We start from the raw sequence: 230686 nt of genomic DNA, 5'->3' as shown, positions 1-230686 counted from the left end.
GCCGATGCGCTCAATGATCAGGGAGATGCCTTGAGGGGACTCCACCGCGATGCCGAGGCGCGGGAGAAGTACGCGCGTGCCCTGGCCCTGCAGGACAAGGTGCTGACGCCCGCGGATCCCTGGCGAGTGGGCCCTTTGCTGGGGATGGGCCGGGTCTTGCTGGCTCAGGGCCGTCCCGCCGAGGCTCTGCCTTTCCTCGAGAAAGCGCTGGAGCTGGCCCCGATGGCGGAGAGGCCTCGGGTTCAGTTCGCGCTGGCCCAGGCGCTCTGGGAGACCCACGGGGACAGGTCTCGCGCCATCGGGCTGGTCACGCAAGCCTGGGAGTATTGGCGCCGCGTGGGCCGGGCCACGGAGGCGGAGCAGGCGTCCTCGTGGCTGAAGCAGCACGGCCCTTCGCAGCCCTCACCGAAAGGTCCGCTCTGAGGCTCGAGTCGCGCGACGCATCCCATCACGCCTGCGGCAGTGCGCAGGTGTGCAGATCGCGCAGCACCTTTCGGGCCTCCACCACCAACGCCTGGCCCTTGGTGCCCTCTTGGATCTTGGCGATGAGCTTCATGTCCGGAGTGAGCCGGTAGACACCCTTGGAGCGCTGCACCAGCGCAGCCACCTTGGGTCCGTCCAGCAGCGCGTCCGCGCCCAGCGTCACCACCAGCCGCCCGGCTCCGGACTCCAACGCTCGGAGCCGCAGGTCCCGCATGTCGATCTTCAGCAGCGTCAGCTCCGAGAGGTTGTCCACCTCGTCGGGTGCCTCGCCGTAGCGATCCACCAACTCGGCGCGCAGGTCCGTCACCTCGTCCGGATGGCTCGCCTGGGCGAAGCGCTTGTAGAAGACGAGCCGCTGGTGCACGTCCGGCACGTAGTCGTCCGGGATGAGCGCCGCCAGGGGCAGGGTGATCTCCGGTTCGATCTGCGTGCTCGGAGGTTGGCCCTGCAGCTCCGCCACGGCCTCCTCCAACAGCTGCGCATACATGTCGAAGCCGATCTCCGCGATGGCTCCGGACTGCTTCTCGCCCAGCAGGTTGCCCGCGCCGCGGATCTCCAGGTCGTGGCTGGCGATGGAGAAGCCCGCGCCCAGCTCGGTGAAGTTCTGCAGCACCTCCAGGCGCCGCTGCGCATCCCGGGTGATGTTCCGCCGCGCGGGCACCAGCAGGTATGCGTACGCACGCTCCTTGGATCGGCCCACGCGCCCGCGCAACTGGTAGAGCTGTGCCAGGCCAAATGCATCCGCCCGGTTCACGATCATCGTGTTGGCGCTGGAGATGTCGATGCCGCTCTCGATGATCGAGGTGCACAGGAGCACCTGGTACTTCTTCTCGGTGAACTCCAGCATCACCTTCTCGAGCTGCCCCTCGCCCATCTGCCCGTGCGCCACGCCGATGGTGACGTTCGGCACCTGCTCCTTCAGGAAGCGCTCCATCGAGGCGATGGACTGCACCCGGTTGTGCACGAAGAACACCTGTCCGCCGCGGGCCACCTCTCGCTCGATGGCTTCCTTGATGACGGGCGGGTCGAACTTCATCACGAACGTACGGATGGCGCGCCGGTCCTGCGGCGGCGTGGCGATGATGCTCATGTCCCGCACGCCCGACATGGACATGTGCAACGTGCGGGGAATGGGCGTGGCCGTCAGCGTGAGCACGTCCACCTGCGTGCGCAGCCGCTTGATCTGTTCCTTCTGCTTCACCCCGAAGCGCTGCTCCTCGTCCACCACGAGCAGGCCCAGCTCCTTGAAGGCCACGTCCCCGGCCAGCAGCTTGTGCGTGCCGATGAGGATGTCGACCCGGCCCTCCTTGGCGCGCTTGAGGATCTCCCGCACCTCGGGCGGCTTCTTCAGCCCGGAGATCACCTCCACGGTGACGGGATAGTCCTTGAAGCGCTTCTTGAAGGACAGGAAGTGCTGCTGCGCCAGCACCGTCGTGGGCACCAGCACCGCCACCTGCTTGCGGTCCAGCGTGGCCTTGAAGGCGGCGCGCATCGCCACCTCCGTCTTGCCGTAGCCCACGTCGCCGCAGACCAGCCGGTCCATCGGCTCCGGCTTCTGCATGTCCGCCAGCACGTCATCGATGGCCTTGGCCTGGTCCGGCGTCTCCTCGAACTCGAAGTCCGCCTCGAACTGGCGGAAGTAGCGGTCCGGCGCGGAGAACGCGTGGCCCGGGTGAGCCTTGCGCGCGGCGGCGATCTGCAAGAGCTCCGCCGCCATCTTGAGCAGCTGCTCCTTGACGCGCTTCTTCGTCTTCTCCCAGCTCGCCGTGCCCAGCTTGTCCAGCTGGACCTTCGTCGGATCCCCGCCCGTGAACTTCTGGATGAGCCGCATGCGGCTCACCGGCAGGTAGATCTTGTCCCGGCCCGCGTACTCCAGCACCAGGAAGTCACCCGGCACGTTCTGCACCTGCATCTTCGTCAGGCCCGCATAGCGACCAATGCCAAAGTCCGAGTGGACGATGAGGTCGCCTTCCTTGAGGTCCCCGAAGCCCGCGCCAAAGGCATCCAGCTTCTTGGAGCGCCGCACGCGGCGCCGGGCTCGCACGCCGAAGATCTCCTCGTCCGCGAGCAGGGCGAAGCCGCCCGTGCCATCCACGAAGCCGTGGCTCACCTCGCTGGGGTAGAGGTGGGCGTGGACGGAGGGCTCGTAGAGCTTGCTCACGTCCGCGATGGGCTCCTCGTGGATGCGCACCATCACGCCGCGGTCCAGCAACAGCCGCTTGAGCCGGTCCGCCTGGCTCAGTGTTCCGCACGCCACGGCGCACGCCACCCGCATGTCCCGCCAGCGTTGTAGCCGCTCCACCAGCGGTGTGAGCGCGCCCTCCTCGCCGTGGTGCGCCAGGATGGCCTCACGAAGATCCTGCGTGCCGCCGAACGAGAACATCACCGGCGGCTGCTCGGTCGGGGTCAGCGCCAGCCCGCCCCCTTCCAGCACACGCACCCCGGCCAGCTGCGCATCCGCCTGCGCTCGCGTGAGGAAGTGCTCCGGCGGTGGGAAGGTGAGATCCTGCCGTTCGTCCGCGGCCTGGAAGGAGCGCTCCAGCTCCGCCCACAGATCGCTGGCGGCGCGGTCCAGACCCACCGGGTCATCCAGGTAGAAGAGCAGGTCCTTCGCCCACAGACGCAGATAGTCGAAGAGGGTGCCCAACCCTCCCTCGAAGAAGCCGGGCAGCAGGCCCTCGAGGCCGAAGCCCGGCATGCCCTCGCGCAGCGCGTCGAGCCGCTCGCGCAGCTTGATGGTGGGCATGTTGATGCGGTCGGCCACGGAGCGTGCGGCGGCCTCGGCTCGCGGGCGCGTCTGCTCGGTGAGCATCGCCTCCCGCGCGGGCACCAGGTACACCTCCTTGAGCGAGTCCACCGTGCGCTGGTTGTCCGGATCGAACACGCGGATGGACTCGATGGTGTCGCCGAAGAACTCGAGCCGGACGGGGCGCTCGTAGAGCGGACTGAAGACATCCAGGATGCCGCCGCGCACCGAGAACGTCCCCGGATCCTCCACCAGCGGGCTGGACTGGTAGCCCATGGCGGCGAGCTTGCGCGCCAGCGAGTCCCGATCGAAGTCCTGGCCCACGGTGATGAGCGCCGACAGCGTGCTCATCATCGGAGGTGGTATCACCTTGCGCAGCAGCGCCCGCAGGGAGATGACCAGGGCGGGGAACCGCGTACCCTGGCCCAGGTGGAACAGGGCGCCCAGCCGCTCACTGACAGCGGTGGGTTCCGGCGACAACTCGTCGTAGGGCAGCACCTCGTCCGCGGGCAGGCGCAGCACGCGCGGCTCCAGGGGCGTACCCTTGCCCCCCAGGAAGAAGGCCAGGTCCGAGGCCAGGGCGTCGGCTGCCTCCTCGTCCACCGCCACGCAGACGAGCGGCACCTTCAGGCTGCGCGCGAGGCGGGCGAGCACATAGCCCCGGGCCGCGCCCTGGATGCCCTGGGTACGCACGCGGCGTCCAGGCTGGAGGCGCTCCAACACGTGAGCGAAGGGATCTCCCACCAAGGGAGGTGCACCGCGCAGCGCTTCCGCGCCGAGTCTCTGACCGAAGGGAGTATCCATCGTGGCTGAGGCTCCGCGTATAAGAGCCAGCCCCGGGCCGGTCAACGAAGACAAGGCCCTGGGCATGACGTCCACCAACGATCGGCAGCCCCTTTTTGTCCGACAGACACCATCGCCCGGTAACTCGCCGGGCAGGGTGGTTTCCTGGCGGAAGGGCAGCAGCGTTAGGCTCACGGGAGAGGTGCGGGGGCGCCTTACGAGGCGAATGCATGCGATCCTGGAGCGAGCCACTATCGATCTATGCGGAGGCACTGCCTGCGGATGTCTGGGTCCGCCTGCGCGCCATCCGCTCGCACGAAGGGCGCATCCTCGATTTCGAGTGTGTGGACACGCTGTCAGGACGGGAGCGCCAGGGGGTGCTTGGGCTGCTCCCATCGCCCGGCCAACGGTTGCTGGATGAGGCTCCGTGGGTAGGTGAATGCAGCCTCTTCGATGCCTGTGTGCGAGTCGTGGAGCGGCAAGTGCCAGAGATGGAACGCTTCGGCCGCATGACGCCCCGGGGCCTCGTCTGGCTCCAGGCCCGGCTGGCTCCCAGTGAGGGCGGCCTCACCCTCTTCCTGGAGGATTTCACCCAGCGCGCGGCGGCCGAGGGCGCACTGCGCCGGGATCGGGATCTGCTCCACGCGGTCATCGAGAGCACCACGGATGCGGTGTTCGTGAAGGATCTCATCGGGCGTTATGTCCTGCTCAACGCCGCGGCGGCGCGAGCTTTCGGCCGTCCACCCGACGAGGTGTTGGGGCGCACCGATGCGGAGCTCCTGGGCCCCGAGGCGGCGGTGGCCACCGTGGCGCATGATCGGGCGGTATTCGAATCGGGCGAGACGGCCACCTATGAGGACGCCGAGGGTGGACCTGGCTTCGGTTGCATCTGGCAGACCATCAAGGGGGTGCTCCGCCAGCCGGACGGAGCGGAGTATGGCTTGTTCGGCATCAGCCGGGACATCACCGCGCGCAAGCGGCAGGAGGATGAGCGGGAGCAGGAGGGGCACTTCCGTGAGCGCTTCATCGGCGTGCTGGGGCACGATCTGGGCAACCCGCTGGCTGCCATCCGGCTGTCCTCGGCGACCCTGCTCGCGAAGGAGTCGTTGATGCCGGAGGTGCGCCGCGTGGTGCAGCGCATCGACGGGAGCGCCGAGCGCATGGCCCGGTTGGTGAAACAGTTGCTGGACTTCACGCGGGCGCGCATGGCGGGAGGCATCCCCCTGCGCCCGAGGGATGTGGCGCTGGACGAGGTGTGCCGCCGCGTCATCTCCGAGCTGGAGCTGGTCTACGTGGACCGAAGCATCCAGCTCGAGGTGCGTGGGGACTGCCATGGCTTCTGGGACGAGGAGCGGATGGCGCAGGTGCTCTCCAACCTGGTGGCCAACGCGCTTCAGCACAGCCCGCCGGGGACGCCGGTGAGCGTGTGTCTGGAGGGCTTGGAGTCCCTGCAGCGCGTCGAGGTGCACAACGCGGGGCCTCCCATTCCGGTCTCCCTGCGCGAGCGTCTCTTCGAGCCCTTCCATCGCTCCGAGAGCGCCAGCAAGCCCTCCCGGGGTGGGTTGGGGCTGGGGCTCTACATCGTCGCGCAGATCATCCAGGCGCATGGTGGGAGCGTGGAGGTCTCCTCCACGCACGCGGAGGGCACCAGCTTCGTGCTGATGCTCCCGCGCTCGGTGCCGGCGCCGGGAGGTACGGTGGAGGACACCTCGTCCGAGCTGGAGCACCCCGGCGAGAGGTGTGCCTAGCCGGCTCACACCCGCGTGTCGCCCAGGTGGATGGGGTGCCCGCAGAGCAGCATGGTGGTGCGCAGCATGCGCTCGGCGCTCAGCCGCTGCAGCTCCTTGTACAGCGCCGGGTGGCGCGGCAGCAGTTGGTCGAGCGTCGCCCGCTCCAGCTTCAGCAGCAGGCACGGCGTCTGGGCCCGGACCGAGGCCGTGGCCAGCCTGCTGCGCAGCAGGGAAATCTCCCCGAAGACAGCCCCCTCGGCCATGTCCGGGTAGGGCGTCTCGTTGCCGTCCACGTGGTGGTGGAAGACGGCGCAGCGGCCGCGCAGTACGAGGAAGAGGGTGTGGCCCTGCTGTCCGCGGGAGATGATCTCCTCGCCTGCCTTGACCGAGATGGGGGTGAAGGAGGCCGCCACGTTCTGCCGCAGCGGCTCCGGCCAGCCGGCGAAGAGCGGGTTGCTGCGCAGCACGTTGGCCAGCAGCCGCTCCTGGTAGAGCTGCTGGATGATCTCGGCCAGCTGGGGGTAGCGCGTGGCGATGTTCTCCATGCGCTCACGGGTGAACTCCAGCAGCACCGTGTCCTCCATGGCCACCACGCTGGAGAGCCTAGGCCCCTCGCACAGGAGCGCCATCTCCCCGAAGAGCTCTCCCTCGCCCAGCGAGGCCAGGATGAGGGGTTGGCCCTGCTCTCCCTGGCGCACCACGCTCACCGAGCCCTCGACGATCATGAACATGGAGCTGCCCGGGGTGCCCTCGCGGACGATGAACTCACCCGGCTTGTACTGGCGCCGTTCCACGCCGGCCAGCACCTCCAGGAACACCTCCCGGCCCAGGGAGGAGAAGAAGGGAATGGTGGGCAGGGACTCGGCCTCCCGGGAGTCGCGGGCCCGCTTGAGGCCCGGAGGAAGGGCCACGGGCCTCCCCGCGGTGCCCACCTGGCCGCGAGGCTGCTCGCGCCGGGTGTGGAGGTTCGCCAGCAGCGCCTGGGTCCGGGTGTGGTTCGGATCGAGCTGGAGGATGGCCTTGCACATGGCGATGGCGCGCAGCAACCAGCCCGTCTTCGCCCAGGTCTCCGCCACCACCTCGTACTCGGCGATGGCCTCACGCGTGCGGCCCAGCCGCTGGAGGATCTCGGCGACCTTCTGCCGCCACAGGGGCTCGCCCGGCGTGGCCACCGCCACCGATTGGAAGAGCTTGAGCGCTTCCTCCAGCTCTCCCTGGGCGAGCAGCGAGGTGGCCTTGTCCTTGGCGCGGCGCAGCAGGGAGCTGGACACGCTCTCGGCGTCGCGGTCGGCGAGTTGCCGTGAGGTGGTTGCGCGGTGGCTCAAGGAGCGCTCGAAAGCAGAGCGGGAGTCCTGCGAAGCAATGGACAGCTGGCGAAGGGGGCGGGACATGTTCAGCTCCACGGGTTCGGGGTTGAATGGCGTTACCGTAGAACTTGCTGCCCGAAGCTGCTGTGAGGCGGTTCACAGCCCGAGAGTGAGTTCGCGCACAGTCATCGCGTGTGGCAACGACAATCATGGTCCTTATTCTCACCAGGCCCTACGCCAGTCAGGCAGGATGGAGAAAGTGAAGCCATGTCCTACGCACCGCTTCTGTCCAACATTTCCATCTTCGAGAACCTCCAATCCGAGGAGTTGGAGCATCTGTCCACCCTCCTGCGCTCCCGGCGCTATGCGAAAGGAGAGGTCATCTTCCACCAGGGGGATGTGGGCACGGCGCTCTACATCCTTCGCAAAGGGCAGGTGAACATCCGCCTCAGCTCCGAGGATGGAAAGGAAGTCATTCTGGCATTGCTGGATCGCGGAGATGTCTTTGGCGAGCTGGCGCTGCTGGATGACGAGCCCCGCTCCACGGATGCGGTGGCGCGCGAAGAGGTGGACCTGCTGAGCCTTCAGCGGGAGGACTTCCGGAAGTTCCTCGAGGCGCGTCCTCAGGTGGCCATGAAGTTGCTGTCGGCGCTGAGCCGGCTGGTCCGGCGCGTCACGCAGCTCGTGCATGACACGACCTTCCTGGATGCGCGCACACGCTTGGTCCGGGTGCTGCTCGATCTGGCGGAGAACCAGGGCCGGCCTGGAGCCGAGGGAGTGGTCATCACGCAGAAGCTGACCCAGTCGGAGCTGGCCAACCTGTGCGGCCTCACCCGGGAGAGCACCAACAAGTGGCTCCGCTTCTACGTCCGCGAGGGCCTGCTCTCCTACGAGGGGGGACAGATCACCCTGGTCCGCCCCGAGCGGTTGGGCCAGGAGGCGGAGTAGGCCAGCCGGGGCAGCGGGCCTTTCCGCCGCTCAGCGGACGGGACGGGCCTTCCAGTCCACCCGGTACAGGGTGAGGGGATCCTTCTTGCCCTTCACCTGAACGGGGGCCAGCTTCTCCAGGGGCCAGGAGCGCTCCTGGGTGCGCTGGAACGTGGCCTCGGCCAGGCAGATCTCCCCATCGGAGGCGGCGCTGCACACGCGGCTGGCCACGTTGGTGGCATCTCCGATGGTGGCGTACTGCAGATACTTCTCCGAGCCGATGTTGCCCGCGGCCACCCGGCCCGTGTTCAGCCCCACGTGGATCTGCAGCTCCGGCTTGCCCTGCGACTTCCAGCGCGCATTCATGTCCGCCAGCGCGTGCTGCATCTCCACCGCCGCGCGCAGCGCCCGGTCCGCGTCGTCGGGCTGGGGGAACGGCGCGCCCCAGATGGCCATCAGCGCGTCGCCGATATACTTCTCCAACGTCCCCTCGTGACGGAAGACGATGTCCGCCATCACCGGGAAGTACTCGTTGAGCAGATCCATCACCTGCATGGGGTGTAGGGTGGAGGACAGCGAGGTGAAGCCGCTGATGTCCGAGAAGAGGACCGTCACCTCCGTCTCGACGCGCTCCAGGGGCGCGCCGCGGGTGCTCTCGAGCTTCTTGATGACGGGGGCGGGGAAGAAGCGCAGGTAGGTGTTGCGCAGCACCGCCTCGTCCGCGAGCCGCTGCGAGAGCATCGAGTTCTCCAGGGCGATGGCGGCCTGGTTGGCGAACGCAGTGAGGAACTCCAGGTCCTCCTGGTTGAAGCGGTTGGCCTGGGAGAGATTGTCCACGTACAGCACGCCCAGCACCTCGTTGCGAGGCTTGAGCGGCACGCACATGGAGGCGTGGATGGACTGCACCATCACCGACGAGGCCCCTTCCAGCCGTGGATCCTGCAGGGCGTCGGCGAACAGGGCGGCGACGCTCTGGTTGCGCACGTACTCGATGATCTGGTGACTGTAGAAGGGGCCGGAGGGCACCTGTCCGGACGAGAGACTCGCCACGCGCGGGCGGAGCGTGTTGTTGGAGGGGTCCACCAGGAAGATGGCCGCCCGGTCCACCTCGAGGATCTGGAAGACGAGCTGGATGATGCGCTTGAGCAGCTCGTCGATGGGACCGAGCGCGGAGAGCATCTGGGAGGCCTTGAGCAGCACCTGGAGCTTCTCGGCGGCGCGGGCATCCGTCGGGGGCGCCTGCCTCACCTTCAGGATGGAGCTGCCGGGCGTGTGCTCCGCCAGGAGCAGGTCATCCATCGACGAGGGGGAGAAGCGTGTCCGCAGCTCCTGGACATGGGTGGGCCGTGGCTCGTTGGTTTGAGCCATCAACTTGAAGGCCACCTCGCCGCAGCGGAAGGCGTCTCCCGGGCGGAGCTCACAGGGAGTCGCCACCCGGGTGTCGCTGAGGAAGGTGCCATTCTTGCTGTTCAGGTCGGTCAGCAGCACCCGCTCGCCGTTGCGCTCCAGCCGCGCGTGGCGGCGTGACAGGCTGGCGTGGAGCACGCAGACGCTGTTCTCCTCGGTGCGGCCGATGGTGGTCTGCCCCTCGGGCAGCGGAACCACCCGCTCCGAGACGAGGCCGGGATTCATGATGAGCCACATGCGTCCTCCGGGGGCCTACGCGAGGCCAGGGAGAAGAGGGTGAGCGCCTCGATGCGAGAAAGAGGCTGATCAGGCTTCCTTGTTCGGAGCGGCTCCGGACGCGGCCATGAGAGGGGCGTCCACGCTCGGCCTGGGTTCGGCGGCGGAGGCCGTGGAATCCGCGGGATTGATCCCCTGCTCTCGCCGGCCGACCACCTCGTAGAGAGGGACCGGAGTGCCGGGGCCGGTCACCTGACGCACGCCGAGCGCCAGGCACTCGAAGTTCGCGTCGAGCCGTGTACCGACCTCTTCGCGCACGAGGATCTGATCCTTGCCGGCCACGGAGGCCAGCCAGGCGGCCGTGTTCACCACGTCTCCGAGCACGGTGTAGTCCAGCCGGCCCAGCGCGCGTGCCCCGATGCTGCCCGAGAGCAGCTCGCCCGAGTCCAGGCCGATGCAGACGCCGTGGGCATAGGGAGACTTGTCTCCGCCACGGAAGGCCATGGCGCGCAGTTGCTGGCGGGCCGACAGGCAGGCGTCCAGCGCCCGGCCCAGGTGTCCCGGGCCTCGGAACACGGCCATCACCGCGTCCCCGATGAACTTGTCCACCATGCCGCCTCGAGAGGTCAGCTCGGGGACGATGACCTCGAAGTTGGCGTTCAGCCGCTGGATGGCGGCCTCGGGCTGCTCGCTGCGGATGATGGGAGCGAAGTCCTTCATGTCGACGAAGGCCACCGTCCCCTCCACGCGCTCGCCGGTGACGCCGAGGGGCGCGCGCACCGCGGAGAGGACGCGCTCCACGACGCCGCCATGCACGAACATGCGCAGCAGATCATTCTCCTCGGTGGAGCGCAGCATGCGGCGCATCTCGCTCACATGCTTGAGCGTCTTCTCCAGGGTGGTCTTCAGGTCCTGGAAGTTGAGCGGCTTGACGAGGAAGTCGAAGGCCCCCCGGTTCATCGCCGTCCGGATGTTGCTCATGTCGCTGTAGGCCGAGACGATGATGACCTTGACGAGCGGGTGCACCTCTCCGACGCGGCCCAGGAAGGTGAGCCCGTCCATCTTCGGCATGTTCAGGTCCGAGAGGACGACGTCCGTGTCCGGGTGCTGGCGGAGCTTCTCCAGGGCCTCCTCGCCGTTGGCGGCGAAGATGAAGCTATAGATGGAGTCCTGGATCTGCTTGCGGAAGCGCTGCTGCATCACCAGCGCCATGTCCGGCTCGTCATCTACTACGAGGATCTTCGCGGGACGGGTGGGCTTGCCCGAGATGACGAGCGCGGAGAAGGCGGAGGCCAGCTCTCGGGCCGAGGTGAAGCGATTGGAGGGCTCCGCGGCGAGCGCGCGAGCGAAGAAGGCATCCGTCTCGGCGCCCAATTCGGGCACCACGCTGGAGGGAGGCGTGAGAGAGGCGGAGCCGCCCGTGCGCAGGGTATCGAGCGCATCCGCGGGGAAGGGGAACTGGCCGGTGAGCAGCCGGTACAGCACGACGCCCAGGGACCAGAGATCGCTGCGTGGAGACAGGGCGAGCTGGCCGCGCATCTGCTCCGGGCTCATGTAGCGGGGCGTGCCCGCCAGCTCATGGGTATCGGGGGGCGTGTCGGTGCCCGTGTCCAGCAGGGCCAGCCCGAAGTCGAGCACCTTGATCACCTCTTCGCCGTCGATGCGGGCCAGGAAGAGGTTGGCGGGCTTGAGATCTCGGTGGATGACGCCAGCGGCGTGAGCCGCGGTCAGCGCCTTCGCCACCTGGTTGAGCAGGGGGACCACCGCGGCGGGGGCGAGCCGCTGGCGCCGCTCCAGGAGCGCCTCGAGATCCTCGCCCTCGAGCAGCTCCATGACGAGGTACGGCATGTCGCCGTCGATGCCGTAGTCATGGATCTGCACCACGTGCGGGTTGTGGACGCGGGCAACGGCCTTGGCCTCCTGCGCGAAGCGCTGCCGGGCCGCGGGCGAAGAGACTCGATGCGAAGCCAGCAGCTTGAGCGCCACGCGCCGCTGCAATTGCTCATCGAGCGCCAGCCAGATGGTGCCCATGCCACCACCGGCGATCGTTCGCTCCTTGATGTACCTGCCGCCGATGGGGCGTTCGGTCATGCTCCCTACCCGTAGCCAAGGCCATGGCTCCCAAGGGGGGACCTGGGAGAGCCCGGCTCGTTATTTTCAGTGGGCCCAAATCCTATCGTGAGGGTTGTTGGTTTTAGAACTGCCCTGGGCGACACTTTCGAACCGTTACCGCATGACGGTAATGGCTCATACGCTGGGTGACATCTCAACGCGTTGGGTCGTTCCGCCACTCCACACGGTAGAGGGTCAGGGGCTCTTGCTTGCCCTTGACCTGCACGGGAGGCAGCTGCGTCAGCGGCCAGGCGCGCTCCTGGATGCGCGCGAAGGTCGCCTCGGACACGCGGATCTCTCCTGGCGGTGTGGCATCACAGATACGGCTGGCCACATTGGTGGCATCTCCAATGGTGGCGTACTGCAAGTATTGCTCCGAACCGATGTTGCCCGCGGCCACCCGGCCCGTGTTCAGCCCCACGTGGATCTTCAGCTCCGGCTTGCCCTCGGCCCGCCAGCGCGCGTTCAGGTCCGCCAGCGAGCGTTGCATCTCCACCGCCGCGCGCAGCGCCCGGTCCGCGTCCTCGGGCTGCGAGAAGGGCGCGCCCCACACGGCCATCAGCGCGTCGCCGATGTACTTCTCCAACGTACCCTCATAGCGGAAGACGATGTCCACCATGGTGGGGAAGTACTCGTTGAGCAGGTCCACCACCTGCCGCGGGTGCAGCGTCGAGGACAGCGAGGTGAAGCCGCTGATGTCTGAGAAGAGGACTGTCACCTCTGTCTCGACGATGCCCAATTGAGCCCGGCGCTCGCTTTGTAACTTCTTGATGACTGCGGGCGGGAAGAAACGCAGGTAGGCATTGCGCAGCACCGCCTCCTCGGCCAGCCGCTGCGAGAGCATCGAGTTCTCCAAGGCAATCGCGGCCTGGTTGCCGAAGGCGGTGAGGAACTCGAGATCCTCCTCGGTGAAGCGATTGGCCTGGGCCAGGTTGTCCACGTACAGCACGCCCAGCACCTCATCCTGGGGCTTGAGCGGCACGCACATGGCCGAGCGGATGGATTGCAGCATCACCGAGTTGGCCCCATCCAGCCGCGGATCCTCGCGCGCGTCTCCGAAGAGCGCCGCCACGCTGTGGTGCCGCACGTACTCCACCACGTGCTGGCTGTAGAAGGAGCCCGAGGGCAGCTCGCCCGTGGACAGTCGCGCCACCCGGGGGCGCAGCGTGCCCGTCGTCGGATCCACCAGGAGGATGGCCACCCGGTCCACCTCGAGGATCTGGAACACCAGGCGCAGCACCCGCTCCAGCAGCCCGTCGATGGGGCCCGGCGAGGACAGCATCTGGCTGACCTTCAGGAGCACCCGCAGCTTCTCCGAGGAGCGGACATCCGCCTCGCGGTCGGGCTTCACCCTCAGCGCCGAGGCGCTCCCGGGCGCGCGGTTCAGCTCCAGCAACTCCTCCATGGAGAGCGGCGAGAAGCGCGTCTTCAGGGCCTGCACGTGCGTGGGCTCGAAGGCGCCCGGCGTGGCCACCAGCTTGAACGTCACATCTCCGCACTGGAAGGAGTCCCCGTCGTGCAGCGAGAAGCGGTCCACCCGCACGCCGTTGACGAGCGTCCCGTTCTTGCTGCCCAGATCCACGAGGACGATTCGGTCGCCTTCCCGCTCCAGCCGCGCGTGCTTGCGCGAGAGGCTCATGTGGAGCACCCGGACGGTGTTCTCATCCGTCCGACCGATGGTCGTGTGCCCTTCCGGCACCGGGTGCTGCTGCTCGTCGAGCAGTCCTGGGTTTACGATCAGCCACATGCGCGCACTATGGTAGCAGCCAGTGGCGCCACCGCCGGTTCCTGGCGACGCTTCACTGCCGCTCGGAGCTTCCCGCCTGGCGGCTCAGGGTGCAACAGGGCTGTGCGAAGGATCAGCGTCCGCGCAGCGCCGCGATGCGCAGGCGGAGCACGTCGTCCCGTCCGCCCGGATCCACCAGCTCCAGGGCGGCGCGCGGGGTGAGGCCTCGGTACTCCTCCTCATCGTCCTCGTCGTCGTCCTTGCCGTCCTTGTCGTCATCCCCTTCGGGCAGCGCCTGGGGCCGGGCCATGCGGGGCTGGATGCTCGGCTGACTCAGCGCGTCCGCCCGGGAGGCGGAGAAGAGGGTCATCAGCGACAGGACGAAGAGCAGGGCAACGGCAAGGGTCTTCATGGGGGGACGGCTCCGTGCGGGCTACATGAGGGTCAACGGCCCGTCCTCCCCTCTATTCATCCGCCGCCTACTTGGCAGGCGCCGACAGGCCGCGGATGTACTTCACCAGCGCGTCGATCTGTTCGGGGGTGAGCTTGTCCTTGAACGCCTTCATCTTGGCGTTCTCCTTCGAGCCGTTGGTGATGTTGTCCTTGATGACCTCGTCCGAGTGCTTCTTCTGCCAGTCGGCGTTGGTGAAGTCGGGGATCTTCTCCTTCTCCCCCATCTTGGTCTTCGCCTTCCCGTCCTCCCCATGACAGCTCTTGCACTTGGCCTTCCACACGTCGGCCGGAGTGTCCTCGGCATACACGGTGGCGGAGAGAGAGAGGGCCAACACGAGGGCAAACCGCGTCTTCATGGTTACTGCCTCCACTGCGTGCTACGGGTGAAAGACTGACGGGTGGGACGCCCCCGGCTACGGAAACTTCAAGGGTTGCGCAGCCTGCGAGTGCAGCCACGCCGTCACCGCCTGGAGCTCCTCTTCGGGTAGGCGCAAGTGGTCGAAGGTCTCCATCTCGTTCATGTCGCCGAAGAACCGCTCGGCCTTGGGGTTGCGGATGAAGGCGTAGGTCCACTCGCGAGAGCCCCAGCCCTTGAGGTCCGGCGCCAGGCCGCTGCCCACTCCGTCCAGCGAGTGGCAGCTGCCGCAGCCTTCCGAGTCGAAGAGCCCCTCGCCCTTCTTGGCGAGCGCGTCCGTCACGTCTGGCCGACCGCCCTGCGAGTAGAGGAACTCGGTGAGGGCGTCCGCGGACTCCTGGGGGCCGGTGAACGGCTCCATGTCGTCGATCTTCGTGTTGCCGAAGAAGTGCGGGGCGCGAGGGTTGCGCAGGAAGCGGGAGATCCACGCGCGCGAGCCGTAGCCCTCCAGGCACGGGCTGCCCTTGTAGGGCTGGGCGTCGCAAGCAGAGTGGCACTTCTGGCACTGCGAGACGATGACGCGGTGGCCCCAGACGATGGGATCGTTCCGGTACAGGTTCAGCGGGCCGGAGGCGGGCACGCCGCCCATGGAGGCCAGGCGCCGGGCCTCCTGTGCCTGCGCGTGGGCAGCCTCGGCCAGGGTGGCGACCGCGGGATCGTTCTGATCCGAGCGCACCGCCAGCGCGCCCAGCCCGCCCACGCCCATCAGCCCCACGGTGAGGGCCACGGCGAGCACCCGGTGAATGCTCGGGATGCGGCGCGAGAGCGCGGCGTGGATGAAGGGCAGGCCGGCCAGGAAGCCCATGGCCACGCCGGGGAGGATGAGGGTGCCCACCAACTCGGCGCCACCCTCGAAGTACTTGAGCAGCTGGAAGAGCGGGAGGAAGTACCACTCGGGGCGGGCCAGGTACTGCGAGGACGGATCGGCCGGGGCCTCGAGCGGCGCACCGTGGCGCAGCGCGAGGTAGAAGATGAGCCCCACGCCCGCCGCGGACACGACGGTGTCGTAGAGCAACTGCCGCGGGTAGAAGGGCTCCGCCGTGCGCTTCAGCTCCTCGGCGGGCAGGTCCGGCGGGGTGACGCCGTGCTTGCGGAACAGCGCCACGTGCACGGCGATGACCGAGAAGAGGGCCGCCGGCAGAAGGATGACGTGGAGCGTGTGGAAGCGGGTGAGGGTGAGGTTGCCGTAGGAGCTGCCACCCTGGAGGAACATCTGCAGCTTGGGGCCCACCACGGGCACCGTGCCGGCGATGGAGGTGGCCACCTGCGTGGCCCAGTAGCCCTTCTGGTCCCACGGCAGCAGGTAGCCGGTGAGGGCCAGCCCGAGGATGACCTGGAACAGGACGAAGCCGGCCAGCCAGTTCATCTCGCGAGGGGCTCGGAAGGCGCCGGCCCACAGCGTCTGCAACAGGTGCAGCGCCACGGCGACGACGATGGCCGAGGCACCCCAGTGGTGGATGCCGCGCAGCAGCGAGCCCAGCACCACCTGCGTCTCGATGTAGTTCACCGAGGCCCACGCATCCGTGGTGGACGGGCTGTAGTACAGCTCCAGCGCGATGCCGGTGACCGCCTGCACCATGATGAGCACGGTGACGGCCGAACCGAACACGTAGCGCCAGCGGGCGCCGCCCGGGACGACTTCATTCAGCGCATGGCCCAGCAGGGCGCGGTAGCCGGTACGGGAGTCCAGCCATGCGTCGAGGCGTTTGATCATGGTGGGTCTCACACCGTCTCGCGCTCAGGGATGCCCTGCTTGAAGCGCTTGTAGTGGATGAGCACTTCCTTGCCGCGCACCTCCACGGTGAGCGGATCCAGGCCGCGAGGCGCGGGGCCCGCCTGGTACTTCCCGTCCATGGTGAAGGCGGAGGTGTGGCACGGGCAGGCATAGAGGTTGCGCTGCTTGTCCAGGTTCACGCCGCAGCCCAGGTGGGGGCAGATGGTGGAGAACGCGGTGAAGGTGTCATCCGCGTTGCGCGTCACCCAGGCGGCGCCCACGGTGGTGGCATCGGATCGGCTCCACGCGTCAGTGACGGAGCGGATGAGTTCGACGCGGCGCGGCACCCCCACGGGGAACTCGGAGATGCTGCCCACGGGGATGGGGGCATCCGCGGCTCCGGAGCTGGGGGCGGCGCGCAGAGGGGAGAACAGACTGCCCAGCACGGGTACGGAGGCGAGCGCCGCGATGGCGCCTCCCAGCAGCACGGTCAGGGCACCGAGGAAGCCTCGGCGGGTCGGGGGAGTAGAGGTAGGCTCGGACATGCCGCAAAGCAGTATAGGGGCGTGTTCACGGATGAACCATTGATTGGTCCCGTGGGGCAATTCGCCCCAGTCTCCAGGTGTGACTCCGGTTGACTCGGGCTCCAGGGGTGCTGGCTAGATGACCCCCGGTCATGGACGGCGGTTCGGCCGGAGGTGGAGCCGTTCGCCAGGGGACAGTGGCTTCGCGCGCGCTGCCGTTGCGATCCGGAGTGACTACTTCTCCTCGCAGACCGAATCGCGGGCGGGGTGGGGGAATGGTGGGGCGGGTGAGGATTCTGGGCGGGGCCCTGTTGCTGGCCTCGTGTGTGGTGCTGGTGCAGTGCAGTGCTTCCTCTTCGGGTGGGAGTGAGGACGGCGCGGAGAAGCCCACCGTGCCGTTGCCTCCCATTCCGATTCCGCCGTTCCCCATGCCTGGGGAGCCGGGGGACGGAGGGACATCCACGCCGGATGCGGGCACGCCGGATGCGGGCACGCCGGATGCGGGCACGCCGGATGCGGGTACTCCCGAATCGCCACATGCCACGCTCTGCGCGCCGGACGCAGGCGCTCGCCGATGGCTGCTCGAGGGCGAGACGGTGAGCGTCACGCTGCGCTGCGCGAAGGGGCTCACCGGGCCGGACGTGCGCTTCACGGTGTCACCGTTGCCCGCTGGGGCCACCCTGGACGAAGCCACCGGCACCTTCCGTTGGACGCCGGGCAAGGATCAGGCGGCCGTGTGGACGCTGACCGTCACCGAGCGCTCCACCGGAGAGACGGGGACGCTCGAGGTGGGCGTGGTGGACAACTGGCAGGCTCCGGGCAACGTGCCCATCGTCGACCCGGCGAAGTACACCGAGGAGTACGGGCTGCCCGTCTTCCACCTCTCCTTCGAGGGCCAGCTCACCGCGGGAGGCTATCGCCCGGCGGAGCTCGTCTACCGCGGGCACCACTTCACCTTCGAGGCCAAGTACCGGGGCGCCACCTCCAGTGTGTTCCCCAAGCGCAGCCTCACGTTCAAGTTCCCCGACGATGACTTGTTCAACGAGCCCATCCAGGCGGGGGGCAGCTTCCAGGCTCGGAAACGGGTGGTGCTGATCACCTCGTTCAACGACAACTCGTACCTGCGGCCGAGGCTCGCCTTTGATCTGTGGAACCGCATGTCGCCGGACCACATCCAGATCAAGACGTACAGCGCGGTGGTTTACAGGAATGGGAGCTACTGGGGCATCTTCACCGTGGCCGAGCACGTCGACGACGACCTGATGGAGCGCCACGGCCTGTCCAAGAAGGGCGACCTCTTCAAGGCCGTGGACGCCGACGCGAACTTCGCGCGGGTGGACGCGGACGGCGCTCCCAAAGAGACGCTGCACCAGGGCTTCGAGAAGAGCGAGGGCAAGCCCCCCGAGGGCTGGCCCGGTGACTTCGACGGGCTGGATGCGCTCACGACCTTCGTCGCCGACTCGCCGGGGGATGGTTTCCGCCAGGGGCGCGACGCGCTCATGAATGCCCGGGACTATGAGGACTGGTGGATCTTCAACACGCTCATCGTTGGCACGGACTCGAGCGCCAAGAACGCCTACCACTACCAGGCCCGCGAGCCGAGCAGCCCCACCCGCTTCATTCCGTGGGACCTCGACGCCAGCTTCGGCCAGGGCTGGGACACCCGGCGCCGCCCGTTCAACGAGATGCTGGACTTCAAGAGCAACAACCTGATCTTCGCCCGTCAGCTGGATGATCCCGCCATCTCCGGGCCCATGCGCGAGCGCTACCAGCAGTTGCTGCACGGCCCGCTGTCCAAGGCGGAGGTGCTCCAGCTCATCGACGGGTACGTGGCCGAGATCGACTCCGCGGTCAGACGCGACGAGGCCAGATGGGGCCAGCAGTACCGCACCTTCACCCGCTGGGCCGATCGCACCGACTTCACCACCTATTCGCAGGAGGTCGATTACCTCCGCCAGTGGGTGGACCAGCGCTGGGATTTGCTGGAGCACCGGCTGCCGTGAGCCGGGCTCCACGCCGCTGAACGGGCGCCAGGGGGAAAGGTCTCGCGGACCTCCCCCTGCCGCCTCGGCTCACTTCGCGTAGGTGACGACGTCCTCGCGCACCTTGCTGACGATGCCCTCCCAGTTGCCGTTGGCGCCGTGCGAGTAGCTCTCGCCGTCATCGCGCAACGACACCGTGTGGTAGCTCCACTTGGCGTGGTTGCCCTCGCACGCGCCGGAGCCCGTCGTCAGATCATTGCAGAACCAGTCGGAAGGGTTGCAGTACGCCCCACCCTCGCTGCCCGCCACGCCGCCCGTCGAGTGGTAGGACACCGCCTCGTCGTCCTGCCCCGGCAGGATGCCCGAGTACACCGTGCCCTTGGCTCCCGCGAACATGTAGAACCACAGCGAGCGCGTCGTGTTGTGGTTGTACATCGCGCGCGCCGTGGTCGTGACCAGATCGCCCACGATGGCGTCACTGGTGGCCCACTCGCCGTTGTCCGCCAGCTCGCTGCCTCCGCCCGCGCCCGAGGCCACGTTCACCCAGCGGATGTTCCAGCCCGTCTGCGTGGTGCCATCCGTGTTGCCGCACACGCCGTTGGCGTCCGGGGTGGCGTTCTTCTTGTAGCGCGCGGTGGCTCCATAGAGCGCCAGCGCGTAGCCGATTTGTAGATCTCCCGCGCTGTGCACGGCGATGTAACACCAGTTGTCGCCCGTGCAGAAACAGTCCAGAGCGTCCCGGACGCGGTAGTTCTGCCCGCCGATCTTCTGCCGCCCATCCCAGTTCACGGCTTTCTTGTTCACGCCCGCGGCGGTGGAGCTGGGGCCCCAGTTGGAGAAGTCCGCGTAGTTGCCCGGCTTCGTCCCACCGCCGTTCTTGCCGTGGATCCACAGCGTGTAGTTGGTGGCCTGGGCCTGCGGTGCCGCCAGGACGGTGGCGGCGAGGGTGACGGCGAGCGCCGCGCGTACAGCCAATTTCATAGGAACTCCGAGGGGATGGCGTGAGGAATCCCCGCTCGCGGAGCAGGGTTCCCCGGATTATCGGAAGGTGAGAGTCGGAGTTGCCGTGCTAGCTTGAAACAGCTGCGTTTGACCGGAGGTGTTGTCGTCCCATGGCGATGATCCAGTTCACCCGCAACTACACCGATCGCTCGAATGATCAGGGGTTCCAGTTCGAGTTCAAATGCGACAAGTGCGGCAACGGGCACATGTCCACCTTCGAGGGCAGCGCGCTGGGCATGGCGGCCAGCTTCCTGAAGGCCGCGGGCTCGTTCTTCGGTGGGGCGCTGTCCCGCGCTGCCTATGCGGGCGACCATGTGAAGGACGCGCTGCGCGGCAAGGCGTGGGACGACGCGTACGCCAACGCGGTGGAGGAGGCCAAGGGCCACTTCAAGCACTGCACCCGCTGTGGCAAGTGGGTCTGCCCGCAGGCCTGTTGGAACGAGTCCCGGAGCCTGTGCGAGGGGTGCGCGCCCAACCTCGCCGAGGAGGCCGCCCACATCCAGTCCAAGGTCGCCGTGGAGCAGGCCTGGGACAAGGCGCGCAAGGTGGACCAGGTGGAGGACCTGGACATGAAGGCCCAGAAGATGGCCGCCTGTCCCCACTGCAATGCCCGCGTCGAAGGCGGCAAGTTCTGCCCCGAGTGCGGCAAACCCCTGGCGGCCACCGCCAACTGTGGCAAATGCGGCGCCGAGATGGCCGCCAAGGCGAAGTTCTGCCCCGAATGTGGCACGGCACGCAGTTAGGGATTTCGATTTTCCCCGAATTTTAAATATTTACTGTAATCTCTACTCCCTCTCTTGGAGAGGGGGCAGTCATGCATACGAGAAGAACCCTCGCACCTGCTGTCGGGCTGGTGCAGGCGTTGGTGTTGGCAGTGGTATGGAGCTGCGGTCCGAGCGCGGAGAAGGTCGCGCCACCGCCGCCCGCTCAAGTCGAAGCGCTGGTGGCTGGAGGCGGTCCCATCATCCTCGGTGGGGATGACTTCACCGATCACGGCGAGCGCACGGACAGTGGCGAGTTGCTGAATGGGTGGTTCTACCTCCGCAAGGCGCTCGAGAGCCTGAAGGTCAACGTCAGGCGGGCGAATGATGGCACGGTGGCCCTGCTCGGCGCCGCATCGGAGAAGGAGGCCTACTGCTGCGACGCGGGATCGGCCTACGGCTACGCGGCGACCGCCGCGGGCCTGAACCCGCGGTTCTTTAATGGGCCCGAGGAGATTCACCAGTTCTTCGCGGATCTGGCCTCTGGAGCGCAGCAGCCGGCCATCCTCGTGATGGTGGGCACTGGCGCGGAGAACGACATCGAGTGGGACGAGGGCCAGGCGCTCGCCCAGCATGCCGTGGAGATCGCCAACTTCGTGAACTCGGGCGGCGGGTTGATGTCCAACGGCTATGGCCCGGACGCGTACGGATGGCTGCAGGCCCTCATCCCGGGAATCGTCGAGTCCGAGGACGCGGGCTGTGACTACTTCACGCTGCAGTTGACCACCGAGGGCGAGACGGCGTTCCCCGGGCTGACGAACTCGGACATCCAGGCGGGGCCGTGCCACAGCAGCTTCTCGGGAGACCTGGGCGGGCTGCAGGTGCTGGCCAGGGATGGCTGGGGGCGCAACATCATCCTCGGTGGCGCCTCGGCGCAGTTGCCGGGGATCATCTCCCTGGATCCCTCCTCGGTGACGTACGTGGTGGGCACCGTGAGCTCGCACACCGTCACGGCGACGGTGCGCGATGGCGAGCTCCAGCCCATCGCGGGCGCCACCGTCACCTTCCACGTGGGCCTGGGTCCGAACGCGGGTCAGTCCGGAACGGCTGTATCGAACGCCGCGGGTGAGGCCTCCTTCACCTATCCCTCGAGCGGCGTGACGGGGACGGACCTCATCACCGCCAGCTTCGTCGACCCGACGGGCACCCAGCAGACGGCGCCCACGGTCGAGGCCATCTGGACGCTGCCTCCCAACCAGGCGCCGGTGGCCCGTTGCCAGAACGTCACGGTGTCCGCGGGCGCGACGTGCGGCGCCACGGCTTCGGTGAACAACGGCTCGAGCGATCCGGATGGGGATGCCATCTCCTGCGTGCAGACTCCGGCCGGTTCGTACGGGCTGGGCTCGACCGTGGTGGCGCTCACGTGCACGGATTCGCACGGGCTCTCGTCCACGTGCACCGGCACGGTGAAGGTGGTGGACAACCAGGCCCCCGTGCTCACCTGCCCGGCCCCCATCGTGGCCGAGTGCACCGGCAACCTCTCCGCGAGGGTGTCGATTCCGGCCGCCACGCTGGTGGACAACTGCGAGGGGCAGGTCACCCTGGCGGGCGGCCCGGCCTGGTACTCGCTGGGCACGAGCTCGGTGACGTTCCGGGGCTCGGACGCCTCGGGCAACCAGGGAACGTGCACCGCTCCGGTGACGGTGCAGGACACGCAGGCGCCCACGCTGACGCTGGCGGGCCCGAGCGAGCTGGTGGTGGGCTGCGGCGGCTCGCTCACCCAGGGCGTGGTGGCCACTGACGTGTGCGGCGGCAACCTGTCCAACCAGGTGCAGGTGGTGGGCGGCGCCCCGACCCTGCCGGGCACCTACCAGGTGAGCTACAAGGTGACGGATCAGTCCGGCAACAGCGCGCAGGGCGCGCAGCGCACGGTGACCGTGCAGGCCTCCAGCGGGGACCCGAGCGTGGTGCTCAACGGCAACAGCCTCATGCAGCTGGAGTGCGGCGTGGACACCTGGGTGGACCCGAGCGCCTCGGCCACCGACGGCTGCGGTGGCCCGCTGGCGGTGCACAAGTACAACTCCGGGGATGACGACGGCGACGGCGTGCCGGGCAGCGTGGATCCGGACGACTACGGCCCGGGCCCCAACACCTCCGTCGTGGGCACCTACTCCGTGCAGTACCAGGCCTGGGATGCGGAGTGGCACATCTCGAGCGCCATCCGCACGGTGAACGTGTCCGATACGCGCGCTCCGACGCTGGCGCTCATCGGGCCGTCGCGGATCACCTTCACCTGCGGCAGCGGCAACTTCGTGGATCCGGGCGCCACGGCCTCGGACCAGTGCTACGGCGACCTCACGAAGTCGGTGCAGCGCTCTGGCTGGGTGAACTCGTGGGCCGCGGGCACGTACACGGTGACGTACACGGTGGCGGACTCGTCCGGGAACAGCGCTCCGACGCTGACCCGCACGGTGGACGTCGTCAACTGCCCCTGGTGATTCCGGCGTTCGGGCTGGGTTGGCGGTCCACAGCCTGGCCTGACGCTTCAGTCCTTTGAGGTACGACGGGCGGCTCTCGATGAGGGGGCCGCCCGTTTCTATCAGGAGCAGGTGCGGACTCAGCTCTTCCGGATCCGTTCCTGAGCACGGAGCCACGAGGCGATGGCCCGCTCACATTCCTGGTACCGATCGAGCAAGGCGAAGTGGCCGCTGTCCACCTCGAAGTAGGTGGCGCGCGGGCCGGCCTGCCGCGCGTAGTCCCGCATGAGGCGCGCGGGCATCATCGAGTCGTTCCGGCCCTGGACGAGGAGCACGGGCACCCGTGGGGGCGGGGCATGCGGAGACGTGCCCGAGATGAGCACGAGCCCGCGGAGCTCAAGTCCCGAGCGGGAGACGCGCTCCGCGAGCACGCTGGCACCCACGCCTCCATTGGAGAGGCCCGAGAGGTACACCCGGCGGATGCCTCGGCGCGCGAGCCACTGGAGGGTGCGGTCCAGGGTCTGTTCTCCCTGAGGAGACCACCAATCGCCCTTGGGGCCCACGGAAGGGCAGACGGTGAGCGCCGAGATGGCGCCAGCGGCCCGGGAGAGCTGCCAGCAGTACACGGCGAAGTTCCCCGTGAAGCCGTGGAGCGACACGAAGGCCACATCGGAGGCCGTGCTGCGCTCTGGAGGGATGGCCACGGTGTCGAAGCTCTCGCGGGACTGGAGCCCGAGCCACGTGGCGATGGCCGGTGTGGCGAAGGCGCCCTCCGCCGCGTCGAGCCGGTCGAAGGCCCCTTGCAGCGCGGGGAGGGCCTCGCGCGCGTCCGAGCGGGGGAGCTGTCCGGTGAAGAGGAGGAGCTTCATCGCCACCAGCGTCCCGTCCCGCTCCGAGACGAGGCGGTTGACGAGGCGGTGGCCGTCGCCCGGCAGGTGGAGCGTGTCCAACCCGTTCCCGCGAGCGAACACCAACCGGGCCACCGCGACGAGCGCCATGAGGCCGAGCCCCACACGGGTCAGTCCCCGCCGCTGGCGCCAGGGCTTCGTGAGGAGCCCGGCCGAGGCCAGCGTCGCCCCCACGACATATCCCCAGCCCGAGAGGGAGGGGCCGAGCTCGAACGCCTCCACGAGCAGGATGGCGGTGATGGGGGCTACGAAGAGGCCCAGGAAGAAGGTGGCTTTCATGGGCCCATCCTGCGAGGCTCCGGCCACGCTGCGGGCCCCGGCTGCCCGAGCGGCTCGAAAAGCGCGGTGAGCGGCACCGGGTCCGCAGCGAACGGCACCTGCCCGTGATCGCTCTTGCGAAGGATCACTGACACGCGCTCGATTACTCGAAGAGTGTGGAATGACGCCTGGATGCACTCAAAGTGCAACGCGACTCGCGGAATTTCTCGCTCGTGGCGGAAGGAGTACTTGGATCTCGCCGTAAAATCCTGACGAGAACGAAACACCCCAAGGTGCACATTGCAGAGAGGGCCATGCAGCGTATGTTTCGGAGTCTCCGCGCCCCCGGAGGGCTGGCTCCGAGCGCGCGAGCACCTCTGCAGTGGAGGAGAACCCCCCTTTATGAAGATGCATCGATTGTTTCACGCTGCGCTGCTCGCGTCGGTCCTGGTGACCGCGGCCGCGTGTGGCGACTCCAAGCCCCCTGACGACACTCCGGATGCGGGTCAGCCGGACGGTGGTGGTAACCCTGATCCGATCCCCACGGATCCAAATGATCCGAACAACGCCATCAAGGACACCGACTGTGACGGCCTGAGCGACAAGGAAGAGTTCGAAACAATTTACGGTGGTGGCAGGAAGACGAACCCCGGTCTGGCGGACACCGATGGGGACGGGCTCCCCGACGGTCTCGAGGTCGGCGACGACCAGGCAGTCCCCGGCACCAATTGTGTCGTGACGAAGGATGAGAGCGCCTTCCTGAAGACCGATCCAACCCTGGCGGACACGGACGGCGACGGCCTGAAGGACGGCGTGGAGGACGCCAACAAGAACGGCAAGGTGGACTCCAATGAGACCAACCCCGTGCTCAAGGACTCCGACTGTGACGGGCTCATCGACGGTCCGACGGCCGGCGGAACCAAGGGCGAGGACCAGAACGCCAACGGCGTCAAGGACACTGGCGAGACGGATCCGCGCCTGGCGGACACGGACGGCGACGGCATCCTGGACGGCATCGAGTCGGGTGTCACCGTCAACCCCGATCCGACCACCTGCACCAACTTCAAGCCGGACGCCAACCCCAGCACCACCACGGATCCGACCAATTCGGACAGCGACGGTGACGGGGTGAACGACGGCGCCGAGGACACCAACCAGAACGGTGGCGTGGACAGCGGCGAGCTGAATCCCAACGACGGCGCGGATGCATCGGGCCCGGTGGGTCAGGTGTGCACCGAGAGCAAGCTGCGCCCCGTCTCCTTCAAGTCCGAGGACGGTCCGGACATCAAGCTGGCCCTGCCGCCCACCTTCCTGGACGCGGACGTGGTCCAGATCAAGTCCGGCAACGACGTGAAGGGCCTGGTGGGCTACGACAGCACCAACAAGGTGGCCTTCCTGGTCTACCGCCAGGCCGCGCCCACCAACGCCACCGACGCCAGCAAGGACGAAACGGCGCTGCGGACCACCATCGCGACGAAGGGCGCCCTCACCAACCCCACCGTCCAGCGCTTCCGGACCTGGGATGACAACGACGCGGCGCAGGCCTTCTATGATCAGGCGGGCGGGAGCACCGACCTCAAGGCTCGCACCAACGAGCTGGTGGACGCGCTGGTGCCCGGCAGCTCGGGGCGCCTGAGCTCCACGCCGGCGGGCATCTCCGGCAACTTCCGGTTGCAGTCGCTCTACGTCCACCGCTCCAACCAGAGCGTCGTGGTGCTCGTCGCGGTGACGCAGCTGAACTCCACCAACCCGGCCGCGGTGTTCTCCGCCAAGGACCTGTCGGATGGCTCGGCACTGGCCCAGTTCGGCGAGCCCACGGCCGTGCAGTGCGAGCGCTTCCAGCTCTCCACCTCGAAGGTGGACTTCCTCTTCGTGGTGGACGACAGCGGCTCGATGGGCAGCTCTCAGCAGGCGCTGGGTGTCGCCGCGCAGGCCGCCGTGGACGCGCTCAACAACACCTCGCTCGACTGGCGCATGGCGATGGTCAGCTCCAACTACCACTACCAGGAGAGCACCTCGAACCCGAACTACAACAAGCTGCGCAAGTTCACCCGCAACGTGAACACCGTGCGTGCGTGGCTCACGCAGGGCAGCACCTGCCAGAACAACGTCTGCAGCGGAGTGCCCACGACGCCGCAGACGGCCACCTGCAGCACCTCGGATACCAGCCAGGGCGCCAACAACGGCTGCTGGGTGAGCATCAGCGGCACTGGCGCCGAGGGCGTGCTGGGTTCGGCTCGCAAGGCCATCAACGACATGACCCCTGGCACGTCGGCGTCCGAGCCCGAGTCGGACACCAAGGCGCGCGCTGACGCCAGCCTGGTGGTCATCGTCCTGGGTGACGCGGACGACCAGACGAAGAACGCCACGACGTCCGTGAGCAACTGCGGCGCCGGAGGCACCGTGGACAAGCCAGGCTCCGAGTGCGAGGCCGTCGCGAACTTCGTCAACTTCTTCGGCAACGTGAGCTCCAACGCGACCCCGACCAACCCGACGAGCAAGCTCATCCCCGTGCACGCCATCGTGTGCCCGGAGGGGACGCGATGCGCTTGCGACGCCAATGGCAACAACTGCGAGTTCAATCCGCAGCCTGCCAACGGTGGGCAGCGTCACCGCGCGGTGGCGAGCGCCTCGGGTGGCGTGGTCGGCTCCATCACCGACCAGACCTCCATCAAGAACTCGGTGGATGCCATCATCTCCAGCGCCATCGGCAACGCGGGTTACAAGACCCTCAAGCCGCCCATCGGCGCCTCCATCAAGGTGGCGGTGGACAGCGTGAACAACGCGGCCAGCTGCAACAAGGACGACATCCCGCGCAGCACCATGAACGGGTTCGACTTCGACGGCCGCGCCCGGACGATCTCGCTGTTCGGCGCGTGCCGCCCGGCGAGCCAGACCTCGCAGGCCGCGGTGTCGTACCGCTACTGGATCAACTCGGTGAGCGATCCCAACGGCGGCGTGCCCTGCGAGGATGACCCGAACTACAGCCCGACCGAGCCGGACCACTGCGCCGGCCCGAAGCTGGAGTGCAACGGTGCGGGCAACCAGTGCGTCTGCAAGTCCAACTGTGGCAACACCTGCGGCGCCGGCACGCAGTGCGACATGAACACCTGCTCGTGCGAGATCATCATCGGCTAGCGGCCAGGGCGCTCCGGAGTTCGTCTCCGGGGCGCCACCCGCGGGCCGGTGCCCGGTGAGGGCCGCTCCTCTGCCCCGCTAGGTGGGGGAGTGGCCTCGCCAATCGGCGAAGCACTTGACGAAGAGACGGGCGATGCGGCGAGCCTCCGCCTCGTCGTCCGGGTAGTCGAGCTGCTGGTAGAAGCCCTTCATCCGCTCTACCCGGTGCAGCTCCAGCTCCGCCTCGAAGAGCGCCTGCCAGTGGGCGAGGAGCATCAGGCTGTAGCCCCGCTGCACGCTGTCGAGCTGCTCGCCGCCAAAGCCCCAGGCCTCGGAGGTGAAGCGGAAGTAGCGCTCGGCGAAGTGGAGCAGCCGCGGGCTGAACGTCTCCAGCCGCTGGAGGATGCGGGACGGACGGTCCAACTGCACGGCGCGCAGCATGCGAATCACGTAGTCCGGGAAGAAGAGCGTGTCCGCCACGGAGCGGCCCAGCCGGTGCGCGAGCGCCCGGTCCAGCTCCGCCACCGGGCCCGTCTCCGCCAGGGATTGCAGCGACAGGGTATCGAGCCCGAGCGTGTCCTGCACGAGCTGCACGGGCTGGCGCACGTTGCGCGCGTAGTCCTCCATGAAGCGCCGCAGCTCGACGAACTCGCTGTCGGCGATCTCCAGCAGCCCCGCCAGGCGGGAGAAGCGGCGCCGGATGGGAAGCGGGACGGACTCCGGGGACTTGTAGCCGAGGTCATGTTCGATCTCGGCCCAGGCGTGCTGGAGGATGGTGCGGATCTGGATCTCGAAGGGCCAGTCCCATTCGGCGTGGAGCGCGAGCAGCTCCGGCGGGGGATGGCAGATGTAGTGCAGCGAACGGTAGCCGAAGCTGTTCGGGTCCTGGCGCAGCCGCTTGTCCACCGAGCGATCGATGTCGACGCGGAACTGCTCTTCGATGAGCCGGGCCACCTGCTCGATGGAGTCCTCGAAGAAGACGATGATGCGCAGCCCGACCAGGTCGGTGAGATCCTCCAGGCGCTCGTAGATCTTGTCGGGCCGGGACAGCTTCCGGGCCAGGCTGGAGGGAGCCTTGACCCGGAAGCTGACGCCATGGACGTTCACTCCGCCGCGCTCGAGCACGCCCTGGAGGTGGGCATGCAGGGCCCGGCCGAGGGCTTCAAAGGTGGGCTGACGGTGGAGGTAGGCGTCGAGCAGATCCTGCTTGAGCATGCTCCACCCTTCTTGAGGCCTCGGACACCGCCATGCAAGCAACCTGAGGCAGCGCCTGTGTGGTTCCCCCACCTCGGCCTACCTCATCCAGAGGGGACTGCGCGGAAGCCGGACCCGGGGCAAGATCGAGGCATGTGCCGCAACATCAAGCTGCTCCATCACTTCGAGCCTCCTGCAACGAAGGAGGAGATTCGCGATTCGGCTCTGCAGTACGTCCGGAAGCTCACGGGGATGCAGGCTCCCTCGCGGGCCAACCGGGTGGCCTTCGAGCGCGCGGTGGATACCATCACCGCGACCATGACGCGGTTGCTGGACTCGCTCGAGGCGCATGGTCCACCCCGGACGCGCGAGGCGGAGAAGCTCAAGGCCGCCGAACGTGGACGCAAGCGGGAGGAGCAGATGCAGGCCCGCTTCCTGCGGAAGGTGATGCCCCCAGCCTCCACGTAGCCCCGAGCCGCGCGTGCCTGGTGGACGGGTAGGGGGGCTGCCTCCATGATGCGGCCTCCTCTCGTCGGGGGCTGTTCATGGAGCTGCGAATCCAGAAGCTGTCCAAGCGCTATCCCAATGGGACGCAGGCGCTGGCGGACGTGACGCTCGCGGTGAAGCCGGGGATGTTCGGGCTGCTCGGGCCCAATGGCGCGGGTAAGTCCACGCTCATGCGCACCCTGGCCACGCTCCAGGAAGCGGACAGCGGCAGCGCCACGCTCGGAGACGTCGACGTGCTGCGCGACAAGGACGCCGTGCGGCGGTTGCTCGGCTACCTGCCTCAAGACTTCGGCCTCTACCCCAAGGTCTCCGCGGAGGAGCTGCTGGAACACCTCGCGGTGCTCAAGGGCATCAGCCACGCCAAGGAGCGCAAGCAGGTCGTCTCGGCGCTGCTGAACCAAACGAATCTCCACGCCGCGCGCAAGAAGGCGTTGGGCAGCTTCTCGGGAGGCATGCGTCAGCGCTTCGGCATCGCCCAGGCCCTGCTGGGCAATCCCCGCCTGCTCATCGTGGACGAGCCCACCGCCGGCCTTGATCCCGAGGAGCGCGTGCGCTTCCACAACCTGCTCTCGGACATCGGCCGGGATGTCGTGGTCATCCTCTCCACGCACATCGTCTCGGATGTGCACGAGCTGTGCTCGCAGATGGCCGTGCTCGACAAGGGCCGGGTGCTGCTCACCGGCGAGCCTCAGGCCATCATCTCCCGGCTGACCGGCCGCATCTGGCGGCGCTTCGTGGAGAAGACGGAGCTGGCCACCGTTCAGGCCGAGCACCGCGTCATCTCCACCCGGCTGGTGATGGGGCGCACGCGCGTGCACGTCTACGGAGAGTCCTCACCGGGCGCGGGCTTCGAGCCGGTGGAGCCGGATCTCGAGGACGCCTACTTCGCCACCATCAAGGGCCACGTGCAGGACGCGCCGCCGCCCACCACCCAGGCCGTGGGCTGAGGAGAGAGCCATGCTCGCCATCGCCCTCTTCGAGCTGCGCCGCCGGCTGAAGATGCTGTCCACCTGGGTGTACTTCGGCGTCTACCTGGCGCTCGGCTTCATCACCATGAACGCGGCGGGTGGAGCCTGGGAGAGCGTCGTCTTCAGCGCGGGCGGTGGTGGCAAGGTGCTCGCCAACTCGCCGCACTCGCTCTCGATGATGCTGGCCTTCCTGGGCTACACCGGCGTCATCATCTCCGGTGGGGTGATGGGCCAGGCCGTGTACCAGGACTTCGCCACCGGCTCGCACACGCTCTTCTTCACCGCGCCCATCTCCAAGGCTCAGTACCTCTTCGGCCGCTTCCTGGGCGCCCTCCTCGTCCTGGTCGTCATCTTTTCGAGCCTCGCGGTGGGCACCTTCGTGGGCAGCCACATGCCCTGGCTCCAGAAGCACCTGGTGGGGCCCACCCTGCCTGGGGCCTATCTGCGGCCGTACCTGGTGAGCGTGCTGCCCAACCTCTTCATCACCGGCGCGATCTTCTTCTCGTTGGCCGCGCTCACCCGGCGCATCCTCCCGGTCTACGTCTCCAGCGTGGTGCTCTTCGTCGGCTACCTCATCGGCGGCAACCTGCTGAAAGAGCTGGACACGAAGTGGATCGCCGCGCTGATCGATCCCTTCGGCATCAGCGCGCAGGGCCTGGTGAGCCAGTACTGGACGGTGACGGAGAAGAACACCCAGCTCCTGCCCCTGGAGGGCTGGTTCCTCGTCAACCGGCTCGCGTGGATGGGCCTCGGCGCCGCGGTGCTCGCCTTCACCTTCCTGCGCTTCCGGCGAGTCCATGCGCTCGATGTGCGCGGTCCGAAGGAGCACGCCACTTCCTCCGAGCCCGCGCTCTCCGAGTCCCTCGCCCTGTCCGCGCCGCTCCACCGGGACTTCCGGGGTGCCACCTTCCTCCGCCTGCTGCCTCGGCTGGTGCGGCTGGACCTGAAGGAGACGGTGAAGAACGTCTACTTCGTGGTGATGGTGCTCGCGGGCGTGCTCTTCGTCCTCATCACCTCGCGCTCGATGGGGAGCCTGTACGGCACGAACACCTGGCCGGTGACGTACATGGTGCTGGGGCTGGTGGGGGGCACCTTCTCCCTCTTCCACATCATCATCATCACCTTCTACTCGGGCGAGCTCATCTGGCGAGAGCGGGACGCGCAGATGAGCGGCATCATGGACGCGCTGCCCACTCCCGGGTGGCTGCCGTACCTCTCCAAGCTGCTGGCCCTCATGGGCGTGCAGTTGTTGCTCACCTGCGTCGTGCTCGTCTGTGGGCTCATCGTCCAGAGCACCCGCGGCTACTTCCACTTCGAGCTCGGCCTCTACGTGCGGGAGCTCTTCGGCATGCGGCTGCTGGATCTGCTGGCGCTCTGCGTGCTCACGGTGCTCATCCACGTGGCGGTCAACCACAAGTACGTGGGCCACTTCATCGTGGTGCTCTATCTCATCGTCAGCCAGTTCGCCTCGCAGTTCGGCTTCGAGCACAACCTGTACAACTACGGCTCGTCCCCTCCGTACATGTACTCGGACATGAACGGCTTCGGGCCCTTCCTCCGGCCGTTCTATTGGTTCAAGGCGTACTGGGCGCTGGGCGCCATCGTGCTCGCGCTGGGAGCCCACCTGCTCTGGGTGCGTGGCGCGGAGGAGGGCTTCTCCTGGCGCCTGCGGACGGCGCGGACCCGGTTGTCCCTCCCCGTGCGCGCCGGGCTCGCGGTGTCCTTGGTGGGTTTCGCGATCGTAGGCGCCTGGATCTTCCACAACACCAACCGTCTCAACCGCTATGCCACCGAGCGCGAGCTCCAGGCCGAGAGCGCCGACTACGAGCGGAAGTACAAGGCGCTCACCGCCGAGCCCCAGCCGCGCATCGTCGCGGTGCAGGTGAACACCGACATCTTCCCCCAGGAGCCGCGCATCCGCTTCCACGGCAGCTACGGCCTGGAGAACCGCTCGGGTAAGCCGGTGACGGTGGTCTACGTGAACCTCCCGCACGTCACGGAGCTCACGGTGCACCGGCTCTCCGTTGCCGGCGTGGAGGCTCCGAGCGAGCAGGACACGCGGCTCGGCCTCTCCACCTTCCGCCTGCCCCAGCCGCTCGAGCCAGGCGCCAAGGCGACGCTGGAGTTCGATCTCGAATACATCTCGCGCGGCTTCAAGAACGGGGAGCAGGAAACCCACGTGGTGGAGAACGGCACTTTCATCAACAACAGCGTCCTGCCCCATCTGGGCTACCAGGCCAATACCGAGCTCGACGACGAGGACACGCGCCGCCGCTTGGGGCTGCCTCCCCGGGCGCGCATGGCGGACGTGAACGATCTGAACGCCCGGATGAACACGTACATCAACTCGGACGCGGACTGGGTGACGTTCGACGCCACCGTCAGCACCACCCCGGATCAGATCGCGCTCGCGCCCGGCTACCTGGAGCGGGAGTGGACCGAGAATGGCCGCCGCTACTTCCACTACAAGATGGACCGGCCCATCCTGGGCTTCTTCTCGTTCCTCTCCGCGCGCTGGCAGGTGCGCCGCGACAAGTGGAACGATGTGAACATCGAGGTCTATTACCACCCCGGCCACGAGTACAACGTGGAGCGGATGGTGGACGCGGTGAAGGCCTCGCTGGACTACTACACGCGCGCCTTCAGCCCGTATCAGCACCATCAGGTGCGCATCCTCGAGTTCCCCCGCTACGCGACCTTCGCCCAGTCCTTCCCCAACACCATTCCCTACTCGGAGAGCATCGGCTTCATCGCCCGGGTGGATCCGGACGATCCCAAGGATGTGGACTACCCCTACTACGTCACCGCGCACGAGGTGGCCCACCAGTGGTGGGCGCATCAGGTGATCAGCGGCAATGTGCAGGGCGCCACGCTCCTGTCGGAGACGCTGTCCCAGTACTCGGCGCTGATGGTGATGAAGCGCAAGTACGGCGCGGAGCGCATGGGCCGCTTCCTGCGCTACGAGCTGGACAAATACCTCCGGCAGCGCAGCTTCGAGCGCGAGAAGGAGATGCCGCTGGAGCGCGTCGAGCAGCAGAACTACGTCCACTACAACAAGGGCAGCCTCATCATGTACGCGCTGCAGGACTACATCGGCGAGGACAAGGTGAACGAGGCCCTCGCCAACTTCCTGCGCAAGACGGCCTACCAGCAGCCGCCCTTCACGCACTCGCCAGAGTTGATCGCCGAGCTGCGCGCGGTGACGCCCGAGCACCTGCGCTACCTCATCCATGACTTCTTCGAGCGCATCACCCTCTACGAGAACCACGCCGTCACCGCCACGGCCACCGCGCTGCCGAACGGGCACTTCGAGGTGAAGCTCACCGCGAAGGCGCGCAAGGTGGAGGCGGATGGCCTGGGCCAGGAGAAGGAATTGCCGCTCGATGACTGGGTGGACGTGGGCGTGCTGGACAAGGACGGCAAGCCGCTCTTCCTGGAGAAGCGCCGCATCCAGCAGGAGGACGTCACCTTCACCGTGGAGGTGGACCAGCGCCCCGCGAAGGCGGGCCTGGACCCGCTCTACAAGCTCATCGATCGCAAGCCCGAGGACAACACCGTCACGGTCGAGTTCCCCTGAGGGATTGGAGGCTATCGGGAGCGCTCGTAGATGATGCCGTCCTCCGTGGTGGCGAAGGTTCGCTGTCCGGGCACGGCGCCCATGTCGATGATGTGGCCGGGCAGGGACTCCTGCTCCGTCCACTGCTTCCCATCGAAGTGATACATGCGCGTGTGGTCGTTCCGGAGCTGCCCTGCGGCCAGCCACAGGTCCTCCGGTCCCGTGCCGGCGATGGGAGTCTTGTTGTAGGTATCCTGGAACTCGCCGGTACGCTGGAAGGTGCTCCCATCCCAGCGCAGCGCCCACGTCGTGGGTGTATCGCCCTTGCGATAATCCAACACCCAGACGTTCGAACGGGACGTGCCGAAGATGCGCGTGAAGGAGTGGCCGGGCTCCGCGTACACGCGCGTCCAGCGCTGGCCGTCCCAGTGCCAGGCGACTCCCACGGCGTCCTCGCAGCCCTCGCAGGAGGCGGTGCCCTCTGGAGGCGGGCTCCACCCCACCGCCCACACGTCATCCGGGCCACTGCCCCACATGTCCTCGAGCTGATCCGTGCCCAGCTCGAGCACCTGGACCCAGCTGGTCCCGCTCCAGCGCCACAGCTTCTCGGGGAGCGTTTCCCGGCTCACGACGAACACATTGTCGGGGCCGAGCGCCCAGCCCGCCACCACCCCCATGGAGACCGGACTGCTGCCGAGCCACTGCTGGCCGTCCCAATGGTAGAGCCCCGAGCCGGAGGAGATCGCCCAGACATCCTCCGGTGAGGTGCCGAAGGGCTCGAAGAGCGAAGTGTACTGGAGCGTGGAGGGGCTTCCGCTCCAGCGCTGTCCGTCGAACCGGAGGATGGAGCCGTTGGAGCCCACGCCCCAGGTGCTCCCCGTGAGGGCCCTGCCCAACGTGGGATGACCGAGCCGTGTCGCCGCCGTGAGAGTCCACGTCTGCCCATTGAAGCGGGTGAGCCCGTTCCACTGGCTGTGGCCGAACAACTGGCCCGAGCGCGTGCCCCACAGCAAATCCTGAGGCGTCTTCTGGCAGATGCGGTTCCACTTCTGGCCATCCCAGTGCGCACGCTCGGAGATGTAAGAGAACCCCAGGGCGTGCGAGCCCACGACCCATACGTCGTCCGGACCGCTCGCCCAGACGTCCCGTGCCTCCTGGACGCCGCAGTCCATCCTGCTCCAGGCCTTGCCGTTCCAGCGCTGGCACACGGAGCCGCCCGCCGCCACCACGTCATTCGGCCCGATGGCCCAAAGGCGCGTCCTGCGGATGACGATGTCCTCGTCCGGGTCCACCGGGAGGCTCGTCCAGCCCAGCGCCTCGCGCAGGCGCGTCCCATCCCAGTGCAGCGCGACGCGGGGGCCCACCAGCCACACGTCATCGGCGGAGGTGCCGGAGATCCCCGTCAGGACTTCCGAGGTGGGAGCCGGGATGCGCCGCCACGTGGCTCCGTTCCATCGCAGGAGGGTGCCCGCGGCGCCTGCGGCCCAGACATCGTTCGGAGCCGCGCCCCACACGGCGCGCAGCGGCTCGGGCGAGGGCAGGGCCACCTGCGTCCAGAGCTTCCCATTCCAGTGCAGCGCCACGCCATGCTGCTGGCCGCCCACGGCCCAGGCGTCGGTCTCCGAGAAGCCCCAGAGCTCCTCCACGTCATTGCCCATGTAGCTGTTGTTCGAACACCAGCCGCCGAAGCACTCGCGCATGCCCTGGATGCCGCCGCTGACCGGCTCTTGGCGCTCGCGGCCCTCCAGCGCGGTGCAGGTGGACACCTGCGGTGGGGTGGCGCAGTGGTTGGGAGTGCCTCCGCCGCCGCAGGTCTGGTCTCCGGAGCACCCGCCACAGTCCAACGGGTTGCCACAACTGTCGGTGATGACGCCGCACCCGTACTTGCCGAGGACGTCGAAGCACGTCTGTGGCTCGCAGGTGCTGGAAGGAGGAGGCGCCGGTTGCTCAGGCGTGGCGGCGGGAGGCGTCGTCGGCGGCGGCTGGAACGAGCTCGGGCCCGCCTCGGTGTCGGATCGACTGCAACCGAACAGCACTCCCCACAACACCACGAACCACAGCCGCCACCGCATACCCACGCTCCCGTCGTCCCCGTGGAGGGAAGGTAAGTCCCCTTGCTCCAGATGGGAGGCTTGGGGTTCACCACAGGACGAATCGCGAGTCCTTCCAGATACGCTGAACCCCCCTCGCGAGGAGATGCCCGCTCACCATGAAGAACCTGCTCCGTTGTGCCTGGATGGCGTTGACGATCTCGACCTGGGGATTAGGGTGCCATGACGATCCCCCGAGCCCGTCGCCCGACGCGGGGACTCCGGACTCCGGTACGCCGGACTCCGGTACGCCGGACTCCGGCTCTGAGTGGGACGGCACCTATGTCCCGCTCGAGGAGAATGGCGACAATTTCGACACCGGCCCCTTCGCTTCCTGCACCCGGATCCTCATGGATGATGCGGGTGTGGCCGTGCCCTGTGGCAGCCCGGAGTCGTTCGATTTGTCCACCTGCAACCGGAGCACGCTCTCGCAAGTGTCACCGGATGGTATCTACTCCGTGCTGGAGCGCCCCAACGAATCCTTCGAGTTCATCGGCTTCCTCTCCAGCGGCTTCAAGATCTCCACGACGGGGGAGGCGGAGACGGCCAATACCTATCCCCTGCGTCAGAAGCAGGTGGACAGCCAGACGCTGTACGTGTCCAGCCAGCGCACGGCCTTGGACGGTGGCACCTTGCTCTATGCCTTCGCGGGCTGCGAGGCCCAGAGCGCATCGCATCTCACGGGCTGCTATCAGACGTGCACCAATGGGGGGCAGCGGCGCACGTTCGGCAGCTTCGATGCCGTGCGCACGCAGCGGTTCGGCGAGCCCGAGAGCTCCGGTATCGAACTCGTCTCGGAGCAGCTGGTGACACTGGGAACGCCCGTGGATGTCTACGTGACGAAGGCCCATGCCTATGTCGTCTCCACCGACTTCGGGCCGACGGTCGACGGGGGGCTCACCGTGTTCGATGTGAGCGACAAGGCCCATCCTGTCCTCAAGAAGGTCGTGACGCTGGCGGGCGATGTCTACTGGAACTCGGTGTGGGCCAAGGGCGACGCCCTCTACATCGGCAGCGGCAACCACGGCGTGCTCGTCTATGACATCTCCAACCCCGCAGACCCGCAGATGGTGCGCGGCGTGCCGGGGGACACCTTCGACGTGCACACCCTCTTCGTGGACGGCAACCGGTTGTACGCCCAGTCCACGAGCGCCAACCAGGAGCTCATCTTCGACGTGAGCAGCCCTTTGAACCCGGTGCTGCTCAACCGCTACACGGTGCCCACCGATGAGAACGGGTTTGGCTACCCGCACGATGCGTTCGCCTACCAGAACCGCCTCTACATCAACCAGATGGGCCAGGGGTACTACGTGCTGGACGTGACGGACGCGTTCAATCCCGTGCCCCTCGGCTCGTACACGTACGATGCGCAGATCGGCAACCTCACCCACGCCAACGCGGTGGGTACCTTCGCGGGGAAGACCATCGCCTTCGAGGGCAGCGAGAACACCAACGCCCACCTGCGCGTGCTGGATGTCTCGGATCCGGCCCACATCGTGAAGATCGGCGAGTACTCGATGCGGCCGCACACCTCCATCCACAACATGATCCTGAAGGACAAGCGGCTGTACGTGGCCTGGTACGCCGAGGGCCTGCGCGTGCTGGACGTCTCCAATCCCACCCAGCCCCGGCAGATCGCCTATGCCAACACGTTCCGGGACTCGGACCCGGGTCGGCTCGAGGGCCTCTTCGCCGGGGCCATCGGCATCCGCGTGCCCGGTGACGGCTACGTCTACCTGGTGGACATGACGCGCGGCCTGCTCATCTTCCGCGAGCCCTGATCCCGCCGTTGGGGCATCAGGGCTTCGTGCTGGCGGCCTGGGTCTCCTGGGCCCAGCGCCGCCAGGCACTCTCGTTCAGGCCGAGATCCCGCCCCGCCAGCACGGTGAGCACCTTCTGTGCGGGCTCGTGATCGGTCCGCTGGTGCATGCCCACCATCTGCAGCAGCATCTCTCCGGACTTTTCGAGGATCTGCTGACGGTGGACGGCCCCTTCCGTCTCCACGATGCGCACGAGTGCCCATCCGGCCTTGTTGCGGTCGGAGACCAGTGGGAACCACAGCGCCTCGAGCACGGGCTCGAGCGGGACGATGACGCGCTTCTGGCCCAGTTGCGCCGCTCCGAGCAGCCGCAGCACCTCGTTGCGGACCCCGTCGTACGGATCCCGGATGGACGGCACGAGCGCCTCCACCACCTTCTCTCGCGAGGGGGCATAGGCCAGCAACATCGCCGCGAACATCCGCTTGTCGTTGTCGCGATCCTCACGCACCACGCGCAGCAGCGTTTCGAAGTTGCGGGGAACTCCCTCGATGAACTTCTGCTCCCGGCCCTCCAGTTTCGGGTGAGCGAAGCCTCCGATGCAGACGATGGCTGCACAGGTGCCCTCGCCGAAGTCGGGGATTTCACCTGCTCGCCTCAGCTCTTCTCTCATCCCGAGATAGTCCTGCCAGGCCGCGATCAGGCCTTCGGGATCCGGTACGTTCCCCTGCGGGGCGGGGGAGAAGCGCATGCGCCACTCGTCCCCCACGTCTACCAGGTTCACCGTCACCGTCAGCGTGGCCTGCTCGGGGTAGCGCACCTCCGAGTATCGGCACAGGGCGAAAGGCCACTTCTCGATCAGCTGCTTCTTGCTCTTCTTGAGCTGGATGAAGAAGTCGTCCTGGGACACATCGATGCGTGTGCCCGCGGGAGGCAGTCCGATTCCGATGATGTCGAGCAGCTCCTGCTTGGAAACCTTGCGCGAGCCGAAGACCTCCACTCCCTCGAACGTATAGAGGGTGTTCGCAGGAGCTGGCGTGGCTGCGGGAGCCGGAGATGTGGCGTGAGACTCGGGCACGCGTTGCCGCTCGGGGGCGGCACACGCGGTCAGCAGAACACAGACAAAAATCAGACGGTGCAGTAACAAGGTGCCTTCTCCCTCGCAACATCAAGTGCCGGAACGCACAGCATTGGAAATTGTGCCTGGCGATCCACAGGGGCTCGCCGGGCGTTGTGCTATAGCGCGGGCCATGAAACCAACCATCGTCGTGGCTGGCCACGGGCCTGGGATCTCCGATGCAGTGGCGCGCAGGTTTGGCAAGGAGGGCTTCGCTGTCGCCCTCGTCGCTCGCAACGCTCAGCGGCTGAAGACGGCGGCCGACGCGCTCTCCAGCGCGGGCATCACCGCGAAGGCGTTCGCCTGCGATCTGGGAACTCCCAACGCCGTGCGCTCGCTCATCCGTGATGTGCGCGCCTCGCTGGGGCCCGTCGCGATCATCCACTGGAACCCGTACACCCCCGGCGCTGGTGACCTGACGACCGCGCCTGCCGAGGAGCTGCATGCTCCCTTTGATGTCTCGGTGACCGGTCTGGTGGCCGCCGTGCAAGAGGCGCTGCCCGACCTGAAGAAGGAGAAGGGCGCGATCCTCGTCACCGGTGGCGGCCTCGCGTTCTATGATCCGCAGGTCGACCAGATGGCGGTTGGCTGGCAGTCCATGGGTCTGGCCATCTCGAAGGCCGCGCAGCACAAGACCGTCGGCCTGCTCCACGCGAAGCTCGCCGGCGACGGCGTCTACGTCGGTGAGGTCGTCGTGACCGGGCTCGTCAAGGGCACCGCGTGGGATAATGGCAATGCCACGCTCGAGCCGGCGGACATCGCCGGGAAGTTCTGGGACCTGTACAAGGGCCGCACTCCGACCTCGATCACCTTCCCGTAGCTCGATCGCTGAAAAGCAGCAGAGCCCCGCAGGCGGCGGCCCTGGACCGAACTGGTATGACAGCCATACCAGTAGGTTCAGACCGCAGCCCGGCGGGGCTCCTTCTTTACGAAGACTGCCGAGGCCGTGGGGCCTCTCGGAATCAGAAGATCCCGTTCACGGAGTTGGCGATGTTCGCCACCGAGCCCAGGACCTGCTGCGCGGGAGCCGCCACCTGCGCCACGGCGCCCTGGATGCCGCCGAGGGCCTGCTGCACGGGCGAGGCGACCTGCGCCACCGCACCCTGGATGCCGCCGAGGGCCTGCTGCACGGGCGACGTCACCTGCGAGATGGCGTTCTGGATGCCGCCGACGGCCTGCTGCACGGGGGCGGTGATCTGCGAGATGGCGTTCTGGAGCACGGAGGACGGGGTGAGGGCGGGGCTCTGCGCCTGGGCCGCGTACGGGTCCATGCCGCCAGCCGCGTACGGATCCGCCGGGAGGCCCGCGGAGGCGTACGGGTCCATGCCACCGGCCGCGTACGGGTCCGCCGGGAGGCCCGCGGAGGCATACGGATCCATGCCACCGGCCGCGTACGGGTCCGCCGGAACGCCCGCGGCGTACGGGTCCGCCGGAACGCCCGCGGCGTACGGGTCCGCCGGAGCAGCGCCCGCGGCGTACGGATCCATCGCGGGGGGCATCATGCCCAGCGCGCTCGGCAGCGTGGTGAGCGCGCTGAGCCCGGCGCCCGCCAGAGAGGCCGCGCCACCGGCCAGACCACCGGCCAGCTCGGCCGCACCGCCCACCAGACCGCCCACCGCCTGGGCCGCGCCACCAGCGATACCGCCGAGCGCGTTACCCACTCCACCCAGCGCGTTGCCGATTCCACCCAGGGGGTTGCTGAGCCCGCCCAGGGGGTTGAACCCGTGCGGCTTGAGGTTGTTCAGCCCGCCCAGGTTGGGCTTGAAGCCGTCGAGGAGGCTCGGCTTGCCGAGGGTCGGCTTGCCGAAGTTCGGCTTGAACCCATCGAGGAGGCTCGGCTTGTTCAGCCCGGGCAGCTTGCCGTTGATGTCCGGCCGAGGAGAGAAGCTCGGCTTGGCGCCACCGGGCAGCTTGCCGTTGATGTCCGGCCGAGGAGAGAAGCTCGGCTTGCCCGTCGGGAGCCCGCCCTTCGGGAGCTTGTCGCCGACGCCCTTGAAGGCGTTGCCAATGTTCTTGAAACCGCCGAGTCCGCCGAGCTTCATGGGAGTATCTCCAGAGAGGAAGGGTTGAGCCTGTGTGAGGGAGGATGCCTTGACGGGAAGGCTCTACTGCACCTCATGTGCCAGCCTGTGCGCCTCGGGGGGATGATGTGGTTTCGCGGGGTTACGCGAGGCAGGGGGGCCCGCTGGAGCGCCCGCTGGTGACAGCCCTCATCGGCGGAGGCGATCACGGGGGAGACAGCAGTCACCAGGGGGGAACGCCCGTCATCAGGGCCCGGCGGCCTTGGGTTACTCCGGCTTGTCGTGGCCGTGCAGCCCGTACTTCTTGAGCAGCTTGCGGACGTAGAGCCGGGCGATGCCCGCCTCGCGCGCGGCCCGGGAGATGTTGCCCTCGCAGCGCTCCAGGAGGTTCTTCAGGTAGTCGCGCTCGAAGCCCTCGATGAGCCGCTCCTTGGCCTCCTTGAAGGGCAACTCCTCCAACTCGGGGCCCGTGGACAGCGGCACGGGGATGTCCGTGGGGGACATCTCCGGCAGGGCCATTTCACCCAGGTTCACCACGCGCTGGACGACGTTGCGCAGCTCGCGCACGTTGCCGGGCCAGGGGTACTGCGTCAGCAGCGCTCGTGTCTGATCCGAGAGGGCGCTGGGCGGCCGGTTCATCCGCTCCAGCATCGTGTCCACCAGCAGCGGGATGTCCTCGGGCCGCTCGCGCAGGGGCGGCAGCGTCACGCGCAGCACCGCGAGCCGGTGGAACAGGTCCTCCCGGAACCGGCCGTCCTTCACGGCGGCCTCCAGGTCCCGGTGCGTGGCCGCCACCACCCGCACGTTCACGGTGCGGTAGTCGTTGGCGCCCACCCGCTTCACCTGGCGCCGCTCCAGGATGCGCAGCAGGCGGGGCTGGAGCTCCAGCGGAAGGTCGCCCACCTCGTCCAGGAAGACGGTGCCCCCGTCCGTGCGCTCGAAGGCCCCGGCGCGATCCGAGTGGGCCCCGGTGAAGGCGCCCTTCACATGGCCGAACAGCTCGGACTCCACCAGCGAGGGCGCGATGCCCGCCAGGTCCACGATGTTGAATGGCCCCTTGTTGCGAGGGCTCGCCGTGTGGATGCCCTCCGCGCACAGCTCCTTGCCCGTCCCCGTCTCTCCCTGGATGAGGACGTCCGCATCCCCCGCGGCCAGCCGCTGCAGCAGGGTGAAGACCTCGCGCATCTTCCGGCTGCCGCCCACCAGCCCGCCGAACCGCGTGTCCGAGGAGAGCGGGATGACCCGCTCGCGCGAGTCCTCGGGGATGATCTTCAGCTCGGTGGCCCCGAGCCGGACGATCGCACCCAAGCGAAGCTCCAGCTCGGTGAAGCGCATGCGCTCGCAGAACGAGCCGTTGCGAGAGCCCAGGTCCTTCGCCAGCACCCGATCCTCACGAACCTCCAGGGACAGGTGCTGCCGAGAGACCGTCCGGTCCTTCACGACGATGTCGCACACCGGATCCGTGCCCAGCCGGTAGCTCCGGACCTGGAGCGAGATGCTGCGGCCTGCATCCGCTCCGGACAGGAAGACGAGCTTTCTCCGGAGGGCGGGCTGATAGACCTCCGGATCGGGAGTCGTGCTGAACGTCGACGGCAGGCTTTTGTCATCCGGGTCCGGAACCACTTGTGGGATGGGAAGCTATCACCCCCGGTCAACCCAGGAGAACAGCCTCCACTCCAGTGGGAAAGACTCACGCCCACTGGATCCACTCACCGTGCGCTCGGATCATCACCCTCCGAAGACGCCGCCGCCACCGACCGGAGGGAGGATGATGATGTCCCCGTTGCCTGGCAGGTTCGTCACCTGCACGGGAGTCGACCGGTTGGTGGTCGTCCCGTCTCCGAGCTGGCCGTAGGAGTTGTAGCCGCAGGCGCGGACGACGGCGCCCTTGTCCAGCGCCATCAGGAAGTAGCCGCCCGCGGAGAGGTCCACGATGGAGCTGAAGAGGGACTGCGTCGGCGAGAGGCGGTTGGAGGTCGTCCCGTCGCCGAGCTGACCGTAGTAGTTGTAGCCCCAGGTCCACACGGTGCCGTCCCGCTTCAAGGCCGCAGTGGAGTAGGTGGTCGTGGCGAGCGACGTGACGCCGCTGAGGCTGGGAACCTGCACCGGCGCCAGGCGGGTGGTGGTGGTCCCGTCACCGAGCTGGCCGTAAGGGTTGTAGCCCCAGGTCCACACGGTGCCGCTCGTCGTCAGCACCGCCGCATGGTAGGCGCCCGCGGAGACAGCGACGGCGCTGGTGATTCCGGAGACCTGCCCCGGCGTGTAGCGCTGGTTGGTCGTGCCGTCGCCCAGCTGGCCCGAGTAGTTGTAGCCCCAGGCCCACACGGTGCCGTCCGCCTTGACCGCCACCGTGTGGTAGTAGCCGGCGGAGATGGAGACCACCGAGCCGAGGCCCGAGACCTGAGTGGGCGAGGAGCGGGAGGTGGTCGTTCCATCCCCGAGCTGGCCGAAGGAGTTGGAGCCCCAGGTCCACACGGTGCCGTCCGCCTTCAGCGCCACCACGTGGCTGCCCATCGTGGAGATCGCGATGACGCCCCCCAGTCCTGGCACGGCTTGGGGGGCGGAGCTGTTGAGGGTCGTCCCATTGCCCAACTGGCCGGAGGAGTTGGAGCCCCAGGTCCACACGGTGCCATCCGTCTTCAGCACCGCCGTGATGCCGGCGCCCGCCACGGCGTCGAGTACGCCGCTCATGCCCGTGAGCTGCGCGGCAGTGGGGCTACCCGTGGTCGTCCCGTTGCCGAGCTCGCCGTAGCTGTTGGAGCCCCAGGTCCACAGCCCTCCGCCGGTGCCCACGGCCACCGCGTGCGAGTTGCCGCCCGCCGTCGAGCCAATCCCGCTGATCATGACCGCCGTGGGAGAGGAGCGCGCGGTGGTGGTCCCATCGCCCAACTGGCCGTAGTAGTTGTAGCCCCAGCCAAACACGGTGCGAGGGTTCGTGATGTTCACCTGGGGCTTCTTGGCCACCGTGTGGTAGCCGCCCGCGCCGAACACCTTGACGGACGTCATCCCCGGAACCGCGATGGGTATGGCACTGTCAGTGGTCGTCCCGTTGCCCAGCTGGCCGTAGTAGTTGTAGCCCCAGGCCCTCAAGGTGCCGTCCTGCTTCTTGGCCACGGAGTGGTAGCCGCCCGCGGAGATCTCGACGGCATCGGTGAGCCCTGACACCTGCACCGGGAAGGAACTCAGGGAGGTCATGGTGCCGTTTCCGAGCTCGCCTTCGGTGTTGACGCCCCAGCTCCAGACGGAGCCGTCCGTCTTCAAGCCGAGCGTGTGATAGTAGCCACCGGAGACGGCGCGCACGCCGCTGAGGCCCGCGACCTGCACGGGCGTCGAGCGGTTGAGGGTGGTGCCATCGCCCAACTGCCCGTTGGAGTTCAGCCCCCAGCCCCAGACGGTGCCGTCCTTCTTCACCGCCACCGTGTGGAAGATGCCCGCGGCGATTCCGAAGATACCGTTGAGACCGGGCACCTGCACGGGCGTCAGACGGCCCGTGGTGCTCCCATCGCCCAGCTGGCCGTACGTGTTGTTGCCCCAGGCCCACACGGTTCCATCCGCCTTGAGCGCCACCGTCCGGCCGTAGAAGGTCGCCACCGAGACGACATCACTCAGGCCCGGCACCTGCCGGGGCGCGATGTGCAGCGTGGAGGTGCCGTCGCCGAGCTGGCCGTACGAGTTGTTGCCCCAGGTCCACACGCTCCCGTCCTCCGTCACCGCCGCCGAGTACGAGTCGCCCGCCGATGCGGAGAGGACGTGCTCCAGCCCCCTCACGCGCACCGGGGCATTGCGCTGGATCCGCTCTCCGTTGCCCAGCTGGCCATAGAGGTTGTAGCCCCACCCCCACAGAGAGCCGTCGGCTCTCACCTCCAGCGTGTGGTTCATGCCGAGGCTCATGCTGGGGCAGAACTGGACGAAGTTCCGGAACAGCGTCTTGGGCAGGTTGGTGCAGATGGTGCGGTTGCCGTTGCTGTCGAGGATCATCGGGTAGGACTTCACCTCGAAGCCGTGCACCCCGCAGGTGGTGCCCGTCTCGCTGAAGTACCACTCGCCTGTTTCTCCGATGCGCTCCTCGGCCGTGCGCTGCGTGCCGTCAACGTAGTACTCGATCCGTGCGCCGTTCACGCCGGCGCTCGCCACCCAGGTCCCTGCTCCGGCCAGCTCACCCTCGAAGGAGCTCACCCCTTCCAGCTCGAGGGAGCTGATGCTCACCCCCGAGCACAGCGCGGATTGCTGGGTGCCCAGCGGCTCGTCCGGAGCGGCTCCTCTCTCATCAGGAGGGGCACCGCACGCCGACAGCAGCAGGGTGGTCAATACAGACAGCAGGTCTGAACGTCTCGGGGCTGAGTTGAGCATGACGGGCCCCAGTGCACCCGTCACGCCAGCAATGTCGCTTGTACTTGGATTTCTACAAAGTCAGTGATTTCCGGGGTTTGCTCTCCGGGGCCGTGCGCGTTCGCGCCTGGGAATCACGGCCCCTGGTCACAGCTGTGCCCAGGCGAGAGGCAGGCCCTGGTCACAGCTGTTACCAGCGGGCCTCAGTACTGGCCCTTCAGCGTGGTGGTGTAGGTGGCGTAGGCGCGCAACTGGACGTACCAGGTACCCTGGGCCGGGTTGGTCACGGTGCACGTCTCGTTGTTGCCCTTGCGCAGGGGCCGGCACTGATAGGCGTACGTCTCGGGCAACTGGCCGTAGCGGATGTAGAGGTCCGCGTCTCCCGTGCCTCCCGAGGTGGTGAAGACCACCGAGGACACTCCGGCGGGGACCTCCAGCTTGAAGTTCTTGAAGCCACCGGCGCTGTCGGAAACAGTTGTTGCCACTCCGTTGGCGATGGGGGTGGCCTGGGGGCGCTTGTACAGCAGGAGGTTGGGGGAGGTGGTGTCGGAACCCAGAGACAGCTGTCCCACGCTCGCGTCGGCGATGAGGCGGTCGGGGATGTCAGCGGGGGAGACGCCTTGGAACAGCAGGATGGCCGCCACGCCGCTGACATGGGGGGCGGCGAACGACGTGCCGCTCCTGTCGAAGCTGTCCGTGTCGCTGACGTTCCACGCGGAGGGGATTGCCGCACCCGGGGCCCAGAGATCCAGACACGCTCCCGAGTTCGAGCCATTCTGAGCCTCTGACCAGCGCGTGTACTCCTGGTCCACGGCACCCACGGTGAGGATGCGATTCCGGAACGGGTGGCTGGCATCCGGCTGGAGGTGGGCTGGCGAGCAGAAGCAGGCGTCCACGTTGGCATTGCCCGCGGCGACCACCGCGACGAGCCCGGGATTGCTCACCAGCGTATCGGTGGCCGTATCGAGCGGCGGGTAGATGCCCGTGGTGGTGAAGCTGAGGTTGACGACGGCCGGGGTGACGGCATGGTTCGCCACCCACTCCAGGGCCTGTATCAGCTTGTCCATCGACGCCCCTTGCTCGGTGAACGCCTTCACCGCCTTCAAGCGGACCTTCTTGGCGACGCCCCACGTCTTGCCCCCGATGATTGACGCGACGGCGGTGCCATGTCCGGAGACGTCATCCGGCGGCTCGGTGGTGACGTTGTTGAACACGAGCTCGGCACGCCCCTCGAATTCCGAGTGTGTGGTTCGGATGCCCGTGTCGATGACGTAGACGTTGACGTCCGTCGCGTCCTCGGCCTGGTAGACCTGGTTGAGCGGCAGCCGCTCCTGGTCGATCCGATCCAGGTTCCAGGGGGCAGAGGTCTGCGTGCCCGACAACGGGATGATGGCGTTCTCCTGGACGTAATCCACCTGGGGATCCTCGGCCAGCGCCCGAGCCTGCTCCTCGCTGGCGGAGACGAGCAGGCCGCGGAACGCCGTCTCATGGGTGTTGAGGACCTGGACGCCGTAGGGCCTGGCCAGCGCGTCCGCCCGGGCCGTCATGCTCACCAGGCCGCGTGCGGGCTTCTCCTTGAGGACGACGAGGTACTCACCCCTCACGGGATTCTGGGACCGCAGCAGCCTGCCTCGCTCCGGCAGCAGCGGTGGCGCGGCGAGCGCCCCCACCGAGGTGAGGACGAGGCACGCGGTGATGAACCTGCTCCAGCTCTTCATGCTTCGCATTGGTGTTCCTCTTTCAGTCGTTGAGTGCGTTGGCTCGGCGGGCCAGGGCCTGGAGGCTCAGCTCCTGCTCCTTCGCGAGCCGGCGTTGGTTGTGCGCGGCGATGTACTGCAGCAGCTTCTCCAGCGAGGTCCCCCTCGCGGCTTCGACCAGGGCGCGAGCCCGCTCGGGCTCTTGATCCGCGAAGAGCTCGTAGAGCTCCATCCGGGTCGCGGCCATCGAGCGCCGGGCGTACAGCGGTAGCCCCGGCCGGAAGGAGTCCTCCAGGAGGATGCCCTCGAGGGTGGACAGCAGGGACTCGCGCGAGGGGTTCTGCCTCCAGGCCAGCGCCTCACGCAGATAGTCGATCCGCATCAGCCGCTGGACGCTGGCCTCCAGGGAGGCATCGCCCTCCGCCGGAGAGCCCAGCGCCCGGCGCTGCTGCTCATACATCCGCGTGTCGGCGAGCAGCGCCTCGTAGTCCTTCCGTGCCTCGGAATCGAGCAGGACGTGCTCGCGGAAGTAGTCGAACCGCGCCAGCTCCGGCTCCGTCTTGAAGAGCTTCGCCTTCAGCAGATCGGTCGTGGTGGTGAACTCGCCGTGTGGCCCCTCCTCACCCGGGATCTCCTCGGGGGCCGCGAGCAGGGCGGGGGGCTGAGGAACCACGGGCCGTGCTGCGGGGGCATCCCGAACCGGTGCCGGTGGAGTGATCGCCACCTTGACCGGGGGAGCCATCTCGGGAAGGGAAACTTCCGGGGTGGTCAGCGCCGCGACGATGAGCGCCAACGCCACGAGCCCGCAGAGGACAGCCAGATACCGGGAGGTCTTCATGGGATCTCCGGCCCGGCTAGGGGAGGACTTCGGCGGGGACGCCGTAGAGGATGACGCGGTTGATGTAGCGGACCTCGTCGTTCTGGAACCGCACCGAGCCCACCAGGTAGCCCTGGGCCACGAGGATGTTGGACACCAGGTCCGTGCTCACCGGAGCGATGTTGTAGACCTTGCCGAAGTAGGTGGTCCGCTGGATGTCCACGATGGGATCCAGGGTGCCGTCGGCCTTGACCAGCTCGTCTCCCACCTTGAGGGTCTGCGCCTGCACGATGCGGCCCTCTCCATTGATGACCGCGTGCTCGAGCGTGAGGGTGAGCTGGCCGCCGGACCGGGTGGTGATGATGCAGAGCTTCTGCTCCGCGTCCCGGAGTTCGCGCGTGTAGCTATAGGTGGTGTTCTGGTGCAGCTGCAGGTTGTCGAGCGTGGAGTCCGGCGTCAGCGTGATCAGGTCTTCCCGCAGCGACTTCATCGCGTCGAGGATGGGAATCTCTCCGCCGGAGAAGAGGATCTTCTGATCAGCGGTGTAGCAGGCCGCCTCGCAGTAGCCGTTCACATGGAAGGGAGTGAAGGCGGGCAGGGTGTTTTCCTTGTCGAAGAAGAGGTTGCAGGTCGCCTGTGTCTTGTCAGGGAAGAGCTGGATGTTGTCCTGGGCGGTGATGTCCGACGAGGTGCTGAAGGTGGGGTAGAGCTGGCGCCCCTTCCTGCGCCACGAGTCCCGCGACCACTTGAAGTAACCGTCGGTGTCCACGGCCTGGTAGGTGGGGCCGGACAGGTACAGCGCGAGCATGGTGGAGGCGTTCACCTGGAAGCCATAGTCGGGGCCGGTGAATGCGCCTTCGCCCTCGGGGTTCCGCTCGAGGTCTGACTCCAGGTACTCCTTCAGCGTCCCACCGCTCGCGGCGCTCAGGCCCGTGTTGTAGGCGGCGGCCGGGTCTCCGACGTTCTGCACCACCCCGCACCTGCGAGCCCACTCGACTCGCGCTGCTGCCTCCGTGTTCGTGCTCAGGCTGTCGACGGTGCATCGAGCCGTGAGGATGGGCTGCGCGTGCACGTACATGGGCAACAGGGCCCCCGCCGCGAAGGCGATGGCACACCAGATCCGATGGAACATTCAGACTTCCTCGTTTGGAGCGTGCCGCTCCATGCGGCACGGGAATCAGTGGGACAGGCCCTTCGCTAGGGCGTGTGGATGAAGCTCGCGGCCGCCTTGCGGAGATCCGGGTTCGGATCGTTCTCGCTGGCCCAGGTCAGCAGGGGCAGGGCCTCTGGCAGCACCGTGCGCTGCTCTCCGAGCAGGTGGATCACGTCGATGCGGACTCCGTCGGTGGGATCCATGCGCAGCGCTTGGGCCAGCGCGGGGAGCAGGGGCGCCAGCGGGCGGAAGCTGCTGGCGAAGACGGCGACCCGGCGGACCGCCGGGGCGGGATCCCCGAGCATGTACTGGGACAGGAGCTGATCGGCGCGAGGATCCGGGATGACGCGCAGGGCCTCGATGGCCGCCTGACGGATGGCGGGATTGTCGGAGCGGAGCGCGCCCTCGAGGGTGTCCAGGGCACTCGGAGAGCGGGTGTTGCCCAGGGTCCGCAGCGCCAGCGCCTGCTCCTCCGGGTTGAAGGCGCTGCCGTACTCGTTGGTGAGCTCGCGGACGAGGGCCTCGGCACCCTTCGCGTCCGTGTCGCCCAACTGGAAGGCGGCATTGCCGAGCGCCAGCTTCGCCGTATCCCGGAGCATCCCGTCCGCGTCCCGCTTCGCGCCACGCAGGGCCTCCAGGCCCTCGCTGGTGGGGTCCTTCGCCACGCCCAGCGCTGCCACCGCGTCCATGCGGATGTCCTTGGGAATGGCCGCGTCGTTGCTGACCTCGGCCAGGGACTGGATGGACTCAGGGGTGCTGGCCGCGGAGAGCGCGCCGAGCATGGGGCTGGCCGCGAGCGGATCCATCCCCGCGCGGATGATGCCGGGGACCTTGAGGGCCTCGGAGGGGTGGAGCATGAAGAGCGCGCGCAGCTGCTCCAGTGCCTGGGTGCGCGCATCGTCCCGAGCCTTGGGATCCTCGGGGAGCGAGCGCAGCTCCTTGACCAGGGTGTCGAAGTCCTTGCCCTGCAGCACCTGGCGGTACTGGTCCATCGGGTCCTGCTCCACGCCCTGGAAGCTCGCCATGGAGGCGGAGCTCAGCGAGGCCCGGCGCGCCTCGAAGGTGCCGATCAGCGTCGGATCCGCGCGGTGCTCCAGTAGGCTCAGGCTCAGGGAGGCTTCGTACGTGGTGGGAGGCATGCTCTGGCCCGCCTCCACGTCCACGTGCTCCTTGCCGTCGATCGCGCGGGGCCAGAGATCCCGCTCCAGCGCGAAGGTGCTCACGGCGCTCACGGCGATCTGGATCTGCCCGTTCAGGGGCTCGAGTCCCTGCGGGGACGCGACGTGGGAGTAGGACTCCTTGCGCTTCTCGAAGCGGTCGGCCGCCAGACGCTGATAGGTGGCCTGGTACCGCCCCGTGGTGTCGTGCTCCTCGGTGCTCCAGTGGGCGCCGGGGGCTCCCTTCGCCACGAACTGCGAGCTGGCGAGGACGCCGCGGAGGATGCTTCGCACGAGCGGGTCCGTGCTCTGCTCGAAGTGCGTGAACGCCGCCAACCCGGTCTTGTCATACGTGACGAAGAAGGGAAGCTGGAGGGCCGTGGCCAGGTTGCGCTGCACGTCCGGAGCCAGAGGGCCGCCACCCACGTCCACCGCGAGCGAGGAGAGCTTCAGGCTCACCCGCGTATTCACGTGCTCGATGTCGACGGAGACAACGCCCACGTTCCATTCGCCTCGGAGGTCGAAGCTCATCGAGGGCAGCGCCTGCACGCCGGGCTGCGCCGGGCGGAAGGTGATCTTCTGATCCGCGCTCAGGGAGTACCGGTAGAGCGCTCCAGGGATCCACGCGCGGGCCGCCGAGGAAGGCCTGGAGGACATGGCCTGGACCTGCGCCGACGGGTCTCCAGAAGCAGGAGCGTCCGCCCGCGGAGACTGCGGCTCCGTCTCGGGAACCGCGGAGGAAGACGGGGAGGTCATCGCCCACATCCCCAGGATGCTGAGGGCGAAGAGGGAGAGCGCCGCCCAGAAGAGGACGCGTGCGCGCTTGCTCGACAGGAAGTCTCCTGGAGTCCACGCGTGTCCGATGACAGCCAGGGGCTTGCCGCCCACATTACCGGGCTTCTGCATTGCGATGCTCCGAGTCAGCGGCGCTCGCCGCTTCGAATCGAGTGAGAAGGGAAGGGAGGCCACGCGGCGGCCAGCACCTCTGGGGCGCGGCTGCCGCGTGGCCATGGAGCAGGGCTAGCAGCCCAGGCTCGAGATGGCGCCGCTGGCGTTCAGCAGCGTGAGGGACTTGGAGATCCCGGACCAGCTGGCGATGGTCACGTTCCAGGTCTTCGAGAAGAAGAGGACGCCAATCTTCACGAAGGCCTTCAGCGTGCCGGAGAGCGCGGTCAGGCTGAGGTTGGCCTTGAGCGACCAGGTGGGCGTGCAGAGGCTCCAGCCGAGGCTGGCCGCCGCCTGCGCCGTGGCGTTGACCAGCGCCAGCGAGCCCGACACGCCAAAGCTGGCGATGATGACGTTCACGGCGGCGGAAGCCACCACGTTGGCCCAGGCCCCCGTGGCCGCGGTGATCGAGGCCAGCGCCGGGTTCACCTGGCCCGTCACGGTCATCTTCACTCCACCCGACAGCAGCGCCTTCACGGTGACGGGCACGGGGCCGACCACGAACGTCTTGGAGACGGAGAAGAAGGTGCGGCTCCAGTTGATGGGCGTCGGCGCGAAGGAGCCCGCCAGGTTGGCGCTCCAGATCTGCGAGCCCAGGGCGTACAGCGCGGCGGTGCCGCTGTTGCAGCCGCCCTGCTGCCCGCAGACAGACGCGCGGCCGCGGACCAGGTCCTTCTGGATGTTGAAGACCGTGCCATAGACGCGGCCCTCGGCGACCGCCTCCTCTTTCTTGGCCACGGAGCCGTTGGCGGGCGTCGCGGTGACGGACGTGTTCACGTTGTAGCCAGCGCCAAAGAGGCTGTTCCCGTACAGCTCCGTGCGCTGGTAGGAGACGCTCACGGGCGTGGCTGCCATCTGGCCGATGAGGTTCTTCCCGGCGCCGGTCTGCGTCGGCGGCGTCTCGGACGGCGGAGGCACGTTCGGCGTGTTGGCCTCCGGGATGGTGGCCTGGACGAAGTCCAGGACCGGCTTGCCCGTGTTGATATCGAAGAGCTTGTCCGCACTGAGCAGAGTCGCCTCGCTGTCGACGACGGTGTCCTGCTCAACCTGCGTATAGGTGGCGCTCGGGTTGAACGGGAGGACCTGCGTCTCCCAGGGAACGGTGTTGTTCAGGTCCGTGCTGGACGGGTAGATGGTGTACGGGTACTTCGCGCTGTCGACCACGTAGGGCGTCGTGTCCTGGTAGTCCTGGGCGGATGCGACGGTGGCGACGGTGAGCGCGACGAGCGCGAATGCGCGCGATACTGCCTTCATCATTTGGAGCCTCTCGTGTGATTGGGACGGCTCGCGGCCCTTGTGCACGGGTCGCGCCACCCGCGAGAGGCTGGCCTGTCTTCATGGAATTGCCGTCGTTACACGGGGTTGCAGCTCTCCCGGGAACGCGGGGCTCTGGCAACAAGCGTTACCACTGATAACAGCGGTGGCCAGCAAGAGGCTCACGCGCTGATCACAGCCGTTACCAGCGGAATCACGAGCGCCTGGGTCTGGCGTGAGCCTGGGTCTCAGTTAAGCCATCTTGACTGATAAAAATTTGTTTTCTTATACTTCGATTCTCTCCGCGAAATCTGGGGAATCCCTTTTAGAAGGAGGGAACGTTCGTGAATGCTCCGACGAAACCCGGAATCCGGATCGTCTGCGGTGAGGTGCGACGCGCTGGCCGCTATCTGATCCTGCAACGCCGGGAAGGGGCCGCGCAGCCGCTCCAGTGGCAGTTCCCCGGCGCACGCGTTCGCTTCAACGAGACGGACCACGAGGCCCTGAACCGGTGCTTCCAGGAGCGCCTGGGCTGCCGCCCGGTGATTGGTGATCAGCTGCTCCAGGTGACCCACGAGTACCCGGATCATGATCTGATCCTGGTGCTCTACCGGTGTGATCTCGGCACGCAGGAGTGCCGCGTGGAGCGGGCGAAGGCCATCGCCTGGGTCACCCAGGCGGAGTTCGACAGTTATGATCTGCTCGCGGTGCATCGCCGGACCGCCGAGCTGCTCGCGCTGCGAGACACCCGGAGCAGCCAGCTGGGGTTGGATGCGGTGCTCGAGCCGAACGCGGAGTCGGCGCTGATCGTCTCGCTCCAGCCGGACGAGAGCGCGCCGGAGCCCAGCGGCCGGCAGTTCGTCGTGAAGGTGGCCAACACCCACGAGGAGATTCGAGCGCTGCAGGCGCTGCGGTTCCAGGTGTTCTACGACGAGATGCATGCCAAGGCGGACGCCTCGAAGGCCGAACTGCGGCTGGATATGGACGTCTGGGACACCGTGGCCGAGCACCTGATCGTTCTGCAACGGCTGCCGGACCAGAAGGACAAGGCCATGGTGGTGGGCACCTTGCGGCTGGTCCGCCGCGAGCGGCTGCCCGAGGGGATGGGCTTCTACACGGCCCAGTCGTTCGACCTGTCGCCCATCCTGTCGAACTTCGAGCGCGTGGTGGAGATGGGGCGCTTCTGCGTGGCTCGGCACCTGCGCGGTGGCCGTGTCATCCTCATGCTCTGGAACCAGCTGACGGACTTCGTGAACAGGCACGACATCCAGGCCATGTTCGGGTGCGGCAGCTTCCACGGCACGAATCCCCAGGAGCACCAGGCCATCTTCTCGGAGCTCCAACGCAACCACGTGGCCCCGGAGGTCTTCCGGCCTCGCGTCTCGGTGCCCAACCATGTCCCGCTGGAGCGGTTCGCCTCCGGTCCGGAAGGGGGAGCCCCCGCGCCTGAACTGCCGCCGCTGATCCGCTCGTATCTGCGCCTGGGCGCCTACGTGTCGGACTCGGCCATCATCGATGAGCAGTTCAACACCTGCTACGTCTGCATCCTGCTGGTGCTCGATCCGGAGCGCATCTCCAAGCAGCAGACGTCGCTGGCGAAGGGCTGGAACCCCCTGAAGGAGAAGATCCGTCAGTCCGCCTGAGGACCCGGAGCCCATCTCGATGACAGGTATCTACTCGAAGTTCCGCGACACCGTGGCCCGGCGTCCCGAGGCCGTGGCTTTGCGCACCCCTGGCCGCAGTTGGACCTACGCCCAACTGCTCGAGCAGACAGAGCAGTTCCGCAAGAAGCTCGAGCCCACCGTCGGCACGGGCTCCACCGTGGGCGTTGTCTGCTCCAATGATCCGATGTACGTGCCCCTGGCGCTCGCGTTGGACTCGCTCGAGTCCACCCAGGTGCCGTTCCCCGTGGAGTTCACCGAGCGGCAGCGGACGTGGATCCTCCATGATTCAGGCTGCGCGCATGTCGTCGAGGCGTCGGGTGCCGAGGTGCTCGTCCGGCCGGGCGTGGGCCCCACCAAGCAGTGGCTGGGCTCTCGGGTGGTGACGTACACGTCGGGCAGTACGGGCACGCCAAAGGGCGTGGTGCTGCCCCTGGGCATCGAGGAGGCGCTGGCCTCCTCGCTCGAGAAGCTCGCGCGCCACGAGCACGAAGTCTACGTCTCACTGCTGCCCATCAGCCTGTATCAGGAGTGGGTGATGGCGGTGTACCTGCCGCTGACGCGCGGGCACACCCTGGTCTGGGCCAAGGAGTTGCTGCCGCCGCTGGTGACCGGACGCTGGGATCTGAAGCATTACCTGCACCACCTCCGCGAGTTCGGGGCGACGTACATGGTCGTCCCTCCGCAGATCGTCACCGATCTGGCGGCCTTCGCGGAGAAGGAGGGCGCGGGCACGGACTCGGCGCAGCTGCTCGGTCCGCGCTTCCACCTGCTGGGGACCGGTGGTGCTCCGGGCAACGTGCAAGCCCAACGCACGCTGCAAGAGCGGGGTGTGTCGATCTACGAGGGCTACGGCATGTCGGAGGCCGGTGCGGCGGTCGCGGTCCGCATGCCCGGAGAGCGCCTGGGGACGGTGGGCAAGCCGCTGTCGCACCGCCGCATCCGCATCGCGGAGGATGATGAGATCCTCGTCTCGGGCAATCCGCTGATGATGACGTACACCACCGGCGAGCGGCCCATCGACGCCGAGGGCTGGCTGTACACAGGCGATCTGGGTCGGCTCGACGCGGACGGGGCCCTCACCATCTTCGGGCGGAAGAAGCGCCTGCTGATCACCAGCTTCGGGCGCAACATCGACCCGGCCTGGATCGAGAAGGTCTTCCTCTCCTCGCCGCTCGTGAATCGCGTGCAGGTATCAGGAGACGCTCAGGCACAGGTCACCGTGGGCATCGTCCCGAAGCCCCACGCGACGCGGGAGCTGTTGCAGGGAGAGTTGGAGCGCCTGAGCAAGGAGCTGCCCCGGATCGTCGAGCTGAAGTTCGACATCCAGGAACCCTCTGCCTGAAGGGCGCCCGCCGCCTCAGGGCTTGCGCTCGGGGGCGCCGAGCATGGCGTCCTTGAGGCGGCCCAGCTGGAAGCGCGTGAACATGGCGTAGCTGGCCAGCCGGTGCTTCGTCGTCACCTGGTGGATGAGCTTGTTCATGGGCCCGAAGTAGCCGTTCTCCTCCACCTTCTGGGACAGGAAGGCGCCGAACGGCGGGGCATTCCCCGGTGCCAGCACACTCATCTCGCTCGGGGAGTGGCGCAGCGCGTATCGCTTGAGCATCTTCAGCAGTGTGTCGGCGTGCTCGGAGCGGTAGTAGGTGAGCTCGAGCGGGTTCCAGTCAGGCTTGAGCTTCCCCTCTTTGATGGCCATGGCCTCAAGCGGGGTGCGCGGGTAGATCCACGGATCGACGTAGAAGAACGTGAAGTTGGGCTTGCACGCGTCGACCAGCTCCAGCGTCTCGCGCAGCTCGTCCGGCCCTTGTCCCGGCAGGCCGACCACATAACCGTGCATGATGTAGATGCCGAACTTTTTGAACGAGAGGGTGGCGTCGATGACGCCCTGCCGTGTCTGCGAGAGGTGGTTCAGCCGCGCGACCGTGTCGTTCCCCGTGTCGACGGTCATGTTGACCTCGAGGCAGCCGGCCTTGGCCATGGCCTCGATGAGCTCATTGGGGAGCGCGTTGTTCACCGGACGCACGTCGCATGACCAGCCAATCGTGTTCTTGCGCCGGATGAGCTCCTCGCACAGCTCCAGCGCGGCCTGGGGCGGGAGGTTGAACTCGGCGTCGGTGATGTAGAGGTGTTTCACGCCCTGCCGGCCCAGCTGCTCGAACTCGTCCGCGATGCGGGAGGGCTCGAAGACGCGGACCTTGCGGCCCTGGGTGTTCGGCGTCACGCAGTAGGAGCACTGCATGGGACAGCCGCGCTTGGTCTGGATGTTCGCCATCCCCCCCGCGCGCTGGTAGGCCATGGAGTCCACGAAGGTCCGCGACAGCGGTGGAATCTCGCTCAGGTCCCGGTACGGACGCTTGGGGCCCAGCTCGATCAGCGGGTTCTCGACCACCTTGCCATCCCGCCGGTAGATGAGCCCCGGAGTGTCGAAGGATGTGGCGCCGCTCTGGAGGCCGTTAAGGATATCCAGCAGGGGGAACTCTCCCTCGCCCACCACGGCGAAGTCTGGCTGGAAGTACTCGAAGCACTGCCGGGCCATGGTCGAGAAGCCGTTCCCTCCCATGATGATGTTGCGGTAGCCGCGGGCGCGCATGGCCGTGATGAGATCGTGCACCCGAGGCAGGAAGTTCGACATCGTGCTGCCGTCGTAGGTGTTGCGCATGGAGATGCCGACGACATCCGGGACGAAATCCCCCACCAGCTCGAACAGCTCCGAGTCCTTCTGGAAGCAGAGATCGATCGCCTTGACCTGGTGGCCCGCGCGGGCCGCGGTCTCGGCCAGGAACTCCAGGGCGAGCGGAAGCACCGGCCCCAGCGGCTCGCGGAACTGATTGGTGCTGACGAGCAGCAGCTTCATCTCACACTCCTCACCCGGGACTCTCCGGGCTCACGTGGGGCTGGCCGAGGACAGGAACGCACGCAGCTCCGCGTTGACCGCCTCCGGGTTCTCCAAGGTCGTCATGTGCCCCGCGGAGGGGATCTCCACCCAGCGTGCGCCCGGGATGAGCTCCGCGCACTTGCGGGCGGCGGGGCGCGGCACCGCGCGCTCCTCGGCCCCCCACATCACCAGCGTCGGGCAGCGGATCCGGGACAGCTCCGCCGAGAGGTCCGGCCGCAGGGCCATGCCGATCACCGATTTGACGATGGAGCGGCGGTTCTCCACGAGCATGTCGAGGTACTTCTCGCACGCCTCTGGGCGGCTGCGCGTGGTGTCTCCCAGAACGATGGGGAGCACCTGTTTGGCCAGGGCGCGGTTGACGCCCAGGGTCAGCGTGATGAGCGAGAGCATGGCCTGCTGAGGCAGGGCCAGCAGGGGCTCGGCGTCGGGCGTTGCGTCCATGACGACGAGGCTGCGGACGAGCTCGGGGCGGCGCGCGGCGACGAGCATGGCGACCTGGGCCCCGACGGAGTGGCCCACCAGGTGGACCGGCGCGCCGGCGAGCTGTTCGAGCAGGGCGATGGCGTCTCCGGCACACTCCTCGACACCGACTCTCCAACCGGGCGCGGGCGAGCTCTGGCCCTGGCCCCGATGGTCCCAGGCGATGCAGCGGTAGGTGTCCGAGAGCGCCTGGAGCTGCGGCTCGAACATCTTGTGGCTCCAGAGCAGGCCGTGGCTCATGCACACGGTCTGGGCTCCCTGCCCGCGCTCAGACGTGAAGAGGGATGCACCGGGAACGGCGATGGGGGGCATGGCAGCCTCCGTCACTCACGCGGGCTTGAACACCATCAGCACGATGATGAGGAAGTTGATCACCTCCATGCCCAGGTGCCCCAGGTGCAGGTTTCGATGCCGGGCTGCCGTGAGAAGTGCCTGGCCATGGGCGGCCGGGTCCACGGCGGCCTGCTGGGCCGCGGCTTGGAGGGCTCGGGCGGGAGGGACGACCACCACCGCTCGCAGGACGTTGAGGCCGATCCAGAGCACCACCGAGCCCCCGGCCCATACCTGCTGGAGCGCCCCGATGTACCAGGCGATGCCGATCCCCGACGCCACCGTCACCGCGACGGTCGGGACGATGAGCCGAGGCGCGGCCGCATAGACCTTGTAGGCCCCCAGCGCCTCGCCAGCGTTCGACGCGGACCGCATCAACGTCAGCCCGATCCGCGCGGTGGTGTTCCCGCCGACCATGAGGAACGCGGCGATGAGGTGGACGAACACGGCCGCGGTGTATGGGGACACGAACATCCAGGGGTCCTCGGCTCACGCTGGTGGGGGCCTGCCGCCGAGCGTCTCGGCACGGTGATCATGGCGGCCATGTAAAACACCGTCAAGGCAGGGTGGAACGGTCAGAAACCGTAGGTGTAACGCACGAAGGCATAGTCGTTCGTGTCGAAGAGCCCTCCCACGGAGAGTCCCTTGCCTTCCAGCACGAGCACGCCTGCCTCCACGTCGTGTCCGGGGTGCACCTCGTAGCCGGCGAGCCCCGAGATGACCCAGTCCTTGCGGACGAGGCCGTATTGGAGGCCGACGTTCACCTTCAGCCGATCGCGCAGGAACGTCTCCCGATACATGAACGCGGCGTTGGCCTGGTGGCGATCGATGAACAAGAGCGGCGCGTCCTCGGCCGTGCGGGCGGGGAGCCAGACTCCATAGAGCTCCAGCAGGAAGCGCTCGCGGAACTCCACGCCTCCCGCCCAGGACAGGGCACGGGTGCGGAAGGGGATCAGCTGCTCCGTGTAGAAGGTGCGCTTGGTGGAGAAGCGCGCGTCGATCCGGAAGACGAAGTCGTCGAGCACCGCGGAGCCATCCACGCCAATGCCCAGGTCCCGGTAGAACGTCGAGGTGAGGGCCGGCTGCGTGAGGAGGATCTCCGGGATGCGATCCCAGCCGTAGAACAGGTTGAGCCGCGCATCCCAGCCGTCGCCTCGAAGGAAGGCGCGCCCGCCCACGCTCCCATTGCGGGGCATGAACGAGGGGGCATTCGTCGCGAACAAGGCCTCCTCAGCGCCCCGGGCCTTGGTCACCTGCGCCTGCTGTTGCAGCAACCCGAGGAGCTGGGGCGCGGCGAGCAGGGGGGTCCAATCGCTCCCGAAGGCGTAGCCCCGCGTGGGGAAGAAGAAGGGCACGTACACCAGCTCGCCCCCCGCTCGGTCGCCCGCGTAGGCGGCGCGTACCAGGGGGATGGGCAGCACGGGACCCTCGAAGTCGACACCCGGGCCTCTCCTCAGGTCGAGCGGGTTGATGATGTCGTTCGGGCTGTTGATCTCCGTGCTCCCCCAGCGGAGCACCTGCTGGCCTATCTCCAGGCTGGCCCTGCCCCGGTTCAGGGTAATGACCGCGTCGCGCAGCTCGCTGTCGAAGAAGGCGCGGGCGGCACCACCAAAGTCCCGTTCGGGGCTGCGCACATCCAGGAGCAGCCGGCCCGACAGCCGGGCCGAGAAGTTCGGGCTCACGCTCAGCGCCGCCTCCAGCTCGAAGCTGCTCTGGGACTCCACGAGATCCTCACCCGGACGGTTGGAAGCCAGATCCAGGTTGGCCTGCGTTCGGAACCTGCCGCGGAAGGAGGCCGTGGGCCCGCTGGCCTGTCTTGGCGAAGCCACGGAGGTTGTGCCCGTCGTCTCTCCGCTGGGGCCAGGCATCCCCTCCAGGTCCGGATCTCCGCTGGGGGCAGGCATCCCCTCCAGGTCCGGATCCTGGGAGGAGTTCACAGGCTGCGCCGCTGGAGTGTCCTGCGCGTCCTCGGCCCCAGCGAGCAGAGGGAGGCCGCAGGCCAGAGCGAGGAGGGAAAGCCGAAAGATGTTCTGGAGCATGGACCTCGAGCCCACCCGGTCTGCGGTGTCCGTCAGTTCGATCCCATCCGCTCGGGCGTGAAGTCACCCGCGTTCTGCGGAGTCTTCAGGTCCACGGAGTCGACGAAGAAGTAGCTGCTGTGCTTCTTCAGCTTGTCCCAGACCTGGAGCTTGGTGGCGATCCATGAGCCGTCCAACTGCTTCGCCTCGTTGAGGCGGAAGACCTTCTGCAGGGTGCCGGACGCGTCATAGAACTTCAGCTGCTGCGCGAGGAACCCATCCTTGCGCACCCAGACCTCGATCTTGCTGTAGCGCTCCTTGTCCTTCGGCGTGGAGACGAGCTGGTAGCAGTCCACGCCGTCCAGCTTCACGTCCGCGAGCTTCTGGTGCGTGGAGCTCTTCAAATCCTGATACTCGAGATCCGCGTAGCTCACGTCGCTGCCCATGAAGGCCCCGCTCTTCTGGGCACCGGAGATGCGGCGGTTGCGCTTGAGGGCCGGCAGGTAGACGAACAGCTCATCCTCCTTGTCGCCGCCGTGCTCGAGCAGGAGGAAGGCGCTGCCTTGGACGTCCGCGGGAGCGAGGAACCGGATGAGACTGCGGTTCTTGCCGTCCACGTCGATGGAGCGGGTGACGAAGCGCCGCTCGCGCTTCTCGCCCCCATCCGGCTGCAGCACGAGCCGCATCTCCGCCATGCCCTGCTTGAAACCCACCGTATTGGAGTCGGTCAGCCGGTCGACGATCTCCTGGGCCGTGAGCTCGGCGGCATGCGCCGGAGCCGGGGCCAGCAGGGCGCCTACCCCCAGGAGCACCAGGAGCACCTTGGCCGAGTTTCCCAGGGAGCGCGCCTCCTCGGAGCCCTGCGCGGCCCCAGCCTGGAGGTGCACGGGAGCGGGCGAGCCCGGCTCCGCGCTGGCCTTGGGAGGCACTCCCTTGATCAACCACGTCCCCACGGCGGTCAGCAGGTTGGGCATGAGCATCAGCTCGCAGATGACGGCGACCCCCATGGTGATGGCCACGAGGAGCCCCAGGGTGTTGATGGGCTCGAAGCCCGACAGGAGGAAGGCGGCGAAGCCCAGCGACAGGCAGAAGGCGTTGACGAGCATGGGCTGCCCGACGGTGTTCAGCGCGTACTCGAGCGAGCCTCGGACATCGCGGGTCTCGAAGAGCTTGTCCCGGAAGGTGGTGATGAAGTGGATCGTGTCATCCACCGCCATGCCCATGGCGATACAGCCGGTGATACTGGTGGCGGCGTTCAGCTTCAGGCCCGTCCAGCCCAGGAGCGCGTAGTTGAACGCGATGGGCAAGGTGTTGGGGATCATCGCCATGATGCCGATCCGCACGGAGCGCGAGACCACCATCATCACCAGGCAGATCAGCGCGACGCTCAGCAGCAGGCTCTGCCACAGGCCGCTGGTGAACTGGAGGTTCGTCTTCGACGAGAGGTAGCCCGCACCGGTGAGGCGGGCGGAGACCTGAGCATCCGTGAAGTGGGTGGCCAGGTAGTCGTTCACCTGCAGCGAGAACTTCACGATCTCCTCCGAGGAGAGGAGGTGCGAGCGCATGATGAGGTTGGCCTTCGTGTAGTCCCGGGTCACCAGCGAGTCGAGTCCATCGGACTCATAGAGCAGCAGTGTCTGGGCAACAGCGGGACGCGAGTCGGGGACCTTGTATGCCGCCGCGTCTCCGTCGTTCAGGGCCCGATTCATCATCTTGAGCAGGTCCACGTACGACAGCGTGGTGTCCACGGCCGGCTGGGAGGCCAGGTATTGCTGGAGCGCCTCGATGCGAGCAATCACCGCGGGCTCCTGGAGGCCCCCCTGCTCCTTGGCTTCGATGACGATGTTGAAAGGCGTGATGCCCACCATGTTGTCGTTCACGTACCGGGCCGTCTTGTAGGTCTCGGAGTGATCCGGGAACCAGGAGATGGGATCGGTCTCGATGTGCATCTGCGTCACGCCGTAGGCGCTGCCGGCGATCATGAGCACGGTGACGACGGTGGCCGTGGTTCTTCCACCCCGGGAGATCAGCGCGGGCAGGAGCTTCACCGGTTGCAGTCGGTGGGCCAGGACCGCCATGCGAGAGGGCGGCTGGGCTTTCAGCGGGAGGATGGCGGCCAGAGCGGGGATGAAGGCGATGGCGACCAGGGTCGAGCACATGACGCCCAGCGCCGCGAACGAGCCGAATTCGTCAATCGCCTCGACGGGGTTGAACTTCAAGCTGATGAAGCCAATGGCGGTCGTCAGCCCGGACAGGAAGATGCCCGAGGCCGAGTGGGCCAGCGCGCTGCGCACCGCGCTCAGCCGATCCGGCTCCGTCTGCAGCGCCTGGTAGATGGCCGACATGACGTAGATGCCGAAGGTGGTCGAGACGGCGATGATCATCAGCGGCAAGGCGTTGGTGATCATCGAGATGGAGGTGCCCGCCAGCCCCAGGTTGCCCATGGTGAACAGGAGCGAGAGCACCACGCCCAGCAGGGGCAGGATGACGCCCGAGGGCCGCCCGAACGCGAGCAGCAGCAACAGCGCGATGACTCCGAAGGACAGCGGCACCAGCAGTCCCAGGTCGCTCTCCATGTAGCGGGTGATGTCCACCTGGACCACGGGCCAGCCGGTGATCTTGTACTTGCCAGGGCCCACCTCGGCATCGAGCAGCTTCTTCAAATCCCGGAGGACCTGGCTCTTGACCTGGACCTCGACGGCACCGCTGGCGTGCTTCAGCCGGACGACGATGGCGGACATCTTGCCGTCGTCCGACACGATGGTGCGGCGCAGGAAGGCGTCGTGGGTGGCGAACTCACGGAGCTGATCCGGGGTCCAGCCTTCCTTCACCTTGCGGATGACCTTGGGGAAGCTCAGCTCCCCATCCGCGCCGGAGATGACCTCGTAGTTCGTGAGGCTGTAGACCTTGTCCACGGACTCGGTCTTCTCGAACTGCTGGCTGAGCCGGTCGATGCGATCGAGGTAGGCCGGCTGGTAGATGCCGCCCTCGTCGGGGATGACGGCCATCAGGAACTCGTCCGCGCCGAATATCTTGCGGGCCTCTTCGTGGAGCAGGCGGTCGGGATCATGCTTGAGCATGATGCGCTCGACGGAGCCATCCAGGGTCAGCCTCGAGGCAGCCCACCCATAGACGCCCAGCAGCACCACGAGCAGGGCGAGGACGATCCATCGCCCGCGGACGATGGCTCCGTAGAGCCTTTCCCCCATCATTCGGACACTCCTTTAGACCACTCCTGGGTTGTTGGGGCCCCGGTCCAGGCGTGCGCCCGGACGGAGCCTCACCGGAGGAAGCTCAGCGCGTTGTAGATGGTTCTCTGGGGGTCTTTGATCGCGCGTCGGCCGTGCATCACCCGGGTGTTGTCGATCAGCACCACTTCACCGTTCTGCCACTCGATGTTCTCCGTGAGCCGCTCGGAGACTTCGGCGATCTCCTTCAAGATCGGCTCGGGGATGGGCGAGTCGTCCGCGAAGGTGATCTTCGGCTTCTCGTAGTTGTACGAAGGCCCCAGCATGCTGTTGGCGAAGGCGATCCGATCCGAGAACTGGGTCGGGTGGGCGGCGGGCACCTGGTAGGTGTAGTGGATGGCGCCGTCCGGCTTGAGCTCCGCGCTGGCGCCCTGGTGTCCCTCGTAGATGGCGGCCAGATCGCTGTACTCGATCTGCTCGAGCGGCTTGCGTCCCTGGAGAGAGTGGAAGACAAAGAACTTCCACTTCGCTGCCTCCACGTGGCGGCTGTACTGGATGGGCTGGGCCAGGAAGCGCTCGCGCGTGGAGGCGGAGAGGGCGTCCCAGACCAGGTTGCCGTCACAGACGGTGGTCTGCGAGCCCTCCGTGGCGGCCTTCTCGCAGAAGAACCAGCACAGGTGGGGCTGGAAGGGGTTGTTGCCGTTCTCGCAGTGCAGGCCGATGGCGTCGTAGCCGGCATCCACCTTCTGGGCGACCTTGCCGCCGTGGAACTGGCGCGCGGGATCAAGCGTGACGCGAACGCTCAGGCGCTGGACGAAGCGGGAGAACGAAGAGAGATCCGCGCTGAATCCTCGGAAGACGATGAAGCCGGCCTTCGCGAGCAGGGCCAGCACCTCTTCCTTCTCCAAGGAGTCCACGGCGCGGCCGTCGCCATGTATCAGCACGCCGTTCCCATTTCCGTAACGCGATTGGGGGAGTGGAGGGCTCATGGCTCGGATGATACTCGGGCCTCCGTGGGCGCGGATAGACCACCCCCGAGACCTTGACGCCCGGGCGAGCGAGTGATCTCGAAAGGTCGAGCGTACGTGACGCGTTCCGGTTTTTCAAGATGGTCCGAAGAAGCCTGTTATTGACTGTGTTCACTTCGGGTGTGGGCTAAGGAGCCAATCCGTTGCATCGAGCCCCTCACCCAGGAGTTGGCATTGAAGAGACGATTGGCATTGCTGCTGTCAGGTATGGCATTCGCGGCGTGTACCGACGCTGAGCCCAAGAAGACAGAGGAACACCCCTCAGCGACAGTGGTGCAAGAGCTGCCGGGAGATCCGCTCTGCAAGCTGCCCCTCGCTGCGGCGACAGCACTTCCCACCCAGGTAGAGAGGCGTTTTCTGGGCCTGGCGGGCACTCGCACGGGATCCTCACTGGCCGTACGTGAGCCCGGCGGCGGTGCTTCCCGGGAACTCATCGTGGGCTCACCTGGATCAGGCACCACGCTCAAGGGCTATACCCAGGTGCTCCCTCTGGCTCAGCCGTTGGACATCCGCAGCTACACCACGCGCTTCGAGGGCGAGGTGGCGGCCAACCGCCTGGGCACCGCCGTGGCGGCGGGGGACTTCATCTCGGGTTCGGGGGATGATCTCGTGCTGGGCGCGCCCGCCTATTCCAGCAACCTGGGCATCGTCTACCCGGTGGACTCCGGCCTGATCAACGGCGGTGACAAGGCGCTCACCACGACCAGTCCTCGCCTCAAGGGCTTCACCCCGCTGGAGCAGTCGGGCACGGCTGTGACGGTGGGGGATGTCACCGGCGACGGTGTGGCGGACCTGATCGTCGGCGCTCCCTTCTACGATACGAGCACGACCTACACGGACACCGGTGCGGTCTTCGTCCAGCCCGGCCCGGTGACGCCTTCCTCGGCCGGTCTGCTCGGCAGCGCACCCATCAAGCTGCTGGGAGGGCTCACGCAGAGCAACTATCAGGCGGGTTCCTCCGTGGCGGTGCTCGACCTGAACGGGGACGGAAGCAACGACCTGGTCGTGGGTGCGCCTCGCTATGACGCGGGGGCCCTGACGGACTCGGGCGCGGTGTTCGTGTTCTTCGGCCCGCTGTCCGGAGTCCAAAGCTTCTCCTCGGCGAACCTGCTCGTCTTCACCGGCTCCGTCGCGGGAGAGCTCGCGGGCTCCGCGGTGAGCAATGCGGGCGACGTGGACAAGGACGGCGTCGCGGATCTGCTCATCGGCGCGCCGGGCTCGAGCACCGCGGCCGGCAAGGCCTACCTGGTGTATGGCGGAAGCTCCCTGGGTCCTGTGGCTACGCCCAGCTCCCTGGCCTCCCAGCCTCGCTTCACCGGCGTGGCCTCCGACCTGGCGGGCACGGCCATCGTGGGTCCCGGAGACATCAATGGCGATGGCTTCAATGATCTGCTCATCGGAGCCCCCGGACACACCAGCAACACCGGCGCCGTGTACGTGGTGTACGGCACCGCGTCGCGGTTCGCGGGCAACAGCTCGTTGGCGGCGACGGCCCGCTACGGAGGCGCGGCGGCGGCCAGCGAGACAGGCCGGGCGCTGGTGGCGCTCGGAGACGTGAACGATGACGGCTCAGCGGACTTCGCCGTTGGCGCACCTGGTTTCTCCTCGGGAGCTGGCGCGGTCTATGTGGTGCTCGGATATGGCCCCCGCTGGTGGTACCCGGACAATGACAGTGACCGCTTCGGCACGAGCACGGGGGCGGCACGCACCTGCGGCGAGCCCGCGGCTGGCAGCAAGAAGGCCCTGATCAGCGGCGACTGTGATGACACGGATGCCAACAGCTATCCCGGTGCCGCCGAGGTCTGTGACAACAAGGACAACGACTGCAACGGGTCGGTGGATGACAACGCGGTGGACATGAAGACGTGGTTCGAGGACGCGGACGGGGACGAGTACATCTACTTCAGTACCGCGTACCTGGGCTGCACGCCCCCCAGCTCCTCGGGATGGATCGACTTCAGCCAGTTCGATGGTCTGGAGTGCGATCCGCCCGCCGGCAACACGGATCCCAACTACAGCACGGACCATGACAGCTCCATCCACCAGTTCGCCGCGGAGGTCTGCGACAACAAGGACAACAACTGCGATGGGAACGTGGATGAGGATCAGAGCCTCTGGCCGACCTGGTATCCCGACGGCGACGCTGACGGCTACGGCCGCAACGCGAGTGCCGTCCAGGCCTGCGTGGCGCCAGCGAACCATGTGAGCAACAACACGGACTGCGATGACACCCTCGCCATCACCCATCCGGGGGCCGCGGAGGTTTGCGACAGCAAGGACAACAACTGCGACGGTGCCGTGGACGAGGGAGTGCTGACGACCTACTTCCGCGACGCGGACGGCGACGGACATGGTGTGCCCGCGCAGACCGCCCAGGCCTGCAGCAAGCCTGCGGGTTACTCCACGCTCAGTGACGACTGCAACGACTCGACGACGAACGGCGCGCAGATGTACCCGGGCAAGGCCGAGGTCTGCGATGGCCTGGACAACAACTGCAACTTCGACACGGACGAGGGAGTGAAGGCGAGCTTCTTCCTGGACTCCGACCATGACGGGTACGGCAGCCCCTACGTCTTCGTCAGCGCGTGCACGGCTCCCACCGGCTACGTCGCGAGCAACCAGGATTGCAACGACGCGAGCGCCTCCGTGAAGCCCGGCGCCACCGAGGTCTGCGATGGGAAGGACAATGACTGCGATGGCGTCGTGGACGAGGGCGTGCTGAGCGTGTGGTACGCGGACTCCGATGGCGATGGCGTGGGCACCACCAACGCGGCCTTCAGCGTCAGCGCCTGCTCCGCCCCTGCCGGCTATGTGGCCAGCCATGCCGACTGCAATGACGGCGATGCCACCGTGAAGCCGGGTGGCACGGAGGTGTGCGATGGCCTGGACAATGACTGCGACGGCAGCGTGGACGAGGGGATTGCCACCACCGCGTGGTACCCCGATGCGGATGGCGATGGGTTCGGCAATGCCTCCGCCTCGCCCGTGGTGGCCTGCCGCATGATCGTCTCGGGCTATGTCGGCAACAAGACGGACTGCAACGACAGCAGCTCCAGCATCAACCCGTCCCAGGCCGAGGTGTGCGAGCCCGCGAGCCAGACCCAGGTGGACAACAACTGCGATGGCAACACGGAGAACGGCGTCAACGCCAAGGTCTGGTACCGCGATGCGGATGGGGATACCTACGGCGACCGGACGAACACGCTCACGCGGTGCTCCACTCTCCCGGGCTATGTCGAGCGCGAGTTGGATTGCAATGACAGCAACCCGAACGTGAACCCCGGCCGTCCGGAGATCTGCGAGGCAGGGACCTATGCCAACCAGGTGGACAATGACTGCGACGGGGACACGAACGACGTGGACCCGGCCTTGCCTGTTGCCAACGGAGGCGCTCCCCTGTGGTACGGCGATGCGGACAAGGATGGGCATGCGGGTACGGGCTTCCAGCTCCGCTGGTGCTCCGATCCGAGCGACCTCAAGGATCCCCTGACGGGAAAGGTGCTCGTCCAGGGAAAGTACCTGCTCGCCACACCGGATGACTGCAACGACTCCAACGCCGGCGCGTACCAGGTGCTGCGCTGGTACAAGGATGTCGATCGCGATGGCTGCGGTGACAGCACGGACCCGGGCATCAACTCGTGTGGCGGACCCTCCTGCTCCGTCGTCTACGTCACCAACAACCGGGACGTGAACGACGCCAACGCGTCCATCTGCGAGCTCTGATCTCCCGCTGATGCGGTTCCAGGCACCAGGGGTTTCGCGAGAGGGGGATTCTTCTCAAGGGCCCCTGGTGTCTTTTCATGGAGGGATTGGAAGAAGTTTCTGGCTTGTGACAATCGGTGCGGTGTTGGCCACTACTGTGTGCGCTCCAACCCAAGCATGGAGTGTCAATGCACCTCGCCCGTGCAGTGTCCGCAGTGGCCCTGATCTCGATGTCTGTCGTTGGTTGTGGCGAACCGCTTCCGGGGACCGAAGGCAAGGTGGCGCCCCAGGTGGAGCCGGAGTTGGTGGCCCGGGCCCAAGCGCTCTCCACGGATATCTTCAATGGCTATCCGGTGACGGTGCAGGGCGGACTGGGCTCGGTGCAGTCCTTCCGCCTGGTCAACCCGGCGCCCGCGGCGAAATTGAGCTTCACGTTGCGAGGGGGCAGTGGTGACGCGGACCTCTACGTGAAGGCCTTCGCCGAGCCCACGTTCTCCGATTATGACTGCCTGAGCGATTCGGTGGGCAATAAGGAGAACTGCGCGTATACCGGCGTGGGAGACGACGAGCCGTACTATGTCCTCGTCTATGGCTTTGAGGCGTTCTCCGGCGCCACGCTGCACGCGTACTACAGCAATCCCATCTCGCTCGCGACGCCGGTGTCCATCTCGGCCAATCGACTGGCACGCACCGTGTACGAAGTAGATGTGCCGGCGGGCAAGAAGCGGCTCCAGGTGACCGCCACCCAGACAAGCGCGTGGGAGACTGGCCCGTTCAATCTCTATGTCCGTCAGGGAGATGCTCCCGCGGTGCCTGGCGCAGTGGACTGCGCCACGAGCAACTCGACGCTGCCCGCGGTCTGCACCATCACCAACCCCGTGGCCGGTAAGGCCTACATCATGATCGAGGGCGTGGACCACTTCGGCTGCACCTTCCGCGTGGACGCGCTCACCAAGTAGAGGACGGGCAGCGGCCGTTCGCCGTGGGAACCGGGAGCGGGCTCCATCGGAATGCTCGCTCCCGTGAGCCCTACCGGCCGGACTGCTTGAAGATGAAGGGGTAGCTGACCACGACGATGCCGCCGCCCTTGGGCTTGGGGAACTCCCAGAGGCGCACGTGGTTGGCCACGCACGAGTCCAACTCCCTGCTGCCCGTGCTGGACTGCGCCACCTTCGACTGGAGCACCTGTCCCTGGGGCCCGATGGTGAACTGGGTCTGCACCTTACCGTTCAGGTCCGGGTACTGGTTGAGCAGGCTCTCGAAGCAGGCGCGGATCTGTTGCTTGTGGTCCTGGATGACCTTGCGGACGAGATCCTTGTCCAGGGTGCCCTCCTTGATCTCCGGCTCCGAGGCGGCGATGGCCACGTCCACGCTCTGCTTGCCCGTGAGCCCCGTGGGTGTGCCGTAGTTCTGATTGCCGCCCGCGCGGCCCTGGGTTCCCAGAGGCCCCAGGCCGATGGTGCTGCCGGTGCCACCGCCCGGGCCACCCGGACCGCTCTTCGTCACCAGGGTGCCGAAGCCTCCCGGGGTGCCCAGCATCGCGCTCACGTTGCTGACGGCGTTCTTGAGTTCGTTGCCCTTACCTGTGGAACCGAAGAGGTTCGCCAGCCCCTTGCCTGGACCGCCCAGCAGATTCTTCACGAGCGCTTGCGCCTTGTCCTTCGACGTCATCGTGCTCGTGGAGGTGCGCTGCTTGTCCTGCGTCCTGCGCAGCGGCCTCTGCGGATCAGTGGGCTTCTGAGTGGTGGCCCGTTTCTGTTCCTTCTGCTCGTTCAATTTGGCCAGGAAGTGGTTCTTCTGCGGCTCGGACTGCTTGATGATCAGCTTCGTCAGCCGCGACTGATCGCCGGAGAGTTCGTCCGCGAAAGACTCGTCCCCGCCGGTCCGGTTCATCGCGCTGATCACGAACATCGTCGCGGCGAAGAACATCACCAGGAAGATGTTCAGCGCGCGGTAGTCCACTGACTCGGCTAGTGGGACGTGGACGCGCTTGGGCACGGGCTGGAAGCACACCTCTAGCGTTACTCCGCCCAGATCCACCCAGAAGACATCGTCCGTTTGGAGCGCCAGTATGTACGTGGTGTCTTCATGCGAGGCCTTGCCGGACTCGATGACCGCCTCGAGGGTCAGGGTCTCCGCGTCGCGGATGAGTTCGCCCTTCATCTTGCCGGTGAAGCAGACGGTGTATGTCTGCCCGTCGGTGCGCAGCACCTCCAGGCGCGGGCTGCCGAGACGCGAGTCTCCCATCACGAAGTCCACGCCCTGGGCGCTACCCGCGGTGAAGGACTTCTTCTGGTCAGGAGGCAGGAAGAACTCTCCGACGCGCTGGTCGCCCCACACGAAGCTCAGCGACACACCCATGGGGCCGCTCGCCCGGCCTGTTCGGTGTTCGCGGATGCGAGGCGCGGGCTGAGGCAGAGGCACCTCGGCTGGTGTCGACGCGAGTTCGGGCTGCGCAGAGAGTGTAGGGGACGGCTCAACCGCGGGGGTAGGAGCGGGAGCGGGAGGCAGTGTGACTTCCGGAGTCACGGCTGCGACCTGCACGGGGACTTCGGTGCTCGCCACGGCGGAGGCGAGGTTCACAGCGGCGACCGCAGCCGGGTTCTCCAGGCGCAGGGTGGTGCCACCCAGGCGGATCTCGTCGCCGAAGGTGACGCGGCCCTTGTTGACGCGCTTGCCGTTGACGTAGGTGCCCTCGACGCTGCCCATGTCGATGACGGACAGCGAGCCATCGGCCGAAGCCTCGAGGACGGAGTGGACCCGGCTGACCGTTTCGTCATCCAGGCGCAGGTGTGCGGAGGAAAGGCGACCGATCTTGATGATGTCGCGCTCGAAATCCTGCGAGGTAACGAGCGTCTCGCCCTTGAAGACCTTGATTGTCAGCGGAATGGCCATGGTGGCGGCTCCCTGCTTGCTTACTTGCTGAGAGAACTGACACCGCCTTTTCCGAAAGGTTCCCGCGCCGGTGCGGAGAATCGCGGACGCCTCGTGGCGCACAGGAGACGTCAGCTGTACGACATCCGCCTGACCGGTGAGATGGGTGATCCGAAAGATTCGTCCACCCAGTGAGGCTGAGGCATTTCCCAGATGAGACCACTCGAATGGTGGGGGAGACACATGAGGGCGGAGCGGTGGGTATCGGAAGCGGCGTTCTTTGATCGGCTGGCGGAAGTGAAGCTCCGGGGCGTTTCTCCGGTGGAGCCGGAGGTTGTGCGGAGGTACGCGGGACGGCTGCGCCCGTGGTTCCACAAGGAGTTCCGCTTCGAACTCTTGGGAGAGCTGCATGGCCAGCACGTGCTGGATGTGGGCTGCGGGGATGGCACCAACGCGATCCTGTTGGCGAGCAGGGGAGCGCGAGTGACCGGAATCGACATCTCGCCACGGTCTATCCGGCTGGCGACCGAGCGCGCGCGGATGGCGGGAGTGGAGGATCGGGTGCGTTTCCTCTGCTCACCGCTGGAGGTGGCCGAGTTCCCTGAGAACAGCTTCGACGTCATCTGGGGCGACGGCATCCTGCACCACCTGATTCCCGAGCTGGAGACGGTGCTGGAGCGGCTGGTGCAGTGGGCGAAGCCAGGGGCGCGGGTGGTGTTCTCCGAGCCGCTCAGCCTCAGCTCGATGTTGCGCCGCCTGCGTGCGCACATTCCGATTCATGACGGCGCCACGCCGGATGAGCGGCCGCTACAGGCCTCCGAGCTGGAGGTGATCCTCGGGAAGCTGCCGGGCGCGAGGCTGCGGCACTTCGCGCTGCTGAGCTGGTTCAACCGCTTCGTGTTGCGCGGGAGCACCTACGAGCGGGCCTCCGAGGCACGTCGGCTCGTCGTCGGCGTGCTGCATGCAGCGGACTACGCACTGCTGTCACTGCCCGTGCTGCGGAAGCTTGGGAGCATGGTGGTCATCTCGGCGAAGGTGACGAAGCCGGCCAGGGGAGGGAATGCCGAGAGCGTCGAGAGCGAGTGTCCTGTGACGTGCTTCAAGGTCGCCTGACGGCTTTCCGGGCGGTGCGACTCGGACGCGGCCGGGTGCGCTTGGCGGAAGCTTGGGGCTTCGCGCGGGGGGTCACATCCTCGAACTCGTAGAAGCGCCTGCGGACGAAATACATGGCGTTCATCAGTGCGTCGACTGGTCCCACGCCGAAGGAGTAGTCGATTCCTTGAGTGACGTGCTCGAAGTACATCGGGCAGTACCAGTGTGTTCCGTCTTCAAGCTGCGCAGGGCGGCCGATGGTGATGCGAGAGGTTCTCTTTGCTCCGTCCTCTGCCCTGTAGGACCAGTAGTCGTCCGCGATGGGATCGTCGATGGACGTGAGCTTGGGACGCCAGTCCTTCGCGGGTTTCTTCGTTTGAGTCATGGGGTGTCCATCCAGGTCATTTGTACAGGAGTGAGTTCTTGCTCCAAGGAGGCCGGTGTGTGGCACACTGCTTCGCGCTATCCGGCTCCTGTTCTCCATCGTCTTCTGGTCGTTCCTGGCGCTCTCGAGTCTGGTGCTCTTCCTCGGAGCACTGGTGCTGTGGGCCGTCACGCTCCCGTTCGACCGCAATGGGCTCGTTCTCCACCTGTACTCGTGCTTCTGGGCCCAGCTCTACATGTACGTCAACCCGCTCTGGCGCCAGCGCGTGGATGGACGTGAGCACCTGCCCTGGCGTGGCCCCGCCGTTCTCGTCGCCAACCACGAGTCCCTGGGCGACATCCTCGTGCTCTTTGGCCTCTACCGGCCCTTCAAGTGGGTCTCCAAGGCCTCCAATTTCAAGCTCCCCTTCATCGGCTGGAACATGTGGCTCAACCGCTACGTCCCCCTCGTGCGCGGGGACCGCGAGAGCGTCGGCCGCATGATGGCCCTGTGCGAGCGGTGGATTGCTCGGGGTGTCCCCGTGCTCCTGTTCCCCGAGGGCACCCGCTCCCCCGATGGCAACATCAAGGCCTTCAAGGAGGGTGCCTTCCAACTCGCCGTGAAGATGCAGTGCCCCGTCATCCCCGTGGTCCTCACCGGCACCGCGAAGACCCTGCCCAAGCACGGGCTCAAGCTGCAGACCTCCGCCAACTGCCACGTCCAGGTCATGCCGCCCGTCGACCCTGCCCCCTTCCAGGGCAATGTGCAGGCCCTGCTTGAGCACGTGCGCAACCTGATGATCGCGGAGAAGGCCCGCATCGAAGCCGCCCTCAACACGGCGCGGTAGAAAGACTCATGGCACCACGGATCGGTTCACTCTGGGATGCAGTCGGCAACACGCCGCTGCTGCGCATCGGCTCGCTGTCCCGCCTCACCGGCTGCGACATTCTCGGCAAGGCCGAGTTCATGAACCCCGGCGGCAGTATCAAGGACCGCGCCGCCAAGGGAATGATCCAGCGCGCCGAGGCCGAGGGGAAGCTCTCCCCCGGCGGCACCATCGTCGAGGGCACCGCCGGCAACACCGGCATCGGTCTGGGCCTGCTCGGCCGTGAGCGTGGCTATCGCGTCGTCGTCACCATGCCCGACAACCAGGCCCGCGAGAAATACGAGCTCCTCGAGGCCATGGGCGTCGAGGTCCGCAAGGTCCCCGCCGTGCCGTTCTCCAACCCCAGCCACTTCTTCCACAGCGCCCGCACGCTCTCCGAGCAGCACGGTTGGTTCTGGGCCAATCAGTTCGAGAACACCGCCAACGGCGACTTCCACTATCAGACCACCGGCCCCGAGCTGTGGGAGCAGTGCGAAGGTCGCCTCGACATCCTCGTCTGCTCCGTGGGCAGCGGCGGGACCATCTCCGGCGTGAGCCGCTACCTCAAGGAGAAGAACCCCGCACTCCGCGTGGTGATGGTGGACCCTCTGGGCTCCGGCCTCTATTGCTGGGTGCGCGAGGGGAAGATGGAGGGCTCGGGCACCTCCATCACCGAGGGCATCGGCATCATGCGCCTCACCGAGAACTTCCGCCGCTCCCATGTCGACGAGGCCATGCGCCTGACTGATCAGGACATGATCGAGATGCTCTACCACCTGGCTCGCGAGGATGCGCTGGTGGTGGGTACCTCCGCGGCCATCAATGTCCGCGCCGCCTATGAAGTGGCGCTCAAGCATCGCGGGCAGGGGCTGCGCATCGTCACCCTGCTGTGCGATCACGGCAGCCGCTACACCTCCAAGGTGTTCAACCCCGAGTTCCTCGCCTCCAAGCAGCTCGTCGTGAAGCCTCTGCCCACCTGAGCCGGAAGTGTCCGGCATAGGAGAGATGGCAGGGGCTCACGGCTCCGGCGGATCCGTGCCCTGGTAGCTTCCTCTGACCCGATCGTCGCCCCTGTCGCAGCAGGACCGAACGCGGGCAGGAGGTGTGCCGATGGCGTTCACCCTGACCATCAACGGCAAGAGCCATGTCATCGATGCCGACGAGGGCACTCCGCTCCTTTATGTCCTCCGCGATGAGCTCGGGCTGAATGGGGCCAAATATGGCTGCGGCGTGGGGCAGTGCGGCGCCTGTACCGTGCTCAGGGATGGGGCTCCGTTGCGCTCGTGCTTCGTCCCGGCCGGCTCGCTGCGTGAGCAGTCGATCACCACCCTGGAAGGAATGCGTGCGCTTGATGGCGCGCTGCACCCCCTTCAGAGCGCCTTCCTGGAGGAGCAGGCGGGACAGTGCGCCTACTGCATTCCAGGCATGATCATGGCGGCGGCAGGGCTGCTGCGACAAAAGCCCAACCCCTCCGAGGCGGAGATCCGCACCGCCCTCGATGCCAACCTGTGCCGGTGTGGTTCGCACAACCGCATCGTCCGAGCTGTGAAGCGCGCCGCGGAGGCCATGGCGCGATGAGCACCCCTGTTACTCGCCGCTCGGTCTTGAAGGGCTCGCTGGTGCTGGCCTTTGCCCTCGCTGGTTCGCGCGTCATCGGTGCGGAACAGGGCTCGAAGAAGATGCCCAATGATCTGGCGAAGAACCGCCAGCTCGATGCCTGGCTGCGCATCGGCGCCGACGGCGTCGTCACCCTCAAGACGGGCAAGGTGGAACTCGGTCAGGGCATCCTCACGGCGCTCGGGCAGATCTGCGCCGATGAGCTGGACATCGAACTCTCACGGCTGGAGATCGTCTCGGGCAGCACCACGCTCTCTCCGCGTCAGGGCGTGACCGCTGGCAGCATGTCGACTCCTGAAGGAGGGACGGCGGTGCGTCAAGCCGCGGCCGAGGTCCGTTCCATCCTCGTGGACATGGCGGGCAAGCAGTTGAAGGCTCCGGTCTCGCGGCTGCGCGTGGTCGATGGGACGATCTCGGACACCTCGAGCGGGCGCAAGGTTACCTATTGGAGCCTCATCGGAGGCCGTCAGCTCAACCGAGAGGCGACGGGCTCCGTGGCTTCCAAGCCCGTTTCGGAGCGGCGCTATGTGGGCCGCTCCATTCCTCGGCGCGATCTGCCTCCCAAGGTCACCGGCGAAGCCATCTTCGTGCAGGACCACCGGCCCGCGAATCTGGTGCATGGCCGGGTGGTGCGCGTGCCCTCTCCAGGAGCGGCACTCCTCGAGGTGGATACGGCCTCCGTGGAGCGCATGCCGGGCGTCCTCAAGGTGGTGCGCGACGGCAACTTCCTGGGAGTGATCTCCGCCAGGGAGTGGCAGGCCATCCGGGCCGCCGAGAGCCTCGCCCGCGCTGCTCGGTGGCGGGAGCTGGCCTCGTTGCCCGTCGATCCCTATGCGTGGTTGCTGGCGCAGCCGGCCCAGGACATCGTCATCCAGGACACTCCACGCGCGGACGGCTCCGCTCCCGTGCGCACCCTGGAGGCCAGCTACCGGCGCCCCTATCAGATGCATGCCTCCATCGGCCCGTCATGCGCCGTGGCGGAGTGGGACGGAGAAGTCCTGTCCCTGCACAGCCACACCCAGAGCATCTTCGAGACCACCGAGGCCATCGCGAAGATGCTCGGTGTGCCGAAGGAGAAGGTCCAGGGTCAGCACATGAATGGTGCGGGCTGCTATGGCCACAATGGCGCGGACGATGCCGCCGCCGATGCCGCGCTCCTGGCCCACGCCCTGCCGGGCCGAGCCGTTCGCGTGCAGTGGTCCCGCCAGGACGAGCACACCTCCGAACCCTACGGTCCCGCCATGGTCACCCGTGTTCGTGCAGGCGTTGATGCGAAGGGGAACGTGCTCGACTGGGCCTATGAGCTCTGGTCCACCTCTCACGGCATGCGGCCGAGCGGGGACCCCGGAAACCTGCTCGCGGGCCAGTCGTTGGCCTCGCCCTTCTCCGCGCCCACGCCGAAGAACGGTGGTCCTCCCAACTACGCTGCGGACCGGAACGCCATCCCGCTCTATGCGTTTCCGGGCCAGAAGGTGACCACGCACTTCATCACCCAACTGCCCGTGCGCACCTCCTCCCATCGCGCCCTGGGCGCCTACGCCAACGTCTTCTCCATCGAGTCCTTCATGGATGAGCTGGCGTATGAGGCGCATGCCGACCCCGTCGAGTTCCGGCTCCGTCAGCTCCGGGACGAGCGGGCGAAGGCCGTCATCTCCAAGGCGGCCGAGCGGTTCGGCTGGTCCTCCTGGTCCCGTTCGCCCCAGCGAGGACGCGGCATCGCCTTCGCCCGCTACAAGAACCTCGCGAGCTACTGCGCGGTCTGCCTCGAGGTTCATGTCGACCCCGAGACCCATGTCGTGAAGGTCCTGCGCGCCGTGCTCGCGGCTGACGCGGGCGAGGTGGTCAACCCGGATGGGCTCACCAATCAGCTCGAGGGCGGGCTGATCCAGTCCCTGAGCTGGAGCCTGAAGGAGGCGGTCCAGTACGACGCCCACCGCATCCTCTCGCGCGACTGGAGCTCCTATCCGATCCTCACCTTCTCGGAGGTTCCTCCCGTCGAAGTCGAGATCATCGATCGTCCGGGCGAGCCGTTCCTCGGGGCAGGGGAGGCCTCACAGGGCCCCACTCCCGCCGCCTTGGCCAATGCCATCTTCGACGCCACCGGCCTCAGGGTTCGCGAGCTGCCGATGACGCCCGAACGCCTCGCAGCGGTGCGCAAGGGCTGATCAGGGCTTCGGGCAGTGGGCGCCGGTGTCCATCCAGGCCTGGATCAGCTCTCCGAAGGCCTTCTGCGTGCCGGGTACTGGCTCCAGGCCCGGTCCTGGGGTCCAGCCCCATGCGACCAGGACGTCCTCGGCCATGTGGTGCTGGAGGGCGGCCAGGCTCTTTCCTCCATTGCGGCTCGGATCCTTGATCTGCTCGCAGATCTGCCCAAGCGAGCGGCCCAGCCACGCCATCTTCACCGGAGCCAGGGCCCACTTCGGATTGCCTGGGATGCTCGGAAGGGTGGCTCCCACGGTCGTCGTGTTGGTGGACTGGTGGCACGCCGTGCAAGGCAGGCCCGGGGCGCCATGTCCATCCGAGCCTCCCGAGACCGCGGGGATGTGCGCGTGCTGATCCATTCCCTGCCGTGGCCTGTCATCCGGGGGATGGCAGTTGGTGCAGCGGGGATGGGTGATCACCCGGCCTGCCTCCACGAAGAGCGACACCGAGCGTTCCTTTGGGTCGGCGATCTTGGAGAACGCCGACACCGGCTGGAGCTCGTTCCCAGGATTGCGCTCCGCCTGGGGGCTCGCGTCGGGAGCAGGGGACTCGGGTGGTGGCGTGGTGGCCTTGCAGGTGCAGCCTGCGAGCATCGCGGCTGCACTCAACATCCGCAGGGTGGCTGGAAGACGGCGCATGTATCCCCGTGAGCCCTCGAGGCCCTATTGCTTGGGCGCGATGGACACCTTCAAACCGTTGATCCACGTCTTGTGATCGTCCGCGTAGTACAGGTACGCGCGACTCGCCGGGCCCGTGTACGTCCCAGGCACCGCCGCGATCAGCGACAGTGGCACGTCGATCTTCTTTCGCGGCTCCAGGCCTCGCCAGTACAGCACCACGTCCCGGCCGATCACCTCGTAGGCGTCCACCGTCTTCTTCTTCACCAGCTCCTTCAGCTGGTCGTGCCGCACCTCGAGCCCTCCCGGCACTCCGAAGATGGCCACCGCCGTGGGCAGCTTCTCGTCCGTCTTGTTCGACACCAGCACCCGCGCCTCCGTGGGCTCGCCCTCGGTCAGCGCCGTCTTCGCCAGCGCCACCTCCAGCGCCACCCGCGTGTCCGGCGAGCTGTCCGGCACCAACGCGTTGTAGGTGACCTCAATGGAGTATGGCAGCTCGGCACCGCTCTCCATCCGCAGCTCGATCTTCCGCTCGCCCGGAGCGAGCAGCTCGGACACGTCCGGCAGCTTGATGGCCTCCTGCGCCGATGCCTCGTACCGCACCGCGCTGCCCACCGGCTGGCCGTTCACGTAGACACGCACCGCGCCTCCAGCCCGCTTCGCCGCTCGCGCCTTGTCGTAGGCCACGATGGCTCGCAGCGCCAGCACCGTGCTCTGCGTCGAGCCGTAACGGCCACCCTCGCACGAACTCGCCAGGAACTTCATCGAGCGCTCCACGTTCCCCGCGTAGGACGGCTCCCTCAGCCAGGACAGCACCGCCAGCGCCGTGGTCTCGATCTGCAGCGTCTCGCCCATGCTGCCCACGATGGACTGCGTGCCGCCGTCGACCACGCCCTCCTTGCCCTGCTTCGCCACCAGCCGATCCATCAGCTTGCGGGCCTCCGCTCCTTCACCCGCCAGCGCCATCACGTTTGCCGCCAACGCCACCACGTAGCTGTTCTGGCTCTTCGCCGCCGCCGCCTTCAGCGAGGTCACCTCCTTCGACAGCTCTCGCGCCACCTCCGCGGGCTTGGGAGAGCTCTCCAGCAGCGCCCAGGTGATGTACGCGTCCGAGGTGTCCTTGTCCTCGATCCACGTGTGCAGCGCGCGGCGCTTGCGCTCGAAGCCGCCCTTGCCGTCCCGCTGCTTCAGCAGCCACGCCCGCGTGCGCTCCAGCATCGCCGCGTCCACCTCCCGCACCTGCTTCATGTCCGAGAAGTGCAGCAGTCCGAACGCCGTCAGTGCCTCGTGCCCCGGGTTCTCGCCGAACCACTCGTAGCCCTTCTCCGTGCACTCGAAGCCCACCAGCCGCTTGTAGCCCTTCTCCAGCTTCTCCCGCGCCGCGGCCACCAGCTTCGGATCCACCCCGCTGTGCGACTGGAAGTACTGCTGCGCCATCGTCATCGGGTACGTCGTCGAGCTCGTCTGCTCGAAGCAGCCGTACGGCTCCTGGATCAGCCGCGACAGCGACTCCGTCATGTTCGCCAGCGGGCTCGGATACACCGCGATGGACGTCTTCACGCTCCCGCGCACCAGGTTCGCCGGCAACGTCACCGTGTGCGAGGCCGGCTTCTGGGCCGACAACAGTCCGCCGAACGAGGCACTGATGGGGAAGCCATTCGGCTTGATGGTCACCGTGCGCGTCACCGTGTCCGCGTAGTCCCCCGCGCGCGCCGTCAGCTTCAGGTCGAGCGGCCGGGACTCCTGGCCGATCTTCATCTCCACGATGCGCCGCGCACGCTCCCGGGCCGCCAGGTCCACCGCCCCGATCGAGGCCACCCGCGCGTCGCCCTTGAAGTCGAACGTCACACCCGCGCCCTTCAGCGGTGAAGAGGTGCCGTTCACCAGCGCCACCGGCAGCTGGATCACGTCCCCTGACGTCACCTCGAGCGGGATCTTCGGCTCCACGTAGAACGGCTGCACCGACTCGATGGAGGCCACCGCAGAGCCCAGTGCACCGTCATCTCCCACCGTTCCGGCGAACGCCTTGAACGAAGTGACCGAGTCGTTCAGCCCGAATGAGACCTTCGCCTCGCCCGTCTTCGGCGAGGTGCGCACGCCCGCGTTCCAGAAGAGCGTCTCCGAGAAGTCCACCCGGTCTCCCGCCTTGCGGCCCGGCCGCACCGTGTGCGCGTACTCGCGGAAGTAGACCATCGGCTGGGAGTTCATCTGCCTGGGGGCTGGCTCCTCCTTCGCGAGAAAGTTCATCTCCTGCTCCTCCCGCTTCGCCTTGCGAGACGCCTCGGCCATCTGCTCATCAGCCAGGGGCGCAACCCTCTGGGGAGGAACAGGCTTGTTCTCGACGGGCTGCGGAGCTGGAGCCCGAGGCTGTATCTCACCCCGAGGCGCGGGCATGGCCACGGCAGGTGGTGGAGCTGCTCTCGCCACGCCGCCCTTCTGGCGCATCGGCGCAGGCGCCGGAGGGGCCCCTCCGAAGGCTGCTCCCGCGGGGACGGCGGCGGCGGGCATGGCCTCCAGCAGGGCGACCTGGTCCTCCACCAGAGGCACTCGCACCGCGAACACGCGCCGCGCCTGGTCGCCATGCTGCGCCACGAAATTCACGGGATTCGCGAGCGCGAACCGCCGCCAGCCCTGCGTGCCCAGCAGCAGGTCCACCGCCAGCTTCGCCTTTGGGTTCTTCTCGTCCAGGTACACCTGCGCGTCGGCCAGCTCCTTCACTTCGGGCTCCAGCAGCACCATCACCGGCAGCTGCGGCGCCTGGTCCCGCTTCTCGATGAGCTCCAGCACCGCGTCATCCGTCACCGTGAGCATCACCAGAGCGGACACCGGCTTGCCGTTCTGCGTCGTCCGAGCCGTGAGCTGCACCGTGTCTCCCGGCACGTAGCTCTTCTTGTCCAACTGCAACTCCACGTCGATGGCCTTCGCCGGCTGCCGGAACACCAGGCGCTCCGCGAGCGGACGTCCGTCCCTGTCCCACACCGTGGCGACGAGCACCCCGTCCGCGTCCTTGGGATCGAGCGTGACTTTGTCTCCGGAGCCCACCTCCGCCGAGGCCACCTCCACCTCGCGCTTGCTCAGCGTCAGCTTCGCCCGGCTCACCCCGGAGAGCCCCACCGAGAGCGTGACAGGCCTGCCCGCAGGCACCACGTCCTCACTCACTCGCAGCACCGCGCCCTTCGCCTTCACCTCGGGCAGGGGGAACGTCTTCTGGATGCCCGACGGCTCGTCGATTCGCAGCGCATACTTCGCTCCCGCCTTCGGCGTGAGTTCGAAGCGGCCACGGCCCTCGTGCTCGGAGCGCACCGCCGCCACCGCCTGTCCCGTAGCCTGATCAATGATGGCGCCCACCAGGTCCGCGGGCTTCTGCGCTGGCGTCTTCGCCTCGAAGTAGACGCGCGAGGGCAGGCCCGCCACCAGATCGCCTCCCTCCGGGTACAACACCAGGTCCAGCGTCTGCAGGAGGATGGGGATCGTCTTCGCCGCCGTCTCCACCACGCCGCCGTCCTCGATGGCGAAGGCCAGCGAGCCCTCGCCGCGAGCGATGCGCGCCGGCAGCTTGAAGCTCACCGTGCACAGCCCCTTCTCATTCACCGTGCCCGTCACCTGCGCCGCGGTGGCGCCGTCCACCACCGCCGTGGCCGTCACCTTCGCTCCCGCAGGCACGCCGCCCTCCGCGCGCTTCACGTCCAGCGTCGCCGTGACGGCGTCTCCCGGGCCATAGCCGTCCCGGAGGAACTCGATCTGCGACTTGAGCCGTGGGGCCCGGTAGGCCCGCACGTCGAACTTCCGCTCCGCCGGAGCCTCCCCCGTCCATGGGTAGCTCACCTTGAGCGTGTACTCGCCGCCTGCCTGCTCGGCGGGCACCGTCCACGAGTAGCCCCACACCGAGTTCTCGGTCTGCACACTCGCCGCGGTGACCACGTCCCCCTTGGGTCCGCGGATCTCAATGGTTGCCTGCTGCGCCTGGGGATTCGGCTTGCGGGTGATGGCCTCGAGCATCACCCCGCGCGCCAGCACCTGCTCGCCGGGCCGGTACAGCGGTTTGTCCGTGCTGACAAACGTCAAATAGCGGTTGGGGCCTCCCACGGAGTTCGTGTCCGCCTTCGTCCCAAGCACTTGCTGGACGGTGAAAGGTACGGCCAGACCCACGGCCAGCAGGGCCATCAGGGCCCGTGGCGTCATATCGATGAGCATGCGTGCTCCCAGAAGAGAGGATGAGCGTCGCCGAGGAACGGGTGAACGCAGAGAAAGTTCTCCACCGTGCCACCTGCCATCCCTCGCTCCGGGTGAACCCCAGGACCCTTGCTTGTCCAAAGGACAGACAGTATTTCCAGATTCTCCTGTCTAAGCGGCACAGGGTGAACGAGGGGAGAAGCGCCCCACCGCGAGGCAATTCGCCCCAAGCGCCCCGGACTCCCCGGAGAGCCATGGCCATGAGCAATTCCAAGGCTTTGTGAGAGGGGAGTGTAAACAGTTGATACAACCTGCCCGTTAGGCCGTGCGACAAGGATGAGCCACTCCATCCAGCAGGACAACTCATAAGCCCATGGATTCCATGGTTTTTGAGAGACTGGCCCAATCCCTGCTTAGTGCGGCGGTGCCCAACGGCACCCCCGCCGCTGGCAGGAGGATCCCCCACTTGGTTCGCAATCGCATCGTTGCCGCTCTGTTGGCCACTCTCCCACTCGCCGCGTGCGAGATGGCCGACCCAGAGTCCGCTGCTCCCGGTACGCAGAAGGTGGAAGAACTCGAGATCGCCGATGTGCAGTCCGCGCTCGCCGCGCTGCCCAGCGCCCGCGTCGTGGGCGCGCATGACAATGGCGTGCCGTACATGATCAGCGGCCAGCTGGGTACGGCCAAGCCGGCCGTGGGTCTGACGCTGGTGGCCTCGCACGACCGCGTGGCGCAGTCCCTGCCGAGCATCGCCTCCGTGTTCCGCATGAACGCCTCGGACCTGGCCGTCAGCCGCGTCTTCACGGACGAGCAGGGCGACCACATCCGCTACCAGCAGCTGAAGAACGGCCTGCCGGTGGTGGGCGAGGAGCTCATCATCCACGTGGACCGCGCTGGCAACATCTACGCGGCCAACGGCACCGCGCGTGACGGCGAGATTGCCTCGGCCAAGCCGGCCATCTCCGCCGACGCGGCGAAGGAGAGCGCGCTGCGCTCCACCATGTCCCTGGGCCGTCACATCGACTCCGAGGGCGAGCCGCGCCTGGTGTACATCCGCTCGGGTCAGGACCAGAAGCTGAAGCTGGCCTATGAGCAGCTGGTGGTGGGCGAGGGCCGCGAGCAGCCCATCCGCGAGCGCGTCTACATCAACGCGGTGGACGGCTCCACCCTGGAGCGCCGCTCGGAGATCCGCACCGCGCTCAACCGCAAGGTGTACAGCTCCAACAACGGCACCTCCACCCCGGGTACGCTCAAGCGCTCCGAGGGCCAGGCGGCCGTCAGCGACAGCACCGTCAACTCCAACTACGACGCGCTGGGCGCCACGTACAACTGCTACAAGACGAACTTCAACCGCGACTCGTTCGACAACGCGGGCGCGACGTACATCAGCTCCGTGCACTACAGCACCAACTACGTGAACGCCTACTGGGACGGCACGCAGATGGTGTACGGCGATGGCGATGGCGTGAACTCCATCTCGCTGGCCATCGACAAGGACGTCACCACGCACGAGCTGACGCACGCGGTGACCGAGCGCACCTCGAACCTGACGTACTCGGGTGAGTCCGGTGGCCTGAACGAGGCGATGAGCGACACGTTCGCCGCCATCTGCCAGAGCTGGGAGAACAGCTGGTCCACCGCCACGGCCATCTGGCAGATCGGCGAGGCCGTGTGGACGCCGGGCACCTCGGGTGACGCGCTCCGCTACATGGACGATCCGGCCAAGGACGGCGGCTCGCTGGACTACTGGACGAGCTCCGCGGGTACCAAGGACGTGCACTACAGCTCGGGTATCGCCAACCTGGCGTTCGCCCTGGTCTCCAAGGGCGGCACGCACCCGCGCGGCAAGTCCTCCACGGTGGTGACGGGCATCGGCGTCCAGAAGGCCGGGCAGATCTGGTACAAGGCCAACACCTCGCTCTTCACCGCCTCCACCACCTTCGCGCAGGCGAAGACGTACACGGAGCAGGCGGCCACGTCGCTGGGCTACACCACGGCCGAGGTGGCCTCGGTGACGGCGGCCTGGACGGCGGTGGGTGTGACTGGCGGCTCTTCGGGTGGCACGGCCACCGCGCTGACCAACGGCGTGGCGAAGACCAGCCTGTCGGGCTCCTCGGGCTCGTCGACCTACTACTACCTGGATGTTCCGGCCAGCAAGGCGGTCACCTTCGTGACCAGCGGCGGCTCGGGTGATGCGGACCTGTACGTGAAGTTCGGCGCGCAGCCGACCACCGCCTCGTACGACTGCCGCCCGTACATCACTGGCAACGCGGAGACGTGCAACATGGCGGCGAAGACCACCGCCGGCCGCTACTACGTGATGCTGAACGGCTACACCTCGTACTCGGGCCTCTCGCTCAAGGGCACCTACACGCCTTGATGCGCTGAGCGCTGAGTGACATGCACCCCCGGGGGAGTTTCCTCCGGGGGTGTTTCATTTTGTGGGCACTGGCTCGGGGCCGGCTGGGCCGGTGTCCGCAGGAGCGGTAGGGTGGTGACATGAAGCTGGTAGCCAGCGTGCGGGTACCGAAGGACGTGGAGGCCGCAGCCGCGGCACTGGGGCGCGCCGCGGGCCTCACGCTCGCCGAGGCGCGCATCCGGCTAGCCCCCGAACCTCCCGCGATCCTCGCCAGCCTGGTGCCCCCGTCCGCGCATGCGCTCGTGACCGAGCTGAGGCAGGCAGGGCTGGCGGTGCTCTCGGTGGATGGGGATGCAGCCTCCCAGGGGACGCGAGTCGTCGCCCGGACCGCGGTGCTGGGGCCAGCCGGGGCGACCTTTCAGGCACGCTCGGGGGCTCCTGTCGAGCTGCCTTGGACGGAAGTCTCCGCCCTGTTTCGAGGCTCCAGCTCCGTTCGCTCGGAGACGGCCGTCACGCAGAAGTCCAAGCAGTTCTCCGTGGCGGCGGCCGTCATCACCCAGGGCTTGAAGATGTCCCAGACAGTCGAACGGACGGCGCGCTCCCAGCAGGAGGAGACGGAGCAGGTGGTGCTGCTCCACGGCCGAGGCGGCCAGCGCATCGTGCTGCGCGAGCGCGAGCTGGACTTCTCGTGCCTGGGTGCCGCGATGCAGCCCACCCGCACCGCCAACATCGTGGCGCTGGCGCGGCTGCTCAAGGAGCGGGCACCCGGGGCTTTCTACGACGAGCGGTTGCTGCGCCTGGGCCGCCGGCCGCTCCCCATGTTCGTGGGAGGCGAGACCCATCTGCAGGACGGCAAGGTCTCGCAGACGCGGGTGGACACTTCGGGCTCACTGGAGCTGCTCGCGGAGATCCTCTCACGTGGAGCGCAGGAAGGGCTGCTGCCCTGACACGCGTCGTCCAGCGACGGCTAGGATGTGCCCCCAGGGAGGGCTCGGCCGACAACCGGGCACTCCGAGTCCAAGGCGCGAGGAGGCACGTCATGGGTCAGGAGCAGTGCAGGCACGACACGCAGCGCTCTCCGCAGTCGCAGGGCTCCGGCCTCGAGCTCTTCGTCACCGGAGGCAAGCCGTTTGCCTCCGAGATGCACCACCACGCGTGGTGGGAAATCGGCCTGCTCCAGGACGGCGTGGTCACCACGGAAACCGAGTCCGGCCTCTACACCCAGGGGGCCGGTTCATCGGGAGCGCTCTTCTTCGTTCCACCCCACGAGCCTCACGCCGCCTCCAGCGATCCGCGCTTCGTGCCCATGCTACGAGGCATCCGTCTGGAGACGGTGGTGCTGGAGCGCGCCATCGAAGGGGCCTCTCCCCAGCCCATGCCGCTGCCTCGGGAAGTCACCGCCTTCGAGGATCCAGAGGCCTCGCACAGTCTGCTGCGCTTCCATCGGCGCTTCTGGGAAGGTGCGCCTCCGCTCGAGTGGGAGACATGGCTGGTGGAGGCCATGGTGGATCTCTTCATCCGCCGCTACGGCAGTGCCACCCTCTACCCCCTGGGCTCCGAGGTACGCGCCGTCCGCCGCGCCCGCGAATACCTGCATGCGCATGCCCCGGAGGGTGTGTCGCTCGAGGAGCTCGCCACCGCCGTGGGCCTGAGCAAGTTCCACCTGGCACGCGTGTTCGCTCGGGACACCGGTCTGCCTCCGCACACGTACCAGCAGCGGCTCCGGCTGTGGCGTGCGCTGCCGCTGCTGCGCCGGGGTGTCCCCGCGGGCGAGGTGGCCTACACACTGGGGTTCGCGGATCAGGCCCACTTCGCACGGAGCTTCAAGGCCTCGTATGGCATGACGCCCCGGCGCTACGCCCGCGGCGCCTGAGCCCCTTCCGACACCGCAAGATTGTTCAAGAACGCTCTCGGAGCGCCCGGCACATTGCCCCCCGTCACCTTCCAATCCTGACGGGAGCAAACCATGAGGACGTCGAGAACCTTCTTCCTTCGCGGTGTAGCCGTAGCCCTGGCATGCCTGAGCGCCGCTGGCTGCTCGGACGACACCGAGGAGCCCCAGCAGCCGGTGCTGCGCACGGGCGTGACGGAGATCCACCTGCCCGGCAACGACTTCTACCCCGAGGGCATCGCCGCCGCCGAGGACAACACCCTCTATGTCGGCAGCATCTGGACGGGGCAGATCATCCAGGTGAAGCCGGGCAGCGCGGACGCTGAGGAGTTCGTCGCTCCCCGCGCCATCGTCACGGGCGTGGTGGGCCTGCACGTGCAGCGCGACCAGAAGTACCTGTGGCTGTGCAGCAACGTATACGGCACCACGAACGCGCCCCAGCTCATCGCCGTCGATCGGCAGACGGCTCAGGCCGCCCACCGGCACACCTTCCCCGTGGAGGAGGGCCGGGGCGCCGGGTTCTGCAATGAGATCACCGAGGACGCGGCCGGCAACATCTATGCGAGTGACTCCGCCATCGGCCGCATCATCCGCGTGCGGGCCGACCGGCGAGAGGTGGATGAATCCGCGGAGGTGCTCCTCCGCTCGGCGGAGCTCGAGCCGCCCGAGGGCCAGTTCGGCCTCAATGGCCTCATCCATGACGGCCAGTCCTCGCTGTACGCCGTGAAGACAGGTGACGGCAGGCTCTTCCGCATCCCGCTCACGGCCAGCGGTGACGCGGGCAGCCTCCAGCCCATCTCGCTGGACAAGGCCCTCCTGGGCCCGGATGGGTTGCAGTACGTGGATGGGCTGGGGCTCATCGTCGCCGAGCAGTACGGCAAGGCGCTGTCTCGCATCGCCCTTTCGGGCAACCAGGGCACCGTGACTCGGCTCCAGGAGGGGCTGGAGGATCCTTCCTCGGTGGAGATCGCCGAAGGCAGCGCCTGGGTGTCCGAGGGCCAGCTGTCGGCCATCACCGTCCCCAACTCGCCCCCGGCGAAGCTGCCCTTCAAGGTCCGCCGCGTGTCGCTGCCCCGGTAGCGAGGACGGAGCGCGGACGTCGGCTGGAGCCGGTCCGGCGGCCTCTGACAGACGAGGCTCGCCGGACCCGTGCAGGCCGCGCGTGCGGCCCGAGCGCTACCCCGCCGCGCGGATGGACTCGCGCAGCACCTCGGCCATGCGCTGCAGCTCGTCCGGCGTGGAGATGAACGGCGGGCCCATCGCGATGATGTCGCCCGTGAAGCGGAACAGCACCCCGCGCTTGAGCGCCTCCTCGAACACCTTGATGGCGCGCAGGCCCGGCTTGCCTTCGATGGGAGACAGCTCCACCGCGGCCGCCAACTGGCAGTTCCGGATGTCGATCACGTTGGGCTCGCCCTTCAGCCCGTGGATCGTCTCCTCCAGCACCGGCACCAGCGACTTCACCCGCTCGTTGATGCCCTCGGCGGCCAGGATGTCCAGCGTGGCGTGCGCGGCGGCCACCGCCAGCGGGTGCCCCGAGTACGTGTAGCCGTGGAAGAACTCCACCGCGTGGTCCGGGCCCGTCATCAGCCCTTCGTACAAGTCCTTGCGGACGATGACGCCGCCCAAGGGCACCGTGCCGTTGTTCACCCCCTTGGCGAAGGTGATCATGTCCGGCACCACCCCGTAGTGCTGCGCGGCGAAGTTGGCGCCCATGCGGCCAAAGCCGCAGATCACCTCGTCGAAGATGAGCAGGATGCCGTTCTTCGTGCAGATCTCCCGCAGCCGCTGCAGGTAGCCCTTGGGCGGGACGATGACGCCGGCCGAGCCCTGCATCGGCTCGACGATGACGGCGGCAATCGTCGAGGCGTCATGGAGCGCGATGATGCGCTCCAGCTCGTTGGCCAGGTGCAGGCCCCAGGTGGGCTCGCCCTTGGTGAAGGCCATCTCCTTCAGGTTGTGCGTGTGTGGCAGGTGGTCCACTCCCACCAGCATGGCCGTGGGGTACATCTTCCGGTTGGCCACGATGCCGCCCACCGAGATGCCTCCAAAGCCCACGCCGTGGTAGCCCTTCTCGCGGCCAATGAAGCGCGTGCGGTGGGACTCGCCCTTGGCGCGGTGGTAGGCCAGCGCCATCTTCATCGAGGTGTCCACGGCCTCCGAGCCCGAGTTCACGAAGAACACCTGGCCCATGCTTGCTGGCGCCATGCTCACGATGCGCTCGGCCAGCTTGAAGGTGGGGCCGTACCCCATCTGGAAGGCGGGGCTGTAGTCCACCGAGTCCAACTGCTGCTTGATGGCCTCGACAATCTTCGGGTGGCGGTGACCCAGGCCGCAGCACCACAGGCCGCTCAGGGCGTCGAAGAGCTTCTCGCCCTCGGTCGTCCAGTAGTAGGCACCCTCGGCCTTGGCGAGCATGCGCCGGGCGTGGTTCTGCTTGAAGTAGCGGTTGTGCGTGAACGGCATCCAGTACGCCGCCAGCTCACGATCGTTCGGTTCGAGGGCTCCCATGGTGCTCCCAAGTTCAGGTCTGTACCCGGGGCAGTATCCGCCAAAGCGGGCTCGCGGTCGATCTGGCTTCCATTTTGCTCTGCGTGTAGCGGGCGTGCTATCCGTGCTGGATGTTCGGTGCGGTCCGCCCTCTCGTGCTCGTCGCGATCGGCACCTCGCTGCTCCTGGGCGCCGCGGCCATCGCGTTCGCGCGCGAGAGGCCCGTGAGCGAGACACAGTTTCCTGTCCTCGAACCGCACCCCGCCACCGAGCATGATCTCGCGTTGTTCCGGTACGGCTCGCGCGTCCGGGCGAGCTCGGCGTTCTGGCCGAGCCTGCACCACCCGGGCTTTGTCGTGGATGGCTACGCCACGCCGAGCGGCACGGAGAAGTGGGCCTCCGCGCCGGAAGATGCCTCGCCGTGGGTCGAGGTGCTCTGGGACAAGCCTCGGCACGTGAGCCGGGTGGTGCTCACCTTCTCGGGGCGCCTCGAGGGAGGGGGCACCATGCGGGACTACACCCTCATATGTCTCTCGCAAGGGCAGGGCGCCTCGCAGTTCGTGGTGCACGACAACCGTGAGGACATCGCGCGCCACGAGGTGGGGTGCGACAATGCCGAGGGCGTTCGCGTGGAGTTCCGCGTGGGCAGTGGGACCGGGAATGACCTCGTTCGCTTGTACGAGCTGGAGGCGATCGGGCAATGAGCCTCTCGCCTCGTACCCGGCAGGGCCTGAGCCTCATCGTGGCGCTGGGGGCGCTCGCCCGGCTGGTGGCCATCGCGCTCCATCCCGCCCTCCACCCGGATGCGTTCTTCCAGTACCTGGAGCCTGCTTGGAAGCACCTCCACGGCTACGGTTGGATGGCGTGGGAGTGGAGCACGGGGCTGCGGTCGTGGCTGCTCCCGGGCTATCACGGCGCGTGGATGGAGCTGCTGGGGTGGTTTGGCCTCCGCCGCGGCGAGTACCTCCTGCTCTTCCTGCAGGTCCACTGGGCGCTGGTGTCGTCAACGATGGCCATCGCTGCCTTCATCGCGGGGCGGGCGATGACGCGCGAGTTCATGGGGCCTGGCGGCGAGCAGTCCGAGGGTGCCGACTCCGAGCGGGCGGTGGATGCCGGTGGGTTGCTGGCCGCGTTCGGATGCGCGCTGTTTCCGACGCTCGTGTACTTCGGGCCGCAGACGCTGACGGAAGTCCCCTCGATGATCCTCTTCGTGTGGGGCTATGCGCTCTGGGTCGATGCGCGCACGCGGCCTGATCGCGAGAGCCTGCGGCGTGGGCTCATGGTGGGGCTGCTGCTGTCGCTCGGGGCGTGCATCCGCATCCCGAACGCGCCGCTTGCGCTCATCCCGCCCCTCGACTGGCTCCTGCGCGGCCGCTTCCGGACGGTGCTCGCCGTCGCCCTCGCGGCGCTCGTGCCGATCGCGATGCTGGGGGCTCTCGACTGGGCGACGTGGGGCCGTCCGTTTCACTCGGCGATCGCCTTCATCGACTACAACTTCGTGCAGGGGCGCGCCGTCGAACACGGCCAGGCACCCCGGCTCTGGTATGTGGAGGGAATCATTGCTCGCACGGGGGGCTTCCTCCTGGTGCTGGCCGTGGTCATCGCAGTGGGCTTCCGGCGAGTCTGGACGTGGGCCCTGCCAGGGCTCCTGTTGCTCGCGTATCTCTCGACGCAGGCGCACAAGGAGGAGCGCTTCGTCGTGCTCTTCTGGCCCTTGTTGCTCACGGCCGCCGCCGCAGCAGCAGCCGGGTGGATTGCGCGCAAGCAGGGGAAGGCGGACGAGCGGAGGAGTCCCCTGTGGTGGGTCGCTCTCCTCGTGGCGCTGGGGCTCCTGGTCGAGGACGGGCTCGCGATCGCGCACCTGCCGGACGCGGACTACACCGGGAAGTTCGCCGTGTACCAGGCCCAGGCGTGGGTGGGGCAGAGGCCGGATCTGACGGGGCTGCTCATCGAAGACCGCGTCCACCTGAACGGCGGCTACATGCTCACGTCGAAGAACGTGCCTCAGAACATGCTGACGGGCGAGCTCGTGAACAACCGCCTCTTCAACTACGCCATCGTGCGCGAAGGCCAGGCCGGTGCCTGGCTCTCCGCTCGCGGCTTTGCCCGCGTGTGGAGCACGCCGGGCTACGCGGTGTATCGGCGTGGAGGCTAGCCACTCGCGGCCAGAGGCCTGACAGATCAGGCCTGGCGCGCCGGCCTCACAGCGCCTGGCTCCCGCGCTCCCCGGTGCGGATCCGGATCACCTCTTCCACCGGCATGATGAAGATCTTCCCGTCGCCGATCTTCCCCGTCCGCGCCGCGCCGACGATGGCCTCCACCACCTTCTCTACCTGCCCGTCGTCCACCACCACCTCGAGCCTCACCTTCTGCAGGAAGCCCACCGAGGCGGACTCGGAGCCCTTGTAGAACTCCGTATGGCCCCGCTGCCGGCCGAACCCCTTCACCTCCGTGGCCGTCATGCCCTGCACGCCCAGCCTGTGCAGCGCTTCCTTCACCTCGTCCAGCTTCGACGGCTTGATGATCGCTTCAACCCTCTTCATGCGACTTCTCCAGTGACTCGGGCAACCGCGAACAGACTCATTCCCACCGGCAGCTTCACGTGGCGCTCCGCCTCCGCCAACAGCGGCGCCAGCCTGTCATACAGCTTCAGCTGGAACCGAGGCACCGCCCGCCGCCTCAGCACCCGGCTGTTCATGAACCACCCCGGAATCCCCACCAGGTTCATCCACTCGAGCCGGTCCACCGCGAAGCCGTTCCCTTCCAGCACCCTGCGCAGCGTCTCCGGCGTGTACCGCCGGTGGTGCCCCACCGCCTCGTCGATGGCTCCGAACAACTGCGGCAGCGCCGGCACCAGGATGAGCACCCGGCCTCCCACTGGGAGGATCTGCCGGAAGCGCCGCACCGCCGCCCCATCGTCCGGGATGTGCTCCAGCACGTTGGACAGCACGATGGTGTCCAGCTTCTCGGCCTTCAGCGACTCCCAGTCCGCCAGCGCCACGTCCGACAGGTACGGCCGCACGTGTGGCTTGCCCCGGAACAGGTTCTTCAGTCGGTCCACATAGAAGCGGTCCACCTCGAGCGCCACCAGCAGCTCGCACCCGGACTCCAGCTCCCGCGTAATGGTTCCAATCCCCGCGCCGATCTCCAGCACCCGCTTGCCCAGGTGCTCGCGGAATCGGCGCCCCAGCCACGCGTTGTAGTTGTTGGCGCCGTCCATCCGCTCCAGCGTGCTGTAGCCCTCGTGCCGGTTGTCCGCGTCGTCCTGCACCGTGGCGTACCGCATCAGCGTCCGGAGCTTCGACAGCTGCGAGGCCAGTGGGGGCTTCGGAGCAGCCTGCAGCGGCAGCGGCACCTCCGTCAGCCGGTAGAGCTGCGCGGCCAACTTCACCACCAGCTCCGCATCCACCGCGTCGTCCTCACTCGTCAGCGTCACCGAGCGCAGCGCCTCCGTGCGGAACGCTCGCACGCCCGTGAGCGGATCCTTCAGTGCCACATCCGTCACAAAGCGTGTGAAGCCTCCCAGCGCTTGATCCGCCAGCAGCTCCGGCCTCAGCCCCGGCGCCGAGCGGCGGCCGAACACCGCATCCGCCGTGTCCTCCTGGATGGGGCGGCACAGCGCCTCGTAGGACTCCGGCGTGTAGGCCTCATCCGGCTCCTGGAGCACCGTCACCTCCCCCGTCACCTTCTCCAGCGCCGCCCGGATGGCCGCTCCCTTGCCGGATACACCCGAGAGCACATGCACTCCCGGTCCGGGCTCCACCTCCACGGGCCCCTCTCCCGCGAGCACCACCTCCGCTCTGCCCGACAGTGCGTGGGCGAAGCGGGCCGCGATGGCGGCTGTGGTGGGAGAGTAGGGGACGACCACGGAGAGAGGCGGATTCACGCGGCCGTCACTAGCACACGCTCCGGGCCTTGTGCTCGCACCTCCGTGACAAGGGTACGCCTGGCAGGCATCCAGGCACCGCGCATTCCCTCCTGGAAGATTGACCCCCTGGCCCGGAAGGGGCACGCTCGGCTGCGGCTGTGGGTGCAGGTCGGTGCCCAGGTGTCCGAGCCGGACCGCCACACAAGTGCAGGCTCCAGGAGAATCGCGTTGGAAGGTCCCGTGAACGACCCGGCCGCCGGTGCCGGAATGCCGCCATTGAACGTGATGCGCTACGTGCGCGCGTTCTGGCGCCGCAAGTGGGTCGTCCTCGGGGTGGCCGTGCTGGTGACGGGCCTGGCCACCGTGCAGACGCTGCGCCAGCCCAAGGTGTACGCCTCCAGCACCTCGCTCATCATCGATGTCGCCGCGCCCCGGGTGCTCGACAGCGACGTGAAGGAGCTGATGGGCGACGAGCGCAGCAACTACTGGTTCAACAAGGAGTACTACGCCACCCAGAACCAGGTCATCACCTCGCGCGCGGTAGCCACCCGCGTGGTGGAGAAGCTGGGCCTCCAGCACGACGCGGGCTTCCTGGGCGTGGCCTCCCTCAAGGACGAGAAGGCCCGCCTCCAGGCCATGCAGGGCGCGGACGCCGTGGGTCTGCTCCAGTCGCGCATCAGCGTGGGCCCGGTGAAGGACTCGCGCGTGGTGAATGTCTTCGTGGAGGACCTGGACCCGCAGCGCGCGGCCCTGCTGGCCAACGAGGTGGCGCAGGCCTACATGGCCGAGAACCTCGCGTTGCGCTTGCGCACCACCGAGAGCGCCACCCAGTGGCTCGAGGAGCGCAAGGTGGAGCTGGAGAAGGCCTCCCAGGCCAGCGAGCTGGCTCTGTACGACTTCAAGAAGGACGCGGACATGCTCGCGGTGTCCGCGGAGAAGGAGAAGAACAGCGTCACCGAGCGCATCGGCAGCTACGAGAACAGCCTCACCCAGGTGCGCACGCGCATCGCCGCGCTCCAGGGGCGCGTGGATGCCATCCGCCAATTGCAGAAGAGCGCTCAGGGAGACGAGACGTGGGCCGAGGCGGTGCCCGGCGCCAGCGACACCCCCATCCAGGAGCTCAAGCGTCGCTTCATCGAGCAGCGCGCCGTGTGCGTGGAGCTGAGTGAGCGCTACCTGGCCGAGCACCCGAAGATGATCGAGTGCAACAGCCGGCTGGGCGTGGTGCGCGAGGACTTCGTGCGCAGCCTCACCAACGTGGTGCGCAAGGCGGAGACGGAGTTGGTCACGGCGGTGAACGAGGAGAAGAACCTGGCGCGCCTGCTGGCGACGGCACGCGATGAGGCCTTCCAGCTGGGCAAGCGGCAGATCCAATTCGACAACCTCACGCGCGAGGCGGAGAACAACCGGCGCCTGTACGAGTCGGTGCTGCGGCGGCTCAAGGACATCGAGCTGTCGGGCCTGCTGCGCACCACGAACGTGCGCGTGCTGGACGCGGCGAGGCCCTCGTTCGCGCCGGTGAAGCCGGATGTGCGCAAGTCGGTGATGACGGCGCTGGTGTTCGGCCTGTTCTTGGGCTGCCTGGTGGTGGTGGGGCTGGAGCTCCAGGAGAACACCGTGGCCTCGCAGTCGGACGTGGAGGAGCGGCTGGGGCTGGCCTTCCTGGGCTTCGTGCCTCGCGTGGAGCAGAAGGGCGAGAACCCGCGTGAGCGGGACTTGTACGTCCACCGGCAGCCGAAGTCCTCGGTGGCTGAGTGCTGCCGGGCCATCCGGACGAACCTGCTCTTCATGTCTCCGGACAAGCCCTTCAAGACGCTGGTGGTGACGAGCAGCGGCCCGCAGGAGGGCAAGTCCACCACCTGCATCTTCCTGGGCGTGGCCATGGCGCAGAGTGGCAACCGCGTGCTGCTGCTGGACACGGACATGCGCCGGCCGCGCCTGCACAAGGCCTTCGGCGTGCCCAACGACGTGGGCATCAGCTCGCTGGTGGTGGGCGAGGGCTCGCTGGACACGGCGGTGAAGAGCACCGAGGTGCCCAACCTCTTCGTCCTGCCCTGCGGCCCCATCCCTCCCAATCCCGCCGAGCTGCTTCACACCCAGGCCTTCGGCGAGCTGCTCAAGGCGGCCAGCGGGAAGTTCGATCGAATCATCCTCGACAGCCCGCCGCTCAATGCCGTGTCGGACTCGGCGGTGCTGGCCACGCAGACGGATGGCGTGGTGCTGGTGCTGCGCGCGGCGAAGACCAACCGCGAGTCCGCCCGGCGCGCGCTGCGCTCGCTGGCCGATGTCCAGGCGCAGATGTACGGCGCCATCCTCAATGATCTGGATGTGACGGACGCGCGCTACCGAGACACCTACCTCACCTACCGTGGCTACTACGGGCACTACACGGGCGACGAGGCCAAGGACGGGGTGGCGTCGTCGTGATGCGTGCCGGCGCTGGGCTGCGCGTGCTCCACCTGGGGAAGTTCTACCCGCCGGCTGCGGGGGGCATGGAGGCCCATGTCCAGACGCTCGCCCGAGCCCAGGCCGCGCTGGGGGCCCGCGTGGAGGTGCTGTGCATCAACCACGCCGCCTCGCCGGGCTTCAGCCATGAGTTCCGCGGCCGCAGCCCCACCCGTGAGGAGTGGGATGGGCAGGTGCGTGTCATCCGCGTGGGACGGTGGGCCTCGCTGCTGCGCATGGATGTGATGCCGGAGCTGCCTCGCGAGCTGGTGAGCGCGCTGGCTCGGGGCGTGGACGTGGTGCACCTGCACACGCCCAACCCCACGCTGGTGCTGGCGCTGGATGCCGCGCCGTGGCTGCCTCCCGTCGTCATCACCCACCACAGTGACGTCATCCGTCAGCGCGTGGCCGGCAAGCTGTTCCGCCCCTTCGAGTGGTTGCTCTACGCGCGGGCTCGCCGGCTCATCGCCACCAGCACGGCGTACGTTCCCGGTTCGCCTTTGCTGCGGCACTTCCGGGAGAAGGTGCGTGAGCTGCCGCTCGGCGTCGACCTGTCGCCCTACCTGGAGCCCTCCGCGGCGGCTCGAGAGTCCGAGGCCCGCTGGCGCGAGTCGTACGGCTCGCCGATGTGGCTCATGGTGGGGCGGCTCGTCTATTACAAGGGACTCTTCACCGCGCTTGAGGCGCTCACGCGGGTGCCGGGCCAGCTCGTGGTGGCGGGCGTCGGGCCGCTGGAGCAGGAGGGCAAGGCGCGCGCCAAGGCGCTCGGCGTGGAAGGGCGGGTGACGTGGGCGGGCTATCTGCCTCCCGACGAGCTTGTCGGGGCGTACCGTGCCGCCACGGCCCTCTGGTTTCCCAGCAACGCGCGCAGCGAGGCGTATGGGCTGTCGCAGATCGAAGCCATGGCCAGCGGGCTGCCGGTGATCAACACCGCGATTCCCCACTCGGGCGTGCCGTGGGTGAGCCTCCATGGGGAGACCGGGCTCACGGTGCCCATGGACGATGCCGAGGCGTTGGCTCGGGCCGCGCGGCGGCTGGTGGACGAGCCGGGGCTTGCCGAGCGGTTGGGGCAGGGGGCGCGGGCACGGGCCGTGGGGCACTTCCGCCATGACGTGATGGCCGAGCGCAGCCTCGCGCTGTACGCCGAGGCCCTCCAGGCTGCCCAGGAGAGTCGCTCGTCCGGCCGTGTGGAAGGAACCGCGGAAGGGGAGTCGTGAAGTGCGGATCCTCCACATCTACAGCGGCAACATGTACGGCGGCATCGAGACGTTCCTGCGGACCCTGGCGCGCGTGCAGAAGCGCTCCTCGGAGCTGGTGCACGAGTTCGCGCTCTGCTTCGAGGGGCGGCTGAGCCGCGAGCTGCGCGAGGCCGGGGCCACGGTGCACCTGCTGGGCGCGGTGAGGGTGAGCCGTCCGTGGACACTGTGGCGCGCGCGGGGCGAGCTGACGAGGCTGCTGGAGCAGGAGGGTTACGCGGCGGTGGTGTGTCACGCGGCGTGGCCGCAAGCGCTCTTCGGGCCGGTGGTGCGCACCTGCGGGGTGCCGCTCTTGTTCCACCAGCATGACGCACTGGCCGGGAAACACTGGCTGGAGCGATGGGCGCGGGTCACCCTGCCTGATCTGATCATCTCCAACAGCCGGTTTTCGGTGAGTACGCTGGCGAGCGTCTATCCCGGAGTGCCCTACAAGGTCCGGTACTACCCGGTGCCTGCTCCGGAGCCCGTGGATCCGGGCGAGCGGGCGCGGACTCGCACCGAGCTGGGTGCAGGCGAGCGGGATGTGGTCATCGTCCAGGCGTGCCGCATGGAGGGGTGGAAGGGGCACCGGCTGTTGCTGGAGGCGCTCGGGCGGCTGAGGGAGCTGCCGGGCTGGGTGCTCTGGGTGGCGGGAGGTGCGCAGCGTCCGGTGGAGGAGCGCTACCAGGCGGAGATGGAGGAGCTGGCCACGCGCATGGGCATCCGTGAGCGCGTGAAGTTCCTCGGGCAGCGCACGGATGTGCCTCGGCTGTTGCGCGCGGGGGACATCCACTGTCAGCCCAACTTGGGCCCCGAGCCGTTCGGTCTGGCATTCATCGAGGCATTGCAGGCGGGACTGCCCATCGTCACCAGTGCCATGGGTGCGCCGCTGGAGACGATCGATGGCACGTGCGGCGTCCTCGTGCCACCCAAGCCCGAGCCCCTGGCGGAGGCGCTTCAGCGGCTGATTCAGGATGCGGAGGAGCGGCGCCGGCTGGGGGCCGGTGGACCCGCGAGAGCCGTGGCGCTGTGTGAGCCGTCCCTCTTCCTGCAAGGGCTGGCCGAGGATGTCCAAGCGCTCACGGAGCGGAGGCTCTCGTGAGAGGCCCGCAGCTCCAGGGACCGGGCGTCCTGCGGCGGCGCTACACCCGTGCGGCCCCTGCCTCCGTGCCTGCCCAGGCTCCGGGGACGGAGAGCGGACCAGCTCCCGCCCGCGTGCCGGGGCGCTGGAACTTCTGGTCGTCGGGCCTCGTGGTTCCCGCCTTCATCGCGGTGCAGATCCTCAGCCAGCTGGCGTTGCTCGTGGAGTCGCTCGCGGGGCTGCGGGTGGTGTTTCGCATCTTCTCGTTCGGGGCCAGCCTGGCGATGCTCGTGCTGGTGCCTGGGCGCTCCCTGCGGCACCCGTCGCTGCCGTATGTGCTCGCCGCGATGGTGATCATCTCGGTGGGCTTCTTCCACCCGGACACGGGCAGCCACATGGCGGCGCTGGCCCAGTTGGGCATCGAGTTCGCCGTCATGGCGCCGCTGCTGTGGGTGACGCGGCTGAAGATGGACGCGACGGCGTTCCGGCGCACCCTGGCCCTGCTCTTCCTCTTCAATGCGGCGAGCGCTGGCTTCGGCGTGCTGCAGGTCTACTTCCCGGGCAGGTTCCAGCCCGCGCTGTCTACCGTCATCGGGGACATGGGCGATGCCTACAACCAGAGTCTCCAGTTCGAGATGGCCTCGGGGCAGCGCATCTTCCGGCCGTTCGGACTCACGGACACGCCGGGAGGGGCTTCCACGGGAGCGTTCTACTCGGTGCTGCTGGGGGCAGGGTTTCTGATCAGCGCGAAGCGCGGCGTCATCCGAGCCCTGAGCATCGGCGGCATCTTCCTGGGCATTGTCAGCCTGTACCTGTGCCAGGTGCGCTCCAACGCGGTGATGCTGCTGGCGTGCCTGGTGGCGATCGCGGGCGTGCTGGCCGCCAATGGCCGGCTGCTGCGGATGACCAAGCTGGTGCTGGTGGTGGGAGGCTTCGCGATTGGCGGTTTCGCTTGGGCCGTAACGCTGGGCGGAGATGCCATTGCCAACCGCTGGGGGACCCTCGTCCAGGCGGAGGCGGGTGACGTCTACTACAGCAACCGAGGCCATTTCCTCGAGACCACGATGGGCCTGTATGTGCCTGAGTACCCGCTGGGAGCGGGGCTTGGCCGCTACGGCATGGCCTACACGTACTTTGGCGACAAGCGGCAGATGGGGTTGTGGGCGGAGATCCAGTGGACGGCGTGGCTCTTCGACGGCGGCGTGCCGGCCATGGTGCTCTATCCGCTGGGGTTGCTGATTGCGTTGATCTGGTCGCTGCGGATGGCGTTCCTCCAGGATGACGAGAATGAGTTCTGGCTGTGGGGCACCATTCTGGTGGGGTACAACATCGGCGCCATCGCCATCACGTTCAGCTATCCGTTCTTCCTGAGCCAGTCGGGGATGGTGTTCTGGTTGATCAACGCGGCCCTCTTCGCGGCGTACCAGCAATCTCGGAGACAGGGGCCTCGGAGCTCGGTGGATGCGACCCTACACCCTCGTCTCAGGTGACTTCGTCGCCACGGGAGGAATGGACCGGGCCAACCTGGCCCTGGCGAGCTACCTCGCGCGGCAGGGCGGTGTGGTGCGGGTGGTGGCCCATCGGGTTGCTCCGGAGTTGCTGGCGTACTCGAACGTGCGCTTCATCCGTGTGCCGAAGCCGGCGAATGCGTACCTGCTCGGGGAGCCGCTGCTGGATGCGGCGGGGCGCTACTGGGGGCTGCGGACGCTGGCGGAGGGGGGAGAGGTGGTGGTCAATGGGGGCAACTGCACGGTCCCCGGAGTGAATTGGATCCACTACGTGCACGCGGCCTATGCGTCCGAGGGCACGGGTTCGGTGGTTCGCAGGCTCAAGACAGTCGCGAGCCACCGGTACTACCGGTACACGGAGCGCCGGGCCATACGGCGTGCGCGCCTCGTCATCGCGAACGCCGAGCGCACCCGCGAGCACATCCTGAAGGCCACGGGGATTCCTCCCGAGCGCGTGCATGTCCTGTATCTGGGGAGCGATCCGGAGCGCTTCCGTCTGACGACGCCCGAAGAGCGGCACGCGGCGCGAGCGGCACTGGGCTGGCCGGAGACGCGGAAGGTGGCGCTGTTCGTGGGCGCGCTGGGGGACAGGCGCAAGGGATTCGATACGCTCTTCGAGGCGTGGGCTCGGCTGTGTGCTCGCGGCGACTGGGATGTGGAGCTGAAGGTGGCGGGTGGTGGCGCGCAGCGGGAGGCCTGGGAGCGGGAGGTGCGGACGCGCGGGTTGGGAGAGCGCATCCAGTTCCTGGGCTTCCGCAAGGACATGCCGGCGCTGATGGCGGCGGCGGATCTGCTCGTCTCGCCCACGCGGTATGAGTCGTACGGGCTGGGTGTCCACGAGGCGCTGTGCACCGGGCTGCCGGCCCTGGTGAGCCGTGCCGCGGGTGTGGCGGAGCGCTATCCACCGGCGTTGAGCGCACTGTTGCTGGATGATCCGGATGATTCCGGGGAGCTGGTCCGGAGGTTGGAGGCGTGGAGGGCGCAGGGCTCGGCGCTGGCGCCTCACGTCGCGGAGCTGTCCGCCACGCTCCGCGCGTGGACGTGGGACCGGATGGCCGAGGAGATGGTCGGGTTGTTGGAGCGCGCGCGGAGACGGTAGGTCCAACAGCACGACTGACTCAGCCCAGCACGGACTCGAAGAAGTCCAGATGTGCTCGGGCCACCACGGGCCAGGCAAACCGTGTCACCGCGCGCTCTCGCCCTCGTGTGGATAGCTCGCGCCGTTGGTCCGGGCTCTCCAGCAGCTCCGACAGCGCTGCGGTCCATGCTGCAGTGTCCGCCTCCGGAAGCACCCGGGCCGCATCCCCCGCCGTGTGCGGAATCTCTCCCGAGTCGCTCGTCAGTACCGGCACTCCACAGGCGAATCCCTCCGCCAGCATCCGTCCGAACTGCTCCTTCCATCGGGGCGTCGTCTGGCTCGGCGCACACAGCACATCCATCGCGTTGAGCACCCTCGGGACTCGCGCGTGCGGCACGCCTGTCACCACCCGGACCCGGTCTCCCTGCCGCCTGGCCCACTCGCGCAAACTCGCCTCCTGCGGTCCCCCTCCCACGAAGAGCGCTCGCCAGGGGGTGGTGAGTCGCTCCAGGACTCCACGCAGCAACTCCACTCCCTTCTCCGGCACGAAGCGCCCCAGGTACCCCACCACCGGCGGCCCCTCTGCTTCCCACCCCAGCTCCCGGAGGAACTCTGCTCCCGCCGCCCGGTCCGGCTGGAAGAGCTCCACGTCCACTCCCATGGGGATGTAGCGTGACGGCCGCTCCGCGTACCCTGGCCTCGTGAGCAGGTTCTGCTTCACCGTCTCTCCAAACGCCACCCAGCCCGCGGAGCGCCCCACCACCCACCGCTCAAGCTGTGCGAATGGCGGCGGGTAGCGCTTGAACAGGTTCTGCGCCGTGGAGAACACCAGCGGCACCCGCCTCGGCGTCAGCAGCGCCACCTCCGCTCCCGCGAACACGTAGGGCTCCTCCCACGCGTGCACCAGGTCCACCCCGCTCGCCAGCCTCCCCCGCAGCTCCGGGCCGTACATGAACAGGTGCGCCGAGCGGCTGAACAGGGCTCGCACCGCTTCCACCTGGCTCGCTTCCCCCGCCTCTCTCTGCAGTGAAATGGGGCTGAGGTCTCCATGGAAGAAGCGCGGCGCCACCGCCGTCACCTCCCAACGGCCAGCGCCCACAAGCGCCATCTCGTTGGCCAGCCGCCGGTTGAGCGTGACGACGTACGAGTGCGAGACACTCACCAGCCGCCGAACCCGCGTCACGGAGCACCCTCGCCACCCACCAGCGAGCGGTACACCTCCAGGATCTGCCGCCCATACCGCTCTCGAGAGAACCGCTCCACTGCCGTCCTCCGCGCCGCCTCTCCCAGCCGCGCGCGCAGCCCCGCATCCTCCACCAGCCGGCCCAGCGCCGCCGCCAGTTCCGTCGCGTCCCCCGAGGGCAATGTCACCGCATCCACTCCCTCGGTGAGCTGCTCCGCCGCCCCGCTCGCCCGGGAGATGACCGCCGCCCGCCCGCAGGCCAGCGCCTCCGCGATGGTCAGCCCGAAAGGCTCACGGCGCGTGCTCGCATGCACGAAGATATCCAGCGCCCGATACACCGCCACCGGATCCCTCTGGAACGGCACCAGCCCCACCTGCCCGCTCAGTCCCAACCGCCCCACGAGCCCCCGCAGCTCCTCCTCCGAGTATTGCGAGTCCGGAGTGCAGTACAGCGGCGCCCCCACCAGGTAGAAGCGCACGGGCAGTGTGGGGCGCTCGCGCCTCAATCGCGCCGCCGCCTCCAGGAACACCTCCTGTCCCTTCCACCGCGCATAGGTGGCCACCAACCCGAGCCGCAGCGTCCCCTCCGGCGCGGGAGCCAACCCCGCCAGCTCATCCAACCGCGCACTCTCGCTCGGACCGGGTGAGAAGCGCTCCACGTCCACGCCGTTGTACACGACGTGCACCGGCACCGAGCCCAGCACCTCGCGCGCATCCGTGCCCACCGCTTGCGAGTTGGCGATGGCCGCCGTCGCCAGGGGGCGCAGCGCCTGGAGCCCCCGACGCACCAGTGGACGCTCTCCAATGAAGTCGTGAAGGTGCCACACCCGCGCCACCGGCAAGCCCACCGTGGCGGGGCTCAGCAGGTGCGTCTTCAAGCCATTCGAGTGGAGCAGGTGAGGCCGCAGCGCCCGCACTTCGCGCCGCAACTCCCTCAAGTAACCCGCCAGCAGGCCAGGCGCGGGCGCGAGGCCTCGAGCCAACCCCCAGAATGCTCGAGGCCCCTGCCCGCGCAGGCCACTGTCCCCCAAGGACGAGAGCTGCTCGGGGAGCGGCAGGAGCCGCGCGTCCACACCCAAGGCGCGCGCTTCGTCCAGCAGCGGCCCTTCCGTGCCGATCAGCAGGTGCAGCGAGAGCGCCGGGTCCCCTCCGCGCAGGCACGCCAGCAAATCGAGCAGCGCGCGCTCGGCCCCGCCCAGCACTCCCACGGGATTGAGGAACAGGATGCGCAAAGCCCGGTGACCGAATCAGAGGCGCACCGGGCGGTCAAGCCAGACGCGAACCGCTAGTTGCAGTCCACGTCGTTGTTGGAGTTGTACGGCTCGCCCGCGGCGATGTGGTCCGCCACGCCACCGGTGGTCGGGCACGCCGCCGTCAGGTCTCCGTCCGACGAGGAGATCAACCACGTGTCCGCCGAGTCGTCCGTGTTGTTGTCCACGTCGCCCGCGCCGTACACCAGGAAGCTCCAGCTCTGGTCATCGCCGAAGAGGCCCGCGGTGGTCGTCAGGCCGTTGTTCGTCCCCTTGGAGTCCCACGTCGCGCCAGGCGGCACGGGCTCGAACGTCTCCGGGAAGCCGGTGAACCGGAACGTGTCCACCGACACGCACTGCACCGCCCCGTTGAGCACCACGTCCACGGCGCTGCGCTCCTCCTTGGTATTGCAGGTGTCTGCCAGGTGGTAGCTGTAGCGGTTGCCGCGCTCGGGCGCGAAGCCCGTGGAGTGGATGTCCAGCGGCGGCTTGCGCTGCAGCGTGCGCATGCTGGTGAAGAGGCTCTTGAGGTTGGTGGATACCTCGGACTGCCGAGCGCGAGCCTGGAGTCTCATGAAACTCGGGACAGCAATGCTTGCCAGGATTCCGATGATCGCCACGACAATCATGAGCTCGATGAGGGTGAAGCCGCGGTGCTGGTGTCGGGTCGCCATGGGGGCTCCTTCGAAGGAACAAAAAACGTCGTGCCCTGGCGAGAGAGCAAGCGCCGAGCCATACGCCCCGTGTGGCATCCCTTTGGGCCATGACAAAAATCGGCCTGTCTTCTCGTGCAGAGAGACTGTGAGAGATCCAACGGGCATGCACTCGCCGCCGGATCGCCGACCCCCGGATCCGTGGACGCTGTCCTGAGTCCGCTGGCCCTGCACAGTGGTTTGGAGCCCCTGTGTGTTCACTGCAGACTCCGACCCGCGTCGCACGCCGATGGGCGGCAGTGAACGACATGCCGAAATTTGTCAGGTGGTGACGTTTTTTGTCGCGAACTCCAGGAGCGAGGCTCAACCAGAGTGCAACGTTTCCGCTCGGGCCGTACGCGCTGATCCGCGAGGGATGCACGTCACCGTGAGCGTGAGAACTGTATTACCCGAGTGTCCCGGTTTTCGCAATCCCCCTGGGAGGTGTGCCTAGCCAGCGATGAGTGGCACGGAGGCATGCCGGATCAGCGCAGGAGGAGCCGCTGGTACGCCTGGAGCACAGTGTGCGCGTGGGCCTGCCAGGTGAACCGTCGGGCACGCTCCAGCCGGATTTCGCGAGCGGGGGGAGGCTGCCGGCCGGACAGCAGTGCATCCAAGGTGTTCACCCACGCGGCGACGTCTCCCACCGGGCAATAGAGGCAGGCCGTGTCGCCTACCTCGCGCAGCACGGGGAGATCGCTCGCCACCACCGGGGCGCCACACGCGAGCGCTTCGATGACAGGCAGTCCGAACCCCTCCGCTTCGCTGGGGACGAGCACGGCCTGTGCTCCCCGGTAGAGCCCGGCCAGGGTTGCCCGATCGAGCTTCGGGGGCTGCAGCAGCGCGTCGCCGAGGCCCAGCCGCGTCACCTGCTCGCGCTGGGCGGGAGTGAGCGCGCCTCCCTGCTGGACGAGCCGCAGTTCCGGGTGGCGGGCTCGCAGTGCCGCGAACACCTCGAAGAGGACATCCAGGCGCTTGCGGGGAATGGAGCTGCCCACGTGCAGCACGTAGGGCTGTCCTCCGAGCGGTACGAGGAGCGAGTGGCTCGTGTCTCCGGGAGAGGGCTCTGGCCGGAACTCGGGGGAGACTCCCAAGGGAGCCCAGACGAGCCGGTGGGGATCCACCACGCCGTGCGCCAGGAGTTCGGAGCGGACGGCCTGCGTGCCGTGGAAGACGATCGCCGCGCGCTCCAGGCCCAGGAGGATCGTCCGCGCCATGAGCCGGAACCATCTCGGGCGCGGCTCCCGGTGCGGTTCGAGGACCGAGCGGAAGGCGTCCAGGTCATGGCAGTAGACACCGGTGCGCCGCGCGGGCAGGGCGTGGACGAGCTGCGCGTACGAATGATCCACCACGTGGAAGGCGTCGTACCGGCCCCGCGCCAGGAGCGCTCGCGCGGGGTAGGCGCCGAAGCGGGTGAGGAGCCGATCCGCGTTGAACGCCGTGCGCTCGCCGAGTCCGGGCAGCCGTTGGACGAGGCGCGGCAGCGGAGGGCGCACTCCCGTGGCCACCACCTCCGAGGGGTGCTCGGACAGTCCTTCTAGCAATGCCTCCCCCACGAGGTCCATGCTGGGCCAGCCCTCCTCTCGCGGATCCATGAGCAGCGCGAGTTTCAGCGGTGCGCTGGGAGTCATGGACGTTCGCCTTCCGCCGAGGGGGCGGGGTTGAGCAGCACCTCCATCGTGCGCTCCAGGGAGAAGCGCTCCCGATAGACTTCAGCGGCTCGAGCCCCCAGCGCTGCCAGCTTCTCGGGTTGAGACAGCAGCCGCTCGGCGGCTCGAGCCAGGGTCTCTGGAGCCGTGCCCTCCACGAGTTCCACCGCACCCAGTTCCCGCCACAGGGGCTCGGTGAGGTGCCCGGTGTGGGTGACCAGCGGCCGACCCAGGGCCAGGCTTGCCATCGTGGTGCCGCGCCGGGTGCTCACTCCATCCGGGTAGGGCTGGATGAGCAGCTCACACGCCTGGAGGTGCGCTGCCAGCTCGGTCGGGGGCAGGGAGTCCCGAGCGAGGAGCCGCGGCGAGAGTTCCGGGCGGCGCCGGGCCAGTCCCTCGAGCCAGGACTGGCTGCCTCGGCCCAGGAGCAGCACCCGGTGGCGGGGGTGGGCGCTCAGCAGCGGGACGAGCACTCGCTCCAGCGGCCCGGAGGTGCCTGCTCCATAGGTGCCGAAGTGCCCCAGCAAGGGCCCCGTGCCGAGCTCCTCGCGTACGCGAGCCACGACCGAGGGATCCACCTCCGTCGGGAGGTTGCTGGGCACGGGGCGCCACTCGGTGTGGCGGCGGCTCTTCGCGGGCAGGTGCTCGGCCCAGGCGGGGATGGACACGAAGGTGCGATCCGCCGCTCCTGCCACCAGCCGCACCATCAGCCGCGTAGTGCCCGCGAGCACCTGACGGCGCAGCGGATCCCCTCGGTGCCACGGGTACACCACCTCGTGGAAGAAGACCCAGCGCTCATCCTGCCGGCGCGCGGCGAACCAGGCGCAGAAGGGGAGATTCATCGCCTTCAACCCGAAGGCGTGCGGCACGTACTGGAGCAGCAGCCTCCGAGGCCTCCGGCAGCGCTCGAGCCCTCGGGTCAGCCCCACCAGCCCCAGGGGGGTGAAGAGGCCCGGTGCGCGGTGCACGGTGACACCATCCTCCCGAGTTTCTCCCGCGGCTCCGGGAGCCCACACGTGCACCTCCGCGCCTCGGAGCGCCAACTCCCGGGCAACGAGCCGCGAGTAGTCGCTGACACCGCCCGGCTGGGGCGGGTACTCGCCCGTGAGCAGGTGCCACGCAACATCCGAGGGGGGCGCGGCGGGACGGCTCAGGAAGCCTCCATGTCCCGAAGGTCCATCAGCTGCATTCGGCGCGGACCGTAGTCCTCGCGCTGCGGGAGTGTCAAAAGCATCCAGCCCTCTCTTGCAGGGAGGGGGAGCAGGCGGTGTTGAGCTTGAGGGCGGTGGGGGGCACCGTTAGCATCGGCGGCGGCCTGCTCCGGATGAACACCACTGCTGCCCCAGAAGTCACTGCCTCCGAGGTGAAGGCCCGAGCCCAGAAGGGAGTGCTCGTCCTCGCCGCCCGCACGCTGGCCTCCCAGGGCCTGCGTGTGGTGAGCGCCCTGTGCCTGTCCCGGCTGCTGTTCCCGGATGACTACGGCCTGTTCGGCATCGTGAACTACGCCGCCACGCTGGGCATCTTCCTCGGAGACCTGGGGCTCAGCGCCGCCCTGGTGCACCAGTCCCACGAGCCTACTCCGGAGGAGACCTCGACCATCTTCTGGGGACACCAGATGCTGACAACCCTGGTGGCCGCCGGGGTCGCGTTGATGGCGCCGCAGCTCGTGGAGGGGTACGCGCTCGGGGCGCAGGCGCTGCCCATGGTCTACGCCCTCGTCGCGGGGCTCTACTTCTTCTCGCTGCGCATCATTCCCGTCATGGCGCTGGAGCGGAAGCTCGCCTTCCCCGTGATTGCCCGCGCCGAGCTCATCGAGAACCTGGCGCAGGTGGCGACCACCATCTCTCTGGCCGCTCTCGGGTGTGGCGCCTGGTCGCTCGTAGGCGGAGGGTTGGTGCGCGGGGCCGTGGGCCTGGTGTGCATCTGGATGGCGTCTCCCTGGCGTCCCCGGTTCACGTTCCACCTGTCCATCATCAAGCGGCTGATGGGCCTGGGGCTGGGGTTCCAGCTCCCTCCGTTGGTGGGCGCGCTGACGGCGGGCTGGGTGCCATTGGTGGTGGGGCGCTACCTGGGCAAGGACGCCGTGGGCCTGGTCAACTGGGCCTGGGCACTGGCCTCCACGCCGATGATGCTCAGCGCCATCCTCAACCGCGTGGCTTTCCCCGCGTACTGCCGCCTGCAGGATGATCCGGTGGGGTTCGCTGACTACCTGCGCACCTCGCTGCGCCGCCTGTCCGCCGCGCTGTGCCTGATCATCCCCATGGTCGTGTTCGCTGTCCCGGTGGCCGTGCCCCTCTTCTTCGGGCAGCGGTGGGTGCCTGCCGTGCCGCTGGTGCAGTGGTTCAGCGTGGAGTGCATTCTCATTACACTGAATGGCTTGCTGGCCACCGCGCAGAACGCGGGAGGCCGGCCCTATGAGCGGCTCGCCGTCACCATCGCTACGGGCGTGTCGAAGTGGGCGCTGGGGACTTGGCTCATTCACCGGTTCGGTCTGCTGGGAGTTGGGCCCCTGGGCAGCATCATCTGCCTGGGCGAGCTGGCGGTGACGGCCTGGCTCGTCACGCGGCTCAACCCGGCACTCCGGGGCGTGGGCGTGCAGGTGGTGGAGCCCGTCGTCACCGTGGGGCTGCTGTTGCTGGGCTCCGTCCTGTCCGCGCCGTACATCGTTCGCGAGGGGCTGTGGTCTCAGGCGCTCGTGGGCGCGGCGCTGTTCGCGGCGCTCTTCCTGCTGCGTGAGCGTCTGCCTGGACCGGTGCCCCTGGTGGCCGAGCTGCGCACCATCTTCGCGCTCGTCCGGGCCCGGTTGCCGGGCGGGGCGCCTCGGGAGTCTTCGCCGTGACGAAGCCCGATCTCGCCATCTCCATCGTCAACCACAGCAACCCGGAGCTGCTGCACGACTGTCTGCGTACGTTGTTCGCGACGACGAAGCAGTGCTCCTTCGAGGTGTGGGTGGTGGACAACGCCACGGATGGGCGCGGCGTGGAGGCCATGCGGCGTGACTTCCCCCAGGTGCGCTGGATCTTCAACACGGAGCGCAAGGGGTTCTCCGCCAACCACAACCAAGTGCTGAGCAAGGCTCGGGCCCGCTACATCTGCGTCTTCAATGACGACACGATCGTCCACGAGGACGCGTTCGACTCGCTGGTGCGCTTCATGGACCAGAACCCCCGCGTGGGGATGGCGGGTGCCCGGCTGCTCAATGCGAACGGTACGTTGCAGAACTGTGCCTTCCGGGACATGACGCTCTCCTCGGCGCTCTGGGACATCTGCTTCCTGCCGCGCCCGCTGCACTTCCTCAAGGTGCGGCACGTCCACCCGGCGCAGTATGGCGACGAGCAGGCGCGTGTGAGCTGGGTGCTGGGTGCCTGCATCGTCGTCCGCGAGGAGTGTCTGCGCGAGGTGGGGCTGCTGGACGAGGTGCTCTCTCCGGTGGGGAACACCGAGGACACGGATTGGTGCGTGCGCGCGTGGAAGGCGGGCTGGGAGGTGGCCTTCTGCCCGGACGCCGTCATCACCCACCTGGCGAGCCGCTCCTTCCGGCCCTCTACCTCGGGCGTGGACAAGGTGCGCCTGGAGCTGTGGCGCACGCGCATGGCGTACTTCCGCAAGCACCACGGTCGGCTCCATGAGCAGCTGCTGCGGCTCATCCTCGTGGGGACGCTGCCGTGGAATGCCTTCGTGCTGACGCAGACGCTGCTGCGGGGACGCGGGAGCTTGAAGGAGTACCAGCGGCAGCTCTCCACCCATGCGCGCATCTCCGAGCTGGGGCTGCGCGGGCGGCGGGAGTAGCCGAGCATGCCCTTCTTCTCCATTGTCATCCCCACGTACAACCGGGCCCGGCTGCTCGTGGAGGCGCTCGAGTCCGTCTTCGCCCAGGAGTTCTCGGACTTCGAGGTGCTGGTAGTGGATGACGGCTCCACGGACGACACACAGGCGCAGTTGGCCCGGTACGGCGAGCGCGTGCGCGCGCTGCGGCAGGAGAACCAGGGGCAGGGCGTGGCGCGGAACCTGGGCATCCAGCACGCCACGGGTACCTACGTGGTCTTCCTGGACAGTGATGACGTGTGGTTCCCCTGGACGCTGTCCACGTACCGGCAGGCCATCGACATGTATGGAGGGCCCTCGGTCGTGATGGGCACTCCGGCGAGCTTCCAGCACTCGCAGGAACTGGCCCGGGTGCGCAGGGGGCCGTTCCGGGCCCATGCCTTCGCGGACTACTTCGCCACCGCGGAGGAGACGTTTGCTCGCACGGCCTGCGTCATCGCCGCGCGGACGGAGGCGCTGCGCCGCGTGGGAGGCTTCACGTCCCGGCGCATCATCTCCGAGGATCATGATCTGCTCTACCGGCTGGGCACTTCACCCGGCTTCGTTTGGGTGGAGTCGCCCCGTGTCATGGGTTACCGCAAGCACGAGGGCTCCTCATCGCGGCAACTGGAGAAGGGCTACGAGGGGCTGTGCTACCAGCTTGAGCAGGAGGCGCTCGGGCGCTATCCGGGCGGCGAGCCCCGGAGACGCGAGCGGCTGACGCTGATCCTCCACGGCGTGCGGCACGTGTCGCGTTGGCTGGTGGAGCATGGGCGCAAGGATCTCGCGTTGGAGCTCTACCGGCGGAGCCTCCGCTGGCACCTCGTGGTGCCGCGCTGGCGCTACATGCTGGGGTTCCCGCCGTGGATGGTGGCGTCCACCCTGCGGCACCTTAGGCGGTGAGGCGGCTCAGGGAGTCCGGCGGCGGAGCACGGTGAGGGACTCGTACTCGTCGTTCACCTCGAAGGCCGGATCCTTCAGGATGACCTCGCTCGTGTAGCGCACGCTGCCTGCTCCTGGGCGTGGATTTGCGGGCGTGTCCCGGCTGTCGTGCAGCGCCACCACGCCACCGGGTGCCACGAGTGGATTCCAGCCCGTCCAGTCCGCCTGGAGCCCCTCGTACGAGTGGTCTCCGTCGATGAAGATGAAGTCCACCGGCGGGATGCCGTGCTCACGGTGGCGGCGAGCAGCCTCCGCGCCCGTGAGCCGGACCCAGGACACCTGCCCGTTGCGCACCACGCCGACCTCTCGGTGGGAGATGAGGTACTGGAAGCTGAAGCCCAGCCGCCCCACGGGGAACGGATCCACGGCGTACAGCGTGGCGCTCGGATCCATCACGCTGCGCAGCACCCGGGTCGTCACCCCGTGCCACACGCCGATCTCCACCAGCCGGCGCTTGCCTGCTGCGTGCTTCGCGAGACACGCCCGCTCGCCCGCGGACGTCTGGGTCTGGGCCTGTTCCAGACCGACGAGCCAGAGACCGAAGTGGGTGATGACGCGCATGGCAGTGCTCCGCGGGTGGTTCTCGTGCCCGTACGGGTTGTGGGCACGAGGCGCGTATCCCTAGCACGGTTCTGTGGGCCTGGATGCGTCCGACTGTCGGAGTGCGCCAGGAGAAGCTTGGCCGACGCCATTCCGACAGCGGAAGGCCACACCGCAGTGCCGAACAAGGCTGGGCACTGAGGTCTCGCTGCGGCGTTGGGGCGCTGGAGCGCTCTGTAGCGTTCGGCGCGCTGGTGGCGTCGCGCGAAGCCGCCCGTCCCCTCTCCTCTATCCTGGGTGAGCAAGATCAAGGAGAGTACGGGCATGAGAACTTCTTCCACAGCCGGAAGAGTGCTGGCCACGAGCTGTCGAAGAGACGCCGGGCGGGCAGGGACACGCGCTTGGGAGCCAGTCGAAAAGTTCGACCTTGCGAAGCTTCAACACGGCCAGCGTGGCGTGAAGACACGCCCAGGCATCGCATGGGGCTCAACATCGGGGCGCTCCCAGCTGCGCGGTTCACGGAGAACGTTCCGTGAGGATTTTTGACACCCTTGCAGGTGCATCGCAGTTCGCCTGGGTCCTGTGGCATTCAGCCTTGTCCGCGCGTCGTGAAGCAGAGAGCGAACTCTGGCGCTACCTGCGCGAGATCATCGACTTCATTCATCAGTTGGGACAAGCCTACCGCTTTGAAGATTATCTACGAGAGGTTCCACTCACGACCCCTCCCTATCTCAGTACCGCTCTGGACTCTCGTGAGGAGGCATGCTTACGACGGGCCATGGCCCTTGCTCTCAAGGCCCTGGAAGAGACCTCCGACCCGCAGCAAGCACGGCATGCACTCGTCTTCATCAACCTCCTGAACTTTCTTGCCGAAACAGGGCAGCTTGCTGATTTCGAGGACTTCTTCACCCATCGTCTCGACTACGCGCCGCTCGCCATCGCCTCCTTCGCGACACGCGAGGAAGCGGAAGCATGGCTGAAGGAGGTGGCGGAGCCTCCCAGCCCTGCTCGTGTTCTCATTGGCGATGAGTATTATCTGGCGTGGTATTCCCGCGAGGACGGCTCTCGGGATGTGACTCGTGATTTTACAATCGAGCCCTACATTGAAGAATTCACGGCGAGAGGAGTTCCTCCCAACGCTCCCTCGTTCAAGAGCCGCGAAGAAGCTGAGGCGTGGCTGGCCACCCACCCTGCCTCTCCCTTTGCCTTCCTCTCGATCGATGGGGAGCGCTACTTCGCTGTACACCACAAGCGGCTGAAGCGGCATACGCTCCACCCGGTGGCACGCAGCCTGGGCGAGTGGGAAGAGGAGAAAAAGGCCGCCGAACGCCGAACGCCACTCCCTCCAGGGTGAGGCAACCCAGGAGTGACTGCCCGGTCCCGAGAGAGTGCCTCGCTCCAAGGTTGTGGGCTCCCTTTGAGATCCTGTTCCCGAGATCACTTACCGCCGGATTTGACGAACTTCTCGAGGGCGTCGGGTGTGAGCGGATAGTTGGGGCTCAGCACCGAGTGGCAGCTCTTGCAGTCAGTGACGCTGGGATTCTTGGCCTTGGCCAGAGCGAGGAACTTCTTCATGGCCTTCTTGGCTTCGTCCTGTCCGTCCTTTGTGCAGGCATCATTGATCAGCTGGGTCTTGAGGGATTCGCCGGACGAACTCACTGAACTTGGATTCGTCCGACTGTCGGACGAATTCGCCAGATGCGATTCGTCCGACAGGCCGGCCTGTGCTGTCGGACGACTGTCCGACAGGCCGGCCCGTTCAGTCGGACGATGCGGCTCAGAGCGCCGGACGGTTTCCGCGAGGACTACTTTCGTCCGACAGTCGGACGAATCCGCCGAAGCCCTTTCGTCCGACAACTCGTTGGTTGAAGAGAGCTACCTCGGTCCGAACGTTCGGACTCTTGGGCCCGGGCTCCTACGTTCGTCCGACAGTCGGACGAATTCGTCGGACTCTGCTTCGCCGCCGAAAGTGAGGCGCTGGCCGTGAGCCCCACGAAGCCCCCCGTCTCCCGCCGTGGACTGCACCGTCTCGTTTCTCGGACGGTCCCCCTGCTCAAGCGCCTGGGTCCCCTGCACAAGTGCCTGATATTCCGAGCGCGGGGTGTTGGCCTCACTTCTGCTCTAGGGAGTCGCAACCGGCAAGCCCTGACCCGCCGGCCGAGTCTCAGCAGGAGTGAGGCTCAACAGGGGGGCATACAACGATGAACGACAACAACGAGATCCCGAATCCCTATAAGGATAAGGGGCTGACGAAGGAGCAGGCGGTGGACACCCTGCGCCAACTCGCCAAGGACGAGACGCGCAACCACCTGCTCATGGGGCTGCTCTTCAACTACGTGGCCGACAGCAAACTGCTGGAGGGCACGCCGTACAAGAACCCGGTGGACTACCTGTGCAGCCACGTCCAGGAGGTCTCCCGCTCCGCCTTGCTGGACTACAGCGCGGTGGCGCGGGTCTTCACCGAGCCGGTGGCTCTGCGCTACGGCATCACGCGTCTGCGCCTGCTGCTCACCTACAAGGACGCCACGAAGCTGGAGTTCAACCCGGAAGAGCCGGGCCCCGCCGTCATCCAGGTGCCGGACAAGCAGGGCCAGGTGACGGTCAAGTCCTTCGCGGATTGCGGCGTGGAGGATCTGCGCATGGCCCTCAAGCACCTGCGCGACTCCACTCCCGGCACGCCCTTCCCTTCGGAGGACCGGGCCGTGGTGGACGGCTACCGCGAGGCCATCCTGCGCGCTGTGCCGAAGGGCTCGCCCGTGCGAGTGCTGCTGGACCGGCACAAGGAGGAGTCGGTGATCGAGATCCGCACCCTGCCGCTGACGCAGGTGGACAAGCTCATCGAGGCGTTGCTGAGCCAGTACGCCGTCATGAACGTGGTGCCGGCGGCGGCGAAGAAGAAGGAGCAGGCGCGCTCGTAACACCTCGCCGTGAATGAGGAGCGGCCCCATTTTCCGGAATACTCGGAGCACGGGGCCGTGCTTTTCTTGCTTCAGGCTGGGGGGCAGGCTGTGGCGCATGTCCAGAGCCTCCTCCTCTTCCCTTTCACCTGCGGCACTGCCGGAGGGAACGCTCGTGGGCCGCTGGCGCATCCTGGGTTGGGCGGGCCAGGGCTCCCATGGAGCCGTCTATCGAGCGGTGTTGGTGGACAACGCTCCAGGCGTGCCAGATGCTGGCGCAGCTGGCGCGAGCACTCCAGAGCACTCCCGCCTCCGGGTGCGTGCATCGGGACCCACAAGCCATGGGTCTGAGCGAGAGCAGGGGCAGTGGAGCTGCCGGCATCGACGTGCACAAGAGGAAGAGCGGTATACATCCGGGCTATTGCGCCGGAGTGACTTGAAGTTCGTCACACGCAGGAAGGCTCATGGTGAAGCGCGTGTATCTGCCCAACTCGCTCTCCACCGCCAGTTTCCCCCCGTGGAGTTTGATGATGTCGTAGCTCAGTGACAGCCCCAGCCCGATATTACCGTTGCCCGGAGGTTTGGTTGTGAAGAACGGTTCGAAGATGCGGCTCTGGAGCTCTTCGGGGATGCCCGGCCCGTTGTCCTCAACCTGGAGAATCACTTCTCCGCCATCACGGTGGGTGCGTACGGTAACGGTGGGGTTGAAGGCGGGGAAGGGCTGGCGCTGTTTCAAGGACAAGGCATCGATGGCGTTGTGAATCAGGTTCTGAACCACGCGGCCCAGTTGCTGGGGCATCGCCTGTACCTTTCCTATCGCCGGATCAAACTCCCGCACGAAGTTCACGACCAGGTCCGGATTGCGGACACACGCCTCGGCGTAGGCCTGTTCCAGGTATTGCTCCGCGAGCGAAATCACGTCTGTGGGTTCGAGTGCACTAGAGCGGCCCCGGGCATGCTCCATCATGCTCTGGATGATGTGGTCGGCTCGTACGCCGTGCTGGTGGACAATGGCCGCATTCTGCTTCAGATGGGCAATGAGGTCCTGGACCTCGCCCATGAGGAGGAGTTGGGGGTGCTCATGCAGCGCTCGCTCCAGGTCCTGGGAAAGTTCGACGCTGGCCTCAGACAGGTTGTTGATGAAGTTGAGCGGGTTCTTGAGCTCGTGCGCGATGCCCGAGGTGAGATGGGCGAGGGAAGCCAGCTTTTCCGACTGGATGAGCTGGCTCTGCGTGCGCTGCAGCTCCTGAATGAGCATTTGCTTGGCCGTGTTTTCGTGATGGAGGGTTGCATTCGCCATTTCCAACTCACGGGTGCGGTCTTGGATGCGCTCCTCCAATTGGCTGTTGAGTTGCTCCAGGTCCGTACGGGCTTGGTGCAGGGATGCGTTGCTTTGCCCCAGAGTCTGGCCCATGCGGACCAGCCCTTCTCCGGTGCGCTGCAGTTCGATGATGGGATAGGTCGGCTGTGGCTGTGAATACTCGCCTTGGCCAATCCGCTGCATCATGGCCTCCAATGCCAGCAGGGGTTCAGCCAGCGTGCCACTCGTCCGACGCACCTTCCGGTAAAGCCATGCAAAGAAGAGGGCATAGAAGAAGACCAGACCGGCAATCATCCCCAGGCCAACACGGAGGACGCGTTTGTTGAGTTCATAGGCCTCAGCGAAGATGTCCGCCTCGTCCGCGACGACGAGCAGTTTCCAGGCATTGCACTTCACAGTGGACCAGGCCACCTGCTTGCTGCGTCCTGCCAGAATCACGGTCTGTAGTCCCTGCTGCTCGGAGACCAATCGCTGGCCGAACTCGCGGTACTCCTCACGCTTGAGCAGGTTGAAGGTGTCCGGCTTGGGAATGTCGTACTTGATGGCTCGCTGATACGAGTACTGGGTGAGCTCTTTCAGTTCCCAATCCCGTTCTCCTTGAGCAGGTAATGCGAGGATGGTGCCATCCTGGCCCACCAGCATTCCGTAGCTGTTCCAGGGCAAGCGTAATTGACGCACCTGCTCGACTAGATGGCCGAGGGTGACGTCGACGCCCACCACAGCCTCCAGGCGGTCACTCTGCTCTAGGTAGACCGGGGCATTCGCTGAACTCATCCATCCCTGCCCAGCTGTATCGACGTACACGTCTGTCCAGATGACCTTGCGTTCCGGATTGTGTGCCGCGTCCGCTTCGTAATAGTAGTTGTAGACTGAGTGATCGCCAGCCGCTCCGTTCTCCTCAAGGATTTTGCCGTAGTTGATGTACGGATAAAGGCGGGTCATATGATCCGCAGTGAGGACGTAGGCCTGGGTGATCAGAGGGTGTGTCTCTACGATGCTCTCAAGCAACGGATCGAGCTGCGCAAACTGCAGCGCCTTCTGGCGTTCGGGCTCGCGAATGCGGGTGAGACTGGAATAGAGGAGAGCGGCTCGACCTGGCAGGTTGCGTGTCGTATAGAGCGCGCCACCCTTGGAAAAGGCATAGCGCAAGGGCTCTTCGGCATCTGGGACGAACGGCGTCACAAAGGCCCGTGCGGTCTGGCGGCGGAGGAGTTCAGCGCTGTAAGCGACAGAGGCAAGCTGGGCGCTGATGTTCTCGGCCTGTTGCTGGGAGGCGTATCGAAGTTGCTCGGTCGCCAGGCGTTGCAAAGTTGTGATGTTCTGCTCGCGGATGACGCTGTTGGTGATGAAGTAGGCGGCAATGAGTGCCACCTCGATGAAGAAGAGTGGGACGAGTGCGCTCGTGAGATAGGTTCGCCAGATGAGCCGCAGCAGTGACACAGGTGCAGCGGCACTCCTTCGATGCTGTGGCAAGAGCGTAGCCCCCATGCTCGATGCCTCCTTCTCACTCCCAGAGAGCAAACAGGGAGCAGCATACTCCTGAACGCCGGGCTGCCCCGCTATGCTCGATGGGTTGCGTCTACCTGCAACTCAGAGGGCGGACGTCCCATCGCCAAGTGATTGGCTGCTTGATGATCGTGGCTCACGTTGCCCGCACTCGTTCCGGGAACAACCGCACGAGCAGCGCCGGAGGCGAACTCTTCAACCGCAGCGCTCGTTTCTCCACCAGGTGCCACGAGAGCACCGCCAGCGCCATCACCACCGGCAGGGCCAGCGCCGCATCCAGCATGGGCGCCATCCGGCCCCCCATCAGCGCCACCACGAGCTGCTGCACCGGGAACGCGTAGATGTACACGCCGTATGAGAAGTCCCCGTACCGGCCGAAACGCGCGAGCCGGCTCGGCACGAAGGCCAGGTACATCACTGCGTACACACCGCAGCTCCCCACCGCGTACCGGAACCCTCCGAGCCAGGCCGTGAGCACCAGTACCGCGAAACACCCGCACGCCACCCACGGGCTCATCCGCACCTTGTCCCGCAGCAGGTACAGCGCCATACCCCCGCCGAAGTAGAGGTACAGCTCCGGCCACAGGTGCAACCGCGGACCCACGTGCGGCACGAAGGGCACCACCACCGCCAGCGCCCAGCCCGCCAGCACCACCCACCCGCGCAACAGCCTTGCGGCTCCCAACCCCGCAACCAACAGGTAGAAGCCCACCTCGAACTTCAAGGACCACAGCGAGCCGTTCACCGCGTTCGGGAACGCATTGCCGTGGAAGACTCCCGGCAGCGTCCACTGTGACTGATACAGAGTGAAGTTGCGCAGCAGGTACAGGTACGTCTCGGACGATTGGAAGTACGCCCCCAGGGGCAGCTCCGTCATCGCCGGGCCCAGCAGGAACACGCTCGCCAGCAGCATCACCCCCAACCCCGGGAAGATGCGCAGCGCCCGCGCCCACAGATAGCTCCCCAGGCTCGACGCGCGCTCCTGGCTCTGGGCAATCAGCACCCCGCTGATCATCAGGAACACCGCCACGCACAACTGCCCCACCGTGGACTGACGGTGAGAGAAGCGCTCCAGCGGATCCAACGTCCCCAGGCCCTGTCCCAACGGGAAGGCGTGCGAGAAGATGACCCCCGCAGCCGCAACGAACCGGATGAAATCCAGGTTGTTGCGCTTCCCGTCCAGGCACTGCCGCAGGGTGGGAGAGGGAGTGGGAGCCATAGGAGATGCCGTGCGACAGGCCGCATTCTGGACCGGGCTGCTTGCCACTCAAAGCGTCCAGGCAGCCTGCCTCTCGATAGGAGGGGCTCCAACGGTCACCAGACGACCGTGTGTCGTGTTATCCAGCGCGCCGGGTTTCTCTCCTCTCCCGGGGGCGGCGTGTCAGGCCCACGAGTCCTCTTCGCCATCCACCATCCGTTGGATCCGAACCTCGGCGCCCCCGGGGTGACGTTGGCATTGGGGAATGCGCTCGTCTCTCTGGGCTGCGAAGTCTTCTACTACGGCTTCGGTGAAGCCTTCCCGGGCGTCACCTCGCACTCGGCCTGGCACTCGGTCCGCTTCCCCTGGGTCCTCTCCGCGTGGCTGGCGCGCAACGCCGGGCGCTTCGATGTGCTCGACATCACCACCGGAGATTGCTGGCCCTGGGCTCGCATGGGCCGGCCCGGAGCCCGCCGCCGCCACGCGCTCCTCACCCGCAGCCATGGCCTGGAGCACGTTGTCTCCGAGCAGCTCCGCGAGGATGCGCACTCCGGACGGGCGGACCTGAGCTGGAAGTATCCGCTCTACCATGGGGGCTTCCGGCTCTGGGAGGTGCGCCAGTCCCTGCTCATGGCCGATCGCGTCGTGCTCCTCAACGCGAAGGATCGCGATTACGCGCAGCAGCACCTGGGCATCCCCGCCAGCCGCATTGCCCTCATTCGCCACGGGTTGTCCGAGCCCTTTCGCGCACTCCCGCCTCCCGAGTCTCTCGCCGAAGGCCCCCTGCGCCTGGCCTTCGTGGGCACGTGGATCCAGCGCAAGGGCCGCGAGGACCTCGTCGCCGTGGCCCAGGCGCTATACGAGCAGGGCGTGCGCTTCTCGCTCTCCCTGCTGGGCACGGGCACCAGCGAGGCAGAGGTGCTCTCGGCCTTCCCGGCCGCCGTGCGCGAGCGCCTGCGCGTGGTGCCTGGCTACCGCCACGCGGAGCTGCCCAGCCTGCTCCGTGAGCACGAGGTGCTCCTCTTCCCCAGCCACGCCGAGGGCTATGGCATGGCGCTCGTCGAGGCCATGGCCTGTGGGCTGGCACCGCTCTCCACACCCGTGGGCGTGGCCCCCGAAGTGGTGCGCGAGGGAGAGACAGGCCGGCTGCTCCCCGTGGGCAACGTGCCCGCCTTCACCGCCGCCGTGCGAGCCCTGGCCGAGGATCGCCGCCGGCTGCTGGAGTTCCGGCGCGCTGCGCAGACCGCCGTACAGGGCATGACATGGAGAGATGTCGCCTTGCGGACACTGCGTCTTTACGAGTCCGCCCTCCAGGAGGAGAGGGGGCAGGCGGACGGGCCCCACGAGGTAGGGAGATTTTAAAGAGCGGACATTGACGCGTCAGGCCGTACGCCGTCAGCATGGTGTCCGGTTGGACCGCAATGATCACGTTCCTCGTCACCTTCCTTGTGTCGCTGATGGTGGCCCTGGTGCTCACCGTCGTGGTGCGAAACCGCGCCCTGGCGTGGGGGTGGGTGGACCAGGCCAACTCCAGCCGCAAGGTGCACGCGCGGCCCATTCCGCGGCTGGGTGGCATCGCCATCGTCCTGGGCTTCTTCGCGCCCCTGTGCGCCCTGTCCTTCACTGACTCGGGCGTAGGCTACCTGTTCCGCTTCCACCGGGAGCTCGTCTGGGGCCTGTTCGCCGGCGGGGCCGTCATCGCCATGCTGGGGCTGTATGACGATCTGCGAGGGGCAGGGGCCCGGCTCAAGTTCACCGTGCAGTTCGCCGTGGCCATCGGCCTCTACCTGTTGGGCTTCCGCGTTGAGCTGATCGCCAACCCGTTCGGGATGGAGCTCTCCCTGGGCATGCTCAGCCTGCCCTTCACCCTGCTGTGGATCGTCGGCGTCATCAACGCCATCAACCTCATCGACGGGCTGGATGGGCTGGCCGGGGGCGTCGCCTTCTTCGGGGTGGGCACCAACTTCATCCTCTCGCTGGTGCGCGGGGACGTCATCATGTGCTTGCTGATGGCCGCCCTGGCCGGCGCCATCCTCGGGTTCCTCGTCTTCAACTTCAACCCGGCCTCCATCTTCATGGGCGACACCGGGAGCATGTTCCTGGGCTTCGTGCTCGCCGCCGTCTCGTTGAAGACGTCCACCAAGAGCGGCACCGCCGTGGCCATGCTCGTGCCTGTCATGGCGCTGGGCCTGCCCATCATGGACACCCTGCTGGCGATGATTCGCCGCTCGGTGCTGGGCCGGCCCCTGTTCAGCGCGGACAAGGAGCACATCCACCACCGCCTCATGGCCCGCCTGATGCTCAGCCACCGCTCGGCGGTGCTGGTGCTCTATGGGCTGTGCGGCCTGTTCACCCTCACCGCGTTGGGGCTCAACTTCGCCAACAGCGCGCAGAGCGCCCTGCTCCTGGTGGGCATGGGCGTCGTCGTCTTCATGCTCATGCGCAAGCTGGGCTACCTGGACCTGCACCGGGCCGGCACCGTGGGCGAGGTGCGGCGCAGGAACATCCGCCTGCGCTCGCTGGTGAAGGAGCTCTCCCGAGCCATCCGCGGCGCCCAGTCGCTGCAGCAGTTGTGGGACTGCGTTCGCCCGCTCGCCGAGGCGCTCGACGTGGCCCGGCTGGAGTTGCGGCTCCAGCACCAGCGCGACGGGCTCACGGATGGCGTCGTCTTCGAGACGCAGCGCCCCGCGGGCTCGGCCCTGCCGCTGGATGTGCGCGTCGAGGTGAAGGAGGGCGAGGTGCCGCTCGGGTGGCTGAGCCTCTCCTGGAGTGATGGGCGGGAAGAGGTGAGCCGCGACGAGGAGCTGGTCGTGGAGCAGGTGGCCGGCACCGTGGCCGAGCGCGCCGCCAGCCTCATGGCCCTGGCCCACGCCGAGCCGAGCCGTGTTGTCGCGCTGAGGCGGTGACGCGCGTGGGCGCGAGGGACTTCCTGGCGCTGCTCCGGGCCTGGCCGGCCGCTCCTACGAGCAAGCCTCCGGTGGATGCGGAGTCCTTCGTGAGAGCCGCCGCGAGGCACGGGCTCGCGGGCTTCGCGGCGCATGCGGCGGAGCGGGCAGGGTGGGGGTTGCCAGCGGCGGCCCAGGAGCTCCTCCGCCGCGAGTCGATGAGCGCCGCGGCTCGGGCCATCCGGGTGAATGCGCTCCTGCTGCGCTCGGTGGATGCGCTCGCCACGGTGGGCGTGGTGCCCGTGCTGCTCAAGGGCCCGGCGCTGGCTCGGCGGCTCTATCCCGAGCCCTTTCTGCGTGCCACCACGGATGTGGACCTGCTCGTGGGTACAGAGCAGGTGGAGCCGTCCTCGCGAGCCCTGGAAGGACTGGGGCTGACGCGGGCACCCGAGCGGCCCGGGCATCGCGGCGAGCACTCGCATCACCGCGAGTTTCAGGGGCCCGGTGGGCTCGTGGAACTGCACTTCCGCGCGCTCGTGGGCTACGGGCAGGCGCTGGAGGCGGACATGCTGCTCGCCCACGCAGAGGAGGCCGAGCTGGAGGGGCGCCGCGTGCGCTACCTCCGCGCCGAGGAGGAGCTGGTCTACCTGTCCCTCCACGCGAGCAACCATCTGCTCCAGCGGCTCTCGTGGGTGCTGGACTTGAAGCTGTTGCTGCTCGCTCACCCTCGGCTGCGCTGGCCTCTCGTGGTGGAGGTGGCGCGGGCGTCGGCACTGCCTCATCTGGCGTGGTACGCGCTGGAGACAGCTCGGCGGCTGCTCGGAGCACCTGTCCCGCTCGAAGTGCTGGAGGAGTTGTCCCCGCCGCGCTGGCAGCAGCTCCTGGCCTCGCGGTTCTTCTCCGAGGAGCGCTTGCTCGGCACGGCACTCGTCGAGCACAGGCTGGGGTGGGCTGCCGCGAAGCTGCTGCTCGCGCCCCGAGCAGGGCCCATCGCGCGCTATGGGCTGTGGCGGCTGACGGAGGCTCTCCGCGCCCGGCTCCCCCGCACCATGCAGCGGTGAGCGCGCCTGTCACTGCTTTCGCAGGACGAAGATGTGGCAGTCGCCACCCTTGAGGCCTCGCAGCAGCGGGCCGACGAGCCGGGTGATGAGCCGGTTCAGCGGGCGGGTGCCGGTGGGGTGGGGCTGATTGAAGGCGTGCTCGACGAGCTCGAACCCCGTGTCCTTCAGCATCCGCTCGAGCATGAAGGTGTGGATGGGGGTGATGTGCGTCGGATCATTGAAGCGCGGATCCCTGCCGAACATGCGCAGGTTGCCGGTGGCGAGGAACTGCAGCCGCGCGGGCACGTTCTCGATGTTGGGCGTGGTGAGCACCATCCTTCCACGGGGTTCCAGCAGCTTGTTGCACTCGCGCAGGAAGGCCCGGGGGTTCTCCAGGTGCTCGATGACCTCGATGGCCGTGAGCCCATCGAAGGAACCCTGGAGGCGAGCGCTGAAGGGCTCGTTGAGGTCCGCGGCGACGAGAGGCGCGCCGGAGAAGCGGTAGAAGGAGGTGTCCCGCTCCACAGCGGTGACGGTGTAGCCCTGGGAAACCAGGCGCGAGGCCCAGGCGCCGGAGCCAGCACCGAGATCCACCACCCGCGCGGGGGCGGGCAGGTGGCGCCGGAGGACGGCGCTCACCGCGTCGTGCATGCCGGGGATCGTGCGGGCCTGGAGTTCGCTCAAGGGGCTCGGATGAAACCATGGCTCCCCCGCGTGTCCAATCCAACTCCCACAAGGGGCGGGAGTGTCACCTGCCGAGGAAGGAGGCGCACTCGCGCATTGCGTCCTGTGGGGGTGTCTCGTTAAAGGTGCGCCACCATGGCTCCCAGCCTGCTCGACACCTTTCGCATCCTGTCCTCCTTCGATCCGCCGAGAGGCTCGCTCAAGGGCGCGCCGTGGGAGGAGTTCGTGGACTGGGCCATCGAGCAGGGCCTGGCGCCGCTGGCGGCCTACAACCTGGAGTACCGGCTGGCGGGGGCGGGCGCGCCCGAGTGGGTGAGAGACAGGCTGCTCTCCATCTACCAGGGCTCGGTGAACGACAACGTGATGAAGCTCGTCAACTTCAAGCAGATCGTCGACGAGCTGGAGGGCCGCAAGCTGCTGGTGCTGGGAGCCGCCGCCTTCGCCGAGGCCCTCTACCCGCACGTGGGGTTCCGCCCGGTGCTGGACATCCACGTGCTGCTCAAGCGGGTGGATGTGGAGGGTTTCTCGGGCTACCTCTCGCAGCACGAGTTCAAGCCGGAGAAGGACGAGGCCCGCAGCGGCGCGGCGCGGGTGCTGTCGGACGGGCGCACCGCCATCTACCTGTTCGCGGACGTGCTCGGCACGGAGCGGCGCGAGGAGCTCCAGGGCATCTTCGATCGCTCCAAGCCGTGGAAGGTGTACGGCCCGTCCATCTTCCGTCCGGACCTGGAGGATGCGGTGCTGCTGCTGTGCCTGGAGCACGCGCGCCAGGGCTACCAGGTGCCGTGGCTGTCCTTCGTGGATCTGCGCGAGCTGGCCACGGGGGCCACCTCCATGGGCAGCATCTACTCGCGGCCGCTGGACGTGGCGGTGCTGAAGGAGCGGGCCCGGGCGTGGCGGTTGGAGCGGGCGCTCTACACCTCGCTGTCCATCATCGCGCGGCTCTTCCCCGAGACGACGGCGGCCCTGGAGCCGGCCCGTCCGCCGCTGCGCCGCGCCACGCAGGAATTGCTGAACCGGCTCGTGGTGGAGCCGGTGAGCGTGCCGGGCAACCGGGTGGCGCTCCGAGGGGCGGATCGGCTCCGGCGCCTGCTCACCGGGCAGTGAGCCCCCGCCCGCCTCCCGGGCAGGCGCTGGCGGGTGGCTCCGGCTTCCCCTGGCGGCGCTCCCGGCGTAAGAGACGGGAGGCACCCGTCGCCTTGGGAGTGACATGCGCATCGCCATCATCGGAACGGGCTACGTCGGGCTCGTCGCGGGGACGTGCTTCGCGGACTCGGGTAATGACGTCACCTGCGTGGACATCGACGAGCGGAAGATCCGCGCGCTCCAGGCGGGCGAGGTGCCCATCTACGAGCCGGGCCTGGAGGAGCTCATCCGCAAGAACGTGCGGGAGCGGCGGCTGAGCTTCACCACGGAGCTGGCCACGGCGGTAGGGCCGGCGCAGGTGGTGTTCATCGCCGTGGGCACGCCCGAGGGCGAGAGCGGTGACGCGGATCTCCAGTACGTGCTGGCCGCGGCGGAGCAGATCGGCCGGGCCATGCGGCAGTACACGGTGGTGGTGGACAAGAGCACCGTGCCGGTGGGCACCGCGGACAAGGTCCGAGCGGCCATCGCCCAGGTGACGAAGGTGGAGTTCGACGTGGTGTCCAACCCCGAGTTCCTCAAGGAGGGCGCGGCGCTGGACGACTTCCTGAGGCCGGATCGCGTCGTCATCGGGGTGGACGCGGAGCGGGCCCGCCGCATCATGGGCGAGCTGTATGGGCCCTTCGTGCGGACGGAGAACCCCATCTTCTACATGGACACGCGCTCGGCCGAGCTGACGAAGTACGCGGCCAACGCGATGCTGGCCACGCGCATCTCGTTCATGAACGACATGGCCGCGCTCTGCGAGAAGGTGGGCGCGGACGTGGACTTCGTGCGCAAGGCGCTGGGAGCGGACCGGCGCATCGGCTACCCGTTCCTCTTCCCGGGCGTGGGCTACGGCGGCTCGTGCTTCCCCAAGGACGTGAAGGCGCTGGTGGCCACTGGCCGCGAGCACGGGCTGGAGCTGGACTTGCTGCGCGCCGTGGAGCGCACCAACGAGCGGCAGAAGAAGCTGCTGGTGAACAAGGCGCTCAAGCACTTCGGGGGCTCGCTGGCGGGGCGGACCTTCGGCGTGTGGGGCCTGGCCTTCAAACCGAAGACGGACGACATGCGCGAGGCGCCCTCCATCGAGGTGATTGAAGGGCTGCTGGGCAAGGGCGCGAAGGTGGTGGCGCATGATCCGGTGGCCGAGCGCACGGCGCGGCGCTACTTCGGGGATCGGATTCGCTACGCCGCGCTGCCCTACGAGGCGCTGGAGGGCGTGGACGCGCTCTTCATCGTCACGGAGTGGAACGAGTTCCGCCACCCGGACTTCGAGCGGATGAAGGCGTTGATGAAGGCGCCGGTCATCTTCGACGGCCGCAACATCTACGATCCGGTGCGGATGCGCGAGCTGGGCTTCACCTACCAGAACATCGGCCGTCCATGAGCCGAGGCGGGACACTGGACGCGCTGACCGGCCTGCGGTTCTGGGCCGCGCTGTACGTGGTGGTGTTCCACTTCGGAGGCGGCTGGTTCGAGGGCACGCCCGGGTGGATGGTGTCCATCTACCAGTCGGGTTACGTGTCGGTAGGGCTGTTCTTCGTGCTCTCGGGCTTCGTGCTCGCCTACAGCTACCTGGGGCCGGAGGGGCGGATGAAGGCAGCGCCTCGCGCCTTCTGGGCCGCACGGCTCGGGCGGGTGTATCCGGTGTATGTGCTCGCGCTGGTGTTGCTGGCGCCGCATGTCATCGCTGGTTCCATGGCGGCGAACACCGTGTGGGTGTCGGCCGCGAAACTGGCGGTGGGCGGGGGGAGCGCGCTGCTGCTCGTTCATGCGTGGCTGCCGCCTGCGGCGCTCTATTGGAACCCTCCGGGCTGGTCCGTCGCCGTGGAGGCGTTCTTCTACGCGCTCTTCCCGGCCGCGACGGCCGTGCTGGCGAAGCTGCGGCTCCAGCGGTTCCTCTTGGCCCTGGTTGCGCTGTGGGGCCTGGGGTTGCTGCCGTCGCTGGTCTACCTGGGGCTGGATCCGGATGGCCAACCCGCCAGCATCGTGGCGAGGGGCACCTGGCTCACCGTGCTCGAGTTCAACCCCGTGCTCCGCCTGCCGGAGTTCCTCATGGGGGTGGTGCTGGGCCGGTTCTTCCTCCGGGAGGCGCCTACGCACAAGGGGTCGGGAGCGTGGATGGCGGCCGGGGCGGCGCTGCTCACGCTGGGCGCGACGGCGGCCAGTGCTCACCTGCCGTTCGCGCTGATGCACAACGCGCTGCTGGCTCCGGTGCATGCGCTGCTGGTGTACGGGCTGGCCCGTGGGGGAGGCGCTCTCGGGTGGTTCCTGTCCAGGCCGTTCATGGTCCGGCTGGGAGCCGCCAGCTACGCGCTCTACATCCTCGAGCACCCGGTCTGGGTGGCGGTGAACTCGCTGGCGGAGAGCCTGGCGCCGTGGGTGGAATTGCGAGCGCCTCGCCCCCTCTTTGCCGTCTACCTGCCGCTGGTGGTGGGGGCCTCCCTGCTCTGCCACCGATGGGTGGAGGCACCGATGCGGGAGTGGGTGCGGCGGGTGCTCCAGCCCTGGGTGGAGCGGAGGGAGTCGGCACCCGAGGGGGTGTCAGTGGGGACACCCCGGGCTTGATGGCTCAGCGCGCCAGACCGCAGGCGACCTTGCCCTCGTCGGTGTCGATGGTGCCGCAGTCGCAGGTGTCGAGCTTCTGCTCGCAGACGGCCTCGTCCTCGGAGGTGGGCTCGACGTAGGACTCGTCATTGGCGGCGCGCTGCACGCACAACTCCTTCTCGACGGAGTTGGTGTTGCAGTCGCACAGCTTCTCGGAGAGCTGGCGGCAGGCGCCCTTGCAGCCGGAGAGGCCGAGGAGGGCGAGGGCGAGCACGGCGATTGCGACAGGGCGGCGCATGGGCGGCGGAAGATGCCAGATGCCACCCCAGATGCAAGCCGAGTCCTACCGGGAACATCCACCCGGGGGCACTCTGGTTGCCCGCCTGCTTCTCCTCCAGGGGGCGGATAGGAGGCGCTCTTGCTCCCGTGCGATAGTCACGGCGCGTCCATGCCCTCCGCATCTCGCCGTACCCCTCGATACATTCTTGGATCCGAAGCTGTGCTGGCTGGGCTCGTCGTGTTCTGCCCGCTGGCGTTGGGGGGGGCTCCGACGTGGGTGCTCTATCCGCTGGTGGGGCTGGCCACGGTGGCCTTCGTGTTGGCGGGGTTGGGCGCACGGCGTCAAGGGCATGCGCTGCACGTGCCGTGGTTGGCGTTGGCGCTGGTTGCGGGTGCGGTGCTCTGCCTGATTCAGCTCATTCCGCTGCCTTCGGGGCTGCTGGGGGCGGTGAGCCCCGAGGCCGCCTCGCTGCGGGAGTTCGCGCTCGTTCCGTTGGGGCTGTCGTCCGCGCGGCCTGTTTCTCTGGATCCGCCGGCCACGTGGCGCGAGCTGGCCCGGTACGTGGCGTATGCGCTGGCCTTTGTCGCGGCGGTGGAGGTGTGCCGGTTCCGGCGCTCGCGGCGGAGGCTGCTGACGGTCCTGGCGCTCACGGGGGCGGGGGTGGCGTTGATCGGCGTGCTGCACGAAGCGCTGGAGATGCCGCTGCTGTTCGGCTTCCGGGCGTATACCTACGCGCGGCCGACGTTGGTGACACCGTTTGGCAATCCCAACCACCTGGCGGGCTTCCTGGGACTGAGCGCGACGGTGGCGCTGGGCCTGGGGTTGACCAGCGAGCGGCTCTTGCGCGCGGTGGGCTACGGGGCGCTGGTGCTGCTGTGCGGTGCGGGGGTGTTCCTCTCGTTGTCGCGCGCGGGGATCCCCTTCTTCTTGCTGGGGCAGGCGCTCGTGGCGCTGTGGGTGCTGCGGGGCAAGCCGGAAGTCCGGGAGGACGACCGCACGCCTCCGGTCTGGAGCCACGGGACGGCCGGAGTGCTCATGCTGTGCGTGACGCTGGCGGTGGGCGGCTACGTAGCGTGGGAGAAGCTGTTGGAGGAGGCCGCCACCGCGGACAGCGTGGAGGAGCTGCGCCAGGGCAAGGTGGACCTGTGGCCGATGATGGCCGAGGCGGCGCGGGCCTTCCCGGTGCTGGGCATGGGGCGAGGGGCCTTCGAGGCGGCCTTCCCGCGCTATCAGAGCGCGCCCAACCCGAACACGCTGACGCACCCGGAGAACGCGCTGTTGCAGCTCGGGGCGGAGTTCGGAGTACCGGGGTGGGTGCTGCTCGCGGGGATGGCGTGGGGCTTCGTGCGGATGGTGCGCCGCCAGCGGTTGGGGCACCTGGAGGTGGCGGTGCTGGCGGGAGTCGCTGCTCTGGGGCTGCACAACCTCTTCGACTTCAGCCTGGAGCTGCCTGCGTGCGCGGTGGCGGTGTGGGTGGCGCTCGCGGCGGTGGCTCGGCCGGAGGAGCGGGAGGCAGGTTCGGTTCCGGGAGGGACGTGGCGGTTGTCTCCGCTCCGGGGGATGGGCATGGCCGCGGTGTTCGTGGTCATCGCGGGAGTGGCGCTCGGACGAGGGCGGCACACGCTCGAGGAGGCGGAGGCGGAGCTGGCCGGGCTGATCCAGGCCCGTGCGCCGCTGCCCGAGCTCCGGGCTCGGGCGTTGGAGCTCATTGATAGGCACCCGGCGGACTACCTGCTCTATGGACAGGTGGGCGCGGCGTACGCGGCGGGAGGGAAGGCCACGGCTGGGGATGCGCTGGCGTTCGTGAACCGTGCGCTGTACCTGCGGCCGATGGATGCCGCCTCGCACCGTACGGCCGCGAGGGCATTGCTGGCGCTGGGGCGTCGAGGACAGGGGTTCCTGGAGTACCGGCTGGCCTACGAGTCCGGAGACAAGGAAGTGCTGGTGAAGGAGGCGCTGCAGGCGTCTCGCACGCTGGAAGAGTTGCAGGCACTGTCTCCGGATGCGCCGAGGCAGGTGGCGGTGCTGGCGCAGGCGTTGGCCTCGCGGCCGGCCCGTCAGGAGCAGGCGCTGGAGTGGCTCGCGTGGGCCCGAGAGCACTTCGAGTCCCTGCTGGAGGACCACTCACCGGAAGCTCCGCGGCTCGGATTCAGCGCGAGGGACATGGATGCGCTGTGGGAGCAGGAGGCCCGGCTGCACGTGATGCGAGGCGAGCTGGGCGAGGCCGAGGCGTTGTGCGTGGAGCTGGAACGGCGAGCGCCGGAAGCGCTCGAGGCGCAGATGCTGAGGGCGGCGATCCTCCGAGGCCAGGGGCGAAAGGAGGAAGGCATCCAGTTGCTGGAGCGGCTCGTGCCGCGCTTCCCGGGGAAGGTGGAGCTGCCCTTCCAACTGGCGGGCCAACTGCTCGAAGCGGGGCTGACGCGGCGAGCGAGGGCGGTGCTCGCACAGGCCAGTCCGTTCATCACGGATTACTCGCAGCGGGCGAGGCTGCTGTCGCTGGAGGCGCAGAGCTTCGAGCGTGAGGGGCTGATCTCCCGAGCATTGGAGCGCTACCAGACGGTGGCGAGGCTCGTGCCGGCGCCGGAGACGCACTTCACGGTGGCGAGGCTGTACGAATCCCTGCGCCACTACGGAGACGCGGCGAGGGAAGTGCGAGAGGGCCTACACCTGCTGCCCGCGGGAGCCCACCATGAGCAGGAGGCTTGGGTGACGCGCCTGGAGACGGAGGAGCGAAAGCTCCTGGAAGCGCGGCGGCAGGAACTGATGGAGGACCCTCACAAGCAGGACGTGGTGGAGCACCTGCTGGAGACGACCTCCGACGAGCCGTGAGGGTGAACGATCCCGCCAGGCGCTTGTCGGTGAACGGGCATGGCGTGCTCACCCACGGGAGGCGCCAGCGGTGAGGCTCGTTGGAGCACGTCCACGCGAGCCAGACGTGTCACGTTGGACGCTCTCCTCGTGGCGCGAGTAAGGCACCACATCCGTACAGGCTTCCAGGGGCAACCACCTGCCCGCAGAGCCCGTGGATTCATGAAGCAGACACCACCCGGCATATCCTCCTCTACCGCGTGGTGGCCCCCTAACCTGCTCCCCTGCTCACACCAAGGGGTGCCCTCATGCTCTGGCGAATTCTCTGGAAGGCCGAAGCGCTGTTCCTTGTCGTGTTGGTGGGGTGCTCTACCGCCCAGCCAACGATCCGGGTGGACTCGGGAGCAGAGGGGGAGACGCTGATCTACATCCCCCGCACTGCCACAGCGGAGCCGGTGGAGGTGACACCAGAGCAAGTCACCGAGGAGCTCCGGAGACTGGCGCGCGAGGTGCGCTTGGCGGGCTCACCCCGGCAGACAGTGGACCGACTCTTTCAACTCGACGCGCTCTATGGGGATTACCTCTACCTGATGCGAGAGCGAAAGATCGTCCCTTTGGAGTCGGGCATGCCCCTGGAAGGAGCGTTGACGGAGGGGGAAGCGCAACTCGTCAGTCGTTACAAGGCATGGTGTCGCAGTGCCCAGAGGGTGGAGGGCGATTGCCTGGGGGCACTCGTCGGGGGCAAGTACCTGGACATGCAAGGCCGGTACATGCTGGCCATGGCCTTGAGCAAGAGCCCCGTCGTGGAGGAGTTCCAGAAGGCGCTTGGTGACATGGTGAGCATGCGGGCCGTCCTGCAAGCAGCCATCGGCACTGTCGTCACACTGCTCGTCTTGCTCTCGATGCCCGAGCCCGTGACCAAGTTTGTGGCTGCGTGGGCGACAGCGGCGCTCGTGCTGTGGGTCGGCGCGAGCACGCTCTACCATCTCGTGAAGGGCTGGTTCGAGCTGATGGAGGAGATGAAGACCGCCGCCACCTTCGCTCAGATCCGCGAGGCAGGTGAGAAGTTCGGTCGGCTGTTCTCACGTGAAGCGGCGCAAGCCTTCTCCATGATCGTGATGGCTCTGCTCACGCACAGCGCGAAGGGGTTCGCGGAACAGGTGGCGACGCTCCCCGGTTCTGCGGAGGTGTCGCTCCATGCGGCGGAGCAGGAAGGGATCCTGCTGTCCGAGGTGGGCGCGGTGGACGCAGTGGCCGTGACGGAGGACGGCTTCCGCATGGCGCTGGCCCCGGGCGCGGTGGCGATGGCGGTGCGCGGCGGGCGCAGCACCCGCACGGAGAAACACCACATGGCAACCATCGCGAACAAGAAATCCGCCTTGCGTGGCGGCCCGTGGACTCCACGGTTCGAGGATCTCTTCGCCAGGGCGGGAAAGCGGCTGACGGACCTGGAAAACATCGTGCCAATCAAGGGGCACAAGGGGCCACACCCGCAGCGATACCATGACATGGTCTATACGCGCTTGCTGGAGGCGCTGGGAGATTGTGGCAGCATCGCGGAATGCCGGGCGCGGTTACTGCCCGCGCTCGATGACCTCGCTCGAGACATCGCCACACCCGGTACGGAGTTGAACCGACTCGTCACCCTGGGGAAATGACGCTAGAACTTCCCTATGTCCCAGCGCTTCTTCAGGCTAGCCGACGATGTCTCCGTGCCCCGCCGCTGGCATCTGGGCACCCCCATCGACAGTCTGGGCCATAGGGTGCACGACTGGGACTTCACGCGGGGAGCGCCCGTGCATGTGGAGGGACGGCTGAAGATCCCCATCAAGGTTGCGGGAAAGCCGTTGGACTTCTCCGAGGCTGGATTGGGCATCCCCGTCGCCCACGTCAAGGTGGCATCCATGTTGGCGGAGCGTGCCCCCGGCGACGTGCAGGTCATCCCCGCAGATATTGAGGACCAACCGGATCAGTACGTCGTCCTCGTGGCCACGCGCCTCATCCGCTGCATTGATGAAGACGCCTCCAAGGTGCGATTCTGGACGCCAGAACATGGCGTGCCCGAGAAGGTCGGGCACTACATCGCGGTGGATCGCTTGCGCATCGACAAGCGGAAGGTGGGGAACGCCACCGTCCTCCGTCCCGAGGGGTGGTCGAGCACCCTGATCGTCTCTGGGGAGGTCAAGGACGCCTTGAGGCGGATGGGCGCCACAGGCACGAGATTCGAGGAGGTCTAGGGGACCCGCCGGAAGCGACCGAGCCGAACCTGTCCGACTGTCCGACAGGTTTGTGCCACGCGTCGCCGCCAGGGCCTCAAGTCCGTGGCTTCGCGGACACTCCATATTCCTCCAATGCCACATTCTCTCGTCACGGGCGGAGCAGGACCTCTTCCTCGAAGGCCATGCAGGGCGAGGCTCCTATGGTGCCCACCTGGGTGTCTGCTTGAGAGCCCAGCAGCAGCGGGGCTGCCATCTCGAGGGGACACGCCCTCCCACTTCCAAGGATCCGCGGAAGTAGCCCGAGCAGAACACGGCTGAGAAACATCCATACTCCTCGAGTCTACCGGTGCGAGCCTGTCTGGAACTCTCTTTCATCTGGCTCTCTGTCTGCTTTGTGTTTCATCCTGACAACGCATGCTCAGGGCAGTTGAACTGGCTGTAGAACGAAAGAGAGCTCTATGTATCAACGTATTGCGTTCACGTATCTTGTAACAACCGCGTTCCTGCTTGGGATTGGCTGCGGCACAGAGGGGCAGGATGCGATGCAGCCTCGCTCGAGCGCGCTCAGCGTCACGGCCGCCTCGTGTGGAGATGGCAATCGCAGCGCGGATGAACAATGCGATGACGGAAACACCCAGAATGGCGACGGGTGTAGCAGTGTCTGCACCGTGGAGAATGGCTATCTCTGCACCGATGCCGGCTTCTCGCTCGCCTTTACGGAGCAGTGGTTCGTGAGCGGTGCGGTCAATCCCAACTGGCAACTGTCCGCGGACCGGCTGACCGTTCGCCAGACCACCAACTCCGCTCCTGCTGTGTACATGACCAACCTGCCTGTGGGAGGTGCTCCGCTGTCCTTCGAACTGGCGGTGGAGACGAACTCGGATGACGACTTCATCGGCTGGGTGGTGGGCTTCGACTCAGGGGACACCACCAACCCGCAGGCTGAGTACATGCTCTTCGACTGGAAGCAGGGAGATCAGGATCTCGGTGGTGGCGTGATGGGCCTGGCGGGCCTGGCCATGAGCCGCGTGAAGGGCGCTGTGGATGCCCCGAAGAGTGGCCAGGTCCCCTTCTGGGAGCACAGCGGCGCCATCTCCGAGGTGGCTCGGGCGCTCCATCTGGGCCGCACCGGTTGGGCTGACAGAGCCGTCTACCGGGTGAAGATGGACTACAGCACCTCGCGGATCCGCGTCTGGGTCAATGATGTGCTCGAGTTCGATCAGACGGGCACCTTCCCCGCCGGCAGGTTCGGCTTCTATACGCTCTCCCAGGAAAATGATCGCTTCACGCTCGTGAGTCCCGTCACGGGTAGCATCTGCGGCCTGGATCCCGACGCGGATCCCGATGGTGACGGCGTGCGCACGGGGGATGATCCCGCCCCCTTCGATCCCTCCATCTGCGGTGATGCGAACAACGATGGAGTCGATGACTGCGCGCCGACGTGCGTGCAGGTGCACCTCAACGATTACAACCTCTTCCTGCTCGAGGACTACAACCAGGGGACGGACGTGCAGGGCAAGGTAGCGGCGGGTGGCAACATCACGATGAACCACTTCTCGGTGGGGCAGGGCCTGCCCGCGTCTGATGTGGCCAATGTCCTGGTGGCTGGAGGCGCCCTGACTCTCTCCAACGGAGCTGTCTGGGGAGATGCTCGGTATGGCGGCAACTACAGTGCTGGGCAGGACGTCACGTACGTCCGGGGTTCCGCCTCACAGGGCGCCCCCATCGACTTCGCCACCCGTGGCGCTGAGCTGCGCCAGCTGTCCACACGGCTTGCCTCACTGACGGCCAATGGGACGACGACCCGCGAGTCCTGGGGTGGAGTCATGCTGCGCGGTACGTCGCCGGGCGTGAATGTCTTCGAGGTGCCCGCAAGTGCCTTGACCGGTGCCAAGCTGCTGTCCATCGATGCGCCTGCTGGCTCGCTGGCGGTGATCAACATCCGCGGCGCCTCGGCCACCTTCACGGGCTTTGGCAGCTCGTTCAGTGGAGGAATCGACCAGCATGGCGTCCTCTACAACTTCGTGGACACCACGGCCATCAGCGCCCGCGGCTACGGCTTCTGGGGCACGGTGCTCGCTCCCTATGCTCATGTGAACTTCACGGATGGGAGCTTCGATGGTGGGCTGTACGCTCGCTCCATGACAGGCAACGCGGAAGGTCACCTCAACGCGCTGTATGACCGCGAGGTCTGCCCGTAGCGAACCGCGTGCGAGCAAAGCTGGGCGGGCAAGGAGCTGCACTGCCTGCCCAGCTTTACTCCACCTTCAACACAGGCACCGAGCGCCAGAAGATCTCCAGCATCTCGATGTTCTCGTCATCCATGAGGGAGCGCAGCGCTCGGTCCAGGTGGGACTCCTTGTCGAGCCCCAGCCACTCCATCGCGGCCTTGTTTCCAGCGGCCTTGTCCGGGTCCTTCATGCCCGCATCCACGGGTGTGGGCTCGGGCGAGGGGAGCTTCTCCGGGGGCTTCATCTCCTCCGGGCCGAACTTCTGGAGCGCGAGCCGCCGCGCGGAGATGGCCCCCCGGATGAAGAACTGCTCTCGGAGCAGCAGCGCGTTCGTGCGCCCCACCCGCTCGATGAGCAGGGCCTGATCCTGCCAGTCGCAGATGCGCGGCAAGCCGTAGACAGTGTTGAAGAAGATGCGCGCCGTCGGCGTGAACGCCAGTGCATGCACCGAGTCGATGCGCTCCTCGGCCAGCCGCGAGGCATCCTCCTCGCTCAATCCATCGATGACCTTCAGATCTGCGGACTGGGGCGGGGCAAAGCCCTCGAGCCCCAGCATGCTCGCGGCCCGATTGGTGACAATGCGCAGCATCCGCTCTCCGATGAGGGCCACCGCAACGCCAATCAGCAGGGCGCCCGTGCGGCCCTGGAGCGGATTGCCCGTGTTTCCAGGGGCCGTGCCATTCGCCGCCAGCGGTCTGTCCGTGCGGGTCACCGTCTGTGGAGCCATCAACGGGCTCTCCTTGCTGGCCTCCAGGAGCAGGGCTCCGAAGAACAGGGCGCAGATGGAGACAATGAGCAGCGTGCGTGAAGCCCGAGCCATCATCCGCGCGGTGGCGTCATTGCTCGCCGAGCGGAAGAAGATCTGTCCCAGGTGCAGGGTGAACGAGATGGTCGCCGCCGTGCCCACCGACAGCGCCACATAGTCATTGTCGGAGGTCCAGATGGCGGCGCAGGTGACGAGGATGCTGGAGGCCAGGAAGCCGAGGATCGCCGCGTGGCGCCCCATGCGGTGGATGGAGCCCTCCATGATCTCCCGCTCGTACTCCCAGTTGGCCCGAGCATGCTCCACCAACTGCGCGCCGTGCTTCCGTCCCGCGATGAGCGAGGGGTTGGCCTCGAAGGCGAAGTCCCCGCGAGCCATCCGGCGCTCGACGAGGAGCGACACCCCGAGCGTCAGCAGCGCCGGAGTCGCGGACAGGCACAGCATGCCCAGCAGGGGCATGGAGACGCCGCCCAGCTTCGCGCCGCTCTCGAAGCTCCCCTTCATGACGTGGTAGGCGGTGAAGAGCACTGCGCTCAGCAGCACCAGCAGCGCGGGCTTCACGAGCGAGGGCGCAATCGTCCCCACCGTCTTCGCGAGCGCCAGCCACTGCTCTTCGACTTTCGCCCGCAGGTTGAACCAGTGGGTGATGGCAAGGATGAGCAGCCCCGCCAGCAGGGCCAGACCCACCTTGACGGGCCAGCCCAGGTTCTCGCGGAAGCCCTGTCCCGTCTCGCTGGTCGCCAGGAACCACGTGAGGATGATGAGCGCGACCGTCACCAGCCCGTTCAGGGAGGGCTCGATCCAGCGCAGCGGATTGAACTTCGCTTTGGGGCCAGGCTGCTCTGGAGTCATGGGACTCCGAGATGATGGCCAGCCCCTCGGACGAGCGTCAAAGATCCCGCTCTGCTACAGGACAGTCGCACCTGCTTGCTGGAAGTCGTACACGCTGCCCAACTGGAGGATGCGCGTCAGCTCATCGAGCGCCGTCATCGTCTCGCGGGCGAGCTGCGGATCCTGCAGATCCTTCGCATACAGCGCCTCGCGGTAGTGCTTCTTCACCCAGGCGGCGAGCGCCTCGTGCAGCGTGGGTGAATAGAAGACGTTGGCTTTCACCGCGGCGCGCTCGGCATCCGTGAGCGAGATGCGCTGGCGCAGACAGGCCGGGCCTCCGCCGTTGTTCATGGACTGGCGCACGTCCAGGTAGTGCACGGCCTTGACGGGGTTCTCCTCGGCCACCACGCGCTCCAAGAAGCGCCGCGTCGTCTCCAACTCGCGGCTCTCCACCGGGGCGATGATGGCCATGCTCCCGTCCGGCAGGGTGAGCACCTGCGAGTTGAACGGATACGCCTTCACCGCGTCCTGCACCGGCAGCTCGGCCTGGGAGGCGGTGATGGAGGTGAAGCCCTCGCCCAGCTTCTCGCGCAGCGTGCGCAACAGGCCCGGAGCATCCACGAATGCCAATTCATGGAGCATGAGGAAGCCCCCGTTGCCCACGGCCACCACGTCCGTGTGGAACGCGCCCGAGTCGATGCCCTCCGGATGCTGCTGAGGGAAGAGGGTGCGCTCGGGATCCAGCTTGTGGAGCCGGGCGAGCGCCTGGCTGGCCTCGAGTGTCTGCCGGGCAGGGAAGCGCTTGGGCCCGGAGATGTCCTTCCACGAACTGCGGCCCCAGGCCAGCAGGTGCACGGCAGCATGCCCAGGCGTGGCGAGCCGGGTGTGATTGGCGGCGCCCTCATCGGCGAAGTGCCCGCCGCCAGGCAGGGGCGCGTGGACGGCGAAGCGCGCGGTGTCCGAGAAGATGGCGCGCAGCACGGAGTGCGTCGTCTCGGCCTCAATGGCGCGGTGGAACATCTGCTGGAGGTTGGCGGGCGTCAGGTGCAGGCGCTGGTCCGCCGTGTCCGCCGAGGGCGCACAGGTGGCGGCATTGGCCGTCCACATGGCGGCGGCGCTGGAGGTGAGGCGCAGCAGGTGTTCGGCCTCGCGGGCGGCGCGGGTGATGACCTCCTCGTCCGAACCGGTAAAGCCCAGCATCCTCAGGGTGCGCAGCGAGGGCCTCGGCTGGGGCGGCAGCACGGCCTGTCCCACCCCGAGGCCCGAGACGAAGCGCATCTTCTCCAGGCCTTGGAGTGCCGCCTCGCGGGGGTAGCTGGCCTGGCCGCCATGGGTGGTGGAGGCCAGGTTGCCGACCGAGAGGCCGCCATAATTGTGAGTGGGGCCGACGAGACCGTCGAAGTTGTACTCGCGCATTGGGATATAGAACCGCGGCTGTGGAGCACCCACCCTTAGCAAAGCGGCTGAAGCGTTTCCTCCGCTACCTGCTCGTCCGGGCCGCGCTGGCCCTGGTCCACCCCATGCCGCTCGGGGTGGCGCGGTGGCTGGGTGTGCGCTTCGGGACATTTGCCTTCCTCGTGGCCGGGGGCGAGCGGCGCAAGGCGCTCAAGTCCCTGGTCCGCGCCTTCCCGGAGAAGACGGACGCCGAGCGCCTGTCCCTGGCCCGCTCCTGCTTCCGGCACCTGGGTGCCGCCATGTTCGAGGTGGGGTGTACGGCCGCGCTCGACCGGGAGCTGAAGCAACTCGTGGCATGGCCCGCGGAGGACCGGCAGGTGCTGGAGGCGGCGCTGGCTCGGGGCAAGGGCGTGGTGTTCGTCTCCGGGCACGTGGGCAATTGGGAGCTGCTGGCCCGGCGCGTGGCCTCGGAGGGCTTTCCGTGCCAGAGCATCGCCAAGGAGACGTCGGATCCGCGGCTCACGGCGCTCGTGGGGCGCTTCCGGGCCCGAGGCAAGGTGCGCAGCATCTGGCGCGGGCAGGATGGCGCAGCGCGGCACATGCTCCGAGCCCTGAAGGGCGGAGAAATCCTCGGGTTGCTCATCGACCAGGATACGAAGGTGCAGTCCTTCTTCGTGCCCTTCTTCGGAGAGCTGGCGGCCACGCCTCGGGCGGCGGCGGACCTGGCCATCCGCACCGGGGCGGCGGTGGTGGTGGGCTTCTGCCAGCGCGAGCCCACGGGCTATCGGCTGAGGATGGAGGAAGTCCCGCTGCCAGCCGAGCAGGACCGCGAGGCGGCGGCGCTGGCGCTCACGGCCGCGTTGTCGCAGCGCATCGAACAGGCCATCCGCCGTGCACCCGAGCAATGGGTGTGGATGCACCAGCGATGGAAGACCCGGCCAGAAGGTTCGCCCGCGACACTGCCTGCGGGAGCCGGAGCACCTGCCCCGGCCCGGTGATAGGAAGAGCCCCGTGACGCGCCTCCTGCTCTCCAGCCTCCTCGTCCTCCTGGCCGCCTGTGGTCCGCGTCCCGGGACAACGGCCGCGTCCGAGGCGCCACCCCAGGTGGTGCTCAACGGCGTGCAGATCCAGTCCTTCGAGGGAGAGCAGCTCGTCCTCGCGGGCCGGGCGGACCGGCTCACCTACCAGCGCACCGAGGGCGCGGTGACGGCCACCAACACCCTGCTGCGTCTGCCCGGCCGACGAGACGCCACTCAGCGCGCCCCCGCGGGCCCGCGAGGCGGCATGGAGATCCGCGCCCCGGTGATGGAGGGCAGCCTCTCCTCGCGCCAGCTCACGGCCTCGGGCGGAGTGGTCATCCGCACGGCGGACGGCATGGTGGCGCGCACGCCTCGGGCCACGTACGACGCACCGGCCCAGCACGCGCGAGGCAAGGAAGGCGTGGCGGTGCAGGGGCCGAACTACAGCCTGCGGGCCGACAGCTTTGACCTGTCCTTCACGGACGGGACATTCACTTTCGAGGGTTCCACGGAGACCGTGGTGGGAGGGGCAAAGTGATCGAGTTCCTGGCGATGGCCTTCTTCGTCGCACAGCCCACGGCGCCATCGGCGACGGACGGGGGCACGCGGCCTCCGATGCTCGGGAACATGCCGTTGAACAACCCGGTGGAGATCACGGCGAAGCTCATCACCGGCGAGCGCAACTCGGCGACCTTCACCGGGGACGTGCAGGTGAAGCACCGCACGTTGGACCTCAAGTGCGACAAGATGGTGGCCTTCTACACGGGCTCGCGAGAGGTGACGCGGGTGGAGTGCACGGGGGGCGTGCAGGCACAGGACGGGGACCGGTTCGCCCGGGGCGAGCGCGCCGAGTACGACGTGCCCAGCGGAGTGCTGGTGGTGACGGGCTCGCCGGAGGCGCGGCAGGGCACCACGTACCTGACGGGCACGAAGGTGCGGCTCACGCTGGGCAGCGAGCGACTCGAGGTGGAGAACGCGCGCATCGTCGTCGAGACGGCTCCGCTGGCAGCCCCCAAGAAGGGCAAGGGAGGCGCGAAGAAGCCATGAGTGGCGGGAGACTCTGGGCCGAGGGGCTGCAGAAGAGCTACCGCAAGCGCCAGGTGGTGCGTGGCGTCTCCTTCAGCGTGTCCGAGGGCGAGGTGGTGGGGTTGCTGGGGCCCAACGGCGCGGGGAAGACGACGAGCTTCAACATGGTGGTGGGGCTGGTGACGCCGGACGCGGGCCGCGTGCGCGTGGACAACGAAGACCTGACGCACCTGCCCATGCACCGGCGCGTGCGCCGAGGCATCGGCTACCTGCCGCAGGAGGCCTCCATCTTCCGCAAGCTCACCGTGCGCCAGAACTTCCTGGCCGTGCTGGAGTTGCAGAAGGGGCTGAACAGCAAGGCGCGCGAGGCCCGGGCGCGGGAGTTGATCGACGAGTTCGGCCTGGGGCACGTCTCGGACGCGCTGGGCGAGACGCTCTCCGGAGGCGAGAAGCGGCGCGCGGAGATCGCCCGCTCGCTGATCCCCAACCCGCGCTTCATCCTCTTCGACGAGCCCTTCGCGGGCGTGGACCCCATCAACGTGGGGGACATCCAGCGGCAGATCGTCCTGTTGCGGCAGCGGGGCCTGGGCGTGCTGATCACCGATCACAACGTCCAGGACACCCTGGGCATCTGTGATCGCGCCTACATCATCGCTGAGGGGCAGATCCTCGAAGAGGGCACCCCTCAGGCGATCGCAGAATCGCCCCGAGCGCGCGCGGTCTACCTGGGAGAGCGCTTTCGCCTGCAAACGCCGTGAAAGCCCTCTGAGAGGGCTGCGAAGGCGTGGTTCCGAGCGCGAATGCCAAGGTTTTTCCGCGCCTTGCCACGCAGGTTGGCCTACCCTTTGCGTCGACGGTTGAACAGCTCCGGGGAGACCCGAAAGGTCCTCTAAATCCATGATTCTCTTATGGAAAATCATGGATGCAAGCAGGGGGCCACAATCATGGCCACTAGACGAACGGAGGGGGTCTTGCTAGTTTGGCACGGTCCTTGATTGGTGCCACGTCAAGGCCATGTTTCTGCTCGGTGGGGAGCCCTAGTCCATGGCGATGGAACTCAAGCAAAGCCTGAAACTCTCGCAGCAGCTGGTGATGACGCCGCAGCTGCAGCAGGCGATCAAGCTCCTGCAGTTATCGAGGATGGAGCTGCTGGAGCAGGTGCGGGAGGAGATGGAGCAGAACCCGCTGCTGGAGCAGCCGGACGAGCAGGCGCCGCTGGACGTGGCGGAGAAGGAGCCGGGCGAGGCATCGCTGGAGGCGGCCAACGTCGAGGTGCCGAGGGACCCAGACGCCCCCATCGTCGGCGACAGCACGCCGGAGTTCAAAGGGGACTCGGACAACCCGCCGGAGATCGACTGGGAGGCGTACCTCAACAGCTACCAGTTCAGCGAGCAGACGACGGCGTCCAACAAGGGCAACGTGGCCACGGAGGACATGCCGTCCTTCGAGGCCAACCTGGTGAAGAAGGAGGACCTGTTCGACCACCTTCAGTCGCAGCTCGGCATGCTGAAGATGAACGAGGCCGAGCGCCGGGTGGGCCTGCTCATCATCGGCAACCTGGATGATGACGGGTACCTGAAGCTGCCGGAGGTGGAGGGAGATCCGCTGATCCGCCTGGCGAACGAGGCGGACGTGCCGATGCATGTGGCGGAGCGGACGCTGCGGCGCATCCAGGGGTTGGATCCGAAGGGCTGCGGCGCGCGCGATCTGCAGGAGTGCCTGCTGATCCAGGTGCAGGCGTTGAAGGAGAAGAGCGCCCCGATGCTGGGGCTGATGATCAAGCGGTACATGAAGTACCTGGAGAGCAAAAACCTGCCGGCCATCGCCAAGGAGCTGAAGGTCACCTTGGAGGAGGTGGTGGAGGCGGCGAAGCTGTTGCCCAAGCTGGATCCGAAGCCGGGGCGCAACTTCAGCGGGGATGACGCGCCGTACATCACGCCGGATGTATTCGTCTACAAGATGGGGGACGAGTACACGGTGGTGCTGAACGACGACGGCCTGTCGAAGCTGCGCATCTCGACGACGTATCGGAACGCGCTGAAGAACGGGGCGGTGTCTCCGGGTCAGACGAAGGAGTTCATCCAGGACAAGCTGCGCAGCGCGCAGTGGCTCATTCGTTCCATCCACCAGCGGCAGCGGACCATCTACAAGGTGACGGAGAGCATCATCAAGTTCCAGCGCGACTTCCTGGACAAGGGGATCGCGCACCTCAAGCCGCTGATTCTGCGGGACGTGGCGGAGGACATCGGGATGCACGAGTCGACGGTGTCGCGCGTGACGACGAGCAAGTACGTGCACACACCGCAGGGCATCTTCGAGCTGAAGTACTTCTTCAACTCGTCGATCGCGCGGGTGTCTGGAGAGGACACGGCGAGCGAGGCGGTGAAGCACCACATCAAGCAGCTGGTGTCGCAAGAGGATGCGCGCAATCCGCTGTCGGACCAGAAGATCGTGGAGCTGCTGAAGGCGCAGGGCACGGAGATCGCGCGGCGCACGGTGGCCAAGTACCGCGAGGTGCTGGGCATCCTCCCGAGCAGCAAGCGCAAGCGCTACTTCTGACGGAGTGGGGCAAGGGGACGTGGTAGACAGCGTGCCGCCTGGTGCGTGCGCTGAAGTGGCATGGGCGTCCTGGAGGGAGCGATGCTCACCCGTCTCTACGTCGACAACTACAAGTGCCTGGTGAACTTCGACCTGCGCCTGGAGCGCGAGCACTTGCTGATGGGAGGCAATGGCTCTGGCAAATCCACGGTGCTGGAGGTGCTCTCCACGCTTCGGTTGCTGCTTCATCGGGGAGGAATGGTCGATGAGTTCCTTCCCGCCTCCTCCTTGACGCGCTGGCAGCGAAGGACGAGGCAGACGTTCGAAGTCGAGGTTACGCTGGATGCCCAGTCCCAATATCGATACCGGTTGGAGGTCGAGCACGACCTGCAGCAAGGGACCAGCGTTGTTGCGGGGGAAGAGCTGCATCTGAGTGGAAGGCCGTTGTACGAACTCACCCCGCAGGGGGCAGTGCAGCTCCATCAGGAAGATGAGCCGGGGGTGGTGTTTCTCAGGAGTCCCTCACAGCCGGTGCTGCCCATGCTCTCGGGCTCATACGAGCGCATTACGCGGTTCCACCGCTGGCTCGAACGTCTCTTCGTGGTGCGGATCGATCCAAGACGGATGATGGGCAGGAGCGAGAAGGAGGAATCCGTCCTCGAGGAAGATCTCTCCAACTTTGCCTCCTGGTACCGGCAGCTCACGCAGGAGCGCCTCGATGCGGTGGTGCACCTGCGCGGCAGCCTGCGAGAAATCTTCGCCGGTTTCGACAGCCTGGTCCTCAAGTCGAGCGGAGAGGGAATCCGGACCTTGCGCTCGCTCTGGAAGAGGAGCGAAGGGGGGACAGAATCCCAGCCCCCGGATGAGTACTCGTTCGAGGAGCTCTCCGATGGGCAGCGCGCCCTGATCGGGCTCTATGCGCTGCTTCACGCGCTCGAGGAGGGAGGCGGGACGCTCTGCATTGATGAGCCCGACAACTTCGTGGCGCTCCGGGAAATCCAGCCGTTTCTTCTAGCCCTCCGCGAACAAGAGCGTACTCAGACGCTCGTGATCTCCCACCATCCGGAGATCATCAACCTGCTCGCGCCTGGTGCGGGGCTTCAGTTCGAGCGAATCGCGGGAGGCCCTGTCCGAGTCAGCCCATTCAAGGCTCCTTCCGGCGCGGCTGTGACGCCTGCGGAACTCGTCGCCCGGGGTTGGGAAGATGGGCGATAGCGCGCAGGTCGTGGTGCTTGCGGAAGACCAGCAGCACCAGATTTTCATCCTCCGGTGGCTCAGGCGGCGAGGCTTTGGCCCACGACAGATTCGTCTGCTTCCGGTCGTCGCGGGCAGGGGGGCAGGTGAGCAGGATGTTCGCAATCGCTACCCTGAAGAGGTCGCCACGCATCGTCAGCGTGTGAGCCGGATGAGGTGCTGGCTCGTGGTGCTCGTCGATGCAGACGTCCACTCGCTCCGGCAGCGGAACGAGCAACTCGACAAGGCGCTGACCTCCGCAGGGCTGCCCCCGCGTGCACCGGACGAGTCCATCTGCGTGCTCCTCCCCAAGCGGAACATCGAGACATGGATCCACTTCTTCATGGCGGGGCCTGTGGATGAGGCTGTGGACTACAAGCGGCCTCAGAAAACCTCGGAGGCGTGCAAGCTTGCCGCGGACAAGCTGGCAGACAGCTGGCCTCACAAGTCGCCGCCCCAGGAGTTTCCGCCAGCGCTCCAGGAGGGTTGGAGTGAGCTGAAGCAGGCTTTCGCGGTCTCGTAGTGGGCTCGGTGCGGTACTGGTCCATCCGATTTGTGAAAACCGGCCCTGTTGGGTGGACCAGCTTGTGGGCACGCTTGGCCCATGAGCACGGAACTTCCCCGCAGAGAACTCATCCCGCTGATCGTCCCCCCGGTGACGCTGGAGGGGCGCTCGGTCGTCCTCGAGCCGCTGCGCATGGAGCATGCCGCGGCGCTGGCCTCCATCTGTACGCCCGAGGTCTTCGAGTTCACCACGCTGACCCTGAGCACCCAGGCGGACGTGGAGGCGTACATCGCCTCGGCATTGGAGGCCGCCGGCCAGGGCACCGAACAGCCGTTCTTCATCCGTAGCCGAGACACGGGCGAGCCGCTCGGCACCACGCGATACCTGCAGATCTCCCGCAAGGACCGGACGCTGGAGATCGGCCACACGTGGCTGGGGCGGCGGGCCTGGCGCACGCGCGTGAACACGGAGTGCAAGTTCCTCCTCTTCCGGCACGCCTTCGAGCAGCTCCACGTCATGCGCGTGCAGTTCAAGACGGACAAGCGCAACGCCCGCTCCCGGGCCGCCATCGAGCGCATCGGCGCGAAGTTCGAGGGCATCATGCGCAACCACATGCTCATCCGGGGAGGGGTGGTGCGCGATTCGGCCGTCTACAGCGTCATCGACACCGAGTGGCCCGAGGTGAAGGCACGTCTGGAAGAGCGGCTGGCGCGGGAGTGATAGGGTCGCGGGCGCATGTCCCGCTCAACCCGTTCCCCCTGTTCCCGTCGGCTCCTCCCGTCTCTCGCCGCGCTCGGCCTGCTCGCCGGCTGTGGCCGCACTGAGACCCGTCCCGTCTCCCTGGCGGATCTCTCCGACCGCGCGCTCACCTACACGCTCGTGGATATCGACTCGCTGGTGACTCCGGATGCGGCGGGCTCGCACCGCTTCACCCTCAAGCTCGCCCAGGCCTCGGATGGCTGCACCCAGCTCGTCGAGGGGGTGACGGCCACCTTCAACGGCCAGCCCATGGAGCTGGAGCCCGGTGGCATCTCGGAGTCTGGCGGACGCGAGGTGTGCGAGGAGACGCGCGCCTGGTTCGACTTCGATCCGGAGGCCTGGGACGCCGAGCCCATCGAGGACGCCCGGATCTTCCTCCAGTCCCAGGACGGGACCAGCGCCCTGTCGCTGATCGTCTCGGGCGCGAAGACCAAGCGTCACATCACGTTCCAGGGCGCGGGCTCGGGCGCGACGCTGCGGCAGGGCCAGACGTACACGTACCGCTGGGAGCCCGTGGACGAGACTCCGGGTCCCGTCACCGTCACCCTGTTGCGCGAGGACGGAAGGGCCCCGGCGACGCTGGAGACGGCCCAGGAGGGCGGCAACATCACCTTCATGCTCCCTCAGGCCACGCCCGTCGCAAAGCATCTGCTGACGCTGAGCGGAAGCCTGGTGGGTCAGGTACTCCAGTGCGAGGGCGTGGCCTCCTGCGAGGGAGGCATCTTCCACTCCACCGACTTCGAGATCTCCGTCGCACCGTGACGGAGCGTCCGCTCAGGTTCGGATGAAGCCCCATTTGAGCTGCTTCATCTGATCGTTGAGCTTCTCCTTCTGCTTCTGCGCGGGCTTCGCGGCCTGCGCGGGCGGCAACTGGACACCCAGCTTCGCGAGCGACGCCTGGACGGCCGCCGAGACCTTCTTCACCTCGGCCTCGAGCTGCGTGCGGGAGAGCTCGCCGGGCTTCCGAGCGGAGCGATTCAGCTCCTGAATGTGCTGGAGCACTTCATCCATCTCTGATGCCATGTCACGGCTCCGTGAAGGAAGGGGGCATCATCACCCTCGGCGCCGGACATTGCCTCTCTGTTTTGAGATCATTTCTTTGTATTACGCGCCGGCTTAATGAAGCGAAATCTGCGCTTCAACAACAGTCATCTCCCGGGGGCGAGAATCGCTTTGGTAGTCGCGGTGATTGTTTTCGCGGCTGCCACAACCCCTCATCAGGAGATATCTCATGTCCACCATCGGCGGCTCCAGGTTCCCATCCGGTTCTTCCGTGAACTTCAACCGCTCCACCAGCACGGAGGCGAAGACGTCCGACGCCAGCTGGAAGCAGACCTCTCAGGCCACCCCGGAGGCCCTGAGCAACAACCCGGCGATGCGCTCGTTCCGAGGCGAGAGCGGCTTCGAGGGCGTGGGCGGCCCCGGTGCGGCGCAGGTGGACGGGCCTCGGGGCCCGGGGCCTCGGGAGCAACTCGAGCAGCTGGGCCAGGCGATCCAGGAGCTGATCTCCACCCTGGAGACGGCCCTGAGTCAGCAGGCCGGAGAGACGGACGCGAGCGGCTCCACGGCGGATGCGTCCACCTCCACCGATGAGGCGAGCGCCGCCTCGGGCACGGAGGCCACGGAAGACGCGGCCTCCGCCGAGGAGTCCGAGGATCCGCTCCAGAAGATCCTCGACACCTTGAAGCAACTGCTCGGCATGATCGATCAGCTCCAGCAGCGCCACGGCGCCACGAGCAGCGGAAGCACGGAGAGCACGGCGCTCGCCTCCTCCACCTAGCCCTCACCCCCGAGCCTGCAGATGTCCAGTTTCTGATCGTCGTGGCCGCCCAAGGGGCCAGGCGGCCCTGGGCATCCGCAAGTCCCTGCTCCCGGAGGACTGTGTAGGACCCAACCCACCACGTGACGCTCCTTTCTCAGTCCCTGAGCCCACGGAAGTAGCTGAATCCCCTCGGGATTCGTCAGGGAATAAGCGTCCCTTCCCACCTGTCGGACCTGGGGTACCCCCAGTCCCTGGGAGTGCCTTGGACCGGACAGTCGGGGGGCCGGGTTGCTTTTGGGCTCCCGACCGTTTCTGATCTGTCACGGAGCACCGTCCTACCCACAGAGGAGGCAGCTACACATGCAGATGAACATCACCTTCCGCCAGTTTGGAGCGTCGGATTCCCTCAAGGAGTACGCACGCGAGAAGGTCGATCGAGTCAACCGGTTGCTGGACAGGGCAGGTGAAGCGCATGTGGTGCTCTCTCTCGAACGCCATCTACACCACGCGGACATCACCATTCACTCGGGTTCGTGGGTGTTGAGGGGCCGGGAGAAGAGCGAGGATATGTACGCGTCCATTGATCTCGCGATGGACAAGATCGAGCGGCAGTTGCGCCGCTACAAGGACAAGCTCAAGAGTCACCACGGCCGTGAGCGCGTGCACCATCGTCAGGGCCTGGTGAACCAGCTGACGCGCGTGCGCCACGCCGTCTTCGAGATGCCGGGCGAGGAGGGCGGCGCACCCGTCGAGGCCGAGGCCTCACCCTCGCCCAAGTCGGCCACCGAGCAGGCCGCGGAGAACCTGCCGCGCATGCTCCGCACCACGCACCTCACCGTCCAGCCGATGAAGGTGGACGAGGCCGTGATGCAGATGAACCTGATGAACAACGATTTCTACGTGTTCCACAACGTGGAGACCGACGCGATGTCCGTGCTCTACCGCCGCAAGGACGGGCAGTACGGCCTCATCGAGCCGCACGAGCCCGAGGCTGCCGCCGCGGTGGCCGCGGGCGCTCGGTAGCGAGCGGTGGAAGCACCGGCGCTCCGCCTCCCGGAAGGTCGAGGCGGAGCGCATGGAGCAGCGGTGCCTCGGGGGTCAGGCTCCCGAGGCTGTACCCCTTACCTGCCACACCTGCGGCCGTAGGTGGCTGGCGTGCCCCGGGCGAAGTCTCGCGTCAGGGTGAAGCGGGCCGGAGAGAGCGTCGGCGAGAAGCTCTCCGTGTAGCTGAAGAGCGTCAGCGTGAGCAGCGTGGCCATCTGCCCCAGCGGGCGCTCTTGGAGGCTCTGAGGGAAGTCCACGTAGAACTCCTCCTCGAGCGGGGTCGAGCAGTCGCGCTTGCCAGCGTAGCCTCCCTCCACGCGCCTCATGAAGTAGGAGCACATTCCGACGCGGGCCAGCATCACGTCATCCTTCAGCAGCAGATCCACGGGAGTCCCGCCCAGCGTGCCCGAGGCGCGGGTGTCATCTCCCTCGGAGAGCTCCAGCTTCGCAGGCTGCGTGCCGAACATGCCCGTCACCTGCTGGTAGTCCCACTTGAGCTCCACGGGCCGATCCCGGAAGCGGCCGCGCATTCCATCCTCCCTCAGCGAGAGCGAGGAGCTGGGGCCCGTGACGTACGTGCTGGAGACCACCATGGGCTCATTGGAACTCTGGCCCATGTGAGCGCGCAGCCCGTTTCCGGCTCCCGCGCATCCCACGGTCAGGACAAGAAGAGACGACAGTAGCAGTGAGCGCGACATGGACTTCCTCCGTTCGATCAGCGGCGGTGACAGGAGGAAGAACGAGACGCCGGAAAGGACATATCGCGCGCACTTCCGGCGAGCGCCGCGGCACAACTCAGCGTGCGGCGCCCGGCAGGGCCTGCGCGGCCTTGCGAGAGCCTTGTGCATCCCGCAGCGCATCCGTCCGCTTCTGGCCCACCGGATCCAATCCGTGGCCGAAGGTCATCATGCGCAGGTGCACGGGCAGCCGCCCCGGTGTGCCGATCTCTCCAAAGAGCGCAGCGGCCGCGGCGGAGGTGGACGCGGGCTGATACGAGTAGACGGCGAGCACGGCGCGAGCCTCTTCCACCATCTCCGCCAGATAGGGCAGGCCCATGGACACCACCAGTACGGGCTTGCCGGTGGCCGCGGCCATGGTGACGAGGTCCACCTGGCGCGAGTTGATCATCCCCACCACCACCACGTCCGCGGCGAGCGCGGCCTGCCGGGCCTTCTGGCGCAGCGCGGCACGGCGGGCCTCGGAGGGGTAGGCGGGCACGGTGAGCACGGTGGCTCGGGGCACGCGCGCGCGGATGGCGTCACCCAGCGAGGGCTCGGCGGTGATGACGGCGATGCGCTCCTGGCCGGAGAGCGGGAAGTGGTGCCCATCCGTGCGCAGCAGGGTGACGGAGGCCCGGGCGATGAGGTGAGCCACCTCGCCATTGCCCGGAGGCGGTGGGGTGGCCAGCCGCTCCTCCAGCACGGGAGGCGTCTCGAAGAGGCCGCGTCGCAGCTTGGCGGTGAGGATGCGGCGCACGGCCTGCTCCAGGCGCGCGGCGGGCAGCTCCCCGCTGCGCACGGCGGCGAGCAGGGACTCGTAGACTTCCACCTTCTTCTCCCGGCTCCAGGGCACCAGCACCATGTCCGCGCCGGCCTTCAGCGCCAGCACGGCGGCCCGGCCCACGCCGTAGCGCCGGGCAATGGCCTCCATCTCCATCTCGTCGGTGAGCACCAGGCCCTCGAAGCCCAGCTCCTTGCGCAGCAGCCCGTCCAGCACCTGGGGGTTGAGGGTGGCCGGCACGTTGTTGCCGGTGAAGCGGGGGATGGCCACGTGCGCCGTCATCAGCCCGTCCAGCCCCTCCTGGATGGCGTCCCGGAAGGGCTCCATCTGCGCGAGCACCTCCTCGCGCGTCTCATTCATCACCGGCAGCTCCGTGTGGCTGTCCGTGTCCGTGGCGCCGTGCCCGGGGAAGTGCTTGGCCACCGTCACCAGGCCCGCATCCTGCTGCCCCCGGACGAAGGCGCGGCCCAGCTCGGAGACCAGCGGCACGCTGTCCCCGTACGAGCGCACGCCAATCACGGGGTTGTGCGGGTTCAGGTTCACATCCAGCACGGGTGCCAGGTTCATGTTGAAGCCCAGCCGTCTCAGGTCCTGTCCCTGGGCCCGACCTGCCGCATAGGCCAGGTCCGCCGAGCGGGTGGCTCCCAGGGCCATGTTGCTGGGCAGCACCACCACCTGATCCCTGACCCGCACCACGTTGCCCCCCTCTTGATCCAGCGTGAGGAAGGGGGGGATGTGGCCCACCAGCAGCCGCCGCAGGCCGTCGTTGAGGCGGGCCACCTGCTCGGCGTCGACGATGTTGTGCTTGAAGAGGCAGATGCCCCCCACCTGGTGGCCTCGCACCAGCTCCTCCACGTCCTCATCCACCTCGGTGCCGATGAAGCCCACCATCATCACCTGGCCCACCCGTGCCTCGAGGGGGAGGCTGGCGAGCAGGGAGTCCACCCGCTCCGAGGACACGGGAGGCACGCCCGGGGCAGGGGTGGGTGGCCTTATGGGCATCGTGCCTGGGGCGGGCGCCGAGGCGCACATGCCAAGGGACACCAGGAGCACGGCGAGGGGGGTGAGGTGACGGGCTGACACGCGGATCCGAATGCTAGTCGAGGAACGTAACCCCCTCCACCTTGCTTGCTGGTGAGCGAAGCCAGTGAAGAAGCGCGACGCAGCGGGCAGGCGACCCTTGCGCGAAAAGGTATCGAGGAGTAATTGCCCCTCGAAGTCGAGCGCCATTGCGGGAGCGCCAGTGAGAATCTCCGAGTTCCTCAGCCCCGAAGCCGTCATCGCGGATATGCAGGCGCGCACCAAGCCCGAGGTGTTGCGCGAGCTGAGCACGGCGCTGGTACGCGCCCACCCCCAGCTCCAGGAAGAGCGGCTGGTGGAGGTGCTGCGCGAGCGCGAGAAGCTGGGCTCCACGGGCATTGGCGAGGGCGTGGCCATTCCCCACGGCAAGTTGCCGGGGATGACCCAGCTTCTGGCCACCTTCGGGGTGTCCCGCCAGGGGCTGGACTTCGAGGCGATTGACGGCAAGCCCACCCACCTCTTCTTCGCGCTGGTGGCGCCGGAGAACAGCGCGGGCGTGCACCTCAAGGCCCTGGCGAGAATCTCCCGGCTCTTCAAGAATCCCCGCTTCCGGGCCGCCATTCTCGAGGCCCCCACCGCCGCGGACATCCACGCGCTCATCGTTCAAGAAGACGCCAGGCCCTGAGACAGGGCCCCACCGGGAGGGCGCATGGAGATCGTCCTTCGACCTGTTCACGATCGGTTCTTCGAGGAAGGGGTGCTCCCGTTCCTCGCGCACGCCATGGGCGATGCGCCCGGGGCGCTGGAGGCGATGCTGGGAGTGCTCGGAGACGAGCCCACCCGCTTCCTCTGCGAGCAACTGTTGTCCAACGCCTCGCCGGGCGGGGCGAGCGCGCTCGAGCCCGAGGGGTGGGGCGAGCTGGTGGACAAGCTGGTGTTCCAGCAGTGGCGCGAGGGCGCTGGGTGGGTGCTCGAGGGCCCCCGGGCCGGCTACGCGGGTGACTGGGACGAGGCGCTGCACCTGGCGCTCATGGTGGAGCTAGCGGATTACCCTTACGCGAACCCCAAGGAGTCCCGGGCGGCGCGGGATGCGTTCCGGCTCAAGCCTCGGCCGGTGCTGGGGATGGCGTCCTTCATGGGGGGCGTGTGGGAACCGCTCCCTCCGTTCCCTCCGGATCAGATCTTCTCCACGCAGGGGCGGGGCGCGTACCTGCCGCGTGAGGACTACGCCTTCGCGGACTGGTCCTGGCGGCCAGCTCGGTTGGTGGCGGAGTGGAATGCGTACCTGCCGGGCAAGCTGCAGCGGCTGCTGGATCGGGAGCAGGAGCGGCTGAAGTTGCCCTCGCTGCCGGAGCGGGCCGAGTTGCTGGCTTGGTGGGCGGGCAAGGCTTCGCAGCCTCCCCCGCTGGCGGTGGTGTTCTCCGGGCTGGGGCCTCGAGCCCCGAGCTGGATCCATGAACTGGGGATTCTCTGCGGCCACGTGCGCGAGGCGGCCCAGGAGAAGGCGGCGCTGGTGTCGCTGGTGACCAAGGACTTCGAGTCCCGCCTCTGAGTCGGCTCAGGCCGTACTCGCCGGGGTCTCCAGCAGCAGGGTGACGGGCCCGTCATTGATGAGGGCCACCTTCATGTCCGCGGCGAAGATGCCGGTGCCCACGGTGAGGCCGCGGGCGCGCAGTTGCTCGCAGACGCGCTCGTAGAGGGCTTTGGCTGCGACGGGCTCCAGGGCGTCGGTGAAGCTGGGGCGGCGGCCGCGGCGCGCGTCTCCATAGAGGGTGAACTGGCTCACCACGATGAGCTGCTTGTGGGTGTCCTCCAGGGAGAGGTTCATCTTCCCGGCGGAGTCCTCGAAGATGCGCAGGGTGGCCAGCTTCTCCACCATCCACGGCACGTCCGCCTCCGTGTCCGTCTTGCCCACGCCCAGCAGCACCAGCAGCCCCGGGCCGATCTGGCTCACCTTTTCTCCGTTGACGGTGACTGACGCCTCGAGCACCCGCTGCACCACCGCGCGCATCGCATCCTCCTGAATTTCTTGGGGAAATAGTGGGAGTAGCCCCAGGGCACAAGCTTTTCGGCTGATCGACGCAACTCTTTGCCGCCCGATCAGAGAATGGATTGTTGCCGGAGTAACTTGCCGGCATGAGGTACGGGGAAAGATCAGGAGCCTGGCAGCTCACGACGGGGGGTTGCCGGGCTCTATTTCCTTCCAGCGCTGGTGCGCCGGTGACGGTGTGTGTCACGAAGGGGTAACGCCCTGGACCGCCGCTCCCGGAGGTCAGCGGGACTTCTTGAGCACCTGGATCGCCGCGGCTGCTTCGTCCTGGCCGCAGTTCTTCCCACCGGACTTCGGCTGCTCCGCGAGCTTCGTGAGCGAGGACACCGCGTCTGGGCTCCCCATCGCCCCGAGTCTTCGCGCCGCTCGAGCCCTCACGCCACAGTCCTCCGAGGCCAGGGCGATCGTGTACAGGTCCACCAGGTCCAGCCCTCCTGTGTCCTGTGAGGCCTCCAGGTAGCGCAGCGCGCCCCACTGCCTGGGCGAGGCGTCTCCCCCGGCCAGGGACTCGAAGCGGCTGCGCAGCGAGTCCTTGGGCAGCGTGCCCAGCAGCTTGCGCAGCCCCTTGTCACTCTCGTCGGCGCCGAAGTCCTCCGCGAGCCGATCCAGCACCTCCTCCGATACATCCTTGTGCTGGGTTGCCTCGGCCTGAAGCACTTCGTGCTCGTCCTCGTGCCGGTTCAGGGCGTGCAGCGCCAGCGCGCGGAGCTGGCGGAGCTCCGGGGCCTTCCGGTCCTCGGCCGGCACCGCGTCGAGCCGTTTGAGGGCCTCGGCGGGCTTGCCGTCCTTCAGGAGCCTCCTCGCCTGCACCTCGGGGTTCCGGTTCCACAACCACAGGCTCACTGCCAGGAGCAGGACCAGGCTTCCGGCCACTCCCGTTCCCAGTTTCCGGCCGTTCCGCGAGCTCGCGAGCCCCGCGAGCTTCTGGCGTGCTGCCTCGAGGGAGAGGCCCTTGGGGAGAATGGGGCGCTTGTCCGTGGGAGCACTCCCCGCGTCTCTTCCTCCGAAGGGTGGTCCCTCCGTGGCGAGTCGCTTGCTGCGGTAGAGCTGGAGTGACTCACCTCGGCCGGGGAGGGGAATCGTGCCGCAGGGCTCGGCCTGCACTTCGGCGCGGTTGCGCGCGAGGTTCACGGATTCGGTGAACGTCACCTCACCCGCGAGGGCCACCTGCTCCGTGGCCTTCACCACCTCCATGGGTTCGCCGAGCACCGTGTCGCGCGTGAGCAGCACTTCGCCCGCGTGGAGGCAGATGCGGATGTGGAGCTGGGCCTCGGGCGGCTGTTCCTGGTTGTGCCGCCACAGCCGGTCCTGCATCCCCATTCCGCACAGCACCGCGCCCGTGGGAGAGCCAAACACCCCGAGCAGCGAGTCTCCCAACTGCTGCACCAGCTTTCCGTCGTACTCGCGCAGCAGCGGCAGCAGCAGGCGCTCGTACGTCTCCAGCATCTTCTGCTGTGCCTCGAGCGTCTGCCGGCTGGTCAGCTCGGCGAAGCCCTGGATGGTGGTGAGCATCAGCGTGAGGTTCTGAGGCTTGCCGGCGAGCCCCGCCCCCGAGGGCGTGGGCGGAAGGGAGGGCGACGTCAAGCCGAAGAGGGCCGTGCCGCTGCCCGTGGGTGGGGGCAGGGAGGTGCTCGGAGGCGCTGTGCCGAAGGCCGCTGTGCCCGTGCCCTCCGGAGGGGGCAGGGAGGTGGACGGAGGCGCCGTGCCGAAGGCTGCGGTCCCCGTTCCAGCAGGAGGCGGCAGAGAGGTGGAGGGAGAGGCCGTGCCGAAGGCCGCAGTCCCCGTGCCCGCAGGTGGAGGCACGGAGGGGGTCAGAGCCTCCGCATCGAAGGCCGCAGAGCCGCTGTCGGCTGGAGGCGGCCGCGAGGAGGCCACGCCCGGTGCCACGCTGCTCGCGACGCCCACTCCGCCACCGGAAGAGGCGTCCCAGGGAACAGCGATCGATGGCGGCTTGAAGGCCGCGGGCTTGCTCTCAGGGGAAGGAGGCTCGGGCGCTGCTCCTGGGGAGGCGTCTCCGAAACCGGCCGTGCCACTGCCCGCCTCGGGCGCCGCCCCGAAAGCCGCCGTGCCGCTCGCGACGGGTGGCCCTCCTGTCGGCGTCAGCACCCCTGGAGGTGTGACAGTCGCCGGGAGCGGTCCCGTGGCCGCCGCTGCCAGTGCATCCGCCAACGCGTGTGCATTCTGGAAACGGTTGTCCGGATTCTTCTCCAGCAGACGCATCACCAGCGCCACCAGCGAGGGATGGATGGCCAGCCCCGGCGCGGCGCGGTCCAGCGGCAGCGGCGCCGCGTTCGCATGCTGCGCGATGAACCGGCGCGGATCCGGTCCATCAAAGGGCAGCCGTCCCGAGAGCACCCGGTAGGCCACCACGCCCAGGCAGTACAGGTCGCTGCGCGCATCCACCCGCGCGCCGATGGCCTGCTCGGGGCTCAGGTACTCCGGTGTTCCGAGCACCACGCCCACCTGGCTCACGTTGCTGTCGGCCTCCGGCTCGATGAGCCGGGCGATACCGAAGTCCAGCAGCCGGGCCTGCTCGCCTCGGGCCGTGCGCGTGAGGAACACGTTCTCCGGCTTGATGTCCCGGTGGATGATCCCCTTGTCGTGGATCGCCGCCAGGCCCTCCGCCAACTGGTGCAGCACCGTCAGCGCTCGGGCTGGCGCCAGGGGCCCGTTCCGGAGCAGCTCGAAGAGGCTGTCGCCCTCCACCAACTCCATCACCAGACACGCCGCGTCCCCGGACTCGCCGAAGTCGATGATGCGCACCACCGCCGGGTGCTCCACCGCCGACAGCAGGCGCGCCTCGCGCTTGAAGCGCTCGGACATGCCCGGCTGCAGGTGGAGATCCTGGTGCAGGACCTTGATGGCCACCTTGCGCTCGAGCGAGACCTGCTCGCCCAGGTACACCTCACCCATGCCGCCCGAGCCGATCGGACGGATCACCCTGAAACGGCCGTCAAGGACAAGGGAGCCGGGGGGAAGCACCGCCGGCCATCTTGTCCGAGAATGGCTCGCCGCGCATGAACCATCTCGGAAGGATTTCAGGGCCTTCCACGGACGGGGGTGATGCTCTTCCGCCTGCCCCTCGGCCGGGGGAACGGTAAAAATTTCGAGGGCTTAGCCACCGTGGTACCCTGTGACCCCTCTCCCCGATGGCCACCGAAAGCGACTCTCCGAAGCCCGCGTCCGAGTCGGGCGCTGCCTCCCCCGAGCTCCGGCTGCTGGACCGGCGTGCCTTCGTGGGTTTTCCGCCCCTGCCGCTGGCGCCGGGGCTCTCCATTGCCGACTTCGCGCTGCAGATTCCCGACGTCACCTTCCCGTTCAACGTCAGCGCCGGTCCCTCGCGCTATCAGCGCAAGAAGCTGCTGTTCGGCTTCCTGGAGCTGACTGTCGACGCGGACATGGTGGCGCGCAGGGTGGCCGAGATGTCCGGGCGGCTGGCGGGCCTCGAGGAGCTGAAGCTCCACTTCCGCCCCGGGTATCTGGAGGGCCAGGCGCGGCTCCAGGGCTCCGAACGCACTCCTGTCACCTTCAAGGTGGCCTTCGATGGAGATGGCGAGAAGCTCTCGCTCTCCATTTATGACGTGAGGCTGTACGGGTTCTCTCCCACGGCTTCGGTGCAGGTGCCGGGCATCATCGCCTCCGCCGTGAGCGCGCTGGGGCTGGTGCCCGAGATTGAAGTCCAGGGCGCCACGGGCTTCACGACGCGTGTGTTGCCGGAGCTGTGCCGGCTGGCGGCGGTGACTCGCGGCTTCAAGATGCCGGAGCTGGACCAGGCGCGCCTGTCCGCCGCCGAGGTCTCCAGCAAGGGCCTGCGCCTGCGCTTCTCCTCGGGAGGGCTGCCGCCTCCCACGGCGCCGGATGATGAGCTGTTGATGACGCTCGAAGGGGCGCGGGCGTTCGCCGAGCCCGAGGCGCTGATTGCTCAGGGGCGGCTCGCCGAGGCTCGCGAGGCGTACCTCCAGGCGGGAGATGCGCAGGACGCGCATCCTTTCGCTGTCGAGCGGCTGTTGTCCCTGCTCGTCGCGGATCCTCAGGCGCACGACCTGGCACTGGATGTGGCGGCCACCTTGCTGCGCCGCCGCGAGAAGAGCCCCGCCGCCCTCTGGGGTGAGGCCGTGGTGCGCGAGCGCCGTGGCGAGGAGGCCCGTGCGGCTGAGCGTTATCTGGCGCTCAGTGCCCTGTCGCGCCGGACCTCCGAGGATGCTGCTGCCTTCTTCGCTGCCGAGGCCGCGGCTCGCTGCTCCCGTGACACCGCGCCCGCGGTGGCCGTGAAGGCGCTTCATGAGTTGCTGGGGCTTCGGCCTGATCACCTGCCTTCGCTCAAGGCCCTGGCTCGCGCTTCGGACCAGGCCAAGGACCGGGCGGGTGCGGTGCGTGCCTATCGCCGGCTCGCCGCGCTGACGCGAGACCCCGCCGAGGCCGCTGACGCCCACGTCCACCTCGCGCGCCTGTGCGCCCAGACCGAGGACGACATCGCCGGTGCCCGGCTGCACTGCGAGGCCGCGCTGCGGCTCGCTCCGGATCAGCCGGATGCCCTGCTGCTGCTCGGCGAGCTGTGCCACCGCGACGGTGAGCACCTGCGCGCCCTCAAGGCGCTGGACCGGTTGCGCGAAGTGGCCATGGCCCGGCACGAGCTCGACCGCGTGGGCCAGGCCAACCTGCTCGCGGGCCGCGTGTGGGAAGAGGGCCTCAAGCAGCTCGACAACGCGCTGCTGCGTTTCCGTGAGGCCGTCACGCTGTTGCCCGGAGAGCCTGAGCCGCTCTTCGCCGCCGGCCGCGTCGCCGAGGGCCTGGGCAAGGTGCAGGAGGCGCTCGCGGACTATCAGCAGGCGCTTGAACTGGCGGGCCCCGCTCCGCGCTCGGAGTCCGTGCGCAAGGCTGCTCATTCCAGCCACCACGCCATGGCCCGGCTCTCCCGCACGAAGCTGGGTGACCCGGCTCGCGCCCGAGAGCACCTGGAGGCCGCGCTCGCGCTGGAGCCTCGCGATCTGGTGGCGCTCGAGGAGCTCATTCCTTACTTTCGCGCCACCGGCCGTGCCCAGGAGCTGGCCGACGCTCTGGAGAAGGCAGCCGCTGTCTACGAGGAGCCTGGCAAGCGCGCCAACCTGTGGGCCGAGGCCGGTGAGCTGTATCGCGGCCGGTTGCAGCAGCCCGAGAAGGCCGAGCGCCTCCTTGTCTCCGCCATCGAGGCGGATCCGGACAACAAGCCCGCCCTGGAGGCCATGCTCGCCCTCGCCGAGGCCCGGCGTGACGGCGGCCTGCTCACCCGCTGCCTCGGAGCCCTCGCGCGCCTGACGCCCGAGCCCAAGGAGCGCGCCCAAAAGTACCGCCGCCTCGCCGTGGCCGCGAGGGACCTCACCTTTGATCTGGAGCTGGCCGTTCAGGCGCTCCAGGAAGTGCTCAAGGCCGAGCCGGGGGATCTGCCTTCGCTGGGCGAGCTGTGCACTCTTCAGCGCAAGCGCTCGGACATGGCGGGGCTGGCCTCCGCTCTCGAAGATCGCGCCCGTGTCGCCGAGGCCCAGGGTGACAAGCGGCTTGCCTCCGCCGCGCTGCGCGAGTTGGCCGGTGTGCTGGAAGCTCGGCTCGGCCGGGTCGGCGAGGCGCTCGTGGCCATGGAGAAGGCCGCGCGTCTGGCTCCGGATCCCGCCGTGCTGCTGGATCTGGCGGACCTCTCATTGCGCTGCGAGCGCCCCGAGCATGCCCGGAGCGCCCTGGAGACGCTGCTGTCCTCCCTGCCGCGCACCGCCGCTCCCGAGCGGCTCGCAGACATCCGGGCCCGCCTGGGCCGCGCGTGTGAGCAGCTCGGAGATCGGGACGGCGCCATCGCCGCATACGCCCAGGCCTTCCCGCTGCGCCGACTGGATGACGCGCTCGCGGGCCGTCTCGAAGCGCTCTACTCGGAGGTCGGTGAGACTCGCGAGCTGGCCGAGCTGTGGGGGACTCGTGCCCAGGCGCTTGTCGCCGCGGAGCGCACCGTGGAGGCCGCGCCCCTCTTCCTCAAGAGCGCACGTCTCCTGCTGAACCGTGGCGAGAAGCCCGCGGCCCTCCTTCGCCTGTCCGCGGCCCTCGAGGCCGATCCTCAGGGCCCCATGGCCGCCGAGGTGCTGGACTCGCTCGCGGAGCTGGAGCTGGAGCGCGGTGAGAAGCTCGAGGCCGCCAAGCTGTTTGCTCGCAAGGCTGCCCTCATCTCCGATGTGCGTGCGGGAGCCCGGCTCCTCTATCGCGCCTCGCTGCTGGCGGCGGGTACTCCTCGCGAAGAGGCCTTCCTCGCCGAGTCCCTGGAGCGTGACGCCACCTTCGCCCCCGCGCGCATGCGTCGCGGCGAGCTGCGGATGCCCTCGGATCCTCGCGGTGCGCTCGAGGATCTCGAAGTGGTGCTGGCCCTGCCTGCCACGGATCCGGATGCCCCTCGCGAGCAGGAGCTGCTCTCGCTGACCCGCAAGGCGGCCACGGCCGCGGTGCGTTCGGGCCGCACGGACTCGGCTCGGCGCCTGCTGGCCCAGTACACCTCCCAGGCTCCGATCGACGTCGACTCCCAGCTCGAGCTGGCGAGCCTCCACCGCAAGGTGGGCGCCCGCGAGGCGCTGGCGGATCTGCTCATCACCCTGTGGCCCCGCCTCACGGGCGAGGCGCAGCGCAACGCCCGGCGCGAACTGGCGGAGCTGGCTCTCTCCCTGGGCCGCGCCACCGAGGCTGCAACGGCTCTGCGCGCACTCCTCGTCGAGGAGCCGAGGGATTTGTGGGCGGCTCAGTCTCTGCTCTCCCTGCTGCCCGCGCCGGGTACGGGCACGGCGGAGCAGGAGGCCGAGCGGCTCCACCTGCTCAGCATGCAGATCTCCGCCGCCGAGGGGGAGGCTCGCTCCGAGCTGCTGGCCCGTCGCGCTGAGCTCCACCGCTCTGCCGGCCGTACCTCTGCCGCCCGGGATGATTTCGCCGAGGCCTCCCGGCTCGCTTCGCGGCCCGCGCCGCTGCTGCTCTCCCTGGCCGATCTCGCTCGGGAAGCCGCGGACGAGGTGGCCGAGCTGTCCGCGTGGCGCCGCGCCGTGGCCGCTGACCCGAGCCTGGGTGAGCGCGCCCGTGAGCGGCTGCTGCTGATCGCCGCCTCCCTCATGGAGAAGGATTCGCGCGTCGAGGCCCGCGAGGCGCTGCGAGCCGCGGTCGCGCTGGATCTCCCCTCCAACGAGCGCTGCGAGGCCTTCTTCTCCCTGGCCACGCTCGCGCGGCGGGATGGACAGCCTCAGGCCGAGGCCGAGGCGCTCGCTGAAGCTGCGCGCCAGGGTCCTGTACCGCGCCGCGTGGAGGCACTGCTGGCCCGGGCCGCTCTGGTCGAGCAGCAGGGACAGCGCGAGGAGGCTGCTCGCAGCCTCGATGCCGCGCTCTCGCTCTCGCCCCGGCACTCGGGGGCCACCGTCGCGCTCCAGCGCGTGCTTCGCGAGCTGCAGGATTGGGCCGGCCTTGCCGCGCTCCTGGCCTCGGAAGCGCCTCACGCGCCCCCTGCCGGCGCTGCGGCGCTGTACTCCGAGCTGGCCAGCCTGTACCTCGATCGCTTGCAGCAGCCGGGCCCCGCCGAGGCCGCGCTGCGTGAGGCCCTCCGCCTCGCGCCGGATGACGCGAAGGTGCGTCGCCGGCTCGTGTCGCTGGCCGTGAGCAAGGGCGAGCTGCTGGAGGCCGCCACGCTGCTGGAGGCCGCCTCCGAGACCGCCGAGCCCGAGGAGGCTGTCGCCTTCCTGCGAGAGGGCGCCACCCACGCTCGCGCCGCCTCCGAGCCCGAGCGGGCCCTGCGGCTTGTCCGCCGCGCCCATGCGCTCGTGCCCGCCGAGGGCAAGGACCTCGAAGAGCTGGCCGAACTGCTCTACCTCCACGGCGATGTGAAGGCGGCGCTGCCGCTTCAGGAGAAGCTCGCCGCCGAGGTGGACTTCGCCAAGGCCCGAGAGCACGCCGAGGCCACCCTCCGCCGCCTGGGCGAGCTCGCCGAGAAGGCCGAGGACTCCAAGCGCGCCGTGAAAGCCTGGCGGCGGCTCGTTGCCCAGAATCCACGGGACTCGCAGGCCGTCGAGCGGCTCTCCTCGCTCCTCGAGAAGCAGGATCCTCGCGGCGCCTTCGAGGTGCTCGTCACGCACGTGAAGTCGCTCCCTGCCTCGGAGGAGACGGTCGATCGCCTCGTGGTGCTGTCCGAGCGCGCCCGTGCCTCGCTGGCGGACATGGATGTGGCAGCGTCCCTGCTGACGCTCGCGGCGGAGATGGCCGCGCAGCCGCTCCCCTTGCGCCAGCGGCTCGCCGCGCTCTACCGGGAGCAGGGCCGGAGCCTGGAGCTGCTCGCCGAGCTGCGCCGCGTGGCCACGCTCAGCGTCCAGGTGGAGGACTCGGACTCGGGCATCGAGGCCTATGGTGAGGAGGCTCGTCTCGCCGAGGACCTGGGGCGGATGGATCAGGCCCTCGAGGCGCTCGCCGCGCTGAGGGAGTTGCTCGAGGCTCAGGGCAAGCCCGCGGCGGCCGCCGCCCACGAGCGCCGCCGCGCCGAGCTGCTGCGCGACGTGAAGCTGGATCTCCCCGCGGCCGAGGAGGCCCTGGAGCGCTCGTTCCGGCTCAAGGCCGACTTCGAGACGGTGGAGATGGGCGAGGGGCTCGCCGCTCGCCGTGAGGACGCCGCCTCGCAGGCCCGCTGGCTGGAGCGCATGCTGCCCCTGCAGGCCGGGGCTTCGGAGCAGGGGGCCGTGCTGCTGCGGCTGGCCCGGCTGTACCTGGGCGTGCTGGCCGATTCGAGCAAGGCCGAGGGCTTCCTGCGGGAGGCGCTGCGCCGCGACCGAACGCTGGCGGAAGCGGAGAAGCTGTTGGAGGAGCTGCTCGAGCGCGACGAGCGGATGGCGGAGCTGGCGGCCTGGTACGAGGACTCCGCCGCGGAGGAGTCCGATCCCGCGCGGCGCTCGGGCCTGCTGCGCCGTGCGGCCACGCTCTACCGTGAGCGCGCCGGACGCCCGGAGGCCGCGGCTGTCGCGCTGCTCGCGGCACGTGCGGCGGCTCCGGATGATCTGGAGCTCACCGCACAGGCGGCGGAGCTGCTCCACGAGGTGGGGCGCGAGGAGGATGCGGCCGAGTTCGATGCCATCCTCCTGGAGACCGATCCCTTCCGCGAGCCCTTCTTCACCCGTCACCACGCGTTCCTGAGAGAGACGGGAGACCACCAGGCGCTCGCGGCATTGATGCTGCGCCGGGCCCAGCGTCAGCAGCCTCGCGAGGCCGCCGAGAGCTACCTGAGCGCTGCCCGGGCCTTCCGCGAGGCCGGAGCCCGGGAGCGGGCCCTGCTGTGCGAGGACCATGCCTTCGAGCTGGATGCCTCCAATGCCGAGGCCTTCGGATTGCTGCGCCAGCGGATGGCCGGAGATGTGCGCCGGCTGGCGGACCTGCTGGCCCAGCGTGCCGCCGCCCTGCCCAAGGGCGAGGCGCTCCCGCTGCTCCGTGAGCGCGCCCAGCGTCTGCTGGAGGCCGGAGAGGCGCTGCTGGCCGCCGAGGCCTTCGATGTGTATCTGTCCGAGGCCGGGGAGGACGTGGAGGCCCTGGCTGCTCGGGCCGAGTTGGCCGCGCAGGGCGGTGGACCCAGCGCCGCGCAGGCATATGACCGGCGGCTGATGGCCGTGGGCGCGGGGCTGCCTGTGCCCGTCCGCGTGCGGACCTGGATGCGCCTGGGGCATGCCTCGCTGTCCTCGGGGGCGTACCGGGATGCGGCGGATGCCTTCGAGGCGGTCGTCTCCCTGGATCCCGACGGCGAGCGCGGCAAGGAGGCGCTGTCGCTCCTCAGCGAGGCGTACTCGCGCACGGGCAATACGAAGGGGCTCTACCGCGCGTCGCTGCAGCTGGCTCGGAACGCGGATGGCGCCACGGCCGAGGTGCTCTATCGCCGCGCCGCCGATCTCTTCGATGATCCCCAGGAGGCCATCGACGCGCTGTTGCCGTTGGCGCGTCTGCGTCCCGCGGACCCCACGCTCATCGACCGCGCCGTGGAGGGCCTGCGTGCCCTGGGGCGCCACTCCGAGCTGCTGGACGTCTACGAGGCCGGAGCCACCGCCGCGGGAGGCAGTCGCGCCGCCGAATTGTTGCTGGCCGCCGCGAACGTAGCGGATGAGCAGCTGGCCGAGCCGGATCGCGCGTGGGCCCTGCGCCAGCGCGCCGTTGAGGCGGATCCGTCGAACGAGGCAGCGCTTCGCAAGCTCGTCGAAGGCCTGCGGCAGCGGGGTGACTCCGAGAAGCTGCTCGAGGTCCTGCAGCGGCTCGTGGAGCGCACCGAGGACGCGGACGAGGCCTCGGTGCTGAGGCTGGAGGTGGCTTCGCTCGCACGTGCCGCCGGTCAGCTCGCGCTGGCTCGTGAGGCGTTGGAGAAGGTCGTCGCTCGGGGCGGCTCGGGCTCGGGCTACGGTGACGCGCTGGAGTCCCTGGAGCCGCTGCTCGCGGACGATCCGGGCCGGCGCGCCGAGGTCCGCGTGGCGCGTGCGGAGCTTGCGCAGGGCGATGCCCAGAAGGAACTGTGGGTCTCCGCGGCGCGAGATTTTGAGTCCGCGGGCCGCATCCCGGAGGCGTTGAAGGCGGTGAAGGCCGCTGTCGCGATTGCGCCCGAGGTGTCCACGCTGCGGCTCATGGCCCGGCTCCACGGCGCCTCTGGGGATGCCTCGCGTGCGGCGAAGGCGCTGCTGTTGGCGGTTCGCTCCTCCAAGGCTCAGGAGAAGCCTTCGCTGTTGCTGGAGGCCGCGGACCTCTGGGAGCAGGCGGGAGAGAAGACCGAGGCCCTGGAGGTCATCGAGCGCATCGCCGCCGAGACGTCCGAGGCGCTGACGCCCGCGGAGCTGGCCGAGCGCTTCCTGCGGCTCGGAGCGGCTGCTCGGGCGGTGGGCGTGGGCTTCGGGCCCGCGATGGCGGCTGGGAAGCATGCCGACGCGCTGGCCCTGGCCGAGCAGGCGGGGGATGCGGCGCGGGTGCGCGAGGCGCTGTGGGCGCTCGCCGCGTCGCCGGAGGCGGACCCGGCGCACGTGAACAGGTTGGTGGAGGGCTTGCGCGCGGAGTCGGATGACGCGGGGCTGCTGCAGCTGGCGGAGTTGCTCTCCGAGCGGGATGGGGAACTCGCCGTCACGCTGCGGGGCGAGGTGCTCGATTCGCAGAAGGCGGTGGTCGGGCTGCGGCTGAGGGCCCTCTCGGCGCTGGCCACGGGGCCGGACTTCGACACCCGGCTCACGCGCCTGCTGGCGGACATGGGGCAGTTGCCCACGGCGCTCGTCGAAGCGGTGCTCGGGCATGTCCGGGCGTTGTCGTCCGAGAAGCGCATCGAGGCGCTCGGAGTGGTGGCGAAGGGCTGGCCGGAGCGGCGTGCGGACTTCCTGCGCGAGCGGTTCGAGCTGGAGCGCACCGAGGGGCAGGGCGAGGCCGCCGAGCGCACCCTGTCGAGGCTCATCGACCACGAGTCGGAACTCCCGGCGCGAGTGGCCCTGCGGCTGGAGCACGGCGAGCTGTTGCTCTCGCTGGCCCAGGAGGCGCAGGCGCGCGAGTCCTTCGAGCAAGCGCTGGAAGAGGACGCCACGTGCCTGGAGGCGGTGAAACAGCTGCTGGAGCTGTATGACGAGAAGCAGGACAGCGAGGCCTTCATCGGGATGACGGGGCGCCTGGCGTCCCTGGAGGGCACCGAGGCCTTGGAGCCCTACCGCGAGCGGATGGCGGATGCCTACGAGGTCCTCCAGAAGCCGGCGGAAGCGGCGGCCCTGCTTGCGGCGCTGCCCGAGACGCCGGAGCGTCTGACTCGGCGCGTGCGGCTGGCGGAGGAGCGAGGCCTCACGGGCGAGGCGCTGCAGTTGCGCGAGCGGCTGACGGACGAACCCGAGGCGCTGGAGACGATCCTCCGGGGCTACCTGGATGCGCAGTTGTTCCCCTTCGCGGTAAAGCTGGCCGAGCGGCTCCTGACGCGCGATGCCCTCTCGCCGCAGGCCACACGCCTGGTGGCCGAGCGACTCTCTCCCTCGGTGCAGGGGGCGAAGCTGGCCTCGCGCCTCTGGCCGGTGCTGCTGAAGGAGAAGACGTTCGACGTGGACGGGTGGACGCTCTTCGCCGAGGCGCTGCGGCAAATCGGCCGGAGCGAGGCCGCCGAGCGGGTGGATGGCATCGCCGCGGTGCTGTCCGACAGCGAGCTGAGCGCGCCCTCCGTGCAAGTGATGGCGCTGCCTCGGCCGAGCGGCTTCCAGCACCCCACGCCTTCGGGAGCTCTGCCGGTGACGGAGGAGAGCCTGCCGCGGGTGTGCGTGGCGCTCCGGCCCACGCTCGAGAAGCTGGGCGCGGGCGGCGTGAAGCTGATGTTGGATCCGGTGGGCGGGGTGGAGGCGTACCTCACCGCTCCGGACGAGCTGGTGATTGGCGCGGGAGCGCTCGCGTGCTTCGGCCCGGTGGAGCTGGGCTACCTCTGCGCCCTGGCGTTGAGCTTGGGGAAGAAGGGCGTGGCACTGGCGCGGCCGGGAGCGGTGGAGGGTTTGGAGGAGGCCGCGGTGGATGCCTTCCGGGCGATGCCCGCCTCTCTAGCAGCGGGGCGGGTGTTGGCTCGGTTGGACCCGGACGTCCGAGGTGGGGATCCGACCGAGGTAGCCGAGGCGGCGGTGCTCATGGGCAGCCCGATCTTCCGGGCAGTGGCTTTGACCGCGCTGGACCTCGTGTAGGCTGCGCGGCGCCATGCGCCTTCGCCGACTCGCCATCCTTTCCTTCCCCGTCCTCGTGATGGTGGCCGTTGCTTGTATGTCCGACCCCCAGTACCCGGGAGATCAGGTGCTGGGGACGTTCCGGTTCAACGCCACCCTCGACTGGTCGAAGACCACCTGCAGCACGGGCACGGGAGGCATCGTCCAACTGGCCGATGCCGGCCTTCAGTTCGAGGCCACGTTCTCGCGCGACACGACCACGGACGCGGGCTACCTCACGGTGCAGGGGTTCGCGCGAAACGCGGAGTACAACGAGCAGCGGGCGAAGTCGGTGTACAGCGTGAACACGACTCTGGCGGGCTGTGGCAACGGCTGCGAGGGCGCGTCGATCCGGGAGACGCTGGACACGGTCCTGCTTAGCAACAGTCAGGACGATTTCTTTGGCCGCAGCTGCGCGGCGTTGGGGGATGGGGGCGTGCCGGGCGCTGACGCGGGCGTGCAGCCTCCGGGGCCTACTCCGAACGGTTACGACGTGCAGCGGGCGTGCGGCTCGCTGATGGACGAGTTCATCCCCGGCACGAAGAACTGCACGTGCACCTCGGGATGCAGGGCGGTGTACACGGTGGAAGGCACGCGGGTGAAGTGATGGGGGCGCGGGGATTCGCGGATGCGAGGGGCTCGGGCCTCGCGCGGTGCATGGAGGTCACGTGATGCTACCTGCGGCGAAGCTGGCGCTGACGATGTGGCTCTCGGCGGGGGCGGGCGAGTCTCCCGTGGTGGACGCCACCGAACTCGTTCCGGATCTCGTGTTGGACCTCCGCTACGCGACCGAGGACAACTTCCTGAAGCGCAAGGTGTACCCGGATGGGGCGCGGTGCATGCTGTTGCCGGACGCGGCGAAGCGGCTGAAGAAGGCGGCGGACGCGCTGCGGCCGAAGGGCTACCGGTTGAAGGTGTACGACTGCTACCGGCCGCGGGCGGTGCAGTACGAGATGTGGAAGATCATGCCGAAGCCCGGGTATGTGGCGGATCCGAAGTTCGGTTCGAACCACAACCGGGGCGCGGCGGTGGACCTGACGCTGGTGACGTTGGATGGGGCGGAGGTGGAGATGCCGACGCCATTCGATGACTTCACCCCCGCGGCGCACCACGGCTATGCAGGTGGCACGAAGGCCTCGCGCGAGAACCGGGAACTCCTCCGTGAGGCGATGGAGGGCGCGGGCTTCCAGCGCAACAAGATGGAGTGGTGGCACTACGATCTGCCGGGCGCGAAGAAGCTGCCCGTGCTGGACGTGCCCTTCACCCAGCCGAAGTAGCCAGGAGGGCACTTCGGCAACGACACGGGACCAACGGGCCGCTGGATGCTTCATCATCGACAAGGGCGAGCCTCTCTCTGCAGGACAGCTCTCGCTTTGCTCGGCGTGGTGCTGTCGTGGAGCTGCCGGGGGTGCGATGCAAACTCCTCCATGAAGGATGGGGGCTTCGATAGACCCCACTCAATGCTCCCGGAGGGTTTTGAACCAGGCACCGCGGACCGGAGTCTCCTGGAATTCGCAGGGGAGATGGATGTGCGGAACCGCTTCGCATCCACGGTCATGGTCGCCTTCAAGGATGTGATGGAGCAGCCTCGGTGCAGTGGTGTGCTGGTGGGGCCCCGGCTGGTTCTCACTGCGGGCAGCTGTGTCTGCCTTCCTACGAGGAGAGTGGATGCAGGCAGTTCGGCGAACGCGGTCATCGACGGATCCCTGTGTGCGCCGCAGGTGTTCGTGACGACGGCGCTCACGGGTGCGGTTCTGGACATGAGGCTCAAGGAGGACACGACGGAGATGGAGTTCCGTACGTATCGCGGAGCCGTCCACCCCCATCCTGGGCTCCAAGTCATTGTGGACGAGCGAGAGGCTGTCGTGTCAGCGCATGCGGACCTTGCAGCCATCCTGTTGGACGAGCCTGTCGACGACGAGATCTCCATGCCACAACTGGCCCATTCAGAAGCGGAGGTAGGGGAGACGCTGCTCATGGCAGGCTATGCTTCGGACGGCACGCTGGGCGTTGGCGGAGTCTATGGGGCTCGTTACTTTCGCAAGAATCCGGTGACCCGGGCGGTGACGGAGGGAAGGGGCTTCTACCGGCAACAGGGGCCTTATCTCTGGGACGGCTATGCAGGAGGGCCATGCTTGCGCGACGAGGCCAAGCACCAGTGGCTCGTAGGAATCGCGAGCAGGGCAGTGGGTGAGGAGCTGACCTTCGCGAACATCTCTTCCTTCCGGCAGTGGCTGGAGTCAGAGCTTCGGAATGCTTCGAAGGGGCCCGTCCCAACCAGGGAGGCTGCAGGCAAGGAGTGAATGCTCATGTTCAGGCGTGCAGCAGTGCGGCTCTCATGCTGGGCAGTGGTTCTCGGGTTCTTCGGAAGCGGATGTGCCACGGAGGAGCCCGTAGAAGGAGCTTCGGCGGCGGAAGGCGCTGCTTCCGTGGGCGAAGCCGTTCCTGATGAATTTGGAATCTCCGGGGGAACGGTGGACGTGGACAACCGCTACCGATCGGTTGTCTCCATCAGGAATGGGAAGAGCAGTTGTAGTGGAGTGCTCGTGGCGCCTCGCCTCGTGCTGACTGATCAAGAGCAAGGTGGCTGATCTTGCTGTCGTCCGATTGGAGCGCTCATTGAGGAACACGGTCATCGAGACCAGGCTCAGCAACGATGAGGTGCTCCTCAACGATGAGTTGAGCATGGTGGGGTATGGCGCCACCTCGGCGAACGGGAACGATACGGGCATACGCCGTTTCGGCGAGAACATCGTGACGGAGCTGCGTCTGGCCGATAACAGGAAGGGGCGAGAGATCCGATTCCGGTTCCCTGGCGCGCACACTCATGCTGGGGACAGCGGAGGGCCATGCTTCAAGGAAAAGGGTGACTCTCGGTGGCTCGTGGGCATCAATGGCGGATTTGTGAGCCAGGGGCCCGCGGAGTCGTGGTTCACGAGCACATCCAGCTATCGCGATTGGATTGAGAAGCAGATCGATGAGGCTCGGAAGCTGGAGTCCCCATGAGCCGCGTCAGAGCCATCCGCGGCATCCATGGCGGACTGGTATGCCTGTAGGACTCGTCAGCTGCATGCGCGGCAGGCAGGGGGCTCGAAAAGAGAAGGCCCCAGGCTCGAGAGAACCCGGGGCCCGCTCCATCAGCCCGTCAGTACCTCACAGCGCCGCGGGAGGCGGTGCCGCGTCCGGCGCGATGAAGCCCGTGAAACCCAGCTTGTTCGGCGAGCACTTGCCCGGCGAGCTCAGCTTGTCCGGCGTGGAGTTGTCTACCAGCGCCTTCGCCACGTCGTTGGGCGTCGCATCCGGGTGCACCCCCAGGTACAGCGCTGCCATGCCCGCCACGTGCGGCGATGCCATCGACGTGCCGCTCAGCACCCTGTTCGCCGTGTCATTCGTCAGCCACGACGAGGTGATGTTGTGCCCCGGCGCGAAGATGTCCACGCACCCGCCGTAGTTCGAGAACGTCGCGCGCGCATCCGTGTTCGTCGACGCTCCCACCGTGATGGCCTCGGCCGTGCGCGCCGGAGACGTGTTGCACGCGTCCATGTTGTCGTTACCCGCCGCGAGCGCATACGTGATGCCCGCTGCCACCGAGCGGCGGACCGCGTCATCCAGCACCCGGTCCGCGCCGCCGCCCAGGCTCATGTTCGCCACCGCCGGCAGCTGCTTGTTGTTCGTCACCCAGTCGATGCCCGACACCACCCCCGCCGTCGAGCCCGAGCCCTGGCACCCCAGCACGCGCACCGCGTACAGCAGCACGTTCTTCGCCACGCCATACGTGCTGCCACCCACCGTGCCCGCCACGTGCGTGCCGTGGCCGTTGCAGTCGATTCCCTTCTGCCCGTCGTTCACCGCGTCGAACCCCGTCTCCGCCCGGCCGTTGAACTCCGAGTGGGAGACCCGGATGCCCGTGTCGATGATGTACACGTGCACGCCCTTGCCCTGCGCGCCGTACGTGTACTTCTGGTCCAGCGGCAGGTTGCGCTGATCGATGCGATCCAGGCCCCACGTGGCGTTGTCCTGCGTGTCGAACGCAGTGATCACCTGGTTCTGCTGCACGTAGGCGACCTCCGCGTCGCCCGACATCGCCCGAGCCTGATCCTCGTTCATCTTGCTGGCGAAGCCCCGCAGCGCGTGCTCGTAGATGGAGAACGCCGTGCCGCCGTACTTCGTCGACAGCTGTGCCGCCAGCGGCTGCACCGGCTGAGGCGAGACTCCCGGTGCCGGATCCTTCAGCACCACCACGTACTCGCCCGGAATCGGCCGGGCTACCGTGACGAACTTCTCCTGCGCGGCCTGCGCCGCCGTCTGCGTCACCCCAGCCGGGCAGGGAGTGTCCGGATTGCCGTTATCCGGATTGCCCGACTTCGGGCACGCCATCAGCAGGGACACGGCCAGCCCGGACAGGGCCATCTTCGATACGGTGGTGATGCGCATAGGCACCTCTGCTTTGTTGGGAATTCTGGTTTTCCATTTTAATGACGGCTCTGACATTTCCCCGCTGACCGGGACCCAGAGGGTTCACCGGTGAACGCAAGAGGCGCGGAGTGATGGGAAGCGGTGATCAGCCCTGCCCTCGGGGGATGGGTTAAGAGGAGGGACATGGCGGCTCTCAACGAGACGGTCGCGCGGCGGGGCACCCAGGTGCGGTGCCCGGAGTGTGCTCGCTTCAAGGTTCCTTCGGGAGTGTGCCCCTTCTGTGGCTGCGGAGAGATTCCCCCCGAGCGCTATGGCGCCGCGCGCATGTTGATCCGCGCTGGTGTGGATCGCTTCGCCCTGGCGCAGCGCGTAGCCGCCCTGGAGCCGCGGCAGGCGGAGTTGCTCGAGCACCAGTACGCGGAGCAGTGGGCTCGGGTCCAGGTGTTGCTGGAGGACGTGCGCCGCTGCGAGGCGGCGCTGCTGCAGCGGGGCTTCGTCGAGGAGGCGGAGGAGGCCCTTGTCTCGCAGCTCCCCATGCATCCGGAGCAGCTCGCGGAGGAACTGGGCACCGCCCAGCGCCGGGAGACGCTGGAGGAGGTATTCTCCAAGAGCCCTTCGTGGTTCGCGCAGCGCATGGCCGCGATCGCCCTGCTGCACCGCGGGAACACCTCTCCGAGCGTCCTCCAGTCGGTGCATCTCTCCGTGTTCGAGAACGGGCGGCTGGGTGTGGAGGCCATGTTTGCGCTGACCCGCTGGAAGGTCTGGCGGTGGGCGCGGCTCCGGCAGCGGGAGTGGAGCCGGGTGCGAGAGCTCGCTCGGGAAGCTCTCGCGCTGCCCGAGCTGGCACCTCGCGCCGCCGTCGCGTGGGTGCGCGCATCTCCTGGCAAGGAGCCCGAGGTGGATGTGCTCTTCGCCCTGCGCCAGGGGCTGGCGCACGCGGATCCCGATGTGCGCTTCGAGTGCGCCCTGTGCCTGAAGGACGAGGCCGGTCTCACCGCCGCGCTCGATGCTCCGGACGCCGAGCAGGTCTCCGAGGCCCGTCGCACCCTGGCCTCTTTGGGCTCGTCCGCACTCTTCCAGCGGCTCGCGGGCGAGGGGGGCGCGGCGTTCGCTCGGGATGTCGTCGCCACACTGCATCCGCCGCTCGCGTTCGAGGCCGTGGATGCGTTGCTCTTCGCCTCGGAGCGAGGACCGGACCGGCTCACGGAGTCGCTCCGGAACCTGATCGAGATCCAGTCCTTCGCCGAGAGTTCCGAGGTGGTACGGGAGCGCTGGCGGAGCTGGGCTCGCTCCACGCTGCATGAGCTCCCCGGAGATGCCGCCTTGCGGATCCTCTGGTGGGCGGCCCGGTCTCCGGTGGTTCGCGAATCCATGCGGCCCTTTGTCGATGGCACGGCCCGTGCGCTCGCGTGGGAGGAGGGCGCGGATCGAGCGAAGTGCATCAATGATGTGTACTTCTCGCGATTCCTCGCGCTCGCGGGGCCCGATGAGGAGCGTCTGCTCCACCGGTGGGCCCGTGAACCCGAGTGCGCGCCTCCGCTCATGCAGGCGCTGATGACGCTGACCTCGCGCATCCAGGACTGGGACGAGCCGGCGGGGCAGGCGGCTCGGCTGTGGGTGGCGGTATGGGAGGGAGTCGACCGGCCATTGATCGTCGACCCGCTGCGGCAGGCCGTGCGCGAGTGGAGCGGCATCTCGGGCCGGGACGAACTCATCGACGCGGTATGGCGCCGCTTCCAGCAGCATCCGGACGAGCGCGCGGATCTGCTCTCCGTCTTCGAGCCATGGCGCCAGGACCTCTGGGAGCGGCAGCTGGCCTCTCCCGAGGATGCCGTCGCTCGTTTCGAGGCCTGGTGGCGGGTGGATCCCCAGGGCTTCGCCCGGCAGGCCGATCTGCTCGTGCGCGATGCTCCCGTGAAGGAGCTGCCTCGGCGAGTGAGGGCCGTGCTCACGGCGGCCGAGGAGGTGGTGACCCGGCAACCGTGGATTGCCTCGCTGGGCGTGTTCTACGCGGCGGCGCCGCTCGCCGGTGCATTCCGAGCGGGCGAGGACCAGCTGGCCTCCGAGGCCGAGGCCTTCCTGAAGTGGTTCCCCGCCTTCGAGCAGCGCGTCCTGACGACTCCGGCGGAGAAGGATGATCGGGCTCCTCGGCAGCCCTTCCTCGACGAACTCCACACCGAGGTCCGGCTGATGCGCGAGCGCCTCGACGTCGTGCGAGACGAAGAGGACCGGAAGTGGCACGAGGAGATGCAGCGGCGGGTGAACGAGTCCCGGCGCAAGGATCAGGAGCGCCAGGCCCGCGAGGCCGAGCGTCAGGCCGAGGATACCCGCCGGGCGATGGAAGAGGCTGTGCGTGCCTCGGAGGAGTCCCGGCGCGCGGAGGAGGCTCGGCGCGCCGCGGAGGAGGCCGCGCGTGAGGCTCGGGTCTCTTCGCGCGCAGGAGACCCCGCACCGTTACCGGGGACCTTGCGCCCGCGCATTCCGCCCAAGCCGATCGATCATGAGATCATCTTCCCCGGCAAGGTCCTGGCCACGCTGATGGACTACGCACGGTTGCTGAAGGCCATGAGCCAGGGAGGAGACGCGCTGAAGGCCATTGCCGACGCGGGGCTCAGCCTCACCAGTTGGCCCGAGGAAGCCACGGCGTGGGGAAAGGCAATGATGGGGCGTCTGGAGCTGGCCATGCGCTTCGGCGAGCTGTTCAACGCTCCCTGGGAGTGAGGACGTCCTTCCCGGAGACGGTAACCTCCAACTCCCGGTGCTCCCCGGGCTGCAGGTCGAGCGCGACCGAGGCTTGCTGTGGGCCATCCACCATGACGGTCAGCAGGGTCGGGCCGGGAGGAACGCTGAGCGCGAATTGATCGCCCTCGAACTCGTGGGGCACGGTACGCGGGAGCGCGGGAATCTCCACGGTGATGTGCTTCACGGGAAAGCCGTTCCGGGAGATGACGTGCGCCCGAACGGTGGGCAAGGGAAGCAGTTGGACGGTGAAGTCACGTCGGCCTCCTGCGTCCCGGATCACCGCCGCTCGAGTGTCGTCCTCGGAGAAGATGCTCAGGAGAGGTTTTTCCGGATGTTGTTGATCCTTCGGGCTGAAGCAGACGTCGAGACGGCCCTGCTCATCCGTCAAGGTGTGTCCCCAGGCAGCCGGCGTGGACGCCTTCACGAAGGTCCGCTGTGCGGGAGCTCCATCCAGCTCCAACACCTGGATCCGAAGGTCGGGCTCGCGCAGCTCCTCCACGACGAGCGAGGCCTCCGTGGGGTGGCCTGCTTCCACCTGGAGTGTCCATTGTCCACTGCCACCACAGCCCAAACTCGGTGGAGGGGTTGCTCTCACGAGGTATGGCCCTGGCAGCAGGAGGGACCGGAAGTTCCCCTGCGCATCCGTGAGCGTGCTTCCTGCCGGATTCCGGGGCAAGGACTGGCTGAGGAACTCGAGCTGGAGAGGGCGGGCGGGAGGCGAACCCGAGCGCGTCAGCACCTGCCCCTTGACGAGCACTGCCCCGTTCTCGGGCTCGGCCGTACTGGGAAGGAAGAGCGAGCACCAGCTCGCGTCATGCTCGGGGACGAACGAGAGGGTCGATACGCCAGGAGAGTGCTCATCGGGAGGCACGCTCACAAGGACGGAGCCCGTGGGCAGACCCTCGAACAGGACATCGCCTTTGGCATCGGTCCACTGCTCGATGACGCGGCTTTCACCGACACGAGGCTGGAACCCGCTGACCTGGACGCGAACGTTCGCCGCGCGGTGCTTCGCCCTGTCCGAGACCGTGCAGCTGAGGTTGCCTCGAGGATCGTAGGTGAGCGTCCGTGAAGCGTGCTCGCCTGCGGCGAGCGTGAGCGGTCCGTGCTCGAAGCGAGATTCGTTGGGCATGCTCACCCGGAGTGTGTAGGTGCCAACTGGCAGCGACGGCAGCGAGAAGGCGCCACGTTCATCCGTCCAGGCGGAGCCTTGGGCAATCAGGCTCTGGGAGGAGCGGGCCTCCACGTGGGCTCCTGGCACGGGGGAGCCACTCCACTGGACCACCTGCCCGGAGACCGAGGCCGCCGCGCCGAGCTGGAGCCGCAGCCCCTGGACGCGTTGCCCCACGCCCAGCCGCACCTCCCGGTCCAAGGCTCCGCTCTCCTCGCCCCGTCGCGCCGACACGGCGTAGGCCCCTGTTGGAACGTCGAGAGAGAAGTGCCCCGCGCTGTCCGTGAGTGCCGTCACGCCCTCTTCGCGGCTGGTGGCGAACACCTCCGCGGCCTCCGCGGGCTCGCCGTCAGCGCGCAGCACCCTGCCTTCGAGCCGGCCTCCCGGGGCGAGCTGGAGGGTGAGGCGCGCCTCGAAGGGAATCGGAACCGAGGGGAGCACCGCGCTCACATAGCCGGGGGCTCGCGCCTCGATGCGGTAGCGTCCCGGTGCGACGCCCGAGAGTTGGAACTCACCCATCTCGTTGCTGGTGGCCATCAGGTTCTCCTCTTCGGGAGCCTCTGGACGGTCATTCGGGCCGGACGGGAACGCGAGCGACGTGAGGAGGATCTCCGCGAGTGACACGGGGTCTCCCGTGCCCTTGGCTAGCGTGATGCCGCGCAGCTCCGTGCCCTCTTGGAGGAGCAGCCGCACGCGGGTGCGCTCCGAGCCTGGGGGATGCACCACCGCCGCGTAGCCTGGAGCGAGCCCCTCCGTTCGGGCCGCCACGTAGTAGCTGCCCGGTGCCGCAGGCACCACCCACCGCCCATCGGCCCCCGTCTCGCCGCTGTTCCAACCGCTCCACTGCTCTAGCGGCGCGTGGGCGTCGGCGGGCTTGCGCTCATAGACATGCACCTGAGCGTCCGGCAAGGGCGTGGTGCCCGAGAGGACCTCGATCTCCAGCTCACCGTCTGCGTGCCTCTCCGGCTGCGCTGCCGCGGGCACCAGCTCTTGCCTGTGGGGCTTTGGCGGGAGCTGCGCCGCGCTCCGGGAGCGGGAGGCCTCCGCGACGGACGGCGAGGGAATCCCGGTCTTCGCCCCCTGCTCTGGCGGCGCGTCGCTCAGGAAGAACCAGAGCCCGGCGACGCCCAACGCCACCAGGATCGCTCCGGCGGCAGCTCCTCTGCGGTTCGGTGTCCGCACGCCCATGCTCCGGATGCTATCGCGCTTCGTTTCCTTGCAGAGCGGGCATCGCGATGTCGCCCACGTCGGTGTCCTGCTCAGGAGCCAGCTTCACCTGTTGCAGCGCGTTCCAGAGCAAGGGCTGGGTGATCTGACGATGGAGGTACAGCAGGTTCTCTCCTGCAGGCAGGTTGCGGAACGCAAAGCGTCCGTTCTCATCCGTGGGTGCTCTGCCGAACAGCGGTAGCGTCACCCAGGCCGAAGCCACGGGCTGCCGGGTGACCGCGTCAACAAGCCGCCCCGTCATCGAGACGCTCGGGTACAGGAGGACATCCAGCGTCTTGTCCTCCCCAGACTGGAGCTGGAGCGTGTGCGAGGCTCTCATCCCATCCGCCGTGACGACGACGAGGCTGGGACCCACGGGGAACCCGGGAATCTCGAAGCGGTCTCCCATGAACTCATAGGTGCGTGGCGTGAGGGAGCCCGGTGGGGAGAGCACATCCACCAGGAAGCGCCGCACGGGAATGCCGCGCGAGTCGGTGATTCGCCCCCGCGCCAGGGCCAGGGGCCGCAGCGGGAGCGTGAGCGCTTGTGGCACGCTCTTCACCTCGGCGGTTGCCGAGCGCGAGCCATCCAGCGTGGTGACGGCCAGCGCCAGCGGGGGCAGTCGCTGCCGCTGCGACGAGACAGGGAGACAGACCTCCAGGCGGCCCTGCTCGTCCGTCCGCGCCTGCTCCGTGAAGCCCATCTGCACCCGCACCTCCGTCTGCCGCACCGGCGCTCCCGCCGCGTCCACCAGTTGGAGGCGGAGATCCGGCTCGTGTGGCGACAGGATCAACGGAGGCTCCTGGTGCGGACCTGCCTCGAGTTGGAGCCGTCGCTCCTCGACGGAGCCACACTGAACGCTGTGCTGCCGGAGCAGGAGCAGCGTGTAGCCACCGGGGGGGACGACGAACCGGAACCGTCCCTGCGCGTCCGGCCGGGTCCTGGCCCGATAGGACCGCCGGCCCTGTCCGGCGATGTCGATCCACACGGCCACGTCGGGGGGCGCTCCCGAGCCCATCCGCACCTTGCCCTCCACGGTGGATTGCGCGCCTCCCTCCTCCGTCGCGCCTGGGACCCAGAGCGAACACCTGGGGTTTCCACTCGCGCGCACGAGCACGGATTGCTCCACCCCGGGAGAGCCGTCCTCTGGCAGGGTCTCCATGCGGAACTGGCCGGCGGGCAGCCCTGGGAAGAGGACGCGCCCATTGGCATCGGTGCGCTCTTCGAGGACCCGAGGGGCGATTGCCGCGGCCGGCCGGAGGGCGCTTGCTCGGACGCGCAATCCCTTCACGGGCCGCTCCGATGCGTCCCGGACCAGGCAGGAGACGTTGGAGTTGAGCGGAGTGGGAGCCTCCTCTGGGGTGAGTGTGAGCGAGGCGTGCCCGCCCGCGGTCAGCTCGACAGGGCCGGAGACGAAGGAGGTGCCCTCGGGCAGGAGGACCTGGACCTTGTAGGTGCCCGCCGCCAGCGGCGAGAGCTGGAAGGCTCCGCTCGGATCCGTTCCCGCCAGCACGTTGCTGACCGTGTCGAGCTCTTGGGACTCATTGACCGCCGCGGCTTGAACCCTCGCGCCCAGGACGGGAGTGCCATCCTTGTGGAGGAGCTTCCCGGAGATCTCCGCTCCCGGGCTCAGTTGGAACTGCAGCCCCTGGACGTTCTGTTCCACGGTGACGGTCACCTGCTGAGCCAGTCGTCCCGCCTCCTCGGCTCTGTGGCCCCAGAGGGCATAGGAGCCTGGGGGGACGTCGAGGGCGAAGTGCCCCTCGTCGTCGGTGAGCGCTGTGATGTCGGGCTCGCGGCTGACAGCGACCACTTCGGCTCCCACGGAGGGCTGACCGTCCGAGCCGAGGACCGTGCCTTCGAGGCGTCCTCCCTGGGCCATCAAGAAGGTGACTCCGCCCCGGAATGGCACGGGCGTGGAGGGCAGCACCGCCGGGACGTAGCCGGGAGCGCGCGCTTCGAGCCGGTACCGGCCGGGAGCCACTCCGGTGAACCGGAACTCTCCTGTCGCGCTGCTCGAGGTCACCAGGGCTTCCGCGTCGGGGGCTGGCTCGGGGGCTGGCTGGTTCGAGGGGAAGGCATGGGGCGTGAGGATGAGCTCCGCGAGCGACACGGGCTCGCGCGTGCTCTTGTCGAGGAGGGTGCCGAACAGCTCCGTTCCCGGCTCGAGGCGCAGCCGGACGCGGGTGTGCGCCGAGCCCGGGGGATGCACCACGGCGGCATAGGCCGATGCGAGCTCCGGCGCTCGGGCCGTCACGTAGTAGCTCCCCGTTGCCACGGGGATCACGCGTTGCCCATCGGCTCCGGTCTCGCCTCCACTCCGGGTGATCCACTCCGTCACGGGAGCCCGCGGCTCGCCCGGGTCGCGCTCATAGAGCTGGACCTGGGCTCCGGCCAGAGGGGTGTTCCCCGAGAAGACCTCCACCGTCAGCTCACCCTCGGGAGCTCTCTCGGGCCGCGGTGGGGAGGAGGCCGGGCGCACCTTCCGTTCCGTTCGAAGCTCCCACGGGGACTGAGCGGCGGAGGTAGGGGCGGCCGCGCGAGAGCTGCCCTGGAGCCCCGAGGGTTGGTCCCCCAGGAAGAACCAAAGTCCCGCGACACCCAACGTGACCAGGATCGCACCGGCGGCGGCGCCTCCTCGACCTGCCGTCCGCTCGCTCATGCTCCTCACGTGGGTGGTACGCCCGCTGGGGGCGGCTGTGAACCAAACTGGTATGGCCAGAATACCAGTTCACGGAGAACCCGCCCGGTGGGGCTCTCCGGGTCCGTTACGGAGGCACGGCGAGGTCCCCCACATCGGTGTCTTGCCCGGGCAATAGCTTCACCTTCACCCGATGGACCGGCTCTGGGAACCGTTGACCGAAGCGGCGGATGTGGCGCAGGAATTCCCCCGCGGGGAGCTCATGCAAGACGAAGCGGCCTTTCGGGTCGGCCTCCTGGGGACCCAGGAGGGGAGGAGTGACCTGGATCTGCCGTATCGGCCCGCCCGTGGTCGCATCGATGATTCGCCCTGTCATCGAGACTGGAGGATAGACGGGAATCTCCAGCGTCGTGCCCGGTGACGGAAGCCTCCGCACTCAGTTGGAGCAGCAGCCCTTGAACGCGCTGCCCGGCGGTGACGGACACCCACTGATCCAGCGTTCCTGTCTCCTCGCCTCTGCGAGCGGAGAGTGAGTATCTGCCCGGTGGCACATCGAGAGAGAAACGTCCCTCGTCATCGGTCTGCGTGGTCGAGTCCTGTTCCTCGAAAGTAGCGAGGACCTGCGCCCCGGCGGCGGGCTGTCCGTCCGCGCTGAGCACCGTGCCTTCGAGCTGTCCTGCCCGCATCATTAGAAGGGTGACGCGGCCTTCGAAGGGGACGGGCATGGAGGGCAGCACCGCCGTCATGTATCCCGGAGCGTGCGCCTCGATGCGGTAGCGGCCCGGAGCCAGACCCGAGAACTGGAACTCACCGTTCTCGTTGCTGGTGGCTAGCAGGTTCTCCTCCTCGGGCACATCCCAGCGGTCCGTGGGCTCGGTGCTGTGGTGCCTCCGCTCTTGCCTGTCCACTGAGCCGGGAAGATCGAGAGGTCCCCGGGCTCGCGCTCGTAGACTTGGACCTGGGCGCCGGGTAGCGGAGTGCTCCCAGAGAAGACCTCCACCACCAACTCGCCATCTGGAGGCTTCTCGGGCCGCGGTGCGGAAGCGGCCGGGCGCACCCTGGCTCTCGCTTCGGAGGACCGCGGAGGCGCGGAAGTTTTCAGGCCGCGGGAGATAGTGCGAGCGCTGGCCCCAGTCTCCGAGTCCCGCGCCTCGGGATCATCCCCCAGCAGGAACCAGAGCCCGGCGATTCCCAGGGTGACGAGGAGCGCCCCGAGCATGGCTCCTCTGCGGTTCGATGCGCGCTGGCCCACGATGGGACTCTATCGATGGATCCAGGCCCCCTGTGAGCAGGCACCTGCGCCTCTGCCGCGGTGCGATAGGGGCGCCGGGGGTGGCGAGCAGGTATCTGATCAGTGTGAAATACTCCGCATATGGTGAACGCTCATTCGAGGACCCTCTGGGCGCTGTGTTGGCTGGGACTGACGTTGCTGGTGCTCTTGCCCGATAGCGCCTCGGCTCAACGGCGGCGGCGTTTCCGAGAGGATGACGAGGATCCGCTCTGCTACCGAAGCCCTCAAGGCCTCTGCCAGAAGTTCCACATCGGCGTGGTGGGCGGAGGCATCCTCTCGTCGGATCTCGCCTCCAGCGGAGTGGGGTTGGATCTGGCGTACTCCTGGGTGGTGGCGCCGCGCTTCGAGCTGGGCGGCAAGCTGCTCATCCTGAAGGACGTGCACTTCGAGGAGGGGCCCTACGTGGGCACGGCCGAGGCCATGTTCCGGGTCGCCACCATGGCGCGGGGTTACCAGCGCTTCTTCCTGGAGTTCGGCGCGGGCTTCTCCCGGTACGACAGCCCGGAGCGGGCCTACTGGGCCTTCCCCTGCGGCAGCGGCGGCATCACCTATGAGGTGTCCGGGCCGGGCCTTGGCCTGTACCTCTCCGCGGGGATGTCGCTCCTGTGGGCCGAGGGCGTCACCGCGCTGCCCCATGCCAGCGTGGGCCTGTCTTTCTAGTGATTCCAGGGGTTTGAGCGCCGCCCAGTCTCACTGAAGGTAAAAATGCTGAAACGTCGGAGGATGGAAGCAACTGTAGGTGTGCGGCGCCGATAACTGAAATGTGAACTCCGTCAGCCTCCAGCGCCCCGTGTCCCGCCCCCTCGTGCCGCAGTCTTCGAGGGAGGCCTTCCGTTCCACTCCGGCCGCCGTCTCCGCCCGCGCCACTTCCGACTTTTCGTCGTTCTCCGCGGGCCCGGCTCGCGGGACGGCCTCGGCGGCGACGCGGCTCGGCTCCACCACCGCGCCCTCGGAGCCCCTGCCCTCCACGGATGATCCGTTCCAGGGGCTGCGGGACTCCGCGCTGCTGAAGGCCATCCACGACTCGTCCGCGGGCAAGCACGTGGTGAGCTACAACGAGGCGCGGAAGATCATGTTCACCGACCTGGACGTGCACAACGGCAAGGTGAAGGACGTGTACACGAACCGGGAGATCAACGGCGGGAAGATCCCCAGCAGCACGGACATGAACGTGGAGCACACGTGGCCGCAGTCGAAGGGGGCCACGGGGCCGGCGAAGAGCGACCTGCACCACCTGTTCCCCACGGACAGCAAGGCGAACAGCGTGCGCGGCAACTTCCCGTTCGGCAAGGTGGAGAAGGTGCAGTGGAGCAACCCGAGCGGGGCGAAGTTCGGCCTGGACGCTGCGGGCCGCAAGGTGTTCGAGCCGCCCGATGCGCACAAGGGCAACGTGGCGCGGGCGATGTTCTACTTCTCGGCGGAGTACAGCAAGCACATCCCCCCCGAGGAGGAGTCGGTGCTGCGCGATTGGAACAAGCTGGACGCGGTGGACTCGGCCGAGGTGGAGCGCAACCGGCGCATTGCCACCATCCAGGGCAACGTCAACCAGTTCGTCGAGCACTCCGACCTGGCCGACCGCGTCCAGGACTTCTGATCACGGGGCTACCACACCTTCACACGCTGCTCGGGCGGCAGCCATGCGCCGTCGCCCTCCTTCACGCCGAAGGCCTGGTGGAACTCGGGCATGTTCCGCACCACGCCGTTGACGCGGTACGGGCCCGGCGAGTGCGAGTCCGTGAGCAGCATCTGCCGCAGATAGTCGTCGCGGAACAGCGAGCGCCAGATCTGCGCCCAGCCGAAGAAGAAGCGCTGGTCTCCGGAGTAGCCGTCGATGACGGGCGCGTCCTTGCCCTTCAGTGACAGCTTGTAGGCGCGGTAGGCCACCGTGAGTCCGCTCAGGTCTCCGATGTTCTCTCCGAGCGTGAGCTTGCCGTTCACCGTCATCGCGTCGATGGGGCGGAAGGCGCTGTACTGCTCGGACAGCATGCCGGTGCGCTGATCGAAGGCCTGCTTGTCCTCATCGGTCCACCAGTTGCGCAGGTTGCCGTCTCCGTCCGAGCGCGAGCCCTGGTCGTCGAAGCCGTGGGAGATCTCATGGCCGATGACGCCGCCGATGGCGCCATAGTTGGTGGCGTCGTCCGCCTCGGGATCGAAGAAGGGAGGCTGGAGGATGGCGGCGGGGAAGACGATCTCGTTCATCGAGGAGCTGTAGTAGGCGTTGACGGTCTGCGGCGTCATGCCCCACTCGGTCCGGTCGATGGTCTTGCCCAGCTTGTCGAAGTTGCGCCGGGCCTCGAAGGTGGTGGCGCGCTTCATGTTGCCCACCAGGTCCCCCGCGACGATCTCCAGCTTGGAGTAGTCCCGCCACTTCTCGGGGTAGCCGATCTTCACGGTGAACTTGGAGAGCTTCTCCTGGGCGCGGGCCTTGGTGGTGGGGCTCATCCACTCGAGTTGGTCGATGCTCTCCTGGAAGGCCTGGCGCAGGTTGTTGACGAGCTTCAGCATGCGCTCCTTGGAGTCGGGGCTGAAGTGGCGCTCGACGTAGAGCTTGCCCACGGACTCGCCGAGCGCGGCCTCCACGGCGGCCACGCCGCGCTTCCAGCGGGGGCGGTTCTCCTGCTGGCCCTGCAGCGTCTTGCCCCGGAACTCGAAGTTCAGCTCCTCGAAGGGCTTGCTGAGCAGGTCCGCGTACCTGTCGAGCACCTTGAAGGTGAAGTACTGCTTGAGCACGGGCAGCGGCGTGTCCTTGAGCACTCCGGACAGGGCTTGGAAGTAGTCCGGCTGGCGGACGATGACGGCCGGAGTCTTCTCGGCGCCCAGCGTCTTCAGGTAGCTCGACCAGGAGAAGCCCGGAGCGAGCTGCTCCAACTCCGCCACCGTCTTGAGGTTGTAGGTGGCCTCGCGATCGCGGTTGCGCACGCGATCCCAGCTCTTCTCGGCCAGCCTCGTCTCCAGCGCGAGGATGTTCTGGGCGGCGGTTGCGGCATCCGGCTGTCCGGCCAGCGTGAAGAGCTTCTCGATGTAGGCCACGTAGGCTGCGCGCTTCTCGACGAAGCTCGCATCCTGCTTGGAGTAGTAGTCGCGGTCCGGCAGGCCAAGCCCGCTCTGCGTGAGGTAGACGATGTAGCGCGTGGCCTGCTTCGCGTCCTGGCCGATGGTGATGTTGACGGGCGTCTGCACACCGGAGAGGTAGAACGTGGAGAACAGCTCGGGGAGTTCGTCGGTGCTCTGGAGCGCGGCCACGCGCTGGAGGTCCGGGCGGATGGGCTCGAGACCCAGCGACTCGATGCGCTGGGTGTCCATGAAGCTGAGGTAGAGCTCGCCCACCTTGCGGGTGTCGCTGCCCTCCTTCGCGGTCTTGTCGGCCGCGGCCTCCTCGATGATCGCCTTGAGGGCGGCCTCGCTCTTGTCGAGCAGTTCGATGAAGGTGCCGTAGCGGGCCCGGTCCGCGGGGATGGGCGTGCTCTTCACCCAGGTGCCGTTGACGTATTGGTAGAAGTCATCCTGCGGGCGGACCTGGGTATCGAAGTTCTTCACCTCGACTCCGAGCTTGCGCGGCGGCGTGGCGCAGCTGGTGAAGAGCAGGACACCGAGCGCACCAGGGGCCCAGACAGCACGGGCAAAGGACTTGAAGCTCATGGGTCTCCGGGGGAAAGAGAGGCGAGTCGTAGCGGACCGGCAGAGGCATCGTCTACCGGCGTGGGCGGCGGAACAGTCGGATCCCCGGCCTATTCCCACGGCGCGCTGCGGCGCGAGCCCGGGTCTACGCTCTTCACGAGGGCGTTACAGCCGGCGCAGCGCGGACCAGGGGAAGGGCTTCCAGAAGGGGGTGGCCACCTCGTCTCCATTCAGGGAGAACCATGGGCCATCCTGGGCGGGAGAGAGCACCTGGAAGTCCTGCGCGGGGATGAAGCCCTGGCCCAGCAGTGCGACGCGCTGGCCCTCGGCGTTCACGGCCACGTCCAGCACCAGCACGGCGTGGCCCGGGCTGCCCCCGAGCACGAAGAAGTCCCCGGGCCGCACGTCCTCGCGCGAGGGGTGCTTCTTCTCCGCCTGCAGCGACAGCGTCCCGGCGTAGGTGAAGACGAGGTCCAGGTAGGCCCGGAACGACGCGCGCGAGCTGTCCGCAGAGGCGGTGCGGGCCCACTTCACCTTCGAGCCGGAGATCTTCGCGCGCTCGCCAGCGGCATACCGGGGCCAGGAGGCGAGATCCCCACTGGTGAAGCGGTAGGCGATGCGCTCCTTCTGCCCCTGGGCCCAGAGCCACTCGGCGTGGAGGCGGATGATGGAGTCCGCGCACTGTTGGAGGTTGGCGGAGCCCACCTCGAGCTCGGCCACCGCGGCGAGCCGAGGGTCGTCTCCGGCAAGCACCTGCCCGCTCTGGAAGTCGCGCACCGGGGTGCCTTCGGGGCGTAGCGGCAGACCGCGCAGCCAGGCTCCAAAGGTGCCCGATTCGACGGCCACCCGCGTGTAGCCGGAAGGAGGAGGGAAGGAGTCCTCCAGCGAGCGGATGCGCGCGTCCTTGGACAGCCAGGCGTACCGGGCCAGCTCCTCGCGAGTAGGGGCGCGAGGGGCAGGGGAGGTGGCCTCAGCCCGGGCGGTACCAGAGAGCAGGAGGCAGCAGAAGAGGAGGGGCAGGAGGCGGGGCATGGGGGCGTGTCGACAATATCGTGTCTCGGCGGGGCGGTGGTTCCGGGCGGCGCGGGCTCGCGCTACCCTGGTCGCATGCCCCAGAGCTTGTTGGTCGTCCACGTTCACGTTCACGTCAAACCCGAGCACGTCGACGCCTTCCGCGAGGCCACGCTGGCCAACGCGCGGGAGAGCGTGAAGGAGCCGGGGATTGCACGCTTCGACGTCGTCCAGGACACGGAGGACCGGACGCGCTTCGTGCTGGTGGAGGCGTACCGCACGCCCGAGGCGCCCGCCGCGCACAAGGAGACGGCGCACTACCTGAAGTGGAGGGACGCGGTGGCGCCGATGATGGCCGAGCCGCGAACGAGCCGGAAGTACGTCAATTCCTTCCCGGAAGACGCGGGGTGGTGACATGAGCACCGAGCTCTCCTTCGAGTTCGCCACGGCCACGCGCGTCATCTTCGGAGCAGGCCGTCTGGCGGAGGCGCCCGAGGTGGTCCGAGCGCTGGGTGGGCGCCGGGTGATGATTGTCACCGGGAGCACTCCGGTGCGTGCCGCGCCGCTGCGCGAGGGGTTGGATCGGCTGGGGTTGTCGACGGTGCTCTTCCGGGTGGAGAGCGAGCCCACACTGGAGATGGCCCGCGAGGGCACGGCGACGGCGATCGCGGCGGGGTGTGACGTCGTGGTGGCGCTGGGCGGAGGCAGCGTGCTGGATGCGGGCAAGGCGATCGCGGCGCTGGCCGCCAACGGAGGAGACCCGCTCGACTATCTGGAGGTGATTGGGGGGGGAAGGCCGCTGACGCATCCCTCGGTGCCGCTGGTGGCCATTCCGACGACGGCGGGGACGGGCTCGGAGGTGACGCGCAACGCGGTGTTGGGCTCGAACGAGGAGAAGGTGAAGGCCAGCCTGCGCAGCCCGCTGATGCTGCCGAGGGTGGCCCTGGTGGATCCGGATCTATTGAAGGGCTCTCCCAAGCCGGTGATTTCCTCCAGCGGTCTGGACGCGCTCTCCCAGCTCATCGAACCCTACCTCTCGGCCCGAGCCAATCCGCTCACGGATGCGTTGGCTCGGGAGGGCATGCGCCGGTCGGCGCGCTCGCTGCGCCGGGCGGTGCTGGAGGACTTCGACGCGCCGGCTCGGGAGGATCTGGCGCTGGCGAGCCTCTTTGGAGGGCTGTGCCTGGCCAACTCGGGACTCGGTGCGGTGCATGGCTTCGCCGCGCCGATGGGAGGCATGTTCCACGCGCCGCACGGGGCGGTGTGCGCGGCGCTGTTGGCGGCGAGCCTGGAGGTGAACCTGCGGGCCCTGCGAGCGCGTGCGCCCGAGCACCCGTCGCTGCCTCGCTTCCAGGAGGTGGCGGCGTTGCTCACCGGCAGGTCCGATGCGCGAGCGGAGGAAGCCACCATCTGGGTGAAGGAGCTCTGCCAGGCGTTGAGCGTGCCAGGCCTGCGCCGTTACGGCCTGACGGAGGCCGAGGTGCCGCGGCTGGTGGAGAAGGCACGGGTGGCCAGCAGCATGAAGGCCAATCCGCTGGTGCTCACGGAGGCCGAGCTCACGGAGATCGCCACCCGCTCTCTGTAGGAATCCGGGAGCGAGCCAGGTCAGCGCTGGACGATGGTCTGCGCCGACTTGACCATCGCTTCCTGGGTGGTGGCGTTGTCGAGCTTCACCTCGTGAGGCACCTTCAGCCCTCGCTGTGCCGCGGGCCGCTGCTCGATGGCCGCCAGCCAGCGCTGCAACTGGGGCAACCCCTCGAGCGACACTCCCGCCCACGCATGGCCTCGCACCCAGGCCCACGTGGCGATGTCCGCGATGCTGTAGTCCCCGGCCAGGTATTCACTCTGCTGCAGCCGTGTCTCCAGCACCGAGTAGAGCCGCAGCGTCTCGTTCTGGTACCGCTGGATGGCCGCCGGGATCTTCTCCGGGAAGTACCGGTAGAACACGTTGGCCTGGCCCTGCATGGGCCCCACGCCCGCCATCTGGAACATCAGCCACTGGATGACGCGCGAGCGCCCCTGGCGATCCGTGGGCATCAGCCGCCCTGTCTTCTCCGCCAGATAGATCATGATCGCCCCGGACTCGAACACCGCGAAGTCCTGCTCCTCGCGATCGACGATGGCGGGGATGCGCCCGTTGGGGTTGATCTTCAGGTACTCGGGCTGCTTCTGCTCGCCCTTGCCGATGTTGATGGGGTGCACCGTGTAGGGGAGCCCCAGCTCCTCCAGCGTGACGGAGATCTTCCATCCGTTCGGGGTGGCCCAGGTGTAGAGATCGATCATGGCTTCGTTGCTCCAGGGGTGGGGAAAATCGCTGGCGGTTGTCTAACGCGGCCCCCTGGTGATTTCCGCCTGCGTTACCCAGCAGCCAGCCTTTCCTGGGGGAGAGGCAGGTGGCTCCGGGGCCTTTCGTGTACCGGGGTCAAGTCCGTATGCTCTCCTTGTGAGTCCGCCGAGTTCGTTGCGTCCCGAGTACGAGGACGAGCTGCACCTCGCCCTGGTCGAGGGGGTCCTGTCCCGGGAGCAGGTCGAGCCCCTGCGCGCCGATGCGGCCCGTGAGGGCCGCAGCCCCTTGGACCTGTTGCTCGACCGGGGCCAGCTCTCCCCAGAGACGCTCTTCTCCCTGCGCGGTGAGCTCCAGCGCCACGGGCCCCCCGCGATGGAGGGGCAGCCTCAAGAGCCTCCCACCCAGCAGCCGGGCTCTGGGTCGCAGAACGCCGCCACCTCCTCTTCCGAGCCTGTCTTCCCGCTGCCCCACTGGGACCGATACCAGCCCGTGCGCTTCCTGGGACAGGGGGGCATGGGCCAGGTGTTCCTCGCGTACGATCCGCGCCTGCGCCGCAACGTGGCCCTCAAGTTCGTGCGCGAGGGCAGCCCCGAGCTCGCCCAGCGCTTCCTCTCCGAGGCGCGCGCGCAGGCCCGCGTCCAGCACGAGCGCGTCTGCGAGATGTACGAAGTGGGCGAGGCTCGCGGCCTGGCCTACATCGCCATGCAGTATGTGGACGGGCGCTCGCTGAGCCAGCTCGCTCCCGAGCTGACGCTGGAACAGAAGGTCCGGGTGATGTGCGATGTCTCCGAGGGCGTGCATGCCGCCCACCGGGCCGGGCTGATCCACCGCGACCTGAAGCCCTCCAACGTGCTGGTGGAGCGCGCCGCGGATGGGGGCCTCAAGCCCTACGTCATGGACTTCGGTCTCGCGCGGAATTGGCAGGGCGAGAACACCGCCACGGGTGCGGTGCTGGGCACTCCGCACTACATGGCACCCGAACAGGCCCGAGGCGAGGGCGCCGGGGTGGACCGGCGTGCGGACGTCTACAGCCTGGGGGCCACGCTCTATCAGGTGCTCACGGGCCAGCCGCCCTTCGCGGGCCTCAGCGCCTTGGAGGTGGTCAGCCGGCTCCAGACCGAGGATCCCCCGTCTCCGCGGACGCTCGTCCCTGCGCTGCCGGTGGATCTGGAAGCCATCGTCCTCAAGTGCCTCGAGAAGGAGCGCGTGGCGCGGTACGACTCGGCGCTCGCCCTCGCGGAGGACCTGGAGCGGTTCCTCGCGGGCGAGCCCGTGCTGGCGCGTCCGGCGGGGCCCTTGTACCGGCTGCGCAAGAAGGCTCGGAAGCACCGGGTGCTCGTGGCCGTGGGCACCGCCGCCACGCTCGTGCTGGGCGCCGCGTTGGGGCAGGCCGCCCTCGCCAGCCGCGAGGTGGTGGAGCGCGAGCGCTTCTCCCGCCGCTTCACCGAGTTGGTGGAGCGCATCGAGGCCATGGCCCGCTACTCCTCCATGGCGCCGTTGCACGACACCACCGCCGACCACCAGGCCATGCGCCAGAAGATGGACGAACTGGAGGCCGAGGTCCTCGCGGGCGGTGCCCAGGCCGTGGGGCCGGGTTCCTACGCCGTGGGCCGTGCGCTCCTCGCGCTCGGAGATGTGGAGGGCGCCCGCAAGCGGCTCGAGGCCTCGTGGGGGAGCGGCTTCCACGAACCTCGGGTGGCCTATGTGTTGGCGCTGGCGCTCGGGCAGCTCTACCAGGAGCAGCTCCTGGAGGTTCAGCGCCTGCGCAACACCTCGCAGCGAGAGGCTCGCCTCCGCGAGCTCGAGCAGCGCTACCGGGACCCGGCCCTCGCCTATCTGAAGCAGGGCGTTCAAGGCGGCGGAGCGGAGGTGCCCTCCACCGAGTACGTGACGGCGCTGATGGCCTTCTACGAGGGGCGCTATGAGGACGCCCTGACGCACCTGGAGAAGATGGGCACCCTGAACCCCTGGTTCTACGAGGCGCCCCTGCTCCGAGGAGACATCCTCGCGGCCCGTGCCAGCCAGCGGCTGTACCAGGGTGACCGCGCCGGAGCGCTGGCGGATCTGGAGCTGGCCCGGCGGGCCCAGGACACCGCCGCCGACATCGGCGAGAGCGAGTTCGCCGTCTACGCCTCCATGGCGCGGTTGGAGCTCACCGCGCTGACCTTGGAGCTCTACGGCAAGGGCGAGGTGCCGCCTCACTACGAGAAGGGCCTGGAAGCGGTCTCCCGCGCGGTCACCGTCGCGCCGGACCACTTCAGGGCCCGCGTGCTGGAGGCGCGGCTCCACCGCCGCATGGCGGAGTTCCTGGCGCAGCAGGGCGGGGATGTGCAGCCGTCGCTGGAGAAGGCCCTGGCCGCAGCTCGAACCGCCGTGGCGCTCGCGCCCAGGCAGCCCGAGGTCCATCTCGAGCAGGCCTATGTCTTCCGCCGCTGGGCGACCTATCGCCAGAGCCGCGGAGAGGAGCCCTCCGAGCAGCTCCGTGAGGCGGTTGCGGCCCTCGAGCGCATCCGCCCGGAGGATCGCGACCTGTTGTTCCACAGCGAGATGGGGAACATCTTCAAGGTCTGGGCCGACGCCGAGGATCAGGTCGGCCGCGACGCCGCCCAGCACCGGGGACAGGCGCTCGAGGCCTTCCGTGCCGCCCTCGCGCTGGATGCGAGCCAGGCGGAGCTCTGGGCCACCCTCGGCACGGTCTACTTCAAGCGGGCCACGGCAGCCAACCCCCGGGATGCCGACGGGGACCTCGAGCAGGCGCGGGTCGCGCTCGAGCGCGCTCAGGCCATTGATCCGGGCAACGCCGTCGTCTTCTTCTACGGGGGGCAGGTGCAGGAGTGGCGCGCCCGGCGCAAGTACAACCGCGGGGGCGGAGTGGATCCGGAGTTGGAGCAGGCCGCCTCGCAGTACCGCAAGGCGCTGTCCATCAACTCCAGGCTGGCCCCGGTGCACAACGCCCTGGGCGCCGCGCTGCACTGGAGGGCCGAGCTGACGTGGGAGGAGGGCGGGGACGCGTTCCCCTGGCTCGATCAGGCCCAGGCGGCCTTCGAGCAGGCCCGTGCCGTGGCTCCTCAAGCGCCCTTCGCGTACAACGGACTGGGCGAGGTGTACGCCAGGAGGGCCCTGTTCCAGCTCCGACGCAAGCAGGATCCGCTCACCAGCGGCCGCGCGGCGCTGGATGCCTACCAGCAAGCCCTGGAGCGGGCGCCGCGCAACGCCGTGTTCTGGGCGAACATGGCCAGGCTTCGTTGCTTCCAGGGCCTTTGGGCGCTGGAGCAGGGAAGGGATCCGGGGCCGGAGCTCGATCGGGCCACGGAGGCGCTGCGCCAGGCGCTCGGCATCAACCCGCACCTGGCGGATGCCCTGAGCTCTCAGGGAGAAGTCCTGGGCGTCCGCGCGCGCTGGCTGGCCCACGAGGGGAGGGCGCGGCGTGAGGACTTCGAAGCCGCGGCCTCCGCCGTCCGGCAGGCCCTCGAGGCGGATCCCGAGTGGCAGGAGTTCCGCCTGTCCGCGGCTCTGCTCTACCGCGAGTGGGGGGACTGGCTGGCGGCCACGGGGGGCGATCCCACGCCGGTCCTGCGTCAGGGACTGGCGTGGATTGACGAGGCGCTGGCCGCGCGTCCCCGGTGGGCTCATGCCCGGGCCGTCCGGGCGGCGCTGCTCCTGGCGCTGGCGCGGACCCCGGTGGGGCCCGAGCAACAGCAGGCCTGGCAGGGTGAGGCCCGGACGGAACTGGATCAGGCGCTCGCCAGCAACCCCAACCTCGTGAGCGAGTGGGGCCACGTGCTCGCTTCGCGCGGGCTCGCGCCTTGATCAGGCCGGCTTACTTCCTGCCCTTCTGGTCCTCCTCGGGGGGATCTCGCGTCACCTCCAGGTCGCCCGGCGGGATGGTGGGCGGCGTCGGGTCTTCGCGGTGTTTCTTGGGAGAGCCTCCCTGGGGGGTGATGTTGAAGGGGTAATGGCCATCGGCTTGGTCGCCGATGATGTATTGCTTCTTGAAGTCGGTGGTGCTGGCGCCGTTCAGCGAGAAGTCCTTGATCTGGCTCACGAACGGTGACTTCGAGCCGAAATCGATATCGACCTGATCCGTCCAGTCCTTCATCTCGAAGATGACCTTGTAACCCGCTTTGAGGATGGGAGGATCGGGGTCGTAGGACGGGCCGGTGGTCTTGATGTACACGTGCTGGATGTTTTCATCGCTCATGGGCTGCCTCCGCTGGGGATGAGTTGATGGGAGTGTGTCTCGTTCCCGCTGCTCGCAGTGTAAATGCACTGCCTGTGCCATGAGGGCGAGCCGTATGCGCGGGAGCGTGAAGCGAGCCGCTGACGTGTCAGCTCGGGGCCACGGTGTGTCAGTGGAGCGCGCTGACCTGTCAGCCGCTCAGGACGCGCTCAGCCCGAGTTCGCGGATGCGGCGCTGGAGGCCCCGCTTGGAGACCTCGAGCCGCTGCACCATGGCGTCCAGGTCTCCTTTGCACTCGTGGAAGCAGCGGGTGACCTCCTCGTCGCTCAGGTCTCTCGCGGTCCGCAGGCTGGAGCTTCGCTCGATCAACATGTAGAGCGAGGGGCGGGAAATGCCCAGCCGCTCGGCGGCGGCCTTGAGGTCCCACGCGGTGGCCCGGAGCGCTTCGAGCAACTCCGCGTCCGTCACTTCGGACGGCTTGCGGCGAGCCGGAGCAGGCTCCTGCTCGGTGTCCGGCTCCTGGGGCTCCGGGGGGGACCGGGAGGCGGAGTGCCGGGTCAGGGGGAGGGCGGCGGCGTCCAGTTCCTGCTCGATGCGCGGGGTGGCCTGCAGCCCCGGCAGGCCCCGGCTGCTGATGACGATCTGCCGCGTGACGTTGCGAAGCTGGCGGACATTGCCGGGCCAGGAGAAGCGTGTCAGGCGCACGGCAAGTGGGGTGGGCAGCCACGGCTCCTCCCTCGAACTGGAGTCCAACCGGTGGGGCTCGCCCATCGCCTCCAGTTCCTGGCGCACGAAGTGGTGGAAGAGCACGCCGATATCGTCCCGGCGCTCTCGCAGCGGAGGGACGAGGATCTCGTAGCCGGCCAGCCGGTGCAGCAGCGGGGCCTTGAAGAGTTCCTGGCGGATGCGGTCCGCCAGATCGGCATCCGTGGCGGTGATCAGCCGGACATCCACGGACACCGGAGTGCTTCCGCCCACGGGGTAGAGCTCGCCTGTCTCCAGCACTCGCAGCAGCAGCGCCTGCACCTCGGGAGGGGCCTCGCCCACCTCGTCCAGGAAGAGGGTGCCGCCATGGGCCGCGCGGAAGAAGCCTTCGCGATCCACGGTGGCGCCGGTAAAGGCGCCCTTGCGCACGCCGAAGAGCTCCGCGGCGGCGAGCTCCTTGGGGACGGCGCCCAGGTTGACGCTGATGAAGGGGCCCTCGCGCCGGGGGCTGCGCTGGTGGATGGCTCGTGCCACCAGCTCCTTGCCCGAGCCCGTCTCGCCGCGGATGAGGACGGGTACCTGGAGATCCGCCACGCGGATGATGTCCTCGCGCACGCGGCGGGTGCTGGAGCTGTAGCCCACCATGCCCAGCTCGTCCGGAATCTCCGGCTCGGAGGAGGGGGCCAGGTGGAGCAGCAGGACGATGCGGTCGGCCAGTACGAGCGGAATGCCGGCGGCGAGCTCCTCGGGGCTGAACTCCCGGGTGCCGATGAGGGGCTCATGCACCACGCGCACCTGGGTGCCGCCCTCCTCCAGGCGCAGCCGGACGCCTCCGCTCGCCGAGCGCTCGAACTGCAGCGGTTTGCGGCTGAGGAACGTGTCCGCCAGCGGCATGCCGAGCGGGCCTCCAGGGCGGACGAAGTCAGGACCTGTGCGCGACAGGGCCACGCTTCCGCCCGAAGCCAGCGTGCTCAGGAGCAGCCGCTCTCCCGCTCGTTGGGGGGCGGGGTGGGAGACGATCGTCAGCGCGGGCACGGGGCGCGATGCCTCCTCCGCGGTGGGGCGGTGGGGCGTGGCGGCCGTCGAGATGTCTGCGAACTTCTTTTCCTGCATGAATTCCTGCTTCGGGGGATTCGGCTGCGGGGATGGACGGATTCTAGCGCCTCTTCAGGAAGGGGAAGGTGGGATAGCGCTCCCGAGGAGAAATCCTGGGGCCTGGGCTCGCCACGCCGTACGTGGTAGCGCCAGCGCAGGGGAGTTCCATGATGAGCTGGAGCAGAGGAGTCTGCGAAGCGAACGGCATCCAGGTCCACTACCTCCGAACCGGAGGCGCCAGGCCGCCTGTCGTCATGCTCCACGGCCTGATGGGGAGCGGCGCCTGCTGGACTCCCGTGGCGCGTGCTCTCGAGAGGGGCTTCGATGTCGTCATGCCTGACGCCAGGGGACACGGCGATTCGAGCGCACCGCATGACGGCTATCGGTACGACGAGCTCGCGAGCGACGTCGTGGGGCTGCTCCGAGGGCTGGGGCTCTCGCGTCCGGTGCTGGTCGGCCACTCGATGGGCGGCATGACCGCTGCCGTGGTTGCGAGTCGGGAAGCGGGGCAGCTCCGCGCCCTTGTCCTGGTCGACCCGACGTTCTTGAGCCCCGAGCGCCAACGCGAGGTTCATGCGAGCGACGTCGCCGGACAACACCGACAGGCCCTCGGTTTCCAGAAGTCTGAGCTCGTCGCGCAGGCGCGAGCCCGGAACCCACGTCGTTCGCCCGAGCTCATTGAGCTCCAGGCCGAGGCCAGACTGAAGACCAGTCTGAGCGCCTTCGACGTGCTCACGCCGCCCAACCCTGAGTATCGGGAAGTGGTGCGCGCGATCGATGTCCCGACCCTGCTCGTCATCGGCGACAGCCCCGTCGTCACGCTCGAGATGGCAACGGAGCTGCGCGACATCAACCCACGCGTACGCATCGAACAGATTCGAGACGCCGGCCACGGCCTTCCGTTTGACCAACCCGAGCGTCTGGCGGAGGTGGTCGCATCGTTCTTGAGTGACCTGATGTAGCCGCTGTCCCCCTCGCATCTTCGCGAAGGTGGGGGCGATTCACGGCGTGACGGGCACCAGCCGCACCGCGTCCGCAACGACATAGCCGTCCGTCGTCCCATCCGTGCGCACGATGACCTCTGCCTGCGTGGTGGACAGAGGGAAGGTGCCCAGCAGGTTCCACTGCCCGGAGCCCGTGCGCTGGTTCACCTTCACCGTGACCACCGAGCCACCCGCCGTCACCACGTCGATGGGCACTGCCGTGGCGCGGTTGGCGTCCTCCGTCCACCGCGCATACACCTGGTACACGCCATTGGCCCCGAGCGCGGGCTTGAAACGGAACGCCTTGCGGCCCTTGTCCGCGTTGTTGTCATGCGCGTAGTTGGTGCCCTGGTAGCCGGAGGTGTAGCTCGAGGTCGGCCACTCCCCCACGGCGACAGCCCCGGAGCCCGCGTTGTCGACGATGAGCTCGGAGGCCGCGCCCGCCGACGCGCGCGTGCCGCTCCACGTCCGTACCCAATCCACCTGCATCTGCTGCCCATTGACTTGCGAGCCCGGCGTGTTGCTGTCCCAGCCGCCGAGTTGCAGCGACAGCAACATGTACGCGGGCACGCTCAGGATGCGTGAGTCGCTCCACTCGCCCGTCTTCACCCCGTCCACGTAGAAGGCGAGCAGCCCCTGCTGCCAGTAGGCGCCGTACACGTGGAAGCCGTCCGGGAGCGACGGGTACGACACCGGCCCCCAGCCCTTGGAGAGGTGGTCGGAGCCATAGCCATTCCAGTGGGTGGCGTGGGACGTCTTCGACGCTCCCCAGATGCCGAGCGACTCCATGATGTCCACCTCCATGCCACCGTTGTAGGTGCTCGCGGTGTCTCCCCATCCGTCCTCGACCTTGAGCACGGCGGAGGAGCCCTGGTTGATGCCGGCCTGGTCCCCCCACTGCACGGTGGCATCCTCGGTGGCCACGTAGGCGACACCGTTGATGACGAGCTGGGGCCGATCCGCCGCTGCGGCGGCCTCGCGGCTGTGGAAGTGCAGGTACTTCGTGCGCAGGAACGTGTCCGCGACGACGAGGCTCACCTTCTTGTCTCCGGTGATCTGCTGGGCCACGTAGCTGGTGACGTCGACGGAGATCTCGTCACCAGCGGAGACGTCGTTGTTCCACTGCTGCGCCATCCATACGGGGTTGGGAGTGGGCTTGTTGTTCCAGGTGAGGGTGGACTCGCTCCACGCATCGTCCTGGAGCTTCATGAAGACGAGGTTGTTGGTGCCTCCCGACTCGCGCGCGGCCACCTTGAGCTTGAGCACCGCGCTGCTGACGCTGGTGATGCCCGACTGGGTGAGATCGAACTTGAGGTAGGCGCGTGAGTACTCGTTCTGCGAGCCGTACGCGCCGCGGTCCGGCATCATCCAGAACGCTGGCCACAGCCCGTTGACGGCCGGGTACTTCACCCGCGCCTCGAAGTAGCCGTACTGCTGGCGGTAGTTGAAGAAGGTGCTGATTTCCCCCGTGGCGTAGCCGTAGTTGACGCCGCTGAAGCTCATGGCGCGCTGCTCGGCGCGGAGTGTGAGCTTCCCGCTGGAGACGCTCACGTTGCTGGGAGACAAGCCGCCCGAGCCCGCGATTCCCGCCCAGTGCTGGCCGAGCCGCCACTTGGTGCCGTCCAGGCTCGAGCCGTCGAAGTCATCTTGGAACTGCAACTGCCAGGAGCCCGCGATGTTCGGCAAGGGAGTGGGCGAGGCCACTCCGAGCCGGTTCTGCGCGGTGTTGGCCGCCGAGTTCACTGAGGACGGTGTGTAGGCCTTCCACACGGCAGGGAAGTCCGTCACCCGTGAGCCCGCAGTGGTGCTCCAGCCCGCGCCGGTGCTCTGTCGGACGAAGCTGGTGCCCACGCCCTCCGCGCCAGCGTTCGTGAAGCCGATGGCGTCCACCACGTGGGAGGTGACGAACGTGCCGTCCGTGTAGAGAGCGAGCGAGTCGTTGCCGGTGAAGTCCATCACCGAGCCGCTGCCCGCCTGCGCCTGGGCCATCGGGTAGGACGGCAGCACCGCCGAGCTGTCCCGGATGAGGTAGGTGGCCCCTGGGGCCAACAACCCGGACAGGGCCATCCCCGCCGTCGGCGGCGAATTCGACTTGTACCCTTCCGCGTTCGAGTCCTTCCAGCACCCGAGCCGGTAGGTGGAGAGATCCACCCAGGTGCTTGAGACATTGGTGAGTTCGAGCCACCGATTGTTTCCAGTGCCTTGGTAGTACTGGGAGATGAGCAGATCGGCTGACTGGGCCTGCGTCGCGACCAGCGCACCGCAGACGGCCCCACACACGGCCAGACGGGGATTCGAGAAGGATGACATGTCGACTCACCGGAAAGAGGTACGGACAATTATTCAGCAGTACATGGCTTAAGTTGTAAAACAAGTTTAAATTGTTTTGCGGAAATCTCTAGGAGGGCTCCTTCATGATTGTCGAGCGATCATCACGGGTGCGAGCCGCACCGGTGGAGGACTCCGCAGCCATGGAGCGCTCGGGCGTGGAGACAATCTGCGAGAAGCGCAGGAACTCGATTGCGGCGAGCGAGATCGCCCGGGCCCCTGCGATGCCTCAATGCCTTGTCAGTTCGAGGCGTTGCCTCACCAGGCGAGCCGCAGTCACGCGGATCGTTGGCCGCGTTTCGGAGAGAGCGTCGCCACCGTGGGGGCCCTGGGCCAATCAGCCGCCCGGGTCTACCCGGCTACCCTCACTCGGCCCCTGCTACACCAGAGATGCAGCAGAGGGCGAAATAGTTAGAGAGAGGTATTTTGTGGATCGCGTTCATCTCTCTTTATCTCAGTTCCGTTCACTTGCCCAGCCAAGGACGAAGAAGCCTATTAAATTCCTCGTCGCTGAGCCCGCCGTCGCTCACCCGGCTCCAAGCACCCGACTCCAGTAAGATGTGAAGCGGAAGAGAAGGGAATGCACGCTTGAAATAGGTCACAAGAGTGCTTTGCGAAAGGCCACCGCTGGTGAGTTGGTCCAAGAGTTCAGCAAGCTCAACTGCAGTGCGCTGCTGCTTTTGCTCGCGAAGGGCAGTCACAATTTCTTCTTCGTTCATTCGGTGAACTCCACAATAACCTTGTTCTCTGTATTGGTCACTATCCGGGCCCGAGTAAACCCATTCTTTGCGGCCATATGCCCCGTGAATGTGCGAGTCTTTGCTGCCTCTTCCTCTGGCAGTCCATCCTTGAGTCCCGCATGAAAGCTATTGTAGTTGTCTGCTATGTCGCCTCCGCCAATCCAAGTTCCTCTCACGCCTTTGATGTTGGTTCGGCCAAATGCACTCATTGCCTCATTGAACATCTTGCCTCCTGTCGGAGTGTTGGGACCAGTCTTGATGTAGAGATTGAGAAACCCATTGTTGTCGAGTTCGGCTATTAAACCGGCGTTGCCATCCACGTATTTGTAGAGCGTTTCTCTAGAGCTTAGCAGATTGGGAGAGTTCCCTGCGACTTCGTTGTTATTCCCGAACGAAGTCCCAGAGGCTTGGGCGACTGAATGGCTGGTGCCTATGGGACTGCCGTTCGCTCCTTCCTTGACTTCAACTCGTGCTGCAGAACTCTTCCTTCCCTGTATGAACCCTGTCGCTGAGCGTCTTGTTAGGGTTTCCTCTGCGAAAGGCAGGAAGGGGCCGGTGGCGAGATCAAGGCCTGATAGGACCGCGTCGCGGCACGCGGAGGGATCATGCTCAAACGCACAGCCATACGCGCCTGTGGCGACACCGGTGGCGTCAATCGAAGCCTCGCCAACAACAACTGCTCCACCTGCGAAGCCCAGCTTAGTCATAGCCGCTTGATAGAGAGCAACTATTCCTCCTGCTTCAACCACTGCAGCAATGCCGAATCCAACCATGGGGCCTGCTACTGCTGATCCAAGCATGAAGTTTCGAGTTTCGCATGCTTTCTCGTTCTCGGTGCTGCATGCCGCCGTGATCTGCATCGCAGTAGAGGCTTGGCGGTCCCAGAAGGCAGAGCCGTCCGGTGCATGACCTGTGCGATCCACATACCTCAGAGGATTGACATTGGCATATGCGTACCGGTGCAGACTTGGTGCGTCTGCCAATGTTCCCTCGAAGGAATCCCGACTGATGAATCGTCCAAGATCGGAGGCGTAATATCGTGCCCGAGCATAGGTGAGGCCCGTTTCCACATCGAACAGGTGTCCGGTGTAGCCGAGTTTGAAATCCTCGACTGACGGTTCCGTTCCTCCGCGGTAGCCTCCCCATGCGTCGTACTTTCGGATAGCCACTGCCTCGGCAGTAAGTGAGGTGGCGTCGGATGGGCTCCCTAGTGCATCGGTGTTCAGGAAACGAAGGGTAGTTTGAGTGCTTGTGCTGTCGCCGACTGCCAATGGCTTCTGCGCATAGTGGTAACGTCGCTTTGTGTGTTGATGTATGTCTTGCTCTTGGAGGACAAAGTCATCGTCGAGCACGTACTCCACATTCTCTGTTACGGTGCGGCGCCAGGTGCGCTGGATATTGGCGTCGTAATCATATCGTCCCACTTCTTGGTTGTTGTCGCTCACGGTTGCTAGCGTGTTGCGGATATCCCACCAGAAGGAACGAGTGTGTGTAGACGAGACAAGAGATGAGAGATTGCCATTGGCATCGTAGCTAAGTTGGTGCTCTCTGGAGGGATCCACCTGATCGGCAAGGTGCATCAGCCAATCAGCACGGTTGAACGTTCCAGAGGTGTCCCGTGAGAGCTGGCCAGCGGGAATCGAGTCGAAGGCTTCTGGACCTAGAGATGGGACGATGGAAGAAGGGGCATCGCGCTCCCCGATACGATTGCCGACGGCGTCCAGGCGATAGAGAACTGCTCGACCATCGGGGTAGGCCACTCCCGTGAGCCTGTCGAGGTCATCGTAGCCGTAGATCGTCGTCTCGGGCGTCTCCAGTACGCCCGTACCGGACTGGGTGCGTGTCTCTGTTTGGCTGAGACGGTTGCCGTTGGAGTCATAGTCATAGTCAAAGCGGCTGCGCAGTGTGCCGCTGGACGTACAGTCCTCCGAGATACTCCCTTGGGCCAATACGATGTGGGTGAGTTGGTCCGAAGTGTCGTAGCAGCGCATCTCCGTCAAGCCATTGGGCAGGACCGTGCTCTTTGGCAGCGAATCGGGCCAGTACTTGAAGAAGGTGGTACCCTCGGGAATGGTGGCTTCCGAGAGTCGGCCGAGTGCGTCATACTTGTAGTTCGTCGAGACGCCGTCTGGGTCGGTGACGCTCTTTCGCTCGCCTCCCGAGTAATAACTGTAGGCGAGAAGCTTGTTCGAAGGCAGCGTGGTGGAGTCGAGCCTGTCGAGCTTGTCATACGTATGGCCGGTGTGTTGCTGAACCACGGCGCTCACATCGGTCCGTTTGGTCTCGATGATGTCGGTGAGGTTGCCGTTCTGGTCGTACGTGAAACTCTGTGCCTCGATGGACGGGTAGGCCCTCGGCAGGGCGTGGTTGGAGTAGGTGCGCGAGCCCAGACGATTCAAAATCCCGTAGACGGAGGTCGTCTTCTGCCCCTTGGCATCGGTGAAGGTCTCCAGGTTGCCGTTGGAGTCATAGGTGGATCGCCAGGTTAGGGTACCCTTGTCGAACAGGGGCTCGGCTCCCGGTTCGAAGTAGGGCACGCGATTCCTGTCCGCCGCGGTCAGACGCCTGTGCGCGTCGAGGTGGACGTGCTCCGCAATCCGGTGGCCGAGGTCGTCGAACTCGAATGTCGAGAGGTTCTCGTTGGCATCCTGCTTCGCCACGAGGTTTCGCGTGGTGTCGTAGACGAAGGAGTAATGGCCCTCCAGTGCATCGATGACGTCCGTGAGTGTTCCTACCTCGTCATACGTGTAACGGGCGACGTGCGTTCCTGTGCAGATTTGCTCTTGGAGCTGCGCCACCGTGAGACCCACGGCCTGCCCGTGCCCCAGCATCGGGTGGCCCAGCGGGTGTTGCATGCACAGCAGGTTGCCCGTGGCGTCGTAGGCGCTCGCCGTGACTCGCTCCAGTGCATCCTCGGAGCGCACCTGCCGGTTCAGTTCGTCGTACGTCCAGCGGTTCGTGTAAGGCTTTCCCGTGCCTCTCGGGCCCAGTGTGGAGATGCGGTTGCCGACGGCGTCGTAGGTGTGCGTGGTGGTTGCCTCGTCCTGCGTGCCGACACCTCGCGTCTCTGTCTGCATCCGGCCCGCTGCGTCGTAGCGATAGCGGCTCGTGTGATTGTTGGGGTCAATCCGAGCCACCACCTGGCCTGCGGCGTTGTAGGTCGTCGACTCGCTGCGGACATCGTCGCCGAGCCCTCGCGTCTCGCTCATCAGTCGACCCAGGCCGTCACGCAGACGCACGGTAGGAATCTCGCGCCGGTCGACCAGGGTCTCCGTGCGTGAGGCGTCGTCGTACGTGCTCGTCTGGGTGTAACGAGCCGTGCTCTGATTGAGCTCGAAGTCTCGCTGCGTCTTGAGCCTTCCCACGGTGTCGTACTCGTACCGGGTCGTGTATCCCTTGGCATCTCGTGAGACCCGGAGGTTCTGCGCGTCGAAGCGGGACTCGCGTACGTGGTTTAGCGCATCCTCCACGCGCACCTCGCGGTGCATGCCGTCCTGGACGTGCACGGTCTGCTTCAAGCGAGCGTCTTGCTCCACCACCTTCACCAGTCCGCTGTCGGCCTCGGGCGTGTCCAGATAGAAGCGCTCCAGCGTCGTGAGAAGCTCTCCTTCGTTCGAGAGGCTCTCGACCAGTTGCTCGAGCGCAGGCCGGCCCGCGACGTCGTAGCCCGTGGTCTGGACGATGCCTCGTCCGTCGGTCTGCTGGAGGGTGTGCCCCTCGCCGTCGTAGACGAAGGACTCGGTGACGCCCATGGGCTTGCGCCGCTCCAGCAGCCGCCCCAGTGCGTCGTGCGTCTCCTCGGTCCGCCGGTTCAGCGCATCCACCTGCGCGGCCAGGTTGCCGTGGGAGTCGTACTCGAAGCGGGTGAGCAGCCCCAGCGCGCTGCCCACCTGCGGGTCATCGGGCTGACGCGTCAGCGTGTGGCTCGGCTCGGCCGCTGCATCCACGGCCTGTTGGTAGACCCGGTCCAGATCGTCCTTGAACACCACCGTCAAGAAACCGCGGGTATCCTTCGTCGCGACCGCGTTCTGGTCATCGGCGTAGGCCGTGGTGGTGGTGAGGGTGCTCGTTTCGGTCCCCACGCTCTTGAACGTCTCCGTGCTCTCGAAGGGACGGTTCAGCCCGTCGTACTGCGTCGTGCGACGACGCTGTTCGACGCCTCCCGCCAGCCACTTCTCGAGCCTGGGATTGCCGTTGAAGTCATACTCGCGACGCTCCTCTCGCCCCTCCGGATCCTTCGTGGATACGAGCCGGTTGGCGAAGTCGTATGTCTGCACCGTCTTATGCTCGTTCCCATCCACGCTGAGCGTTTTGTTGCCCACCAGATCGAAGCGGGCGAGCGTCTCGTAGCGCCGCGGGAGCGCATCCAGATCCTGCCCAGGCACCATCGGTCCCTGCGTGCGCACCACGCGATACAGCGAGTCGATCCTGTAGTCCGTCCGATGTCCGTGGATGTCTGTCTCGAAGAGACGATTGCCCGCCGTGTCATGGCCATACGTGGCCACCACGCCTTCCTGCCCGACAATGCCTTCCACGCCGTTCTGCAACAGGAAGGTGTTGCCCTCCGCAGGCGCCATGCTCACGCGCACGGGGCGGTCGCCGAAGTCATACTCCGTCGTCGTCTTCACACCCCGCCTGTCCGTGACGGTCTCCCGGTTGCCGGCCTTGTCGTAGCCGTACTTCGTCACGAGCGGGCTCAGCAGCCCGCCGCCGGACTCCGTGATGGTTTCCACGCGGTCGAGCGCGTCCAGGGTGTAGAGGCGCTCGAAGCCCGTGGACAGGGTGTATTCACGGCGCAGCTGGCCCCCGGCGTAGTACTCGAACTCCCTCACCATCGAGGGAGAGGTACTCGTGGTGTTCACGCGAATCACTGTCTTCGGACGGTCCAGTCCGTCGTACTCCTGCTTCGTCTGATGGCCGAAGGTGTCGGACTCGGTCTTCAGGCGCCCCCGGGCGTCGAACTCCCGGATCGTCTTCACCGTCTTCGAGCCCTTCACCGCGACGGTCTGCTCACTCACGTTCCCGTACGGGTCGTAGGCGGTGATGACCGAGCGGTTGCCATTGCCATCCACCGTGGCCGTGAGGTCTCCCGTGACGGCTCCCGTCGGACACACAGCGGTGCTTCCCACGTGGCAGTACTCGCGGTGGGTGACGATGTCCTCGTCCGTGCGGAGCAACTCGTCGGCCAGCTCCGAGCACGTGGCGGTGCTCCGGGCCCGTTCGCGGTTCACTCTCGTCGCCAGGCGCCGCGACTCCATCAGCAGCCCTGTTCCCACCGGCAGGCCCGTGCGCGGGTCCTTCCCGTCCGAGTCGAGCGTGTGGACGGTGATGCGGCCCTCCGCGTCCATCTGGCACACCGGCGCGCCGAATGCGGGATCGTAGCTCCACTTCTCCACGGCCTCGTCGAGCACGTGGTCCTCGGCATCCTTCACCGGCTCGGTGGCCTCCGCACTCCCTGAGGCGGGGAGCACGGACAGGTCGGTGCGCCGCTCCACCAGGCGCCCCAACTCGTCGTACTTCATCTTCACGACGCGGCCTCGCGCGTCCTGCTCCGCCTCTCGGCGCACGTGCTCCCGATCCCACGTCGCGGAGGTGTGCGCGAGATCCATCGGTCCCACCGGGCGCGTGACGTCCACCATGCCGCCGTACGGATCCATCCGGTACACCGTGGCGGGCACCTCCGCTCGCGGACCTTTCACGTCCGTCTCGAAGGTCAGCTTCGGCAGGCCAAACACAGGCAGCGTCTGCGGGATGAGCCGGTACGTGAACTCAGTCACTGTATCGAGCGGCTCGATGACTCGCTTCACGCGCTCCTGCTTGTCGCCGAAGCGGATGAAGTCCTGCTCGCCCGGCAAGCTGTCCGAGCGCTGGTAGTACTCGTACCGGGTGGTGCGGCCGTTGGCATCCTTCCAGCTCACGAGGTTCGTCTGCAGCTCGTCATCCGGGCCGCCCACGTAGCTGTAGTGCTCCTCTCGCAGCGGGATGGCCCCCTCGCCCTCGAGACACGCGTCGTATCGGCCCGCGCTCTCCAGATCCCACATGGCGTTGTACCGGAAGCCGATGCACACCCCCAAGGGCGTGCCCTCGTCCCCCGGCGCGAGCCGCGTCGGAGCCATCGGGTTCTCATGGAGTTCCACCCGGGAGAGCTGCAGCCGGGGGGCCCCCGCTGGCCGAGCGTAGGTGAACTGCAGGAAGCGGCGGTTGCCAGGCTCCCACACCCGGGTCAGCTCATCGTGGAGCTCCGGCCCACCGTACTCGAACACCATCTCGTTGCCTTCGGGGCTCCGGATGGACAGCAGCGTGTGGCGTACTCCCTCCTCGCTGGAGACCGCGGGTCCGTAGCGGTAGTCCGTCCCATCCTGGGCTCGGAAGAGCAGCTCGCGGTGGACCGTGGCTCCCGAGCCCACCGTCTCGCCGCGGAAGCTGCCGTGGAAGCCCTTTTGGGCCTTGCACGCCGTCTGCTCGGGGCCACAGTCGAAGACCTGACCCGAGCCCTCGCCACCGACCACCATGTATCGGAAGATGCTCTTCGCCGGGTCCCCTGAGGCCAGCACGAAGCCGCCGGAGTTGTGACTCCAGCCGCGCCCGAGCACCCCTGGCTCATTGCCTCGATTCGTATAGGTTCGCGCGAACTGGAGCGCGGGACGACGGCCAGGTACCTCCAGGTCCACCACCTGGCGCACGAGGTGTCCATCCACCGTGCTCACGTCCTTCACGAACGTGTGGCCGATGGGAAGGGTGCTCGTGTCGGAGATGCGGGTGTGGAGTTCCAACTCCTCTTCTTGGGGCGTGGAAGGAGCCTCCAAAGGCAGGAAGGAGATGCGCACCTTCTGCCCGAGTGGGTTTCCGGGAGGAATACCGACGGCCAGTTTGCCGGGCCTTGGCTGCTCCGGGACAGGGACTCCTTCCTCGACCTGGCTCATCTCCAGCAGGTGGTTCTGGATGGCGGTCACGTCCGCAGCAGCCAGCAGGGTATTTCCCGAGAAGACCTTCAGGCGCCCTGTCTGCGAGGGGCAGAAGTTCAGCACCGCGGGAACCGGCATGGGCGGGACGGTGGCTGTGGAGGCCACCAACTCCTCGGCATTCTCCGGCGTCGCTGCAGACTCGAAGTTGCGCACCGGGAAGATCAGCCTGGCTGTGAGCGGTCCCTTCGCGACCGTCAGGCCTGGCGTCGCGAAGTCGAGCACCGCCGTGCTCTCTCCCACGCGCGTCCGGGCCTGGTCGGACACCTGGAAGTCGGGGGCGAGCAGTTCGAGCCGGACTCGCCCGCCTTGTGTCCCTGTCCGCAGCTTGAGCGGTATTCGGCTGATGTGCCCTTCGACCATCACGAGCGAGGTGCCGTCGACCGGGTCGCGTTGGAAGTCAGCGGGCGCGGCTTCCACCAGCGTCTGTCCCGAGAGGGCGGGCTCCTGGACGATGCGCGCGTAGAGGGGATAGCCCGCGGGATTGATGACGTGGAACAGCAGCCAGCCGTCCGGCGAGGAGATGGCACCGCACTCATCGACGTCCTCAGGACTCTGGTCCGCCCGGAGCCGAGCCAGGGTCATCAATGGCTCACGGGAGTCCACCTCCACGGAGAAGGTGTTGGAGCAGCAAACACGGCGCTCCCTGGGCTCGGACTCCTCGACCTCGGCGTAGAACCTCAGCCATTGCCGCCCGTTCTTGACGAGGTAGCGAGGCCAGAAGACGACGTTGTCCACCCTATCGATGCCCTCCAGGCGCCCGGTACCGAGCTCGTCCGGGCTGGCCGTCTCGTGGCTCAGCTCAGCACCCGTGGCACGATCTCGGATGGACATGTGGATGCGGGCGGTCTTGATGCCCAGCTCCTGGCCCGTGAGGCGGACCCAATCCCCCGTGCCATCGTCATTGGCTCGCCGCAGCAGTTCCAGGAAGTAGGGCGCTGGCGTGGAAGTCCCCGTGACCCCGTTCACTGTGGCTCCGTCCACGGAGGTCATTCGCAAGGTGTACCGGCCGAATTCCTCCGCCTGGACCGTGAACTCCGTCGAGACAGCCCCGGAGCTGGCCGTGACGGTGTACGTCGTCGGCTCCATGGCCGGAATGAAGCCGGCCCTGCCGTCGCCCATCATGTGGGTCTTCTGATCGAGGGAGACGAGCTGGTGCTCCGGATCGGAGCCCATGTACTGCACGCGAGGCGGCTGGAACTCCTCGCGTGAGTCGAAGAAGCGGGCCGTATCGGGATTGGAGGCCCAATGCACCGTCTGGTTCGCCAGCATGTTGTCGTACTGATCCCTCGCGGTGATGATCAGCGACACGCCGAGTTCGACACCCACCTCGTTGGAGAAGAAGGTCTGCGCGGGCACGAGCTTCGCCACCACGTCCGGCCGCCCTGTGAATTCGAAGGGCTCCTGGAGCGAGGCAGTGGAAGACGCCGTTGCGACGCGGGCCTGCACCACGTTGAGCCCGATCACCTGAGGAAAGGGCTGTCCCTGCTCCAAGACACCGAGATTCGCGATCTTCGTGTCGGGCAATGCGAACACCGAGGCTCGCCCCGTCGCGTCCGTGAGCACCGTGAACTTCTCGGAAGGCTGGGCATCCGGCGTCTTCGGATCCTTGAAGCGCGGCTTGGACGCGTCCGCCGTCTCGAATGTCACCGGCGCGCCCTTGACCGGGACTCCCTCTGCGGTCGTGACATAGACGGCGAGCGGGTAGGGCAGCGGCTTGCCCACGGTGCCAGTCTGGAAGTCGGTCGCCGCCACCTTGACGATGCGGGCCACCTGCTCCAGGTCATCGGTGGCCATCGGCGCGTCCGGCCGACCCAGGAGTTCGGCAAGCTCCGCGTCCGTCCACAGCTCGGGCGATACGATTGTCTGACCGCCCGACACCACCCCTGAGAGGAAGTACCCAGCTTCCTCGGTCGCAGGATCTCTCGAGATGAAGCCCGTGCCCGTCCAGTTCTCCAGCGTGAGCGGCGTGGCCGGAATGTCCACCTGCCGCCCTCGTGCCAGCTGATCCTCCACGGCGCGCAGCACCTCGGGCGTCGCGGACAGACCGGTCACCGCGCCATTGGGCTGCAAGTGAAGGATGGGGATGGGGATGCTTTGCGCCGCTGCCTCCTGGAGCACCGAGACGCTGGACACTGCCGGTTCACCAGTTCCCTCGGTGAGGACGCGTGCCTCCTGGAACGAGCCCTCATAACCCGCTAGGCGCAGCAGCGCCGCGCCTCGCCCAGGCTTCAGCTCCACCGGAGTCATCGCGCGGAAGTCGGCGTCCACCTCCAGGCCCTTCCACTCGAGCCTCCGGCGCACCCCGAGCACCTCGTCCACCCGCACCTGGTTCTGCACGAAGACGATGTTGGCCGTCGGCCGCACCGGGATGACTTGCAGCAGCCGCGCGAGCTCGTCCTCACCCTGTGTCCAGGCGTTCGCGTAGGCCGCCGCTCGCGCGTACAGGAAGCGGAGCGCAGGGCCGTCCAGGTCCGCCGAATCCAGGCTCGCAGCCTCCTGGTGCTTGTTGCCCGGAGCCCCCACTCCGATGGCAACCACGTTGCCTGCCACCACGCGGTTGTCGATGTGACGTGTCCCTCCGCCGGGCAGCAGCACCTCCAGTGACCACTGGTACGAAGTGCCCAGGCCCACGCTGCGGCTCGACACCGCCATCTCGCGACCGTTGATGCGAACCACCGGGCGCACCTCGACCAGCGACGCGGGCGCCGCGTAGAGCCCCCCTGCCAGCGAGATGATTTGCGCATCCGTCTCGGTCGCGGGCACGTGCGTCAGCACCGTCCGGTGGCCCGTCACCTGATGGAGCGGGAGCTTCAGCTCGAAGAGAAGGCCCGCATCGTTCCAGGCCGTGAGCTGGACCTGCTGCTGGAGCGACTCAGGCAGGAAGGCGGACTCACCGTGGACCGCAAGCACCTTGTAGGGCAGGGAGCCCGGCAGGAGCGGCAGCTCCTCCTTCCGAGGCACCACCGTCCACTGCATCTGCGAATAGAAGATGTCCGGGTGCTGCGTGGTCAGGTAGCTCTCCACCCGCCCGCGCACGAACTCCACCATCGACTTCTGCGTCGGTCCGCTCAGCCACGTTGCGGTGAGAGAGTCCGGCGTCTCCTTCAGCGCCGTAAGCGCATCCAGCACCGGAGGCGTGGCAGCCGCCTTTGCCTGGCCCGTCAGCGACGTCTCCAGCGCCACCCACTGCCGCCCCACCTTCCCGTTGCCCACACCGCGGTACTCCGCAAAGTCGACATAGGCCTCCACCCAGATGCGCACCAGGTTCACCGCCGCCACCCGGCCGCCTCGGACCACCGGCTCGTACGGAATCGCCGCGGCGTTCAGCGCCTGCACCACCTGCGCACTCTTCTCGGGAGAGAGCGTCCAGGCCGTGCCCCCAGAGGTCGCCGCATCGAGCTTCGCTACCTCTTCACCCTTGAGCATCCCCAGGGAGGCAGCGATCTGCTCCACGGACAGCTCTACCGTGCCGTGGATGAAGCGCGCCGGAGTGCCCTGGGCTCGCAGCAGCGCCACCAGCAGCGCCGAGAGGTCCGCATCATTGCCGCGCCGCTCCCTCAACGTCTGCGTCGAGCCCTTGATCGAGCCGAAGTACCAGTCCAACCGCGTTTCGTTCTTCACGAAGTCGTACGCGGCCTTCGCCGTGCCCAACTCCTGCGCCTTCGTGACAAGCTCTGCAGAGAGTTCGACCTCGCGGCCTTCGGCGGCGTCATCGAGCATCGGCTCCGAGTTCAGCGACAGATAGGCCGGAGTCATCTGCGCCGTGGGCATCGACCCGGCCTCCGCGCCTCCCTGCACGTACGTCAGGTCCGCGCCCAGCACCGGCTGCTCCGTGCCGCTCCAGCTCCGCAACTGCGTCTCGAACTGGGACAACAGCTCCGAGGCGTCTCCCCCTCCGCTCGGCAGCAGGTGCCAGGACAGCCGGTCCGAGAAGGAGTCTCCACCGCCTCGCAGCGCCGTGGATGTGCGCTTCGCCAACTCCTCCGCTTCGGCGCTGCGCTCCTTCAGCAAGGCACGTTGTTTCTCGAGCCGGGCCTGCACCTCCTCCCGCTGAGAGGAGCCTCCCAGCAGCGCCTCCACCGAGTCGAGGTGGCGCATCGCCGCGTTCCTTCTATCGGTGAGCGTCGAGGAGAGCTGCTCCGTCCGCTCGGCGGCGCTCCGGCAGGAATTGAGCGTCTCCGGTGTGTCGGAGCCTCCCGGCAGCAGTCGCGCCCAGAAGCCGGGAGGCGTCGAGCACAGGGAGCGCGCCTCACTCAGTGTTTCCAGGGAGCCCGTCGGGGCCAGGTGCTGCTCGGCGGCTCGGTGACGGGCTCGCAGTTGCTCGAAGCGGCGCGTTCGCTCCTGGAGCGCCTGCATGTCCCCCTGCACCTGGGGCGCGGGCGGAGTGAGATCGATCTCTCTCGAAGCGGGTGGGGTGGACTGCAGGGCGGCAAGGACGATGAGCAGGGCAGGGACCATGAAGTGCCTCCCAGGCCCCGGATGTCGGGATGGGGCGTGAGGTGGCTGGCCCCTTGTGCAAGCCTTGGACCTATCCTGTTTTCAAGGGTTTGGACGTCCAGGTACTCAGCCTGAGTCCACGGCCGTGGACGGTGCAGTCCACGATCTCGGACTCCCCCGTTCCCAACTGCTGGAGGTACCGCAAGCCAAGGCACCTCATGCCGCTGCCCTGAGTCTCAGCCCTGCAGCTACTTCCGGCCGCGCTTGCCGGCGGCCCAGTCCTCATAGACGTTGAAGGATTTCATCTCCTCCATCAGGGATGGGGTGTGGACCAGCTCCTCCACCTGCGCTCGAGAGTGCCGGGCCAGCTTCACATCCGTCTGCGCGAAGCCATAGGCGAGCGCTGAGAGGATGGCCGCGTTGAGCCGGAGCTGGCGCACGTCGCACTTGTCCAACTCGTCCGAGCGCGCATGGTAGTTGGGGCCATAGAGGGCGGGCTCCTGGTTCGCCACCAGGTTGGGCACACCGTGCAGCATGAAGTCGAAGTTGTCCGTGCCGACGATGGGCTCGTCCACCTGCGTGAAGGGCCCCAGCCCCTGCACCGGGCCGAGCGTCTGATCCACCAGGGACACGAGCTCGGGGCGGCGGCCCGTAAAGAATCCGGTGATGTGCCCGCAACCGATGTCCAGCGAGGCCGCCATCACGTGCTTGTCCAGCTCCGCCTCATGTGTCCGCGTGTAACCCCACGAGCCGTACATGCCCTGCTCCTCGCCGTTCCACAGCGCGAAGCGGAGTGTGCGCGCGGGTTGGATGCCCAGCCGCCGCATCTGCCGGGCGATGTCGATGAGCACCGCCACGTTGGCCCCATTGTCCAGCGCGCCCGTACCCAGGTCCCACGAGTCCAGGTGGGCCCCGATGATGACGACCTCCTCGGGTCGGCTGCGGCCGCGAATCTCACCGATGACGTTGAAACTTGTGTAGGCGGGGCCGGTCTGAAGGTCGAGCTCAGCGGTGAACGTGAGTGCCTTGCCAGCCCGCAGCAGCCGCTGCGCTCGCAGCGCTCCATCGCGCTCCATGACGAGCATGGGCAGCGTGTTGCGCTCGCCCGTGGACACGTTGTGCCGGTAGAGCAGGTTGTTGGGCCGCGAGCCCATATAGGCCACGCCCGCCACACCCGCGGCGTACGCCCGCTGCTCGATGGCTGAGGCCTCCCTGTACTCGCGGAACAGCCCGTCGATGTCCTTCAACTCCTCGGTCTCCACGAGCACCCAGGCTCCACGGGCCCGGGCTCCAACCGATTGGAAGTCCTTGTCCGTTCCCTTGCCCACGGACACCAGCGGCGCCGTGAATCCTCCCTTGGGCGTGGCCTTGGAGAAGGGCATGGCCGCCACGCGCGGGGTATAGCTGATGCCCTCTCCGCGGACGGTGGAGCGAGCCGAGCGTTCCAGCCAGAGCGAGGGCATCTGGAAGGGCTCCTTGCGAGCCTCCACCCCCGCCTCACGGAACCGCGCGAGCGCCCATTCCACGGAGCGCAGGTTGGCGGGGGCGCCCGTGGCCCTGCCGCCGATCTCATCGGTGAGCGATTGGAGATCGCTCACCAGGGGAGTCTCCTCGAAGAAGGCCGCCAACAACCGGGGCAGCCCGGAGGGCTCGGAGGGAGGTGCCGTGAGCGGTGCCGCGAGGGCTGGAGCACCGAGGAGCGAGAGGCCGAGGAGGAAGGAGCGCAGGGAGCGGTGGATGGGGAGCAAGGGGATCTCCGAGGACGGAAGGCAGGGCAGCCTATCCGGCTCGCGTCACGGGCGCTCCTGAAGCGAGGCGTTTCCGGCGGTGAGGCCTACCGGGGGCCGTAGCGGCGCTTGAGCTCGGCCAGGGACAGGCCGCTCCACTCGGACAGGAGTTGGAGCGCATCCCGGGCATGGATGAAGTGGAGCGTGTCCCCGGAGAACACGGAGAGGAACACGCCACCACAGCCGGGCAGCTTCGCGCCCACGGACTCGAGGTAGTCCACGAGCTTGGGCAGCGCGCGATCGAGCAGGAAGGCGCGAGGATTCTCGGCCGGGAGTAGGAGCTCGTAGCTCTTCAGGTCTCCCTGCTCCTCGCGGGTACGGGCGATGGCGGAATTGGCCTCGGCGGCGGGCGCCTGGGCGAAGGCGAGGCGGAGAAAGGCGTCAGCGTCGGTCATGGTGGGCTCTCCACCAGGTTCCCACCACGACCGGACGCAGTCCGCAAGAGGCTCCCGAGTGGAGTGCTCACCAGGGGCAGTCGACGACCTCCACCGTGCGAGTCACGGGCGGCGCGGCATTGCCCCCGCTGTCCGTCACCGCATAGCGCACGGTGTAGACACCCTTCATCCAGCCATTCACCCAGCCGATCCGCTGCACGGTGGGGGCCACGTTCCCGTAGCACGCATCAATTGACTCGACGCCCGGGTCCACCCAGGCCGTGCCGCAGCGGTGGGTCTGCTGCGCGGTGCCCAGGAGCTTGAGCGTGGGAGGCGTCCGGTCATCCACGGTCACGGAGCGGATGGCGCTCACGGTGTGGCCCACCGAGTTCCAGGCCACGTACTGCACGGAGTAGGTGCCCTCGGCATGGGTGTTGGGGCCGGGGCCGGAGGAGTCGTTGCCCGAGTTGTAGGTGTGCACGTCGACCGGGCCGCATGCGTCCCAGGCCTTGGCGCCAGGGTCCGTCCACGTGTCCACGCCACACTCCAGCGTCATGGAACTGCTGCCGTTGAGCACCAGGGTCGGCGTGCCGGGAGGCACCGTGCAGGAGGTGGAGGCCTGCACATTGACCTTCACCAGCGCGGAGGCGTAGCCGGTGCGGATGGTGACGAAGCCTGTCCCCGCCGTGGCGCCCGTGGTGAGCACCGTGCTGGCCGAGCCCGAGCTGGTGGACACGTGCGTCGGAGCCACCGTGCCCACCGTGGTGGAGAAGACGACCTCGGTCGGAGCCGTGAAGGGGTGGCCGAACTGATCCTGGATGGCCACGTCGATCTGCCGGCTCTGGCGGGTGCTCATCGTCAGCTCTGCAGGGGCGATCAGCACGGCCGGGCGCGGCAACTGCACGCTGACATGGAAGGTGCTGGTGATGCGATTGCCGTAGGGGTCCCGAGCCTCGATGGTGACATCGCTCTCCGCCTCCACACCGGGCTGCGGGAAGATGTCCACGTTGGCGTCGCCATCGATGCTCACTCCCACGCGGGGATCCGTGCTCACGATGAGGCGGTACGCGATGGCGGTCACGGGCAGGCTGAGGTGCGTGGTGTAGTCGCGCAGGTTGAAGGCATCGTCACGGGAGGTGTTCGTCTCCAGGATCTGGTCCGGCAGTCCGCCGAAGACGAGCACGCTGAAGAATGAGCCCGCCGAGTAGGGAAACGTCTGGTACGCCCGGAACTGCTGGTCGGCGAGGGACGGATCCCACGGGCTGTAGAAGTTCACGCTGTCCAGGATGTAGGGGCCGTCCACGCCGTTGCTGCGGATGGGCGCGCCGCCGTAGACGAGGGACAGCCGGTGCACGCCGAGGGTGAGGAAGACATCGCCCGTGGTCTGCCACTGGAGGAGCGAGCCGTATCGGTCGATGAGGCGCGCGTTGAGGTTGTAGAGGCCCGCATCCAGCACCTCCACGTCCACGCTCACGGTGAGGTTGTCGTACAACCCATCTCCGTCCAGGTCATGGGCTTGATCGCCATAGTTGCCCACGATGCGAAGGCCATTGGACAGGAGGGTGCCTGGGGTGAAGCTCCACGAGACGGGGCTCGCCAGCGCGTTGCCCGCGGCGTCGGTGACGGCGGTGTCGAGGCGAGCGGTGTAGCGGACGCCGGGCTGTAGGGGTGCGCTCGCGATGAAGAGCGCGTGCCGCACGGAGTAGTCGTAGATCACCTCACCCGCCACGGGCGTGCCGCTCGGGTCCAGCAACTGGAAGCTGCTCGTCGTCAGGGTAGTGGGGTTCAGGTCCTCGTCGAAGTCCGCCTGCACCAGGGCATTGAGGGGAACGCCGAGGGCCCCGTGAGGAGGGCTGGTCTTCAGCACGCGGGGCGGAGTCGAGTCCGGGCTGGTGGTGAAGTGCCAGGTGTATTCCGTGCCCAGGGTGTTGCCGTGGAGATCCTGCACGGAGGCGTCCAGGCGTGCGGTGTACTCCTGGGCGGGCTGCAGTGGCGCCGAGGGCGTGAGCGTCGCTTGGCGGCTGGCCGCGTCATACGTCACCGTCGCTGGCACCCAGCCAGCGAAGCCCATGAGCGAGAAGGTGCTCCCGCTGATTGAGTCTCCGAGCATGTCCGAGCCGAACTGGACCTGGACCGTCGTGGTCAGGGGGACCTGGGTTGCGCCACTGGCGGGCAGGGTGCTGGCCACGGTGACGACGTGGACGATGGACACCGAGCGGGTGGCGAATGCCGAGTCGAAGCCATCGGTCACGAGTACTCGGAGCTGTTGGGGACCCGTGGGGAGCAGGGAGGTATCCAGATCGAAGTGTGTGTCCGGGGTGATGGGGGTGAGCGGAGTCCAGTTGCCGTTCTCGCCCAGGACCTGGAGCTGGTAGCTCAGCAGGGGAGGAGCGTCTTCATCCTGTCCCGCCCAGGAGATGCTCCGTACGCCACTCAGGGTGTCGCCATCGCTCAGGCCCGCGAAGTCCACCGTGGGAGGGTGGGGGCTGCGTTGCTGGGTGGTGAGCGTGTTGCCATTGCAGCTGACGCGCAGGCTCCGAGCGGCTTCACTCCACGGCAGGCTCACCGAGAAATAGGCCGGGCCGGCGGCGACGGTGGGGCCATGCGCGGCCTCGGGCGGTGGATCCTCGAGGTACTGCGGCTCGGGCTCGGTGATGGGAGTGACGTGGTCGGAGGCCAGCACGGCGCCACCGCCGTCGAGCAACTCCACCACGCACGTGCCGCTGGGGGAAGGCGGATCATTGGGCACTTGCTGCAGGTAGGCAGGCTGCAGCGCTGCGGTTCCCCGGTCCAGGTCCACGAAGCCGGAGACGATGAGGTAGTTCGGGGCCTTCGTCGCCGCGGAGGCCGAAGGCAGGAGGGAGGAGGCGGCGAGAGAGACGGTCCCCAGCAGGGTGGCGTAGTCATCGTTGTGGACCCACTGGGTACCGGTGGGCTGGAGGGTGGTGTGCATCAGCGAGATGCTCGCGTTCGGGCTCTCCAGGTTGGAGCGGTTCTTGCGGAGACGAACCTGGAAGCCCTCGACGCCCTTGCTGTCGTTGCGATGCTTGGCGGTGGGATTGTTGGCCGTGCTGATGCCGAAGACGTGCCCTGTCTCGTGGGCGATGGTGCCGTCGTTGGCGTTGGTACCGGCCTGGTGCATGAACACCTTGCCCATGGCGAAGGCCGTTGCCCCGGGACAGAAGGTGTTGGGGACGGTCGCGGCGATCATCGAGGCGCCACCGCGCAGCGAGTCCAGCCGGGCGTAGGCGCACCGGAACTCGGCCATGAGCATGAGGCTGCTGCCGATCGGACAGGAGACTTCGGAGACCTGGGTGGTGGTGCTCGCGCAGGTGCCCGCGGTGTTGCCGGTGAAGGTGTAGCCGATGGAGTAGTCACCCTTGTTGGTGAAGGTGGTGCTGAGGACGGGGAAGTTGTCGGTGATGAGCTGGGCACCGGCCGTCATGGTGTTGGTGCCCTCGGTACGAGCCGCCGCGGGCACCCCGCCGTTCCAGAGGCCGTCCTTGAGGAAGTAGTAGTTGAAGCTCAGCCGAGGCGTCTTGCCCGAGCTCGCCAAGGCGAGCGTCTGCGTGTACTTCACCGGCGTGGCGTTCGTCTGGGGGCGGGGCGTCACCTCCGCCTCGTAGGTGAAGCTGGCGCTGGGCGTCTGGTAGAGGTTGATGGTGTGCTGCGCGGCCTCGCGCTCCGCGGCGGTGTAGCGGTCGGGGCGCTTCAGCGTCTGTGTCTGCGTTTGCGTCAGGCTGCCCACCTTGAGCCGAGCCTCCACCTCCAGGTCCCTCACCTGATCGTCCGCGTGGACGTCCGTGTGCTGCTTCCACCGCAGATAGAGGCGCGCCACCGCGGGCTTGCCGGCCACCATGGGCTGGTTGCGCGCCGTCTGGAACACGGCGATCTCCAGGCCCGGGCAGGACGTGCTGGGCGGCAGGCACACCGAGCCGGAGCCATAGTTGAAGGCATCCGTCAGGCTCAGGTCGGGCACGGTCCAGAAGTACCAGACGGAATCCGAATCCAGGATCGCTCCCGTCTTGCTGGTGACTCCGCTCGAGCCGCCCTTGACGGTGGCGCGGTAGCGGACGCCGTCCTTCAAGTCCGCGCCGGGCACGAAGCGGAACTTGTCTGGAGACAGCTGGGAGAAGGAGCCGCCCACGGGCTGCCAGGTGCCGCTCGGATCCCGGTACTCCAACTGGAACGTGCTCGGGGTGAGAGTGGCGGGATCGTACTCGGCGGTGAAGGTGACGGTCAGGTCCACGGCGCCGGCGTGGAAGTCGCGGTTCTTGTCCTGGTCCTGCGGCGTGCTGGCGAGCACCTTGAAGCCCACCTTGGCGCGCACTTCGATCCACCCCACGCCCACGCACCAGCAACCGGTGTTGGTGGCGTCCGTGTCGATGAAGATGGCGTTGGAGCCCTGGACAAGCTGGCTCTTGTCGAGCGGCCAGGTGTTGATGCTCCAGGAGTCATTGGCCCCCGTCACCTGTCCGAGCTGGTGGCCGTTGAAGGACATGAGGTCGACTTCCGGCCCGCCCGAGCAACCCTGGGTGTCGTTGTAGTCGACGTCGTAGTTGCTCATCGAATACGAGATATCGGACATGGACTGGGGATCCGCCGGCACCTCCAGGGTGTAGGAGTGATCAGCGAACGAACATCCCGAGTAGATCTCCTGGCGCCATACCGTGTAGCCGTCGCCAGCCAGGGTGCGCTGCCAGGAGCCGAGGGGAACGGGCCAGTAGGGCGTGGAGGCCTCTCTCCGGTCCTGGGCAGAAGCGGATCCAAGAGGGAGTGCCAGCACGACCGCGAACAGCACTCCCGTGAAACATCTCATGCAATGCCAGGACATGTTCCCCCCCAAGTTTGATACGCGAGGGCTGGTAACACGGGGGGCAGTGCACGCAGAGTCCGGCGGGAGTGCGACGGCTGCTTTGAGTTCTCCACGTTGAGTGCGCTCGTGTCCTCGAGACAACGCACTGCGTGTTGGAGAAGAGACGGCCTAGTCGATTTTCCGACGTCTCTGTCCCAGCCGGCGGCGGAGGCCCTGGAGGACATGGCGGGTCTCGGTGGTGAGCGAGCCCGCGGGCCAGAGCGCGACGACTTCGATGAACTGGGGCTGCTCTTCCTGGAGCGGCCAGACGTGGAGATCGGGAGGGAAGGCGCTCAGGAGGCGCAGGTCCGGAGCCACGGCGCAGGCCTGGCCGAAGGCGCGGAGCACGTCGAAGAGGTGGAGGAAGCTCTCGACGCGAGCCACCTCGCGGACGGTGACGTTGTGGGCGGCGAAGCGGGCGCTGTTGGCGCCGCCGTAGGGATCATCCCGGAGCCAGTCGACGAAGGACTGGCCTTCGAGGTCCTTCACCTGGAGCGCCTTGCGAGGCCCGGTGTGCTCGGCGAGGGGCGTGTTCGGGCCGGCGAGGACGACGAAGGGGAGGCTGACGAGGGACTCGGACTCGATGCCGCGGTGGGGGGGCAGGGGCGTGAAGTCGATGACCAGATCGCGCTGGCCTGTCTGGAGCTCTCGGACGAGTTCGAAGGGCCCGCCGAAGCCGATCTCCAGCTTGATGCCGGCCTGGGCGGCATCTCGGGCGATGTCGGCCAGGAGCATGATGGAGAGGGTGTGGTTGAGGCCGAGGCGGAGGCTGGGCTCGGAGCTGGCGAGATCCCTCAGTCGCTTGAGATCGAGCTGATGGAGGGGCGTCTGGGTGCCGGCGTAGAGGCGCTGGCCGCGAGGGGTGAGGTGGAGGCGGCGGCCGGGGCTGCGTTCGAGCAGGGGCTCGCCGTCGCCGAGAGCGGCCTCGAGGGCGCGGATGTGTTCGCTGACGACGGAGCGGGCGACGCCGAGGTGTTCGGCGGCGCCTTCGAGGCTGCCGGCTTCGACAGCGGCGATGAAGGCCTCCAGCCAGTTGAGGTGTCGCGGGAGCTTGCGAGGGGGCATGGAGGCCGGGTGCGCGGTCAGTAGAAGAGGAAGGGCCAGACGGAGGGCATGGGCCGCCCGTCGGAGTAGGTCTGCCCGGAGTTGTAGCCGGGCATGTTCTGGAACCACCAGACGAGGAACTCGCCGCCGCAGTCGGGAGCGAGGCTCAGGTAGGGGGCCCAGGTGTCCTTGTTGACGAGCCCGGTGGCATCGGTGCCGCCCGAGCCCTGGTGGCGGCCGAAGCCGGTGCACGAGGTGCGCACGGAGGTGGCGTTGGCGTAGTCGTAGTGCTGGGTGCCGTTGGGCGGGAAGTGCACGCTGCCGCAGGCTGCGTCATAGGGGTTCACGTTGTAGGTGGAGCCCTGGTGGACGACGCGGGCGCTGGTGGCGGAGGGGAAGCTGAGACACGGCTCGGTGGCGCAGCTCATCCCGTACCACTCGGAGAAGGGCAGGCCGTAGCGGGTGTCCAGATCGAACCGGGTGAACGGGGTGAACCACTCGGTGAGGGCGGGCACGGCGTGGCTGTTGGAGGTCCACTCGAGGCCGTGGCCTTCCGAGTGCACATAGCAGCCGGGGCCGCGGTTGTAGTTGACGAAGCCGACGCGGAGGCTGCGGCCGCAGAAGGGCACATCCGAGTCGAAGCAGCCATTGCCCGCGCAGCGCTCCACGGCGTTGGGGATGCGGTTGCCGGTGCGGGTGTAGCGAGGCTTGGATTCGAGTACCTCCGCGGCGCTGACGTCCGGCACATCGCCCGAGCCGATGACCCACAGTTCGTGGATGTCTCCGCGGTCGACGAGCTCGCAGAGGGTGAGGTAGCGGCTGGGGTTGGCCGGGTCGGTGTAGCCATAGTACTGGGCGAAGCCCTGCTCGAAGAGGGTGGCGTAGTCGAAACTCCACGAGCCGGATTCGTTGGCGGGGCGGCGGGGGAAGAGGGTGCTGTTCTCGTAGGGGTAGTTGGCGGGCGGAGCTGGGCGGCCGTTGACGCCATCTCTCAGGTCGAGGATGGGCTTGGCGAGCTGGTACTGGAGCTGGGCGGGAGCGGAGGGATTCTTGATGCCCTGGACCTTGGAGCCCTCGGCGAAGGCGCTGATGAGCTGGGAGATGAGCTGGGAGATCTGGGTGGGGTTGCTCTTGTTGACGAAGTTGAGCGCCAGCACCTTGGGCTTGAAGGTTTGAATCTGGGCGTGGTGGACCATGAGCCAGGTGTCGCTGTTGGCCTTGCTGGTGGCATTGGGCCACTCGGAGTGGTTGGCGTCATTGGGGAGCACGCACGAGCCGTTCTGCGAGACGAAGCCGGGAGCGCAGGTGGAGCAAGCGGAGCCTCCGTAGCCGAGGTTGCATTCACAGGCGAGGATGGAGGCATCACAGGTGCCGTGGCCACTGCAGGCGTTGGGGCACTGGAGGGCGCAGACGGTCTGGGCCTGTTCGAAGCTCAGCGCATCGACATCGAGGGTGAAGCCGGAGTCCCAGGTATCGGCGTGAATCTCGACGAGGGAGATGGTGCTGAGGTCCACCGGGTTGCCCGAGAGGGCCCAGGTGGAATCACCAGCGAGGGGAATGGAGATGGGGACCCAGGTGGAGCCGTCTCTGCCAAGGAGCTGACGGCTGGGAGTGAAGGTGCGGCGCTTGCCGCTGGAGTCCTGGAGGACGACGACGGGGAAGTTGCCTTGCCAGCCGTAGGGGGTGGTGTTGAGGCCGCGAATGGCGAAGCGGATCTGCGCGGCGCTGGAGACATCCATGGAGCCGCTGGGCGGCGAGTAGCGCAGGGCGAAGTCGAAGGGAGCCTGGGTGACGGCGCGCAGGGAGGTGTTGCCGCGGATGACATCCTCGGGCTGTCCGAGGGTGCTGAGGTTCGTCGTGGCGTTGCCCTCGGCCCAGGCGGACCAGCGCGCGAGCACATTGTCTTCAATGAGGTCACCACAAGCCTGGGTGGGAGGTCCGCCATCGGTTCCACCGTCACTGCCGGCATCGGCGGTGGAGTTCGTGCCTCCATCGATTCCTGCATCGAAGTCGGGATTACCGCCGTCGTGATTGCCACCGTCCTGAGAGTTCGCACCGCCATCGTTTCCAACATCTGGGGTGATGTCTCCCCCGTCGGTTCGAGGGGTGGAGCCGCCATCAGGTCCGGCGTCGGAGGTGCCCGAGTCAGGGGCAAGAGTTCCGCTGTCCGGCTCTCGCGAGTGTGGGGAATCGTCTTTACAAGCGGTCAGGGCGAGTGTGAGGCCACACATCAGCGCCAGGAGCCCGAGGCGGGGCCTCGAGGGCAGAAACTCGCGAGTACCACGTTGCGTACGATGCACATGGGAAGTCATCGGCTGCAGCCCCCTCATCTCTTCTGCGGTCCGTAGGATTCGAAGTCTGCCCGAGAACCGGTTCCGTCCGGTAGTGCTGGCAGAAGCGCCGAGTCCTACTGAGATTGCTGTCCGTAGGTTCGGAACTTCTCCAGCACCACGGCCATCTCCGCGTCATCGAGCAGCACGGGCTCGCCCGCTGGGAGTGCTCGCAGATACATGGCGGCGAGTGTCTCCACTTCCACAGCCAGCTTGAGGGCAGCCGCGAGATCCGCGCCCACGGTGATCAACCCGTGATTGGCCAGGAGGCACGCCTTGCGTCCATCGAGCGCGGCCACGGCGAGGCGGGACAGTTCCTCGGTGCCAAAGGTGGCGTAGGGCGCACAGCGGATGTCGCTGCCGCCAGCCTTGGCCACCATGTAGTGGAAGGCGGGGATGCCACGGCGCAGACACGCGAGCGCCGTGCTGTGCAGGGAGTGCGTGTGAAGCACAGCGTGGACTTCAGGCCGGACCGCGAAGATGTCCCGGTGGAAGCGCCACTCGGAGGAGGGGAGCCGGGGGCCCTCGCTACTCCCATCGAAGCGCATGAAGACGATGTCCTCGGGTCGCAGCGCGTCGTAGTCCATTCCGGTGGGGCTGATGAAGAAGCCGTTCTCCACGCGGAGACTGAGGTTGCCGGACGTGCCCTGATTGAGGCCGGAGGGATTCAGTTGCCGAGCGGTGGCGATGAGCGCTTCTCGCTGCTGCAGGTGCGGCAGCGGGCTCACGTTCCAGTTCCTCGGAGGCGCTCTGGAAAGAGCGACAGCAGGCCCTCGGGAGAAGCGGCGCACACGCCTCGCTCGGTCACGAGCGCCGTCACGAGGCGGGCTGGAGTCACATCGAAGCCATAGTTGGCCGCGGGACTGCCGGGAGGAGTGATGCGCACGGTGACCACGTCACCCGAGGGCAGACGCCCGCTGATATCGGTGAGTTCAGCGCCATCCCGCTGTTCGATGGGGATGTCTCGCACGCCATCCTCGAGCGTCCAGTCGATGGTGGGTGAGGGCAGTGCCACATAGAAGGGCACGCCATTGTCCTTGGCGGCGAGCGCCTTCAAGTAGGTGCCGATCTTGTTCGCCACGTCGCCGCGAGCCGTGGTGCGGTCGGTGCCGACGATGCACAGGTCCACCTCGCCGTGCTGCATGAGGTGGCCACCGACGTTGTCGGCGATGACGGTGTGAGGCACGCCGTGCTGTCCCAGCTCCCAGGCGGTGAGGCTGGCCCCTTGGTTGCGAGGCCGTGTCTCATCGGCCCAGACATGCACGGGGATGCCCGCTTCGTGAGCCAGGTAGATGGGAGCGAGCGCGGTGCCCCAGTCCACGGTGGCGAGCCACCCTGCGTTGCAGTGGGTGAGGATGTTGACGCGGCCCTGCTTGCCCTTGCGCTCCCAGGCAACCTGGATGAGTGGCAGCCCGTTCGAGCCGATGCCACGGTTGATGGCGACATCCTCATCACAGATGGCAGCGGCACGCTGGTAGGCCGTGGCGACGCGCTCGGAAGGAGCAAGAGGCCGGAGCGAGCGGCGCATCTCCTCCAACGCCCATCGCAGGTTGATGGCCGTGGGACGAGTCGCGCCGAGCACCGAGCAGGCCTGCTCCAGTGCTTCATCCGAAGCATCTCGGCGGAGGGCCAGGCACACGCCATAGGCGGCAGCGGCACCAATGAGCGGAGCACCGCGGAGCTGCATGGAGCGGATGGCATGAGCCACCTCCTCCATGGTCGTGAGCCGCAGCGTCACGAAGGTGTGGGGCAGGCGCGTCTGATCGATGATGCCCACGGACCAGCCATCGGGCTCGACCCAGATGGTCCGCATCGGCTGGCCATGAACCTTCATTGCTTCCTCCGGGCCGTCATCATGCCCGATAAGCGCGGGGAGCGCTGCTCAGGTGCCACCATCGCGGAGCACTTCCGGCAGCCCGCCATCCGAAGCAAGCACTCCCCCATCGAAAGCGGTGGAGGGGGCCGGGGATGACCCGGGGGCCGTGGAACCCGTGCCTGCATCCTGCAGCTTGCGCCGGATATAGGGAGGGAGCGCGTCCAGGTTCGGCTCGGCCAGGGAGGAACCCACCATGGAGTTCGGAACGACGATGCTCTCGCCGTGCGGCTCCTCCCGAGGGAAACCGTCTGGCTCGATTCCAACCAGTCGCCGAAGGATCCGGCCGTCGGTACTGATGGCGTACCTCGCGCCGCCATCCAGCTCGAAGAGGTTCGTATCGCAGGCAGCAGGGTTGTAGGAGATGTTCACGAAGATCACATCGCCCTGGCGGATGACTCGATAGAACTGTGACTCCTGGCGGAACAAGCAGTGCTGTTCCTCGGAATGGCGGGGCATGAAGTCATTGGCGGCGATCACGATCGCGCGCAATGTGACTCCATCCAGTTGATAGGGGCCTCCCGTCGCACCTACCAGAATGGCCGCCTGATCATGAAAATCCGGGAACCTGATCGACCGATCATCTCCTACGGAGACTGCGGAGGAATTGCGCATGCAGCTTGAGGCGAGACACGCGAGCACAAGAATCCCCTGGGTCGCCTTCTGAAGGGAGGGAGTCCTCGAGCGTATGAATGACTGGCACACCTTATTCCCAGTGGATTTCATAGTTTGTGGCGTCGATCCAGTCGACTGTCCCTATCTGTTTGGGCTTCCACTGGCCGTGGACGGGAGCCCACTTGAGCAGCTCTCCTGTCAATGGGATGTACTCAAAGAAGCCATCGCACGTGGGATGTTCGAAGTCGTTTGAGTTCGAGAAGAACGCGACGACCGCCAGGTGCACCTTCCTGCTCCTCGTTTCGACCTCAAATCCGTGGAGATTCCCGTAGGAGATGATGCTCTGGATATCGTTTGGAGACAGTCTGTCTGCGTAGGGGTGGTTGTGTAGCGAGAAGATGTACTTGATGTCGCTCGGTGAGTACCGCGGATCGTCGACAAACGGTGGAAGGACGCACGTCTTCATCGTCCCATTGGTCGGCCTGGACTGATCCGTCAGCAGGCTCATCTCGTATTTGTCGTCCGGCGTGTAATACAGCCAGGCGCAGTATTCGCTGGAGATTCGCCAACGCAGTTGGAAGTCCTGGCTGTCGATGCGGCCAGCAGTGGCGTTGGGCTTGGAGAGGATCAACGGGCAGGCCGCCATCAGAGCGTCCGAATAGGAGTCGAATGGCCCGAAGCCCGGCATTGGACCTGGGAGCTTTTCCAGATAGGGCTCACCAGGGCCGGGACGCACCACTCCCGGAATCGGCTTGGGGGGAGAACACCCCCAAGCCGCCAGGAGCATGAGCAACAGCCACTGCTGGAAGCCACGGGTCACGCGCAGGGAGCCTACTCCCGCATCAGCGCGGCGCCCCAGTGGAACCCGGCGCCCAGGCCCACGAAGCACACCAGGTCTCCGACCTTCACCTTGCCGCTCTTGCGGCACTCGTCATAGGCAATGGGGATCGTCGCCGCGGTCGTGTTCCCGTAGCGCTGGATGTTGTTGTACACGCGCTCGTCCGGCAGCTTCAGCGACTTCTGCACCGCCTCGTTGATGCGCAGGTTGGCCTGGTGGGCGATCAGCATGTTGATCTCCTCCACCGTGACGCCGACCTTCTGGCAGACCTCGTGCACGGCCTCGGGCATCTTCGACACGGCCATCTTGTACACCGTGCGTCCATCCATCGCCGGCACGTAGCGCGCCTCGCGGATGTGCGTGTCCCCACCCACGTACGGGCGGTATGCGAAGCCCGCGGACGCCACGTAGAGGCTCTCCGCCTTGCTCCCATCCGAGTGCAGCACGAAGCCCAACAACCCCCGCTCCGGGTTGTCCGTGGGGCCCAGCACCAGCGCTCCCGCCGCGTCGCCGAACAGCGACGTCCGGTCCCGGAACTTCGTGTTGAAGTCGTGCTCCTCCTTCGGCAGCACGCCCTCCGCCTTGCCGGTGATCAGGTCGAACGCCTGCTTGGACCAGGGCATGAACCCGGTGTGAACCTCCGCGCCCACGAACAGGATGCGCTTGGCCACCCCGGCACGGAGCAGTGCGTCACACACCTGCAGGCCATAGATGAACCCGCTGCACTGCTGGCGGATGTCCAGCGCCGGCACGTTGCTCAGGCCCAGCTTGGTCTGGAGCAGGCCGCCACAGCCCGGGAAGTAGTAGTCCGGGGTCATCGTGGCAAAGACGATGTAGTCAATCTCCTCGGGAGCCACCTTCGCGTCCTCGAGCGCCTTGCGCGCCGCCCGAACACCGAGATCACTCGTGGTAACTCCCTCCTCGACGAAGTAGCGCTGCTCGATACCGGTGCGCTCGCGGATCCATTCGTCCGAGGTGTCACAGATCTTCGAGAGCGTCTCGTTCTTGACGCAGTGCTCCCCGACAACGAAACCGCTCCCTAGTACTCGAGTGAAGGCAGTGGGCATGAGTCTCCTTAACGCCCGCTGCTTTATTCGCCCCGAGCGAGCGGATGCAAGTACCCGGCACGTTCAGCGCTTGAGCACCCGTCCCGCTACGGCCTCCAGGCGCTGCATGACGGCTGGATCCCTCGCCTCGGGAGCGGTGATCAGGGCGGTGTCCAGGCACGTCTGGCAGCCGTGCTTGCAAGGGCCCTGGTGTCCGCCCAGCAGGGGAACCACGCGCTTGATGAGGGCGCGCGCCTTGCCGGCATTGGCCAGGAGCACGGAGATGACCTGCTCCACGGTGACGGCGTCATGGCCCGGATGCCAGCAGTCGAAGTCCGTGACCATGGCCACCGTCGCGTAGCAGATCTCCGCCTCTCGGGCGAGCTTGGCCTCGGGCATGTTGGTCATGCCGATGACGTCGCACTTCCAGCTTCGGTACAACTCACTCTCAGCGAGGGTGGAGAACTGAGGCCCCTCCATGACGAGGTACGTGCCGCCGCGGCGCACGGAGATGTCCTGGCCCTGGTTGGCGTCCATGACCGCATCACCGATGCGCGTGCACACGGGGTGAGCCATGGAGACGTGGGCCACGCACCCGGTACCAAAGAAGCTCTTCTGCCGGGCGAACGTGCGGTCGATGAACTGATCCACGACGACGAAGGAGCCTGGGGGCAGGTCCTCGCGCAGGCTGCCCACGGCGGACAGGGAGAGGATGTCGGTGACGCCGCTGCGCTTGAGCGCATCGATGTTGGCGCGGAAGTTGAGCTCGGTGGGAGAGATGCGATGGCCGCGGCCGTGGCGGGGGAGGAACACCACCGGCTGCCCCTCGAGCGTGCCGAAGCACAGCTCGTCCGAGGGCTCACCGAAGGGCGATGACACCTTGCGCCAGGAGACATCCGTCAGGCCATCGATCTGATAGAGGCCGCTGCCGCCGATGATGCCGATGACGGGCTTGGAAGAAGAAGACATGGGCAGGCTCCTGGGGCGGGAAGGTGCGGCGTTCGGAGCAGCAGTCTTCCCGCCGCGCTTCGGACAGGCAACAGGGAAGGCGCCTGTCCCACGACCCTGTCCGGACTCAGCCCGCCCCCTTCTTGGCGGCCGCGGCCAGCTCCGCCGCGGCCTCGGGAGCAATCGTCGGGCGGGTGATGTGCTCGGTGACGGCTTCGGGCTTGATGTCCCGGTCCACGTGCCTGGGGATGAAGGCGAGGATCACCAGCGCGGGCGCCATGGCCACGGTGGTGAACACGTAGAAGTTCGTCCACCCCAAGGCCTCGGCCAGGTACCCGGAGACCGCGCCCAGCACCTGCATGGGCACCGCCGCGAGGCTGGAGATCAGCGCGTACTGGGTGGCGGAGAAGTTCTTGTTGCACAGCCCGGTCATGAAGATGGTGATGGCCGCGCCGCCCATGCCGCCGGTGAAGTTGTCCGTGGCCACCGTGCCGGCAAGGAAGAAGTCATTCTTGCCGTGCATGTACAGCGCCAGATACAGCAGGTTGGTGAGCGCCTGCGCCGAGCCGAAGAGGTACAGGCTGCGCCTCAGGCCGATCTTCGTCACCAGCAGTCCACCCACCACCGCGCCGCTGATCGAACCGAGCATGCCGGGCAGCTTGGTGATGATGCCGTACTCGGTGTTGGTGAAGCCCATCTTCAGGACGAAGGGCGTGTACATCCGGAAGGCGATCGCATCCCCGACGCGGAAGGCGACGATGAACAGCAGCGCCAGGATGGCGGGCCAGCCGCGCCGCCAGTACTCCTGGAAGGGCTTGATGACGGCATCGGCGAGGGTGCTCGGAGGGCTCTCGGCGGTGGGCTCGGGGCCGAGCACCGCGGCCACCATGCCGATGATGAGGAATCCGCCCATGGCCGCGTAGGTGTACTTCCAACCGATGATGTCCGAGAGGATGAGCGCCACGGCCAGGGCAATCACCATGCCCACGCGGTAGCCGAGGGTGAAGACGGACACACCGAAGGCGCGCTCCTGCTCGCTGAGCAGGTCCGTGCGGTAGGCATCCGCGACGATGTCCTGGCTGGCCGAGAAAAAAGCCACCAGGGCCGCCAGGGCCGCCATGAGGAAGGGGTTCTCCTTGGGGTTGACCTGGCCCATGGCGATGAGCGCCACCATGAGCAGGCCCTGCGTCACCACGAGCCACCCGCGCCGCCGGCCCAGGAAGGGCGGGAAGTAGCGGTCCATCAGCGGGGCCCAAGCGAACTTGAAGGTGTAGGAGGTGCCCACCAGGGAGAAGACACCAATGGTCTTCAGCGACACGCCCTCGTTGGTCATCCACGCCGCCAGCGTGCTGCTCGTCAGGTAGAGCGGCAGTCCGGACGCGAAGCCCAGCGCCAGCATCAACCAAACACGGGGACTCTTCAGAACGGACAGGAGGGAGGGTGAGGACATGGGTGGAGTCGAGACACGCACTCTACGCGCACTCCTTCACTTCGCACGCTTACGGCTCGGGGAGAGTGTTCGCTTGCCTGCCCTGGGACAGGGGTGCCGTCCGGTAGCGGAGGGGCGGGGGAACAGGCCCCACGCCGCGCTGCGGCATGACCTGGGACGTCGGGATTCAAAACTGGCCCTGGCCCGAGGCTCCCCCTAGATTCGGCGCCCCAACGCGCGAATTCACCGAGGAGAGCGGGGTTGAACCAGGGCATCGAGCTCGACAAGGTGGGCCGGATCGTCGGCGGGGAGATGCACCTCGCGGACATCCATCTCCGGCTCGAGCCGGGCTCGTTCAACATCCTGCTGGGGCGCACGCGAGCGGGCAAGACGTCGCTCCTGCGGCTGATGGCGGGGCTGGACACGCCCACCTCGGGAGCCATCCGGTTCGACGGCGTGGACGTGACGCGCTGGGATGTGCGCCGCCGCAACGTGGCGATGGTCTACCAGCAGTTCGTGAACTACCCGTCGCTGACGGTCTACGAGAACATCGCCTCGCCGCTGCGGCTGGCGGGCAAGCTGAGCAAACAGGAGATCGACAAGCGGGTCCGAGACACGGCGGCGATGTTGCGGCTGGAGCCCTATCTGGGCCGGCTGCCGGCGGAGCTGAGCGGAGGACAGCAGCAGCGCACGGCGATGGCTCGGGCGCTGGTGAAGGAGGCCTCGCTGCTGCTGCTGGACGAGCCGCTGGCCAACCTGGACTACAAGCTGCGCGAGGAGCTGCGCACGGAGATGCGGCAGATCTTCAAGGATCGGCCTGCGGTCATCGTGTACGCCACCACGGAGCCCACGGAGGCGCTGCTGTTGGGAGGGAGGACGGCGGTGTTGCACGAGGGGCGGCTCCTGCAGGTGGGGCCGACGCTGGAGGTGTATCAGGCACCGGCCACCGAGCGGGTGGGTCAGGTCTTCAGTGATCCGCAGATGAATCTGTGGGAGGTGGAGGTGGCCGGAGCGGAGGCGCGGCTCTCGCCCGAGGTGGTGCTGCCGCTGAGCGGGCATCTGCGGACGTTGGCGCCCGGCCGATACCGCCTGGGATTGCGAGCCCACCACCTGCAGCTCGCGCCCTCATCAGACACGGACGTGAAGTTGTCGGCGCGGGTGGAGGTGGAGGAGATCAGTGGCTCGGAGACGCTCATCCACGCGACGCATGGGAAGCTTTCACTGACGGCGCAGGTGGAGGGCATCCACCGGCACCCGTTTGGGACGCAGTTGGACCTCTACGCCTCACCGAGGAGGCTGTTCGCGTTCAGCCCGGAGGGGCGGCTGGTGGCGGCGCCCGAGTCCACGGCCCAGGAGGCGGCGCATGGCTCGCATTGAACTGCGCGGCATGGCGCACTCCTACGCGCCGACGTCTGCGGCCCTGAAGGACTGGGCGGTACATCCGCTGGAACTCGTCTGGCAGGACGGCGGGGCGTACGCGCTGCTGGGGCCGTCGGGCTGCGGGAAGACGACGCTGTTGAACATCATCTCGGGGCTGGTGCGGCCCACGGTGGGGCAGGTGCTCATCAACGGGGTGGACGTGACAGCGGCGCCGCCCCAGGAGCGCAACATCGCGCAGGTGTTCCAGTTCCCAGTCATCTACGACACGATGACGGTGGCGGAGAACCTGGCCTTCCCGCTGCGCAACCGGGGCGTGAGCCGAGCGGAGACGCAGGCGCGGGTGGAGGAAGTGGCCGCGCTGCTGGAGCTGACGGGAGACCTGAAGCTGCGAGCCAGCGGGCTGTCGGCCGACATGCGGCAGCGCATCTCATTGGGACGAGGTCTGGTGCGCAAGGACGTGGCGGCCATCCTGCTGGACGAGCCGCTCACGGTGATCGATCCGCATGTGAAGTGGCTGCTGCGCCGCAAGTTGAAGCAGGTGCACGAGAGCCTGAGGGTGACGCTGGTCTACGTGACGCACGATCAAGTGGAGGCGTTGACGCTGGCGGACCAGGTGGTGGTGATGAACCAAGGCCGGGTGGTGCAGGCGGGGACGCCGCAGGAGCTGTTCGAGCGCCCGGCGCACACCTTCGTGGGCTACTTCATCGGCAGCCCAGGAATGAACCTGCTGCCGTGCACGCTGGAGGACGCGGCGGCGGTGGTGGAGGGGCAGCGCATCCCGCTGGCGCCGGAGGTATGCGCGAAGGCGAAGGCGGACGGAGGCGAGCTGCGGCTGGGCATCCGCCCGGAGTTCCTGCGCCGGGTGCGCGAGGGCATGTCCTCCACGGTGCGGGTCGAGGTGACGCAGGTGGAGGAGCTGGGGCGCTACCGGATCGCGACGGCGAAGCTGGGGCAGCAGGTGGTGAAGGTACGGCTGCCGGAGGAGGAGCGGGTGTCGGCGGGCGAGAGCTGTTGGCTGGAGTTCCCGGCGCGCTGGACGACGCTCTACGCAGGTGGCCGCGCGGTCTCCTGAGCGAGGAGGGGAGAGGACATGGACAAGCCCACGAACAACCGCGCCTGGCTGCTGGTGGTTCCCGTGCTGGTGGTGGTGGCGTTCAGCGCGGTGATTCCGCTGATGACGGTGGTGAACTACTCGGTGCAGGACATCCTGGGCCCGGACCAGCACGTGTTCGTGGGAACCGAGTGGTTCCGCAAGGTGCTGAGGGACTCGGAGCTGCACGGGGCGCTGCGGCGGCAACTGGGGTACTCGCTGGCGGTGCTGGCCATCGAGATTCCGTTGGGCATCGCGCTGGCGCTGGTGCTGCCGATGAAGGGTCGGGCCGCCTCGGTGAGTCTGGTGCTGCTGGCGCTGCCGCTGCTCATCCCCTGGAACGTGGTGGGCACCATCTGGCAGATCTTCGCGCGCGGAGACATCGGCCTGCTGGGCGTGGCGGTGAACAAGTTGGGCTTCGATTACAACTACACGGCGGACGCGCTGGATGCGTGGCTCACGGTGCTGGCGATGGACGTGTGGCACTGGACGCCGCTGGTGGCGCTGCTGTGCTACGCCGGGCTGCGAGCCATTCCCGAGCCCTTCTACCAGGCGGCGCGCATCGACGGCGCATCGGCGTGGGCGACGTTCCGCTTCATCCAGCTGCCGAGGCTGCGCGGGGTGCTGACCATCGCCGTGCTGCTGCGCTTCATGGACAGCTTCATGATCTACACGGAGCCGTTCGTGCTGACGGGAGGCGGGCCGGGCAACGCGACGACGTTCCTGAGCCAGTACCTGACGCGGCTGGCGGTGGGGCAGTTCGACCTGGGGCCCGCGGCGGCGTTCTCGCTGATCTACTTCCTGGTGGTGCTGCTGTTCAGCTACGTCTTCTACACCGCGATGACGCACGCGGGACGGAGTGAGGCCCGATGAGACCGTCTCGCTTCGCCATCCCCATCTACCTGCTCTTGAGCCTGGTGCCCGTGTACTGGCTGGTGGGCATGTCGCTGAAGACGAACGAGGAGATCCTCGGCGCCTTCACGCTGTTCCCCAAGCACCCGACGCTGGCCAACTACGCCATCATCTTCACGGATCCGGACTGGAATCAGGGGTACATCAACTCGCTGACGTACGTGGGCATCAACACGGTCCTGTCGGTGTTGCTGGCGCTGCCCGCGGCGTATGCCTTCTCCCGGTACCGGTTCCTGGGGGACACGCACCTGTTCTTCTGGCTGCTGAGCAACCGCATGGCTCCGCCCGCGGTGTTCCTGCTGCCGTTCTTCCAGCTGTACCAGAGCATCGGCCTGTTCGATACGCCGTGGGCGGTGGCGCTGGCGCACATGCTGTTCACGGTGCCGCTGGCGGTGTGGATCCTCGAGGGCTTCATGTCCGGGGTGCCGCGAGAGATTGACGAGACGGCGTACATCGACGGCTACAGCTTCCCGCGCTTCTTCCTGCGCATCTTCCTGCCGCTGGTGCGCTCGGGCGTGGGAGTGACGGCGTTCTTCTGCTTCATGTTCTCGTGGGTGGAATTGCTGCTGGCGCGCACGCTGACGTCGGTGGATGCCAAGCCCATTGCCGCGACGATGACGCGCACGGTGAGCGCGGCGGGCATGGACTGGGGCGTGCTCGCGGCGGCGGGAGTCATCACGCTGGTCCCGGGAGCCATCGTCATTTATTTCGTCCGCAACTACATCGCCAAGGGCTTCGCCCTGGGAAGGGTCTGAGCCGCCATGGACCTTCAGTGGATGGCGTGGACGACGCAGACGGCCCTGTTCTTCGGGGCCATCGCGGCGCTGATCGCCGCATACACCGTGTGGGGCATCGTATCGCCGTCGGTGCCCCGGCGTGGGTTCCTGCCCATGCCCACGACTCGAGGAGACCGGATGTTCCTCGGGCTGATGGGCAGTGCGTGGATCAACCTTGCGTGGTTGGGGCTGACGGAAGCCTCGCAGTGGATCGCCGTAGGAGTGTCGTTGCTGTTCATGCTCGTCATCGGAAGATGGGGGTAGCCTTGAAGAACATACTGAGAAGCGCCCTGGCCGTGGCCGTGGCTGTCTCGTTCACGGGTTGTAAGAAGGAGGCGAAGGAGGAGCCACCGAAGCAGGAGACGGCGCAGCAGCCGCAGGCCGCCGCTCCGGAGGACACCTCCGCGCTGGAGAAGGCGGCGGAGAAGTGGGTGGACTCGGAGTTTCAACCCTCCACGCTCACGCGCGAGCAGCAACTGGCGGAGCTGAAGTGGTTCCGGGACGCCGCCAAGCCGTACCGCGGGCAGACGATCAACGTCGTCTCCGAGACGATCGACACGCACGTCTACGAGTCGAAGACGCTGGCCAAGGCCTTCGAGGAGATCACCGGCATCAAGGTGAAGCATGACCTCATCCAAGAGGGTGACGTCATCGAGAAGCTGCAGACGCAGATGCAGTCGGGCAAGAGCATCTACGACATGTATGTGAATGACAGCGACCTGATCGGGACGCACTTCCGCTACGGGTTCGTGGTGCCGCTGTCGGACTTCATGACCGGTGAGGGCAAGGACGTGACGTTGCCCACGCTGGACGTGGATGACTTCATGGCGAAGAGCTTCGTGACGGGGCCGGACGGGAAGATGTACCAGCTTCCGGACCAGCAGTTCGCGAACCTGTACTGGTTCCGGCAGGACTGGTTCAGCCGGCCGGACCTGAAGGAGAAGTTCAAGAAGAAGTACGGGTACGAGCTGGGTGTGCCGGTGAACTGGAGCGCGTACGAGGACATCGCGAACTTCTTCACGAACGACGTGAAGGAGATCGACGGCGTCAAGGTGTACGGCCACATGGACTACGGCAAGAAGGATCCGTCGCTCGGCTGGCGCTTCACGGACGCGTGGCTGTCCATGGCGGGCGTGGGTGACAAGGGCCTGCCGAACGGCAAGCCAGTGGACGAGTGGGGCATCCGGGTGGAGGGGTGCAACCCCGCGGGCGCCTCGGTGTCCCGCGGTGGCGAGACGAACGGCCCTGCGGCGGTGTACGCGCTGACGAAGTACATCGAGTGGCTGAAGAAGTACGCGCCGCCGGAGGCCTCGGGCATGACGTTCTCCGAGGCGGGGCCGGTGCCGGGGCAGGGAAACGTGGCGCAGCAGATCTTCTGGTACACGGCGTTCGTGGCGCCGCTGACGAAGCCGGGGCTGCCGGTGGTGAACGCGGACGGGACGCCGAAGTGGCGCATGGCGCCGTCGCCGCATGGGCCCTACTGGCAGGAGGGCACGAAGCTGGGCTACCAGGACACGGGCTCGTGGACGATGCTGAACAGCACCCCGCTGGAGCGGCGGAAGATGGCGTGGCTGTACGCGCAGTTCACGGTGGCGAAGACGACGTCGATGAAGAAGTTCCTGGTGGGGCTGACGCCGATTCGTGATTCGGACATCCGCAGCGAGCACGTGACGAAGGTGGCTGACAAGCTGGGCGGCCTGGTGGAGTTCTACCGAAGCCCGGCGCGCGTGGCGTGGACGCCGACGGGGACGAACGTGCCGGACTACCCGAAGCTGGCGCAGCTCTGGTGGCAGAACGTGAGCCTGGCGGTGACGGGCGAGCAGACGCCGCAGGGCGCGATGGACAAGCTGGCGAAGGAGATGGATGAGGTGCTGGCGCGTCTGGAGCGCGCGGGCATGAAGAACTGCCCGCCGAAGCTGAACCCGGAGAAGGATCCGAAGGAGTGGCTGTCGGCGGACAAGGCGCCGCACCAGAAGCTGGCCAACGAGAAGCCGAAGGGCGAGACAGTGCCCTACGAGCAGCTCCTGCAGGCCTGGAAGGAAGGCCGGGTGAAGTAGCTCCCGGCCCAGGTGGGCGGCGGGTTCGATTCCCGCCGCCTCCCTGCCGGAACTCATGGGCCATTATCGAACGTCCCGGCCAGTCAAATGATGAGATGGAATGCTCTAATCACTGTTGTGATGCTGGCCAGTATCGGATGCGCCCACCAGCAACGTCCAGAGCCCAGAATCTATGTCATCTCTGAGACCGCACAGGGAGTTGGCTCTTCCCTTGGGACTGGCGGTTCCGGCCTTCGAAACTGCGATGACGAGCACATCCAGTGTTTTGATGAGTGCTGGAATACCAACCCTCTGCCGTGGCCGTATACAAAGCGGGACGGGTGGTTTCATGAGTACTGCACAAGAGAATGCCGCAAGAAGTATATGGAATGCGAAGAGGAAAAGGAGAAGAAGGCGAACGAGCTGAAGTTCTCTCGCGTCGGCGAAGCGATTGATTGGATTGGGAACCACAAGGCTGAAGTGGCCCTCGGAATGGTCGTGATCATCGCCGGAACCGCCTTCGTCATCACCACAGGCGGCACTGGCGCGCTGATTCTCGTTCCTCTTGCGCTCTAGCCGGACATGCCAATGGCTTATAACTCAGACTTCGACATAGACGCCGTCATGAGGACGGTGGGAGCTGTGGGAGCAAAGTACTCGCAAGGTTCGCCGGAAGACGAGGCACTCCGAATTGTCTCGCTAGCGTTGCTTTACGTTCGCGACATCCAGAAGTTAGATGATTATCGTGAATACTTTCGGAGATTCTTCACCTACAGGCCTGTGGTCATTGCTCAAGCATTCGAGACAAGAGAAGAGGCAGATAAGTGGCTGGTTAGCGGAAACGCAAAGGATGGAGATCTGGTCAAAATCGCTGACCAGGCATTCATCGTGATAGATGCGCTCAAGGGATTGAAGTTCGTCCCGACGCGCCTGCCGGAGGAACTGCTACCTCCAGGTTCGCAGTAGAGCCGGGCAAGACCTCGGACCGTTTCGCCTCAGCACGGCCCCGAACGCACCATAGCCCGTGCCTCTTCATCGAGGCCTTGTGGTTGGCGTGCTCGTAGCGGGGTATGTTCTGCGGGCAATGAGTCCTGTTCCGGTGACGCCACGCGAGATCATCCAGCAGATGGAGGTGCCCGGTGAGCAGGGGCTCTTCGTGCTCGGATGCTTCGAGCGTCGGGTCACCCTCTACTCCCAGCAGGTTCGAGCGCTCAACCTCATCCATGCGCTCTTCTCTGAGAACCGGCTTCGAGAAGGCTGCCGCCTCGCCGTCGTGGGCGGCGGCGCAGCCGGGATGACTGCGGCGGCAGGAGCGGCTGTCCGAGGCTGCAAGGTCACCCTCTTGGAGAAGCAGGACGACCTGCTCCTGCTGTTCAGGAACAACCGGCTGCGGTGGGTACACCCCCACATCTACGACTGGCCCGAGCCCTCCTCCGAGGACGACCATGCAGGTCTTCCCATCCTGGACTGGACCGCCGGTGAGGCTGGCGCCGTAGCCACCCAGATCCTCGATGCCTGGAAGCCCATCCAGGAGCAGTACGGCATCGAGGTTCACTGCAAGGTCCTGAGCGTGCAGCCGCCTGCGTCTTCCGGCGGCAAGGTCCACCTCCAGTGGAACTGCCCGGGGTATGACGAAGGCACGTTCGACGCCGTCATCCTGGCCGTCGGCTTCGGCATCGAGCGAAGACTGGCCGATGCCCCATTCTGCTCCTACTGGGAGAACGATGGCCTGGATCGCCGCTGGCAGAACGAGAGCCACTCCAAGCGTCACTACCTCGTCTCAGGCACGGGTGACGGCGGGTTGGTGGATCTGTTCCGCATCCGCTTCATGGACTTCCGCCATGAGCAGATCGTCCAGAAGTTTCTCTCGGAGCCCTCGCTGGATGAGGTGAAGCGCGCGCTTCTCGACATCGAGGAACAGCTCCGGAGCAACCGCCTCCCCAGTTCCCTTTTTCAGCAATACCGTCACCTTCCCGTGCCCAAGTCGCTCGACGAGCATCTTCGCGCGATGCTGCGCGGTGATACATCGGCGGTGCTGAATGGTCTGGAGCCCTCGCCCCTGAGCGCTGGAGCTTGCGTCCTGAACCGGTTCCTCGCCTCGCGGCTGGTCATGCAGGACGTTTCCTACAAGAGCGGGAAGTTCACGGCCACCCAGCTCTCCGGAGGGTACGACGTCGCGTACCTGAGCACGGGGCAAACGGAACGCTTCCACGACATCGTCGTCCGTCACGGTCCCGATCCCGCACTGGGGAAGTCGTTCAAGCCCTTGTACGAGAGGATCAAGGAGCGGATGCAGGGCTTCGCGACGCTCGATCAGACGCGCAGACCCATCTGGATCCACCGCGACTTCGGCTCACGAACATCCAAGCCTTCAGCTCACTCCAGACCTGTCGAGCCCCCCGCGAGACCGGTGTCACTTCCCGTGCGTGGAGACTGTCTGGGCCGGGATGCGCTCGTGAAGGAACTCGTTGCCAGGCTGCTCGTCGAAAGTCCGCGCCCGACCGCGATCCTCGGCCCTCCTGGCGTGGGCAAGAGCACGCTGGCCACCGAGGCGCTCCATGCCCTTGAAGTCGCCCGGCGATATGGGATCCGTCGATACTTTGTCCGTCTGGATGGCGCGACCTCCTTGGCGTTGATGGTGTCCGCCATCGCGGACCAGCTTGGCGTCACCTCGGAGTCGGACCTGTGGCAGGCGGTGATGCGCTACTTGATGGAAGCACCCGCGTTGCTTGTCCTCGATAACGCGGAGACTCCTTGGCACTCGGACGCCACGGGAACAGAGGGGTTGCTCGGAGAGCTTCGAGGGATCGAGCACCTTGCTATCGTCTGCGCGGTACGTGGCAACGAAGCGCCCCATATTCCCCGCGCTGACCGCCCGCTCCGCGTGACTCCGTTGGACCCGATCACGGCCCTCGACCTGTTCTGCTCCATCGCCCACGACATCGACCGAAAAGACCCGCTGCTCGCGCGCCTCGTCGGGGAGTTGGAGGGGCTACCACTTGCTATCACGCTCATGGCCCGGATGGCGCAGGGAGCGCCTCTATCGCTGACATGGACCCTGTGGCAGGAGAAACGCGGCTCTCTTCCAGGGCTGTCACTGCTTGGAGCCGCTGTACGGCTGTCCATGATCGGCCCGCGCATGACCGACGCGGCTCAGAGACTTCTGGCCCTGCTGGCTGCTCTCCCGGCAGGGATCGCCCAGAGCGATCTTGAACTCCTCCTGCCAGGTGAGGGCACGGACGCAGCACGAGTTTTGTCCCAGGTCGCGCTCGCGTTCTTCGAGGGCTCGCGCCTTCGGATGCTGGCTCCGATTCGCGAGCAGATCGCCTCCTCGGCAGGCTCACCCTCCGAGGGACTGAGACGAGCCAGGAATTTCTACCTGGCGCTTGCGCGTAAGGAGGGGACCGCTGTCGGCACGCGTACCGGATCCGCCGCCCTAGCTCGCCTGACGGTAGAGGTCTCCAACATCGAGGTACTGGTCACAGCGAGCCTCAAGGAAAGCAATCCACAGGAGGCGATCGACGCTGCCATTTCCCTAGGCAGTTTCATCCAATTTTCGGGATACGCCTCTTCTAAGCTTCTTGAGGCAGCGCGGGTTCTAGCTCATGAGTTGGCGGACCCACAGCGTGAATCCAACTGCATCCAAAGCCTTGGAGCCATCGCCCTGCAGCGCTCCCTCCATGACGAGGCGCGCGCTCTCTTCGAGAAGGCACTCCCCCTCTACCAGCAGGTCGGTAACCTCCTCGGGGAGGCCAACTGTATCCGCAGCCTCGGGGACATTGCCCTGGAGCGCTCCCGCCATGACGAGGCGCGCGCCCTCCTCGAGAAGGCACTCCCCCTCTTCCAGCAGGTCGGTAAGGAGCCGCGCAGAAATAAAGTTTCAGTTTGGCCGGAGGGTGTAATTCCACTCACCATGGAAGTTGGAGCGCTCAAGGTGAAGGGCGGCCATCTGCTCGCGGCTGACGTCGACGCCTATTG

The 230686-nt window shown here is 67.4% G+C and carries 157 protein-coding genes and 2 pseudogenes (1 of these 159 cut by a window edge); 81 read left to right on the top strand and 78 right to left on the bottom strand.

Going from position 1 to position 230686, the window contains the following annotated elements; genetic code table 11:
• Positions 1-423, top strand: the 3' end of a protein-coding gene (locus KY501_RS20355) for a serine/threonine-protein kinase (RefSeq protein WP_224364871.1). The gene continues 2556 nt to the left of window position 1, outside the view; only the last 423 of its 2979 coding nucleotides appear in the window; the start codon falls outside the window, past its left edge; its stop codon occupies positions 421-423.
• A 25-nt stretch (positions 424-448) separates the two neighbouring features.
• Here KY501_RS20355 and mfd read toward each other — a convergent pair whose 3' ends face one another.
• Entirely contained in the window at positions 449-4033 is a 3585-nt protein-coding gene (gene mfd / locus KY501_RS20350; RefSeq protein ID WP_224364870.1) for a transcription-repair coupling factor, read from the bottom strand.
• A 209-nt stretch (positions 4034-4242) separates the two neighbouring features.
• Between mfd and KY501_RS20345 the strand changes: the two genes are divergently transcribed.
• The gene (locus tag KY501_RS20345; RefSeq protein WP_224364869.1) at positions 4243-5760 is read left to right on the top strand and encodes a sensor histidine kinase; all 1518 of its coding nucleotides are present in this window, start codon (positions 4243-4245) and stop codon (positions 5758-5760) included.
• A gap of 5 nt (positions 5761-5765) precedes the next feature.
• On the opposite strand, the gene KY501_RS20340 is transcribed toward KY501_RS20345, so the two are convergent.
• The gene (locus tag KY501_RS20340; protein WP_224364868.1) at positions 5766-7133 is read right to left on the bottom strand and encodes a cyclic nucleotide-binding domain-containing protein; all 1368 of its coding nucleotides are present in this window, start codon (positions 7131-7133) and stop codon (positions 5766-5768) included.
• Between the two features lie 183 nt (positions 7134-7316).
• Here KY501_RS20340 and KY501_RS20335 point away from each other — a divergent pair, with 183 nt between their 5' ends.
• Positions 7317-7997 carry a Crp/Fnr family transcriptional regulator gene (locus KY501_RS20335; protein ID WP_224364867.1) on the top strand — a complete coding sequence of 227 codons (681 nt, stop codon included), beginning with the start codon at positions 7317-7319 and terminating at the stop codon, positions 7995-7997.
• Between the two features lie 30 nt (positions 7998-8027).
• On the opposite strand, the gene KY501_RS20330 is transcribed toward KY501_RS20335, so the two are convergent.
• The 7 genes from KY501_RS20330 to KY501_RS20300 all read right to left on the bottom strand — a co-directional run bounded on the left by KY501_RS20330 (position 8028) and on the right by KY501_RS20300 (position 16564).
• Positions 8028-9620 (bottom strand): adenylate/guanylate cyclase domain-containing protein, encoded by a 1593-nt coding sequence (locus KY501_RS20330; protein ID WP_224364866.1) that lies wholly within the window; start codon positions 9618-9620, stop codon positions 8028-8030.
• A gap of 69 nt (positions 9621-9689) precedes the next feature.
• On the bottom strand, positions 9690-11690 hold the full coding sequence (locus tag KY501_RS20325; protein WP_224364865.1) for a protein kinase domain-containing protein: 2001 nt from the start codon (positions 11688-11690) through the stop codon (positions 9690-9692).
• Positions 11691-11865: 175 nt separating this feature from the next.
• The gene (locus KY501_RS20320) at positions 11866-13458 is read right to left on the bottom strand and encodes an adenylate/guanylate cyclase domain-containing protein (RefSeq protein WP_224364864.1); all 1593 of its coding nucleotides are present in this window, start codon (positions 13456-13458) and stop codon (positions 11866-11868) included.
• 112 nt (positions 13459-13570) lie between these two features.
• Positions 13571-13849 carry a hypothetical protein gene (locus KY501_RS20315; protein ID WP_224364863.1) on the bottom strand — a complete coding sequence of 93 codons (279 nt, stop codon included), beginning with the start codon at positions 13847-13849 and terminating at the stop codon, positions 13571-13573.
• Between the two features lie 67 nt (positions 13850-13916).
• Complete coding sequence (locus tag KY501_RS20310) at positions 13917-14246, bottom strand: c-type cytochrome (protein WP_224364862.1); 330 nt, start codon at positions 14244-14246, stop codon at positions 13917-13919.
• 57 nt (positions 14247-14303) lie between these two features.
• Positions 14304-16019, bottom strand: a complete 1716-nt coding sequence (locus KY501_RS20305; protein ID WP_224364861.1) for a cytochrome b N-terminal domain-containing protein — start codon at positions 16017-16019, stop codon at positions 14304-14306.
• An 8-nt stretch (positions 16020-16027) separates the two neighbouring features.
• On the bottom strand, positions 16028-16564 hold the full coding sequence (locus KY501_RS20300; RefSeq protein WP_224364860.1) for a QcrA and Rieske domain-containing protein: 537 nt from the start codon (positions 16562-16564) through the stop codon (positions 16028-16030).
• A 266-nt stretch (positions 16565-16830) separates the two neighbouring features.
• On the opposite strand from KY501_RS20300, the gene KY501_RS20295 reads away from it, so the two are divergent.
• On the top strand, positions 16831-18546 hold the full coding sequence (locus tag KY501_RS20295; RefSeq protein ID WP_309242978.1) for a CotH kinase family protein: 1716 nt from the start codon (positions 16831-16833) through the stop codon (positions 18544-18546).
• Between the two features lie 69 nt (positions 18547-18615).
• Here the strand turns inward: KY501_RS20295 and KY501_RS20290 are convergent, their stop codons facing one another.
• Positions 18616-19506 carry a hypothetical protein gene (locus tag KY501_RS20290; protein ID WP_224364858.1) on the bottom strand — a complete coding sequence of 297 codons (891 nt, stop codon included), beginning with the start codon at positions 19504-19506 and terminating at the stop codon, positions 18616-18618.
• Positions 19507-19637: 131 nt separating this feature from the next.
• Here KY501_RS20290 and KY501_RS20285 point away from each other — a divergent pair, with 131 nt between their 5' ends.
• The gene (locus KY501_RS20285; RefSeq protein ID WP_224364857.1) at positions 19638-20270 is read left to right on the top strand and encodes a zinc ribbon domain-containing protein; all 633 of its coding nucleotides are present in this window, start codon (positions 19638-19640) and stop codon (positions 20268-20270) included.
• Between the two features lie 71 nt (positions 20271-20341).
• Positions 20342-22726: a DUF5011 domain-containing protein gene (locus KY501_RS20280; protein ID WP_224364856.1), complete on the top strand. Its 2385-nt coding sequence runs from the start codon at positions 20342-20344 to the stop codon at positions 22724-22726.
• A 119-nt stretch (positions 22727-22845) separates the two neighbouring features.
• Here the strand turns inward: KY501_RS20280 and KY501_RS20275 are convergent, their stop codons facing one another.
• Positions 22846-23892: an alpha/beta hydrolase gene (locus KY501_RS20275; protein ID WP_224364855.1), complete on the bottom strand. Its 1047-nt coding sequence runs from the start codon at positions 23890-23892 to the stop codon at positions 22846-22848.
• Positions 23893-24273: 381 nt separating this feature from the next.
• Between KY501_RS20275 and cglD the strand changes: the two genes are divergently transcribed.
• Complete coding sequence (gene cglD, locus KY501_RS20270; RefSeq protein WP_224364854.1) at positions 24274-27009, top strand: adventurous gliding motility lipoprotein CglD; 2736 nt, start codon at positions 24274-24276, stop codon at positions 27007-27009.
• A 78-nt stretch (positions 27010-27087) separates the two neighbouring features.
• Here the strand turns inward: cglD and KY501_RS20265 are convergent, their stop codons facing one another.
• Complete coding sequence (locus KY501_RS20265; RefSeq protein ID WP_224364853.1) at positions 27088-28203, bottom strand: GTP pyrophosphokinase; 1116 nt, start codon at positions 28201-28203, stop codon at positions 27088-27090.
• Positions 28204-28335: 132 nt separating this feature from the next.
• Here KY501_RS20265 and KY501_RS20260 point away from each other — a divergent pair, with 132 nt between their 5' ends.
• The 3 genes from KY501_RS20260 to KY501_RS20250 all read left to right on the top strand — a co-directional run bounded on the left by KY501_RS20260 (position 28336) and on the right by KY501_RS20250 (position 33234).
• Positions 28336-28650 (top strand): DUF2277 domain-containing protein, encoded by a 315-nt coding sequence (locus KY501_RS20260; protein WP_224364852.1) that lies wholly within the window; start codon positions 28336-28338, stop codon positions 28648-28650.
• Positions 28651-28727: 77 nt separating this feature from the next.
• Positions 28728-29636: an ABC transporter ATP-binding protein gene (locus tag KY501_RS20255; protein ID WP_224364851.1), complete on the top strand. Its 909-nt coding sequence runs from the start codon at positions 28728-28730 to the stop codon at positions 29634-29636.
• A 10-nt stretch (positions 29637-29646) separates the two neighbouring features.
• Entirely contained in the window at positions 29647-33234 is a 3588-nt protein-coding gene (locus KY501_RS20250; protein WP_224364850.1) for an ABC transporter permease/M1 family aminopeptidase, read from the top strand.
• Between the two features lie 11 nt (positions 33235-33245).
• Here the strand turns inward: KY501_RS20250 and KY501_RS20245 are convergent, their stop codons facing one another.
• Positions 33246-35285, bottom strand: coding sequence for a WD40/YVTN/BNR-like repeat-containing protein (locus KY501_RS20245; protein ID WP_224364849.1), 2040 nt, complete (start codon positions 35283-35285; stop codon positions 33246-33248).
• Positions 35286-35422: 137 nt separating this feature from the next.
• On the opposite strand from KY501_RS20245, the gene KY501_RS20240 reads away from it, so the two are divergent.
• Positions 35423-37084, top strand: coding sequence for an LVIVD repeat-containing protein (locus KY501_RS20240; RefSeq protein ID WP_224364848.1), 1662 nt, complete (start codon positions 35423-35425; stop codon positions 37082-37084).
• A gap of 16 nt (positions 37085-37100) precedes the next feature.
• Here KY501_RS20240 and KY501_RS20235 read toward each other — a convergent pair whose 3' ends face one another.
• Positions 37101-38138 (bottom strand): HEAT repeat domain-containing protein, encoded by a 1038-nt coding sequence (locus KY501_RS20235; RefSeq protein ID WP_224364847.1) that lies wholly within the window; start codon positions 38136-38138, stop codon positions 37101-37103.
• Positions 38139-38310: 172 nt separating this feature from the next.
• On the opposite strand from KY501_RS20235, the gene KY501_RS20230 reads away from it, so the two are divergent.
• Positions 38311-38997, top strand: a complete 687-nt coding sequence (locus KY501_RS20230) for an SDR family NAD(P)-dependent oxidoreductase (protein ID WP_224364846.1) — start codon at positions 38311-38313, stop codon at positions 38995-38997.
• A gap of 142 nt (positions 38998-39139) precedes the next feature.
• Here the strand turns inward: KY501_RS20230 and KY501_RS20225 are convergent, their stop codons facing one another.
• The 8 genes from KY501_RS20225 to KY501_RS20190 all read right to left on the bottom strand — a co-directional run bounded on the left by KY501_RS20225 (position 39140) and on the right by KY501_RS20190 (position 51553).
• Positions 39140-40219 (bottom strand): hypothetical protein, encoded by a 1080-nt coding sequence (locus tag KY501_RS20225; RefSeq protein WP_224364845.1) that lies wholly within the window; start codon positions 40217-40219, stop codon positions 39140-39142.
• 246 nt (positions 40220-40465) lie between these two features.
• A complete protein-coding gene (locus KY501_RS20220) occupies positions 40466-41794 on the bottom strand; it encodes a sigma 54-interacting transcriptional regulator (protein ID WP_224365035.1) in 1329 nt (442 codons plus the stop codon).
• A 132-nt stretch (positions 41795-41926) separates the two neighbouring features.
• The gene (locus KY501_RS20215) at positions 41927-44548 is read right to left on the bottom strand and encodes an RCC1-like domain-containing protein (protein WP_224364844.1); all 2622 of its coding nucleotides are present in this window, start codon (positions 44546-44548) and stop codon (positions 41927-41929) included.
• Between the two features lie 182 nt (positions 44549-44730).
• Positions 44731-46254, bottom strand: coding sequence for a S8 family serine peptidase (locus KY501_RS20210; protein WP_224364843.1), 1524 nt, complete (start codon positions 46252-46254; stop codon positions 44731-44733).
• A 13-nt stretch (positions 46255-46267) separates the two neighbouring features.
• The gene (locus KY501_RS20205; RefSeq protein ID WP_224364842.1) at positions 46268-47062 is read right to left on the bottom strand and encodes a nuclear transport factor 2 family protein; all 795 of its coding nucleotides are present in this window, start codon (positions 47060-47062) and stop codon (positions 46268-46270) included.
• Between the two features lie 16 nt (positions 47063-47078).
• Positions 47079-48173, bottom strand: coding sequence for a Hint domain-containing protein (locus tag KY501_RS20200; protein ID WP_224364841.1), 1095 nt, complete (start codon positions 48171-48173; stop codon positions 47079-47081).
• Between the two features lie 65 nt (positions 48174-48238).
• Positions 48239-50257, bottom strand: coding sequence for a HEAT repeat domain-containing protein (locus KY501_RS20195; RefSeq protein WP_224364840.1), 2019 nt, complete (start codon positions 50255-50257; stop codon positions 48239-48241).
• Between the two features lie 114 nt (positions 50258-50371).
• Positions 50372-51553, bottom strand: a complete 1182-nt coding sequence (locus tag KY501_RS20190; protein WP_224364839.1) for a hypothetical protein — start codon at positions 51551-51553, stop codon at positions 50372-50374.
• A gap of 341 nt (positions 51554-51894) precedes the next feature.
• On the opposite strand from KY501_RS20190, the gene KY501_RS20185 reads away from it, so the two are divergent.
• Together KY501_RS20185 and KY501_RS20180 are read left to right on the top strand one after the other, a co-directional pair.
• Positions 51895-53193, top strand: coding sequence for a GNAT family N-acyltransferase (locus tag KY501_RS20185; RefSeq protein WP_224364838.1), 1299 nt, complete (start codon positions 51895-51897; stop codon positions 53191-53193).
• A gap of 19 nt (positions 53194-53212) precedes the next feature.
• Positions 53213-54556: an AMP-binding protein gene (locus KY501_RS20180; RefSeq protein ID WP_224364837.1), complete on the top strand. Its 1344-nt coding sequence runs from the start codon at positions 53213-53215 to the stop codon at positions 54554-54556.
• A gap of 15 nt (positions 54557-54571) precedes the next feature.
• On the opposite strand, the gene KY501_RS20175 is transcribed toward KY501_RS20180, so the two are convergent.
• The 6 genes from KY501_RS20175 to KY501_RS20150 all read right to left on the bottom strand — a co-directional run bounded on the left by KY501_RS20175 (position 54572) and on the right by KY501_RS20150 (position 63112).
• On the bottom strand, positions 54572-56065 hold the full coding sequence (locus tag KY501_RS20175; RefSeq protein ID WP_224364836.1) for a B12-binding domain-containing radical SAM protein: 1494 nt from the start codon (positions 56063-56065) through the stop codon (positions 54572-54574).
• Positions 56066-56095: 30 nt separating this feature from the next.
• Positions 56096-56899, bottom strand: a complete 804-nt coding sequence (locus tag KY501_RS20170; protein WP_224364835.1) for an alpha/beta fold hydrolase — start codon at positions 56897-56899, stop codon at positions 56096-56098.
• Between the two features lie 15 nt (positions 56900-56914).
• Complete coding sequence (locus KY501_RS20165) at positions 56915-57391, bottom strand: DUF2269 family protein (protein WP_224364834.1); 477 nt, start codon at positions 57389-57391, stop codon at positions 56915-56917.
• A gap of 101 nt (positions 57392-57492) precedes the next feature.
• Complete coding sequence (locus tag KY501_RS20160) at positions 57493-58956, bottom strand: DUF1302 family protein (protein WP_224364833.1); 1464 nt, start codon at positions 58954-58956, stop codon at positions 57493-57495.
• A 32-nt stretch (positions 58957-58988) separates the two neighbouring features.
• Positions 58989-62147 (bottom strand): outer membrane lipoprotein-sorting protein, encoded by a 3159-nt coding sequence (locus KY501_RS20155; RefSeq protein ID WP_224364832.1) that lies wholly within the window; start codon positions 62145-62147, stop codon positions 58989-58991.
• Positions 62148-62215: 68 nt separating this feature from the next.
• On the bottom strand, positions 62216-63112 hold the full coding sequence (locus KY501_RS20150; protein WP_224364831.1) for a TauD/TfdA family dioxygenase: 897 nt from the start codon (positions 63110-63112) through the stop codon (positions 62216-62218).
• 213 nt (positions 63113-63325) lie between these two features.
• On the opposite strand from KY501_RS20150, the gene KY501_RS20145 reads away from it, so the two are divergent.
• Both KY501_RS20145 and KY501_RS20140 read left to right on the top strand, forming a co-directional pair.
• A complete protein-coding gene (locus tag KY501_RS20145; protein WP_224364830.1) occupies positions 63326-66874 on the top strand; it encodes a MopE-related protein in 3549 nt (1182 codons plus the stop codon).
• A 167-nt stretch (positions 66875-67041) separates the two neighbouring features.
• Positions 67042-67812 (top strand): PPC domain-containing protein, encoded by a 771-nt coding sequence (locus KY501_RS20140; RefSeq protein ID WP_224364829.1) that lies wholly within the window; start codon positions 67042-67044, stop codon positions 67810-67812.
• Positions 67813-67882: 70 nt separating this feature from the next.
• Here KY501_RS20140 and gltG read toward each other — a convergent pair whose 3' ends face one another.
• A complete protein-coding gene (gene gltG, locus KY501_RS20135; protein ID WP_224364828.1) occupies positions 67883-69748 on the bottom strand; it encodes an adventurous gliding motility protein GltG in 1866 nt (621 codons plus the stop codon).
• Positions 69749-69970: 222 nt separating this feature from the next.
• Between gltG and KY501_RS20130 the strand changes: the two genes are divergently transcribed.
• Complete coding sequence (locus tag KY501_RS20130; RefSeq protein ID WP_224364827.1) at positions 69971-70840, top strand: class I SAM-dependent methyltransferase; 870 nt, start codon at positions 69971-69973, stop codon at positions 70838-70840.
• On the opposite strand, the gene KY501_RS20125 is transcribed toward KY501_RS20130, so the two are convergent.
• Positions 70827-71204, bottom strand: a complete 378-nt coding sequence (locus KY501_RS20125) for a hypothetical protein (RefSeq protein WP_224364826.1) — start codon at positions 71202-71204, stop codon at positions 70827-70829. The two genes, KY501_RS20130 and KY501_RS20125, sit on opposite strands and share 14 nt — an antisense overlap.
• Before the next feature lie 55 nt (positions 71205-71259).
• Between KY501_RS20125 and KY501_RS20120 the strand changes: the two genes are divergently transcribed.
• The 4 genes from KY501_RS20120 (at position 71260) to KY501_RS20105 (ending at position 75830) form a co-directional block, all read left to right on the top strand.
• Positions 71260-72030 (top strand): lysophospholipid acyltransferase family protein, encoded by a 771-nt coding sequence (locus tag KY501_RS20120; protein ID WP_373691623.1) that lies wholly within the window; start codon positions 71260-71262, stop codon positions 72028-72030.
• A gap of 8 nt (positions 72031-72038) precedes the next feature.
• Positions 72039-73028: a cysteine synthase A gene (locus KY501_RS20115; RefSeq protein WP_224364825.1), complete on the top strand. Its 990-nt coding sequence runs from the start codon at positions 72039-72041 to the stop codon at positions 73026-73028.
• 130 nt (positions 73029-73158) lie between these two features.
• Positions 73159-73626: a (2Fe-2S)-binding protein gene (locus tag KY501_RS20110; protein ID WP_224364824.1), complete on the top strand. Its 468-nt coding sequence runs from the start codon at positions 73159-73161 to the stop codon at positions 73624-73626.
• Complete coding sequence (locus KY501_RS20105) at positions 73623-75830, top strand: xanthine dehydrogenase family protein molybdopterin-binding subunit (protein WP_224364823.1); 2208 nt, start codon at positions 73623-73625, stop codon at positions 75828-75830. Before KY501_RS20110 ends, KY501_RS20105 begins: the two co-directional genes overlap by 4 nt.
• Here the strand turns inward: KY501_RS20105 and KY501_RS20100 are convergent, their stop codons facing one another.
• Together KY501_RS20100 and KY501_RS20095 are read right to left on the bottom strand one after the other, a co-directional pair.
• Entirely contained in the window at positions 75831-76505 is a 675-nt protein-coding gene (locus tag KY501_RS20100) for an Isoquinoline 1-oxidoreductase subunit (protein ID WP_224364822.1), read from the bottom strand.
• Between the two features lie 24 nt (positions 76506-76529).
• On the bottom strand, positions 76530-80678 hold the full coding sequence (locus tag KY501_RS20095) for an MG2 domain-containing protein (RefSeq protein ID WP_224364821.1): 4149 nt from the start codon (positions 80676-80678) through the stop codon (positions 76530-76532).
• Between the two features lie 445 nt (positions 80679-81123).
• On the opposite strand from KY501_RS20095, the gene KY501_RS20090 reads away from it, so the two are divergent.
• The 4 genes from KY501_RS20090 (at position 81124) to KY501_RS20075 (ending at position 85987) form a co-directional block, all read left to right on the top strand.
• Positions 81124-83037, top strand: a complete 1914-nt coding sequence (locus tag KY501_RS20090; protein WP_224364820.1) for a M4 family metallopeptidase — start codon at positions 81124-81126, stop codon at positions 83035-83037.
• 119 nt (positions 83038-83156) lie between these two features.
• Entirely contained in the window at positions 83157-83963 is an 807-nt protein-coding gene (locus tag KY501_RS20085; RefSeq protein ID WP_224364819.1) for a hypothetical protein, read from the top strand.
• Between the two features lie 92 nt (positions 83964-84055).
• Positions 84056-84889: a helix-turn-helix transcriptional regulator gene (locus tag KY501_RS20080; protein ID WP_224364818.1), complete on the top strand. Its 834-nt coding sequence runs from the start codon at positions 84056-84058 to the stop codon at positions 84887-84889.
• A 93-nt stretch (positions 84890-84982) separates the two neighbouring features.
• Positions 84983-85987 carry an SMP-30/gluconolactonase/LRE family protein gene (locus KY501_RS20075; protein ID WP_224364817.1) on the top strand — a complete coding sequence of 335 codons (1005 nt, stop codon included), beginning with the start codon at positions 84983-84985 and terminating at the stop codon, positions 85985-85987.
• A gap of 96 nt (positions 85988-86083) precedes the next feature.
• On the opposite strand, the gene aptA is transcribed toward KY501_RS20075, so the two are convergent.
• Positions 86084-87418 (bottom strand): omega-aminotransferase AptA, encoded by a 1335-nt coding sequence (gene aptA, locus KY501_RS20070; protein ID WP_224364816.1) that lies wholly within the window; start codon positions 87416-87418, stop codon positions 86084-86086.
• A gap of 110 nt (positions 87419-87528) precedes the next feature.
• On the opposite strand from aptA, the gene KY501_RS20065 reads away from it, so the two are divergent.
• Both KY501_RS20065 and KY501_RS20060 read left to right on the top strand, forming a co-directional pair.
• A complete protein-coding gene (locus KY501_RS20065) occupies positions 87529-88101 on the top strand; it encodes a discoidin/SUN/FTP domain-containing protein (protein ID WP_224364815.1) in 573 nt (190 codons plus the stop codon).
• Positions 88098-89552, top strand: a complete 1455-nt coding sequence (locus KY501_RS20060; protein WP_224364814.1) for a glycosyltransferase family protein — start codon at positions 88098-88100, stop codon at positions 89550-89552. The genes KY501_RS20065 and KY501_RS20060 overlap by 4 nt, the downstream gene beginning before the upstream one ends.
• Before the next feature lie 46 nt (positions 89553-89598).
• Here KY501_RS20060 and KY501_RS20055 read toward each other — a convergent pair whose 3' ends face one another.
• Complete coding sequence (locus tag KY501_RS20055; protein ID WP_224364813.1) at positions 89599-89940, bottom strand: P-II family nitrogen regulator; 342 nt, start codon at positions 89938-89940, stop codon at positions 89599-89601.
• Positions 89937-91283 (bottom strand): bifunctional glycosyltransferase/class I SAM-dependent methyltransferase, encoded by a 1347-nt coding sequence (locus KY501_RS20050; RefSeq protein ID WP_224364812.1) that lies wholly within the window; start codon positions 91281-91283, stop codon positions 89937-89939. Before KY501_RS20050 ends, KY501_RS20055 begins: the two co-directional genes overlap by 4 nt.
• A 267-nt stretch (positions 91284-91550) precedes the next feature.
• Here KY501_RS20050 and KY501_RS20045 point away from each other — a divergent pair, with 267 nt between their 5' ends.
• The 5 genes from KY501_RS20045 to KY501_RS20025 are packed head-to-tail and all read left to right on the top strand — an operon-like array spanning position 91551 to position 98633.
• Positions 91551-93692, top strand: coding sequence for a GumC family protein (locus KY501_RS20045; RefSeq protein WP_224365033.1), 2142 nt, complete (start codon positions 91551-91553; stop codon positions 93690-93692).
• Positions 93692-94927, top strand: a complete 1236-nt coding sequence (locus KY501_RS20040; RefSeq protein WP_224364811.1) for a glycosyltransferase — start codon at positions 93692-93694, stop codon at positions 94925-94927. The genes KY501_RS20045 and KY501_RS20040 overlap by 1 nt, the downstream gene beginning before the upstream one ends.
• 1 nt (position 94928) lies before the next feature.
• Positions 94929-96047: a glycosyltransferase family 4 protein gene (locus KY501_RS20035; RefSeq protein WP_224364810.1), complete on the top strand. Its 1119-nt coding sequence runs from the start codon at positions 94929-94931 to the stop codon at positions 96045-96047.
• Positions 96044-97516, top strand: coding sequence for an O-antigen ligase family protein (locus KY501_RS20030; RefSeq protein WP_224364809.1), 1473 nt, complete (start codon positions 96044-96046; stop codon positions 97514-97516). The genes KY501_RS20035 and KY501_RS20030 overlap by 4 nt, the downstream gene beginning before the upstream one ends.
• Positions 97488-98633 (top strand): glycosyltransferase family 4 protein, encoded by a 1146-nt coding sequence (locus KY501_RS20025; RefSeq protein ID WP_224364808.1) that lies wholly within the window; start codon positions 97488-97490, stop codon positions 98631-98633. Before KY501_RS20030 ends, KY501_RS20025 begins: the two co-directional genes overlap by 29 nt.
• Before the next feature lie 19 nt (positions 98634-98652).
• On the opposite strand, the gene KY501_RS20020 is transcribed toward KY501_RS20025, so the two are convergent.
• From KY501_RS20020 to KY501_RS20000, 6 genes and pseudogenes are all read right to left on the bottom strand, one after another.
• Positions 98653-99795, bottom strand: a complete 1143-nt coding sequence (locus tag KY501_RS20020) for a glycosyltransferase family 4 protein (protein WP_224364807.1) — start codon at positions 99793-99795, stop codon at positions 98653-98655.
• On the bottom strand, positions 99792-101027 hold the full coding sequence (locus tag KY501_RS20015; protein ID WP_224364806.1) for a glycosyltransferase family 4 protein: 1236 nt from the start codon (positions 101025-101027) through the stop codon (positions 99792-99794). Before KY501_RS20015 ends, KY501_RS20020 begins: the two co-directional genes overlap by 4 nt.
• 53 nt (positions 101028-101080) lie before the next feature.
• Complete coding sequence (locus KY501_RS20010) at positions 101081-101620, bottom strand: pilin (protein ID WP_373691626.1); 540 nt, start codon at positions 101618-101620, stop codon at positions 101081-101083.
• Between the two features lie 5 nt (positions 101621-101625).
• Positions 101626-101719: pseudogene (locus KY501_RS54325) on the bottom strand (type IV pilin protein); the annotation flags it as partial.
• Positions 101720-102222: 503 nt separating this feature from the next.
• Entirely contained in the window at positions 102223-103368 is a 1146-nt protein-coding gene (locus KY501_RS20005) for a glycosyltransferase family 4 protein (protein ID WP_224364804.1), read from the bottom strand.
• The gene (locus KY501_RS20000) at positions 103365-104498 is read right to left on the bottom strand and encodes a glycosyltransferase family 4 protein (RefSeq protein WP_309242981.1); all 1134 of its coding nucleotides are present in this window, start codon (positions 104496-104498) and stop codon (positions 103365-103367) included. The genes KY501_RS20005 and KY501_RS20000 overlap by 4 nt, the downstream gene beginning before the upstream one ends.
• 155 nt (positions 104499-104653) lie before the next feature.
• On the opposite strand from KY501_RS20000, the gene KY501_RS19995 reads away from it, so the two are divergent.
• Genes KY501_RS19995 through KY501_RS19985 form a run of 3 tightly spaced genes read left to right on the top strand, consistent with a single transcriptional unit; the run spans position 104654 to position 108093 of the window.
• Positions 104654-106225: an oligosaccharide flippase family protein gene (locus KY501_RS19995; protein WP_224364803.1), complete on the top strand. Its 1572-nt coding sequence runs from the start codon at positions 104654-104656 to the stop codon at positions 106223-106225.
• Positions 106222-107175 (top strand): glycosyltransferase family 2 protein, encoded by a 954-nt coding sequence (locus tag KY501_RS19990; RefSeq protein ID WP_224364802.1) that lies wholly within the window; start codon positions 106222-106224, stop codon positions 107173-107175. Before KY501_RS19995 ends, KY501_RS19990 begins: the two co-directional genes overlap by 4 nt.
• A gap of 6 nt (positions 107176-107181) precedes the next feature.
• Positions 107182-108093, top strand: coding sequence for a glycosyltransferase family 2 protein (locus KY501_RS19985; RefSeq protein ID WP_224364801.1), 912 nt, complete (start codon positions 107182-107184; stop codon positions 108091-108093).
• 6 nt (positions 108094-108099) lie between these two features.
• Here the strand turns inward: KY501_RS19985 and KY501_RS19980 are convergent, their stop codons facing one another.
• A complete protein-coding gene (locus KY501_RS19980) occupies positions 108100-108693 on the bottom strand; it encodes a class I SAM-dependent methyltransferase (RefSeq protein WP_224364800.1) in 594 nt (197 codons plus the stop codon).
• A gap of 511 nt (positions 108694-109204) precedes the next feature.
• On the opposite strand from KY501_RS19980, the gene KY501_RS19975 reads away from it, so the two are divergent.
• Positions 109205-110026: a hypothetical protein gene (locus tag KY501_RS19975; RefSeq protein ID WP_224364799.1), complete on the top strand. Its 822-nt coding sequence runs from the start codon at positions 109205-109207 to the stop codon at positions 110024-110026.
• 83 nt (positions 110027-110109) lie between these two features.
• On the opposite strand, the gene KY501_RS19970 is transcribed toward KY501_RS19975, so the two are convergent.
• Positions 110110-110331 carry a hypothetical protein gene (locus KY501_RS19970; RefSeq protein ID WP_224364798.1) on the bottom strand — a complete coding sequence of 74 codons (222 nt, stop codon included), beginning with the start codon at positions 110329-110331 and terminating at the stop codon, positions 110110-110112.
• Positions 110332-110873: 542 nt separating this feature from the next.
• Between KY501_RS19970 and KY501_RS19965 the strand changes: the two genes are divergently transcribed.
• Complete coding sequence (locus KY501_RS19965) at positions 110874-111590, top strand: hypothetical protein (protein ID WP_224364797.1); 717 nt, start codon at positions 110874-110876, stop codon at positions 111588-111590.
• A 397-nt stretch (positions 111591-111987) separates the two neighbouring features.
• Here the strand turns inward: KY501_RS19965 and KY501_RS19960 are convergent, their stop codons facing one another.
• Positions 111988-114330 carry a sensor histidine kinase gene (locus KY501_RS19960; RefSeq protein WP_224364796.1) on the bottom strand — a complete coding sequence of 781 codons (2343 nt, stop codon included), beginning with the start codon at positions 114328-114330 and terminating at the stop codon, positions 111988-111990.
• A gap of 202 nt (positions 114331-114532) precedes the next feature.
• Positions 114533-115615: an acyltransferase family protein gene (locus tag KY501_RS19955; RefSeq protein WP_224364795.1), complete on the bottom strand. Its 1083-nt coding sequence runs from the start codon at positions 115613-115615 to the stop codon at positions 114533-114535.
• A 159-nt stretch (positions 115616-115774) separates the two neighbouring features.
• Here KY501_RS19955 and KY501_RS19950 point away from each other — a divergent pair, with 159 nt between their 5' ends.
• The 3 genes from KY501_RS19950 to KY501_RS19940 are packed head-to-tail and all read left to right on the top strand — an operon-like array spanning position 115775 to position 119540.
• On the top strand, positions 115775-116956 hold the full coding sequence (locus tag KY501_RS19950; RefSeq protein ID WP_224364794.1) for a glycosyltransferase family 4 protein: 1182 nt from the start codon (positions 115775-115777) through the stop codon (positions 116954-116956).
• 59 nt (positions 116957-117015) lie between these two features.
• Positions 117016-118500 carry an MraY family glycosyltransferase gene (locus KY501_RS19945; RefSeq protein ID WP_224364793.1) on the top strand — a complete coding sequence of 495 codons (1485 nt, stop codon included), beginning with the start codon at positions 117016-117018 and terminating at the stop codon, positions 118498-118500.
• 5 nt (positions 118501-118505) lie between these two features.
• The gene (locus KY501_RS19940) at positions 118506-119540 is read left to right on the top strand and encodes a nucleotidyltransferase family protein (RefSeq protein WP_224364792.1); all 1035 of its coding nucleotides are present in this window, start codon (positions 118506-118508) and stop codon (positions 119538-119540) included.
• A gap of 9 nt (positions 119541-119549) precedes the next feature.
• Here the strand turns inward: KY501_RS19940 and KY501_RS19935 are convergent, their stop codons facing one another.
• A complete protein-coding gene (locus KY501_RS19935; protein ID WP_224364791.1) occupies positions 119550-120170 on the bottom strand; it encodes a class I SAM-dependent methyltransferase in 621 nt (206 codons plus the stop codon).
• Between the two features lie 168 nt (positions 120171-120338).
• Between KY501_RS19935 and KY501_RS19930 the strand changes: the two genes are divergently transcribed.
• The 3 genes from KY501_RS19930 (at position 120339) to KY501_RS19920 (ending at position 123896) form a co-directional block, all read left to right on the top strand.
• Complete coding sequence (locus tag KY501_RS19930; RefSeq protein ID WP_224364790.1) at positions 120339-121310, top strand: nucleotidyltransferase family protein; 972 nt, start codon at positions 120339-120341, stop codon at positions 121308-121310.
• Between the two features lie 103 nt (positions 121311-121413).
• Positions 121414-122715 (top strand): UDP-glucose dehydrogenase family protein, encoded by a 1302-nt coding sequence (locus KY501_RS19925; RefSeq protein WP_224364789.1) that lies wholly within the window; start codon positions 121414-121416, stop codon positions 122713-122715.
• Positions 122712-123896 (top strand): acyltransferase family protein, encoded by a 1185-nt coding sequence (locus KY501_RS19920; protein ID WP_224364788.1) that lies wholly within the window; start codon positions 122712-122714, stop codon positions 123894-123896. The genes KY501_RS19925 and KY501_RS19920 overlap by 4 nt, the downstream gene beginning before the upstream one ends.
• Before the next feature lie 4 nt (positions 123897-123900).
• Here the strand turns inward: KY501_RS19920 and KY501_RS19915 are convergent, their stop codons facing one another.
• On the bottom strand, positions 123901-124173 hold the full coding sequence (locus KY501_RS19915; RefSeq protein WP_224364787.1) for a hypothetical protein: 273 nt from the start codon (positions 124171-124173) through the stop codon (positions 123901-123903).
• 201 nt (positions 124174-124374) lie between these two features.
• Between KY501_RS19915 and KY501_RS19910 the strand changes: the two genes are divergently transcribed.
• From KY501_RS19910 to KY501_RS19895, 4 genes are all read left to right on the top strand, one after another.
• Entirely contained in the window at positions 124375-126984 is a 2610-nt protein-coding gene (locus KY501_RS19910; protein ID WP_309242977.1) for an O-antigen ligase family protein, read from the top strand.
• Positions 126985-127271: 287 nt separating this feature from the next.
• Positions 127272-128621, top strand: coding sequence for an AHH domain-containing protein (locus KY501_RS19905; RefSeq protein ID WP_224364785.1), 1350 nt, complete (start codon positions 127272-127274; stop codon positions 128619-128621).
• A gap of 15 nt (positions 128622-128636) precedes the next feature.
• Complete coding sequence (locus tag KY501_RS19900; protein ID WP_224364784.1) at positions 128637-129200, top strand: imm11 family protein; 564 nt, start codon at positions 128637-128639, stop codon at positions 129198-129200.
• Positions 129201-129724: 524 nt separating this feature from the next.
• The gene (locus tag KY501_RS19895) at positions 129725-131383 is read left to right on the top strand and encodes a choice-of-anchor A family protein (protein ID WP_304608626.1); all 1659 of its coding nucleotides are present in this window, start codon (positions 129725-129727) and stop codon (positions 131381-131383) included.
• Positions 131384-131438: 55 nt separating this feature from the next.
• Here KY501_RS19895 and KY501_RS19890 read toward each other — a convergent pair whose 3' ends face one another.
• Both KY501_RS19890 and astB read right to left on the bottom strand, forming a co-directional pair.
• A complete protein-coding gene (locus KY501_RS19890) occupies positions 131439-133028 on the bottom strand; it encodes a hypothetical protein (RefSeq protein WP_224364783.1) in 1590 nt (529 codons plus the stop codon).
• Between the two features lie 54 nt (positions 133029-133082).
• Entirely contained in the window at positions 133083-134423 is a 1341-nt protein-coding gene (gene astB, locus KY501_RS19885; protein WP_224364782.1) for an N-succinylarginine dihydrolase, read from the bottom strand.
• A gap of 20 nt (positions 134424-134443) precedes the next feature.
• Between astB and KY501_RS19880 the strand changes: the two genes are divergently transcribed.
• The 9 genes from KY501_RS19880 to KY501_RS19840 all read left to right on the top strand — a co-directional run bounded on the left by KY501_RS19880 (position 134444) and on the right by KY501_RS19840 (position 142244).
• On the top strand, positions 134444-135400 hold the full coding sequence (locus tag KY501_RS19880) for a lysophospholipid acyltransferase family protein (protein ID WP_224364781.1): 957 nt from the start codon (positions 134444-134446) through the stop codon (positions 135398-135400).
• Between the two features lie 13 nt (positions 135401-135413).
• A complete protein-coding gene (locus tag KY501_RS19875; protein WP_224364780.1) occupies positions 135414-135959 on the top strand; it encodes a hypothetical protein in 546 nt (181 codons plus the stop codon).
• Positions 135956-136468 carry an LptA/OstA family protein gene (locus tag KY501_RS19870; protein WP_224364779.1) on the top strand — a complete coding sequence of 171 codons (513 nt, stop codon included), beginning with the start codon at positions 135956-135958 and terminating at the stop codon, positions 136466-136468. Before KY501_RS19875 ends, KY501_RS19870 begins: the two co-directional genes overlap by 4 nt.
• Positions 136465-137205: an LPS export ABC transporter ATP-binding protein gene (gene lptB / locus KY501_RS19865; protein WP_224364778.1), complete on the top strand. Its 741-nt coding sequence runs from the start codon at positions 136465-136467 to the stop codon at positions 137203-137205. Before KY501_RS19870 ends, lptB begins: the two co-directional genes overlap by 4 nt.
• Positions 137206-137491: 286 nt before the next feature.
• The gene (rpoN, locus tag KY501_RS19860; RefSeq protein WP_224364777.1) at positions 137492-139006 is read left to right on the top strand and encodes an RNA polymerase factor sigma-54; all 1515 of its coding nucleotides are present in this window, start codon (positions 137492-137494) and stop codon (positions 139004-139006) included.
• Between the two features lie 81 nt (positions 139007-139087).
• A complete protein-coding gene (locus tag KY501_RS19855; RefSeq protein WP_224364776.1) occupies positions 139088-140200 on the top strand; it encodes an AAA family ATPase in 1113 nt (370 codons plus the stop codon).
• 190 nt (positions 140201-140390) lie between these two features.
• Complete coding sequence (locus tag KY501_RS19850) at positions 140391-140741, top strand: hypothetical protein (RefSeq protein WP_224364775.1); 351 nt, start codon at positions 140391-140393, stop codon at positions 140739-140741.
• 81 nt (positions 140742-140822) lie between these two features.
• Positions 140823-141443, top strand: a complete 621-nt coding sequence (locus tag KY501_RS19845; RefSeq protein ID WP_224364774.1) for a GNAT family N-acetyltransferase — start codon at positions 140823-140825, stop codon at positions 141441-141443.
• 15 nt (positions 141444-141458) lie between these two features.
• A complete protein-coding gene (locus tag KY501_RS19840; protein WP_224364773.1) occupies positions 141459-142244 on the top strand; it encodes a GPI anchored serine-threonine rich family protein in 786 nt (261 codons plus the stop codon).
• Between the two features lie 12 nt (positions 142245-142256).
• Here the strand turns inward: KY501_RS19840 and KY501_RS19835 are convergent, their stop codons facing one another.
• Positions 142257-142505, bottom strand: a complete 249-nt coding sequence (locus KY501_RS19835; protein WP_224364772.1) for a hypothetical protein — start codon at positions 142503-142505, stop codon at positions 142257-142259.
• A 208-nt stretch (positions 142506-142713) separates the two neighbouring features.
• On the opposite strand from KY501_RS19835, the gene KY501_RS19830 reads away from it, so the two are divergent.
• Both KY501_RS19830 and hpf read left to right on the top strand, forming a co-directional pair.
• Complete coding sequence (locus KY501_RS19830) at positions 142714-143262, top strand: hypothetical protein (protein WP_224364771.1); 549 nt, start codon at positions 142714-142716, stop codon at positions 143260-143262.
• A 342-nt stretch (positions 143263-143604) separates the two neighbouring features.
• Entirely contained in the window at positions 143605-144267 is a 663-nt protein-coding gene (hpf, locus tag KY501_RS19825; RefSeq protein WP_224364770.1) for a ribosome hibernation-promoting factor, HPF/YfiA family, read from the top strand.
• 98 nt (positions 144268-144365) lie between these two features.
• Here hpf and KY501_RS19820 read toward each other — a convergent pair whose 3' ends face one another.
• Both KY501_RS19820 and nagZ read right to left on the bottom strand, forming a co-directional pair.
• On the bottom strand, positions 144366-144986 hold the full coding sequence (locus tag KY501_RS19820; RefSeq protein WP_224364769.1) for a hypothetical protein: 621 nt from the start codon (positions 144984-144986) through the stop codon (positions 144366-144368).
• Positions 144987-145083: 97 nt separating this feature from the next.
• Positions 145084-146748, bottom strand: coding sequence for a beta-N-acetylhexosaminidase (gene nagZ, locus KY501_RS19815; RefSeq protein ID WP_224364768.1), 1665 nt, complete (start codon positions 146746-146748; stop codon positions 145084-145086).
• A gap of 283 nt (positions 146749-147031) precedes the next feature.
• On the opposite strand from nagZ, the gene KY501_RS19810 reads away from it, so the two are divergent.
• Complete coding sequence (locus KY501_RS19810; protein ID WP_224364767.1) at positions 147032-147493, top strand: PTS sugar transporter subunit IIA; 462 nt, start codon at positions 147032-147034, stop codon at positions 147491-147493.
• A 24-nt stretch (positions 147494-147517) separates the two neighbouring features.
• Positions 147518-148360, top strand: coding sequence for a hypothetical protein (locus KY501_RS19805; RefSeq protein ID WP_224364766.1), 843 nt, complete (start codon positions 147518-147520; stop codon positions 148358-148360).
• Positions 148361-148366: 6 nt separating this feature from the next.
• Here KY501_RS19805 and dtd read toward each other — a convergent pair whose 3' ends face one another.
• Both dtd and KY501_RS19795 read right to left on the bottom strand, forming a co-directional pair.
• Entirely contained in the window at positions 148367-148819 is a 453-nt protein-coding gene (gene dtd / locus KY501_RS19800) for a D-aminoacyl-tRNA deacylase (protein ID WP_224364765.1), read from the bottom strand.
• A 261-nt stretch (positions 148820-149080) separates the two neighbouring features.
• Positions 149081-151798 carry a protein kinase domain-containing protein gene (locus tag KY501_RS19795; RefSeq protein WP_224364764.1) on the bottom strand — a complete coding sequence of 906 codons (2718 nt, stop codon included), beginning with the start codon at positions 151796-151798 and terminating at the stop codon, positions 149081-149083.
• Positions 151799-152007: 209 nt separating this feature from the next.
• Between KY501_RS19795 and KY501_RS19790 the strand changes: the two genes are divergently transcribed.
• The 5 genes from KY501_RS19790 (at position 152008) to KY501_RS19770 (ending at position 164565) form a co-directional block, all read left to right on the top strand.
• A complete protein-coding gene (locus KY501_RS19790; RefSeq protein WP_224364763.1) occupies positions 152008-161541 on the top strand; it encodes a flagellar hook-length control protein FliK in 9534 nt (3177 codons plus the stop codon).
• 76 nt (positions 161542-161617) lie between these two features.
• Positions 161618-162166 carry a hypothetical protein gene (locus KY501_RS19785; RefSeq protein ID WP_224364762.1) on the top strand — a complete coding sequence of 183 codons (549 nt, stop codon included), beginning with the start codon at positions 161618-161620 and terminating at the stop codon, positions 162164-162166.
• A 64-nt stretch (positions 162167-162230) separates the two neighbouring features.
• Entirely contained in the window at positions 162231-162836 is a 606-nt protein-coding gene (gene ddpX / locus KY501_RS19780; protein WP_224365031.1) for a D-alanyl-D-alanine dipeptidase, read from the top strand.
• Positions 162837-162986: 150 nt separating this feature from the next.
• A complete protein-coding gene (locus KY501_RS19775; protein ID WP_224364761.1) occupies positions 162987-163862 on the top strand; it encodes a trypsin-like serine protease in 876 nt (291 codons plus the stop codon).
• Between the two features lie 280 nt (positions 163863-164142).
• Positions 164143-164565, top strand: coding sequence for a trypsin-like serine protease (locus KY501_RS19770; RefSeq protein WP_224364760.1), 423 nt, complete (start codon positions 164143-164145; stop codon positions 164563-164565).
• A gap of 147 nt (positions 164566-164712) precedes the next feature.
• On the opposite strand, the gene KY501_RS19765 is transcribed toward KY501_RS19770, so the two are convergent.
• Complete coding sequence (locus KY501_RS19765) at positions 164713-165993, bottom strand: S8 family peptidase (RefSeq protein ID WP_224364759.1); 1281 nt, start codon at positions 165991-165993, stop codon at positions 164713-164715.
• Positions 165994-166158: 165 nt separating this feature from the next.
• Between KY501_RS19765 and KY501_RS19760 the strand changes: the two genes are divergently transcribed.
• Positions 166159-168696, top strand: a complete 2538-nt coding sequence (locus tag KY501_RS19760; protein WP_224364758.1) for a hypothetical protein — start codon at positions 166159-166161, stop codon at positions 168694-168696.
• Here KY501_RS19760 and KY501_RS19755 read toward each other — a convergent pair.
• The 3 genes from KY501_RS19755 to KY501_RS19745 all read right to left on the bottom strand — a co-directional run bounded on the left by KY501_RS19755 (position 168677) and on the right by KY501_RS19745 (position 174643).
• Positions 168677-171070, bottom strand: coding sequence for a carboxypeptidase-like regulatory domain-containing protein (locus KY501_RS19755; RefSeq protein WP_224364757.1), 2394 nt, complete (start codon positions 171068-171070; stop codon positions 168677-168679). The two genes, KY501_RS19760 and KY501_RS19755, sit on opposite strands and share 20 nt — an antisense overlap.
• A gap of 16 nt (positions 171071-171086) precedes the next feature.
• Entirely contained in the window at positions 171087-173756 is a 2670-nt protein-coding gene (locus KY501_RS19750) for a carboxypeptidase regulatory-like domain-containing protein (RefSeq protein WP_224364756.1), read from the bottom strand.
• A 239-nt stretch (positions 173757-173995) separates the two neighbouring features.
• A complete protein-coding gene (locus tag KY501_RS19745; protein ID WP_224364755.1) occupies positions 173996-174643 on the bottom strand; it encodes a carboxypeptidase-like regulatory domain-containing protein in 648 nt (215 codons plus the stop codon).
• 464 nt (positions 174644-175107) lie between these two features.
• On the opposite strand from KY501_RS19745, the gene KY501_RS19740 reads away from it, so the two are divergent.
• Positions 175108-175686, top strand: a complete 579-nt coding sequence (locus KY501_RS19740) for a hypothetical protein (RefSeq protein WP_224364754.1) — start codon at positions 175108-175110, stop codon at positions 175684-175686.
• 130 nt (positions 175687-175816) lie between these two features.
• Positions 175817-176620, top strand: a complete 804-nt coding sequence (locus KY501_RS53945) for an endonuclease I family protein (protein WP_224364753.1) — start codon at positions 175817-175819, stop codon at positions 176618-176620.
• A gap of 8 nt (positions 176621-176628) precedes the next feature.
• Here the strand turns inward: KY501_RS53945 and KY501_RS19730 are convergent, their stop codons facing one another.
• A complete protein-coding gene (locus KY501_RS19730) occupies positions 176629-178665 on the bottom strand; it encodes a M13 family metallopeptidase (protein WP_224364752.1) in 2037 nt (678 codons plus the stop codon).
• Between the two features lie 144 nt (positions 178666-178809).
• Positions 178810-179676 (bottom strand): DUF4846 domain-containing protein, encoded by an 867-nt coding sequence (locus KY501_RS19725; RefSeq protein ID WP_224364751.1) that lies wholly within the window; start codon positions 179674-179676, stop codon positions 178810-178812.
• 75 nt (positions 179677-179751) lie between these two features.
• Here KY501_RS19725 and KY501_RS19720 point away from each other — a divergent pair, with 75 nt between their 5' ends.
• Positions 179752-180069 carry an antibiotic biosynthesis monooxygenase gene (locus tag KY501_RS19720; RefSeq protein WP_224365030.1) on the top strand — a complete coding sequence of 106 codons (318 nt, stop codon included), beginning with the start codon at positions 179752-179754 and terminating at the stop codon, positions 180067-180069.
• 1 nt (position 180070) lies between these two features.
• Positions 180071-181240 carry an iron-containing alcohol dehydrogenase gene (locus tag KY501_RS19715; protein WP_224364750.1) on the top strand — a complete coding sequence of 390 codons (1170 nt, stop codon included), beginning with the start codon at positions 180071-180073 and terminating at the stop codon, positions 181238-181240.
• Positions 181241-181260: 20 nt separating this feature from the next.
• Here KY501_RS19715 and KY501_RS19710 read toward each other — a convergent pair whose 3' ends face one another.
• A complete protein-coding gene (locus KY501_RS19710) occupies positions 181261-181938 on the bottom strand; it encodes a glutathione S-transferase family protein (RefSeq protein ID WP_224364749.1) in 678 nt (225 codons plus the stop codon).
• Positions 181939-182098: 160 nt separating this feature from the next.
• On the opposite strand from KY501_RS19710, the gene KY501_RS19705 reads away from it, so the two are divergent.
• Positions 182099-185752, top strand: a complete 3654-nt coding sequence (locus tag KY501_RS19705) for a protein kinase domain-containing protein (RefSeq protein ID WP_224364748.1) — start codon at positions 182099-182101, stop codon at positions 185750-185752.
• 10 nt (positions 185753-185762) lie between these two features.
• Here KY501_RS19705 and KY501_RS19700 read toward each other — a convergent pair whose 3' ends face one another.
• Positions 185763-186143 carry a hypothetical protein gene (locus KY501_RS19700; RefSeq protein ID WP_224364747.1) on the bottom strand — a complete coding sequence of 127 codons (381 nt, stop codon included), beginning with the start codon at positions 186141-186143 and terminating at the stop codon, positions 185763-185765.
• Positions 186144-186320: 177 nt separating this feature from the next.
• Positions 186321-187940 (bottom strand): sigma 54-interacting transcriptional regulator, encoded by a 1620-nt coding sequence (locus KY501_RS19695; protein WP_224364746.1) that lies wholly within the window; start codon positions 187938-187940, stop codon positions 186321-186323.
• Positions 187941-188089: 149 nt separating this feature from the next.
• Between KY501_RS19695 and KY501_RS19690 the strand changes: the two genes are divergently transcribed.
• A complete protein-coding gene (locus KY501_RS19690) occupies positions 188090-188884 on the top strand; it encodes an alpha/beta fold hydrolase (protein WP_224364745.1) in 795 nt (264 codons plus the stop codon).
• Positions 188885-188923: 39 nt separating this feature from the next.
• Here KY501_RS19690 and KY501_RS19685 read toward each other — a convergent pair whose 3' ends face one another.
• The 15 genes from KY501_RS19685 to KY501_RS19615 all read right to left on the bottom strand — a co-directional run bounded on the left by KY501_RS19685 (position 188924) and on the right by KY501_RS19615 (position 220535).
• Positions 188924-191215, bottom strand: a complete 2292-nt coding sequence (locus tag KY501_RS19685) for a golvesin C-terminal-like domain-containing protein (RefSeq protein ID WP_224364744.1) — start codon at positions 191213-191215, stop codon at positions 188924-188926.
• Between the two features lie 482 nt (positions 191216-191697).
• Positions 191698-191952: a hypothetical protein gene (locus tag KY501_RS19680; protein ID WP_224364743.1), complete on the bottom strand. Its 255-nt coding sequence runs from the start codon at positions 191950-191952 to the stop codon at positions 191698-191700.
• Complete coding sequence (locus KY501_RS19675; RefSeq protein WP_224364742.1) at positions 191949-203396, bottom strand: RHS repeat-associated core domain-containing protein; 11448 nt, start codon at positions 203394-203396, stop codon at positions 191949-191951. The genes KY501_RS19680 and KY501_RS19675 overlap by 4 nt, the downstream gene beginning before the upstream one ends.
• Before the next feature lie 227 nt (positions 203397-203623).
• The gene (locus KY501_RS19670) at positions 203624-205123 is read right to left on the bottom strand and encodes a M20/M25/M40 family metallo-hydrolase (RefSeq protein ID WP_224364741.1); all 1500 of its coding nucleotides are present in this window, start codon (positions 205121-205123) and stop codon (positions 203624-203626) included.
• Positions 205124-205209: 86 nt separating this feature from the next.
• The gene (locus KY501_RS19665) at positions 205210-205557 is read right to left on the bottom strand and encodes an STAUR_1299 family protein (protein ID WP_224364740.1); all 348 of its coding nucleotides are present in this window, start codon (positions 205555-205557) and stop codon (positions 205210-205212) included.
• Between the two features lie 67 nt (positions 205558-205624).
• On the bottom strand, positions 205625-210337 hold the full coding sequence (locus KY501_RS19660; RefSeq protein WP_224364739.1) for an Ig-like domain-containing protein: 4713 nt from the start codon (positions 210335-210337) through the stop codon (positions 205625-205627).
• Between the two features lie 183 nt (positions 210338-210520).
• The gene (locus tag KY501_RS19655; RefSeq protein WP_224364738.1) at positions 210521-211456 is read right to left on the bottom strand and encodes a LysR family transcriptional regulator; all 936 of its coding nucleotides are present in this window, start codon (positions 211454-211456) and stop codon (positions 210521-210523) included.
• A gap of 17 nt (positions 211457-211473) precedes the next feature.
• Positions 211474-213333 carry a calcium-binding EGF-like domain-containing protein gene (locus KY501_RS19650; protein WP_224364737.1) on the bottom strand — a complete coding sequence of 620 codons (1860 nt, stop codon included), beginning with the start codon at positions 213331-213333 and terminating at the stop codon, positions 211474-211476.
• A 509-nt stretch (positions 213334-213842) separates the two neighbouring features.
• Positions 213843-214493, bottom strand: a complete 651-nt coding sequence (locus KY501_RS19645) for a class II aldolase/adducin family protein (protein WP_309242976.1) — start codon at positions 214491-214493, stop codon at positions 213843-213845.
• Positions 214490-215599 carry an S-methyl-5-thioribose-1-phosphate isomerase gene (gene mtnA, locus KY501_RS19640; protein WP_224364736.1) on the bottom strand — a complete coding sequence of 370 codons (1110 nt, stop codon included), beginning with the start codon at positions 215597-215599 and terminating at the stop codon, positions 214490-214492. Before mtnA ends, KY501_RS19645 begins: the two co-directional genes overlap by 4 nt.
• Before the next feature lie 48 nt (positions 215600-215647).
• Positions 215648-216130 (bottom strand): hypothetical protein, encoded by a 483-nt coding sequence (locus tag KY501_RS19635; RefSeq protein WP_224364735.1) that lies wholly within the window; start codon positions 216128-216130, stop codon positions 215648-215650.
• A 214-nt stretch (positions 216131-216344) separates the two neighbouring features.
• Positions 216345-217073 carry a hypothetical protein gene (locus tag KY501_RS19630; RefSeq protein WP_224364734.1) on the bottom strand — a complete coding sequence of 243 codons (729 nt, stop codon included), beginning with the start codon at positions 217071-217073 and terminating at the stop codon, positions 216345-216347.
• 11 nt (positions 217074-217084) lie between these two features.
• On the bottom strand, positions 217085-218158 hold the full coding sequence (locus tag KY501_RS19625) for a 3-oxoacyl-ACP synthase III family protein (protein WP_224364733.1): 1074 nt from the start codon (positions 218156-218158) through the stop codon (positions 217085-217087).
• 63 nt (positions 218159-218221) lie between these two features.
• Complete coding sequence (locus tag KY501_RS19620; protein ID WP_224364732.1) at positions 218222-219106, bottom strand: S-methyl-5'-thioadenosine phosphorylase; 885 nt, start codon at positions 219104-219106, stop codon at positions 218222-218224.
• A gap of 106 nt (positions 219107-219212) precedes the next feature.
• Positions 219213-220535: an AmpG family muropeptide MFS transporter gene (locus KY501_RS19615; protein WP_224364731.1), complete on the bottom strand. Its 1323-nt coding sequence runs from the start codon at positions 220533-220535 to the stop codon at positions 219213-219215.
• A gap of 240 nt (positions 220536-220775) precedes the next feature.
• Here KY501_RS19615 and KY501_RS19610 point away from each other — a divergent pair, with 240 nt between their 5' ends.
• The 9 genes and pseudogenes from KY501_RS19610 to KY501_RS19565 form a co-directional block, all read left to right on the top strand.
• Entirely contained in the window at positions 220776-221891 is a 1116-nt protein-coding gene (locus KY501_RS19610; RefSeq protein ID WP_224364730.1) for an ABC transporter ATP-binding protein, read from the top strand.
• Positions 221878-222966, top strand: coding sequence for an ABC transporter ATP-binding protein (locus KY501_RS19605; RefSeq protein ID WP_224364729.1), 1089 nt, complete (start codon positions 221878-221880; stop codon positions 222964-222966). The genes KY501_RS19610 and KY501_RS19605 overlap by 14 nt, the downstream gene beginning before the upstream one ends.
• Before the next feature lie 18 nt (positions 222967-222984).
• Positions 222985-223857, top strand: a complete 873-nt coding sequence (locus KY501_RS19600) for a carbohydrate ABC transporter permease (protein ID WP_224364728.1) — start codon at positions 222985-222987, stop codon at positions 223855-223857.
• The gene (locus KY501_RS19595) at positions 223854-224651 is read left to right on the top strand and encodes a carbohydrate ABC transporter permease (RefSeq protein WP_224364727.1); all 798 of its coding nucleotides are present in this window, start codon (positions 223854-223856) and stop codon (positions 224649-224651) included. Before KY501_RS19600 ends, KY501_RS19595 begins: the two co-directional genes overlap by 4 nt.
• Positions 224652-224657: 6 nt before the next feature.
• A complete protein-coding gene (locus KY501_RS19590; protein ID WP_224364726.1) occupies positions 224658-224936 on the top strand; it encodes a DUF2160 domain-containing protein in 279 nt (92 codons plus the stop codon).
• A gap of 2 nt (positions 224937-224938) precedes the next feature.
• Positions 224939-226729 carry an ABC transporter substrate-binding protein gene (locus KY501_RS19585; RefSeq protein WP_224364725.1) on the top strand — a complete coding sequence of 597 codons (1791 nt, stop codon included), beginning with the start codon at positions 224939-224941 and terminating at the stop codon, positions 226727-226729.
• 363 nt (positions 226730-227092) lie between these two features.
• Complete coding sequence (locus KY501_RS19580) at positions 227093-227284, top strand: hypothetical protein (RefSeq protein WP_224364724.1); 192 nt, start codon at positions 227093-227095, stop codon at positions 227282-227284.
• 6 nt (positions 227285-227290) lie between these two features.
• Positions 227291-227674 (top strand): hypothetical protein, encoded by a 384-nt coding sequence (locus KY501_RS19575; RefSeq protein WP_309242975.1) that lies wholly within the window; start codon positions 227291-227293, stop codon positions 227672-227674.
• 118 nt (positions 227675-227792) lie between these two features.
• Positions 227793-230498: pseudogene (locus tag KY501_RS19565) on the top strand (FAD-dependent oxidoreductase); the annotation flags it as partial.
• Positions 230499-230686 lie beyond the last annotated feature (188 nt).

It is taken from the genome of Hyalangium versicolor (genome assembly GCF_020103695.1).
GTDB classification, from domain to species: domain Bacteria; phylum Myxococcota; class Myxococcia; order Myxococcales; family Myxococcaceae; genus Hyalangium; species Hyalangium versicolor.
The sequence above is the reverse complement of the archived record's forward strand: the minus strand, read 5'-3'. Positions and strand labels throughout refer to the sequence as shown.

Excerpts from the sequence above, each read along its gene's own strand:
- mfd (WP_224364870.1), bottom strand. The coding sequence starts at position 4,033 with ATGGATACTCCCTTCGGTCAGAGACTCGGCGCGGAAGCGCTGCGCGGT.
- KY501_RS20345 (WP_224364869.1), top strand. The coding sequence starts at position 4,243 with ATGCGATCCTGGAGCGAGCCACTATCGATCTATGCGGAGGCACTGCCT.
- KY501_RS20340 (WP_224364868.1), bottom strand. The coding sequence starts at position 7,133 with ATGTCCCGCCCCCTTCGCCAGCTGTCCATTGCTTCGCAGGACTCCCGC.
- KY501_RS20335 (WP_224364867.1), top strand. The coding sequence starts at position 7,317 with ATGTCCTACGCACCGCTTCTGTCCAACATTTCCATCTTCGAGAACCTC.
- KY501_RS20330 (WP_224364866.1), bottom strand. The coding sequence starts at position 9,620 with ATGTGGCTCATCATGAATCCCGGCCTCGTCTCGGAGCGGGTGGTTCCG.
- KY501_RS20325 (WP_224364865.1), bottom strand. The coding sequence starts at position 11,690 with ATGACCGAACGCCCCATCGGCGGCAGGTACATCAAGGAGCGAACGATC.
- KY501_RS20320 (WP_224364864.1), bottom strand. The coding sequence starts at position 13,458 with ATGTGGCTGATCGTAAACCCAGGACTGCTCGACGAGCAGCAGCACCCG.
- KY501_RS20315 (WP_224364863.1), bottom strand. The coding sequence starts at position 13,849 with ATGAAGACCCTTGCCGTTGCCCTGCTCTTCGTCCTGTCGCTGATGACC.
- KY501_RS20310 (WP_224364862.1), bottom strand. The coding sequence starts at position 14,246 with ATGAAGACGCGGTTTGCCCTCGTGTTGGCCCTCTCTCTCTCCGCCACC.
- KY501_RS20305 (WP_224364861.1), bottom strand. The coding sequence starts at position 16,019 with ATGATCAAACGCCTCGACGCATGGCTGGACTCCCGTACCGGCTACCGC.
- KY501_RS20300 (WP_224364860.1), bottom strand. The coding sequence starts at position 16,564 with ATGTCCGAGCCTACCTCTACTCCCCCGACCCGCCGAGGCTTCCTCGGT.
- KY501_RS20290 (WP_224364858.1), bottom strand. The coding sequence starts at position 19,506 with ATGAAATTGGCTGTACGCGCGGCGCTCGCCGTCACCCTCGCCGCCACC.
- KY501_RS20285 (WP_224364857.1), top strand. The coding sequence starts at position 19,638 with ATGGCGATGATCCAGTTCACCCGCAACTACACCGATCGCTCGAATGAT.
- KY501_RS20280 (WP_224364856.1), top strand. The coding sequence starts at position 20,342 with ATGCATACGAGAAGAACCCTCGCACCTGCTGTCGGGCTGGTGCAGGCG.
- KY501_RS20275 (WP_224364855.1), bottom strand. The coding sequence starts at position 23,892 with ATGAAAGCCACCTTCTTCCTGGGCCTCTTCGTAGCCCCCATCACCGCC.
- cglD (WP_224364854.1), top strand. The coding sequence starts at position 24,274 with ATGAAGATGCATCGATTGTTTCACGCTGCGCTGCTCGCGTCGGTCCTG.
- KY501_RS20265 (WP_224364853.1), bottom strand. The coding sequence starts at position 28,203 with ATGCTCAAGCAGGATCTGCTCGACGCCTACCTCCACCGTCAGCCCACC.
- KY501_RS20260 (WP_224364852.1), top strand. The coding sequence starts at position 28,336 with ATGTGCCGCAACATCAAGCTGCTCCATCACTTCGAGCCTCCTGCAACG.
- KY501_RS20255 (WP_224364851.1), top strand. The coding sequence starts at position 28,728 with ATGGAGCTGCGAATCCAGAAGCTGTCCAAGCGCTATCCCAATGGGACG.
- KY501_RS20250 (WP_224364850.1), top strand. The coding sequence starts at position 29,647 with ATGCTCGCCATCGCCCTCTTCGAGCTGCGCCGCCGGCTGAAGATGCTG.
- KY501_RS20245 (WP_224364849.1), bottom strand. The coding sequence starts at position 35,285 with ATGCGGTGGCGGCTGTGGTTCGTGGTGTTGTGGGGAGTGCTGTTCGGT.
- KY501_RS20240 (WP_224364848.1), top strand. The coding sequence starts at position 35,423 with ATGAAGAACCTGCTCCGTTGTGCCTGGATGGCGTTGACGATCTCGACC.
- KY501_RS20230 (WP_224364846.1), top strand. The coding sequence starts at position 38,311 with ATGAAACCAACCATCGTCGTGGCTGGCCACGGGCCTGGGATCTCCGAT.
- KY501_RS20225 (WP_224364845.1), bottom strand. The coding sequence starts at position 40,219 with ATGAAGCTCGGCGGACTCGGCGGTTTCAAGAACATTGGCAACGCCTTC.
- KY501_RS20215 (WP_224364844.1), bottom strand. The coding sequence starts at position 44,548 with ATGCTCAACTCAGCCCCGAGACGTTCAGACCTGCTGTCTGTATTGACC.
- KY501_RS20210 (WP_224364843.1), bottom strand. The coding sequence starts at position 46,254 with ATGCGAAGCATGAAGAGCTGGAGCAGGTTCATCACCGCGTGCCTCGTC.
- KY501_RS20205 (WP_224364842.1), bottom strand. The coding sequence starts at position 47,062 with ATGAAGACCTCCCGGTATCTGGCTGTCCTCTGCGGGCTCGTGGCGTTG.
- KY501_RS20200 (WP_224364841.1), bottom strand. The coding sequence starts at position 48,173 with ATGTTCCATCGGATCTGGTGTGCCATCGCCTTCGCGGCGGGGGCCCTG.
- KY501_RS20195 (WP_224364840.1), bottom strand. The coding sequence starts at position 50,257 with ATGCAGAAGCCCGGTAATGTGGGCGGCAAGCCCCTGGCTGTCATCGGA.
- KY501_RS20190 (WP_224364839.1), bottom strand. The coding sequence starts at position 51,553 with ATGATGAAGGCAGTATCGCGCGCATTCGCGCTCGTCGCGCTCACCGTC.
- KY501_RS20180 (WP_224364837.1), top strand. The coding sequence starts at position 53,213 with ATGACAGGTATCTACTCGAAGTTCCGCGACACCGTGGCCCGGCGTCCC.
- KY501_RS20175 (WP_224364836.1), bottom strand. The coding sequence starts at position 56,065 with ATGAAGCTGCTGCTCGTCAGCACCAATCAGTTCCGCGAGCCGCTGGGG.
- KY501_RS20170 (WP_224364835.1), bottom strand. The coding sequence starts at position 56,899 with ATGCCCCCCATCGCCGTTCCCGGTGCATCCCTCTTCACGTCTGAGCGC.
- KY501_RS20165 (WP_224364834.1), bottom strand. The coding sequence starts at position 57,391 with ATGTTCGTGTCCCCATACACCGCGGCCGTGTTCGTCCACCTCATCGCC.
- KY501_RS20160 (WP_224364833.1), bottom strand. The coding sequence starts at position 58,956 with ATGCTCCAGAACATCTTTCGGCTTTCCCTCCTCGCTCTGGCCTGCGGC.
- KY501_RS20155 (WP_224364832.1), bottom strand. The coding sequence starts at position 62,147 with ATGATGGGGGAAAGGCTCTACGGAGCCATCGTCCGCGGGCGATGGATC.
- KY501_RS20150 (WP_224364831.1), bottom strand. The coding sequence starts at position 63,112 with ATGAGCCCTCCACTCCCCCAATCGCGTTACGGAAATGGGAACGGCGTG.
- KY501_RS20140 (WP_224364829.1), top strand. The coding sequence starts at position 67,042 with ATGCACCTCGCCCGTGCAGTGTCCGCAGTGGCCCTGATCTCGATGTCT.
- gltG (WP_224364828.1), bottom strand. The coding sequence starts at position 69,748 with ATGGCCATTCCGCTGACAATCAAGGTCTTCAAGGGCGAGACGCTCGTT.
- KY501_RS20130 (WP_224364827.1), top strand. The coding sequence starts at position 69,971 with ATGAGGGCGGAGCGGTGGGTATCGGAAGCGGCGTTCTTTGATCGGCTG.
- KY501_RS20125 (WP_224364826.1), bottom strand. The coding sequence starts at position 71,204 with ATGACTCAAACGAAGAAACCCGCGAAGGACTGGCGTCCCAAGCTCACG.
- KY501_RS20115 (WP_224364825.1), top strand. The coding sequence starts at position 72,039 with ATGGCACCACGGATCGGTTCACTCTGGGATGCAGTCGGCAACACGCCG.
- KY501_RS20110 (WP_224364824.1), top strand. The coding sequence starts at position 73,159 with ATGGCGTTCACCCTGACCATCAACGGCAAGAGCCATGTCATCGATGCC.
- KY501_RS20105 (WP_224364823.1), top strand. The coding sequence starts at position 73,623 with ATGAGCACCCCTGTTACTCGCCGCTCGGTCTTGAAGGGCTCGCTGGTG.
- KY501_RS20100 (WP_224364822.1), bottom strand. The coding sequence starts at position 76,505 with ATGCGCCGTCTTCCAGCCACCCTGCGGATGTTGAGTGCAGCCGCGATG.
- KY501_RS20095 (WP_224364821.1), bottom strand. The coding sequence starts at position 80,678 with ATGCTCATCGATATGACGCCACGGGCCCTGATGGCCCTGCTGGCCGTG.
- KY501_RS20085 (WP_224364819.1), top strand. The coding sequence starts at position 83,157 with ATGAAGCTGGTAGCCAGCGTGCGGGTACCGAAGGACGTGGAGGCCGCA.
- KY501_RS20080 (WP_224364818.1), top strand. The coding sequence starts at position 84,056 with ATGGGTCAGGAGCAGTGCAGGCACGACACGCAGCGCTCTCCGCAGTCG.
- KY501_RS20075 (WP_224364817.1), top strand. The coding sequence starts at position 84,983 with ATGAGGACGTCGAGAACCTTCTTCCTTCGCGGTGTAGCCGTAGCCCTG.
- aptA (WP_224364816.1), bottom strand. The coding sequence starts at position 87,418 with ATGGGAGCCCTCGAACCGAACGATCGTGAGCTGGCGGCGTACTGGATG.
- KY501_RS20065 (WP_224364815.1), top strand. The coding sequence starts at position 87,529 with ATGTTCGGTGCGGTCCGCCCTCTCGTGCTCGTCGCGATCGGCACCTCG.
- KY501_RS20060 (WP_224364814.1), top strand. The coding sequence starts at position 88,098 with ATGAGCCTCTCGCCTCGTACCCGGCAGGGCCTGAGCCTCATCGTGGCG.
- KY501_RS20055 (WP_224364813.1), bottom strand. The coding sequence starts at position 89,940 with ATGAAGAGGGTTGAAGCGATCATCAAGCCGTCGAAGCTGGACGAGGTG.
- KY501_RS20045 (WP_224365033.1), top strand. The coding sequence starts at position 91,551 with ATGCGCTACGTGCGCGCGTTCTGGCGCCGCAAGTGGGTCGTCCTCGGG.
- KY501_RS20040 (WP_224364811.1), top strand. The coding sequence starts at position 93,692 with ATGCGTGCCGGCGCTGGGCTGCGCGTGCTCCACCTGGGGAAGTTCTAC.
- KY501_RS20025 (WP_224364808.1), top strand. The coding sequence starts at position 97,488 with ATGCGACCCTACACCCTCGTCTCAGGTGACTTCGTCGCCACGGGAGGA.
- KY501_RS20010 (WP_373691626.1), bottom strand. The coding sequence starts at position 101,620 with ATGAGACTCCAGGCTCGCGCTCGGCAGTCCGAGGTATCCACCAACCTC.
- KY501_RS20005 (WP_224364804.1), bottom strand. The coding sequence starts at position 103,368 with ATGACTCCCAGCGCACCGCTGAAACTCGCGCTGCTCATGGATCCGCGA.
- KY501_RS19985 (WP_224364801.1), top strand. The coding sequence starts at position 107,182 with ATGCCCTTCTTCTCCATTGTCATCCCCACGTACAACCGGGCCCGGCTG.
- KY501_RS19980 (WP_224364800.1), bottom strand. The coding sequence starts at position 108,693 with ATGCGCGTCATCACCCACTTCGGTCTCTGGCTCGTCGGTCTGGAACAG.
- KY501_RS19965 (WP_224364797.1), top strand. The coding sequence starts at position 110,874 with ATGAACGACAACAACGAGATCCCGAATCCCTATAAGGATAAGGGGCTG.
- KY501_RS19955 (WP_224364795.1), bottom strand. The coding sequence starts at position 115,615 with ATGGCTCCCACTCCCTCTCCCACCCTGCGGCAGTGCCTGGACGGGAAG.
- KY501_RS19945 (WP_224364793.1), top strand. The coding sequence starts at position 117,016 with ATGATCACGTTCCTCGTCACCTTCCTTGTGTCGCTGATGGTGGCCCTG.
- KY501_RS19935 (WP_224364791.1), bottom strand. The coding sequence starts at position 120,170 with ATGCACGACGCGGTGAGCGCCGTCCTCCGGCGCCACCTGCCCGCCCCC.
- KY501_RS19930 (WP_224364790.1), top strand. The coding sequence starts at position 120,339 with ATGGCTCCCAGCCTGCTCGACACCTTTCGCATCCTGTCCTCCTTCGAT.
- KY501_RS19925 (WP_224364789.1), top strand. The coding sequence starts at position 121,414 with ATGCGCATCGCCATCATCGGAACGGGCTACGTCGGGCTCGTCGCGGGG.
- KY501_RS19920 (WP_224364788.1), top strand. The coding sequence starts at position 122,712 with ATGAGCCGAGGCGGGACACTGGACGCGCTGACCGGCCTGCGGTTCTGG.
- KY501_RS19915 (WP_224364787.1), bottom strand. The coding sequence starts at position 124,173 with ATGCGCCGCCCTGTCGCAATCGCCGTGCTCGCCCTCGCCCTCCTCGGC.
- KY501_RS19905 (WP_224364785.1), top strand. The coding sequence starts at position 127,272 with ATGCTCTGGCGAATTCTCTGGAAGGCCGAAGCGCTGTTCCTTGTCGTG.
- KY501_RS19900 (WP_224364784.1), top strand. The coding sequence starts at position 128,637 with ATGTCCCAGCGCTTCTTCAGGCTAGCCGACGATGTCTCCGTGCCCCGC.
- KY501_RS19895 (WP_304608626.1), top strand. The coding sequence starts at position 129,725 with ATGCAGCCTCGCTCGAGCGCGCTCAGCGTCACGGCCGCCTCGTGTGGA.
- KY501_RS19890 (WP_224364783.1), bottom strand. The coding sequence starts at position 133,028 with ATGACTCCAGAGCAGCCTGGCCCCAAAGCGAAGTTCAATCCGCTGCGC.
- astB (WP_224364782.1), bottom strand. The coding sequence starts at position 134,423 with ATGCGCGAGTACAACTTCGACGGTCTCGTCGGCCCCACTCACAATTAT.
- lptB (WP_224364778.1), top strand. The coding sequence starts at position 136,465 with ATGAGTGGCGGGAGACTCTGGGCCGAGGGGCTGCAGAAGAGCTACCGC.
- rpoN (WP_224364777.1), top strand. The coding sequence starts at position 137,492 with ATGGCGATGGAACTCAAGCAAAGCCTGAAACTCTCGCAGCAGCTGGTG.
- KY501_RS19855 (WP_224364776.1), top strand. The coding sequence starts at position 139,088 with ATGCTCACCCGTCTCTACGTCGACAACTACAAGTGCCTGGTGAACTTC.
- KY501_RS19850 (WP_224364775.1), top strand. The coding sequence starts at position 140,391 with ATGAGGTGCTGGCTCGTGGTGCTCGTCGATGCAGACGTCCACTCGCTC.
- KY501_RS19845 (WP_224364774.1), top strand. The coding sequence starts at position 140,823 with ATGAGCACGGAACTTCCCCGCAGAGAACTCATCCCGCTGATCGTCCCC.
- KY501_RS19840 (WP_224364773.1), top strand. The coding sequence starts at position 141,459 with ATGTCCCGCTCAACCCGTTCCCCCTGTTCCCGTCGGCTCCTCCCGTCT.
- KY501_RS19835 (WP_224364772.1), bottom strand. The coding sequence starts at position 142,505 with ATGGCATCAGAGATGGATGAAGTGCTCCAGCACATTCAGGAGCTGAAT.
- KY501_RS19830 (WP_224364771.1), top strand. The coding sequence starts at position 142,714 with ATGTCCACCATCGGCGGCTCCAGGTTCCCATCCGGTTCTTCCGTGAAC.
- hpf (WP_224364770.1), top strand. The coding sequence starts at position 143,605 with ATGCAGATGAACATCACCTTCCGCCAGTTTGGAGCGTCGGATTCCCTC.
- KY501_RS19820 (WP_224364769.1), bottom strand. The coding sequence starts at position 144,986 with ATGTCGCGCTCACTGCTACTGTCGTCTCTTCTTGTCCTGACCGTGGGA.
- KY501_RS19805 (WP_224364766.1), top strand. The coding sequence starts at position 147,518 with ATGGAGATCGTCCTTCGACCTGTTCACGATCGGTTCTTCGAGGAAGGG.
- dtd (WP_224364765.1), bottom strand. The coding sequence starts at position 148,819 with ATGCGCGCGGTGGTGCAGCGGGTGCTCGAGGCGTCAGTCACCGTCAAC.
- KY501_RS19790 (WP_224364763.1), top strand. The coding sequence starts at position 152,008 with ATGGCCACCGAAAGCGACTCTCCGAAGCCCGCGTCCGAGTCGGGCGCT.
- KY501_RS19785 (WP_224364762.1), top strand. The coding sequence starts at position 161,618 with ATGTCCGACCCCCAGTACCCGGGAGATCAGGTGCTGGGGACGTTCCGG.
- ddpX (WP_224365031.1), top strand. The coding sequence starts at position 162,231 with ATGCTACCTGCGGCGAAGCTGGCGCTGACGATGTGGCTCTCGGCGGGG.
- KY501_RS19775 (WP_224364761.1), top strand. The coding sequence starts at position 162,987 with ATGAAGGATGGGGGCTTCGATAGACCCCACTCAATGCTCCCGGAGGGT.
- KY501_RS19765 (WP_224364759.1), bottom strand. The coding sequence starts at position 165,993 with ATGCGCATCACCACCGTATCGAAGATGGCCCTGTCCGGGCTGGCCGTG.
- KY501_RS19760 (WP_224364758.1), top strand. The coding sequence starts at position 166,159 with ATGGCGGCTCTCAACGAGACGGTCGCGCGGCGGGGCACCCAGGTGCGG.
- KY501_RS19750 (WP_224364756.1), bottom strand. The coding sequence starts at position 173,756 with ATGAGCGAGCGGACGGCAGGTCGAGGAGGCGCCGCCGCCGGTGCGATC.
- KY501_RS19740 (WP_224364754.1), top strand. The coding sequence starts at position 175,108 with ATGGTGAACGCTCATTCGAGGACCCTCTGGGCGCTGTGTTGGCTGGGA.
- KY501_RS19730 (WP_224364752.1), bottom strand. The coding sequence starts at position 178,665 with ATGAGCTTCAAGTCCTTTGCCCGTGCTGTCTGGGCCCCTGGTGCGCTC.
- KY501_RS19725 (WP_224364751.1), bottom strand. The coding sequence starts at position 179,676 with ATGCCCCGCCTCCTGCCCCTCCTCTTCTGCTGCCTCCTGCTCTCTGGT.
- KY501_RS19720 (WP_224365030.1), top strand. The coding sequence starts at position 179,752 with ATGCCCCAGAGCTTGTTGGTCGTCCACGTTCACGTTCACGTCAAACCC.
- KY501_RS19715 (WP_224364750.1), top strand. The coding sequence starts at position 180,071 with ATGAGCACCGAGCTCTCCTTCGAGTTCGCCACGGCCACGCGCGTCATC.
- KY501_RS19710 (WP_224364749.1), bottom strand. The coding sequence starts at position 181,938 with ATGATCGATCTCTACACCTGGGCCACCCCGAACGGATGGAAGATCTCC.
- KY501_RS19700 (WP_224364747.1), bottom strand. The coding sequence starts at position 186,143 with ATGAGCGATGAAAACATCCAGCACGTGTACATCAAGACCACCGGCCCG.
- KY501_RS19695 (WP_224364746.1), bottom strand. The coding sequence starts at position 187,940 with ATGCAGGAAAAGAAGTTCGCAGACATCTCGACGGCCGCCACGCCCCAC.
- KY501_RS19690 (WP_224364745.1), top strand. The coding sequence starts at position 188,090 with ATGATGAGCTGGAGCAGAGGAGTCTGCGAAGCGAACGGCATCCAGGTC.
- KY501_RS19685 (WP_224364744.1), bottom strand. The coding sequence starts at position 191,215 with ATGTCATCCTTCTCGAATCCCCGTCTGGCCGTGTGTGGGGCCGTCTGC.
- KY501_RS19680 (WP_224364743.1), bottom strand. The coding sequence starts at position 191,952 with ATGAACGAAGAAGAAATTGTGACTGCCCTTCGCGAGCAAAAGCAGCAG.
- KY501_RS19675 (WP_224364742.1), bottom strand. The coding sequence starts at position 203,396 with ATGGTCCCTGCCCTGCTCATCGTCCTTGCCGCCCTGCAGTCCACCCCA.
- KY501_RS19665 (WP_224364740.1), bottom strand. The coding sequence starts at position 205,557 with ATGACCGACGCTGACGCCTTTCTCCGCCTCGCCTTCGCCCAGGCGCCC.
- KY501_RS19655 (WP_224364738.1), bottom strand. The coding sequence starts at position 211,456 with ATGCCCCCTCGCAAGCTCCCGCGACACCTCAACTGGCTGGAGGCCTTC.
- mtnA (WP_224364736.1), bottom strand. The coding sequence starts at position 215,599 with ATGAAGGTTCATGGCCAGCCGATGCGGACCATCTGGGTCGAGCCCGAT.
- KY501_RS19625 (WP_224364733.1), bottom strand. The coding sequence starts at position 218,158 with ATGCCCACTGCCTTCACTCGAGTACTAGGGAGCGGTTTCGTTGTCGGG.
- KY501_RS19620 (WP_224364732.1), bottom strand. The coding sequence starts at position 219,106 with ATGTCTTCTTCTTCCAAGCCCGTCATCGGCATCATCGGCGGCAGCGGC.
- KY501_RS19615 (WP_224364731.1), bottom strand. The coding sequence starts at position 220,535 with ATGTCCTCACCCTCCCTCCTGTCCGTTCTGAAGAGTCCCCGTGTTTGG.
- KY501_RS19605 (WP_224364729.1), top strand. The coding sequence starts at position 221,878 with ATGGCTCGCATTGAACTGCGCGGCATGGCGCACTCCTACGCGCCGACG.
- KY501_RS19600 (WP_224364728.1), top strand. The coding sequence starts at position 222,985 with ATGGACAAGCCCACGAACAACCGCGCCTGGCTGCTGGTGGTTCCCGTG.
- KY501_RS19595 (WP_224364727.1), top strand. The coding sequence starts at position 223,854 with ATGAGACCGTCTCGCTTCGCCATCCCCATCTACCTGCTCTTGAGCCTG.
- KY501_RS19590 (WP_224364726.1), top strand. The coding sequence starts at position 224,658 with ATGGACCTTCAGTGGATGGCGTGGACGACGCAGACGGCCCTGTTCTTC.
- KY501_RS19580 (WP_224364724.1), top strand. The coding sequence starts at position 227,093 with ATGGAATGCGAAGAGGAAAAGGAGAAGAAGGCGAACGAGCTGAAGTTC.
- KY501_RS19575 (WP_309242975.1), top strand. The coding sequence starts at position 227,291 with ATGCCAATGGCTTATAACTCAGACTTCGACATAGACGCCGTCATGAGG.